Annotated in this window: 214 protein-coding genes, 9 tRNA genes and 3 pseudogenes (1 of these 226 cut by a window edge); 106 read left to right on the top strand and 120 right to left on the bottom strand. The window is 63.0% G+C overall.

The genetic code is table 11. The features are described from left to right. The 7 genes from ubiA to PCO31110_RS25715 all read right to left on the bottom strand — a co-directional run. Nucleotides 1–374 carry the beginning of a 4-hydroxybenzoate octaprenyltransferase gene (ubiA, locus tag PCO31110_RS16520; RefSeq protein ID WP_150690898.1) on the bottom strand. The gene continues 493 nt to the left of window position 1, outside the view, so only the first 374 of its 867 coding nucleotides appear in the window; its start codon is at nucleotides 372–374; its stop codon lies beyond the left edge, outside the window. 84 nt (nucleotides 375–458) lie between these two features. Then, nucleotides 459–1,853 carry a 4Fe-4S binding protein gene (locus PCO31110_RS16515; protein WP_010808249.1) on the bottom strand — a complete coding sequence of 465 codons (1,395 nt, stop codon included), beginning with the start codon at nucleotides 1,851–1,853 and terminating at the stop codon, nucleotides 459–461. A 145-nt stretch (nucleotides 1,854–1,998) separates the two neighbouring features. Continuing rightward, entirely contained in the window at nucleotides 1,999–2,835 is an 837-nt protein-coding gene (locus PCO31110_RS16510) for an FTR1 family iron permease (protein ID WP_010808248.1), read from the bottom strand. A gap of 59 nt (nucleotides 2,836–2,894) precedes the next feature. After that, nucleotides 2,895–3,251: a cupredoxin domain-containing protein gene (locus tag PCO31110_RS16505; protein ID WP_370855835.1), complete on the bottom strand. Its 357-nt coding sequence runs from the start codon at nucleotides 3,249–3,251 to the stop codon at nucleotides 2,895–2,897. Nucleotides 3,252–3,314: 63 nt separating this feature from the next. After that, nucleotides 3,315–3,938, bottom strand: coding sequence for an iron transporter (locus PCO31110_RS16500; protein ID WP_010808246.1), 624 nt, complete (start codon nucleotides 3,936–3,938; stop codon nucleotides 3,315–3,317). A gap of 346 nt (nucleotides 3,939–4,284) precedes the next feature. Then, nucleotides 4,285–4,746 (bottom strand): Lrp/AsnC family transcriptional regulator, encoded by a 462-nt coding sequence (locus PCO31110_RS16495; protein WP_010808245.1) that lies wholly within the window; start codon nucleotides 4,744–4,746, stop codon nucleotides 4,285–4,287. Then, on the bottom strand, nucleotides 4,746–4,886 hold the full coding sequence (locus PCO31110_RS25715; RefSeq protein ID WP_174979600.1) for a hypothetical protein: 141 nt from the start codon (nucleotides 4,884–4,886) through the stop codon (nucleotides 4,746–4,748). Before PCO31110_RS25715 ends, PCO31110_RS16495 begins: the two co-directional genes overlap by 1 nt. A gap of 402 nt (nucleotides 4,887–5,288) precedes the next feature. Here PCO31110_RS25715 and PCO31110_RS16490 point away from each other — a divergent pair, with 402 nt between their 5' ends. Genes PCO31110_RS16490 through PCO31110_RS16475 form a run of 4 tightly spaced genes read left to right on the top strand, consistent with a single transcriptional unit; the run spans nucleotide 5,289 to nucleotide 8,280 of the window. Next, on the top strand, nucleotides 5,289–6,077 hold the full coding sequence (locus PCO31110_RS16490) for an amino acid ABC transporter permease (RefSeq protein ID WP_150690897.1): 789 nt from the start codon (nucleotides 5,289–5,291) through the stop codon (nucleotides 6,075–6,077). Further along, entirely contained in the window at nucleotides 6,074–6,727 is a 654-nt protein-coding gene (locus PCO31110_RS16485; RefSeq protein WP_010808243.1) for an amino acid ABC transporter permease, read from the top strand. Before PCO31110_RS16490 ends, PCO31110_RS16485 begins: the two co-directional genes overlap by 4 nt. Continuing rightward, nucleotides 6,711–7,439 carry an amino acid ABC transporter ATP-binding protein gene (locus PCO31110_RS16480; RefSeq protein WP_010808242.1) on the top strand — a complete coding sequence of 243 codons (729 nt, stop codon included), beginning with the start codon at nucleotides 6,711–6,713 and terminating at the stop codon, nucleotides 7,437–7,439. Before PCO31110_RS16485 ends, PCO31110_RS16480 begins: the two co-directional genes overlap by 17 nt. Before the next feature lie 43 nt (nucleotides 7,440–7,482). After that, complete coding sequence (locus tag PCO31110_RS16475; protein WP_010808241.1) at nucleotides 7,483–8,280, top strand: transporter substrate-binding domain-containing protein; 798 nt, start codon at nucleotides 7,483–7,485, stop codon at nucleotides 8,278–8,280. A 28-nt stretch (nucleotides 8,281–8,308) separates the two neighbouring features. On the opposite strand, the gene PCO31110_RS16470 is transcribed toward PCO31110_RS16475, so the two are convergent. Beyond that, the gene (locus PCO31110_RS16470; RefSeq protein WP_036664284.1) at nucleotides 8,309–8,518 is read right to left on the bottom strand and encodes a hypothetical protein; all 210 of its coding nucleotides are present in this window, start codon (nucleotides 8,516–8,518) and stop codon (nucleotides 8,309–8,311) included. 277 nt (nucleotides 8,519–8,795) lie between these two features. Between PCO31110_RS16470 and PCO31110_RS16465 the strand changes: the two genes are divergently transcribed. From PCO31110_RS16465 to PCO31110_RS16440, 6 genes are all read left to right on the top strand, one after another. After that, nucleotides 8,796–9,152: a c-type cytochrome gene (locus PCO31110_RS16465; protein WP_246189865.1), complete on the top strand. Its 357-nt coding sequence runs from the start codon at nucleotides 8,796–8,798 to the stop codon at nucleotides 9,150–9,152. Nucleotides 9,153–9,318: 166 nt separating this feature from the next. Further along, nucleotides 9,319–10,230, top strand: a complete 912-nt coding sequence (locus tag PCO31110_RS16460; RefSeq protein WP_150690895.1) for an alpha/beta fold hydrolase — start codon at nucleotides 9,319–9,321, stop codon at nucleotides 10,228–10,230. Nucleotides 10,231–10,481: 251 nt separating this feature from the next. Further along, nucleotides 10,482–11,030, top strand: a complete 549-nt coding sequence (locus PCO31110_RS16455; protein ID WP_150691045.1) for an aspartate carbamoyltransferase — start codon at nucleotides 10,482–10,484, stop codon at nucleotides 11,028–11,030. 300 nt (nucleotides 11,031–11,330) lie between these two features. Beyond that, the gene (locus tag PCO31110_RS16450) at nucleotides 11,331–11,579 is read left to right on the top strand and encodes an SHOCT domain-containing protein (RefSeq protein ID WP_306439164.1); all 249 of its coding nucleotides are present in this window, start codon (nucleotides 11,331–11,333) and stop codon (nucleotides 11,577–11,579) included. Nucleotides 11,580–11,721: 142 nt separating this feature from the next. Then, nucleotides 11,722–12,414 (top strand): Spy/CpxP family protein refolding chaperone, encoded by a 693-nt coding sequence (locus PCO31110_RS16445; protein ID WP_010808235.1) that lies wholly within the window; start codon nucleotides 11,722–11,724, stop codon nucleotides 12,412–12,414. A 134-nt stretch (nucleotides 12,415–12,548) separates the two neighbouring features. Further along, on the top strand, nucleotides 12,549–13,256 hold the full coding sequence (locus PCO31110_RS16440) for a succinate dehydrogenase iron-sulfur subunit (RefSeq protein WP_010808234.1): 708 nt from the start codon (nucleotides 12,549–12,551) through the stop codon (nucleotides 13,254–13,256). A 152-nt stretch (nucleotides 13,257–13,408) separates the two neighbouring features. Here the strand turns inward: PCO31110_RS16440 and PCO31110_RS16435 are convergent, their stop codons facing one another. Then, nucleotides 13,409–14,257 carry a hypothetical protein gene (locus PCO31110_RS16435; protein ID WP_010808233.1) on the bottom strand — a complete coding sequence of 283 codons (849 nt, stop codon included), beginning with the start codon at nucleotides 14,255–14,257 and terminating at the stop codon, nucleotides 13,409–13,411. Nucleotides 14,258–14,480: 223 nt separating this feature from the next. Here PCO31110_RS16435 and PCO31110_RS16430 point away from each other — a divergent pair, with 223 nt between their 5' ends. After that, complete coding sequence (locus PCO31110_RS16430; protein ID WP_150690894.1) at nucleotides 14,481–15,203, top strand: carbonic anhydrase; 723 nt, start codon at nucleotides 14,481–14,483, stop codon at nucleotides 15,201–15,203. A gap of 427 nt (nucleotides 15,204–15,630) precedes the next feature. Here PCO31110_RS16430 and PCO31110_RS16425 read toward each other — a convergent pair. Then, nucleotides 15,631–15,715 (bottom strand) — tRNA-Leu (locus tag PCO31110_RS16425). 92 nt (nucleotides 15,716–15,807) lie between these two features. Between PCO31110_RS16425 and PCO31110_RS16420 the strand changes: the two genes are divergently transcribed. The 6 genes from PCO31110_RS16420 (at nucleotide 15,808) to PCO31110_RS16395 (ending at nucleotide 20,870) form a co-directional block, all read left to right on the top strand. After that, nucleotides 15,808–16,005 (top strand): hypothetical protein, encoded by a 198-nt coding sequence (locus PCO31110_RS16420; RefSeq protein WP_010808231.1) that lies wholly within the window; start codon nucleotides 15,808–15,810, stop codon nucleotides 16,003–16,005. Nucleotides 16,006–16,007: 2 nt separating this feature from the next. Further along, nucleotides 16,008–16,571, top strand: a complete 564-nt coding sequence (locus tag PCO31110_RS16415) for a chromate transporter (RefSeq protein WP_246189864.1) — start codon at nucleotides 16,008–16,010, stop codon at nucleotides 16,569–16,571. Beyond that, nucleotides 16,568–17,092 carry a chromate transporter gene (locus PCO31110_RS16410; RefSeq protein WP_010808229.1) on the top strand — a complete coding sequence of 175 codons (525 nt, stop codon included), beginning with the start codon at nucleotides 16,568–16,570 and terminating at the stop codon, nucleotides 17,090–17,092. Before PCO31110_RS16415 ends, PCO31110_RS16410 begins: the two co-directional genes overlap by 4 nt. 108 nt (nucleotides 17,093–17,200) lie before the next feature. After that, nucleotides 17,201–18,517, top strand: a complete 1,317-nt coding sequence (gene egtB / locus PCO31110_RS16405; protein ID WP_150690893.1) for an ergothioneine biosynthesis protein EgtB — start codon at nucleotides 17,201–17,203, stop codon at nucleotides 18,515–18,517. Next, the gene (gene egtD / locus PCO31110_RS16400; RefSeq protein ID WP_010808227.1) at nucleotides 18,517–19,500 is read left to right on the top strand and encodes an L-histidine N(alpha)-methyltransferase; all 984 of its coding nucleotides are present in this window, start codon (nucleotides 18,517–18,519) and stop codon (nucleotides 19,498–19,500) included. The genes egtB and egtD overlap by 1 nt, the downstream gene beginning before the upstream one ends. Nucleotides 19,501–20,042: 542 nt before the next feature. Next, nucleotides 20,043–20,870: a DUF4088 family protein gene (locus tag PCO31110_RS16395; RefSeq protein WP_150690892.1), complete on the top strand. Its 828-nt coding sequence runs from the start codon at nucleotides 20,043–20,045 to the stop codon at nucleotides 20,868–20,870. A gap of 51 nt (nucleotides 20,871–20,921) precedes the next feature. Here the strand turns inward: PCO31110_RS16395 and PCO31110_RS16390 are convergent, their stop codons facing one another. From PCO31110_RS16390 to PCO31110_RS16380, 3 genes are all read right to left on the bottom strand, one after another. Continuing rightward, nucleotides 20,922–21,815 carry a DMT family transporter gene (locus PCO31110_RS16390; RefSeq protein ID WP_150690891.1) on the bottom strand — a complete coding sequence of 298 codons (894 nt, stop codon included), beginning with the start codon at nucleotides 21,813–21,815 and terminating at the stop codon, nucleotides 20,922–20,924. Between the two features lie 101 nt (nucleotides 21,816–21,916). Further along, nucleotides 21,917–22,882 (bottom strand): hypothetical protein, encoded by a 966-nt coding sequence (locus tag PCO31110_RS16385; RefSeq protein WP_150690890.1) that lies wholly within the window; start codon nucleotides 22,880–22,882, stop codon nucleotides 21,917–21,919. A gap of 11 nt (nucleotides 22,883–22,893) precedes the next feature. Continuing rightward, on the bottom strand, nucleotides 22,894–23,187 hold the full coding sequence (locus PCO31110_RS16380) for a hypothetical protein (protein WP_150690889.1): 294 nt from the start codon (nucleotides 23,185–23,187) through the stop codon (nucleotides 22,894–22,896). 526 nt (nucleotides 23,188–23,713) lie between these two features. On the opposite strand from PCO31110_RS16380, the gene PCO31110_RS16375 reads away from it, so the two are divergent. After that, the gene (locus PCO31110_RS16375) at nucleotides 23,714–25,318 is read left to right on the top strand and encodes an AbgT family transporter (RefSeq protein ID WP_150690888.1); all 1,605 of its coding nucleotides are present in this window, start codon (nucleotides 23,714–23,716) and stop codon (nucleotides 25,316–25,318) included. 69 nt (nucleotides 25,319–25,387) lie between these two features. Continuing rightward, nucleotides 25,388–25,864, top strand: a complete 477-nt coding sequence (locus tag PCO31110_RS16370; protein WP_150584553.1) for a nitrate reductase associated protein — start codon at nucleotides 25,388–25,390, stop codon at nucleotides 25,862–25,864. A 38-nt stretch (nucleotides 25,865–25,902) separates the two neighbouring features. Here PCO31110_RS16370 and garD read toward each other — a convergent pair whose 3' ends face one another. Continuing rightward, nucleotides 25,903–27,435 carry a galactarate dehydratase gene (gene garD / locus PCO31110_RS16365; protein WP_246189885.1) on the bottom strand — a complete coding sequence of 511 codons (1,533 nt, stop codon included), beginning with the start codon at nucleotides 27,433–27,435 and terminating at the stop codon, nucleotides 25,903–25,905. Between the two features lie 470 nt (nucleotides 27,436–27,905). Here garD and kdgD point away from each other — a divergent pair, with 470 nt between their 5' ends. Both kdgD and PCO31110_RS16355 read left to right on the top strand, forming a co-directional pair. After that, a complete protein-coding gene (gene kdgD, locus PCO31110_RS16360; RefSeq protein ID WP_150690887.1) occupies nucleotides 27,906–28,817 on the top strand; it encodes a 5-dehydro-4-deoxyglucarate dehydratase in 912 nt (303 codons plus the stop codon). An 11-nt stretch (nucleotides 28,818–28,828) separates the two neighbouring features. Beyond that, a complete protein-coding gene (locus PCO31110_RS16355; RefSeq protein WP_150690886.1) occupies nucleotides 28,829–30,403 on the top strand; it encodes an aldehyde dehydrogenase (NADP(+)) in 1,575 nt (524 codons plus the stop codon). 119 nt (nucleotides 30,404–30,522) lie between these two features. Here the strand turns inward: PCO31110_RS16355 and PCO31110_RS16350 are convergent, their stop codons facing one another. From PCO31110_RS16350 to PCO31110_RS16320, 7 genes are all read right to left on the bottom strand, one after another. Continuing rightward, a complete protein-coding gene (locus tag PCO31110_RS16350; protein WP_150690885.1) occupies nucleotides 30,523–31,506 on the bottom strand; it encodes an anti-sigma factor family protein in 984 nt (327 codons plus the stop codon). Beyond that, entirely contained in the window at nucleotides 31,506–32,069 is a 564-nt protein-coding gene (locus PCO31110_RS16345; RefSeq protein WP_010808216.1) for an RNA polymerase sigma factor, read from the bottom strand. Before PCO31110_RS16345 ends, PCO31110_RS16350 begins: the two co-directional genes overlap by 1 nt. 177 nt (nucleotides 32,070–32,246) lie before the next feature. Then, nucleotides 32,247–32,639, bottom strand: a complete 393-nt coding sequence (locus PCO31110_RS16340; RefSeq protein ID WP_010808215.1) for a COG4315 family predicted lipoprotein — start codon at nucleotides 32,637–32,639, stop codon at nucleotides 32,247–32,249. A gap of 234 nt (nucleotides 32,640–32,873) precedes the next feature. After that, nucleotides 32,874–33,830, bottom strand: a complete 957-nt coding sequence (locus PCO31110_RS16335) for an ABC transporter permease (RefSeq protein WP_370855834.1) — start codon at nucleotides 33,828–33,830, stop codon at nucleotides 32,874–32,876. Beyond that, nucleotides 33,827–34,714, bottom strand: a complete 888-nt coding sequence (locus PCO31110_RS16330; RefSeq protein ID WP_150690884.1) for an ABC transporter permease — start codon at nucleotides 34,712–34,714, stop codon at nucleotides 33,827–33,829. The genes PCO31110_RS16335 and PCO31110_RS16330 overlap by 4 nt, the downstream gene beginning before the upstream one ends. Beyond that, nucleotides 34,711–35,793: an ABC transporter ATP-binding protein gene (locus tag PCO31110_RS16325; protein ID WP_010808212.1), complete on the bottom strand. Its 1,083-nt coding sequence runs from the start codon at nucleotides 35,791–35,793 to the stop codon at nucleotides 34,711–34,713. The genes PCO31110_RS16330 and PCO31110_RS16325 overlap by 4 nt, the downstream gene beginning before the upstream one ends. A 21-nt stretch (nucleotides 35,794–35,814) precedes the next feature. After that, nucleotides 35,815–36,918, bottom strand: a complete 1,104-nt coding sequence (locus tag PCO31110_RS16320; protein ID WP_246189883.1) for an ABC transporter substrate-binding protein — start codon at nucleotides 36,916–36,918, stop codon at nucleotides 35,815–35,817. A gap of 383 nt (nucleotides 36,919–37,301) precedes the next feature. Between PCO31110_RS16320 and PCO31110_RS16315 the strand changes: the two genes are divergently transcribed. The 4 genes from PCO31110_RS16315 (at nucleotide 37,302) to PCO31110_RS16300 (ending at nucleotide 41,923) form a co-directional block, all read left to right on the top strand. Then, entirely contained in the window at nucleotides 37,302–38,585 is a 1,284-nt protein-coding gene (locus tag PCO31110_RS16315) for a glucarate dehydratase family protein (RefSeq protein ID WP_010808210.1), read from the top strand. A gap of 65 nt (nucleotides 38,586–38,650) precedes the next feature. Continuing rightward, nucleotides 38,651–39,826 (top strand): porin, encoded by a 1,176-nt coding sequence (locus tag PCO31110_RS16310; RefSeq protein ID WP_010808209.1) that lies wholly within the window; start codon nucleotides 38,651–38,653, stop codon nucleotides 39,824–39,826. A 235-nt stretch (nucleotides 39,827–40,061) separates the two neighbouring features. After that, nucleotides 40,062–40,808: a FadR/GntR family transcriptional regulator gene (locus PCO31110_RS16305; protein WP_150690883.1), complete on the top strand. Its 747-nt coding sequence runs from the start codon at nucleotides 40,062–40,064 to the stop codon at nucleotides 40,806–40,808. 158 nt (nucleotides 40,809–40,966) lie between these two features. Next, nucleotides 40,967–41,923 (top strand): alpha/beta hydrolase family protein, encoded by a 957-nt coding sequence (locus tag PCO31110_RS16300; protein ID WP_246189863.1) that lies wholly within the window; start codon nucleotides 40,967–40,969, stop codon nucleotides 41,921–41,923. Here PCO31110_RS16300 and PCO31110_RS26280 read toward each other — a convergent pair. From PCO31110_RS26280 to PCO31110_RS16290, 3 genes are all read right to left on the bottom strand, one after another. Further along, on the bottom strand, nucleotides 41,904–42,089 hold the full coding sequence (locus PCO31110_RS26280) for a VOC family protein (protein ID WP_370855833.1): 186 nt from the start codon (nucleotides 42,087–42,089) through the stop codon (nucleotides 41,904–41,906). The genes PCO31110_RS16300 and PCO31110_RS26280 overlap by 20 nt on opposite strands. Nucleotides 42,090–42,153: 64 nt before the next feature. Further along, nucleotides 42,154–42,390 carry a hypothetical protein gene (locus PCO31110_RS16295; protein ID WP_150690882.1) on the bottom strand — a complete coding sequence of 79 codons (237 nt, stop codon included), beginning with the start codon at nucleotides 42,388–42,390 and terminating at the stop codon, nucleotides 42,154–42,156. Nucleotides 42,391–42,543: 153 nt separating this feature from the next. Beyond that, nucleotides 42,544–43,428, bottom strand: coding sequence for a LysR family transcriptional regulator (locus tag PCO31110_RS16290; protein WP_010808204.1), 885 nt, complete (start codon nucleotides 43,426–43,428; stop codon nucleotides 42,544–42,546). Between the two features lie 128 nt (nucleotides 43,429–43,556). Here PCO31110_RS16290 and argC point away from each other — a divergent pair, with 128 nt between their 5' ends. Then, the gene (argC, locus tag PCO31110_RS16285; protein WP_010808203.1) at nucleotides 43,557–44,483 is read left to right on the top strand and encodes an N-acetyl-gamma-glutamyl-phosphate reductase; all 927 of its coding nucleotides are present in this window, start codon (nucleotides 43,557–43,559) and stop codon (nucleotides 44,481–44,483) included. 120 nt (nucleotides 44,484–44,603) lie between these two features. Here argC and PCO31110_RS16280 read toward each other — a convergent pair whose 3' ends face one another. From PCO31110_RS16280 to pgsA, 5 genes are all read right to left on the bottom strand, one after another. Beyond that, nucleotides 44,604–45,173: a cysteine hydrolase family protein gene (locus PCO31110_RS16280; protein WP_036664294.1), complete on the bottom strand. Its 570-nt coding sequence runs from the start codon at nucleotides 45,171–45,173 to the stop codon at nucleotides 44,604–44,606. A gap of 209 nt (nucleotides 45,174–45,382) precedes the next feature. Continuing rightward, a tRNA-Cys gene (locus PCO31110_RS16275) sits at nucleotides 45,383–45,456 on the bottom strand. A gap of 111 nt (nucleotides 45,457–45,567) precedes the next feature. Then, nucleotides 45,568–45,643 (bottom strand) — tRNA-Gly (locus tag PCO31110_RS16270). Nucleotides 45,644–45,692: 49 nt separating this feature from the next. Further along, nucleotides 45,693–45,768, bottom strand: a tRNA-Gly gene (locus PCO31110_RS16265). Between the two features lie 177 nt (nucleotides 45,769–45,945). Then, complete coding sequence (gene pgsA / locus PCO31110_RS16260) at nucleotides 45,946–46,539, bottom strand: CDP-diacylglycerol--glycerol-3-phosphate 3-phosphatidyltransferase (protein ID WP_010805213.1); 594 nt, start codon at nucleotides 46,537–46,539, stop codon at nucleotides 45,946–45,948. A gap of 176 nt (nucleotides 46,540–46,715) precedes the next feature. On the opposite strand from pgsA, the gene kch reads away from it, so the two are divergent. After that, nucleotides 46,716–47,942: a voltage-gated potassium channel protein gene (gene kch, locus PCO31110_RS16255; protein WP_246189862.1), complete on the top strand. Its 1,227-nt coding sequence runs from the start codon at nucleotides 46,716–46,718 to the stop codon at nucleotides 47,940–47,942. Nucleotides 47,943–47,962: 20 nt separating this feature from the next. On the opposite strand, the gene uvrC is transcribed toward kch, so the two are convergent. Beyond that, entirely contained in the window at nucleotides 47,963–50,197 is a 2,235-nt protein-coding gene (gene uvrC, locus PCO31110_RS16250) for an excinuclease ABC subunit UvrC (protein ID WP_150690881.1), read from the bottom strand. Between the two features lie 136 nt (nucleotides 50,198–50,333). Here uvrC and earP point away from each other — a divergent pair, with 136 nt between their 5' ends. Both earP and efp read left to right on the top strand, forming a co-directional pair. Next, on the top strand, nucleotides 50,334–51,575 hold the full coding sequence (earP, locus tag PCO31110_RS16245; protein ID WP_150690880.1) for an elongation factor P maturation arginine rhamnosyltransferase EarP: 1,242 nt from the start codon (nucleotides 50,334–50,336) through the stop codon (nucleotides 51,573–51,575). Nucleotides 51,576–51,715: 140 nt separating this feature from the next. Beyond that, nucleotides 51,716–52,273 carry an elongation factor P gene (gene efp, locus PCO31110_RS16240; RefSeq protein ID WP_010805217.1) on the top strand — a complete coding sequence of 186 codons (558 nt, stop codon included), beginning with the start codon at nucleotides 51,716–51,718 and terminating at the stop codon, nucleotides 52,271–52,273. 119 nt (nucleotides 52,274–52,392) lie between these two features. Here the strand turns inward: efp and nagZ are convergent, their stop codons facing one another. From nagZ to PCO31110_RS16135, 21 genes are all read right to left on the bottom strand, one after another. Further along, nucleotides 52,393–53,436, bottom strand: coding sequence for a beta-N-acetylhexosaminidase (nagZ, locus tag PCO31110_RS16235; protein ID WP_150690879.1), 1,044 nt, complete (start codon nucleotides 53,434–53,436; stop codon nucleotides 52,393–52,395). Beyond that, a complete protein-coding gene (gene acpS, locus PCO31110_RS16230) occupies nucleotides 53,433–53,951 on the bottom strand; it encodes a holo-ACP synthase (protein WP_150690878.1) in 519 nt (172 codons plus the stop codon). The genes nagZ and acpS overlap by 4 nt, the downstream gene beginning before the upstream one ends. A gap of 42 nt (nucleotides 53,952–53,993) precedes the next feature. Then, the gene (gene pdxJ, locus PCO31110_RS16225; RefSeq protein WP_010805220.1) at nucleotides 53,994–54,755 is read right to left on the bottom strand and encodes a pyridoxine 5'-phosphate synthase; all 762 of its coding nucleotides are present in this window, start codon (nucleotides 54,753–54,755) and stop codon (nucleotides 53,994–53,996) included. Continuing rightward, nucleotides 54,752–55,750 (bottom strand): DNA repair protein RecO, encoded by a 999-nt coding sequence (recO, locus tag PCO31110_RS16220; protein ID WP_150690877.1) that lies wholly within the window; start codon nucleotides 55,748–55,750, stop codon nucleotides 54,752–54,754. The genes pdxJ and recO overlap by 4 nt, the downstream gene beginning before the upstream one ends. Continuing rightward, complete coding sequence (gene era, locus PCO31110_RS16215) at nucleotides 55,737–56,630, bottom strand: GTPase Era (RefSeq protein ID WP_010805222.1); 894 nt, start codon at nucleotides 56,628–56,630, stop codon at nucleotides 55,737–55,739. The genes recO and era overlap by 14 nt, the downstream gene beginning before the upstream one ends. 57 nt (nucleotides 56,631–56,687) lie before the next feature. After that, nucleotides 56,688–57,692, bottom strand: coding sequence for a ribonuclease III (gene rnc / locus PCO31110_RS16210; protein ID WP_150690876.1), 1,005 nt, complete (start codon nucleotides 57,690–57,692; stop codon nucleotides 56,688–56,690). Between the two features lie 275 nt (nucleotides 57,693–57,967). Further along, a complete protein-coding gene (gene lepB / locus PCO31110_RS16205) occupies nucleotides 57,968–58,882 on the bottom strand; it encodes a signal peptidase I (RefSeq protein ID WP_010805224.1) in 915 nt (304 codons plus the stop codon). Nucleotides 58,883–58,900: 18 nt separating this feature from the next. Next, complete coding sequence (lepA, locus tag PCO31110_RS16200) at nucleotides 58,901–60,706, bottom strand: translation elongation factor 4 (protein WP_010805225.1); 1,806 nt, start codon at nucleotides 60,704–60,706, stop codon at nucleotides 58,901–58,903. A gap of 188 nt (nucleotides 60,707–60,894) precedes the next feature. Beyond that, complete coding sequence (locus PCO31110_RS16195) at nucleotides 60,895–61,140, bottom strand: glutaredoxin family protein (RefSeq protein WP_010805226.1); 246 nt, start codon at nucleotides 61,138–61,140, stop codon at nucleotides 60,895–60,897. Between the two features lie 12 nt (nucleotides 61,141–61,152). Then, complete coding sequence (locus tag PCO31110_RS16190; protein WP_010805227.1) at nucleotides 61,153–62,637, bottom strand: DegQ family serine endoprotease; 1,485 nt, start codon at nucleotides 62,635–62,637, stop codon at nucleotides 61,153–61,155. Nucleotides 62,638–62,767: 130 nt separating this feature from the next. Then, nucleotides 62,768–63,826 (bottom strand): MucB/RseB C-terminal domain-containing protein, encoded by a 1,059-nt coding sequence (locus PCO31110_RS16185; protein ID WP_010805228.1) that lies wholly within the window; start codon nucleotides 63,824–63,826, stop codon nucleotides 62,768–62,770. Further along, nucleotides 63,827–64,528 carry a sigma-E factor negative regulatory protein gene (locus tag PCO31110_RS16180; RefSeq protein WP_010805229.1) on the bottom strand — a complete coding sequence of 234 codons (702 nt, stop codon included), beginning with the start codon at nucleotides 64,526–64,528 and terminating at the stop codon, nucleotides 63,827–63,829. A 38-nt stretch (nucleotides 64,529–64,566) separates the two neighbouring features. Next, nucleotides 64,567–65,166 (bottom strand): RNA polymerase sigma factor RpoE, encoded by a 600-nt coding sequence (rpoE, locus tag PCO31110_RS16175; RefSeq protein WP_010805230.1) that lies wholly within the window; start codon nucleotides 65,164–65,166, stop codon nucleotides 64,567–64,569. A 167-nt stretch (nucleotides 65,167–65,333) separates the two neighbouring features. Further along, nucleotides 65,334–66,572 carry a beta-ketoacyl-ACP synthase II gene (gene fabF, locus PCO31110_RS16170; RefSeq protein WP_150586672.1) on the bottom strand — a complete coding sequence of 413 codons (1,239 nt, stop codon included), beginning with the start codon at nucleotides 66,570–66,572 and terminating at the stop codon, nucleotides 65,334–65,336. Nucleotides 66,573–66,715: 143 nt separating this feature from the next. Further along, nucleotides 66,716–66,955: an acyl carrier protein gene (acpP, locus tag PCO31110_RS16165; RefSeq protein WP_010805232.1), complete on the bottom strand. Its 240-nt coding sequence runs from the start codon at nucleotides 66,953–66,955 to the stop codon at nucleotides 66,716–66,718. A gap of 136 nt (nucleotides 66,956–67,091) precedes the next feature. Further along, complete coding sequence (gene fabG, locus PCO31110_RS16160) at nucleotides 67,092–67,841, bottom strand: 3-oxoacyl-ACP reductase FabG (protein WP_010805233.1); 750 nt, start codon at nucleotides 67,839–67,841, stop codon at nucleotides 67,092–67,094. 24 nt (nucleotides 67,842–67,865) lie between these two features. Then, nucleotides 67,866–68,795 (bottom strand): ACP S-malonyltransferase, encoded by a 930-nt coding sequence (gene fabD / locus PCO31110_RS16155; RefSeq protein WP_010805234.1) that lies wholly within the window; start codon nucleotides 68,793–68,795, stop codon nucleotides 67,866–67,868. Between the two features lie 143 nt (nucleotides 68,796–68,938). Continuing rightward, on the bottom strand, nucleotides 68,939–69,928 hold the full coding sequence (locus PCO31110_RS16150; RefSeq protein ID WP_010805235.1) for a beta-ketoacyl-ACP synthase III: 990 nt from the start codon (nucleotides 69,926–69,928) through the stop codon (nucleotides 68,939–68,941). 38 nt (nucleotides 69,929–69,966) lie between these two features. Next, nucleotides 69,967–71,019, bottom strand: a complete 1,053-nt coding sequence (gene plsX, locus PCO31110_RS16145) for a phosphate acyltransferase PlsX (RefSeq protein WP_051126555.1) — start codon at nucleotides 71,017–71,019, stop codon at nucleotides 69,967–69,969. A gap of 120 nt (nucleotides 71,020–71,139) precedes the next feature. After that, the gene (rpmF, locus tag PCO31110_RS16140) at nucleotides 71,140–71,319 is read right to left on the bottom strand and encodes a 50S ribosomal protein L32 (RefSeq protein ID WP_010805237.1); all 180 of its coding nucleotides are present in this window, start codon (nucleotides 71,317–71,319) and stop codon (nucleotides 71,140–71,142) included. A gap of 128 nt (nucleotides 71,320–71,447) precedes the next feature. After that, nucleotides 71,448–72,050: a YceD family protein gene (locus PCO31110_RS16135; protein ID WP_010805238.1), complete on the bottom strand. Its 603-nt coding sequence runs from the start codon at nucleotides 72,048–72,050 to the stop codon at nucleotides 71,448–71,450. 175 nt (nucleotides 72,051–72,225) lie between these two features. Between PCO31110_RS16135 and PCO31110_RS16130 the strand changes: the two genes are divergently transcribed. Then, the gene (locus tag PCO31110_RS16130) at nucleotides 72,226–72,846 is read left to right on the top strand and encodes a Maf-like protein (protein WP_150690875.1); all 621 of its coding nucleotides are present in this window, start codon (nucleotides 72,226–72,228) and stop codon (nucleotides 72,844–72,846) included. Then, complete coding sequence (locus PCO31110_RS16125) at nucleotides 72,843–73,559, top strand: SAM-dependent methyltransferase (RefSeq protein WP_150690874.1); 717 nt, start codon at nucleotides 72,843–72,845, stop codon at nucleotides 73,557–73,559. Before PCO31110_RS16130 ends, PCO31110_RS16125 begins: the two co-directional genes overlap by 4 nt. A gap of 83 nt (nucleotides 73,560–73,642) precedes the next feature. Here the strand turns inward: PCO31110_RS16125 and PCO31110_RS16120 are convergent, their stop codons facing one another. From PCO31110_RS16120 to PCO31110_RS16105, 4 genes are all read right to left on the bottom strand, one after another. Continuing rightward, a complete protein-coding gene (locus PCO31110_RS16120) occupies nucleotides 73,643–74,692 on the bottom strand; it encodes a S49 family peptidase (RefSeq protein WP_010805241.1) in 1,050 nt (349 codons plus the stop codon). Nucleotides 74,693–74,754: 62 nt separating this feature from the next. Then, nucleotides 74,755–75,168 (bottom strand): Rieske (2Fe-2S) protein, encoded by a 414-nt coding sequence (locus PCO31110_RS16115; RefSeq protein WP_010805242.1) that lies wholly within the window; start codon nucleotides 75,166–75,168, stop codon nucleotides 74,755–74,757. Further along, nucleotides 75,165–75,827, bottom strand: coding sequence for an HAD family hydrolase (locus PCO31110_RS16110; RefSeq protein WP_150690873.1), 663 nt, complete (start codon nucleotides 75,825–75,827; stop codon nucleotides 75,165–75,167). The genes PCO31110_RS16115 and PCO31110_RS16110 overlap by 4 nt, the downstream gene beginning before the upstream one ends. Then, nucleotides 75,814–76,818, bottom strand: a complete 1,005-nt coding sequence (locus PCO31110_RS16105) for an RluA family pseudouridine synthase (protein ID WP_150691041.1) — start codon at nucleotides 76,816–76,818, stop codon at nucleotides 75,814–75,816. Before PCO31110_RS16105 ends, PCO31110_RS16110 begins: the two co-directional genes overlap by 14 nt. A 621-nt stretch (nucleotides 76,819–77,439) precedes the next feature. On the opposite strand from PCO31110_RS16105, the gene PCO31110_RS16100 reads away from it, so the two are divergent. From PCO31110_RS16100 to PCO31110_RS16070, 7 genes are all read left to right on the top strand, one after another. Beyond that, entirely contained in the window at nucleotides 77,440–80,721 is a 3,282-nt protein-coding gene (locus PCO31110_RS16100; protein ID WP_150690872.1) for an Rne/Rng family ribonuclease, read from the top strand. Between the two features lie 299 nt (nucleotides 80,722–81,020). Then, nucleotides 81,021–82,148, top strand: a complete 1,128-nt coding sequence (gene moaA, locus PCO31110_RS16095; RefSeq protein WP_150690871.1) for a GTP 3',8-cyclase MoaA — start codon at nucleotides 81,021–81,023, stop codon at nucleotides 82,146–82,148. 65 nt (nucleotides 82,149–82,213) lie between these two features. Further along, nucleotides 82,214–83,098: a hypothetical protein gene (locus PCO31110_RS16090; protein WP_150690870.1), complete on the top strand. Its 885-nt coding sequence runs from the start codon at nucleotides 82,214–82,216 to the stop codon at nucleotides 83,096–83,098. Between the two features lie 38 nt (nucleotides 83,099–83,136). Beyond that, nucleotides 83,137–83,772: a molybdenum cofactor guanylyltransferase MobA gene (mobA, locus tag PCO31110_RS16085; RefSeq protein WP_010805248.1), complete on the top strand. Its 636-nt coding sequence runs from the start codon at nucleotides 83,137–83,139 to the stop codon at nucleotides 83,770–83,772. A 72-nt stretch (nucleotides 83,773–83,844) separates the two neighbouring features. Next, a complete protein-coding gene (moeA, locus tag PCO31110_RS16080) occupies nucleotides 83,845–85,128 on the top strand; it encodes a molybdopterin molybdotransferase MoeA (RefSeq protein WP_150690869.1) in 1,284 nt (427 codons plus the stop codon). A gap of 107 nt (nucleotides 85,129–85,235) precedes the next feature. Then, entirely contained in the window at nucleotides 85,236–85,520 is a 285-nt protein-coding gene (locus tag PCO31110_RS16075) for a hypothetical protein (RefSeq protein ID WP_010805250.1), read from the top strand. Between the two features lie 73 nt (nucleotides 85,521–85,593). Then, complete coding sequence (locus tag PCO31110_RS16070) at nucleotides 85,594–86,079, top strand: GNAT family N-acetyltransferase (protein WP_010805251.1); 486 nt, start codon at nucleotides 85,594–85,596, stop codon at nucleotides 86,077–86,079. 36 nt (nucleotides 86,080–86,115) lie between these two features. Here the strand turns inward: PCO31110_RS16070 and PCO31110_RS16065 are convergent, their stop codons facing one another. The 5 genes from PCO31110_RS16065 to pncB all read right to left on the bottom strand — a co-directional run bounded on the left by PCO31110_RS16065 (nucleotide 86,116) and on the right by pncB (nucleotide 92,449). Then, nucleotides 86,116–87,582 (bottom strand): DNA recombination protein RmuC, encoded by a 1,467-nt coding sequence (locus PCO31110_RS16065; protein WP_174979598.1) that lies wholly within the window; start codon nucleotides 87,580–87,582, stop codon nucleotides 86,116–86,118. 109 nt (nucleotides 87,583–87,691) lie between these two features. Beyond that, a complete protein-coding gene (locus PCO31110_RS16060; RefSeq protein ID WP_150691039.1) occupies nucleotides 87,692–88,684 on the bottom strand; it encodes a 2-hydroxyacid dehydrogenase in 993 nt (330 codons plus the stop codon). A gap of 38 nt (nucleotides 88,685–88,722) precedes the next feature. Continuing rightward, nucleotides 88,723–90,141: a sodium:proton antiporter gene (locus PCO31110_RS16055; protein WP_150690868.1), complete on the bottom strand. Its 1,419-nt coding sequence runs from the start codon at nucleotides 90,139–90,141 to the stop codon at nucleotides 88,723–88,725. A 245-nt stretch (nucleotides 90,142–90,386) separates the two neighbouring features. After that, nucleotides 90,387–91,049: a LutC/YkgG family protein gene (locus tag PCO31110_RS16050; protein ID WP_150690867.1), complete on the bottom strand. Its 663-nt coding sequence runs from the start codon at nucleotides 91,047–91,049 to the stop codon at nucleotides 90,387–90,389. Nucleotides 91,050–91,255: 206 nt separating this feature from the next. Next, on the bottom strand, nucleotides 91,256–92,449 hold the full coding sequence (pncB, locus tag PCO31110_RS16045; protein WP_150690866.1) for a nicotinate phosphoribosyltransferase: 1,194 nt from the start codon (nucleotides 92,447–92,449) through the stop codon (nucleotides 91,256–91,258). A 259-nt stretch (nucleotides 92,450–92,708) separates the two neighbouring features. On the opposite strand from pncB, the gene fdxA reads away from it, so the two are divergent. From fdxA to PCO31110_RS16030, 3 genes are all read left to right on the top strand, one after another. Continuing rightward, nucleotides 92,709–93,032: a ferredoxin FdxA gene (gene fdxA, locus PCO31110_RS16040; protein WP_010805257.1), complete on the top strand. Its 324-nt coding sequence runs from the start codon at nucleotides 92,709–92,711 to the stop codon at nucleotides 93,030–93,032. A 104-nt stretch (nucleotides 93,033–93,136) separates the two neighbouring features. Continuing rightward, nucleotides 93,137–93,212: transfer RNA gene (locus PCO31110_RS16035), tRNA-Asn, on the top strand. Nucleotides 93,213–93,298: 86 nt separating this feature from the next. Next, a tRNA-Asn gene (locus PCO31110_RS16030) sits at nucleotides 93,299–93,374 on the top strand. A gap of 210 nt (nucleotides 93,375–93,584) precedes the next feature. Here the strand turns inward: PCO31110_RS16030 and oxlT are convergent. Both oxlT and PCO31110_RS16020 read right to left on the bottom strand, forming a co-directional pair. Beyond that, nucleotides 93,585–94,910, bottom strand: a complete 1,326-nt coding sequence (gene oxlT / locus PCO31110_RS16025; RefSeq protein ID WP_010805142.1) for an oxalate/formate MFS antiporter — start codon at nucleotides 94,908–94,910, stop codon at nucleotides 93,585–93,587. Nucleotides 94,911–95,907: 997 nt separating this feature from the next. After that, a complete protein-coding gene (locus PCO31110_RS16020; protein ID WP_010805143.1) occupies nucleotides 95,908–96,714 on the bottom strand; it encodes a FadR/GntR family transcriptional regulator in 807 nt (268 codons plus the stop codon). 278 nt (nucleotides 96,715–96,992) lie between these two features. Between PCO31110_RS16020 and PCO31110_RS16015 the strand changes: the two genes are divergently transcribed. The 7 genes from PCO31110_RS16015 (at nucleotide 96,993) to PCO31110_RS15985 (ending at nucleotide 105,003) form a co-directional block, all read left to right on the top strand. Then, entirely contained in the window at nucleotides 96,993–98,588 is a 1,596-nt protein-coding gene (locus PCO31110_RS16015; RefSeq protein ID WP_246189861.1) for an FAD-linked oxidase C-terminal domain-containing protein, read from the top strand. Next, nucleotides 98,588–99,721 carry a glycolate oxidase subunit GlcE gene (glcE, locus tag PCO31110_RS16010; protein WP_150690864.1) on the top strand — a complete coding sequence of 378 codons (1,134 nt, stop codon included), beginning with the start codon at nucleotides 98,588–98,590 and terminating at the stop codon, nucleotides 99,719–99,721. Before PCO31110_RS16015 ends, glcE begins: the two co-directional genes overlap by 1 nt. An 8-nt stretch (nucleotides 99,722–99,729) precedes the next feature. Then, entirely contained in the window at nucleotides 99,730–100,980 is a 1,251-nt protein-coding gene (glcF, locus tag PCO31110_RS16005) for a glycolate oxidase subunit GlcF (protein ID WP_150690863.1), read from the top strand. 177 nt (nucleotides 100,981–101,157) lie between these two features. Then, on the top strand, nucleotides 101,158–101,562 hold the full coding sequence (locus tag PCO31110_RS16000; protein WP_010805147.1) for a DoxX family protein: 405 nt from the start codon (nucleotides 101,158–101,160) through the stop codon (nucleotides 101,560–101,562). A 65-nt stretch (nucleotides 101,563–101,627) separates the two neighbouring features. Then, nucleotides 101,628–102,455, top strand: coding sequence for a dioxygenase family protein (locus PCO31110_RS15995; RefSeq protein WP_150690862.1), 828 nt, complete (start codon nucleotides 101,628–101,630; stop codon nucleotides 102,453–102,455). Between the two features lie 138 nt (nucleotides 102,456–102,593). Then, entirely contained in the window at nucleotides 102,594–103,505 is a 912-nt protein-coding gene (locus PCO31110_RS15990) for a LysR family transcriptional regulator (RefSeq protein ID WP_010805149.1), read from the top strand. Nucleotides 103,506–103,650: 145 nt separating this feature from the next. Beyond that, complete coding sequence (locus tag PCO31110_RS15985; protein ID WP_010805150.1) at nucleotides 103,651–105,003, top strand: hemolysin family protein; 1,353 nt, start codon at nucleotides 103,651–103,653, stop codon at nucleotides 105,001–105,003. A gap of 111 nt (nucleotides 105,004–105,114) precedes the next feature. Here the strand turns inward: PCO31110_RS15985 and PCO31110_RS15980 are convergent, their stop codons facing one another. The 3 genes from PCO31110_RS15980 to PCO31110_RS15970 form a co-directional block, all read right to left on the bottom strand. After that, nucleotides 105,115–105,882, bottom strand: coding sequence for a flagellar brake protein (locus PCO31110_RS15980; RefSeq protein WP_010805151.1), 768 nt, complete (start codon nucleotides 105,880–105,882; stop codon nucleotides 105,115–105,117). Nucleotides 105,883–106,149: 267 nt separating this feature from the next. After that, nucleotides 106,150–106,788 carry a LysE family translocator gene (locus PCO31110_RS15975; protein WP_010805152.1) on the bottom strand — a complete coding sequence of 213 codons (639 nt, stop codon included), beginning with the start codon at nucleotides 106,786–106,788 and terminating at the stop codon, nucleotides 106,150–106,152. Nucleotides 106,789–107,004: 216 nt separating this feature from the next. Beyond that, nucleotides 107,005–107,208 carry a cold-shock protein gene (locus PCO31110_RS15970; protein ID WP_010805153.1) on the bottom strand — a complete coding sequence of 68 codons (204 nt, stop codon included), beginning with the start codon at nucleotides 107,206–107,208 and terminating at the stop codon, nucleotides 107,005–107,007. A gap of 440 nt (nucleotides 107,209–107,648) precedes the next feature. On the opposite strand from PCO31110_RS15970, the gene PCO31110_RS15965 reads away from it, so the two are divergent. Next, nucleotides 107,649–108,452 (top strand): peptidoglycan DD-metalloendopeptidase family protein, encoded by an 804-nt coding sequence (locus PCO31110_RS15965; protein WP_081636391.1) that lies wholly within the window; start codon nucleotides 107,649–107,651, stop codon nucleotides 108,450–108,452. Nucleotides 108,453–108,577: 125 nt separating this feature from the next. Here the strand turns inward: PCO31110_RS15965 and mdoH are convergent, their stop codons facing one another. From mdoH to PCO31110_RS15950, 3 genes are all read right to left on the bottom strand, one after another. Beyond that, entirely contained in the window at nucleotides 108,578–111,199 is a 2,622-nt protein-coding gene (gene mdoH / locus PCO31110_RS15960) for a glucans biosynthesis glucosyltransferase MdoH (RefSeq protein WP_246189860.1), read from the bottom strand. Then, on the bottom strand, nucleotides 111,196–112,719 hold the full coding sequence (locus tag PCO31110_RS15955) for a glucan biosynthesis protein G (protein ID WP_150690860.1): 1,524 nt from the start codon (nucleotides 112,717–112,719) through the stop codon (nucleotides 111,196–111,198). The genes mdoH and PCO31110_RS15955 overlap by 4 nt, the downstream gene beginning before the upstream one ends. A gap of 354 nt (nucleotides 112,720–113,073) precedes the next feature. Beyond that, nucleotides 113,074–113,748: a LysE family translocator gene (locus PCO31110_RS15950; protein ID WP_150690859.1), complete on the bottom strand. Its 675-nt coding sequence runs from the start codon at nucleotides 113,746–113,748 to the stop codon at nucleotides 113,074–113,076. Between the two features lie 219 nt (nucleotides 113,749–113,967). Here PCO31110_RS15950 and PCO31110_RS15945 point away from each other — a divergent pair, with 219 nt between their 5' ends. Next, nucleotides 113,968–114,882: a LysR substrate-binding domain-containing protein gene (locus tag PCO31110_RS15945; protein WP_150690858.1), complete on the top strand. Its 915-nt coding sequence runs from the start codon at nucleotides 113,968–113,970 to the stop codon at nucleotides 114,880–114,882. A gap of 69 nt (nucleotides 114,883–114,951) precedes the next feature. On the opposite strand, the pseudogene PCO31110_RS26075 reads toward PCO31110_RS15945, so the two are convergent. The 3 genes and pseudogenes from PCO31110_RS26075 to PCO31110_RS15930 all read right to left on the bottom strand — a co-directional run. Continuing rightward, nucleotides 114,952–115,176 (bottom strand): annotated as a pseudogene (locus tag PCO31110_RS26075) (MATE family efflux transporter); the annotation flags it as partial. 118 nt (nucleotides 115,177–115,294) lie between these two features. Next, nucleotides 115,295–116,290, bottom strand: coding sequence for an alpha/beta hydrolase family protein (locus tag PCO31110_RS15935; protein ID WP_150690857.1), 996 nt, complete (start codon nucleotides 116,288–116,290; stop codon nucleotides 115,295–115,297). Between the two features lie 310 nt (nucleotides 116,291–116,600). After that, a complete protein-coding gene (locus PCO31110_RS15930) occupies nucleotides 116,601–117,800 on the bottom strand; it encodes an amidohydrolase family protein (protein ID WP_150690856.1) in 1,200 nt (399 codons plus the stop codon). A gap of 251 nt (nucleotides 117,801–118,051) precedes the next feature. Between PCO31110_RS15930 and PCO31110_RS15925 the strand changes: the two genes are divergently transcribed. From PCO31110_RS15925 to PCO31110_RS15900, 6 genes are all read left to right on the top strand, one after another. Then, entirely contained in the window at nucleotides 118,052–119,353 is a 1,302-nt protein-coding gene (locus PCO31110_RS15925) for a UDP-N-acetylglucosamine 1-carboxyvinyltransferase (RefSeq protein ID WP_150690855.1), read from the top strand. 109 nt (nucleotides 119,354–119,462) lie between these two features. Then, the gene (locus PCO31110_RS15920; RefSeq protein ID WP_010805163.1) at nucleotides 119,463–119,588 is read left to right on the top strand and encodes a PleD family two-component system response regulator; all 126 of its coding nucleotides are present in this window, start codon (nucleotides 119,463–119,465) and stop codon (nucleotides 119,586–119,588) included. Nucleotides 119,589–119,878: 290 nt separating this feature from the next. Next, nucleotides 119,879–120,091, top strand: a complete 213-nt coding sequence (locus PCO31110_RS15915; protein WP_010805164.1) for a hypothetical protein — start codon at nucleotides 119,879–119,881, stop codon at nucleotides 120,089–120,091. 57 nt (nucleotides 120,092–120,148) lie between these two features. Next, nucleotides 120,149–120,496 (top strand): hypothetical protein, encoded by a 348-nt coding sequence (locus PCO31110_RS15910; RefSeq protein WP_010805165.1) that lies wholly within the window; start codon nucleotides 120,149–120,151, stop codon nucleotides 120,494–120,496. A gap of 127 nt (nucleotides 120,497–120,623) precedes the next feature. Beyond that, nucleotides 120,624–121,937, top strand: a complete 1,314-nt coding sequence (locus tag PCO31110_RS15905) for an O-antigen ligase family protein (RefSeq protein ID WP_081636392.1) — start codon at nucleotides 120,624–120,626, stop codon at nucleotides 121,935–121,937. 16 nt (nucleotides 121,938–121,953) lie between these two features. Continuing rightward, nucleotides 121,954–122,847 (top strand): glycosyltransferase family 2 protein, encoded by an 894-nt coding sequence (locus PCO31110_RS15900; protein ID WP_150690854.1) that lies wholly within the window; start codon nucleotides 121,954–121,956, stop codon nucleotides 122,845–122,847. A gap of 83 nt (nucleotides 122,848–122,930) precedes the next feature. Here the strand turns inward: PCO31110_RS15900 and PCO31110_RS25705 are convergent, their stop codons facing one another. Then, entirely contained in the window at nucleotides 122,931–123,101 is a 171-nt protein-coding gene (locus PCO31110_RS25705) for a hypothetical protein (RefSeq protein WP_168162952.1), read from the bottom strand. 123 nt (nucleotides 123,102–123,224) lie between these two features. After that, entirely contained in the window at nucleotides 123,225–124,277 is a 1,053-nt protein-coding gene (locus PCO31110_RS15895) for a YeiH family protein (RefSeq protein WP_010805168.1), read from the bottom strand. A gap of 244 nt (nucleotides 124,278–124,521) precedes the next feature. Here PCO31110_RS15895 and PCO31110_RS15890 point away from each other — a divergent pair, with 244 nt between their 5' ends. Beyond that, the gene (locus tag PCO31110_RS15890) at nucleotides 124,522–125,184 is read left to right on the top strand and encodes a 2-hydroxychromene-2-carboxylate isomerase (protein ID WP_010805169.1); all 663 of its coding nucleotides are present in this window, start codon (nucleotides 124,522–124,524) and stop codon (nucleotides 125,182–125,184) included. Nucleotides 125,185–125,206: 22 nt separating this feature from the next. Here the strand turns inward: PCO31110_RS15890 and PCO31110_RS15885 are convergent, their stop codons facing one another. The 4 genes from PCO31110_RS15885 to yfiR all read right to left on the bottom strand — a co-directional run bounded on the left by PCO31110_RS15885 (nucleotide 125,207) and on the right by yfiR (nucleotide 129,305). Next, nucleotides 125,207–126,418 carry an SGNH/GDSL hydrolase family protein gene (locus PCO31110_RS15885; protein ID WP_051126559.1) on the bottom strand — a complete coding sequence of 404 codons (1,212 nt, stop codon included), beginning with the start codon at nucleotides 126,416–126,418 and terminating at the stop codon, nucleotides 125,207–125,209. A 261-nt stretch (nucleotides 126,419–126,679) separates the two neighbouring features. Further along, nucleotides 126,680–127,204 carry an outer membrane lipoprotein YfiB gene (gene yfiB / locus PCO31110_RS15880; protein ID WP_306439163.1) on the bottom strand — a complete coding sequence of 175 codons (525 nt, stop codon included), beginning with the start codon at nucleotides 127,202–127,204 and terminating at the stop codon, nucleotides 126,680–126,682. A 137-nt stretch (nucleotides 127,205–127,341) separates the two neighbouring features. After that, nucleotides 127,342–128,694: a diguanylate cyclase DgcN/YfiN gene (dgcN, locus tag PCO31110_RS15875; RefSeq protein WP_150690853.1), complete on the bottom strand. Its 1,353-nt coding sequence runs from the start codon at nucleotides 128,692–128,694 to the stop codon at nucleotides 127,342–127,344. 26 nt (nucleotides 128,695–128,720) lie between these two features. Next, on the bottom strand, nucleotides 128,721–129,305 hold the full coding sequence (gene yfiR, locus PCO31110_RS15870; protein WP_010805173.1) for a regulatory sequestration protein YfiR: 585 nt from the start codon (nucleotides 129,303–129,305) through the stop codon (nucleotides 128,721–128,723). A 472-nt stretch (nucleotides 129,306–129,777) separates the two neighbouring features. Between yfiR and PCO31110_RS15865 the strand changes: the two genes are divergently transcribed. From PCO31110_RS15865 to PCO31110_RS15845, 5 genes and pseudogenes are all read left to right on the top strand, one after another. Continuing rightward, the gene (locus tag PCO31110_RS15865; protein WP_150690852.1) at nucleotides 129,778–131,499 is read left to right on the top strand and encodes a putative bifunctional diguanylate cyclase/phosphodiesterase; all 1,722 of its coding nucleotides are present in this window, start codon (nucleotides 129,778–129,780) and stop codon (nucleotides 131,497–131,499) included. Nucleotides 131,500–131,760: 261 nt separating this feature from the next. Continuing rightward, nucleotides 131,761–132,867 (top strand): S-(hydroxymethyl)glutathione dehydrogenase/class III alcohol dehydrogenase, encoded by a 1,107-nt coding sequence (locus PCO31110_RS15860; protein ID WP_010805175.1) that lies wholly within the window; start codon nucleotides 131,761–131,763, stop codon nucleotides 132,865–132,867. Nucleotides 132,868–133,260: 393 nt separating this feature from the next. Further along, a complete protein-coding gene (locus tag PCO31110_RS26175; protein WP_150690851.1) occupies nucleotides 133,261–133,962 on the top strand; it encodes an SH3 domain-containing protein in 702 nt (233 codons plus the stop codon). A 7-nt stretch (nucleotides 133,963–133,969) separates the two neighbouring features. Continuing rightward, nucleotides 133,970–134,227, top strand: a pseudogene (locus tag PCO31110_RS15850) (hypothetical protein); the annotation flags it as partial. Between the two features lie 274 nt (nucleotides 134,228–134,501). Continuing rightward, nucleotides 134,502–134,960, top strand: a complete 459-nt coding sequence (locus PCO31110_RS15845) for a cupin domain-containing protein (protein WP_150620304.1) — start codon at nucleotides 134,502–134,504, stop codon at nucleotides 134,958–134,960. A 63-nt stretch (nucleotides 134,961–135,023) separates the two neighbouring features. Here the strand turns inward: PCO31110_RS15845 and PCO31110_RS15840 are convergent, their stop codons facing one another. After that, complete coding sequence (locus PCO31110_RS15840) at nucleotides 135,024–135,356, bottom strand: hypothetical protein (protein ID WP_010805179.1); 333 nt, start codon at nucleotides 135,354–135,356, stop codon at nucleotides 135,024–135,026. A gap of 199 nt (nucleotides 135,357–135,555) precedes the next feature. On the opposite strand from PCO31110_RS15840, the gene kefF reads away from it, so the two are divergent. Continuing rightward, nucleotides 135,556–136,293 carry a glutathione-regulated potassium-efflux system oxidoreductase KefF gene (gene kefF, locus PCO31110_RS15835; protein WP_036664309.1) on the top strand — a complete coding sequence of 246 codons (738 nt, stop codon included), beginning with the start codon at nucleotides 135,556–135,558 and terminating at the stop codon, nucleotides 136,291–136,293. Continuing rightward, the gene (gene kefC, locus PCO31110_RS15830; RefSeq protein WP_246189859.1) at nucleotides 136,293–138,215 is read left to right on the top strand and encodes a glutathione-regulated potassium-efflux system protein KefC; all 1,923 of its coding nucleotides are present in this window, start codon (nucleotides 136,293–136,295) and stop codon (nucleotides 138,213–138,215) included. The genes kefF and kefC overlap by 1 nt, the downstream gene beginning before the upstream one ends. A 44-nt stretch (nucleotides 138,216–138,259) precedes the next feature. Here kefC and PCO31110_RS15825 read toward each other — a convergent pair whose 3' ends face one another. Further along, nucleotides 138,260–138,703, bottom strand: a complete 444-nt coding sequence (locus tag PCO31110_RS15825) for a hypothetical protein (protein ID WP_010805182.1) — start codon at nucleotides 138,701–138,703, stop codon at nucleotides 138,260–138,262. 452 nt (nucleotides 138,704–139,155) lie between these two features. Between PCO31110_RS15825 and PCO31110_RS15820 the strand changes: the two genes are divergently transcribed. Beyond that, on the top strand, nucleotides 139,156–140,058 hold the full coding sequence (locus PCO31110_RS15820) for a ferritin-like domain-containing protein (RefSeq protein WP_150691037.1): 903 nt from the start codon (nucleotides 139,156–139,158) through the stop codon (nucleotides 140,056–140,058). Between the two features lie 90 nt (nucleotides 140,059–140,148). Here PCO31110_RS15820 and PCO31110_RS15815 read toward each other — a convergent pair whose 3' ends face one another. The 4 genes from PCO31110_RS15815 to PCO31110_RS15800 form a co-directional block, all read right to left on the bottom strand. After that, complete coding sequence (locus PCO31110_RS15815; RefSeq protein ID WP_150690850.1) at nucleotides 140,149–140,556, bottom strand: DUF4148 domain-containing protein; 408 nt, start codon at nucleotides 140,554–140,556, stop codon at nucleotides 140,149–140,151. A 237-nt stretch (nucleotides 140,557–140,793) separates the two neighbouring features. Then, complete coding sequence (locus PCO31110_RS15810; RefSeq protein ID WP_150690849.1) at nucleotides 140,794–141,744, bottom strand: SRPBCC family protein; 951 nt, start codon at nucleotides 141,742–141,744, stop codon at nucleotides 140,794–140,796. After that, nucleotides 141,728–142,084: an ArsR/SmtB family transcription factor gene (locus PCO31110_RS15805; protein ID WP_010805186.1), complete on the bottom strand. Its 357-nt coding sequence runs from the start codon at nucleotides 142,082–142,084 to the stop codon at nucleotides 141,728–141,730. The genes PCO31110_RS15810 and PCO31110_RS15805 overlap by 17 nt, the downstream gene beginning before the upstream one ends. Nucleotides 142,085–142,138: 54 nt before the next feature. Continuing rightward, complete coding sequence (locus PCO31110_RS15800; protein WP_010805187.1) at nucleotides 142,139–143,050, bottom strand: bestrophin family protein; 912 nt, start codon at nucleotides 143,048–143,050, stop codon at nucleotides 142,139–142,141. A gap of 236 nt (nucleotides 143,051–143,286) precedes the next feature. Between PCO31110_RS15800 and PCO31110_RS15795 the strand changes: the two genes are divergently transcribed. Then, nucleotides 143,287–143,676 carry a hypothetical protein gene (locus tag PCO31110_RS15795; protein ID WP_010805188.1) on the top strand — a complete coding sequence of 130 codons (390 nt, stop codon included), beginning with the start codon at nucleotides 143,287–143,289 and terminating at the stop codon, nucleotides 143,674–143,676. Nucleotides 143,677–143,782: 106 nt separating this feature from the next. Here the strand turns inward: PCO31110_RS15795 and mmsB are convergent, their stop codons facing one another. From mmsB to PCO31110_RS15780, 3 genes are all read right to left on the bottom strand, one after another. Further along, nucleotides 143,783–144,712, bottom strand: coding sequence for a 3-hydroxyisobutyrate dehydrogenase (gene mmsB / locus PCO31110_RS15790; RefSeq protein ID WP_150690848.1), 930 nt, complete (start codon nucleotides 144,710–144,712; stop codon nucleotides 143,783–143,785). Nucleotides 144,713–144,744: 32 nt separating this feature from the next. Then, complete coding sequence (locus PCO31110_RS15785; protein ID WP_150690847.1) at nucleotides 144,745–146,244, bottom strand: CoA-acylating methylmalonate-semialdehyde dehydrogenase; 1,500 nt, start codon at nucleotides 146,242–146,244, stop codon at nucleotides 144,745–144,747. 158 nt (nucleotides 146,245–146,402) lie between these two features. Then, nucleotides 146,403–147,641, bottom strand: a complete 1,239-nt coding sequence (locus tag PCO31110_RS15780; RefSeq protein WP_150690846.1) for an ABC transporter substrate-binding protein — start codon at nucleotides 147,639–147,641, stop codon at nucleotides 146,403–146,405. A 151-nt stretch (nucleotides 147,642–147,792) separates the two neighbouring features. Between PCO31110_RS15780 and PCO31110_RS15775 the strand changes: the two genes are divergently transcribed. Next, nucleotides 147,793–148,770, top strand: coding sequence for a LysR family transcriptional regulator (locus tag PCO31110_RS15775; protein WP_246189858.1), 978 nt, complete (start codon nucleotides 147,793–147,795; stop codon nucleotides 148,768–148,770). Here PCO31110_RS15775 and PCO31110_RS15770 read toward each other — a convergent pair whose 3' ends face one another. Further along, nucleotides 148,771–149,751: a LysR family transcriptional regulator gene (locus PCO31110_RS15770; RefSeq protein ID WP_150690845.1), complete on the bottom strand. Its 981-nt coding sequence runs from the start codon at nucleotides 149,749–149,751 to the stop codon at nucleotides 148,771–148,773. Between the two features lie 97 nt (nucleotides 149,752–149,848). Here PCO31110_RS15770 and PCO31110_RS15765 point away from each other — a divergent pair, with 97 nt between their 5' ends. Beyond that, on the top strand, nucleotides 149,849–151,096 hold the full coding sequence (locus tag PCO31110_RS15765) for an MFS transporter (protein ID WP_150690844.1): 1,248 nt from the start codon (nucleotides 149,849–149,851) through the stop codon (nucleotides 151,094–151,096). A gap of 102 nt (nucleotides 151,097–151,198) precedes the next feature. On the opposite strand, the gene PCO31110_RS15760 is transcribed toward PCO31110_RS15765, so the two are convergent. Next, nucleotides 151,199–152,065 carry an arylamine N-acetyltransferase family protein gene (locus tag PCO31110_RS15760; RefSeq protein ID WP_150690843.1) on the bottom strand — a complete coding sequence of 289 codons (867 nt, stop codon included), beginning with the start codon at nucleotides 152,063–152,065 and terminating at the stop codon, nucleotides 151,199–151,201. A 218-nt stretch (nucleotides 152,066–152,283) separates the two neighbouring features. Between PCO31110_RS15760 and PCO31110_RS15755 the strand changes: the two genes are divergently transcribed. Next, on the top strand, nucleotides 152,284–152,730 hold the full coding sequence (locus PCO31110_RS15755; protein WP_150690842.1) for a GFA family protein: 447 nt from the start codon (nucleotides 152,284–152,286) through the stop codon (nucleotides 152,728–152,730). Between the two features lie 63 nt (nucleotides 152,731–152,793). Here PCO31110_RS15755 and PCO31110_RS26210 read toward each other — a convergent pair whose 3' ends face one another. After that, a complete protein-coding gene (locus PCO31110_RS26210; protein WP_306439162.1) occupies nucleotides 152,794–153,690 on the bottom strand; it encodes a glyoxalase superfamily protein in 897 nt (298 codons plus the stop codon). On the opposite strand from PCO31110_RS26210, the gene zapE reads away from it, so the two are divergent. Beyond that, a complete protein-coding gene (gene zapE / locus PCO31110_RS15745) occupies nucleotides 153,646–154,686 on the top strand; it encodes a cell division protein ZapE (RefSeq protein WP_010805198.1) in 1,041 nt (346 codons plus the stop codon). The genes PCO31110_RS26210 and zapE overlap by 45 nt on opposite strands. A 101-nt stretch (nucleotides 154,687–154,787) precedes the next feature. Next, nucleotides 154,788–155,414, top strand: a complete 627-nt coding sequence (locus PCO31110_RS15740; protein ID WP_150690841.1) for a LysE family translocator — start codon at nucleotides 154,788–154,790, stop codon at nucleotides 155,412–155,414. A gap of 447 nt (nucleotides 155,415–155,861) precedes the next feature. Here PCO31110_RS15740 and PCO31110_RS15735 read toward each other — a convergent pair whose 3' ends face one another. Next, the gene (locus tag PCO31110_RS15735) at nucleotides 155,862–158,888 is read right to left on the bottom strand and encodes an autotransporter family protein (protein WP_150690840.1); all 3,027 of its coding nucleotides are present in this window, start codon (nucleotides 158,886–158,888) and stop codon (nucleotides 155,862–155,864) included. A gap of 285 nt (nucleotides 158,889–159,173) precedes the next feature. Between PCO31110_RS15735 and PCO31110_RS15730 the strand changes: the two genes are divergently transcribed. Continuing rightward, nucleotides 159,174–159,917, top strand: a complete 744-nt coding sequence (locus tag PCO31110_RS15730) for an SDR family NAD(P)-dependent oxidoreductase (RefSeq protein WP_010805201.1) — start codon at nucleotides 159,174–159,176, stop codon at nucleotides 159,915–159,917. 425 nt (nucleotides 159,918–160,342) lie between these two features. Here PCO31110_RS15730 and PCO31110_RS15725 read toward each other — a convergent pair whose 3' ends face one another. Next, a complete protein-coding gene (locus tag PCO31110_RS15725; protein WP_081636394.1) occupies nucleotides 160,343–160,651 on the bottom strand; it encodes a DUF1272 domain-containing protein in 309 nt (102 codons plus the stop codon). 499 nt (nucleotides 160,652–161,150) lie between these two features. Here PCO31110_RS15725 and PCO31110_RS15720 point away from each other — a divergent pair, with 499 nt between their 5' ends. Continuing rightward, the gene (locus PCO31110_RS15720; protein WP_150690839.1) at nucleotides 161,151–161,354 is read left to right on the top strand and encodes a cold-shock protein; all 204 of its coding nucleotides are present in this window, start codon (nucleotides 161,151–161,153) and stop codon (nucleotides 161,352–161,354) included. A gap of 212 nt (nucleotides 161,355–161,566) precedes the next feature. Beyond that, nucleotides 161,567–161,797 (top strand): hypothetical protein, encoded by a 231-nt coding sequence (locus PCO31110_RS15715; RefSeq protein WP_010805204.1) that lies wholly within the window; start codon nucleotides 161,567–161,569, stop codon nucleotides 161,795–161,797. Nucleotides 161,798–161,909: 112 nt separating this feature from the next. On the opposite strand, the gene PCO31110_RS26170 is transcribed toward PCO31110_RS15715, so the two are convergent. Continuing rightward, entirely contained in the window at nucleotides 161,910–162,032 is a 123-nt protein-coding gene (locus PCO31110_RS26170; protein WP_256380708.1) for a hypothetical protein, read from the bottom strand. 353 nt (nucleotides 162,033–162,385) lie between these two features. Between PCO31110_RS26170 and PCO31110_RS15710 the strand changes: the two genes are divergently transcribed. From PCO31110_RS15710 to PCO31110_RS15700, 3 genes are all read left to right on the top strand, one after another. Continuing rightward, nucleotides 162,386–163,456 carry a hypothetical protein gene (locus PCO31110_RS15710; RefSeq protein WP_150690838.1) on the top strand — a complete coding sequence of 357 codons (1,071 nt, stop codon included), beginning with the start codon at nucleotides 162,386–162,388 and terminating at the stop codon, nucleotides 163,454–163,456. A gap of 175 nt (nucleotides 163,457–163,631) precedes the next feature. Further along, nucleotides 163,632–163,705 (top strand) — tRNA-Gly (locus tag PCO31110_RS15705). Between the two features lie 113 nt (nucleotides 163,706–163,818). Continuing rightward, entirely contained in the window at nucleotides 163,819–164,853 is a 1,035-nt protein-coding gene (locus tag PCO31110_RS15700) for an RNA methyltransferase (protein ID WP_150690837.1), read from the top strand. Between the two features lie 18 nt (nucleotides 164,854–164,871). Here PCO31110_RS15700 and PCO31110_RS15695 read toward each other — a convergent pair whose 3' ends face one another. Then, the gene (locus PCO31110_RS15695; protein ID WP_010805208.1) at nucleotides 164,872–165,708 is read right to left on the bottom strand and encodes an SDR family NAD(P)-dependent oxidoreductase; all 837 of its coding nucleotides are present in this window, start codon (nucleotides 165,706–165,708) and stop codon (nucleotides 164,872–164,874) included. A gap of 81 nt (nucleotides 165,709–165,789) precedes the next feature. Then, a complete protein-coding gene (locus PCO31110_RS15690) occupies nucleotides 165,790–166,488 on the bottom strand; it encodes a TetR/AcrR family transcriptional regulator (RefSeq protein WP_051126538.1) in 699 nt (232 codons plus the stop codon). Between the two features lie 98 nt (nucleotides 166,489–166,586). Between PCO31110_RS15690 and PCO31110_RS15685 the strand changes: the two genes are divergently transcribed. The 8 genes from PCO31110_RS15685 to PCO31110_RS15650 all read left to right on the top strand — a co-directional run bounded on the left by PCO31110_RS15685 (nucleotide 166,587) and on the right by PCO31110_RS15650 (nucleotide 176,646). Then, nucleotides 166,587–167,384, top strand: a complete 798-nt coding sequence (locus PCO31110_RS15685; protein WP_010805210.1) for a class II aldolase/adducin family protein — start codon at nucleotides 166,587–166,589, stop codon at nucleotides 167,382–167,384. Between the two features lie 96 nt (nucleotides 167,385–167,480). Further along, complete coding sequence (locus PCO31110_RS15680) at nucleotides 167,481–168,878, top strand: MFS transporter (protein ID WP_010805211.1); 1,398 nt, start codon at nucleotides 167,481–167,483, stop codon at nucleotides 168,876–168,878. A gap of 73 nt (nucleotides 168,879–168,951) precedes the next feature. Then, nucleotides 168,952–170,472 carry a class I adenylate-forming enzyme family protein gene (locus tag PCO31110_RS15675; protein ID WP_150690836.1) on the top strand — a complete coding sequence of 507 codons (1,521 nt, stop codon included), beginning with the start codon at nucleotides 168,952–168,954 and terminating at the stop codon, nucleotides 170,470–170,472. A gap of 182 nt (nucleotides 170,473–170,654) precedes the next feature. After that, nucleotides 170,655–170,728 (top strand) — tRNA-Gly (locus PCO31110_RS15670). A gap of 796 nt (nucleotides 170,729–171,524) precedes the next feature. Further along, nucleotides 171,525–172,322: a DUF3348 domain-containing protein gene (locus tag PCO31110_RS15665; protein ID WP_150690835.1), complete on the top strand. Its 798-nt coding sequence runs from the start codon at nucleotides 171,525–171,527 to the stop codon at nucleotides 172,320–172,322. Beyond that, the gene (locus PCO31110_RS15660; protein WP_150690834.1) at nucleotides 172,303–175,143 is read left to right on the top strand and encodes a DUF802 domain-containing protein; all 2,841 of its coding nucleotides are present in this window, start codon (nucleotides 172,303–172,305) and stop codon (nucleotides 175,141–175,143) included. The genes PCO31110_RS15665 and PCO31110_RS15660 overlap by 20 nt, the downstream gene beginning before the upstream one ends. Further along, nucleotides 175,140–175,808 (top strand): OmpA family protein, encoded by a 669-nt coding sequence (locus tag PCO31110_RS15655; RefSeq protein ID WP_150690833.1) that lies wholly within the window; start codon nucleotides 175,140–175,142, stop codon nucleotides 175,806–175,808. Before PCO31110_RS15660 ends, PCO31110_RS15655 begins: the two co-directional genes overlap by 4 nt. Continuing rightward, on the top strand, nucleotides 175,801–176,646 hold the full coding sequence (locus PCO31110_RS15650; RefSeq protein WP_150690832.1) for a DUF2894 domain-containing protein: 846 nt from the start codon (nucleotides 175,801–175,803) through the stop codon (nucleotides 176,644–176,646). The genes PCO31110_RS15655 and PCO31110_RS15650 overlap by 8 nt, the downstream gene beginning before the upstream one ends. On the opposite strand, the gene PCO31110_RS15645 is transcribed toward PCO31110_RS15650, so the two are convergent. Further along, nucleotides 176,643–177,824, bottom strand: coding sequence for an MFS transporter (locus tag PCO31110_RS15645; RefSeq protein ID WP_150690831.1), 1,182 nt, complete (start codon nucleotides 177,822–177,824; stop codon nucleotides 176,643–176,645). The two genes, PCO31110_RS15650 and PCO31110_RS15645, sit on opposite strands and share 4 nt — an antisense overlap. 165 nt (nucleotides 177,825–177,989) lie before the next feature. Between PCO31110_RS15645 and PCO31110_RS15640 the strand changes: the two genes are divergently transcribed. Next, entirely contained in the window at nucleotides 177,990–178,448 is a 459-nt protein-coding gene (locus PCO31110_RS15640; RefSeq protein WP_150690830.1) for a winged helix-turn-helix transcriptional regulator, read from the top strand. A 186-nt stretch (nucleotides 178,449–178,634) separates the two neighbouring features. Then, the gene (trmB, locus tag PCO31110_RS15635; protein ID WP_010804087.1) at nucleotides 178,635–179,435 is read left to right on the top strand and encodes a tRNA (guanosine(46)-N7)-methyltransferase TrmB; all 801 of its coding nucleotides are present in this window, start codon (nucleotides 178,635–178,637) and stop codon (nucleotides 179,433–179,435) included. A 92-nt stretch (nucleotides 179,436–179,527) separates the two neighbouring features. On the opposite strand, the gene PCO31110_RS15630 is transcribed toward trmB, so the two are convergent. The 4 genes from PCO31110_RS15630 to PCO31110_RS15615 form a co-directional block, all read right to left on the bottom strand. Beyond that, entirely contained in the window at nucleotides 179,528–180,370 is an 843-nt protein-coding gene (locus PCO31110_RS15630; protein ID WP_010804086.1) for an undecaprenyl-diphosphate phosphatase, read from the bottom strand. Between the two features lie 53 nt (nucleotides 180,371–180,423). After that, complete coding sequence (locus tag PCO31110_RS15625; protein WP_150690829.1) at nucleotides 180,424–181,053, bottom strand: DUF1439 domain-containing protein; 630 nt, start codon at nucleotides 181,051–181,053, stop codon at nucleotides 180,424–180,426. Between the two features lie 108 nt (nucleotides 181,054–181,161). Beyond that, entirely contained in the window at nucleotides 181,162–181,425 is a 264-nt protein-coding gene (locus PCO31110_RS15620; RefSeq protein WP_150690828.1) for a YkgJ family cysteine cluster protein, read from the bottom strand. Between the two features lie 115 nt (nucleotides 181,426–181,540). Beyond that, the gene (locus PCO31110_RS15615; protein WP_150690827.1) at nucleotides 181,541–182,323 is read right to left on the bottom strand and encodes an SDR family NAD(P)-dependent oxidoreductase; all 783 of its coding nucleotides are present in this window, start codon (nucleotides 182,321–182,323) and stop codon (nucleotides 181,541–181,543) included. A gap of 98 nt (nucleotides 182,324–182,421) precedes the next feature. Here PCO31110_RS15615 and PCO31110_RS15610 point away from each other — a divergent pair, with 98 nt between their 5' ends. The 4 genes from PCO31110_RS15610 to PCO31110_RS15595 all read left to right on the top strand — a co-directional run bounded on the left by PCO31110_RS15610 (nucleotide 182,422) and on the right by PCO31110_RS15595 (nucleotide 185,895). Then, nucleotides 182,422–183,090: a TetR/AcrR family transcriptional regulator gene (locus PCO31110_RS15610; RefSeq protein WP_010804082.1), complete on the top strand. Its 669-nt coding sequence runs from the start codon at nucleotides 182,422–182,424 to the stop codon at nucleotides 183,088–183,090. Nucleotides 183,091–183,219: 129 nt separating this feature from the next. Further along, nucleotides 183,220–183,888 carry a protein-L-isoaspartate O-methyltransferase family protein gene (locus tag PCO31110_RS15605; RefSeq protein WP_010804081.1) on the top strand — a complete coding sequence of 223 codons (669 nt, stop codon included), beginning with the start codon at nucleotides 183,220–183,222 and terminating at the stop codon, nucleotides 183,886–183,888. A 147-nt stretch (nucleotides 183,889–184,035) separates the two neighbouring features. Further along, nucleotides 184,036–184,359 carry a rhodanese-like domain-containing protein gene (locus PCO31110_RS15600; RefSeq protein ID WP_150690826.1) on the top strand — a complete coding sequence of 108 codons (324 nt, stop codon included), beginning with the start codon at nucleotides 184,036–184,038 and terminating at the stop codon, nucleotides 184,357–184,359. A 93-nt stretch (nucleotides 184,360–184,452) separates the two neighbouring features. Beyond that, entirely contained in the window at nucleotides 184,453–185,895 is a 1,443-nt protein-coding gene (locus PCO31110_RS15595) for a TolC family outer membrane protein (protein ID WP_150690825.1), read from the top strand. Nucleotides 185,896–186,028: 133 nt separating this feature from the next. Here the strand turns inward: PCO31110_RS15595 and waaA are convergent, their stop codons facing one another. The 4 genes from waaA to PCO31110_RS15575 form a co-directional block, all read right to left on the bottom strand. Then, on the bottom strand, nucleotides 186,029–187,336 hold the full coding sequence (gene waaA, locus PCO31110_RS15590) for a lipid IV(A) 3-deoxy-D-manno-octulosonic acid transferase (protein ID WP_174979620.1): 1,308 nt from the start codon (nucleotides 187,334–187,336) through the stop codon (nucleotides 186,029–186,031). Nucleotides 187,337–187,339: 3 nt separating this feature from the next. After that, nucleotides 187,340–188,236, bottom strand: coding sequence for a Kdo hydroxylase KdoO (gene kdoO, locus PCO31110_RS15585; protein WP_150690823.1), 897 nt, complete (start codon nucleotides 188,234–188,236; stop codon nucleotides 187,340–187,342). Next, complete coding sequence (gene waaC / locus PCO31110_RS15580; protein ID WP_246189882.1) at nucleotides 188,233–189,201, bottom strand: lipopolysaccharide heptosyltransferase I; 969 nt, start codon at nucleotides 189,199–189,201, stop codon at nucleotides 188,233–188,235. Before waaC ends, kdoO begins: the two co-directional genes overlap by 4 nt. Before the next feature lie 247 nt (nucleotides 189,202–189,448). After that, the gene (locus PCO31110_RS15575; protein ID WP_010804075.1) at nucleotides 189,449–190,846 is read right to left on the bottom strand and encodes a phosphomannomutase/phosphoglucomutase; all 1,398 of its coding nucleotides are present in this window, start codon (nucleotides 190,844–190,846) and stop codon (nucleotides 189,449–189,451) included. A gap of 349 nt (nucleotides 190,847–191,195) precedes the next feature. Here PCO31110_RS15575 and PCO31110_RS15570 point away from each other — a divergent pair, with 349 nt between their 5' ends. The 6 genes from PCO31110_RS15570 to PCO31110_RS15545 all read left to right on the top strand — a co-directional run bounded on the left by PCO31110_RS15570 (nucleotide 191,196) and on the right by PCO31110_RS15545 (nucleotide 198,013). After that, the gene (locus PCO31110_RS15570; RefSeq protein ID WP_010804074.1) at nucleotides 191,196–192,413 is read left to right on the top strand and encodes an oligosaccharide flippase family protein; all 1,218 of its coding nucleotides are present in this window, start codon (nucleotides 191,196–191,198) and stop codon (nucleotides 192,411–192,413) included. 4 nt (nucleotides 192,414–192,417) lie between these two features. Then, on the top strand, nucleotides 192,418–193,554 hold the full coding sequence (locus PCO31110_RS15565) for a glycosyltransferase family 4 protein (protein ID WP_174979592.1): 1,137 nt from the start codon (nucleotides 192,418–192,420) through the stop codon (nucleotides 193,552–193,554). Then, nucleotides 193,551–194,681, top strand: a complete 1,131-nt coding sequence (locus PCO31110_RS15560) for a glycosyltransferase (RefSeq protein WP_150690820.1) — start codon at nucleotides 193,551–193,553, stop codon at nucleotides 194,679–194,681. Before PCO31110_RS15565 ends, PCO31110_RS15560 begins: the two co-directional genes overlap by 4 nt. A 20-nt stretch (nucleotides 194,682–194,701) precedes the next feature. Then, nucleotides 194,702–195,844, top strand: a complete 1,143-nt coding sequence (locus tag PCO31110_RS15555; RefSeq protein ID WP_150690819.1) for a glycosyltransferase family 4 protein — start codon at nucleotides 194,702–194,704, stop codon at nucleotides 195,842–195,844. Continuing rightward, nucleotides 195,838–196,929 (top strand): MraY family glycosyltransferase, encoded by a 1,092-nt coding sequence (locus PCO31110_RS15550; RefSeq protein ID WP_150690818.1) that lies wholly within the window; start codon nucleotides 195,838–195,840, stop codon nucleotides 196,927–196,929. Before PCO31110_RS15555 ends, PCO31110_RS15550 begins: the two co-directional genes overlap by 7 nt. A 97-nt stretch (nucleotides 196,930–197,026) precedes the next feature. Next, entirely contained in the window at nucleotides 197,027–198,013 is a 987-nt protein-coding gene (locus tag PCO31110_RS15545) for a symmetrical bis(5'-nucleosyl)-tetraphosphatase (protein WP_150690817.1), read from the top strand. An 88-nt stretch (nucleotides 198,014–198,101) separates the two neighbouring features. Here the strand turns inward: PCO31110_RS15545 and PCO31110_RS15540 are convergent, their stop codons facing one another. The 7 genes and pseudogenes from PCO31110_RS15540 to PCO31110_RS15510 all read right to left on the bottom strand — a co-directional run bounded on the left by PCO31110_RS15540 (nucleotide 198,102) and on the right by PCO31110_RS15510 (nucleotide 204,190). Continuing rightward, nucleotides 198,102–198,932 carry a lysophospholipid acyltransferase family protein gene (locus PCO31110_RS15540; protein ID WP_010804068.1) on the bottom strand — a complete coding sequence of 277 codons (831 nt, stop codon included), beginning with the start codon at nucleotides 198,930–198,932 and terminating at the stop codon, nucleotides 198,102–198,104. Between the two features lie 12 nt (nucleotides 198,933–198,944). After that, nucleotides 198,945–200,213: a dihydroorotase gene (locus tag PCO31110_RS15535; protein WP_150690816.1), complete on the bottom strand. Its 1,269-nt coding sequence runs from the start codon at nucleotides 200,211–200,213 to the stop codon at nucleotides 198,945–198,947. Between the two features lie 7 nt (nucleotides 200,214–200,220). Further along, a pseudogene (locus PCO31110_RS15530) lies at nucleotides 200,221–201,174 on the bottom strand (aspartate carbamoyltransferase catalytic subunit); the annotation flags it as partial. Nucleotides 201,175–201,278: 104 nt separating this feature from the next. Next, a complete protein-coding gene (ruvX, locus tag PCO31110_RS15525) occupies nucleotides 201,279–201,707 on the bottom strand; it encodes a Holliday junction resolvase RuvX (protein ID WP_010804065.1) in 429 nt (142 codons plus the stop codon). Beyond that, nucleotides 201,704–202,273 carry a YqgE/AlgH family protein gene (locus PCO31110_RS15520; protein ID WP_010804064.1) on the bottom strand — a complete coding sequence of 190 codons (570 nt, stop codon included), beginning with the start codon at nucleotides 202,271–202,273 and terminating at the stop codon, nucleotides 201,704–201,706. The genes ruvX and PCO31110_RS15520 overlap by 4 nt, the downstream gene beginning before the upstream one ends. Nucleotides 202,274–202,449: 176 nt before the next feature. Beyond that, nucleotides 202,450–203,826 carry a hypothetical protein gene (locus PCO31110_RS15515; protein WP_150690814.1) on the bottom strand — a complete coding sequence of 459 codons (1,377 nt, stop codon included), beginning with the start codon at nucleotides 203,824–203,826 and terminating at the stop codon, nucleotides 202,450–202,452. Between the two features lie 193 nt (nucleotides 203,827–204,019). Continuing rightward, on the bottom strand, nucleotides 204,020–204,190 hold the full coding sequence (locus PCO31110_RS15510; RefSeq protein WP_006400971.1) for a rubredoxin: 171 nt from the start codon (nucleotides 204,188–204,190) through the stop codon (nucleotides 204,020–204,022). A gap of 215 nt (nucleotides 204,191–204,405) precedes the next feature. Between PCO31110_RS15510 and thiD the strand changes: the two genes are divergently transcribed. Then, nucleotides 204,406–205,242 (top strand): bifunctional hydroxymethylpyrimidine kinase/phosphomethylpyrimidine kinase, encoded by an 837-nt coding sequence (gene thiD / locus PCO31110_RS15505; RefSeq protein ID WP_036664477.1) that lies wholly within the window; start codon nucleotides 204,406–204,408, stop codon nucleotides 205,240–205,242. A 100-nt stretch (nucleotides 205,243–205,342) separates the two neighbouring features. Here thiD and PCO31110_RS15500 read toward each other — a convergent pair whose 3' ends face one another. The 8 genes from PCO31110_RS15500 to recA all read right to left on the bottom strand — a co-directional run bounded on the left by PCO31110_RS15500 (nucleotide 205,343) and on the right by recA (nucleotide 213,772). Then, on the bottom strand, nucleotides 205,343–207,139 hold the full coding sequence (locus PCO31110_RS15500) for an O-antigen ligase family protein (RefSeq protein WP_144265919.1): 1,797 nt from the start codon (nucleotides 207,137–207,139) through the stop codon (nucleotides 205,343–205,345). A 176-nt stretch (nucleotides 207,140–207,315) separates the two neighbouring features. Beyond that, on the bottom strand, nucleotides 207,316–207,834 hold the full coding sequence (locus tag PCO31110_RS15495; protein WP_010804060.1) for a pilin: 519 nt from the start codon (nucleotides 207,832–207,834) through the stop codon (nucleotides 207,316–207,318). A 232-nt stretch (nucleotides 207,835–208,066) separates the two neighbouring features. Further along, the gene (locus PCO31110_RS15490) at nucleotides 208,067–208,795 is read right to left on the bottom strand and encodes a TerC family protein (RefSeq protein WP_150690813.1); all 729 of its coding nucleotides are present in this window, start codon (nucleotides 208,793–208,795) and stop codon (nucleotides 208,067–208,069) included. A gap of 147 nt (nucleotides 208,796–208,942) precedes the next feature. Then, the gene (sucD, locus tag PCO31110_RS15485; protein ID WP_010804058.1) at nucleotides 208,943–209,824 is read right to left on the bottom strand and encodes a succinate--CoA ligase subunit alpha; all 882 of its coding nucleotides are present in this window, start codon (nucleotides 209,822–209,824) and stop codon (nucleotides 208,943–208,945) included. Between the two features lie 84 nt (nucleotides 209,825–209,908). Further along, nucleotides 209,909–211,075, bottom strand: coding sequence for an ADP-forming succinate--CoA ligase subunit beta (gene sucC / locus PCO31110_RS15480; RefSeq protein ID WP_010804057.1), 1,167 nt, complete (start codon nucleotides 211,073–211,075; stop codon nucleotides 209,909–209,911). Next, nucleotides 211,072–211,758 carry a DUF2889 domain-containing protein gene (locus tag PCO31110_RS15475; RefSeq protein ID WP_150691036.1) on the bottom strand — a complete coding sequence of 229 codons (687 nt, stop codon included), beginning with the start codon at nucleotides 211,756–211,758 and terminating at the stop codon, nucleotides 211,072–211,074. Before PCO31110_RS15475 ends, sucC begins: the two co-directional genes overlap by 4 nt. Nucleotides 211,759–212,067: 309 nt before the next feature. Then, nucleotides 212,068–212,613: a recombination regulator RecX gene (gene recX, locus PCO31110_RS15470; protein ID WP_010804055.1), complete on the bottom strand. Its 546-nt coding sequence runs from the start codon at nucleotides 212,611–212,613 to the stop codon at nucleotides 212,068–212,070. A 94-nt stretch (nucleotides 212,614–212,707) separates the two neighbouring features. Next, nucleotides 212,708–213,772: a recombinase RecA gene (gene recA / locus PCO31110_RS15465; RefSeq protein ID WP_010804054.1), complete on the bottom strand. Its 1,065-nt coding sequence runs from the start codon at nucleotides 213,770–213,772 to the stop codon at nucleotides 212,708–212,710. A gap of 202 nt (nucleotides 213,773–213,974) precedes the next feature. Between recA and PCO31110_RS15460 the strand changes: the two genes are divergently transcribed. The 6 genes from PCO31110_RS15460 to PCO31110_RS26050 all read left to right on the top strand — a co-directional run bounded on the left by PCO31110_RS15460 (nucleotide 213,975) and on the right by PCO31110_RS26050 (nucleotide 219,274). Then, the gene (locus PCO31110_RS15460; RefSeq protein ID WP_010804053.1) at nucleotides 213,975–214,667 is read left to right on the top strand and encodes a response regulator transcription factor; all 693 of its coding nucleotides are present in this window, start codon (nucleotides 213,975–213,977) and stop codon (nucleotides 214,665–214,667) included. 50 nt (nucleotides 214,668–214,717) lie between these two features. Next, nucleotides 214,718–216,370, top strand: coding sequence for a sensor histidine kinase (locus PCO31110_RS15455; RefSeq protein WP_150690812.1), 1,653 nt, complete (start codon nucleotides 214,718–214,720; stop codon nucleotides 216,368–216,370). A gap of 171 nt (nucleotides 216,371–216,541) precedes the next feature. After that, nucleotides 216,542–218,200, top strand: a complete 1,659-nt coding sequence (locus tag PCO31110_RS15450) for an MFS transporter (protein ID WP_150690811.1) — start codon at nucleotides 216,542–216,544, stop codon at nucleotides 218,198–218,200. A 179-nt stretch (nucleotides 218,201–218,379) separates the two neighbouring features. After that, a tRNA-Met gene (locus tag PCO31110_RS15445) sits at nucleotides 218,380–218,456 on the top strand. A 193-nt stretch (nucleotides 218,457–218,649) separates the two neighbouring features. Next, nucleotides 218,650–218,937, top strand: coding sequence for an HAD family hydrolase (locus PCO31110_RS26055; protein ID WP_246189857.1), 288 nt, complete (start codon nucleotides 218,650–218,652; stop codon nucleotides 218,935–218,937). 7 nt (nucleotides 218,938–218,944) lie between these two features. Further along, complete coding sequence (locus PCO31110_RS26050; RefSeq protein WP_246189856.1) at nucleotides 218,945–219,274, top strand: Cof-type HAD-IIB family hydrolase; 330 nt, start codon at nucleotides 218,945–218,947, stop codon at nucleotides 219,272–219,274. Between the two features lie 182 nt (nucleotides 219,275–219,456). Here the strand turns inward: PCO31110_RS26050 and PCO31110_RS15435 are convergent, their stop codons facing one another. Then, nucleotides 219,457–220,236 (bottom strand): TerC family protein, encoded by a 780-nt coding sequence (locus tag PCO31110_RS15435; RefSeq protein ID WP_010804050.1) that lies wholly within the window; start codon nucleotides 220,234–220,236, stop codon nucleotides 219,457–219,459. A 182-nt stretch (nucleotides 220,237–220,418) separates the two neighbouring features. On the opposite strand from PCO31110_RS15435, the gene PCO31110_RS15430 reads away from it, so the two are divergent. Together PCO31110_RS15430 and PCO31110_RS15425 are read left to right on the top strand one after the other, a co-directional pair. Then, complete coding sequence (locus tag PCO31110_RS15430) at nucleotides 220,419–221,378, top strand: LysR family transcriptional regulator (RefSeq protein WP_150690810.1); 960 nt, start codon at nucleotides 220,419–220,421, stop codon at nucleotides 221,376–221,378. Continuing rightward, complete coding sequence (locus PCO31110_RS15425; RefSeq protein ID WP_010804048.1) at nucleotides 221,365–222,435, top strand: AI-2E family transporter; 1,071 nt, start codon at nucleotides 221,365–221,367, stop codon at nucleotides 222,433–222,435. Before PCO31110_RS15430 ends, PCO31110_RS15425 begins: the two co-directional genes overlap by 14 nt. Nucleotides 222,436–222,497: 62 nt before the next feature. On the opposite strand, the gene PCO31110_RS15420 is transcribed toward PCO31110_RS15425, so the two are convergent. Next, nucleotides 222,498–224,093, bottom strand: a complete 1,596-nt coding sequence (locus tag PCO31110_RS15420; protein ID WP_010804047.1) for a tetratricopeptide repeat protein — start codon at nucleotides 224,091–224,093, stop codon at nucleotides 222,498–222,500. Nucleotides 224,094–224,265 lie beyond the last annotated feature (172 nt).

Genomic DNA, 224,265 nt, shown 5'->3' with positions numbered 1-224,265 from the left:
ACGAACAGCGCGGGAATCGACAACCCCTTGGTCAGCGCGTTGAGCGGCAGAATCAGCAGGAAGCTCACGAGTGCGAGCGTCGCGGCCACGGCGAGCGCTTCCCATGCGCGAATGCGTCCCGACGTGATCGGACGCTCTTTCGTGCGTTTGACGAACTTGTCGAAGTCGCGGTCGGCGTAATCGTTGATGGCGCAACCCGCCGAGCGCATCAGGAACGTGCCGAGCGTGAAGATCGCGAGCAGCAGCGGGTCGGGATGCCCGTTCGATGCAATCCACAGCGCCGCGAGCGTCGGCCACAGCAGCAGCACGGTGCCGATCGGCTTATCGAGGCGAACGAGGCGGAAATAAAGCGGAAGGCGTTGAGCGAGCAACATGGGCGTCACACAGAAAGACTTGTGGCGACATTGTAGGCTACGGGCCGAATGCTCGCCATCGGGACGCGCTACTCACCCGCCGCGTCACCAGATCCAGAACATCAGCAGCCAGAGCCAGTTGACTAGCGCCAGCGCCGCCACGACACCCGCCATGCCGGCCAGACGGCGTCCGAACGAGCGTGCGTGACGGCCGGTCACGCGCCAGCCCAGCCACAGACTCCACAGCGTGGTCGCGGCGAGAATGGCCGCGCGCACGTCGTTTGCCCAGTACACCGGCAGATGTTCGGCGCGCAGCAGGCTGATCGTCGTGGCCGACAGACCGATGAACACCCCGGCCCCGGCGATCGGAATGAGCGACTGCACCAGATGATTGAATCGCGACGTCTGCCACGGTCCCATCGCCCGGTTGGCCAGCGCGAAGATGATCGTGAAGGCCAGGCCCAGCAGCAGGCCGTTGCCCAGGATGTAAGTGACGACCATGCCGCCGTCGAGCCACGTGAAGACGTCGCTCTGATCGGGGTAATTGGTGAACACGAACCACGGGGCGTTCGTCTCGAACGGCCACATGATGTTGTGATCGATGAGCCACGTGGCCAGCACGGTCTTGGTGGCGACGAACCACGGATTCACCGTCCAGTGGAACGCGCCGATGGCCACGCCGAGCAAACCGTACATGACGAGCACGCTGTCCCACACACTATTGTTCTCGGTCGCACCGAACTTCACGATCTCTTCGCTCGGCGAGCGGCTCGTGAGTTCGATGGCGTCGCGATGCCCGGCGCAACGCCCGCACATATGGCACTGCGCCCCACCCTTCATGTTGCGCAGCGGCACGAGCGGCGCGCAGTTGATCGGGATGATCTTGTGGCCGTTAGTGTGATACGACCGGCGCCAGGCGTCTTCGTTGACCTTGAAGTGGAACGGCGCCAGACGCGCCAGCAGCGAGAACACGCCGTTGACCGGGCACAGATACTTGCACCACACGCGCTTGTCGCGCCCGTAGAAATAGCCGATCACCATCGCGCCGACGGTCGAACCGCCGAGCACCAGCAGCACGGCCTTCGGATATTGGTAGACGCTGACCATCTGACCGTAGAGGGTCGTGCCGGCGAAGGCCACGAACGGCCAGCCGCCCCAGCGCATCCAGCGGGGAATGGCGCGCCCGCGCCCATGGCGGCTCGCAAATTCCGAGAGCGTGCCTTCCGGACACAGCACTCCGCACCAGACACGTCCCATGAGCACCATGCTGATGAGCACGAACGGCCACCAGATGCCCCAGAACGTGAACTGCGCGAAGACGGTGAGGTTATCGAGGATGTGCGCCGTTTCGTCAGGCAACGGCATCATGACCGGCACGCAGATGAGGAACGCATAAACCAGCACGACGCCCCACTGCACGCCACGTATCAGCTTGCCGTGGCGTTGCATCCAAAGGCCCAGTCTGGCCAGTCGGTTCGGGACAGGTATGGCGATGCTCATGCTCAACTCGTACGTCGGGGAATGACCTACCGGCTAACGGCGCTTATCGATTCGGCGGATCTTGCGGACCCTGCCCGGACGCTTCCGTTCAGACCGTTGTGGCGCACCGGCCGGGACGCATTCCCCGCCGGTGCGCGTGACCCGCTCACGCGGGCTTGACCTGCTTGGGCGGAGCGCCTGCCCGTTTGAGCAGCGCCCACGTGAACATCCAATACACTGCGTACACCAACAGATTCATGCCGGCCGGATGCGCGCGATACCCCGTCAGGGTGGCGACGAGGCTGCCGAACGGGCTGGCATCGTCAAGAATCGCGGAAGTATCCCACAGTTGGTCGACCAGCGTCGGTACAAGCTCGAGCGAGATCAGACGATCAAGCCCCGACTCGAGCAGCCCCGCCGCCAGGAACAGCAGCATGATTTCGGTGACGCGGAAGAACAGGCGCCACGAGAAGATCTTTCCGCCCAACTGCAACAGCCAGAACGTGAACAGCGCCAGCACGAAGCCGATCAGCACCGCGAGCCACATCGACAGCGGCACGCTGCCTTGCTGGCCGAAGCCGATGCCATACAGAAAGATGGCCGTCTCGCTGCCTTCGCGAGCAATGGCCAGCGCTACCAGCACGAGCACGCCCCACCATGTGCCCTGATCCTGGTTTTTCTGCAGCGACGATTCCATGTCGCGCTTGAGCGTTCGCCCGTGACGCTTCATCCAGAAGACCATCTGCACGATCAGCACGCAGGCGATCAACACCATGGCGGTCTGGAAGTAATCCTGCGCGTCGCCCGAAAGCACTTCGGTGAAGCCGACGAGTGCGGCGCCCAGCGCCACGGCTGCTGCGATGCCAAGTGCGACGCCGGTCCAAAGATAGGGCAGGCCGCGCTTGGCACCGTGCTCCGGGTTCGCCAGCCAGGCATGGAGAATGCCGACAACCAGCAATGCCTCGACGCTTTCGCGCCAGACGATGAACATGACCTGACCCATCGGGTGATTCCTCTCGTGATGCGTGTCTTACCGTGTGACTGAAACGACTTCCGCGTGGCCTACTTGGCGACGATCACGCCTTGCGCCTGCTGATGGAAATCGTCGAAAAACTTGTACTCGCCCGGCTGCAGCGGCGAGATCACCACAAACGACTGCGCGCCCGGTGCCAGCACCTTTTCCTTGCGCAGTTGCAGACTTTCAAACTCGACGGCATTCGTTCCGGTGTTGTGCACCTCGATCTTGATGCGTTTGCCGGCCGGCACTTCGATGCGCGCCGGGTTGAGCTTGCCGTTGTTCATTTCCAGCTTGAAGGTGGGCAAGTCGTCGGCATGAGCGAGCGATGCGCCGCCCAATGCCAACAAAGTCGCCACCAAGGCCGCCATCGTGGCCAGCAGGCGCGCGATGCGCTGATTCATCCTTGTGCTCCAAACGAAAACAGCGCTGGCCCCAGGCCAACGCTGAATCAGGGTTATGCAGGCTTAGTAGCCACCCTTCTTGCCAATACCCGAGAAAGTGAAATCGACTTCCTTGGTAATCGGCTTGAACCACGGACCCACGCCCGTTTCCTTGTCGACGTGACGGCCGAAGCACCACGGGCCCATGCCGCCATGCCCGGCGTGCGCGCCTGCGGCCGCCGTGCCGCCCATCTTGCAACCGAATTCCTGCAGCGTGCCCGGCGCGTTCACGACCATCGTCAGCTTGTACTTGCCAACGCCCGCCAGCTTGACGTTATCGCCATAGTGCGGACCATCGCTCGCGACCATCGGCATCATCAAACCTTCAATGGCAGCGCCATCGGCGGTCTTGCCGTCGCTCTTCATCTTTTGCAGCTTGTACGTGATTTCCAGACCGGGAACCCAGTCGCCTTCGGCGTAACCGTTCGGGTTCTTGGCGATCGCGTGAATGTCTGCCTCGAGGTGGATGTCCGACTTGGCGGCATCGCGCATCATGCCAGCCGGCTCCATCGTGACCGGCTGGAGATACACCGTATTGATTTCCATGCCCGCCACATTCAGCGGTTTGCCAATGGGAAACTCGGCAGCCTGAGCCAGGGTGGCCGCACCGGCAAGCAACACCGCTGCCACGAGGGATTTCACGCGCATACGCACTCCAGATGGATGAATAAGTTAATGCAAACAATTCTCAATAAGTTTAGCACCTTCGCCACCGTCAGACAAACGCGCGAAGTCAAGGCAACACGGGGAGAAACGGGAAATTCGAGGGGTGCGCCAGTACCGGCGGGATCGCTCAGCGATTCTTAGTGGCCGTTTACGGAAAATTACCGGCGGCAGAATTGCACGATTTGCTGAAAATTTCGAGCCTGCGGGCGCATACCAGCCTTGTCACCCGCCATTATCGGCGCACGCCACCGCGCGGCACCTCAGCGGCCAAGTCCTGGTCCAGCTAACGAATCAGGTCAAAGCAACGCGGTGCACTGCCCGGCAACGTTCAGGGCAGCACACCGCCTCGATCGATTTTCCGGGCCAGCACGACCGACGTCGTAGTGCGGGTCACGCCGTCGATCTCACCAATGGTGTCGAGCAGTCCGTCGAGTTGATCCGGTGATGCGGCGTGCAGCCAGGCCACATAGTCGAACTCCCCGCTGACGGTACACAGCAAGTGAACCTCGGGCATCTTGTTCAGACGCCGCATCACGTCGCGCCCGGAGCGCGGCTGCACGCTAATGCCCACGCAGGCCTGCAACCCGCCGCCTGCGGCATCCTGCCCCAGCCGCACGGTATAGCCAGCGATGACCCCGGCCTGCTCGAGCCGGCCGATGCGAGCCACCACGGTGGTGCGCGCCACACCGAGGCGACGCGCCAGATTGGCCGTACTCTCGCGCGCATTCACGCGCAACAGCGCGAGCAGGCTACGGTCGAGTTCGTCGAGTGCCGTCGTAGACAACGTCATCAGACTTCGCCCTTTAAGTCGCCGCCACCATGGAACGTCACGCCGCGCCGGACAGGCTCGCGCCCGATTTCCTCGTCCCGATATCGCATGTCCGGAGCGTGCGCCGCCGCGCGCTCGCCGCAGTCGTTGATCTGTTGCATGTTTTTCCGTCGAGAGATGCCGGGCGAGGCAAAAGACCGGCAAAGCGCGATTATAAAACCATGCCGTCGTGTCAGGCGGTCCGTCGCCTCTCACAACGAGAGATACGATGACAAGCCTGCGAAACCCGCTGCCATCAACCTGTCGTTGAGGTCGCCTCACGCAATCCGAAGTGCCCCGCCCCACGGCGCAAACGCCCTTTAACCCTTGTCCAATCAAGGCCATAGCCAAGGGTATCTCCCCAACGGCAGGCTATTGACAACGCCGATTGGCGATGCGCAAAATCACATCACTTATATGACGACGTACAAGAAAGACCCACCACGGCTACTGCGGACGTCATAACCGCAACGCAAGCGGCGTGGCGCGTCGGCCCCGAACGTCACCGGAGACAGGCGTTTGTCATGCATTTCTCGTTGAATTTCGCCCCGCTGGTTCCATACTGGCCAGTTTTCCTCGAAGGCGCGTGGCTCACGCTCAAGATGACCGTACTCGCTGTCGTGATCGGCACCGCTGCCGGCACGCTGGTCGCCTTTGCCAAGCGCAGCCGCCATCGATGGCTCGTTCGCCTTTGCAACATCTACATCGAGTCGGTACGCAACACGCCATTCCTCGTTCAGATATTCCTGCTCTACTTCGGCCTCGCGAGTCTCGGCATACATATGCCGACGTTTGCAGCCGCCGTCATCGCGATGGTGATCAACATCGGTGCTTACGCGGCGGAGATCATTCGCGCCGGGCTCGAATCGGTGCCGCGCGGTCAGATCGAAGCCGCCGAGTGTCTGGGGCTGTCGAAGTGGCGCATTGCGTGGCACGTCATGCTGCAACCGTCCATCGAGAAGGTGTACCCGGCGCTGACCACCCAGTTCATTCTGATGATGCAGGCCTCCGCCATGGCCTCGCAGATTTCCGCCGAAGAACTGACCGCGGTGGCCAACACTGTGCAGTCGGACACGTTCCGCTCGCTCGAGACGTACATCGTCGTGGCCGCGCTCTACCTTGGTCTGTCGCTGCTGGTGAAGCTGGTGGCGTGGGCCGCCAGCGAGTACTTCTTCAAGCGCCGCCGTACCGTGCGACGCGCCGCAGCGCAGGCGGCTCAGGCCTCGCGCCGCCGCGCTGCCGCCTCGCGCGCAGCCAATCCGAACGCGACAGGCTCTGCGGGCAGCAATACGGCACAACGGAGCGCCTCATGATCGGCAACTTTTCGTGGACCTATTTCGGGTATCTGGTGCAGTCCATCGGCTGGACGCTGGTGCTCTCCCTGATCGCGTTCGTGCTGGGCAGCGCAGGCGGCTTCCTCGTGATGCTCGCGCGCATCTCGCCGCGCCGCTGGTTGCGACTGCCCGCGCAGGTGTTCATCGAAGCGATTCAGGGAATTCCGCTGCTGATCCTGCTGTTCATCGTCTACTTCGGGTTGTCGGTGTACGGCTTCGAGCTGCCCGCCATCGTGGCCGCCGCGCTTGCGCTGATGGTCTACACCAGCGCCTATCTGGGCGACATCTGGCGTGGCTGCGTCGAAGCGATGCCGCGTGCACAGTGGGAGGCTGCCGAGTGCTTGTCGCTCTCGCGCTGGCAGACGCTGCGTCTGGTCATCATTCCGCAGGCCGTGCGCCTGTCGCTGCCGCCGACCATCGGCTTTCTCGTGCAGATCATCAAGATGACGTCGCTGGCGTCGGTCATCGGCTTCGTGGAACTCACGCGTGCCGGCCAGATCATCAACAACTCGATTTTCCAGCCCTTCCTCGTGTTCTCGCTGGTGGGGGTTTTTTATTTCGTGCTGTGCTACCCACTCTCGCGCTGGAGCGCTTCACTGGAGGACAGGCTCAATGTCGGCAATCGTTAAGGTCAACCAGATTCACAAGCGCTTCGGCGACAACCCGGTGCTCAAGGGCGTGTCGTTCGAAGTGGAGCGCGGCAAGATGGTCGCCATCATCGGCGCGAGCGGCTCGGGCAAGAGTACGGCACTGCGTTGTATCGACCGCCTGGAAACCATCGACGAAGGCTCCATCGAAGTGTGCGGCATTCGTGTGGAAGATCCGCAGATCGACCTGCATCAACTGCGCCGCGAAGTGGGCATCGTCTTCCAGAGCTACAACTTGTTTCCGCACCTGAGCGTGCGCGAGAACATCATGCTTGCGCTACGGCACGTGAAGCGTCTGGCGCGCGGCGAAGCGGAGGAAGTGGCCAAGCGTGTGCTCGCACAAGTGGGCCTTTCCGATAAGGCCGACAGTTATCCCGAGCAACTCTCGGGCGGCCAGCAACAACGTGTGGCCATTGCCCGCTCGCTCGCGATGTCGCCAAAAGTCATGCTATTCGATGAAGTGACGTCGGCACTCGATCCGCAACTCACGGGCGAAGTGCTGCGCGTCATGGAAGACCTCGCGGCCGACGGCATGACGATGCTGCTCGTCACGCACGAGATGGCGTTCGCCAAGCGCGTGGCCGATCAGATCATCTACATGCATCAGGGCAAGGTATGGGAAGTCGGTCCGGGCGAAATGATCGACAACCCGCAAACGCCCGAACTGCGCGCATTCCTCGCCAACGGGCTGTAAGCACGCAGTCACGACAACAACATCACTCCAAGGAGACCACTGCATGAAACTCAAGACGTTCCTCACTCGGGCCTGCGCCGCCGTCCTGCTCGGTGCAATGGCGCACACCGCTTTCGCAGATCAGCTCGACGACATCAAGAAGGCGGGCAAGATTCGCGTTGCGATCGCCATGGGCACACCGCTGTACTCGTTCGCCGACGCCAATCTGCAACCGGCGGGCTCGGACGTCGACACTGCCAAGCTGCTGGCGCAGGATCTGGGCGTGAAGCTCGATATCGTGTCTGTGACGAACGCCGCACGCGTGCCGACGCTGCAAGCGAACCGTGCCGATATCGTGGTGGCCGATCTCTCGATTACGCCGGAACGTGCGCAGGTGATCGACTTCTCGATTCCGTACGCCGTCATTTCGATCATCGTGGGCGGGCCCAAGAGTGTGAACATCAAGGGCTATGACGACCTCAACGGCAAACGCATCGGCCTCACGCGCGCGACCGTCAACGATACGCTCACCACGCAGAACGCCAAGGGCGCACAGATCGTTCGCTATGAAGACGACGCCACGCTCATCACGTCGATGGTGACGGGGCAGGTCGATATCTTCTCGAGCACGCCGTCGAACCTCGGCGAGATGATCAAGCGCGCACCGGACAAGAACCTCGAACTGAAATTCGCGCAGAAGGAATTCGATCTTGGTATCGCGCTGAACAAGAATCAGCCCGCGCTCAAGGACTGGATCAACAACTGGGTGAAGACCAACCTGAAGAACGGCAAGCTCAACGCGATCTACAAGAAGTATCACGGCCGCGATTTGCCGGACAGCGTGACGAAGGGCGCGGCGTAATACCACCATCACCGCACGCGAACGGCCGTTAGCAGACAAGCGCTGACGGCCTTTGCAGACTCACAGCAGTCAACTCACGGCGCCAGCGACGCGTCACCGGCAGCCAGCTCACGCGCCCCCACCATCCCAACGCCGAGCGCAGCACAACGGCAATCGCCACCGCACTCGCCCAAGCGATCAACGCCAGCGCGTGCGTCGTGAAGGTACTGGCCGCACCGTAGGCGGATACCCCCGTCATGACCAAAGGCATCGCGAACTGCCGTCATGACGGTGCGAACGCATGCTGCCCCCGGTTCGGCATCAGGCGCGCTCGAAGTGCTCAACCTCTGCGCTCACGACACGATGTTGTACGACGCGGGGCGGGAACCACTGGCCGTGCCCGGCGGAAAGCGGTAACTTAGCGGTTTGCCGTTACCACCGATCCCCCGACATTCCACCCGCCAATGACTACCCGCTCTACCCCTCTTTGCTTGCCGGCCCAGCGTCTTGCCCCCGCTGCGCGCCTGCGAATCGGCGTGTTGACGTTTGCCCTAGCCACGTTTGCCGCATCGGCCTTCGCCGCACCGGATATCGACGCCGGCAAGGCGCTGTTCACCTCACGCTGCGCATCGTGTCATTCGGTCGGGCCGATGGCGGCGTCGGGCTTCGGCCCTCAACTCAACGGCATTGCCAACCGGCGCGCGGGCAGTCTGCCGGACTTCGATTACTCGAAGGAGATGAAGCAGTCGGGCATCGTGTGGGACGACAAGACGCTCGCCGCCTTCATCGCCAATCCGGGCAAGACCGTGCCTGGTACAAAGATGCGCTTCTGGGGCATTGGCAACGAACGCAAGGTCGCGGATCTGATCGCTTACCTGCACACGTTCAAGTGAGATGAGACGGGGCGGTAATGCGCGGGGACGTTGACGTGCGAGCTGCCGGAAGGCGAGTGCCTTCAATTCAGGCCGTCCGTATGCGGATTTAGCGCCGTAATCCGGAAAGATGTGAGAATATCCGCGCCACAGGCAGATCGTTTTGATCAACCCCAGGGGGTCAGAAATGCGGAAGCTCGTCTCGTTTCTGTTGTTGCTTGTCTCTCTTCACGCTTTTCCTGCGGCGGCCGACGTATTCGCGTTTCCGGCCGATTTCAAGCACCAGACCCTGACCACCAACGGCGCGAAAATATATGTGCGCGTCGGCGGCCACGGGCCTGCCGTCGTATTGCTGCACGGCTATGGCGAGACCGGCGACATGTGGGCGCCACTCGCCGCGAAACTCGCTGCAAATCACACCGTGATCGTCCCCGATCTTCGCGGCATGGGACTCTCCGACCATCCGGCCACAGGCTACGACAAAAAGAACGAAGCACGCGATATTGCCGGCGTTCTGGATACCCTCCGGATTGGCAAAGTCGACGTGGTGGCCCATGACATCGGCAACATGGTCGCCTACGCTTTCGCGGCCGAGCAGCCTGAGCGCGTGACAAAACTCGTACTCATGGATGCACCGATTCCCGGCGTCGGCCCGTGGGAAGAAATCTTGAAGAGCCCGCTACTCTGGCACTTCCGTTTCGGCGGGCCGGATATGGAGCGGCTGGTCAAGGGCCGCGAGCGCATTTACCTCGATCGCTTCTGGAACGAGTTTTCGGCGGACCCCAAGAATTTCAATGAAGCTTCGCGCCGGCATTACGCAAAGTTCTATGCGCTGCCTGGCGCGATGCATTCCGGCTTCGAACAGTTTCACGCCTTCGATCAGGATGCGATCGACAACCGGGCATTTCTGACCCAAGGGCCGTTGCCAATGCCGGTACTCGCGATCGGCGAAGAAAAGTCGTTCGGCACCATGATGGAGACGGTCGCGCGTGCGGCGGCCAGCAACGTGCAAGGCGTTGTGATTCCGAATGCCGGCCACTGGTTGATGGAAGAACAACCGCAAGCGACGATGACAGCCATCACTACATTTCTTCAGTGATTCGAAAACCGATGCCCGCTTAACCGGCGGGAATCGCACTTCCGAAACCGGCTATCCCTGTAAAAATCGGGGGCAGTCGGGGGCACGAATAGTGAGGTTTGACGACGTTTGCCTGGTCGCGTTGGTCCGCGATTCCCCGTGTGGCCAGCTCTCGGGTAAACATCGCCGCACCGCGCATGATTTCAGTCATATCGTCGTCAGAGTAGGATACTGGCGCTAGGCTGCAAGCCGTCTTTCGATTGGAGTGGAACATGAAGCGCCTTTTATCTCCTGTCATCGCCGCATCGACCTCCGTCCTGCTCGGCGTCTTCGTTCTCTCGTCGTCTGCAGTCGCCGACGATACGGCGCGCCGGATGGACGTGTCACGGCACGGCGCAGAGGTGATGCCGTTCTCCCTTGCGGCTACCACCCACATCTTTGCGAAGACGGCCGACGGCGGAATCCAGCAGGTCGTCACGAAGCATCACGACCTGAAACAGGTCGCGCTAATTCGCGAACATCTGTCCATCATTGCCAGGCAGTTCTCGGCAGGCCATTTCGAAGCGCCGGAGCAGATCCACGGCATTGACATGCCGGGCTTGGCCGCGCTGCGTACCGCGAAGCCGGGCGAGCTGAAGATCGACTATCGCGACTTGCCCGATGGCGGCGAAATCGTCTACCGCACGGAAGCGCCTCGTCTCATCACTGCGCTGCACGAATGGTTTGATGCCCAGTTGTCCGATCACGGGCACGATGCGGTGGCAGGACACGATCCCGGAATGATGCACCATCATCCGACGGACTCATCGACAGCGCAATAGGCCGTGCCAACGACCAAGATGCCAGTGACCGGTCGCGCTGCGCGAATCGACGCTGTTGCGCCGGCACGATGCGTTTTGCACGAACGCGTGCGAATTGCAGAGCTTTCCGGCGACAAGGGGTGGCCAATACCGGGCGATGTCCAAAGGCGACGCCGGAGACGCTGACGCCCCCTGCCGAGTCACCGGCCCTCAGCTTCGTGTTTGGGTCTGCCGCGAAGAACGGTCAGTTGAATGATATTAATCAAAGAAGATCCCGCGCGACGAACTAGACTTTATCCAAGGTAAGTTGTGGAGCATCGAATGATGGGGTTCGGACAACCGGGCGGATGTGGCTACGGGATGATGGGGGGCGGCTTCGGATGGCTGCTCGTGCTTTTAATTGTCGCGGTTTTCGTTGTGGCGCTCGGTTTGTTTCGCCGGTCTTCACATTGCCAACGGGATCGGAGTGCTCGAAGCCGGTCCGCTCTTGACATACTCGACGACCGCTACGCGCGCGGTGAGATCGACGCCGACGAATACAAAAAGCGGCGTGCGGACCTAGAGGGCTGAAGCGCGCAAGCCTTGATTGCTCCGGTCTATATTGCCCCATCGCATCGCGGCGAAGGCTAGCCAGGCGGAATTCCAGCGATGCGCTTCGCGGGTCAATGACATCTTGGTTTTATCACCTTCGCTTTGCAGCAATGGAGAGAACATGAATAGCCAAATTTTTGCAGCCTTGGTGGTTGCCCCTGCACTTGCGCTCGCATCCATTCCGGCATCGGCGCAGTCCACGAATAGCACCGGCACGCCCGCGGCATCACCCGACGGGCGGGGTTACGGCATGGGCCCCGGAATGATGGGTGGCAACGGAGCGGGAGCATCGCAGCGCGGAGCGAGCGATGGCCATCCCTACGGGCCGGGTGAGTGGCCAATGGGACCGGGCATGATGGGTGGCTGGGACAGTGGTTACGGTATGGGTCCATGGATGATGGGCGGCGGATACGGCAGTTGGGGGATGGGACCGTGGATGATGGGCGGCGGTGGCTACGGAATGGCCCCCTGGACGATGGGCGCATACAACTTTGGGCCTGGAGGCTCGACGCCAATGCTTGCGTCGCTCGATCTGAGCGATGCCCAAATCAAGCAAATCGAGGCGATTCAGGAAGCGCGGGAGAAAAAGCAGTGGGCGCTGATGACGTCAATGCACGATGCGATGGTCTCAGGCCGGCACAGTTTCGACCCGCAGACCGTCGACGTGGATGCGGCGATGAAGACGGCGAAGACGATATCTGAGATTCGTCTGCAGATGTTGCGTAACCAGTTGGAGAGCCAAAAGCAGATCTTGGGTGTCCTCAACGCCGAGCAGCAACAGAAGCTGCGTCAGTACGGTCGCCGCGGAAGGTGACGGGTTTGCGCAGGCGCACATGGACTACCTCACATCTCGATACGGCACGCCGATACTAGCCATTCAGTCCATGCGCGCAGTGGCGCCTATGCCCCGCCCGGTCGCGCCGGTGCATGTCATGATGGAGATACATCGTGAGCGAATCCAGAACGTTAGAAATCTTCCGCTACGATCCGGACCGTGACGCCGGGCCTCGCATGCAGACATTCGAGATGGACGTTGCACCGACCGACAGAATGTTGCTCGATATGCTGATTCGCTTGAAGGCGCTCGATGAAACGTTGAGTTTCAGGCGCTCGTGTCGAGAAGGGGTATGCGGTTCAGATGCGATGAACATTAATGGCAAGAACGGTCTTGCCTGTACGACGAACCTTCACGATCTGCCACGTCATACGATTTTGCGCCCCTTGCCAGGCCTGCCGGTCGTCCGCGACCTGATCGTCGACATGACGGCATTCTTCAAGCAGTATCACTCGGTCATGCCGTACCTGATCAACGATACGCCGCCGCCCGAACGAGAGCGCCTCCAATCGCCGGAGGAACGCGACCAGCTTGATGGACTCTACGAATGCATCCTGTGCGCCTGTTGCTCGAGCGCCTGCCCATCGTTTTGGTGGAACCCCGACAAGTATGTCGGCCCCGCAGGACTCCTACAGGCTTATCGGTTCCTCGTGGACTCTCGGGATGAAGGCACCAATGCGCGACTCGACAATCTTGACGACCCATATCGGCTGTTCCGCTGTCGCTCGATATTGAATTGCACGGACGTTTGCCCGAAGGGATTGAATCCGGCGAAGGCAATCGGCGAGATCAGAACCATGCTTGCGCGTCGCATCGTCTGAATTCCTAGGTCCGGCGCTCGTTCTGGCGGCGGCGGTCGTCAGTCTCCCGGACCGCTGCCGACCCGCATGCGACAGATGCGCCGAGCGAAGCGCTTGGTGCAAACCGAGGCAGGCCCTCACGGATCTCGCCAGCGGCGCTTGTTGGCGCGACATCAATCGACGCTGGCGGACATGTCCGCCAGCGCTCGCCGCGCTGTCTCGGCGAAATACGACAGGGTGCCGACAAACCACCCATGCACCTGGGAAACAAACTCATCTGAAAGCGTCACGGCACGGCGGGTCTCATTGTGCGTCAGCACCCCGCACTTCTCCGCTTCGTTGATTACATTGCGCACGTGAGATTTCGAAATGCCCAGATCCGATGCGATCTGGCTGCTACTGAGCTTGAGCCAATGCCGGGTACCGTGCGAAGTGGTGCTCGCCAGTACGCAACGAAAATGCTCGCGCAACAGGAAGAATACAATCCGGTCCCCGCATTCGTTCTGATGGACCCAGTTGACCAATGGAAATTGTGGAAATTGCGTCGTAACGTTGTCGAGAATCAGCCGCGAATGCAGTACGTAATGCGAAAAGAAAATGTCGTCGCGCCGCATGCGGTCGGCGCATCCCCGATCAATCAACCCAAGCGATTCACAGCATTCGAGATGCTTTATCAGCCATTGGCGCAAACCGTCTATAGTCCGCGGACCCGGTACCAGATACTTTAGGCGCCGGTCGTCCTGATCGGGCTCGACCGAAATGAGCCTGACCACCCGCAGTACCGCAAAAAAGCTTGCCAGTGTACGCGAATAGCCAATCAGGTTTTGCAACCGCGACAAGGTGGGGCGCTCACCGGTTCCTGCCAGATATTCGTAATGCATGATGATCACGCGCCCCAAGGCATGCGACTGCATCACTCGCCCAAACAGCTTATTGAGCAGCCGCTCACCGCTGAATAGATGCAACAGCGAATCGCAGTAATCGTGCATGAGCTGTTCATAAGGTAATTCCGGTTGCTCCATCCGAATTTCCCCCGTTTGGCCACATCAATTTGCGCTCTGTTTTTCCCTGTTTCTGCGACAGCGAAGTGCATTAAAGAATAGCGTCAAATATACATGCAAAAATTGGACTTCCCCGAACAATACCGACCTCGATACGATTGCATCGTCCCGATCGCCAGACAAAATCGCCAGGGCCAAAAGCATTTGCTCAAAACAACGTAGTCCAAAACTAAAGGAAACGATCATGTGCGACCATCACGCTCCCTCGATGCCCCGCCGTCAGATGCTTTTCGCCGGAGCCGCCGCGATGGCTCTCAGTGGCGTCACCGCCCGGGACGGCTTTGCAGCAGAACCGTCGGCCGGCCCGGCGCCGAACGCGATTGCGCCCGATGCGGCGCTCGCCCGCCTGATGGAAGGCAATGCGCGTTACGTCGCCAATGCGCCTTTGAACAAAGACTACTCTGCTGGACGCGCGGCACGGGTAACGGCTCAATACCCCATCGCCGCGATCGTCAGTTGTGCGGACGCGCGCGTCGCTCCGGAACTGGCTTTCGATCAGGGGCCCGGCGACCTCTTCGTCGTGCGCGTTGCAGGAAACTTCGTCAACGACGATGGACTGGCAAGCCTCGAGTATGGCGTCAAGTTTCTTAGCGTACCGCTGGTCATGGTTCTCGGACATACCAACTGCGGCGCAGTGTCGGCCACAGTGAAGATGATTCAGGAGAACGCCGTCATGCCGGGCCATTTGGGTGACTTGGTGCGTTCCATCAAGCCGGCCGTTCTGGCCGCCAGACATGACGGGGGTGAAGATGATCTGGCGGCGAGGGCCACGATTGAGAATGTGCGTATCAACGCCGGCCGCCTGACTGTCTCCAAACCGATCCTCGGGCGCTACGTGAAGGACGGCCGGGTAAAAGTGGTCGGCGCCATGTACGATCTGGCCACGGGTAAGGTCAGCCTTTTGTAACGGCGGCATGCGTCATGCAACGCGCTCGTCGCAGCCGCACCCAATCTGCGCGGGCATCCTTCGACGAGCGCGTTCATGGCAGATCGAACCTTTGACGGGATGTGACAGGGTTTCGTGCGCACCATGTGGACCGACCGGTTGAATCCACAAGCCGGTGCGGCCAGTCGGACAGTATCCCGAGCAGCCGCTGTCCGCCCGGCAATAGACGCTGGGGCAAAGCGCGCTTGCCCCGGCCAACCACCATTCCGCTTCACATATGCCGCCAATTTTTCCCGGTGCAATATCCGGTGCAAATTTGGTGCACTGAGTCGCGTAAACAGCCGTGTCTGGCTATGTTGCGGCACCTGTCAGGGAACGGAGAATGTCGCGCAATACCCTGGAATAGCAGGGATTACAGCGTTTGGCTTGATGTGGCTCGAAGCCTAAGTGGTACCGGGGACCGGACTTGAACCGGCAAGCCCGAAGGCGGCGGATTTTAAGTCCGCTATGTTTACCAATTTCATCACCCCGGCAAGGGCACGCATTCTAACATCCCCCACCAAGATACGTCAGTTGAGTATTATGAGTGTATGCACGCTCTGCGCGCGCCAACGGAGATCGATCCATGCTGGAGAATCTCGACCGTATCGCCATGTCGCTCGACGCCATCGAAGCCGCCGCCCGTGACGTTGCCCTGGAATCCCCCCAGAACGCACAAGCCCTCTACACCGCGCTCATGGAAATTCGCAACGCCATCGCACTCGTCGCCCAGGAAGTGGTGCGGCTCGAACACGAATTCCACGGTCCCATCAGCAACGGGTAATCGTGGCGCCCCCTGCGCACCGCCCCACCTGCTGGCAATTGGCCGTGGCCTTCGGCGCCGTCGGCGCGACAGGCTTCGGCGGCGTGCTGCCGTGGGCGCGTCGCATGGTGGTCGACCAGCGCCACTGGCTGACCGACCGGGAATTCGCCGAACTGCTGCCGCTCGCCCAACTGCTGCCCGGGCCGAACGTCGCCAACATCGCCACCGTATTGGGACGCCGGTTCCAAGGGCCACGTGGCGCCGCCGCAGCCGTCGCCGGTCTCTACTTCTGCCCGACCATCGCCATCATCCTGATCGGCTTCGCCTACGCGCGATGGGGGCAAACCGCGCTCGTCCAGCACCTCCTCTCCGGCCTCATGCCCGCCGCCACCGGACTGGTGATCGCCACCGCACTGCGCCTGCTCGCCGGACTGCAACGGCACTGGAGCACACTGACCTTCGCCGCCGTCACCTTCATCGGCAGCTTCGTTTTCGGCCTGCCCCTGCTGCTCGTACTCGGCGTGCTCGGCCCCTGTGCGGTACTGGCCGCCCATCGATTGGCGCGTCAGCGACAACCCGCCCCATGAACACGCTCATCGACCTGTTTCTGCACGGCTCGCTCTGGTCGCTGCTGGCCGTCGGCGGCACCAATGTCACGCTGGCGGATATCCACCGCTACGCCGTCGAGACCCGCCACTGGATCACCGACGCCCAGTTCGTCACGTTCTTTTCGCTGGCTCAGGCCGCCCCCGGCCCCAACGGCATGGCCGTTACCTTGATCGGCCTGCAAGCCGCCGGTCTGCCCGGCGCGCTGACCTCCACCCTCGCCAAATGCGCGCCAAGTTCGCTGCTGGCCTATCTCGTCGGCGGCTGGGTCGACCGGCACGAACAGTCCCCGTGGGTGCGCGCCGTCCGGCGGGGCCTCGCGCCGATCACCGTCGGGCTGCTCGCGGCCAGTAGCGCCGTGCTCGCACGGGAAGTCGACGTCAACGTCGCACGCACACTCGTGACGCTCGCGGCCATCGTCGTCACGCTGCGCACGCGCTGGAACCCATTGTGGCTCATCGCCGCCGGCAGCCTGCTCGGCCTTACGGGCTGGCTGATGTAGGACGTTTTCCCGCCCATCCCGGACACCGCCCGCGGTTACGAACCGTCACAGACGGCGTCGGGCAACGGGTCTACAATAGGCAGCACGTTTCACAACGCGGTGTGTCCCATGACCCTCCCCTGTTGTACGTCGCAAGCCGAGGCGCCCTCCGGCACCTCCCAGAACACCACCCGCTCGCGCACCGCACGCGACGGCCCGCCGGCTCACGTATCGACGGCGCCGGCGCCGCTGCACGTCCGCTACGACACCGTACGCGCCGCGTCGGTCGCCTTTGCGCTAGGCCTCTCGGACGCCGACGCCACCGTGCAGTCGATGCCCGACGCGAGCCCCATCAAGTGGCATCTCGCCCACACCACCTGGTTCTTCGAGGCCTTTCTGCTCGGTGAGCCCGGCGCCCTGTCCGGCAGACGCTACCGCCCCTACGATCCGCGCTTCGCCTATCTCTTCAATTCGTATTACGAAGCCGCCGGTCCACGCCATCCACGCCCGCAGCGCGGCTTGCTCACGCGCCCCACGCTCGACGATGTGCTGCGCTACCGCCAGCACGTCGACACCGCCATGCACGAGTTGCTATTGCATGCCGACCCACCGGCCGACGTCCGCGCCCTCATCACCCTCGGTCTACATCACGAGGAGCAGCATCAGGAACTGATGCACACCGACCTGCTGCATCTCTTCGCGCAGAATCCCTTGCGTCCGGCACATCGCCTTCCATCGTCTGCCTGCGAAATCGCCGCACCGCTGCAATGGATAACACACGACGGCGGGCAGCATCGCATCGGGCATCCGGGCGAATCCAGCGGCCATTTCGCGTTCGACTGCGAAACCCCCGCGCACGATGTGTTGCTGCGCCCCTTCGCCATCGCGTCACGTGTGGTGACGAACGGCGAGTGGCTCGCGTTCATCGAAGACGGCGGCTATCGCATGGCGGGCCTCTGGCTGTCAGACGGCTGGGCGACGGTGCAACGCGAGGGTTGGGGGCATCCGCTGTACTGGGAATTGCACGACGGCGAATGGCAGTCCATGACGCTCGCCGGCATGCAACCGATCGACCACGACGCGCCCGTGCGGCACATCAGCTACTTCGAAGCCGACGCCTTTGCTCGCTGGGCAGGCAAGCGTCTGCCGACAGAACAAGAGTGGGAGGTGGCGGCCAGCACTACCGCATCCGCACAGCCGGCGATGGCGCAATGCTATGGCCCGGTCTGGCAGTGGACGGCAAGTCCGTACGTCGCCTATCCCGGATTCCGGACGGCAGCGGGGGCCGTCGGCGAATACAACGGCAAGTTCATGTGCGGACAGTTCGTGCTGCGCGGCGGCTCGCTCGCCACGCCGCCCGGGCACGCACGTGCCACGTATCGCAATTTCTTCTACCCCCATCAGCGCTGGCAATTCTGCGGCCTGAGGCTCGCGGAGGACCGCTGATGTCGCAAGCTACCCAAGCCACGGCGTTCGTTTGTCCGTCACTGCCGGAAAACGCTTTCGCCACCGATGTTCTCGCCGGTCTCGGCCACACCCCGAAGTCGCTGCCCAGCGTCTGGCTCTACGACCAGCGCGGCAGCGAACTGTTCGAGGAAATCACCGGCCTCGACGAGTACTACCAGACCCGCACCGAAACCGCACTGCTCGGCGAGTGCGCCGCCGCCATTGCCGATGTCATTGGACCGGACGCCGTCGTCGTCGAGTTCGGCAGCGGTTCGAGCCGCAAGACCCCCCAGTTGCTCGACGCCCTCGTCACCCCGCACGCTTACGTGCCGGTCGACATTGCCGGCGACTTCTTCGACGACGCCGTCGCCGCGCTCGCACGCCGCTGCCCCGGCATTCCGATGTTGCCGGTACGCGCCGACTTCACCCGGCCGTTTCACCTGCCACCGCAGTTGCAAGACAAGCAGGGGCCGCGCCTCGGCTTCTTCCCCGGCTCGACGATCGGCAATTTTGCCCCTGGGCAAGCGGCCGCATTTCTCTCGCACGTCGGCAAGATGCTCGGCCCGCGCAGCAGGATGGTCGTTGGCGTGGATGCTTGCAAAGACCCCGCCGCGCTATTGCCCGCCTATGACGACGCACGTGGCGTCACCGCGCAGTTCGATCTGAATGTGCTCGCCCGCATCAACCGCGAACTCGACGGCGACCTGCCGCTCGACGCCTTCCGCCACGAAGCCCGCTTCAACGCGGCGGCAAGCCGTATCGAGATGCATCTGGTCGCACAGCGGCCTTTCCAGGCGAGTGTGCTGGGCCATCGCTTCACGTTCATGACAGGCGAATCTGTCCATACTGAGAACTCCTACAAATACGGTCAGACGGAATTCCGCGCCCTGGCAAGTTCGGCAGGATGGGACGTGGAACGCGTCTGGCTCGACGCTCGCTCGCGTTTCGCCATCTATCTGCTGCGCCCCGCCACCGGCGGCTGACCCAGCCGCTTCGCGCGGCACGGCGATGGCGCCGGCTATCACCGACCTCATCTGCGTACGACACCCGCCCGCTGAGTGTGCGTCACGCGCTCATCGCCTGTGCACCGTCCGTCCGGCATGACGGCCGGTTTTTTTTGGCCGACATCGCTAAAGTTTGGGCGTCGTTGTGCCGTTGATGCATGCAGACACCTGCTGTGCGGCCTGCGAAATGTGAATTCCGACGGGCGCGGCGGCAGCGCGACGATTCATTGGCAACGGATACGCAAGAATCGCCGCCATAAACGCCCGAGGATCAGGCACACCGGAACGCCGGTGCGTATTCCCTCCAGGCCATTTTCACAGCGCGCGGCCACGACCGCAGCGCACCGTTGACACGACGTATCGCTGCACATGATTTCACGCGCAATGGGGATGCACGTGGCACGAGCTTCGGCGGTAGCGCCTGCAGCTCGCGGCACTCACACAGACGCTCGGCTGGCAGGCGCGCGCTCGCACGCCCCGTGGCTTCACGCCGTCGTCGTCACGTCAGGGAGCCCGTCACGATGAGCCGCATTGCACTGACGCTCTCCGACGCCGCACTCGCCGATTTGCAGAAGGACTTCGACGCCTTCGTGCGCATTTCCGCCGCCGTCGACCGCCACTTCACGCCGCCGCCTTTCGACGACTTCCTGCGCGCCCGCCTGCTCGACAGCACCGTACCGCTCACCGAAGCCGCCGTCGCCCAACTGCTCGCAGGCGGTCACTACGCATGGGCCAAGCGCACGTTCGACAAGCAGTTCCCGGACGTCGTCTCGATCATCCTGAATCAGGCGCGTCAGCACGGGTTCCATTTCGTGTCCCGCCCCGAATGGACGCGCGAAGACATGTCGCGTCAGGCCAGCCGCTGGGCCGAAGGCATTGTGCGGGAAGCGAAGGGCGAGGAACGTATCGTGGAGTCGCTCGCCGGGCAGATTGTCAGTTCGGTGCAAGACCTGCGCACGCTCGAAGCGACGTTGCAGACACCGGCATGGCGCACCGCTTCGGTGCTGCGCGAACGCGTATTCGAAGCCAAGCGCAGTGTGGAGTCCGCCCGTGCGCTGCAAGCGAGGGAAAAACTCGGTGAGTTGCGGGCGCTCCTCGATCTGGCCGTGATTTACGGTTCGGTCAGCGCTCAGGAATCCGAACAGTTGCTGGACTATCTGCGTGTCCTGCGTCCCGAGTTGTTCAACGACGATCCGAGCGTCTTCGAACGATTTGCCGCGTGGCTGCGGCGTCTGTTGACGCCGGACGTGCCTCGCCCGGCAGCCGCAAAGGAAGTACCACCGCCCGCCGCGAGCGTCGATGCGTCGCACCCGAACGCCGACACCCTGCAATCCCCCATCACGCGCTGACGGCCGGGCGACGCCGATGCGCTCGCCCCCTACCACCGTCCGACGCAGCACTCACCGGTTGAAGATCAACGCCACGCCCGCGCTTGCCATCAGCGCGCCCCACCAGGCGCCTGCCGCCGGGCGCTGCCGGGTGCGAAGCCACAACAACGGCAACACCATGACCGGCGTGGTTGCGGAGAGCGTCGCAATGACGCCGGTGTTGCCATGTCCCATGCCGTAGAGCAGCAATGTCATGCCGACGGCCACACCGACGAAGCCCGAGGCGGCCGTGAGCGCCAGTGTGCCCGGCGTGAAGGCCGAGAAGACGGCACGTCCGCGCCGCGCGGCGACAATCGTGAGCCCCAGCGCCGACACCCCGACGCGCACGGCCGACGCCCCTACCGGATCGACACCTGCCGCCATGACCGGCTTGGCGATCAACGTGCCGATGGAATGACACAGCGCCGCCGTCAGGCCAATGGCCACGCCCACCCGCACGTCGCCCCGCACGGACTCCCAGTGGTGCGCATCCTCGCGACGCCCGCCAAACGCGATGGCCAGCGCCACCCCCGCCGTCACGAGCGCCACACCTGCCACGGCACGCCAACCGAGCGCCTCGCCGAGCCAGAAGTAGCCAAGCACGGCGGTCATCGGTGCGTTCGTCGCGAAGACGATGGAGTTGCGGCGCGGCCCGAGGCGGCCGAGCGAGGTGTAAAGAATCGTGTCGCCCACCAGAATGCCGATCAGCCCCGACGCCGTGAGCCGCAGCCATTGCGCGAGGGTCAGCGACGGCCAGCCGCGCAGCACCGCCAGCGCGATGAGCAGCATCGCGAAGACCAGCAGCATGCGGGCATAGTTGAAGGGGAAGGAACCCGCCTGACGTACAGGCGTGATGGCGATCATGCCGCTGCAGGCCCAGCAAAGGGCGGCGCCGAGCGCGGCGAGGTAGGCAAGTTCGGTTGTCATGGTCAGGGGGCGGACGGCACAGGGTCGCAACCGCCCCCGCCGTTGGGACGCCATTATACGAGTCACATGCCCCATTCGGGGGCATGGCTCCGGCGCTGACCTCAGATATCTTCGTCGAGTCGATGCAACGCGTCGAACATCTCACGGTAGGCCGCCGCAACGCCGTAGGCACCGCGCAACATGCGCAAGCGCGCCGCGACGTCGAGCTCACCGGCTTCCTCCACCCACTGCGAGAGTAGCGAAGTGCCGCCGCAAACACTCGCATCGTGCCGCGCATGGGCACAGACCGCCGCAAACCCTTCGGCAGCCGACGGATACCGCTGCGCCAGCGAATCGAATTGCGCCTCGATCTCGCTGGCTGCACGCACCGTTGACGGGGCCTGGCTCAGCGCACAGCAGCCGACGTAAGTCGGCATATCGCCCGCTGCGTCGATGATGAAATCGATCAGCGCGTGGGTCGAATCGAACGCGCCGCTGTCGAGGAACGTGCGGGCCGTCGGACCACAGCGCAGAAGCCCGGCAGCGAGCATCGTCGCCTGCCCGCGCTGTTCACGATACTGACGTAACAGCAACGGCCGCAGTGCCGCATCGGTGCAGCGCTCGACAGCAATGCGATTGTGGACATCGGCCCCGGCGGCGCGATGGTAGTGCTGCGCGAGAAACGCCAGCACCTGAATGTCGCTCGACTCGCCGGCCAGAAACCGGGCCCAGAACGGTGCGGCGAAAATGCCGCGCACCCAGTCATCGCAGATCTTCCCGAATGCCGGAACGACATCGCACCGTGTCGCGGGCAACACATGCACCAGCGATTCGTCGACGAGCGTGGCAAGCCATGTGCCCGGCACCGGCGCTTCGGCAAGCAACAAACCATGCCGCAGACGATCGAGCCAGACAGCAATGTCGGCAGGCGCGCCGTGCAATGTGCACGACACCTCATGCGACGAGATGGTGACGGCCTGGGTGTCACTCGTCCAACGCGCGTGCGGCGACACGATGACCCATACCGCCTTGGTGGATGCCTCCGGCGTCGGGTGCGAGCCGGAAGTGGAGTCGGCGACCGATGACATGATCGAGGCACTCATCGGACGATGGCCCCGAGCAACGTCACCCACGCGGGATCGATGCGTCGCACGACCTCCACGCGAAGCGCCGCCGCCCCGTCGTCCAGCGACAGGCCGGGCACGCTTTGCATTGCATTCGCGGTGCTGCGGCATGCGGCGCGCCCCTTGCCGCGCGGCGACTGGCGCGTTGTCTTGTCGGAGGAACGCGCAGCCCGATCACCGGCGGACAGTGCGCGTCCTTGCGCGCCGGTGGGCGACTCAAGCACGACAGGAAGAAAAGGAAAAGGTGACGGCGGTGCATTGGACGGCATGTCGGCTCCTTTCGAAATACGGATGACGCAGCGCAAAGACTGCCGCACAGGCCGCTCATGCCATGCCGGGCAGGAGCGCAGATACCTGCGGGTCAAACGTCTACATTAGGAATCCCTCACGGGGTCGGAAAAGAACGGAGACTCTAGAAGTGCGCAAACAACGTTGTCATATCGCCGTCATATCGCGCCCCCGTCACAACGCCGGTTTGATGAAAACCACCGGCAACCCCCTGAGAGATAGCGAAGGTTCAGCATCGGTCGCCATCGTGAACGGCAAATGCCTACATTCGCTCTCCAACAGACAATTTTGAGACTATTCCCAAGAACCTGAAGCATCGCTGCGGCGACACGCGATCAGGCCAGGGCGCTCTTCTCGTATCGGCGTTGCCGCGCCCCCACCTCGCGGCATCAGCCAGTCGCTCAAAGTGAACTAAGGGTTACCCCAAAAATGAGCCTCGCCGGGTACGAACACGCGAATTCGCACCTACGCTAGGACATTCAGAGTTCAGACGCAGAGACGCTACGTATGCCCGACGCCCCTTCCCAATCGGCAGACACGCTTGGCACCGCCAAGCCTCATGCCAAAACCCGCCTTCGCGGAGCCCTCGGCCTGGTCGAGTGGCTCGGCAATGCACTGCCGCACCCGGTCACGCTCTTTGCCCTCATGACGGTGACGGTCATCGCACTGTCGTCGATCAGCGCCTGGCTCGGCATTTCGGCGGCTGACCCGCGCCCCGCCAACGCGGGCGACGTCATGACCGTGACGAATTTGCTGACCGGCACCGAACTCGTGCGCTGGGCCAGCACCGTGACCCTGAACTTCACGGGCTACGCCCCGTTGGGGACGGTGCTGGTCGCCCTGCTCGGCATCTCGATTGCCGAACATTCCGGTCTGCTGTCGACCGCGCTCCGGGCGCTGGTGGTTGCCGCGCCGCGTCGTTGCATCACCATGGCGATCGTCTTTGCCGCCGTGATCTCGAACGTGGCCTCGGATCTCGGCTATGTGGTGGTTCTGCCGCTGGCCGCCATGCTGTTCGCGACGATGGGCCGGCATCCGCTCGCCGGTCTGTCGGCGGCATTCGCGGGCGTGTCCGGCGGCTACGGCGCCAATCTGCTGCTCAGCACGTCGGACCCGCTACTGGGCGGCATTACTCAAGGTGCGGCGCAACTACTCGCCCCGGAATACAGCGTCAGCGCGGTTGCCAACTGGTACTTCATGGCCGCCAGTTCGTTGCTCGTCACGTTCGCGGCCACCTGGGTCACCGAACGCATCATCGAACCCCGCCTGGGCACGTGGCATCCGCAGGACGGCGACGCGCAAGCGCTGTCCCCGGACGCGCACACCCACCGCCCCATCGCCCCCGAGGAGCGTCGCGCACTGTGGGCCGCACTCGGCTGCATGCTGGCATGCGGTGTCGCCTTGTTCTCGATGGCGTGGCCCGGCAGTTCGCCACTTCGCGATGCGGCCGGCGAATACGGCAGCCGTGCACCGCTGTTCGGCAGTGTCGTGGCATTCATCGTGATCTTCTTCGCGCTGCCGGGGTTGCTCTACGGAGTGATGACTGGCGCGTACCGAAACGACCGCGACGTGATAGCCGCCATGTCGAAGACATTGGGCAGCCTTGGCCAATACCTCGTCCTCGTGTTTTTCGCTTCGCAGTTCGTCGCCCTGTTCGGGCGCAGCGGATTGGGCACCATTCTCGCGATCAAGGGCGCGAGCTGGCTCAGCGGCGTTGCCGACAACGGGCCGCTGTTGTTCGTCGGACTCATCGTGCTTTGTGCCGCAGTGAACCTCATGATCAGTTCCGGCATGGCGCAATGGGCGCTCATGGCGCCGATCATCGTGCCGATGATGATGCTGCTCGGCTATGCGCCGGAAGTCGTGCAGGCCGCGTACCGCATCGGCGATTCCGTCTCGAACATCGTCACACCGATGCTGAGTTACTTCGCGCTCATTCTCGCGGTAGCAACACGCTACCAACGCGATGCCGGCGTAGGAACGTTGCTCGCCCTGATGTTGCCGTACGCCATCGTCTTCACCATCGCATGGACGGCATTCTTCTGCCTTTGGGTATTCGGTCTGGAACTGCCGGTCGGGCCGAACGTGCAGCTTCGATACACCGTCCACTGAATGCCGCGCTGGGGTCGCTCACTTGAAGTACCATGATTGTTTCCGGCGGTGCTCTCAGGAGCGACTCTCATGCCTCTCTATCAGCGTCTTCCCATCTTTGTTTTCGAGATCGAAGCCTGCGAGAACCTGAAGTTCATTACGATGGCGATTCGCTTCAACCTGGATCGCAACGGCCGGCATCTGTCGCTGGCCGATTGGCAGCGTCTTCCACAAGAAGCGCGAGAAACGCTGGCGTCGTGCCGGCCGGGCGACGAGGATTTCGCGGCGCGTCTCGATGAGATTGCCCGCGACCATCTCGGGCAAGCGGTCGAGCGCATTGTCGACCCCGCCCCCACGGCGTGGCAGGATTCGAATGCGTTGCCGCCGGGGTTACTCAGGCAATGCGAGCTGGCCGACCTGCTGCCACCCGATGTCGGCGACTGGGCCACGCTCACCCCATTTCGTCGCTATGTGCTCGCAAAGCTCTCGCGACGCGACACGCTCAACCACTGCTTCGTCCCCGCCATGCTCGAGTTCGGACTGGCGCAGACGCAAGCCGAACTCTGAGCCACAACCGGCGGGAAGCCCCGGCCCCCGCTGCAGGATCAGGTCACCGGCGCCGGGTTGAACAGCGTCAGCGCGTTGTGCAGCCCCCACCGCTCGGCCCAGGTCTTTTCTCCGCTCGCCACGGCGAGCATCCGGTGAAAGAGTTGCCACCCGATGTCTTCGATGGTGGCGTCGCCCGTCGCAATGCGGCCCGCGTCGATATCCATCAGATCGTGCCAGCGGCGCGCCAGATCGGAGCGCGTGGCGACCTTGATCACGGGCACCTCGGCCAGTCCGTATGGCGTTCCCCGACCGGTCGTGAAGACGTGCAGATTGATGCCTGCGGCGAGTTGCAGCGTGCCGCAGATGAAGTCGCTCGCCGGGGTCGCGGCGTAGATCAGTCCGCGCTGGTGGGCACGGTCGAGCTTCGCACCGGGAGCCACCACACCGTGAATCGGCCCGGTGCCCGATTTCACGATCGACCCCATCGCCTTTTCGACGATATTGGACAACCCGCCGCGCTTGTTGCCGGGCGTCGTGTTGGCGCTGCGGTCTACGCGTCCGCGCTCGAGATACGCGTCGTACCACGCCATCTCCCGAATCATCGCTTCGGCAACTTCCGGCGTGGCCGCGCGTGAAGTGAGTTGGTCGATCCCGTCGCGCACCTCGGTCACTTCGGAGAACATCACCGTCGCCCCCGCGCGCACAAGCAGATCCGTTGCAAAGCCCACGGCCGGGTTCGCAGTGACGCCGGAAAACGCGTCGCTGCCGCCGCACTGCACACCCACGATCAGTTCGGATGCCGGCACCGTCTCGCGCTGCCGCGCGTTGAGCCGTGCCAGATGCGTTTGCGCCATGGCGAGAATCGAATCGATCATCGACAGGAAGCCAACGTGTGCGTCGTCTTGCAGACACACGGTGTCGGGCTTTCCGTCAGCATCGGCACTGCCGATGGGAATGCTCCCCGCCGGCAGCAGACGCTCAGGCTGGAGCTTCTCGCACCCGAGGCTCACCACCATGACCTCGCCGCCGAAATTCGGGTTCGTGGCGATGTTGCGCAACGTGCGGATCGGCACGATGGCGTCCGGGGCGTCGATGGCTACGCCGCAGCCGTAGGTATGCTCGAGCGCGACCACGTCGTCGACATTCGGATACTGCGGCAGCAATGTCTCCTTGATGCGCTTAACGGCAAATTCGACCACCCCGGCCACGCATTGCACCGTTGTGGTGATCGCGAGGATATTGCGTGTGCCAACCGAACCGTCGGCGTTGCGATAGCCCTGAAATGTGAAGCCGTCGAGCGGCGGTAATGCTGCGGGCACCCGCGTGCTGATCGGCAGACGATCCAGCGACGGCGCCTCGGGCATGGTGAGATTGCGCTCGTTGACCCAACTGCCGGCGGGCAACGCCCGCGAGGCATAGCCGATCACCACGCCGTAGCGAATCACCGCCGCCCCCTCGGACAAGTCCACCAGGGCGACTTTGTGTCCCTGCGGCACGGCGTCGACTAGCATGAGCCCGCCCGCAAACCGGCTACCGGCGGGCAAACCACCGTCGTTCACGACGATAGCAACGTTGTCGTCTTCCTGCATCCGGATGTAGCGCGGCACATCCTTCGCCGCCTGCCCCGGTCCCGATCCTGATCCCAATTCGCCCGCCGCCGTGCGGGCCGTGTCCATCGTCGATGCCATGTTACTCACTCCCCCTGCTGTCCTGATGGGACGCAACACCCGCACTTGACCCACGCGTGCGATTTGTCGCGCTCCTCAACGCATTGTCCGAATCACCTGCCGCTGTCGTTGACGCTGGCTCAACCACCCGTCACTTATGCGTCATCATACATCTAGATCCCCCATTTTGGGCATAGACAAGGGCCTTCGACGGAATCGGGAGAAACCCTTCTCGTCCCTTTTGCGGGTTTATCCCACTGCCATTCGGACAGCCACCCTCTTGTTCGGTCCGATCACATGTTATACGATGACATATAACTTAGCGCCAAGCGCTGGTTGAGCCTCTTTTTCCCTCATCGAATCCGGCCCTGCGGCCGACAGGAACTCTTGAAATGACTGCACCTCAAGAACTCAAGCAGATCGTCTCCGACGGCTTGTTGTCTTTTCCCGTGACCGACTTCGACGCCAATGGCGACTTCAACGCCCGTGGCTACGCAGCCCGTCTGGAGTGGCTGGCACCGTTCGGTGCAACGGCGCTCTTCGCCGCAGGCGGCACAGGCGAGTTCTTCTCGCTCACGCCCCAGGACTACAGCGCAGTCATCAAGACGGCGGTGGACACCTGCGCAGGCAAAGTGCCGATTCTGGCCGGCGCCGGCGGCCCGACGCGTCTGGCCGCCGAGTACGCGCAGGAGGCCGAGCGCCTTGGCGCCAAGGGCGTGCTGCTTATGCCGCACTACCTGACCGAAGCCAGCCTGGATGGCATTGCCGCACACGTCGAACAAGTCTGCCGTTCGGTGAAGATCGGCGTGATCGTCTACAACCGCGCCAATTCGAAACTGGGCGCGGACGAGCTGGAGCGTCTGGCCGAGAAGTGTCCGAACCTGATCGGTTTCAAGGACGGCGTGGGCGACATCGAGCGCATGGTGCAGATTCGCCGTCGCATGGGCGAGCGCTTCTCCTATCTGGGCGGCCTGCCGACGGCCGAGGTTTATGCCGCGGCCTACCGCGCACTGGGCGTGCCGGTGTACTCGTCGGCCGTCTTCAACTTCATTCCGAAGACGGCAATGCGGTTCTATCGCGCCGTGTGCGAGAACGACCAGGAGACGATGGGCCGTCTGCTCGATACGTTCTTCCTGCCGTATCTGGAGATACGCAACCGCCGCGCGGGCTACGCCGTGAGTATCGTCAAGGCGGGCGCAAAGCTCGTCGGGCACGACGCCGGCCCGGTGCGCGCACCGCTGACCGACCTGCTGCCGGATGAACTCGGCGCGCTCAATGCCCTGATCCGGCAAGTGGAAGGCTAAGGAGAATGCACATGCAGATCACCGGCGAGATGTTGATCGGCCGCACCGACGTGCGCGGCAATGCGGGAACGCTCGAGGCGTTCGATCCGTCGCGCGGCGAGCGCCTGACACCGGCGTTCGGTGCAGGCACCGTGCAGGATGTCGAGCGTGCGTGCGACTTGGCGAGGGCCGCGTTCGATCCGTTTCGCACCCTGCCGCTGGCCAAACGCGCCGAGTTTCTCGAAGCGGTGGCACAGGCGATTCTCGATCTGGGCGACGCACTCATCGAGCGCGCTCACGTCGAGACCGGATTGCCTGTCGCCCGCCTGCAAGGCGAACGCGGACGCACAGTCGGTCAATTGCGGATGTTTGCCCGGGTGGTACGTGACGGCCACTTCCTCGATGCCACCATCGACCCCGCCCAGCCCGCACGCGAACCGCTGCCGCGCAGCGATTTGCGTCTGGCGAAGATCGGTCTGGGTCCCGTAGCGGTGTTCGGTGCGAGCAACTTCCCGCTGGCGTTTTCGGTGGCGGGTGGCGACACGGCGTCGGCATTCGCTGCGGGCTGCCCGGTGATCGTCAAGGCACACTCGGCACATTTGGGCACGTCCGAACTCGTGGCACGTGCCGTTCGGTCTGCCGTGCAGAAGCTCGGCCTGCCCGAAGGGGTGTTCTCGCTGCTGGTCGGCGAGCGTGCGGTAGGCGAGGCGCTCGTCGCGCACCCGGCAATCGCCGCCGTAGGCTTCACCGGTTCGCGCAACGGCGGCCTGGCACTGCAACGTATCGCGCAGGCGCGCGCCGTGCCGATCCCCGTGTATGCCGAAATGAGCAGCATCAATCCCGTCTATCTGCTGCCCGAAGCACTGGCCGCGCGCGGCGACGCCATTGCCAAAGGCTTCGTCGATTCGCTGACGATGGGTGTGGGTCAGTTCTGCACGAACCCCGGGCTGGTACTCGGCATCACCGGTGACGCGCTCGAGCGCTTCTGCCGTAGCGCCACCGAAGCGCTCACGGCGAAGGCCGCAGGCACGATGCTGACGCCGGGCATTCATCAGGCGTACGACAAGGGCGTGGCACGACTGGCCGACGAGCCAAACGTGTCGGTGCTCGCACGCGGTCAGGCGGGCAGCTGGTGTCAGGGGCAAGCCGCCCTTTTTCGCACGACGGCGGCCGAATTCCTCGCCACACCGGCGCTGCATGACGAAGTCTTCGGCCCCGCGTCGGTCGTTATTGCCTGCGATACGATCGACGAGATGATCGCGATCACCGAGCGTCTTGAAGGCCAACTCACGGCTACACTGCAACTCGACGCAGGCGACACCGCGACGGCACGCCGTCTGCTGCCGAGTCTGGAGCGCCGCGCCGGACGCATCCTGGCAAACGGCTTCCCGACCGGTGTCGAGGTGTGTCATGCGATGGTGCACGGCGGCCCGTTCCCGGCCACGTCGAATGCGATGTTCACGTCGGTGGGCGCGAGCGCCATCGATCGGTTCCTGCGTCCCGTGTGCTATCAGGATCTGCCCGATACGCTGCTGCCCGAAGCGCTGCAAGAAGCCAATCCGCTCGGTCTGTGGCGACTTCGCGACGGCGCCTTGTCGCAATCGTAATGTCTGCACACGCTCCGGCACCGCGCACGCAAGCGTAGAAATGACAAACGCCCTCGGATTCGAGGGCGTTTGTCATCGGGGCGACGTGCCAGAGAGGTGACGAAGCGGCTATGCAGCGACTACGAAGCCGAATGCCCTTGCCTGATTTCCGGCAGCATCAACAAGCCGTACAGCGGCGCGACAGGCCCATCCGACAGCGCCTTGGCCACGGCCTTGAGATCTACCGAACCCGGCGCACCGATGAGGGCGTAACCGATCTGTCCCTTGCGCCACGTCACCACCCCCATCTGGTCGATCTTTTGCTCCGACACCCCCTGATCCGGACGCGGATCGCGCAATACGCACAACGCAATCGGATCGCCCGTCTGCGGCAGATACACCATCTGCACGAGCGCCCGGTCCTGCCAGCGCAGACGTTGCACGCGCTTGAACGTCAGCCCCTGCGAGCGCAGATCGGGAACGTTGATATCGAGTTTGTCGTTTTGGCGAATATCGCTAACGGTGCGCTCGGTGTCGCTCTCGTCCACGCGAACCGATGCGATCGTGTCGCGCGCATACAGTTGCTGATACTCGGCGGCCGCGCGCACCCAAGTCGTGCCTTGCGGCGACTTCGGCGGCGGCATCGAGGCGGACATCAGCCCACCGCCGCCCGCCCCCGACTTGTTCAGCACGCCTGGCACCAACGACAGCGTGACGGCGGTCGCCGCCACACCCGCAGCAAACGCCGCAGCGAGCCACCATGCGCGCACGCGCCGTCCGGCAGGAGCATCGTTGGCGGCGGGCAGGTTATGCGCATCATCGACACGAATGGAGGCAGCGGACTCAAGCGGGACCACAACGTCGGCAGTCCTGCCCTCCACCGCCATCTGCTGCAACGCGTGTGCACGCAGCAGGGCTTCGATATTCGCGCTAAGACTGTCCGGTACCGGCGGAATCACTTGTGCGGCGAACGTCTCGCGATATGGCAGACGCGACGCGCGCAGCGACTCGACCGCGTCGATCAATTCGGGCGACGCGGTAATCGCCGCTTCCACTTCCTCCCGCTGCGCAGCGGAAAGGGCTTCGTCGACGTACGCGAGCAGGCGGATATCGTCTTCGTTCATCACGCGTCCTCCTCACATGCGCCGGAGGCGGGGCCGGCACCATCGGCGCCACGGGGTTGTCTCGCCGGGTGACGGAACTGGTCGCCGATCGTACGGCGTGCGCGTGACAGACGGCTCATGACCGTGCCGATGGGAACGTCGAGCACGAGCGCCGCCTCCTGATAGCTGAGCCCCTCCACAGCCACGAGCAGCACGACGAATCGCTGCGCTTCGGGCAGACGGTCGACGGCACCGAACACCTGGTGAAAACTCGCCAGATCCTCCGGCGTCGACGCCTGAAGATCGGGGATCGCTTCGACATCGGCGTCGTCCCACGCCAGACTGCCGCGCGAACGAACGCGGCGCGCGCGGATCTCGTTGATCCACGTGGTATGCACGATGCTGTACATCCAGCTCAACGCCGAGGTGCCCGGCTGCCATTGAGGCACGCGCTCGAGCGCGTGCACGCAAGCGCGTTGCACGAGATCCTCGGCATCGTGGTGGTCGCCCGTAATGCGCAGAGCGAACGCCCAGAGGCGTGGCAGCAAGCCCGGGAGCAAACTGGGCAAATCCTGACCGGTCATCGGCGAACTTCCTGGCGGAGGGTGCTTGGCGGCAAGCCAGTCCGAAGCATCGCCGGCGGATACCGCCGGCGTCTGCCGCGAAATTATACTGAGCCGCCACGACTTTGCATTCTGGCGCATGGCCGGCCGAAACACCAACACCCTCGGGCTCCCCGTTTATGCTGCCCGCGTCCTCTCTCAGGGCTTGACGACGTGCCACACATCCTTGAAGCCATCGCCCTTCTTATCGCCCGGCGCGGCATCTTTCGAGAACAGGTAGACCGGTTTGCCCTTGTACGCCCATTGCATCTTGCCGTCGTCGCGCGTGATGACGGCGTAGTCGCCTTCGGCCTTTGCCCCCGGCGCGGCCATTACCGGCGGCCAGGCCTCGGCGCAAGGACCGTTGCAAGTGCTCTTGCCGCTGCCGGCCATGTCTTTGTCGAACGTGTAGACGGTACGGTTCTGACCATCGACCAGCATGCCGCCCATGGCCTTGAGCGGGGTCTCGGCGTGCGCGGCAGCAGCAGCGAAAAGACCTGCGGCGGCCACGACGGCGGTGAGCATGGCGGACATCGATTGACGTTGGTTCATGACTTTGGCTCCTGAGTGAAATGTCGGTGACGACACTCTCAGAACGCCTGGACCCCGCGCCTTATTCCATCGAATTCGATCGATATTTTTTCGTTGCGGCGCAACAATCGGGCCACGCAGCCGGCGCAACGCATACTGACGCGCGTCGCCTCAATGGCTCGTTGGCAGCGATGGGGATACCGCAGGCGCCGCGCGAATCTTCGGGGTTCCGAAGGCGCGCGGCACCCGCACGGCTTACGCGTCCTTCGGCGCTTCCTTGACGCGGCTCACCAACTGCGTCGGACTCACGAACTGAAGCGCGATGAGCACCCACAGCAGGGTGATGGCCATGTAGATCATGGCCATCGCGTCGATGGATTGTGGCGCCCGTACACCGGTCGAGAACACCGCGTAGTAGAGGGCAACGACCAGCGTCTGCGTATCGGGCCCCGCCGTGAAGAACGTCAGTTCGAACATGCCGATGGTACGCACCAGCGTCAGCAGTCCCGCAGCGAGAATGCCGGGCACCAGCAACGGCAGCAACACGTGACGGAAGTACTTCTGCGTATTCGCGCCGAAGATGCGTGCGGCGGCTTCGAGATTCGGGTCGATCTGCTCGATGAACGGGGTCATCACCAGAATCACGAACGGCAGCGAAGGCACGAGGTTTGCGAGAATCACGCCCGTGAGCGTGCCCCCCAGCCCGACCTTGTAGAGCACCGTCGCCATCGGAATGCCGTACGTCACGGGCGGCACCATCATCGGCAGCAGAAAGACCAGCATCGCGAGCCGCTTGCCGGGGAACTGCACCCGCGCCAACGCATACGCCGCAGGCACACCCAGCGCAATCGACAGCAGCACGACAGCCCCCACGACTTCGACGGTCACCCACAGCACCTGCGCGAGCTGGAAGTCCTGCCATGCCTGCGCGTACCAATGCAGCGTGAAGCCTTCAGGCAAGGGGGTGCCGAACCAGCGCGTAGCGAACGAGTTCATCGTGACGGTGGCGATCATCAGCCCGACGTTCACGAGGAAGAAGATCATTGCGCCCCACACCAGCGCGCGCCAAAGGCGCGAGCCCGGTCCTTCGCGACGCATCTTGCGACGTGCCGGGTTCGCCACTGCGGCCGGACTCACGGGCGAAGGCGTCGTCATGAAATCTCCGTTCTGCGCGGCCAGCGTTCCGGCCAGATGCTTATCCGTACCGCTCATCCCTTACCTCCCGTGGTGGGACCACTGTAGAACGCCCGGCGTGCGCCGAGCATGCCCGCCACGATCAGCAACTGAACGAAGCCCATCACAATGGCAACGCATGACGCCAGCGAGTAGTCATAACTCTCGAACGCCGCTTCATATGCCGCAATCGATACCACTCGCGTGGCACCGGCCGGCACACCCAGCAGCACGGCCGACGGAAACACCGAGAATGCCTGCACGAACGACAGGCATGCCGCCATCGTCAGTCCCGGCACCAGCAGCGGCAGATAGATCAACCGGAATTGCTGCCATGGCCCGGCGCCGAGCGTGCCGGCCGCGCGTGCGAGCGTTGGGTCGATGCCCGTCACGTACGACAGAATCAGCAGGAACGCGAACGGAAAGCCCGAGATCACCAGCGAGATCAACACCCCCCAGTAGTTGTGCGTCAGACGCACTTCGTCGCTGTACAAATGCAGTGCGTGCAGCGCCTGCGGGAACCAGCCGTTCGGACCGTAGTACGTCAGCATGCCGTCGGCGATGAGCACCGTGCCGAGCGTCACCGGCACGACGAGCAGCATCGTCACGAATTTCGAAGCGCGCGTGCTCTTGCGCAACGCGAAGGCGGCCGGCACCGATGCGCCCACGTTGATCAACGTCGCGGGCACCGCGAGCTTGAGCGTGATGAGCACCGTCGGCCACAGCGTCGGCTCCGTGAAGAACTTGAGATAGTTCGCGAAGACACCGCCGCCCTCCATCGGCTGGAACGACAGGAACAAGCCGTAGGCGAACGGGTACACGAACATCCCGATCAGGCACACGAGCGCCGGAGCGACCAGCCAGCCCCGGCTGTCGAAGCGCGCCGCCGGGGTCAGCGACGAGGCAGTCGTGGCCGCACTCATACGCGCTCTCCCGCGTAGACGAGCGTGCGGTCGGCGGGCACGTGAAGCGGCACACGCTCGCCGACGGCATAGTCGCCGGGCAAGCGTGCATAAAGCGGCCCGAACGGCGACGCCACGCGCAACAGCGAATCGCGGCCACCATACTCGACGGTTTCCACAACCGCTTCGAACGCGTTGTCGTTGGCGGCCTGTGCGCGCTCGAAATCGTCGGGACGAATCGCCACGCTGACCTGGCCCTCGCTGCCCGGCGACTCCATGAGCACGCCGTCGAACGAAGCGCCGCCGCACGATACACGCGCATGATCGCCCTGCGCCGACGTGATCGACACATCGAGCACATTGCGATAGCCCATGAAGCGCGCCACGTGCAAATTGCGCGGACGACAGTACACATCGCGCGGCGCGCCGATCTGCTGCACCACGCCCTCTTTCATCACCACGATGCGGTCGGCCATGGACAGCGCTTCGTCCTGATCGTGCGTGACGTAGATGGTTGCGCGATCGAGCTTGCCGTGAATGCGGCGGATCTCGGCGCGCATCTCGATGCGCAGCTTCGCGTCGAGGTTCGAGAGCGGTTCGTCCATCAGCACGACGGGCGGTTCGATCACGATGGCGCGAGCAATCGCCACGCGCTGCTGCTGCCCGCCCGAGAGCTGGCCCGGCAGCTTGCGCTCATGCCCCACGAGTTGCACCAGTTGCAACGCTTCCCGGGCGCGTTTTTCGATCTCGGCGCGCGACACGCCGCGCATACGCAGGCCGAAGCCCACGTTATCGAGCACGCTCATGTGCGGAAACAACGCATAGTTCTGGAAGACCATGCCGAAGCCGCGCTTCTCGCTCGGCAGCACGTCAATGCGCTCGTCGTCGAGCCAGATCGCGCCGCCGGTAAGCGGCGTGAGTCCGGCAATACAGTTGAGCGCCGTCGATTTGCCGCACCCCGAGGGGCCCAGCAGGGCGATGAATTCACCTCGCTCGATGGTCAGGTCCAGGCCGTTCAGGGCGGCCACGGACTGCCCCTCCGCGTTGGTGAAACTGCGCGCGACGTTATCGAGGCGCAGGTGTTGAAAGTTGTGCTTCATACGCGACTCCGATCACTCCGGTCACTTCGATTTCAGCGAGCCGATCTCGGCATCCCATTTCTGGAACGCCGCCACCATCGCCGTCGCGTCGAGCGGCACGGCATGCGGGAAGTCGGCGATGAGTTTCGCGTATTCCGGACGGCCGTACTTCGCGATCACTTCCTGGCTCTTCGCCGGGGCGGCAGACAGCGGCACGTCCTTCACCGCAGGGCCCGGATAGAAATAGCCGTCGTCATACGTGAGCGCTTGCTGTGCCGGCTCAAGCATGAAGTTGATCAGCTTGACGATGACGTCCATCTTCTCTTTCGGCACGCCCTTGGGAACGACGATGTAGTGCGCATCGTTGACCCACGTGAACTTGTCGAACGATTGCACCTTGAACGTTGCCGGCACGATGCCCAGGGCACGCGGATTGATGTCCCAGCCCGTGACGGTGAGCGTCATGTCGCGACTGCCCTCACCCAGTTCCTTCATCACGGCCGACGTGCCGCCCGGGTAGTACGGAATACACGCGTCGAGTTCCTTCAGGAACGCCCACGTCTTGTCCCACCCCTTGACCGGGTCGTGCGGGTCTTTGTCGCCCAGCAGATACGGCAAGCCCATGAGGAACGTGCGGCCCGGCCCCGAGTTGGCCGGACGCGCATAAATCAACTTGCCCGGATTCGCCTTGCACCACGCGAGCAGTTCGGCGGGCGTCTTCGGCGGGTTGCTCACCTTGGCCGGGTTGTATTCGACGAGGGGGCCTGCCGGCATGAACGTCACGGCCAGACCGTAACCCTTGGAGAGTTCCTGCATGGCGCGCACATTGGGCGCGTACTTGTCGAGCACGCCCGGAAACTTCGCGCTGTAGTCGGGCAGCAGACGTTGCCAGAGATTTTGCTGGATACCGGCGGCAAGGGCGTCGGTCCCGGTGAGCACGATGTCGATATCCGAGCGCCCGGCCGATTGCATGGCCTTGATCTTGCCCGGCAGTTGCGGGGCAGGCGCGTTGGTAAACGTGATCTTCGAGACCAGATCCGGGTATTTGTCGCGGAACGCCTCGAAGCCCTTCTGCGTAAGGGCGAGGTTACCTGCGACGTCGACGATGTTCAGCGCGACCGGCGCAGCGGTTGCGGTACTCGCCATGCTTCCCAGTGCGGCGGCACATGCCAGTGCGCCAAACGCGTGTTGCCAGAATCCCCTGCGGCTAAAGACCATGTTGTCTCCTCTTTAGAGTTGAATTTCTCGTAAGTCATCATATGACTCGAATGGCGAATTTGCAATCATGAGACATGCCGAACCGCCTCAGAGATTTCCCTAGGAAAGCGAAATATTCGCGCCAAACCCCGTGATATAAGGCGATTTAATGAGAACGCCCAGTCGCTTATCAGGGATTACACCGATAGAGAGGCGCCCTGCGCGTCACCTAAATTACGCCCAGTCATACGATGACGTAAAAGTTACTTTAACAAACGCATATTGCGTATTCGTCCGTGGCCTGTGTCTGCGGAGAAAGGGAATCAGCCACCGTGAAAATCCATCGCATCACGATCACCCCGATTGCTTTTCGCGACCCGCCGCTGCTCAACGCCGCCGGCATTCATGAGCCATACGCACTGCGCTCGATCATCGAAATCGAGACCGATAACGGGCACATCGGGTTGGGAGAAACGTATGGCGATGCGCCGGTTCTGGCATTGCTCGAAAACACCCGCCCGCACCTGATCGGGATGGACCCGTTCGACACCAACGGTCTGCGCGAGCGCGTGGCGGCGGTGGTGCGTCAGGGCGTTCGCGGCGAGCGCGTGGAATACGAACTCGCGCCGGGCACCGACCCGCGCAAGGACGTGGAGAAAATCTATTCCGCGTTCGAAGTCCCGTTCCTCGACCTGCAGGCGCGTCATCTGGGCATTCCGCTCGTCGAATTGCTCGGCGGCGCGGTGCGCCAGGAGGTGCAGTACAGCGCGTACCTCTTCTTCAAGTACGCGCAGCACATCGACGCACCGGCGAGCGGCTATGCGCCCGACGGCTGGGGCGAAACACTCAGTGCCGAACAACTCGTTGCGCAGGCTCGGACGATGATCGACACCTACGGCTTCGGCAGCATCAAGCTCAAAGCCGGTGTGCTCGATCCCATGGAGGAAGTGAAGTGCCTCAAGGCACTCAAACGCGCATTTCCGGACAAGCCGTTGCGCATCGACCCAAATGGCAACTGGTCGCTACCCACGGCGATTGCGATGGGACGTGAACTCGCAGGCGATCTCGAATACTACGAAGACCCCACTCCCACGCTCGAAGGCATGGCGGAACTGCATCGCGCCACAGGCATGCCGCTCGCCACCAACATGGTGGTCACCGATCTGCGGCAATTCCGCGAGAACGTGCGTCTGAACGGCGCACAGATCATCCTCTCCGATCACCACTACTGGGGCGGATTGCGCGACACGCAAATGCTCGCACGCATGTGCGAGACGTTCGATCTCGGCTTGTCGATGCACTCGAACTCGCACCTCGGCATCAGCCTGATGGCGATGACGCATCTGGCCGCGAGCGTGCCGCGTCTGTCCTATGCATGCGACACGCACTACCCGTGGCAAGCCGCCGACGAGGAGGTTGTGCGCGGCGGAAAGATCGCCATCCGCGATGGCGCGGTCGCCGTGACGAAAGCGCCGGGACTTGGCCTCGAAATCGATCAGGACCAGTTGGCCAAGCTGCACGAACAGTACCTGCGTTGCGGACTGCGCACCCGCAACGACGCGGTTCAGATGCGCAAATACCGGCCCGACTGGAGCGGTAAGGCACCTCGTTTTTAGCACCAGTGAGCACGCAACAACGTTTCAAGCGAAGTCCAACAAAACACATCACAAGAGGAGAAGTCGTGAGACATTCGAAACTGTTTGCCGGGCTAGTGTTGGCCGGTCTCGCCGCCGGTGCCGTACCGGCGTTCGCGCAGTCGAACGTGACGCTGTACGGGATCGTCGACGATGCACTGACTTACAGCAGCAACCAGAACGGCAAGTCGAACACCTACCTGCGTAACGGCAACCTCGCGGGCAGCCGTTGGGGCCTGCGCGGCACCGAGGATCTCGGCGGCGGCACCAAAGCGCTGTTCCAGTTGGAGAACGGTTTCGACGTCAATAGCGGCGCATTCAGTTCGTCGGGCGTGATGTTCAACCGTCAGGCATTCGTCGGCCTGAAGAACGACCAGCTCGGCACGGTCACCATCGGGCGTCAGTACTCGCCTTACTACCTGATGGTCGGCACCATCGGCCCCACCTCGTACGTGACGGGCGCAACCGGCGCCCACCCGGGCGATATCGACGGTCTCGACACGACCATCCGCATCAACAACTCGGTGACGTATACCTCGCCGCTGCTGTGGGGCGTGACGGCCAGCCTGCAATACGGCGTCGGCGGTCAGGCCGGAGCCTTCAGCAAGGGCAACACCTATTCCGGGGCGCTGCGTTACGACGGCGGCCCGCTCTCGCTGGCAGCCGGTTATCTGCGCATCAACAACGTCGGCGGCACCGGCGCGAGCTGGAACGGGGCATCGACGGGCACACCGGGCGCGTCGGCCGTCAATCAGGGTTACCTTTCGGCCGATGTGCTGCAACACATCGCCGTGGCCGGTATTTACACGATCGGCAGCGTGACGCTGGGCGCGAGCTACAGCAACGTGCAGTACAAGCCAGGCGCAGCGTCGCTGTTCCACGACACCGCGGTCTTCAACACGGCGGGCGTGCATGCATCGTGGATCGTCGCTCCGCAATGGCGTCTGGCGGCGGCGTATAGCTACACGGCAGCGTCGAAGGCCAACGGCATCACCGATTCCGCCACCTACCACCAGGTCTCGCTCGCGCAGGTGTATTCGCTCTCGAAGCGCACGTCGCTGTACGCGCTCGAAGCGTGGCAGCACGCCAACGGCAAGTCGCTCGGGGCGAATGCCACGAGCATCATCAACGCGGGTCCGGTGGTCGGCGATTCGCAGAACAGCACGCCGTCGACGACGAGTTCGCAGTTCGTCGGCATGTTGGGGATTCGCGTCGATTTCTGACGCCTGCCCGCCTGTAGCAAAGCTGTCCGGACCGGTGCGTGACCGATGCCGCTCCGGATCGTCATGAGTGGTCGCGAGAAGTCGCACGAGGTTGTGCGTTGGGCCGCCGATGCCCGGTAGTTATTGGGGTGTGGCATTGGCGGTCGATTCTTATCGGTTGTCGTATGTATGCGACGGTCGATAAGGTAAACTGAAGGCGTCTTTTGTCACCCACCATTCCCACGACGCCATGTCCATGACCAGCCCCTTGCCCGCACGTCCTCGCCGCAAGTCTCGCAGCCTCACGGAAGAGGTCGTGAGCGCCTTGTCCGAGCAGATTCGCAGCGGCACGTTCCGCCCGGGCGACAAGCTGCCGACCGAGTCGGCCATCATGGAAAGCCTCGGGGTGAGCCGCACCGTGGTCCGCGAGGCGATCTCTCGGCTGCAAGCCGCACAACTGGTGGAAACGCGTCACGGCATCGGCACGTTCGTGCTTGAGGCCCCGCGCGAGAATTCTCTACAGGTCGACACCAACAGCATTCTGACAATGCTCGACGTGATGGCGATTCTCGAATTACGTATTTCGCTGGAGACGGAAGCGGCGGGTCTGGCGGCGAATCGCCGCACCGATATGCAACTCAAGCTGATGCGTCAGGCGCTGGACGACTTCGAGATGCACGTTCGTCAACGCACCGGCAATGCCGTGACGGCCGACGTCGCCTTCCATCTGCAAGTGGCGAGCGCGACCGGCAACCGCTATTTCCACGACATTCTCGAGCAACTCGGCAACACGATCATTCCGCGTACGCGTGTGAATTCCGCCGCACTGGCCGACGACGATCAGGTGTCGTATCTCAATCGCGTGAATCGCGAACACGAAGACATCTACAACGCCATTGCACGACGCGATCCGGAAGCGGCCCGCGCTGCGATGCGCACTCACCTCACCAACAGCCGCGAGCGCCTGCGCCGCGCGCAGGAATCGGCCAGCCCGCAGGGGTAAGACGCCAAACACGGCTGCGTGTACATCAGTCGTTCGCATGAGTGTCGCGGCCCCACGCCGCGAAGTAGTATGAGCCCCAGTCTGTGCGCCAATCGGCGGCCGGGATGCCGCCGTCGGACACAAGGTACGCAACATGACACAGGGACACTCACATCACCATGAAACGTTTCGCCGCACGTGCACAACTCTGCGCAGGGTGGCTTTGCGCCCTCCTTCTGGCAATGCCTTTCTCCGGCATCCCGAAGGCCGTTGCCGCGACTGGCGAGGCCCCTGCCGAGGCCCCCCCGCCTGCGGCGGCCAACGATCCCGTGCCGGAAATCGTGTCCATCGTGGTGCCGGGCGCGGGCACCTTCGGCGGCGATATCGCCATGCACACCGAGCTTTACAAACCGTCAGGCACTGGGCCATTCCCGGTGCTCATCTTCGAGCACGGACGCGCCTCCGATGCCTTGGTGCGGGCGAAGCTGAATCAACCGATTCCCAAGGGGCACGTGCGTTACTGGCTCGCCAAGGGTTTCGCCATCGTCGCGCCGGTTCGTGTTGGCTACGGCCAGACGGGAGGGCCGGATCGCGAGAACTCCGGCGCCTCGTTCGACACGCACGGCAGGTGCACACGCCGCCCCGACTTCGAGAAACTCGGCAAGGTTACGGCGCAAGCCAATCTCGCTGCGGTGAGTTGGGTTCGTGCACAGCCGTGGGCCGACAAGGCGCGCATCGTGCTCGAAGGCCGCTCGGTCGGTGGCTTCACCACCGTGGCGACGGCCGCAACCAACCCGCCCGGCGTGATCGGCTACATCAACTTCTCGGGCGGCGCGGGCGGCATGCCCGAGCGCGCACCGGGACACAGTTGCGATCCGGAGCAGATGCAGACCGTCTACGGGGAATTTGGCAAGACGACGAATATCCCCGGCCTCTGGCTCTACGCACGCAACGATCAGTACTGGGGTTCCGATGCCCCACGGCAATGGTTCGATGCGTTTGCCGCAGCGGGCAGTCCCGCGCAGTTCATTCACACGGAAGACTTACCCGGCCACGACGGCCATCTGCTGCTCTCCTATGGCGGAAAGATGTGGTCGAGGCCCGTCGACGCGTTCGTCAAACAACTCGGTTTCTGAGCCAACGGCGTTCAATCGCGCGTGACGGGCTCGCCGACATCGATGCGTTGCCGTCCGGATCGGCGAAGACGAAGCATCGCAGTCCGAAGTCTGCATTGCGAATGCCTTTGACAATGAGGACATCGTGCGCTTTCAGATAGGCGCATAGCGCGGTGGCATCGGCCATCGTCCGTCCCCGCCCTCATTGAAGGAGGGGATTGGCCGTCGCGATGGCAAGTCGTGAAGTCCTTTCAGACGGTTGCCAGAACCAGACGCGCAGGTGTTGCACCGATATGCAGCCCGTCGACGCGGTTCTCAAGATAACGCTGGTTCAACTCGTCCGGGGCCCACGTGTCGCTGCGGCTAAAGCCAAGTGTGATCAACGTCTCGAGCCGGGTTGATTCGCGGCTGACCTCGAAGCACGTTGGGCAGTTAAAGATGGAGAGATTGGTCTGGCTGATCGAAGCGGCAGGAAATGCTGCCGGCATTGGCCCCGAGCCTGGAAAGACACCCGCGGCATAGCGGGCCGGTGTCGGTTCACAGCGGACGATCCGATTTCTACAGCCCCGCCATTCGTTCGTCGTGACGTGCAATAGGCTACCGCGCTGGCCAGCGCAAGCCGAAACGGAAAATGGCAATTCCTACGCCAATCTGAGCGCCCACAACACATCGAGTACGTGTTGCGTGGAGCGCTCGACGTACCCGGCACGATGGGCAACGCCGAGGCGGCGCCACAACGCAGGACGCAGCGCACGCATGGCAATGCGCGGGTCGGGCAAAGGCGTCGTCGCCTCATGTGGCAACAGCGCAGCCCCGTAACCTGCCGCGACCAGACTCTTGATCGCATCGTTGTAGTTGAGCTGAATGCGCGGCACAGGATGGTGACCGCCAGCAGCAAACCACTCCGCTGTCAGACGCGAGAGAGACGTGGTGGCGTCATTAAGAATAAGAGGTTGAGCCGCGAGCCACTGAGGTGTGATGCGCGCCGGACACTGCCAATGTGCCGGCACGAAGGCCATGACGGGATCGCGGCGCCAAGGCTTGACCACGAGCCCGGCCGCCGGGGACTGAGGCAGAGCAACCAGCCCGACATCCAGCGTGCCGTCGGCCAGCCGGGCTAGCGTTTCATGTGAAGTGAGCACGGCAATCTGAATGTCGATCGCGGGATGGCGTTGGCGCAACACCTCGAGCGCTTGCGGCAACAGATGCGCGATCGCGCCGGTCGATGCGCCGAGCCGCACGCGTCCGGCGAGTCCTTGCACCTGGCGATGAACATCGTCCAACGCCTGCTCCGCGTCGGCCAGCAGTCGACGCGCGCGCCCTATCAACATCTCGCCTATCGCCGACGGTCGAACATGCCCACGCTTGCGCGACAGGAGCGGCGCCCCAATGCGATCTTCCAGTTCGGCAATGTGGAGGCTGACCGTGGGTGGCGCCAGATGCAGCGCACGCGCAGCGTCGACGAATGAGCCACGGTCGGCAATCGCGACCAAGGTACGCAAGCGGTCCAGGCTGATCTCTCGCATGTCGGCGTCCAGATTCAGAAAATCTGAATGTTAGCGTTATGAAATGCAACTTTCACTATTCTAGCGGTACGCGGAAGATAGGGGCTCTTTCTACGTGTTATGACCCCAGTCACCGGAGTATTTCGCGCATGAACTCTCCCGTTGTTTTCATTGACGGCGACCAAGGCACCACCGGGTTGCTAATCCATGAACGGCTTCGCGGTCGAAGCGACCTGAAGCTGTTTACGCTTCCCGCAGCGGACCGCAAGGATCCGAAGCGTCGCGCGGAAGCCATTAACGCCTGCGACATCGCCATCCTCTGCCTGCCCGACGACGCCGCGCGCCAGGCAATCGCTACCATCGCCAATCCCGCCGTCAGGGTCATAGACGCAAGTTCGGCCCACCGCACGCAACCGGGCTGGACATACGGTTTCCCCGAGATGGCGCCGGAGCAGCCGGAACGCATCGCGAACGCACGTCGGGTCACCAATCCCGGTTGCTACCCGACCGGTGCGATCGGCCTGCTGGGTCCGCTGCGAAAGGCCGGGCTCATACCGGACAACTACCCGGTCAGCATTCACGCGGTGTCCGGCTACTCCGGACGCGGGCGTGCCGGCGTGGAAGAACACGAGGGGCCGGGTGCAGTCAACGCATCGTCATACACGGTGTATGGCCTGCAACTCGCACATAAGCACGCCCCGGAGATTCAGCAGCACGCCGGGCTCGCGCAGCGTCCAATCTTCGTCCCCGCGTATGGGGCGTTCCGCCAGGGCATCGTGCTGACAGTGCCCCTGGACTTGCGACTGCTGGCGCCAAACGTGGACGGCGGCATGCTGCACGCATGCCTGGCACGCCACTATGCCGAGTCGGCCCACGTACATGTCTTGCCGCTGCACGAATCGAGCGCCTTGAAGCACCTGGATCCGCAAGCATTGAACGGTACGAACGACATGCGTTTAAGCGTATTTTCCAACGTGGAGCACGGGCAGGTTCTGCTATGCGCAGTGTTCGACAATCTTGGCAAAGGCGCATCCGGGGCTGCGGTTCAGAACCTGAACCTGATGCTCACGCAGTAATACGGGCCGATGGCTTGCGCTGACGTTCGGCTGCCACGGATGCCAATGATCGTTGTCGATCTGGTCGTGGCCGTCGAATGTCGCATTCCGGCGGCGCTTTCTCTCGGCCTCTGAACGAATTTAGCTGGACGCGCCCAACAGCGCATCAACAGTCGTCACGGTGCAGTATTCAGCGTCAAGGTTGGCTAGCGACATCGCGTGAACATCCTCGGCGCTTCGTGCCGTTCCGTTCCAGTCGGTCCGGCCGAACGTGAAGCCACCGTCAGCAACGAGCCACGTCTGAAAACCCAAGTTACCGGCCATGCGAACCGTTGCCTCGATTGAATTATTCGTGATGACACCGGCCACGACCAGCGTGTCGTGGCTCCCAACGCGAAGCCGATCTTCCAGATCAGTTCCGATGAATGCACTGTTCGTCCGTTTCGGGATGACCGGCTCACCGGCCATGGGGGCGGCCTCCGACTTGAATTCATGCCCCGGCTGCCCCGGCCGGTAGTGAGAATCCGGGTGCGTAGAATCGTGCCGAACGTGCCATACCGGCCAGCCTTGGCTGCGCCAGTGGACAAGCAGTCGACTGACTTGCCGCTCGGCGTCGGGGTTATTTCGCTCTCCCCAACTCGGATGATCAATCGCCTTTTGCAAATCGATCAGCAGGAGTACGGTACCGGCAGGCGGAAGTGAGGAGCCCATGTTTGCGGATAAACGGATTGTTCGAATCGATCCGGCGGGGACTGTGTCAGACCGGCGGATATGGCCGATACAGACTTTACAACATGGCGATCGCATGACGCCACGCAGCGGACATCACGATCGTCATGAAGCATCAACCCGATCGTTTCTGACGTGAGGGACGGAAGCAGAAAAAGAAAAAGCCCTGACAAGTCAGGGCTTTTGAATTTTGGAGGCGGGAGTCGGAATCGAACCGGCGTACACGGCTTTGCAGGCCGCTGCATGACCACTCTGCCATCCCGCCATCAGGTATGCCGCATTGTAACCGCTCGCTGTTACCATCGAGGGCGCCCGTCGGATCGATCGCCGTGGGCTTTCGGCAAATAAAAAGGGAAGCCAGGCTTCCCTCTGGATTTGGAGCGGGAGACGAGTCTCGAACTCGCGACCTCAACCTTGGCAAGGTTGCGCTCTACCAACTGAGCTACTCCCGCATGACACCGAACACCAAGGATCAACTCACTCAATGTCCAGTGTGAAAACTGGAGCGGGAGACGAGTCTCGAACTCGCGACCTCAACCTTGGCAAGGTTGCGCTCTACCAACTGAGCTACTCCCGCATTGTCATGCGTACTACCAATCCAACCACTTCTCAAAATTTCGCTGCCGGGCATGTGCCGTAGCAGCGAGAAGGAGATTATGTCGAAACCGTGATTCAGTGTCAAGCACCTGCGCCGAAAATTTGTGAAGATTTTTCTTCTCCACCGCGCAAATCCCGCGTCTTCAGAGACTTACGCTCACATCTTGCCCGCACCGCGCTCCCGAATCTGCGGCCACGCGCGGCGCAGATAATACAACATCGACCACAACGTGAGAACCGCCGCCACGTAAATCAGCCACGTCCCCCAGAATCGCGAGTCGAAACGCCAACCGTTCCACACCACGGTGCCGTTGAACAACAACAGCGGGATCGCCACCATCTGCGCCGCCGTCTTGATCTTGCCCAACTGATGCACCGCCACGCTGCGCGACGCGCCAATCTGCGCCATCCACTCACGCAACGCCGAAATCGTGATCTCGCGGCCAATGATGATCAACGCCACCAACGCATTGATCCGCCCCATCTGCAACAACATCAGCAGCGCCGCCGCGACCATCAGCTTGTCTGCGACCGGGTCCAGAAACGCCCCGAACGCCGACGTCTGATTCCAGCGACGCGCCAGAAAACCGTCGAACCAGTCGGTCAGCGCCGCCAGTACGAAGACCCCGCACGCCACCCAATTCATCTCCACCGACGAGAACCACGTCGCAGGCAAGTAGTAAACGCCGACCACCAGCGGGATCAGCACGATCCGAAGCCAGGTCAGGAATATGGGAACATTAAAAGGCATGGCAGCATGAGTTCGGCAAACGGCAGTCGACACACGGCGCCCTCGGCAGCCGTACCAGACCCGCATTGTGCCGTGTCTGCCCCGCAGCCACAAGGCCAAGGCACCGCACAGCGGTTGACATGTGCGCCAGTGTGCCCCTATCTTGCTCGCAACACCCCGCCAATAGCACCGATCTCGTGAAACTGCCCTGGCCCCTGCCCGCCCTGCGACGACCGCTGCTGCCCCCTCACGTCATCATCGCGACACTGGTCGGCATCAACGGTTTGCTGCTCATCGCGCCGGTGCTGTTGCGCGTGCCCGGCACAGTGCTCATCGATCTCTTCGTCCGCGGCGACCTCTCCGCGCTGGAACGCATCGAAGCAACCCATCTGCCCCGGCTGCTCTTCGGGCTGAACGCCATCGAGCGCATCGACTTCTCGCACCTGCCCCGCGCGCTGGCCGGGCTTTCGCTGGTCGCGCTCGCCTGCGGTCTCGTCATCCGGGCCCGCACCGCCTGGGCCTTTACGCTGGTCATGCTCACGCTGGCCGCCGCCATCAATTTCCACCTGGACATCCGCCTCGATCTGACGTTCACCCTCTCGATCGTCTGCATCGCATTACTGCTCTGGTACTGGCGGGAATTCGACCGCGCGAGCTTCGCCGCCGCCACGCTCTACACCCTCGTGGCCGTGTTCGCGCTGCTTGTCTACGCCACGTTCGGCACGATGTATCTCGGTCGCGAATTCGCGCCGCCCGTCACCGATCTGGCGACAGCGTTCTACTTCTCCATCGTCACGATGACGACCGTCGGTTACGGCGACATCGTGCCGCACTCCACCGACGCACGGCTCTTCACCGCATCGGTCATCATTTTCGGAATCAGTGTGTTTGCGACGTCGTTGACCGTCGTCATCGGCCCGCTCGTCGGCGGCAACCTTAGGAAAATTCTCGCGGGGAGGTTCACTCACGTGATACGCAAGAACCACTTCATCGTGGCCGGCGCGTCGCCGCTCGCCATCAACGTGCACCACGAACTCACCAAACGCGGCTGGCCGGTCACGGTCATTATCGCCAGCGGCGCCGACAATCCCTACCCAGAGGATGCCGATGTCATGCATGGCGACGCCAGCGACAACGCCGTGCTCACCCATGCCGGCATCGAACATGCCAGGGCCTTACTCGCGCTGCGGGCCGACGATTCGGAAAATGCCTTCATCGTGCTCGCTTCGAAGGAAATCGCGCCCACCGTGCGTACCATCGCGTCAGTCAACGACAGCAAGCACTTGAGCAAGCTCAAGCGCGTTCAGCCGGACATGATCTTCGCGCCGCCCGTCGTCGGCGGGGAGCTTCTCGCGCGCACGCTGTCCGGCGAGACGGTCGACAACGATACCGTGATGCGCCTGTTGTTCCACGGTGATACGTGAAGCGTGAAGCGCCGTGGGGGTCAGTGCAGTTGACGATAGATCTGCTCGGCGAGCGTTGTCGAAATGCCTTCGACGCTGGCCAGTTCGTCGACACTGGCCGACGCCACCCCTTGCAGCCCGCCAAACCGCATGAGCAACCGCTGGCGGCGCTTCGCGCCAATGCCCTCGATTTCCTCGAGCCGTGAGGTCTGACGCGCTTTCGCACGCTTGGCCCGCATGCCCGTAATCGCAAAGCGGTGCGCCTCGTCGCGAATCTGGGCGATCAGCATCAGCACCGCACTCTCGCGCCCCAGTTCGAGCGGCGCGCGTCCGTCGGCAAAAATCAGCGTCTCGAGGCCCACTTTGCGGCCCTCGCCTTTCGCCACACCCACCAATCGACCGATATCGATCCCCAGTTCGACGAACACCTGACGCGCCACTTCGACCTGCCCCTTGCCGCCGTCGATCAGCACCAACTGCGGCAGATTGGCCTCCACGTCGGAAGCCTCCGGCGCAGCCACCGCCGGCACGCCGGCCTCGATGGACTCGCCGCTCGGCGTCATTGCCTCGCTGTCCGGCAACACCACGGTATCTGCCTCGGCTCGCGCCACGTCGGCCGCCACGGATGACGGATCTGCCGCGCCGCTCACCGTTGCTGCGGCGGCCTCCATCAGCCGGCCGTACCGGCGCGTGAGCACCTGACGCATCGCCGCGTAGTCATCGCCCGGCGTAATGCCCGCGATGTTGTAACGGCGGTACTCGCTCGTCTGCATCTTGTGATGGTGGAACACCACGCACGACGCCTGCGTGGCTTCTCCCTGCGTATGGCTGATGTCGAAACACTCCACACGCAGCAGCGCCGGATCGTCGATGTCGAGCCCGATGGTCTGCACCAGTTCATGCGTGCGCGCCTGCTGGCTGCCCTGCTCGGTCAACAGGCGCGCAAGCGCGAGCTGCGCCCCCTGTTGCGCCATATCGAGCCACGCACGTCGTTGCCCCTGCGGTTGACGCACCATCGTAATGCGCCGCCCCGCCTGCTCGGACAACACCGTCAGCAACTCGTCGCTCGGCAACGCGTGGCTCACGATCAGCACCGGCGGCACCGATTGCCCCAGATAGTGCTGCGCGACAAAGGCCTCGAGCAATCGCGATTCGAGCGACGCCGACGGGCTGTCCGACGGCACGTCGCCCGAGATCTCGTCAGCGGCGAGCACGGAATCGTCCGAGTCTGCATCCGGCGATGCCGGCGTCACCACGTCGTCTTCCTCAAACTCATCCGCGATGCCACCTTCGACGCCGCGCTCCACATGCGCCGGGAAATACGCCTTATCGCCAAGGTGACGTCCACCGCGAACCATCGCGAGGTTCACGCACGCACGGCCGCCCGCGTAGGCGACGGCGAGGATGTCGGCATCCACATCCCCAACGGTTTCGACGGACTGTTGCTGAAGCACGCCGGACAGTGCCTGCATCTGGTTGCGCACCACGGCCGCCTGCTCGAATTGAAGCGCGTCGGCGTACGTCATCATTTTCTCTTCGAGCGCGCCGAGGACTTCTTTTTGACGTCCGGAAAGGAACGCCGCCGCGTTATGCACGTCGCGCGCATAGTCTTCGTCCCGAATGGCACCAACGCACGGCGCGCTGCATCGCTCGATCTGATGCAACAGACACGGCCGCGTGCGATTCGCAAAAACGGAGTCCTCGCAGGTCCGCAGTTGGAACACCTTTTGCAGGATCTGGATGCTCTCGCGCACCGCCCACGCGCTGGGGAACGGTCCGAAATATTGCCCGCGACGATCCACCGAACCCCGGTAATACGCCATGCGCGGATATTTGTGCTGGGTGAGCTTGAGGAACGGATACGACTTGTCGTCGCGAAACAGAATGTTGTAACGCGGATGCAGCGCCTTGATCAGATTATTCTCAAGCAGCAGCGCCTCGGTTTCCGAACGGGTGACTGTCGTTTCCAGTTTCGCGATGCGCGCGACCATCAACGCGATGCGCGGAGAAAGTTGCGTCTTGTTGAAGTAGCTCGACACCCGCTTCTTGAGATTGCGCGCCTTGCCGACGTACAGCACGTTGCCCGACGTGTCGTAATAGCGGTAGACGCCGGGCAGATTCGGCAACTGGGCAAGCACTTTGCGGACATCGAACGACGGCGCGCTCGCGTGCTCCGGCGCGGTCGGCGCCGAAGGTGGCGCGACGTCCGCAACGGTGACGGATTTCGCTTTGCGGGACTTGCGCGTTGGCGTGACGTCGTGGGCGTCTTCGGTCATGAACTCTGGCAATCTGAACGTCCCCCGGCGCGAATGGATGCAGGCATGGCACCGTTTGCAGCTTCCGCGACCACATCGTTACGCGTCGCAGGGACTAGAATCCGAAGTTTAGACCAATCCGCGTCGCCGCTTCTCAATGTCCCTGCCTACCGCCTCCTCTCCAGCATCAAGCGCCTTACCTCTGGTGCCGCGCTGCGATCTGTTCTGCACCGTCGTCGACAACTTTGGCGATATCGGCGTGTGCTGGCGGCTCGCCCGGCAGCTCGTGCGCGAACACGGCTGGTCGATCAGGCTTTGGGTCGACGATCTGACGAGCTTCCGCCACCTGCGTCCCGACATCGATCCGTCGCTGGCCCGGCAACGCTGCGACGGCGTCGACGTGCGCCGCTGGAATGCCGACTTTGGGCCCATCACCGACGACAACGCGCCGGGCGATATCGTCATCGAAGCCTTTGCCTGCAATATTCCCGACGTCTGCGTTCAAGCGATGCACGCGCGCAAGAAGGCAGGCAACGCGCCGGTGTGGATCAATCTTGAGTATCTGAGCGCGGAAGACTGGGTAGACGGCTGTCATCTGCAAAAGTCGCTCCACCCGCAGTTGGGGCTGCTGAAAGCGTTCTTCTTCCCCGGCTTCACCGAACGCACCGGCGGGCTCATCCGGGAACGGGAATTGTTCTCCCGGCGCGACGCGTTTCTCGCCTCTCCCGAACTGCGCGACGCCTGGTGGCAGCGCACACTCGGCCTGCCCGCCGCACCGAAGGATGCGTTGGTCATATCGCTCTTCGCGTATGAAAACCCCGCGCTTGCGGCGTTGCTCACGCAGTGGGCCGACAGCGCAACGCCTATCGTCTGCCTCGTGCCGCAAGGGCGTATCGCACCCGCCGTAGGCGCCTGGTTCGGTCGTGAGGTGCTGGCGCCCGGGGAGTCAGCGGCCCGAGGCGCGCTGACGGTGTACGGACTGCCGTTCGTCCCGCAAACCGAGTTCGATGCACTGCTCTGGGCCTGCGACCTCAATTTCGTGCGCGGAGAAGATTCCTTCGTACGCGCACAGTGGGCGGCGAAGCCGTTCGTCTGGCATATCTATCCGCAGGACGAGAATGCCCATCATGGGAAGCTTGACGCCTTTCTCAGTCGATATCTGACGGATCGGCAAGACGATACGCCCGACGCGGCCTCACTGTCGCATGGCGCGCGCGAGGCGTTGCGCACTTTCTGGCATCTCTGGAATGGCTACGCGAGCACCGCGCCCGATTGGCCGGCGCTCGCTGCCGCGCTGCCGGAACTGAATCGCCACGCCCGCGCGTGGGCAAATGCACAGGCAGCCCGTCCGGATCTAGCGCGACAGTTGGCAAGCTTCGCGGAAATTCAGGTAAAATAGCTGGTTTTTCAACGCTTTGCTGCTGAACCTGCTGCCCCGGATCGTTCCGGGCGGACGCGGGAATCAAGCGGCGAATGGGCGTATGGAAGCGCTCAAACAAGCGGCAAATCGCTTATTTCGTCACAGGATCTCGTTTTTTTATGAAAACCGCTCAAGAACTCCGCGTCGGCAACGTCGTCATGATCGATGGTGAGCCCAATGTCGTGCTGAAGACCGAATACGTCAAGTCGGGTCGTAACTCCAGCGTCGTGAAGATGAAGTACAAGAAGCTGCTGACCGAAGGTCGCGGCGAATTCTCGTACAAGGCAGACGACAAGTTCGACGTCGTCGTGCTCGACAAGAAGGAAGTGACCTATTCGTACTTCGCCGATCCGATGTACGTGTTCATGGACGCCGACTACAACCAGTACGAAGTCGAAGCCGAAAACATGGGCGACGCGATCAAGTACCTGGAAGACGGCATGAAATGCGAAGTCGTTTTCTACAATGACAAGGCCATCTCGGTCGATCTGCCGACCTCGCTCGTGCGCGTTGTGGAATACACCGAACCGGCCGTCAAGGGCGACACGTCGTCGGGCCGCGTTCTGAAGAACGCCAAGATCAACGATCTGCTGGAAATCCAGGTGCCGCTGTTCGTGAACACCGGCGACAAGATCGAAATCGATACGCGTACCGACGAGTACCGCAGCCGCGTCTAAGCGACGGCGGATTGCCGTGACGCCTTCGGGCGAAGCGGCCGTCAGGTAACAAAAAAGCGCTCGCCCCCCAAGGGGTCGAGCGCTTTTTATTTGCACCGAAGGTCCGGCGTTTGACGGACTTACGCGACGTATCCGCCGAACGTCTGCGCGATCAGACGCTTCGCCGCCTGGTACTCCGGCTGGTCAAGCATCTTTTCCCAGCCATGCACTTTGCCACGGCCCTTCAGATGCTTGATGCGGCGCTGCGAGACGGTATCGGGCGCCGACTTCATTTCACGCAGCAGGCGATCCGCCTTTTCCGGGCTGTTGCAGATAAGCACCATGTCGCACCCCGCTTCCAGCGCGGCATGCGCGGCCGTGACGACATCCCCCGCGGCGCTCGCGCCCTGCATCGACAGGTCGTCGCTGAAAATCACGCCATCGAAACCATACTTGCCGCGCAGGATTTCCTTGAGCCACTTGGCCGAGAAGCCTGCCGGGTTGGGATCGACCTGCGGATAAATCACGTGCGCCGGCATGACCGCCGCGAGCGACATGCCCAGCCAGTCGTACGGCTGTGCGTCGATCGAGAGAATTTCGTCGAGCGAGCGCTCGTCGACCGGAATTTCATGGTGCGAATCGGCCGCCACAAAGCCATGACCCGGGAAGTGCTTGCCGCAGTTCGCCATCCCGGCGAGAAGCAGGCCGTGATTCAGGCTCTTGGCCAGCATGGCCACCACGCGCGGATCGGCATCGAACGCGCGATCACCGATCACCGTCGACGTTCCGTAATCCAGGTCCAGCACGGGCGTGAAACTCAGATCGATATCGCACGCACGCAATTCTGACGCGAGCACATAGCCCACGGCCGTCGTCACGCGCGTCGCCTTGAACACGTCTTCATGCCAGAGTTTGCCCAGCTTGCCCATCGCGGACAGATGCGTGAAACCGTCGGTACGGAAACGCTGCACGCGCCCGCCCTCATGATCGACAGCGATCAGGATGTCGTCGCGCACGTCGCGAATCTGCTTCGTGAGCGCGCACAGTTGCGTGCGGTCATCAAAGTTGCGGGCAAACAGGATGACACCCCCGGTCAACGGATGGTCGATGCGGCGGATGTCGTCTTCGCTGAGGGTCAGCCCGACGACGTCCAACATCACCGGGCCCGGCCTGCGCTTCGTCATTGCGTTTTCTCCGATGCGATATTGCGAATGTTGCCTAAATTACGTGACGCGATCGCAAATGCCACCGCGTATTCCTTCTCGTCCGTGATCGAAATCTCGATCGACAGTTGCCGCTCAGCCAACCACTGCACCAACTCGCCCGAGGCCACCACGAACGGCTTGCCGGACGGCGCATTGAGCGTTTGCACAGCACGCCACGTCATCGGCCAGCGCATACCCAGCCCGATGGCCTTGGATACGGCCTCCTTGGCGGCGAAGCGCGTGCACAGATACGCGAGTCCGCGAACTTCGGATCGCTTCTGACGAGCGTAGTAGACCTTGAGTTCCTCCGGCCCCAGTACGCGCTCGGCGAACCGCCCGTTGGTACGCGTCATCACGCCCACGACGCGACTGATCTGGAGGATGTCGGTGCCCACGCCGAACATCGCTGTCGCGCCCGGCTCGGAGGCAGCAGCGTTACCGCTCTGCGGTGGCGTATCTGGGGACAAGGACGACGATGACGTCGAATCGCTCATGGGCGGTGCCTGATAATGGGTCTGATCGCGCAACGTTGCGATTCAGCCGCGCGCCGCAATGCGGCTGGCCACGATGATCGCCTTCATCTCGCGCACGGCGTTCTCCCAGCCGGCAAAAATGGCGTGGGCCACGATTGCGTGTCCGATATTCAGTTCGGCAATGCCTTCGATGGCGGCAATCGGCTGCACGTTCTCGTAATGCAGACCGTGACCGGCATTGACCCGCAACCCCAGCGACAGACCCAGTGCAACAGCACGTTCGATGCGAGCAAACTCGGCCTCGCGCGTTTGCTCGTCGTGCGCCTCGGCATAACGCCCGGTGTGCAGTTCGACGACCGGCGCCCCCATGCGAGCGGCAGCGCGAATCGGCGCTTCGTCCGGATCGATGAAAAGCGACACGCGGCTGCCCGCTTCGCTGAGCTGTTGCGTAGCGGCAGCGACACGGTCGTACAGACCTACGACGTCCAGCCCGCCCTCGGTCGTCAGTTCCTGACGGCGCTCCGGCACCAGGCAAACGTCGTGCGCCTTCACGCGGCACGCAATCGCCAGCATCTCTTCCGTCACGGCGCATTCGAGGTTCATGCGCGTGAGCAGCTTGTCGCGCAGATTCGTCACGTCGTCGTCGCGAATATGGCGGCGGTCTTCACGCAAATGCAACGTAATGACATCCGCGCCCGCCGCTTCGGCCAGCAACGCCGCCTTGATCGGGTCGGGATAAGCCGTGCCGCGCGCATTGCGCACCGTCGCGACGTGATCGATGTTCACCCCAAGGGCGATGGGGTTGCCGTGGAAGAAAAGGCTCATAGTTTTTGCAGGTCGAGCAGGATCTGCCGGGTATTGAGCGGAACGCCGCCCAAATGGTGGTTGAGAAGAAAGCGCATGAGCAGCTTGCTTTGCTGCACGGTCTGCGCCCGGGAGTAGTCGTCTTGTTCCATGTCGAGCAGCGTTTGCCCGATGACGATCGGCCAATCGGACGGCTCGTCGCCGCGCGCCGGGCGCACGCCCCAGTCGGGATGAAACACGTAACGGCGCTCGGGCACCACCTTGCCGCGCGTCTGGGTGCAACGGTCAAACGCGACAGCGTATCCGGTCTCGCGCAGCAACACGCGCTCGAATGCCCGCAGAATGATGCCCGCCGGCTCGCCGTGCGCGAGATGGTGCAGCGTCGTCAGATAGTGTTGAAACAGCTTGTCGTGCGGATCGTCGCGCGCACAGAACTTCACCAGCAATTCGTTCAGGTAGAAGCCGGACAGCAGCGCATCGCCTTCGAGCGGACGTAAGCCCCCCACCCACTCGGCCTTGGTCAGCGTGCGCAACTCGCCCTTGCCGAGCCAGGCGAGCGAGAGTGGCTGAAATGTCTGGAGCACGCCGCGCAGCGCAGAGTGCGGGCGTTTGGCGCCCTTTGCCACCAGAGCGATACGACCGTGATCGCGCGTGAGCACGTCGATGATCAGGCTGGTTTCGCGATAGGGATAACTGTGCAGCACGAAGCCGGGTTGCTCGGCGATGCGACTCTGTTCGCGCTCGGCGGCCCGGGCGGGCGACGGCGCACGCCGCGCGCGCTTAGTCTCGCGCCTGACGGTCTCGGTACTGGCCTCGGCTTGCTGGAACGCTTCCGACGCCTCGTCGTCCACACCCCGCGTGCGCGCACCACGCGTTTGGCGCGCAGGACGCGCCCCGGTTGCCCCGGCGCGTGGCACACGCGGTGCATCGGCGACCGACGCGTTGCTTGCCGCCGGTGTTACGTCGTCCGGCGTCGCAATTTCGTCACGTGCAGTGTCGAGTTCACTCGTAGCCATACGCCCGCAGGCCGGCCTCGTTGTCGGCCCAACCGCCCTTGACCTTGATCCAGACTTCCAGATACACGGGCCCGTCGAAGAGCTTCTCCATATCGACGCGCGCGTCGGTGGAAATCTGCTTGAGCTTGGCGCCCTTGTTGCCGATGATCATCGCCTTGTGATTATCGCGATCGACCAGAATCGTCGCGAAGATCCGGCGCAAATTGCCTTCCTGCTCGAACTTGTCGATGACGACCGTGCTGGTGTACGGCAACTCGTCGCCGGTCCAACGGAATACCTTCTCGCGCAGGATTTCAGACGCCATGAATCGCTCGCTGCGATCGGTCAGATCGTCCTCGCCGTAGATCGGATCGCCCTCTAGCAGGTACGGGCGCAATATGCCCGGCAAGCGCTTGATGTCTTCCGGACGCTTCGCCGAAAGCGGCACGATCTCGCGGAAATTCCACTTCTCGCCCATCGTCTTCAGGAACGGCAACACCTTCGCTTTATCGGTAATACGATCGAGCTTGTTGACGATGAGCAGCACCGGCGTGTTCTCGGGCAGCAGATTGAGCACCTTCTCGTCGTCCGGACCGAAGTTGCCTGCCTCGATGACGAAAAGCACGACGTCGACGCTGGAGAGTGTCGACGTCACGGCGCGATTGAGCGAGCGGTTCAGTGCCGTCGCGTGACGGGTCTGAAAGCCGGGCGTGTCGACAAAGATGTATTGCGCGTCGTCCGTGGTGCAAATGCCGGTAATACGATGGCGCGTGGTCTGCGCCTTGCGCGACGTAATGCTGATCTTCTGACCGACGAGGGCGTTGAGCAGCGTCGATTTGCCGACGTTCGGACGCCCGACGATCGCCACGGTCCCGCAGCGAAAATCCGTCTTATCGTTCATGGTTGGGAACTCTCTTGATAGGGGGCCGGCGCCGCGCACCGTCCCCTTGAATGGGGCTCAGGCGGCTGCCGGGGGTTGCTTGGCGGCGTCGATCTTCTCGGCTGTCTTCTCTGCGCTCTTCTCCGCAGGAATTGCCGCGGGGCGAGTCGAGCCGTTACTGGCGGATGCCGTCATGGCCGGAACGCTGCCCGAGCCGACGGCGGCTTCACGGGTGTCCTTCGGCTCCTTAGCGTCCTTCGTGTCTTTCGCGTCCTTCAGCTCCCGCGCCTCGACCGGCTGCGCGGTGCTCATCTGCCCGGCTTTCTTCGCCTCGGAAGCTGCGGCCTTCGCGGCACGCTTCTTCGCAGCCTTGGCGCTCTTCTCGGCCTTCGGCTTGGCGAGCGCCGGCATCTTCTGCACTTCTTCCAATGCCTTCTTGGCAGCCGCTTGCTCGGCGGCACGTCGGCTTGCCCCTGAGCCACCGACCTTGATGTCGAGTTTCGGCACAGTGCACTCCACCTCGAATTGCTGGTTGTGTGCCGCGCCATGCGTCGCAATCACCGTGTACTGCGGCAATGCGATCTTGTGACCTTGCAGATATTCCTGAAGCAGCGTCTTGGCGTCTTTTCCAAGCGTCTTCGGGTCGACATGTTCCAGCACCGGCGTGTACAGACGCTCGATCGCCGCATACGCTGCGTCGAAACCGCCGTCGAGGTACATCGCCCCAAATAACGCTTCGAGCGTGTCGGCCAGAATCGACGGACGGCGAAAACCGCCACTCTTGAGTTCACCCTCGCCCAGGCGCAGGAAATCGGAGACACCCAGCGTCTGCGCAATTTCGTACAACGACTGTTGCTTGACGAGATTGGCGCGCACACGCGAAAGGTCGCCTTCGTCGAGCTTGCCGTAGCGACGGAACAGGATCGCTGCGACCGAACAATTCAGAATGGAATCGCCGAGGAATTCCAACCGCTCATTGTTGGCGGCACTATGGCTACGATGCGTCAGTGCTTGGCGAAGCAATTCCGCATCGTGGAAACGATACTGGAGACGTTCTTCCAGTTGGTTCAGTGATTGAGACATGGCGCAAGTATAGCGCGACGCTCCCGCCCCGGCGCGCGTCGTCGCCAAGAAACGACGGGCTTAGCCGCCGTCCGGCGGGCTTTTCAGACTCGCGTGAGGCGAGTGGATTAGACATTTCCGAGGTGACGACGAATCGATCTCCCCTAGGTCTCGCCCCCATCGCATCTTTTATTTTAATTTTTGAAATAATAATGCGGAAATTTATGATTTCACATCAATTTCCGCATTAATCAAACCCTAGTCCAGAGAGATGCCCGCCCCAATGAACCGAACGCTTATTGGAAGCCGCCCAGGCGCTTGAGGTTCGAGAAGTTCATCCAAATGAAGAATGCCCGGCCCACGATGTTCTGTTCGGGCACGAAGCCCCAGTAACGGCTGTCCGCGCTGTTATCGCGGTTGTCGCCCATCATGAAGTAGTTGCCCGGAGGCACCTTGCAGATCACGCCCTGGCTGTTGTACTGGCAGTTCTGCTTGTTCGGGAAGTCGTCGGCCCCCATGATGTACGGCGGCACGTTCGGATCGTTCAGAATGCGGTGCTTCACGCCGCCCACCGTCTCTTCGAACTGCTTGAAGTAGGCGATGTGCTCGTCGTCGAAGTAATCCGGCATGGCCGTCTCGGGTACCGGCTGACCGTTCACGGTGAGCTTCTTGTTCTCGTACGCCACCACGTCGCCGGGCACGCCGATCACGCGCTTGATGTAGTCCATCGACTCATCTTTCGGATAGCGGAACACCACCACGTCACCGCGCTTCGGCTCGCCCAGTTCGACGATCTTCTTGTTGATCACCGGCAGACGAATCCCGTAGTCGAACTTGTTCACGAGGATAAAATCGCCGACGAGCAACGTCGGAATCATCGAGCCGGACGGAATCTTGAACGGCTCGACCACGAACGAGCGCAGCACGAACACCGCCAGAATCACCGGGAAGAAGCTCGCCGAATACTCAAGCCACCACGGCTGACGCAGCTTGTCGTCACGCACTTTCGCGCGGGCGCTCGAAAGCGCATTGCCATCCTGCGTGCCAGAGCCCTGAACGCCGGAACCCTGCAACGAAAGCTGCTGCTGATCGAATTGCGCCATAGCGTCCTGTGCTGCCCGGCGGCGCGCCGGTTGAAACACCAACTTGTCGGCCACCCAGGCCACCCCGGTCACCAGCACCAGGATCAAAAGAATCAGGGCGAAATTCATGCGGGACCTGTCGCTACGTTATTTGTCTTCGACTTGCAAAATGGCGAGGAACGCTTCCTGAGGAATCTCGACGCTCCCCACCTGCTTCATGCGTTTCTTACCTTCCTTCTGTTTCTCAAGCAGCTTCTTCTTACGCGTGATGTCGCCACCATAGCACTTCGCCAGCACGTTTTTACGCAATGCCTTGATGTTCTCACGGGAAATAATGTTCGCGCCGATAGCCGCCTGAATCGCCACATCGTACATCTGACGCGGAATGATTTCCCGCATCTTCGCCGCCACCTGACTGCCGCGGCGACGGCTCTCGGAACGGTGCACGATGATCGACAGTGCATCGACCTTGTCGCCGTTGATCAGCATGTCGACCTTGACCACGTCGGACGTGCGATATTCCTTGAATTCGTAGTCCATCGACGCATAGCCGCGCGACACCGACTTCAGACGGTCGAAGAAATCGAGCACGATTTCGGCCATCGGAATTTCGTAAATCAGACGTACCTGACGGCCGTGGTATTGCATATCGATCTGCACACCGCGCTTTTGCTGGCACAGCGTGACCACAGCGCCGACATATTCCTGCGGCATGTACAGGTTGACGGTGACGATAGGCTCGCGAATCTCTTCGATTCGGCCCGGGTCCGGCATCTTCGACGGGTTTTCCACCGTCGTCAGCGTGCCGTCGCGTTCGATCACCTCATAGATCACGGTCGGGGCCGTGGTGATGAGGTCCATGTCGAACTCGCGCTCCAGACGTTCCTGCACGATTTCCATGTGCAGCAGGCCGAGGAAGCCGCAACGGAACCCGAAGCCGAGGGCCTGCGAGACTTCCGGCTCATATTGCAGCGAGGCATCGTTGAGCTTGAGCTTTTCGAGCGATTCGCGCAGTGCGTCGTACTGGTTCGCCTCGACCGGGTAGAGGCCGGCGAACACCTGCGGCTTGACTTCCTTGAAGCCCGGCAGCGGTTCCGGCGCAGGCTTGGTCGTGGTGGTGAGCGCGTGCGTCACGGTGTCACCGACCTTGGCAGCGTGCAGTTCCTTGATGCCCGAGATGATGAAGCCCACCTGACCGGCCGACAACGAGTCGCGCTGCTGGGAGCGCGGCGTGAACACGCCGACCTGCTCGACCGGATACGTCGCGCCGGTGGCCATCAGTTGAATCTTTTCCTTCGGCTTGAGCGTGCCGTTGAACACGCGCACCAGCATCACCACGCCCACGTAGTTGTCGAACCACGAGTCGATGATCAGCGCCTGAAGCGGGGCGCTCGCGTCGCCCTTGGGCGGCGGCACCTTGGCGATGAGGGACTCGAGCACATCTTCCACGCCGAAACCGGTCTTGGCCGAGCAGCGCACCGCGTCGACGGCTTCGATGCCGATGACATCTTCAATTTCCTGAATCGCGTTTTCCGGCTCGGCGGACGGCAGGTCGATCTTGTTGAGCACCGGCACGACTTCCACGCCCAACTCGATTGCCGTGTAGCAATTCGCGACCGTCTGCGCTTCCACGCCTTGCGAAGCGTCGACCACGAGCAGTGCGCCTTCGCACGCGGACAGCGAGCGGCTCACTTCGTACGAGAAGTCGACGTGTCCCGGCGTATCGATGAGGTTCAGGTTATAGATCTTGCCGTCGCGCGCCTTGTATTGCAGCGCGGCCGTCTGTGCCTTGATGGTGATGCCACGCTCACGCTCGAGGTCCATCGAGTCGAGGACTCGGGATTCCATTTCACGATCGGACAAACCGCCGCTCAACTGGATGATGCGATCGGCCAGGGTGGATTTCCCGTGGTCGATGTGGGCGATGATCGAAAAATTGCGGATATGGTCCATGAGGCGGGGCTATAGAAAAGTCGGTGCCATCGGATTCGGCTCGGCAGCGGCCTTCGAGAGAATCGGCAAACACGACATTTTAGCCGAAAGTACACCGATTCCGTCTGGAATCGCGCGGATCACGGCGCTACATCGGTAATGGCGGGAAGGTTCTGAGGTCGTGCGAGGAATGGTGGTGTGGCGCAACGTCAATCCGATTGCAATGCAGCAGCGACCGCCGCTGCGTCGAAACGATACCTGCACAGCTCGCGCCCGTCCAGCGCAAGCACCGGCACGATCTCGTCGTACTGCGCCTCAAGCGCGGGGTCGCTGTCGACATCGACAACCGTCACCGAGAAATTCCACGCCGGACGCATCGCCTCCAACGCCGCCAGCATGTCATCGCAAAGATGACACCACTTGCGGCCGTAAAGGGTCAGCGCCGGCGCAGTCATGACACTGCGGGATTACTTGCCGGGTGCGCGCGGGCGCAGCGGCACGAACTGCGTGGCGTCGCCGCGACGCACGAGAATCGGCACGAGACGCTTCGGATCCAGCGCCTTGACTACGTCCTCGAACTGCTTCGCGCTGACGATGTCGGCATCGCCCACACGCAGGATGATGTCGCCCTGCTGCAGACCCGCCCGGCCCGCCGGGCCTTCCGCCAGCTCGACCTGCACACCGCCGCGCAGCTTCAGGTCCTTCTTCTGCGCTTCGGTCAGGTCGGAGACCACCAGACCCAGCGCGTTCGGATGCGGCGTATCGGCGCTACCGCTCTGTGCCTTCGATGCCTTCGGCGCATCGGTGTCCGCTTCCGCGATCGTGATGCGCAGATCCTGATTCTTGCCCTTGCGCAGCACTTGCAGCGTGGCGGACGAACCCGGCTTCGTCTCGCCGACCATACGCGGCAGGTCCGTTGCATGATCGACGGCGCGGCCCTCGAACTTCATGATGATGTCGCCCGGCTGCACGCCGGCCTTCTCGGCTGGGCTGCCCGGTTCGATGCTGCGCACGAGCGCACCCTGCGCACGCGGCAGGCCCAGCGAATCGGCCACATCCTTGCTGACCTCGCTGATCGCGACACCAATCCGGCCGCGCACCACCTTGCCGCTCTTCTTGAGCTGGTCGGCCACGCGCATGACTTCGTCGATCGGAATCGCAAACGAAATGCCCATGAAGCCGCCGGTCTGGCTGTAGATCATCGAGTTGATACCGACGACCTCGCCACGCATATTGATGAGCGGGCCGCCCGAATTGCCGGGGTTCACAGCCACGTCCGTCTGAATGAACGGCAGGTAATCGCCGGTATCGCGGCCCTTGGCCGAAACGATACCCGCCGTCACCGTGTTTTCAAGGCCGAACGGTGAGCCGATGGCAACCACCCACTCGCCGACACGCAGCCTGTTGGAATCGCCTACCGGCACGGTCGGCAGATCCTTGGCGTCGACCTTGACTACGGCAACGTCTGTGCGCTTGTCTGCGCCGACCAATTTCGCCTTGAACTCGCGCTTGTCGGTGAGGGTGACGTAGATGCTGTCGGCGCCATCGACGACGTGCGCGTTGGTCAGGATGTAGCCGTCGGCCGAGACGACAAAGCCCGAACCGACACCGCTGTTCTGTTCTTCATCCGGCTGGGGCTGACCGCGTCGCGGCGTACCGCCCTTCGGACCCGGCTGCGGCAGCGGGACGCCGAAGAACCGGCGGAACAGCTCCGCCATGTCGTCGTCCACGCCAGGCGGCAGGCCACGCTGATTGCGGCTGACACGCTCGGTCGTCCGAATATTCACGACGGCCGGGCCGACGCGCTCGACGAGTTGGGTGAAATCGGGAAGATTGGTAACGAGCGGTGCGGTCGACGCCGAAGCCGGTGCGGCAAAGGCGGCAGGCGCTCCCGCCAATTGAGCGGCAATGGCGCCGCCGAGGATGACACGAAGCAGGAGGGTCTTCTTCATTGGAAGATCGTGGTGCGCGATAGTCTCGGAATCTCTGAGGACAGTCCGGCACCCGACACGGCATCGCGTCTCTTGTGCGCCTCGCTGTCCGGACCGCACCGTCGCCGGTCGCGGCCCACCCGACAGCCGGTCACTTCGCCGGCTGTTTGTACTCGATGCTGGAAGCGAACTGCTGCAATGTGGCCTGCGGCACTTCGCCGAGCAAGGTCAGCCAGAAATCGCCGTAGCGCTTGATGAGGATATTCGTCGCGCCGGCGTTACCGTGGCCTTCCTTGCGTTCCCGCGTGGCCGGCTCGATGAACACCGAAAGTCCTGCCATGCCGTCGGAATATACCACCTGCTGGACTTCCAGCGGTTTCCCGTCGACCGTTGAACGCATCGTTCGACGTACCTCACGCACCGACTTGAATCCCGGCACCTTCTTGTCGACGTCGATACTCCAGCCAGCGTCGGACAGTCGCGTGGCCGTAATCTGCGGCTTGATGACGTGCCAGCCATGCGTGGCCTGGATCGCATGCACGATACGCGCCTTCTCGCTCGGCACACCGATCGAAATCTGCGAGAACGCGGCTTGCTCGAGCAAGTGACCTTCGGCATCAAGGGTCTGGGCGCGTAACAACAGCCCCGTGTTGCGATCGGCCCACAAACGGTAGCCGAAGCGGTATTCGTCCTTCGGCGTGAGTTCGATCACCATACAGTCGAAGCCTGCCATGCGTTCATTGGGCAGCACCTTCGGTGCGTAGTAATCGAGCACGTCGCGATTGGGTGTGGCGAGCAATGCCGGGAACGAATCCTTGCTCTCTCGCTTTTCCTGGAAGACGGTCTTCTGCTCGGGAATGAGCGTGTAGACATCTTCGTTCTGACGAAGAATGCGGCGCTGACGTCCGTCGAGCGTCTCAAGTTCTTCGTACTCGTTACTCTTATCGGCGAAGTGACTGATCTTCGACGAGCGCATGGTCGAACCACGCTGGTAAACGAAGGTGCCAACGTAATTTTGCGTCTGCGCAGCACGATGGATCTTGTTGAGCCACGCGCTGACTTCACGCCGCTCGACCAACGGATCGACGGACGGCGCGGAAGCCTGTGCCCACGCTTGCGTTTGCAGCGTGGTCGCCAGCAGGAAAGCGAACAGGAAGAAAGTGCGCCCCAAGGGCGCACGCGGTAAGGATTCGATACTCAGACGCTGCATTTATTCGTCCGCTTGCGCCGAGGCTCGCATATAAGGGGATACGCTCTGGCCGATCGGTGTCGGGGCATATTGCTGATGCGCCGCCAGATACTGATCGAGACGCTCGTCGCGCAGCACGATCAGATCGTTCGGCACACCTGCGCTCGCGCCGTTGGCAGCCGTAGCAGCCTGGGGCTGCTGCGAAAGCGCTACGCGAGTGAGACTGGAGCCTCCGGCAGCCGTCGCCGGTGCAACGTTCTGAGCGAGCACCTGCGGTTGTGCGCCACCTGCCGGATGATCCTGCAGACGCGGCACCACGACCCACGACAGCGCGGCAACCGCAGCGGCGGCAGCCGCCGTCGGCAACACGCGGCGTACGCGCAGGAACGGATTGATACGAGCAACTCGCGAACCCGCCGCATTAGCACCTTGTGCGGTGACTGTCGGAGCGTCGGCCAGTGCAGCCGGGGCGAGCAAATGCGGCTCGGCGTCGAGACGTGCTGCGAAGGACGCCATAAAGGCCGACTCCGAACGCGGCAGTGTCAGTTCATCGGAACGCAGCGCGTCCCCAATCAGATGGTAGTCGCCCCACAGAGGCCGACCCAAGGCGTCAGCCTCATCCAGCAGAGCGGCCAGCTCGTCCGGATCGAATTCCCCGTCCATCAACGCGGAAATCCGCTCGGCTTGCAGCCCCCGCCGCGTTTGCACCGTCGCTGATCCCATGATATCCCCCAACGAAAATAACTTTCCCGGCGGCGCGCTCACCAGCGCTTACCGTCAGGCGTGTCCAGCAGCGGCCTGAGCCGGCTGGCAATCGCTTCACGCGCCCGGAAAATTCGCGAACGGACCGTTCCGATCGGGCACCCCATGGCTTCGGCGATCTCTTCGTAGCTCAAACCCTCGATTTCCCGCAGGGTAATTGCCGTTCGAAGCTCATCGGGCAAAGCCTCCATCGCTGTGTTGACCGTTTGAGCAATCTGCTTGCTCATCAGCATCGACTCAGGCGTGTTGATATCCCTTAGTTGATCGGCCTCGGCAAAAGTTTCAGCTTCTTCAGCGTTCGCTTCAGTCGAAGTCGGTGCACGGCGTCCCTGCGTAGCCAGGTGGTTCTTCGCCGTGTTGACAGCAATACGATACAGCCAGGTATAGAACGCCGATTCACCGCGAAACTGCGGCAAAGCCCGGTAGGCCTTGATAAAGGCCTCCTGCGTCACATCCTCAACCTCGGCGGCGTCGCGCACGAGCCGTGATACGAGGCGGATGATCTTGCGGTGATATTTCGCGACCAATAGCTCGAAGGCGGCTTTGTCGCCTTTTTGCACGCGCTCAACGAGCGCTTGGTCGATTTCTCGTTCACTCACCTGATTTGGATCCGTATTTTCTCTGGCTGCCAGGCCCTGACGGGCCCGATTGCACCACGGCAGCGTTGGCTGCCATGGCTTGGAAGTGTCTGTGACGCCGCACGCCCGGGCACACTCGCCGGAGCGTGGGTCAGCGAAACGGGACGCCGGCAAGGCGTCCCGCAAACTTAGACGCGCTGGAAGACCAGCGTGCCGTTAGTCCCGCCAAATCCAAAAGAGTTCTTCAATGCGACATCAATTTTCATGTCGCGAGCCACATTTGCGCAGTAATCCAGGTCGCAAGCGGGGTCCTGATTGAAGATATTGATCGTCGGCGGCGACTTTTGATGATAAACGGCCAGCACGGTAAACACCGACTCCAGCCCGCCCGCGCCACCCAGCAGGTGACCGGTCATCGACTTGGTCGAGTTCACCACCACCGACTTTGCGGCATCGCCCATCAGGCGCTTGACCGCAACCGTCTCGGCGATATCGCCCAGCGGCGTCGACGTGCCGTGCGCATTCACATAGTTCACCTTATCGGCACTGACGCCGGCATCGCGCAGCGCGTTCGTCATCGAGCGCAGCGCACCGTCGCCGTCTTCGCACGGCGCAGTCATGTGGTACGCATCAGCGCTCATGCCGAAGCCAGTCAGCTCGGCGTAGATCTTCGCGCCGCGCGCCTTGGCGTGCTCGTACTCTTCGACCATCATCACGCCGGCGCCTTCGCCCAGCACAAAGCCGTCGCGATCTCTGTCCCACGGACGGCTAGCCGTCGCCGGATCGTCGTTGCGCTCCGACAGTGCCTTCATGGCCGCAAAACCACCGATACCCAGCGGCGACACCGTCGATTCGGCACCACCGGCGAGCATCGCGTCGGCTTCGCCATACTGGATCATGCGCGCGGCCTGACCGATACAGTGCAGGCCGGTTGTGCAGGCCGTGACGATGGCAAGGTTCGGTCCCTTCAGACCGTACCTGATCGACAGATGGCCGGAGATCATGTTGATGATCGAGCCCGGCACGAAGAACGGGGAGATCTTGCGTGGACCCCCTTCGATAAGCGCCTTATCGGTGTCTTCAATCATCGGCAAACCGCCGATCCCCGATCCGACCACTACGCCGACGCGCTCCGCGTTCGCCTCGGTGACCTGCAGGCCACTGTCCTCGAACGCCTGGATACCGGCAGCCAGCCCGTAATGGATAAACGTATCCATACGACGGGCTTCCTTGGCGGAGATGTACTTCTCGGTTTCGAAGTTTTTCACTTCTCCCGCGAAATGCACCCTATGGTTGCTCGCATCGAACTTCGTGATGTTGGCGATGCCCGAACGGCCTTCGACCAGATTTTTCCAACCCTCGGCAACAGTGTTGCCGACCGGCGAGATCAGGCCCAGACCGGTAATGACGACGCGACGACGACTCACGATACTCCCCTTCTTCTGCTGGGTCATACAAAACAAAAGCCACAGAGGCGACAGGGTCCGCCCCTGTGCTCCCTGCGGCTGAGAGGCATGCCTGGCGCCGGGAACCAGTCGGCACCCCGGCCGGCCAGGCGATCCAACGGCCCTTAGGCCTTCGAATTGCCTTGAACGTAATCGATGGCCTGTTGCACCGTGGTGATCTTTTCAGCTTCTTCGTCCGGGATTTCCGTTTCGAATTCTTCTTCCAGTGCCATCACCAGCTCAACCGTGTCGAGCGAGTCAGCGCCGAGATCGTTCACAAAGCTGGATTCGTTCTTGACGTCGGCTTCGTTCACGCCAAGTTGTTCCGCGACGATCTTCTTGACGCGTTGCTCAATGTTATCCATTCAAACCCTCCGGGGTAGTTAGTTCAGACAAGTGCGCGCATTTTAACAGGTTTGCCAAGCAAAGTTAGCCTGCGCCAAATAATGTTCAATATCGCTCAAAATTGCACAAATCAAGCACAATTTTCACGATCACACCTTAACTCATGAACATGCCACCGTTCACGTGGAGCGTCGTGCCGGTGATGTAGCCGGCCTGCGGAGACGCAAGAAATGCCACCGCATTGGCGATGTCTTCCGGTGCGCCGAGGCGCCCCAGCGGAATTCGCGTCTTGAGCGCTTCGTGCTGCGCTTCGCCCAGCGCCTTGGTCATATCGGTGTCGATAAACCCCGGCGCGACACAGTTCACAGTGATGTTTCGGCTGCCGATCTCGGCGGCCAGCGAACGGGACATACCAGCAACGCCGGCCTTGGCGGCCGCATAGTTGGCCTGACCCGGGTTACCCGCCGAGCCGACGACCGAGGTCACATTGATGATCCGGCCGCTACGCGCCTTCATCATCGGCTTGATGACAGCGCGCGAAAGCCGGAAGATCGCCTTGAGGTTCGTGTCGATCACGTCGTCCCACTCGTCGTCCTTCATCCGCATGGCGAGGTTATCGCGCGTGATGCCGGCGTTGTTGACGAGGATGTCGAGCTTGCCGTACTGCTTGAGAATGTCGTCGAGCGCGGCGGCTACGCCGGCGGCGTCAGTCACATTCAGGACGATGCCCTTGCCCTTAACACCTTCTGCGGTGAAATAGTCGCTGATGCCTTGCGCGCCGGCATCGCTGGTGGCGGTGCCCACGACCGTTGCGCCCTGACGAGCGAGTTCGAGGGCGATGGCACGACCGATGCCGCGCGAGGCGCCGGTCACCAGCGCCACGAGGTTGTCGAGTTGCTTGCTCATGAGAGAAATACCCTTGCCTATTGCTTACGAGAGTTGGGCGCGCACGTCGGCGAGCGACGCCGGATCGGTGATCGCCAGCCCCGTGAGATTGCCGTCGATGCGCTTGGTCAGGCCGGTCAGCACCTTGCCTGGACCGCACTCGATCAATTGCGTCACGCCTTGCGCCGCGAGCCACTTCACCGACTCGACCCAACGCACCGGTGCCGCCGCCTGACGCACCAACGCATCCTTGATGCGTGCCACGTCGTTTTCGACAACGACATCCACGTTGTTGACGAGCGGGATCTGCGGCACGTTAAACGTCACGTTCGCCAGATACTCACGCAGACGATCCGACGCCGGCTTGAGCAGCGACGAGTGGAATGGCGCCGAGACCGGCAGCACGAGCGCACGCTTCGCACCAGCCGCCTTGGCCAGTTCGCAAGCCTTCTCCACGCCCGCCTTGGCACCGGCGATCACGACTTGCGCCGGCGCGTTGAAGTTGACGGCCTCGACCACCCCGGCTGCCGACGCTTCTGCGCAGACGTTGCGCACGGTATCGTCGTCCAACCCCAGAATGGCCGCCATGCCACCTTGACCGACGGGCACGGCTTCCTGCATGGCTTGCGCGCGAAAGCGCACGAGCGGAACAGCATCTTTGAACGCAATCACGCCGGCAGCGACCAGCGCCGTGTATTCACCCAGGCTGTGGCCTGCCACGAATGCGGGTTTGGCACCGCCCTCGGCCAGCCACGCGCGGTACATCGCGTAGGCGGCGGTGAGCATCACCGGCTGGGTATTGGTGGTGAGGTTGAGTTCTTCGGCAGGGCCAGTGGCGATCAGCTTGGCCATATCCTGCCCAAGGGCATCCGAAGCCTCGGCGAGCGTCTCGCGCACTACCGCGTTGTCCGCGAACGCGTCCAGCATGCCCACCGATTGGGACCCTTGTCCCGGGAAAACGAAAGCGAATGTCATAGCGCCTGGTTTTGCAGTCAGATTCAGAAACATTGCGGCGCATTGTCGCGCGCCTGTATGACGCACGCAGAAGCGACGCCACGCGCTGTGCCCCAAACGGAACACCCTCGAATACGCGTGACGCTCCAGCGCGCCAGGGGGGGTTACATGCGGAACAGCACTGCGCCCCATGTAAAGCCACCACCCACGCCTTCGATCATGACGTTCTGGCCCGGCTTGATACGCCCGTCGCGAACCGCGACGTCAAGCGCGAGCGGAATCGAAGCGGCAGACGTATTGCCATGCTGGTCGACGGTCACGATCATCTTCTCTTCCGAGAGCCCCAGCTTGCGGGCCGTGCTCGACATGATGCGCAGATTGGCCTGGTGCGGAATCAGCCAGTCGATCGCCGACGACGCTAACCCTGCCTTTTCGAGGGCCTCGGTGGCCACCTTTTCCAGCACTTTGACGGCCAGCTTGAACACAGCCTGGCCATCCATATAGAGGAACGCTTCGCCTTGCACTGCACCGCCGCTGACATTACCCGGCACGCACAGGATGTTCGCGTGGCTGCCGTCCGCATGCAGCGCGGTCGACAGAACGCCCGGTTCGCTCGAAGCTTGCAGCACGACAGCGCCCGCGCCGTCACCAAACAGCACGCACGTCGTACGGTCGTTGAAATCGAGAATACGCGAGAACGTTTCGGCACCGATCACGAGCACGTTGCGATACGCACCGGAGCGGATGAGGGTGTCGGCCATCGCCATGGCGTAGACGAAACCGGAGCAGACCGCCTGAATGTCGAATGCCGGGCAACCGTTTTTGATGCCGAGCTTGTGCTGCACAAGGCAGGCGGTACTCGGAAACACAAAATCGGGCGTCGACGTGGCGACCAGAATCAGATCGAGCTGGTCGGCGTTCAGCCCGGCCATGTCGAGCGCGCGCTTCGCGGCTTCCACCGCCATATCGCTGCTCGTCTGATCGGGGGCGGCGAAATGGCGCGCCTTGATACCGGTACGTGCAACGATCCACTCGTCGCTCGTCTCGATGCCGCGGGTAGCAAGCTCGTCGGCCAACTGCTGATTGGTCACGCGTCGCGCCGGCAGGTAGCTGCCGGTGCCGACGACACGGGAATAAATCGCGGACTGGGTCATCTTATGATCGGTTAGGGCGCCAAGAGCAGCCACCGGCATCAGAGCGCCGGAATGGCGCTCGCCGGCTTGTTGTCCCGGAGCTGAGTCTGATTCTCTTCCATGGCGTGCGACAGACGGTCCAGCACACCATTGCGAACTGCATCATAGCCGCGTTTGATGGCCCATTCAAACGAGTAGGCATCGGCCGAGCCGTGGCTCTTGATAACGAGCGCACGCAATCCGAGCAACGCGGCACCGTTGTAACGGCGATGATCGACGCGGTTCTTGAAGCGGGTGAGAATCGGCAGCGCAACGACAGCGATCACTTTTGTCCACCAGGTACGGGTGAATTCTTCGCGGATCATGTCGCCAAGCATTTGCGCCAGGCCTTCGGAGGTCTTGAGTGCGACGTTGCCGACAAATCCGTCGCACACGACGATGTCGGTCGTGCCGCGATAGATGTCGTTGCCTTCCACGTTGCCGTAGAAGTTCAGCGTGGAGCCGCGCAGCAGCTCGCCGGCCTGCTTGATGACGTCGTTGCCTTTGATGACTTCTTCGCCGATGTTGAGCAAACCGATCGACGGGCGGTCCTTACCATCGACCGCCGCAACGAGTGCGTGGCCCATTTCGGCGAATTGCAACAGGTGAGTCGGCTCGCAGTCCACGTTCGCGCCCAGATCGAGCATCGTGGTGTAGCCGCCCTTCTGGTTCGGCAACACGGTGGCAATGGCGGGCCGCTCGATACCCGGCAGCGTCTTGAGCACATAGCGCGAAACGGCCATCAGCGCACCGGTATTACCGGCGGACACGCACGCTTGCGCACGCGCTTCCTTGACCAGATTGAGCGCCACACGCATCGAGGAGTCTTTTTTCCTGCGCAGGGCGGTCTCGACGGAGTCGTCCATGGCGACGACTTCGCTCGCATTGACCACGGACAGGCGCGGGTGATCCGTCACACGCAGCTTCGCGAGCTGCGCGTTAATGATCTCCTGCTGTCCGACCAGCACAAGTTCGACATCGTCGGTAGATTGCACGAAGTGAACCGCGGCCGGCACCGTCACCGATGGGCCGTGATCCCCGCCCATACAATCGATCGTCAGGGTGACTGTCATGTCGACGTGATTGGCTTGCGGTACAGGTAACAAAAAAAGCGGCAGGATAAGTGCCGCTTTTGCCACATCGGACGATCAAACAGCGCCATGATGGGCGCGTTTCGCCTTGCGGGGCCGAGTTTAGTCGTTCTTGGTCTTGATGACCTTGCGACCACGGTAGAAACCGTTCGGCGTGATGTGGTGACGCAGATGCGTTTCACCCGACGTCTGCTCGACGGCGGTTGCCGGTGCGGTCAGGAAATCGTGCGAACGGTGCATGCCGCGCTTCGACGGCGACTTCTTGTTCTGTTGAACGGCCATGATAACTCCTCAAAATATCGCGAAATTTTAACACAGTTCGAGCGCCGCCCTACGGTGTCGGCCTGTCGGCCCGACCTGTGCGACTAACGCAAACATGTACTTTGGTGAGCCGGAAACCCGGCCGCACATTACTTTCCGCCCTTGTCCGGCGAGCGCTTGAGCGCTGCCAGCGCCGCGAACGGAGACGGCTTATCCTCTTCTTCGGGCTCTGGGACCGGCTCAGCCAATCCATCCTCACCCGTGGCCAGGCTCTCGTGCACACTCGGACAAACCTCATGTTTCGGCACGATCGGCAAAGCCAACAACAATTCTTCTTCGATCAGCTCACGCAAATCGAAATGTTTGGAACCCACCAGCGCCTCGAGTTCGTCTTCGTCGAGGGGGCGACCTTCCGCCTCAGCGTCATCGCGCACAATCTCGAAAGTCGTTTCCGAATCGAGCGGCTCCTGGTACGGCGTGAGGCACCGCTGGCACTCGAGCCACATCGGGCCCTGCACCGAGAGCGTCAGGAACTGGGCCACCTTGGGCTTCCCATCCGCGCGCAGCACCTGTTTTTCGGCACCTTCGGCACGCCAGTGGAATACGCCGTCTGCGCGCCCCGATGCCGAGACTTCGGCAGGCACTTCGGTTACCATGCGCGGCAACGCCGCAAGTTGCACGTCACCTTCCGCCACCCGGCCGGTACGCGCGAATTCGAACAGATCGACGATATATTCGTTCATCACGCTCATCCTTGCCTTGGCGCATCTGAGCGCATTAACGTCCCCTGCCACCCGCAGCGCCTTGATCTGACGCCATTTCCGGGCGTTCGAACCGATGTCGCGCAGACTGGCGGGACCGAGCGCCAGATTGCAAAAGCCGTGAATTCTAAATAGTTTTTCGTTTCTCGTCAAACACTTAAACCCGATGACCGCACAGCCCCTGCCACCGCTGATCCTGGCCTCCGGATCGCGCTATCGCCGTGAACTGCTCGAGCGCCTGCGCCTGCCGTTTTCGGTCGACGTCCCGGACATCGACGAAACCCCCGCCCCCGGCGAAACGCCGCATGACACCTCGCTGCGCCTGGCTCGCCAGAAGGCCGAGGCCGTCGCCGCCCGCCAGCCGGGTGCCGTCGTCATCGGCTCGGATCAGGTAGCCACCTTCGAAGGCCGGCAGATCGGCAAACCCGGCAATTTCGAGAACGCCATGGCCCAGTTGCGCGACATGCGCGGCAAGGTGGTCGAGTTTCACTCGGCCCTGTGCGTATACGACGCCCGCAGCGCTCAGAGCCAAGCTACCGACGTCGTGACACGAGTGAAGTTCCGCAACCTGCCCGACGATGTACTCGCCGCCTACCTTCACGCCGAAACGCCCTACGACTGCGCCGGCAGCGCCAAGTCCGAAGGACTCGGCATCATGCTGCTCGAAACCATCGAAAACGACGATCCGACCGCCCTTATCGGCCTGCCGCTGATCGCGTTGACAACCCTGCTGATGCACGCCGGCATCTCGCTGCCCGGCCCTGGCATGACGGGAGCGTCAGCATGAGCGGCACCTTGTATCTGATCCCGAATACGCTGGGGGCGAACACCCGTGGCGGCCTGCCCGCAGTGCTCCCCGAAGAGGTTCGTGCGGTCACCGCCGGCCTGAAGTATTTCGTCGGCGAACAAGCCAAGAGCACGCGGGCATTCCTGAAGCTGGCTGGCGTGAGCACGCCGATTCAGGAAATCGATATCCGCGAGCTGAACGTCAATACGCCGGAGGTGGCCATCGATGCCCTCCTCGCACCGATTCTCGCCGGCAAAGATGGCGGCCTTGTGTCCGAAGCGGGTTGTCCGGCCGTGGCGGACCCCGGTGCGCTGCTGGTGCGGCGCGCGCACGAGAAAGGCGTGCAGGTGGTGCCGTTCGTCGGGCCGAGTTCGATTCTTCTCGCGTTGATGGCCAGCGGCCTTAACGGGCAGAGCTTCGCGTTCCATGGCTATCTGCCGACCGACCCCGCCGAGCGTGCCAAGCGGCTGCGCGAACTCGAACAGCGCTCGCGCAAGGAAAAACAGACGCAGCTCTTTATTGAGACACCCTATCGCAACAAGGCCATGCTCGACGCCCTGCTACAGAGTTGCGACGCCTCCACCCTGCTTTGTGTAGCCGTCGATGTCACGCAGGAGGCCGAGCAGATCGTGACCCATCGAATCAAGGGATGGCCTCAGACGAGCATCGACCTGCACAAACGGCCAGCGATTTTTCTGTTTTTAGGCCAGTAGCGCCCAACATCCCACGCAAGAATCACAAACCCCACGGAAATCTGACTTTCCGTGGGGTTTTGTCTTTTCGCACGCCGCCAGCGTTACTTCAACGACAGGGTCGAGCCCATCATCATCGTTTTCATCGCCGCCGTGCCGAGGGCCGCGCCGAAGCGCCGCGCCACACGCTCGGGCAGGTTCTCCTTGACGGTGTAGTCGACGAGATCGGGGGCCTTGAGCACGTCGCGGGCGACCGAGTCGACCGTTCCGAGACCGTCTGCCAGCCCGAGTTCAATGGAACGCTGGCCAGTCCAGAACAAACCACTGAACAGGTCCGGGTCATCCTTCAGGCGATTGCCGCGCCCCTTCTTTACGGCACCGATGAACTGCTGATGAACCTGCTCCAGCATGTCGAGGGCATACGTCTTTTGCTGATCGTTCTGCGGCGAGAACGGATCGAGGATGCCTTTATTACGGCCGGCCGTCAGCAAGCGCCGCTCGATCCCGAGCTTGTCCATCAGCCCGGTGAAGCCGAAACCGTCCATCAGCACGCCAATGGAGCCGACAATACTCGCCTTGTCGACGTAAATCTTGTCGGCCGCCGCTGCGACGTAATAGCCGCCCGAGGCGCAAATCTCCTCGACTACGACATAAAGCGGCTTCTTCGGGTATTTCGCCCGCAGCCGCGCGATGTCGTCGTAGATCATGCCGGCCTGAACGGGGCTGCCGCCCGGACTATTGATACGCAGGATCACCCCTGCGGCCGACGAATCTTCGAAAGCCGACTCGAGCGCCGTGTTGATTTTCTGGGCACTCGCCTGACCGTCGGGCGAAATTTCACCGCTCAACGTCACGAGTGCCGTGTGCTTGCCTGAGCTTGCACCGACCGACGTCGTGCCGCCATCGAAATCAAAGATCGACCAGACGATAAGCGCGAGGATCGCCAGCAGCGACAACCGGAAGAATATCTTCCATCGACGTGCTGCGCGTTGCTCGCGAATGCCGGCCATCAACACCTTTTCCAGCATTTCGCGCTCCCACGGCTTCACCTCATGGGGATCGCGCGCGGCACCGCCACCAGACGGCGGACGCCCGCCTGGCAGCGGGAAACCGGGTTCGGTGCGGGACGAATCGGGCGGCAGGGAGTCGGCCATACGTTATCCAGAGAACTTGGGTAAAAGGCGAAAGATGCGATCGGCATCGGGATGCTGCGCTGTCAGGGCGCCGAGGACTCCGGCGCCTCGATGTACGCATCGGGCCACCAGACAACGGTCGTATGAACATCGCCGCCCCCGTCCTGCATGGCGGGCCGCTCTTCGACACGCACGGGCTGCAAGGCGCCACCACGGCACGGGCCGCCGACGCAGTGCCCGGTATCGGGTTCATACGTCGCGCCGTGCGTCGCGCACATCAAGTATAAGCCGGACGCCTCGAAGAACTGCCCCTCCGACCAGTCGAGTTCCATCGGCACATGCGCGCACTGATTGAGATAGCCGTAGACCTGCCCGCCGTACCGAACGACGAACGCAGGCGTACGGCGACCGCAGACGAGCACCTCGAAACGCACACCTCGACCGCCGTCCTCAAGTACGGAGCCCGGACAAATCGGCAGCGGCACGGGCTCGCTCACACGCGCTCCAGCAGCCAGTCGCGCAGCTCGATCACGCTCCCCGCGCAATACGCGGGCTCCAGCGCCACCAGTTGTTCGCGCGGATGTGCCCCGCCGTAAGCTACGGCTACGCCCGCCGTTCCGGCGCTACGCGCCATCTGTAGATCGTGCGTGGTGTCACCGATCATGACCGTGCGGCTAAGGCCCTGACCGAGCTCACGCGTGAGTTCCTGCAGCATCGCCGGATGCGGCTTCGAAAATGTCTCATCGGCACAACGGGTCGCATCGAACATCCGCATCAGGCCCGCGGCCTCAAGTGCGCGATTCAGGCCGACACGCGACTTGCCCGTCGCCACGGCGAGGAAACGCCCCCGCGAACGCAATTCGTCGAGCAGTTCGCGAATGCCGGGAAACAGCACGGTCTCCTTGTCGCCTATCAAATAGTGAAAGCGATAGCGCTCCGACAAACGCGGGTAGTGGGCCGGGTCGAGAGACGGCACGGCCATTTGCAGCGCATCGCGCAGACCAAGGCCGATCACGTGACTCGCCACCTCATCGGACGGCACAGGCAGCCCCAGATCGCGGCAGGCCGCCTGGATGCAACGGGTAATCGTGGGCGTCGAGTCCATCAACGTCCCATCCCAGTCGAAAACGACCAGGTCAAACTCAGGGCTTGGCATCGGCGGAAGCGCCTCGAAGTTGATTCAGGAATTGCTCACATTCTGGCGGTAACGCTGCCTGCAACGCAATTGGCGTGTCCAACACGGGGTGAGTGAACTTCAGCCGCCATGCATGCAGGAACATCCGCTTGATTCCGGGCCGGGCACCGGGACGGGCGAGTGTCTTGTTCAGCGTGAAGTCGCCGTACTTGTCGTCGCCGACAATCGGCGTACCGCAATGCGCCAGGTGAACTCGGATCTGATGGGTTCGCCCCGTTTTCAGTTCCGCTTCCAGTAACGTATAAGGCGGCAGAGATTCCACCATGCGAAATACGGTATGCGAGACCTGACCGTCTTCCTGCACGCGCACGCGGCGCTCTCCTTCCGCCGTCACATACTTATACAGCGGTGCCTTGACCGCACGTTGGCGATCGCGCCATTCGCCTGTGACACACGCCAGATAACGCTTGTCCATCCGGTTGTGGCGAATCTGCTCGTGCATGCCGACAAGCGCCGCTCGCTTTTTTGCGAGCAGCAGAATGCCGGACGTTTCACGGTCCAGACGGTGCACCAGTTCGAGAAACTTCAGGTGCGGCAACGCCCGGCGCAACTGCTCGATAACGCCGAACGACACCCCGCTGCCGCCATGCACGGCAACGCCGGCGGGCTTGTCGATCGCCATCAGGTAATCGTCTTCGAACAGCACCGGGAAGGTGGCGGCGGGAACATGGGCCGGGATTTCGGCGGCAGGCGCCGCGACGCGAACAGGCGGAATTCTGACAATATCGCCAAGAACGAGTCGATAGGAAGCGTCTATACGCCCTTTATTCACGCGCACTTCACCACTACGCAATATGCGATAAACGTGGCTTTTCGGGACGCCTTTGCATTCGCGCAGGAGGAAATTATCGATTCGCTGGCCGGCCGAGCCGTCGTCAACCTCGACGAGCCGAACCTGCGGCGTGGGTGCCGACGAAACCATTTTCTGCCGACTTTTGCCTAACTCATTCATTATGAATATAATTTGCCCAACAGAGGTGGCGGTAGCGGGAATCATGCCAAATCCCCACCTCTGTCGGTGCATACCCCAAAACGGTATTTTACTTGCACCCCGGGCAGGCTGCTCGTCCGGTGACCCTGGAGCAGCGAGCGCACGCACGTCACGCAGCGTCGGCAGGAAGTGGGCCCATAGGCCGCTTCGGTCGCAGCGCGCGGGACGCGGATAGAGTTGGTGGTTATAGAATTTTTTGGCGATCAGCCCGGGCTCCATTGCCCGAGCTGATCGCTTTGTGAATATTGTTCGCGCACATAGTCATAGTGAGGCGCCGTCACAAGAAGAATAAGTGTCGGCAGGCGCCCCGAGAAAATGCTGATGAAATTTCTCGTCCAGTTTCTCCTGGTAAGGACTGCAAGCCCGAAGTGATCTGCGCTGGGCCGGAATTTTCCGGTGTCTCGGCGGTTCCGGGTGAGCGCGATAACGTATTTGCAGGCGCCTTTGCGTCCGTGGGCCTCATCGCCCGGACCCCCCGGCAATTCTTCCACTCCCGGCTCGAACCTCGCGTGTTGGATAACTCGAGTGATACGTGCCCGACGCACTGCGCATTGGCAACTGCGGCGGGTGGGAGTCGTTTTCATGAAACGCATGTTGTTCAACGCCACGCAGCAGGAAGAACTGCGCGTGGCAATTGTCGATGGGCAGAAACTCATCGACATCGATATCGAGACGGCCGGCCGCGAACAACGCAAAGGCAATATCTACAAGGGTGTCATCACCCGTATCGAACCCTCTCTCGAAGCCTGCTTCGTCAACTACGGTGAGGGCCGCCACGGCTTCCTGCCGTTCAAGGAAGTCGCCCGCGCGTACTTCCGCGAAGGTGCCGATGTGCGCAATGCGCGCATTCAGGACGCCCTCTCAGAAGGCCAGGAACTCATCGTTCAGGTCGAAAAGGAAGAGCGTGGCAACAAGGGCGCAGCCCTCACCACGTTCATTTCGCTGGCCGGCCGTTACCTCGTGCTGATGCCGAACAACCCGCGTGGCGGTGGCGTGTCGCGCCGCATCGAGGGCGAAGACCGTCAGGAACTGCGCGAAACGATGGCGCAGCTCGAATTGCCGGAAGGCATGAGCATCATCGCCCGCACCGCAGGCATCGGCCGCTCGGCCGAAGAACTGCAGTGGGACCTGAACTATCTGCTGCAACTCTGGCACGCCGTCGAAAGCGCCGCCGCCAACATCGAACTGCCGCGCGACTCGGCGCTGATCTATCTCGAGTCGAGCCTCGTCATTCGCGCCATCCGCGACTACTTCCAGCCTGACATCGGTGAAATTCTCATCGATACGGAAGAAATTGCCGAACAGGCACGTAACTTCATGCAAGTGGTCATGCCCGATCACCTGAACCGCGTGAAGCAGTATCGCGACGATGTGCCGCTGTTCTCGCGTTTCCAGATCGAACATCAGATCGAAACGGCGTATTCGCGTCAGGTGCCGCTGCCCTCGGGTGGCGCGATCGTGATCGATCACACCGAAGCGCTGGTCTCGATCGACGTCAACTCGGCGCGCGCCACCAAGGGTGCCGACATCGAGGAAACGGCCCTTCGCACCAATCTGGAAGCTGCCGACGAAGTTGCGCGCCAGTTGCGTCTGCGCGACCTGGGTGGCCTGATCGTGATCGACTTCATCGACATGGAGTCTGCCAAGAGCCAGCGCGAAGTCGAACAACGGGTGAAGGACGCGCTCAAGCACGACCGTGCCCGCGTCCAGATGGGCAAGATCTCGCGTTTCGGCCTGATGGAACTGTCGCGTCAGCGCCTGCGTCCGTCGCTCTCGGAAGGCACGCACGTGACCTGCCCGCGCTGCAACGGCACCGGCCACATCCGTGACGCCGAATCGTCGTCGCTGCAAGTCCTGCGCATCATCCAGGAAGAGGCCATGAAGGAGCACACGGCAGCTATCCACTGCCAGGTGCCGGTCGAGGTCTCCGCCTTCCTGCTCAACGAAAAGCGTCAGGAAATCAACAAGATCGAAGCGCGCTTCAAGGTTGGCGTGCTGCTGATCCCGAACAAGCATCTCGAAACGCCGCATTACAAGCTCGAACGCCTGCGCTTCGACGATCCGCGTCTGGATGCGCCGAAGGCCAGCTACGCGCTCGCCGAGGAAGCCGCGCGTGCGCTGGAAGACGATCCGGCGGGTTACAGCAAGAAGAAGGAAGACGTGCGTCCGCGCCAGGAAGCCGCCGTCAAGGGCATTACGCCCGAGCAACCGGCGCCCGCCGCGCAACCGCGTCCGGAACCTGTCGCTGCCACGGCACCGGCCGCCGCCGCCCCCGCACGCAGCGGTGGTTTCATCGGCTTCGTCAAGCGCCTGCTGGGTCTTGAGCCGGCCGCACCGGCACCGGTCAAGGCCGAAGAGCCAGCCAAGCCGACCGCACGCCCGCCGCGTGAGCGTCATGACCGTCCGCATCAGCAGAACCGCAATCGTCGTGGCAATGCCCGCGACGACAACAAGTCGGGCAAGGACAACGCGGGTCAACCGGCACGCGAGGCCCGTGAAGGTCGCGAAGGCCGTGAAGGTCGCGGCGCACGTCCGGAACGTGCAGAACGTGCAGAACGTGCCGAGCGTGGTGAACGCAACGAGCGTAACGAACGTGGCGACCGCAATGAGCGTCAGGAGGGTCGTGACAAGCGTGAGCGCGACGATGCTCAGCGTCAGCCGGCACAGGACGTGCGCACCGAAGAGGGTCGTGAGTCGCGCGAAGGCCGCGAGCGCGGTAGCCGCCGTGACCGCAACGAGCGCCGCGAACGTCGTCAGCCGGAAGGCACGGATGGTCAGCAAGCGGCACCGCAACGTGTTGCACAAGCTACCGCACCGCTCGTCGCCGAGCATGAAGACCTCGAGCAGGATCGTCTGACGGCGCAAGTCGAAGACGGTGCAACGGTCTCGGCAGGCGAAGAAGGCGAGCAAGGCGGTGAGGAGCGTCGTCGCAGCCGTCGTCGCGGCCGCCGCGGCGGTCGTCGTGAGCGCGAAGCCAACGAGCAGCAACAGCATGCCGACGGCGAACACGCCGAAGGCTCGACGTCTGAAGGTATCGAAGGCGTTCGCGCCCCGGTGCTGACGGACGAAGCCAGCGAAAACGCAGCGACCGATGCACTGGTCCGCGCGGCAGCACCGGCAATCCCGGCGAGCATCGCGGCCACGCCGGCACCTGCCGAGCAAGTCGAACCGACGCCGGCCCCGGTGCAGGTTCACGCCGAACAAGCGGAAGCCCCGGCTGCCGCAGCACCGGCCGTCACCGTGAGCGAAGCAGCACCGGCCGCAACGCCGGAAGTCCCGGTCCATGTGATCGCCGAGCCGATCGCCCCGGTCAATGCAGCACCGCTGCCCGCCGCAGAAGTGGCCGCCGCGCCGGTGGTTCCGCCGGTTAACGCACCGCTGCCCGCCGCAACGCCGAGCCCGGCTCAGCCCACGGTTCCCGCCGAGGCATTGACCGAAATCGCCGCCACGGCAGCCACGGCCAACGCCCCGGCAGACGTTAGCCCCGCGCCGACGGCACCTGTCGAAGCCGCTGCACCGGCCACGCCGGTGGAGATGGTCGAAACGGTAAAGCCGGTGCAAGCCGCGCCGGTCGCGCCGATCGCGCCGGAAGCCGCTGCGGTTGTTACGGAAGTCGTGACGCGGCAACCGGCTCCTGCGGCCGTCGCGCCGGCGCTGGAACGCGGCGCACTGGAATCGACGCTGGCAAGCGCCGGTCTCGTCTGGGTCCACACGGACGCCGACAAGCACCACGCCGCCAAGGAAGCCGCAGCGCAAACGGCACCGGCACCGCAAGTGCGGCGCGAGCGCCGTCCGGCCACGCCGGTCAACAGCGGCCCGATGGAGCAGGTGGAAACACGCACCCCGTCGGATCATGTGGCATAACGTGTGCCGCGTATCACGTTCGGGCGGCTCGCGCCTCATGGCAAGGCGCCGCCCAACGTGATGTGACACATCAGAAAAGGAGGCTTCGGCCTCCTTTTTTGCTGATGGGGATTGCCTTTCTCCCGCAACTCCGCGTTGTCCCGACTTGTGCCTTCCCGGCCCTGCCCGTATCTTGTGACGTCGTACGGGCTTGACGTCCCCAATGAACGCTCTGGTACCGATATCCAATGTCCGAATGGCTGGCATCGGCGGCCAACGAGCCAATTCGTTAGAATGGGGACGCAAGCTAAGGCCCCACCATGACTGAAACGATCATCCGACTCACCGATCTGCGTAGCGACGCGCGGTATGCGACGCACTCCCCGCAGGTTCCCGCACAAGTGCGCGCAGCCACCGGCCATCTCGAAGATGCGCTGGCACGGCCGTTGCACGACCTGCGCATCTCGGTGACCGATCGTTGCAACTTCCGCTGCGTGTATTGCATGCCGAAGGACGTGTTCGACAAGGACTACACCTTCCTTCCGCACGCTTCCCTGCTGTCTTTCGAAGAAATCGAGCGTGCCGCGCGCCTGTTTGTTGACCATGGTGTCGAGAAGCTGCGTCTGACCGGTGGCGAACCGCTGCTGCGCAAGCACATCGAGCGTCTGATCGAGATGCTGGCTCGCCTGCGCACCCCGTCGGGCAAACCGCTCGACATCACGCTCACGACCAATGGGTCGCTGCTCGCGCGCCGGGCACAATCGCTCAAGGACGCGGGACTCACGCGGGTGACCGTCAGCCTGGACAGTCTCGACGATACGATCTTCCGGCAAATGAACGATGTCGACTTCCCGGTCGCCAACGTGCTTGAAGGCATCGCGCAAGCGCAGCACGTCGGACTCGGCCCGGTGAAAGTCAATATGGTCGTCAAACGCGGCACCAACGACACCGAAATCGTGCCCATGGCGCGGCATTTCCACGGCAGCGGCGTGGTGTTGCGTTTCATCGAGTACATGGATGTGGGCACATCGAACGGCTGGCGCATGGACGACGTGCTGCCGTCGGCAAGCGTCATCGCCCGAGTCGACGAAGCCCTGCCGGTCGAGCCGCTCGAACCGAATTACCCCGGCGAGACCGCGCAGCGCTGGCGATATCGCGATGGCGGCGGCGAAGTTGGTGTCATTTCGTCGGTCACGCGCGCTTTTTGCGGCACTTGTTCCCGGGCACGCCTGTCTACGGAAGGCAAGTTGTACCTGTGTCTGTTCGCCAGCGCCGGGTACGACTTGCGCACGTTGCTGCGCAACGGCGCGAGCGACGCGCAGATCTCGACCGTCATCGGCGACATCTGGCGGGGTCGCACCGACCGGTACTCAGCGTTACGTACGGCGGCCACCGGCCTGCCCGAAGACACACCACCGAAAGTGGAGATGTCCTACATCGGCGGTTAAACGTCCAGGGCATCGCCCGTTCGGTCATCCGCACGCTTTCGAACTATCGAATTCCTTCTCGACTCATGATTCCTCTTGCCCCGGACGCTCACCACGTTCGAGACTCTCTGCTGGCCCCCCAACGCACGTCACATCTTGGCGTACGTCTCCAGGCCCGGCGTCTGATCGTCGCAGGTCTGAGCACCCTGACGTTGCTGCTGAGCGCTTTTGCACCATCGGCCGCGCGAGCCAATTGCGACCCATCCGATCGCGACATTGCGAACCATTTGATGACCTACAGCGGTCAGCTTGGCGAGCGCAATCCGTTGCGGCTGGTGTTGCGCCCCACATCGGGCGGCAAACTCGAAGGCCGCTATGCCAACGCCTCGTCGCAAAGCGATACGTATCTCACGGGGAAACTGGAAGCCAAGTCTCGCCTGCATCTGACCGAATTTGACGCGGGCGGCATGCCGCGCGCCACTTTCGAAGGCGAGTTCTCCTCCAGCGACGACGTCAATCGCCAACGCGGTGCGTCCCCCGCCTGCGAGGCCATTTCCGGTCAATGGAAGGATCTGCGCACCGGCCGGTCGATGCCGTTCGAACTGACGCTCTCGAGCATCCAGAGCGGCAAGATCGGCCATCTCTACGGCATTGCTGGCGTGAGCGACGATGAAACCGTCAACCGGGCGGCGACACAGTTCCGCAAAGGCGTACTCGACGACCGTCGCGATGTCGTCGCACAATTGATCCGTTATCCGCTGCACGTGTCGCTGCGCGGCAAGACATTGATCCTTCGGAACCCGAAGTCGCTGCTCGCGCGTTATAACGAAATCTTCACCGACAGTTACGTTCGCACCATTGGCGCTGCGGTACCTCGGTTGATGTTCGCCCGCGATCAGGGCGTGATGCTGGGTGACGGCGCTGTCTGGTTCGATGCAAACGGCCGCGTCATCGGGCTGAACCGATCCTAGGAAATCACCTCGCGCCCACGGAGCAGGAACCCACGTCCATGACCGCCACGCCGATTCCCCGCAATGCCATCACCGGCCTGATTCTTGCAGGCGGACGCGGGCAACGCATGGGCGGGCGTGACAAGGGTTTGCAGATTTTCGGCGGCCGGCCGCTTGCCGCACATGCCGTCGAACGGCTGCAACCGCAGGTCGGGACGTTACTCATCAGCGCAAATCGGAATCGCGATGCCTATGCGGACCTCGGCGCGGCAGTCATCAGCGACGAGACCCAGGACTTCGCGGGACCGCTCGCCGGCATGCTGGCCGGACTGCGGGCCGCGCGTACGGACTACGTTCTCACCGCACCGTGCGACGCCCCCTATCTTCCCCTGGACCTCGGCGAACGACTGACCGCCGCGCTAAGCGCGTCGCACTCCGGTGCAGCCACGCCATCACTGGCCGCGTATGCCGCCACCGCGCAAGGCCCACATCCGGTATTCGCCCTTTTGCACCGCTCGCTGGCAGACGATCTGGCTGCCACACTGGCGGCCGGAGAGCATCGCGTGCGAGCGTGGCTGGCACGCCACAAGGCCGTACAAGTTCACTTCGGCGACGAGCGTCCGTTTTACAATGTCAACACGCTGGACGACCTCCATACCGATACACCGCGCGCCCCTGACAAATCCGGGCACTGACGCGGTCAGATCCGTCGCCACCGCTTTTACGGGATTCATGCCGGATACGTGCCGGATGACGACGCCACACCGATGACAACACTAGACGACGCCTTGGCCGGCTTGCCGGACTACGACCCCAACGACATGCCGGTCGAATTGGCGCGTGCCATCATTGTGCGCACCGCGCGTCCGGTGTCGGCCATCGAGCAGGTCGCCGTACGCAGTGCACTGGGCCGCGTACTCGGGCGCGACGTCATTTCGCCGCTCGACGTCCCCGCTTTCGACAATGCCGCCATGGATGGTTATGCCTTCGCCGGCAGCGCGCTGGCCGCTGGCGGCGAGGTGCGCCTGCGCGTGGCAGGCCGCTCTTTCGCCGGCCATCCGTTCGATGGCGTGGCGGCACCGGGGGAATGCGTGCGCATCATGACCGGTGCGCTGTTGCCCGCCGGATGCGACACCGTCATTCCTCAGGAACAGGTACGTCGCGAAGGCGACACCGAAGTTATCTCCTTTGCAGCCAATGCCGTCACCGCTGGTCGCCATGTGCGCCATGTCGGTGAAGATCTGAGCACAGGCCATGCGGCGTTGCATGCCGGCAAACGTCTGCGCCCGGCGGCCCTCGGGCTGCTCGCGTCGCTGGGGATTGCCGAAGTGCCCGTACGCCGTCGCATTCGCGTGGCGTTCTTCTCGACGGGCGACGAACTCCGCTCTGTCGGCGAACCGCTCGCACCGGGCAATCTGTACGACAGCAACCGCTACACGCTCTTTGGCATGCTGCAACGGCTGGGTGTCGAAGTGCTCGATCTGGGTGTGGTACGGGACGATCCGCAGGCGATTGAAGACACGCTGCGCACCGCTTGCCGCGAGGCCGATGCCGTCATTACGTCAGGCGGGGTCTCTGTCGGTGAAGCCGATTTCACGCGCGAGATGATGGCGCGCCTTGGCAACGTGGTGTTCTGGAAGATGGCGATGCGCCCGGGCCGCCCGTTCGCTTTCGGCGAACTCGAGAGCGACGGTCAACGCGCGCTGCTCTTCGGGCTGCCGGGTAATCCGGCAGCCGTGATGGCGTCGTTCTATCACCTGGTTCGCGATGGTCTGTTCGCACTGATGGGGGCCGAGCCGCAAGCCACACCGAGCTTGCCCGTACCAACGACAACGGCCATTGCCAAACGTCCCGGCCGCACCGACTTCCTGCGCGGTATTCTCGCCGCCGACGCACAGGGCCGCTGGCAGGTCACGGTCGCCGATGCGCAAAGCGCCGGCATTCTGCGCACGATGAGCGAAGCCAACTGCTTCGTCGCGCTGGGCGCCGCACGCGGCGACGTGGCGGCAGGCGAACTGGTCGACGTCATTGTGTTCGACGGACTGGTTTAGCGCGAACACCGCTCCCGATACCCAAAAACCGAAGCAACGAAATAGCACTATATCGCCGGCGTTGGCGCTTCGACGATGACGGCAACAAACCAAAAGCACACACGTCAATGACAACGAAAAAACAGATCACCTACATCAGTCCCGGCCAGACGGCCAAAGCGCTGGTGCTGGTCTATCTCACTTTCAGTATTCCGCTGGTGCTGCTCGCCTTCCTGGCGGCATTCATCCGCTATGGCGACCTGCCGGGCCTCGCGTTCATTTCGGCGCTGATCCTCAACGCCATCGTCGGCTTCGTGCTGCTCTGGATCGCCTGTCACGCCTACAACTGGGTGGCTGAACGATTTGGCGGCATCGAAGTCGCGCTGAGCGACGTCCCCGAAGAAGAATACTGATTCTCGCACCTGCGGTGGCTGACATTCGGCGTATTTTGCCGGAGACAGCCCCGCCTCTCATTCTTTTGCTCCCATGTCCCTGACCCTGCGTGCCGCCACCGCCGATGATGTCGGCGCGATCTACCACCTGATGCGCGAACTGGCTGTCTACGAGAAGTTGCTCGATATTTTCGAAGCCACGCCTGATAGCGTGCACGAAGCGTTGTTTGGGAACGCTCCGGCGGCTGAGTGCCTTATGGCGGAATGGGACGGCAATGCGGTCGGCTACGCACTGTACTTCCACAACTTCTCGACGTTTCTCGGCCGGCGCGGTCTGTACCTCGAAGACGTCTACGTACAGCCATCCGTACGCGGCAAAGGTGTAGGACAGGCGTTGCTACGCCAACTCGCCCGCATTGCCGTAGAACGGCAATGCGGGCGCTTCGAATGGACGGTACTCGACTGGAATCAGCCAGCTATCGACTTCTACGCGTCGCAAGGCGCGACGGTGTTGCCCGATTGGCGCGTGGTGCGCATGACGGGCGAGGCGCTCGACCGTTTCGCCAAGGGCGGCGAATAAGCATCTCGGCCGCCGCCAGCGTGAGCGCTCTGCCGCTCACGCCTCTTCTTCGTCGTTCTCCAACTCCGCACCCAGCAGTTCGACGGCCTGCTCACCGGGCAGCGCCTCCACGGCCTTGAGCTGACGCGCCATCGCGCGCGTGCGCACCTCCGCCTTGTCGATGGAGCGAGTCACCGTCTCCAGTTGCGCTTTGGTCTTGGCAAGTACGTCGCCGAACTTGGTGAATTCGGTCTTCACCGCGCCAAGCACCTGCCAGACTTCGCTGGAACGACGTTCGATGGCAAGCGTGCGGAAGCCCATCTGCAGACTGTTGAGCAGAGCGGTCAATGTTGTCGGGCCTGCCACGGTCACACGATACTCGCGTTGCAGCAGATCCGAGAGCCCCGGACGCCGCAGCACTTCGGCGTAGAGCCCTTCCGTCGGCAGGAACAGCAGCGCAAAGTCGGTCGTGTGCGGTGGGGCGAGATACTTGTCGGCGATGGTCTTCGCTTCCAGACGGATGCGGGTCTCCAACGCCTTCGATGCCTCTTCCACAGCCACCGGGTCCGCACGCTCCTGCGCGTCGAGCAGACGCTCGTAGTCCTCACGCGGAAACTTCGCGTCGATGGGCAACCAGACCGGTGTGTTGCTGTCGCTGCTCTGTCCCGGCAGCGCAATCGCGAATTCCACCCGCTCGGCACTGCCCGGCTTGGTCGCCACGTTCTTGGCGAACTGATCGGGTGTCAGCAATTGTTCGAGCAATGCCTGCAACTGCACTTCCCCCCAGATGCCTCGCGTCTTCACGTTGGTCAGCACGCGCTTCAGATCGCCCACACCGGCGGCGAGCGTCTGCATCTCGCCCAAACCGCGATGCACTTGCTCCAGACGATCCGAAACCAGCTTGAACGACTCGCCGAGCCGCTGTTCCAGCGTGGCATGCAGCTTCTCGTCGACGGTGCGGCGCATCTCTTCGAGCTTGGTCGCGTTGTTGACCTCGATGTCCTTGAGCTTCTGCTCGAGCGTAGCGCGCACTTCCGCCAGCCGCCGCTCGTTGCCTTCCGCGAGTTGCGTGAGTTGCTGATGCTGGGCTTCGCCGAAGCGACGTAGCGCCGACGTCTGCTCCTCTCGCATCTGCTGTCCATTGAGCACCAGACTCTGGCGCACCGCCTCAAGCTGTGCCGCGTTGGACTCGGTCAGCTTCGCCAGTTGCTGCGCAAAGCCATCGATCTGATTGTTCTGTACCGTGGCCACGCTGGTCATTTGCGCCGCCAGCGTCTGCTGGAATTGCGCCATTTGCGCGCTCTGTTCGCCGCGTCCGGCGCGCGCGATTTCCGCGAACTCCTGACGCAGCCCGCGCTCACTGCGATCGGCCGCTTGCAACAAGTCGTCCCGCACCTGAGTGAGCGAGCCAACGAGTGTCTCGCGCAGCGACGTATCGCCATTGCGCTGCCAGACCTTCACCGCAATCGCAATCATCACCAACAGATTCAGCGCTGCAAGCGCTACCAACACCATCTCCACCATCGCGTTGCGACCTCCCGTTGACGCCTGCCGATCCTGCTTCCAGAACTTACCGTATGCCGTAGTTGGCCATGACGATCGTAACGATCATGACGACTGCTGTGGCGGCGCGTTATGACTTGCGTGCCGCGGGATTCAGCAGACACGGCGGTTTGCCCGCCGCCGCGCCGAATCCCAGCGCCGCAATCAGATTGTCGGCCGCCAGACTCGCCATACCACGACGCGTTGCCGCCGATGCGCTCGCGATATGCGGCGTCAGCACGATATTCGACACCTTCAGCAAGTCGGGATGCACCTTCGGCTCCCCCTCGAAGACATCGAGCCCCGCCGCCGCAATCTGCCGGTTCGTAAGGGCTGCGGCGAGTGCGGCATCGTCGACGATGCCGCCCCGCGCCAGATTGACCAGCGTGGCCGTCGGTTTCATGGTGGCCAGCTCCGCCGCGCCGATCGTGTGATGTGTCGCGGCCGAATACGGCAACACCAGGATGACGTGATCCGCCGTGCGCAGCAGTGTGTCCTTGTCCACGTAGCTTGCCTTGCAAGCCGCTTCCGTCGCGGCATCGAGACGCGAGCGATTGTGATACACCACGCGCATGTTGAACCCCATCGCACGGCGCGCAATGGCTTGTCCGATGCGTCCCATGCCGATGATGCCCAGCGTGCTGCCATGCACGTCCGCGCCCAGGAACATGTCGTAGGCCCACTTATCCCAATGTCCTTCGCGCAGCCAGCGCTCCGACTCGGTCACACGACGCGCCGTTGCCATCAACAAGGCCCAGCCAAAGTCGGCTGTCGTCTCGTTGAGAACGTCGGGGGTGTTCGTCGCCATGACGCCGGCGGCGGTCATGGCGTCGATATCGAAGTTGTTGTAGCCCACGGCCATATTGGCCACCACACGCAGATGCGGCGCACCGGCGAGCACCGACGCATTGATGCGCTCACTCGCCGTGGTGATGGCGCCAGCCTTGTCGGCCAGACGCGCGCGCAGTTCGTCAGGCGAATACACCGTGTCGGTGTCGTTGCGCTCGACATCGAAATACTGCGCCAGACGCTCGATGACATCAGGAAAAATAGCTCGGGCTACCAGGATCTTCGGTTTCACCAGTTGTCTCGCAGAGGTTGACCGCGTGGCAATGTCGCGGCTCAGAAGAATATCAGGGTCGTCACGACGAACAGCGGCAGCAGAATCGCGCCCGACCACAGCATATAACCAAAGAAGCTCGGCATGCGAACGCCGCGTTGCTCTGCGATGGCCTTCACCATGAAGTTCGGTGCATTGCCGATGTAGGTGTTGGCGCCCATGAACACCGCCCCCGCCGAAATCGCCGCCAGCGTGGCCGCCCCAGAAGTCATCAGCGTTGCCGCGTCGCCGCCTGCTGTATTGAAGAACACCAGATACGTCGGCGCATTATCAAGGAATGACGAGAGCAAACCCGTCGCCCAGAAATACATGACGTTGTCCGGCGCACCGTCCGGCCCAGTCACCAGACGGATCACCCAGCCGAGTGCGCCGGCTTCGCCCGCACGCAAGATGGCCACCACCGGAATGATCGTCAGGAAGATGCCAGCGAACAGCTTGGCGACTTCCTTCATCGGCTCCCAGTTGAAGTCGTTGCCTTCACGCGCCGTGCGCGGTGTTATCGCCAGCGACATCAACGTCACTACGATCAATCCCACGTCACGCGCGATGTTTTGCAGTGCGACAGGCGTCCCGAAGACGTCGAACTCGACGCCCGGCTTCCAGATCCCGCTCATCAGCACCAGCCCCACGGCGGCGGCGAGCAGTACGAAATTGCGCTTGCCCTCAAGTCGCAGCGGCTCGACATGCGGTGCCGGGTCCTGTGCTTCGACCCGACGCTCGCCCTTCTGGCGGAAGTAATAGCTGTCGATCAAGAAGAACAGCCCCAGCAGCACAGCGCAGATGAACAGCGTCTCGGGCCAGAGGTAAGCGGCCGTCCAGAAGAAATCCACCCCTTGCAGGAAGCCGAGGAAGAGCGGCGGATCGCCCAGCGGCGTGAGCGAGCCCCCGGCATTCGCTACGAGGAAAATGAAGAACACCACAACGTGCACGTTGTGCTTGCGATTGTCGTTCGCGCGGATGAGCGGACGAATCAGCAGCATGGCCGCGCCCGTCGTCCCCATGATGCTCGCCAGCACCGTACCCAGCGTCAGCAGCCCGGTGTTGAGCCACGCCCCGCCTCGCAGTTTGCCGTGAACACAAATGCCGCCGGCCGTCGTGAACAGCGCCGTGAGCAGTACGACGAATGGGATGAATTCCGCGACCACGGCATGCACCGCGCCGTGCCACGCGGCACCGGCGCCGAACACGAGCGCGAAGGGCAGCAGAAACGCTGCGCCCCAGAACGCCGCAATCTTGCCGAAGTGGTGATGCCAGAACGCGGGCACGAGCAACGGCCCGAGCGCGATCGAGAGCAACAGCCCTGCAAACGGCACGCCCCACCAGGCGACGAGTTGTGCGCCGTCCGGTCCCGCAGCAAACGCCGCAGGACTCGCCAATGCCAGCCCCGCCGCAATCAGGGCGCCCCAAATCCGCTTAAGCATTGTTTATGGTTCCTGTTGATTGATGGTCAACTCCTTACGAGTCGACGTTAGCGGCCGAGTGCCCCAAGCAACACCAGCTTGGGAGATTTCCCATACAAAATCTACGTACCACCCGGCAAACCGAAGACCCAAGTCCTCAGTTGATTCTCGAAGGACGGCGCGCCGCCGCGAGTCGAAGCCTGCGCGGCGGGTGGCGACTGTCGGTATCGGACTGGCGTCGCCAGACGTGGCGGGTGCGTCCCGAGTCAGGCGCCGTCGACGATGATGAGATGAACGCGGTAGGGACCATGAGCGCCCAACACCAATGTTTGTTCGATATCGGCGGTACGCGAAGGTCCGGCAATGAAATTGGTCGCACGCGAGAGTTGACCTCGCTCGCTGCGCATGAGGGCGAAACCGTCTTCATGGCCGGCGACAATGCGCGAGGCAGGCACGATGGCGATGTGAGTCTCGGGCAGCAGCGTGGCCGAAGCAAACGTTTCCGGCCCGGACATCATCATCAGCGCCCCGGTCTCTGCAATGGCACAAAAACACCCCGTGATGCCCACCAGATCGTCGCCATGCGGCTTGCGGAATGCCACTTGGCAGCCTGCCGCCGTCCAATCGAGTTCACGCAACGTCGGCCACGCGACGGCCTGCATGGTGAGACCGTTGGCCTGCAGATAGGTCGCGGCGGCAGCGGGGACATCGCTCATGCCCGGCACGCGCGTGATCGTGGTCGACAGCGCTTCCGCCTTGCCAATGAACGTGCCAATGAGATTGACGGACAGTGCCGGACGCGGCCCTTGCGGATGCCGCGCCAGATATTCCTCGGCCGCAGCCTGCTCGTTTGCGCGCGCCACATCGGGACGATGCTGTGCGTGACGAATGCGGGCAAAGATGCGATTGCGGGCGTCGGAGGTATCCATGGGCTGTCCTTGTGAAGCCGACGCGCGGTCTGCCGCCGGCATCGTCACTTATCGTCTCTCGAAGCCGCCGGTGCAAGTCCGGCGGGCGATGCGCAATTATAGCGGCTGCCCCAGCCCGCACGACGGACGTTCGCACATTATCGGAATGGTCTGTCCCGTCGTTCGGACAACACGGCCGCTAGTACGAATCAACGCGTTACGCAGCGTCAGGCAAGGGCCGCCGGTTCCGGCGCGATCTCGAAAACCTGACGCAGATAGGCCAGATACGCATCGTCGTCGCACATGTTCTTGCCTGGCGAATCCGACAGCTTTGCCACTGGCTGGCCGTTGCAGCGCACCATCTTGATGACGATCTGCAGCGGTTGATAGCCAAGGTCGTTCGTGAGGTTCGTTCCCACACCGAACGCCAGTTTGCAGCGATCGCGAAACCGCTCGAAAAGCTGAAGGACCTTCGGAATATCGAGACCGTCCGAGAAGATCATCGTCTTGGTATGCGCATCGACGCGGTTCTGCGCATAGTGCTCCAGCAGTCGTTCGCCCCACGCAAACGGATCGCCCGAATCGTGGCGCGCCCCGTCGAAGAGCTTGCAGAAGTACATGTCGAAGTCGCGCAGGAAGGCAGACATGCCGTACACATCCGAGAGTGCAATACCCAGATCGCCACGGTACTCCTTCGCCCAGGTCTCGAAGCCGAAGATCTGCGAATCGCGCAGACGCGGGCCGAGCGCCTGACACGCCTGAAGATACTCATGCGCCATCGTGCCGAGCGGCGTAAGGCCGAGCTTCGACGCGTAATACACGTTGCTCGTGCCCGCGAACTGTTCACCCAGTTCGTCGCGCAACGTGAGAATCACCTCCTCGTGCCACTCCTTCGAGAAGCGGCGGCGCGTACCGTAATCGGCGATCTTGCACTCGCGATAATCCACGCGCTCGGCAAGCATGCAGATCTTGTCGCGCAACCGTAGACGGCCTTCCTGATACGCCGGCGTGCGCTGCGTATTGCGGAAATACACTTCGTTGACGATCGCGAGTACCGGGATCTCAAACAGGATCGTGTGTAGCCAAGGGCCGCGAATCGTGATGTCGATCTCACCGTTGCCCTTCGTCGACGGCTGCACCGTGATGTACTTCTCGTTCAGATGGAACAGGTCGAGAAAGTCGACGAAATCGCTCTTGATGAAGCGCATCGCACCGAGATAACCCAATTCCGACTCGGTAAAGCGCAATCCGCACAGCAACCGGATCTCGTCTCGAATTTCTTCGACATAGGGTGTCAGGTCGACACCTTCGGTACGGCACTTGAAGCGGTACTCCACCTGCGCAGCAGGAAAATGATGCAGCACCACCTGCATCATCGTGAACTTGTAGAGATCGGTATCGAGCAGCGAGGTGATGATCATGACGACAGGCTCGGGAAGGAGCACTCACGAGAAAGCAGCGAACACGACCGATCGGCCAATGGGCCATTCGGCAGCGCACGGGAACAGCAAACATCGTACCGCAAAGCGGTGTCACCCATGGTATCCCCGCGGAATGCGCAATGGCGGGACGCCTTGCTCCGGCCGCCTTTCGGCTCTCGCCCCTGCTGCGGCGGGCTGCGTTACAATACGCGTTTTAACGGCCGTTCGAAGCCGTTTCGCGCCCTACTCTGGAGTTGGCATGACGCACGTTGTCACCGAAAGCTGCATCAAATGTAAATTCACCGACTGTGTGGACGTTTGCCCCGTGGACTGCTTCCGCGAAGGCCCGAACTTCCTGGCAATCGACCCGGACGAGTGCATCGATTGCGCCGTCTGCGTGGCCGAGTGCCCGGTGAACGCCATTTATGCCGAAGAGGACGTGCCGGGCGATCAGCAAGCCTTCATCGCACTCAACGCAGAACTCTCGCCGAACTGGCCGAGCATCACGAAGACCAAGCCGTCGCTGCCCGATGCGGATCAGTGGAAAGACGTCACCGAGAAGCTGCATCTGCTCGAGCGCTGAACCACGAGCGTTAGTGGCGAAGTTCGCCTCCTTGATGCAGAAAAAATGCGCGCCTGGTGTTGACAGCGTGCAAAAATCGCCTCTATAATCGCTTTCTCTTTTGATCCCCGATAGCTCAGTTGGTAGAGCGCCGGACTGTTAATCCGTAGGTCCCTGGTTCGAGCCCAGGTCGGGGAGCCAAGAATACCGAAGCGATGGCCTCGCACACGCGGGGCTTTTGTTTTAGTCGATACATCACGACAGCGATGTATGACACACGAGTTTGATCCTCGATAGCTCAGTTGGTAGAGCGCCGGACTGTTAATCCGTAGGTCCCTGGTTCGAGCCCAGGTCGAGGAGCCAAAATGCGAAAAGCCTTGCCGATCGGCAAGGCTTTTTTGTTTTCCGCGGCGGCGATATGCGATGAGACACCATCGCCCGCATTGCGTATCCCCGGCCGAGTCCGTCGGGGGCGTCATGCCAATGAAAACGGGGCGCCGTCTCCGGCACCCCGCTCCCTTACCTCCCCAACAGCGCGTACGCGCTGCCTTATCTGCTCACGCAGCGGCTCACTTACTCGCTCGCAGGCGCACTCATCGCGACCGGCGGTTTCGTCGACGCTTGCAACTCATTGTTGTTCACGCTTTCGATCCAGCGGCGACGCATCGGGGCAAGCAGGAACTTCGCCGCCACCGCCGCCGCGATACTGATCACCGCAGCGGCGATGAACACACGATCCCAGTGACCGCCGATGGCAAGCACGGATGCCAGCGGCACCAGCAACGCAGCCGTCCCCTTGGCCGTATACAACGTGCCCGCGTTGGACGCCGCATTCTTGCTACCGAACGTGTCCGCACACAGCGCCGGGAAAATCGAGAAGATTTCGCCCCAGCACAGGAAGGTCATCGCGGCGAAAAACACGAACATGTACGGGTTCTGACCGAAGTGCATCAGACCGAGCATGGCCACCCCTTCCCCGAGGAAGATGATAAACATCGCGTTCTCACGACCGATCTTGTCCGAGACGAAACCGCACAGCGGACGCGTAAAGCCGTTGCACAGGTTGTCGATCGACAGCGTCATGGTCAACAGCGGCAGCGTGGCGCCGAACAGTGTCATCGGCATCGAAGCAATACCGTAGTCCTTCGCGATCGGCCCGATCTGCGCCGTCGCCATCAGACCGCCAGCAGCCACCGCAACGAAGCAGACGTAGATCACCCAGAACACCGGCGTGCGAATCATCTGGCCCGAGGTGTAGTCCACGTTCGTCGCCAGATTGCGGCGCGATACGGTGACCCCCTTCGGCGCACGCGGCTTGACCAGCAGCAGCGCGAGAATGAAGATCGCCACGCCCTGCACGATACCGAAGTTGAAGAACGCCGCCTCGTAGCCCGATTCGCGGATCATGTTGGCGATCGGAATGACCGTGATCGCAGCACCGGCACCGAAACCGGCAGCCGTCAGACCGGCGGCCAGACCGCGCTTGTCCGGGAACCACTTGAGTGCATTCCCCACACAGGTGCCATACACACAACCGGCGCCGATACCGGCAATCACCGCCGCCGTGTACAACACCGTCAGCGTTTCGGCGTAGGAGTACATGATCCACGACAGCGCCACACAGATAGCGCCACCCGCCACCACAGGCCGCGGCCCGAAACGATCGACCAGCCAGCCTTCGATCGGCACCAGCCAGGTTTCCACCACGATGAAGATCGAGAACGCCACCTGGATGGCCGCGATGCCCCAATGGTTCTTGGCCTCCATCGGCTCGACGAACAGCGTCCACGAATACTGCAGATTGGCCACCAGGCCCATACAAATGATGCCGATCACCAGTTGTGACCAGCGCCCTCCCAGAAAAGAGGTCTTCTCCTCCGGTTGCGCAGCTGCTTGCATGACTTGCCTCCTATACCTGTCAGACGATTGGCGGCGGCCCGCGCCTCGTTGTGCGGTGCCCGCCGTCATCGCGTGCCGTGGCGCGTCCCGGCATGGGGAATCGCGGATACGGCACGCCTCCTGGCGTTACATGCGGCTCATGCTTGGCCGCTTGATCGCGGAACGCTGCCTGGCGGCGCGCTCGCAGGGCTTGAGCCCCGGCTGACTGACTTGCGGAAGCGCCAAAGGACACTTCCGGCCCCCGCTTCGGCGCGGCGACGCTGGCTTTTCAGGCCCGCGCCGGCAAGTTGCCGGCTGCCGAAGGGTGACGGGATGACGAATTCGAGTGCGGACCGGTCTGCGCTATCAGGGTCACGGTGGATTCCCGTGAACCCGCCGCAGGTCAGGTCCCGTCACTCAGGCGGGCGCGCCTCGCGGACGCGTGATCGCCAGATCGCCTGCCCGCAACGGGCGACAGGCAGATGAGGAACACCGCAGCGCCCGACCCACAGCGTCGGATGCCAGCGGCGGATGCAACTGGGCAGACGATGCGAAGGAACCGTCGCATGAGGCCTGCCCGAAAGGAAATGTGTGCTTGCCCAACTGATGTCTCCGATGAATGCCGCGTCCGCTCGGCGCCTGCCCGGTTTGATTCACAGGTCTCGATGAGTGCCGATTCAACGCTTTGAATCTGATATACAAGATTCAATATATCGAATTAAGTATTTTTTATGGTTCCAAAATTAGTCGATGGTCGGGGCACTGTCAACCCGAGAGCGCTCGCATGGGAAGGGACACGAGCGCTTGGCGGCGCGTACCAGGCCGAACGAGGTAAGCGCTCGATAACCGGCAAACGTAGGGAATTCGCGGTGTTTAAGGGTATTGCACGCCACAACGCAGACGAGCCCGCGCCTGTACGGCAGGTAGCCGCACGGCGCAGGGTCAGGGAAAACGATGACGTTTTGACGGCTTCGATTTGCCCGCTTGCGAAGGCACCGTCAGACAGCAGAAATCGGGGTCAGACTGACTCGACGTCGCCCGAGTTGTTGCGGATGAAGGCCAGGTGTTCGCGCAGCGAACGCTGTGCGCTGTTGGCATCGTGCGACGCCACGGCATTGAAGATGCGGCGATGCTGACCGATCAACTCGGCCAGATCGGCACCGTGACCAACGATGGCGCGGTAATTGTCGACGACCGATCCGCGCAGCAATTCGAAGATCGCATGCATCAGGTGCACCAGCACCAGGTTGTGCGTGGCCTCGGCCAGCGCCAGGTGAAAGTGTGCGTCGAGTTCGGGCACGCGGGTAAGCAGCGACTGCCCTCTGGCGTCGCCCTCGCCGTCCAGCCCATCGCGACTTGCGGCATACGCCGCCTCAAGCGCGTCGAGCGCCTTCGCGAGCCGGGCGATGTCTTCGGGCGTCGCACGCTCGGCCGCCAATTCCACGGCTTTTGCCTCGAGCACCTCACGCATCTCGAGAACGTCGTCGACGGTCTTGCTGTGCCGCGACATCAATTGCGACAGCGGTTCGGCGAGCAGCGGCTGGCTGGCGTTGGCGACCAGATAGCCGCCACCGGCGCGCCCCACGATCAGACCGCGAGACTCCAGCCGCAGCAGCGCCTCACGAAGCGACGGACGCGATACGCCCATCTGCTGCGCAAGATCGCGCTCGGACGGCAGCGCCGAGCCCGGCGCGAGCCGGCCTTCGACGACCATCGTCTCCAGTTGCTCGTACACCATGTCGGACAGGCGCAGACGCGGTGGCGGCGTGACCGGTACAAAACTCGCAACGGCCCCCGAAGATTCGCTGGCAGGTAGGGATGACATAGGCAGAGACGACTCGTTGGACGGCATGTCGGCTTGGGCTCTCGACAGAAAAATCACAGACGCCACGATACAGGATGACGCTTCGCTCAGGGCAGCCGCTCGGTCCGTCGCCCGGTATCGCAAGTGGACTCCCTTCAAACCAAGGGTTAACCCGCTAGTCGAAATCAGATCATTCCCTTTAGGATAACGTCATTCGATAACTGGTCGACCAGTCTACCAGTAGACCAAAAGACCGGATAGGCACATTACACGTCAACGATCGTTCGAGAGCAAGCCTGATGCCATCGCATGCGTCGCCCCCTTCCCCGTCGCTGAGTTCGCAGTGGCCGGTTTCACCGTCGACGCCGACTTCGGCGGCGGCGTCCTCGCCACCGCCAGCCCCGCTTGCAGACGAGCCCGTTTTCGAGACACTCGACGACGCCACCCGCACGGCCCGGCTCGCAGCGTTGCGTGCCGCCGTCCCCGACGTGCAGTGGCTCACCGACCGTGAGCAGATCACACCGTACGAATGCGACGGCCTGGCTGCCTACCGCAAACTGCCGCTTGCCGTCGTGCTGCCTGCCGACGAGGATCAGGTCTGCCGCATTCTGCGGGCGTGCCATGTACACAACGTCCCCGTAGTACCGCGCGGCGCGGGCACCGGCCTGTCTGGCGGCGCCATGCCGATCACCGACGGCATTGTGCTCTCGCTCGCCAGATTCAAGCGCATTCTCGATGTCGACGCTTACGCCCGTACGGCCACCGTGCAGCCCGGCGTACGCAACCTCGCCGTCTCCGAAGCCGCCGCGCCTTACGGCCTCTACTACGCGCCGGACCCATCGTCGCAAATCGCCTGCACCATTGGCGGCAATGTCTCGGAGAATTCCGGCGGCGTGCATTGCCTGAAGTACGGCCTGACCGTGCACAACGTGCTTCGCGTGCGTGCAGTGACGATGGACGGCGAGATCGTGGAATTCGGCTCGCACGCACTCGACGTGCCGGGTCTCGATCTGTTGTCCGTGTTCATCGGTAGCGAAGGGATGTTCTGTGTCGTCACGGAAATCACGGTGAAGCTCGTGCCGAAGCCGCAAGTGCAGCAGGTCATCATGGCGAGCTTCGACGACGTGGAAGCGGGTGGCAACGCCGTCGCGGCGATCATCGCGGCGGGCATCATCCCGGCAGGTCTGGAGATGATGGACAAACCGGCCACGCAAGCCGTGGAAGAGTTCGTCCACGCGGGCTACGACCTCGACGCGGCGGCGATCCTGCTGTGCGAATCCGACGGCACGCCGGAAGAAGTCGCGGAGGAAATCGCACGCGTCTCGGCGGTGCTGCGCGCATCGGGCGCCACGCGCATTCAGGCGTCAGCCTCCGAAGCCGAACGCCTGCGCTTCTGGTCGGGGCGCAAGAACGCCTTCCCCGCTGCCGGACGCATCTCGCCGGACTACTACTGCATGGACGGCACCATCCCGCGCCGGACCATCGGCACACTGCTCAAGCGTATCGAAGCGATGGAAGTGCAATACGGCCTGCGCTGTATCAACGTTTTTCACGCGGGCGACGGCAACATGCACCCGCTGATTCTGTTCAACGGCAACGATCTCGACGAGTGGCATCGTGCCGAAGCATTCGGCTGCGACATTCTCGAAGCCTGCGTGGAGTTGGGTGGCACGGTCACCGGCGAGCATGGCGTCGGCATCGAGAAGATCAACGCGATGTGCGTGCAATTCTCTCCGGAAGAACGCGACGCGTTTTTCGCGGTAAAGCGCGCGTTCGATCCGGCCGGTCTGCTCAATGCGGACAAGGCCATCCCCACGCGCGCCCGCTGCGCCGAGTACGGCAAGCTGCACGTGCGCGGCGGCGTGCTGCCCCACCCCGATTTGCCGAGGTTCTGATGTCGCAAGTCCCGCAAGTCCTCCACGCACCGTTGCACGACGCCGCCCCGCACGCGGCAGCGCAGGCGCTCGCCACGATTCGCGAGCGCGTGCTCGCCGCCACCGCGAGCGGTACGCCGCTCGACATTCAGGGCGGCAATACCAAGCGCTGGTACGGCCAGACACCCGACGGCGACCCGCTCGACATGCGCACGTATCGCGGCATCATCTCGTACGATCCGGCCGAACTCGTCATCACCGCCCGTGCGGGCACGCCGCTCGCGGAGATCGAAGCGGCACTGGCCGAACGCGGTCAGATCCTGCCCTTCGAGCCGCCGCACTTCGGTCCCGGCGCGACGCTCGGCGGCTGCATTGCTGCGGGCCTTGCCGGCCCGCGCCGGCCGCATGTCGGCGCGCCGCGCGATTTCGTCCTGGGTGCCGTCGTCATGAACGGACAGGGCCAGGTGCTGCATTTTGGCGGACAGGTGATGAAGAACGTCGCAGGTTACGACGTCTCGCGCGTGCTCGCCGGCTCGCTCGGCACGCTCGGCGTGCTGCTCGAACTCTCGATCAAGGTGCTGCCCTGCCCGGTAGCCGAAACCACGCTGCGTTTTGAACTACCGCAGGCGCAGGCCATCGATCGGCTCAATCGCTGGGGCGGACAACCGCTGCCCCTCATGGGATCGGTCTGGCACGACGGGGTATTGAGCGTGCGACTTGGCGGGGCCGCTGCGGCCATCGATGCCGCACGCACCGCCATGGGCGGCGAGCACGTCGACACCATCGAAGCACACACCTTCTGGCAGGCTCTGCGCGAACAGACGCATCCGTTTTTCGCCTCCGCGCCTGTGACGGGAGACGGCCAGCCGTTGTGGCGTCTTTCGGTGCCGCCGACCACGCCACCGCTCGTGCACGGCGACGAACATCTGATCGAATGGGCGGGCGCACAACGCTGGTGGATCACCCCGCGCAGCGCCGCCGAAGTCCGCGCAATTGCCGCAGCGGTGGGCGGACATGCTACGCTGTTTCGCCACGGCGATAAGTCGGCCGGGGTCTTTACCCCGCAACCGGCCGCGCTGCATGCTATCGGCAAACGTCTGCAGCAAGCATTCGATCCGAGCCGCATCTTCAACCGCCATCGGCTGTACCGCTAATAGAGACGATGCAAACGAACCTCGCAGAATTCCTCCGTCAGACGCCGGACGGCGACGAAGCCGAAGCCATTCTCCGCAAATGCGTGCATTGCGGATTCTGTACCGCGACCTGCCCCACCTATCAGTTGCTGGGCGATGAACTCGACGGCCCGCGCGGGCGCATCTATCTCATCAAGCAGATGGTCGAAGGCCAGAACGTGACGCGCGAGACGCAGCGTCACCTGGATCGTTGCCTGACCTGCCGCAGTTGCGAATCGACATGCCCGTCGGGTGTGCAATACGGCCGCCTTGTCGATATCGGCCGCCGTCATGTCGACGCCAAGGTCGGCCGCCCGGCCGGTGAACGCGCACTGCGCTGGGCACTCGCCCGCGTACTCCCCAACCGCACCCTGTTCTCGCCCGCGTTGCGTCTGGGCCAGCAATTCCGCGGGCTGCTGCCGCGTTCGCTGCGCGAGAAGGTGCCGCATCATCAACGCTCCGGCAGTTGGCCCCAGGCCAAGCACGCACGCCGCATGCTGATGCTTGAAGGCTGCGTGCAACCGGCCATGCTGCCGAACGTCAACAAGGCCACGGCCCGCGTACTCGATGCCCTTGGCATCGAAATGATCCGCCCGGCGGCAGCCGGTTGCTGCGGCGCCATCCGTCTGCATCTGAACTATCACGACGACGGTCTCGACGACGCTCGCCGCAACATCGACGCCTGGTGGCCTGAGATCGAAGCGGGCGCGCAAGCGATCGTGATCAATGCGTCAGGCTGTGGTGCAACGGTCAAGGAATACGGCCATCTGCTGCGCCACGATCCGCAATACGCGGGCAAGGCACAGCGTGTCTCCGAACTGGCGCGCGACCTCTCGGAAGTGTTGCTCGACAACCTGGAAGCCCTGCAACGCGTTGTGCCGAGTCGAAAGACCGGCAAAGTGGCCTATCACCCGCCCTGCACGCTGCAACACGGCCAGCAACTCAAGGGGGGCGTGGAGAAAGTGCTCACGGGCGTGGGCGTGAACGTCATGCTGCCGCAGGACAGCCACATTTGCTGCGGCTCGGCCGGCACCTATTCGGTTACGCAACCGGCGCTGTCGCATCAGTTGCGCGACGCCAAGTGGAAGGCGCTCGACGCCCTCGATCCCGAGCTGGTTGTCTCGGCCAACGTCGGTTGTATCTGCCATTTGCAGGCGACGGCCAAAGGCGAACACGCCCACGATCACGCGCCGGTGCAGCACTGGATCGAATTGCTCGACCGGATGATCGCCTCGGCCTGAGTTCCCGCGTTAGCACCACCGCGCCGCAACAACGATTGATTGTCCCGGCAGAAGGGACAATCAATCCCTGACCGGCGCGTTTATCTGCACGATCAGGCTTCCTAGAATTGAAGGTGAGTCAATCATCCCGTGGATGGTTGAGCCGACCCTTACCTTGATCTCTTACCGGAGCCAATCATGATCGATACCAAAACCGCCCCATACGCCGCGCTGCTGCTGCGCGTATCGCTGGGCATCCTCTTCCTCGCCCACCTGTCGCTTAAGGTGTTCGTGTTCACCATCCCCGGCTTCGTGGGGTTCATGGGCTCGCTTGGTCTGCCGCCGTTGCTCGCCTATGTCACGATGGCGCTGGAACTCGTCGGCGGTCTGATGCTGATCACGGGCTTCTATGCACGTTGGGCCGCGTTGCCGCTGGCCGCCCTGATGCTCGGCACCATCGTGTCGGTCCACGGCCACAACGGTTGGGTCTTCGCCAACAAGGGCGGCGGCTGGGAATTCCCGGCCTTCTGGCTGGTGGCGCTGCTGGTCGTCGCCCTGCTCGGGGATGGCGCCTGCGCGATTCGCCGTACGCGCACCGCGTGATCGCCCGCGAGCGTTGCGTTACGTTTCATCACGTTCTTTAGCGTTCTTTTGCCGGAGTCATTGCCATGTCTGCCCTTCCCACCCTCTTCGTCTCCCACGGCTCACCGCTGCTCGCGGTCGATCCCGGCCGCACCGGCCCGTTGTTGACGGCGTTGGGGCGTGCGGTGCCGCGTCCGCGCGAGATTCTCGTGATTTCGCCGCATTGGTCGACGCCGACACCGCGCGTGGGCAATCTGGCGCAACAGCGCACCATTCATGATTTCGGCGGCTTCCCGCGCGAACTCTATGCGCTGGAATATCCGGCCCCCGGCGCGCCCGCACTGGCCGAACGTACGGTGCAGATTCTGAGCGATGCGGGTCTGCCTGCCGCAACCGATGACCAATGGGGTCTCGACCATGGCGCATGGGTGCCGCTGAGCTATCTGTATCCCGACGCGGACGTGCCTGTCACGCAACTCTCGCTGCAACGCCATATGCGCCCGGAGTATCACTACCGGCTTGGCCAGCATCTCGCACCGCTCGCCCAAGACGGCGTGCTCATCGTCGCGTCGGGCAGCTTCACGCACAATCTGCATGAAGTGTTCCGCGCGCCGTCCGAAGATCGCGCGGAAGCCCCCTATCTGGCCGAGTTCGTCGCGTGGTTCACCGAGCATCTCGCCAAGATGGATCTGGACGCCCTGTTCGACTACCGTGCCCGCGCGCCGCACGCCGAGCGCGCGCATCCGACAGACGAACACCTGCTACCGCTCTACATCGCGCTGGGCGCGGCCGACAACGCCGCGCGTCAGACGCACTTCGACACGGGCGCCACCTACGGCGCTCTGCGCATGGATGCCTTCGCGTTCGGCAGCGCCGCCCCGACGCTCGCCGAGGTGAATGCGCTGGCACAATAACGGCATTGGCGCTGGTAGCGAGGCGAAGGCATGCTCCGTCGCCCGGCTACCGGCCACCGGCGACCGTTTCACCTGTCGTCCAAACGCCAGACCTGACGGCGCATCGATACACGCATTTCTGAGGAGTCCCGCCCCGGCATGAATAAACTTCGCGAGATCGAGTGCTTCATCGCCGTGGTCGAGTCGGGCAGCTTCGTGAAAGCCGCAGCAACGCTGGGCATCTCGAAGACGGCTATCTCGCGTTACGTCGCCGATCTCGAGGCGCGTCTGGGCACGCGTTTGCTCCAGCGCACCACCCGGCGCCTGTCGCTTACCGAGCCGGGTCAGCGCTACGTCGAGCGCTGCCGTCAGATCCTCACGGAACTCGACGAGGCCGACGCCATGGCGGGCGAGCAGGACGGCATGCCGGCCGGCCCGCTGCGCATCAATGCCCCGCACACGTTCGGCGTGCTCCATCTCGCACCGCTGTGGCCGACGTTCCTCTCGCAGCACCCGCAGGTATCGCTCGATATTACGTTGAGCGATCGTCTCGTCGATATCGTCGAGGAAGGCTACGATCTTGCGATCCGCATCACGCGCCTACCCGATTCTTCGCTCGTGCACCGGCGGCTCGCCGGGACCCGGCTGGTGCTGTGCGCCTCGCCGGGCTACCTCGCGCAACACGGCACGCCGAAGCACCCAAGCGAACTCGCCCATCACGAGACGGTGGGCTATAGCTACTTTTCCCACCGCCGAGAATGGCGCTTCGATGGTCCCGATGGCCCCGTTTCCGTGCGCACGCATGCAAGGCTCATCGCCGATAACGGGGACACCTGTCTCGCTGCGGGCGTGTCCGGCGCCGGTATCCTCCTGCAACCGGCGTTTCTCGTTCAGGACGCTCTGCGCAATGGCCAACTCGTTGAATTCCTGCCCGACTACACGCAGGCCGAGACCGGTATCTACGTCGTCTATCCCTCGCGCAAATACCTGAGCGCCAAGGTTCGCGCCCTCATCGATTTTCTTGTCGAAGCCTTCGCCATGCCCGGCTGGCGGGCGATCGACCGCCGCTGACGAACCCGGACTTGCCTGCATCCACCGCGAAAGCCCCGTGATTCACCGGCAACTGGCCGGCAAAACACCGGAACTTCACGGTTATTTCTTATCTCGGGCAAATGTCACTTATACTGGCGGGCCTGTTTGTCCCATTTCATATATTTTGGAAAACCTTTTACTGATCGTCGCTGCGATCCTGCTGGTGTTTCTCAACGGCTTTTTCGTGGCGGCGGAATTCGGCCTCGTCAAACTGCGCCAGACGCGCGTTCAGATCATTGCCCGCCAACGCGGTTGGCGCGGCCGTATCCTGGCCAAGGTACATGGCAAACTCGATACCTACCTCTCTGCGTGCCAGCTCGGCATCACCCTCGCCTCGCTCGGTCTGGGCTGGATCGGTGAACCCGCCTTCGCCCGCATTCTCACGCCGCTGTTTGCCGCACTGGGCGTCAGCTCGGCAGAGCTGATTCACGCGCTTGCCTTCTTCATCGCGTTCTTCACGATTTCGTATCTGCACATCGTTGTGGGCGAACTCGCACCGAAGTCGATGGCGCTGCGCGTGCCGGAAGCGGTCTCCATCTGGACGGCGGCACCGCTCTACGCCTTCTATTGGCTGATGTACCCCGCGATCTGGGTACTCAACCACAGTGCCAATCGCTTGTTGCGCTGGACTGGCCTCGACCCCTCGCACGGTGCCGACGCCCATTACTCGGCCGACGAAATCAAGCTGATCATGCGCCGGGGAGCGTCGAGCGAAAAACTCTCGCGCGACGACTGGAACGTGGTGGCGTATGCCATCGACTTCAGCGATCTGACCGTCTCCGATCTGATGCATCCGATGAGCGAAGTGGCGGCTTTCCGCCGTAATGCCACCTTCGAGCAGAACATGGACACGGCCTATGGCCACCGTTACAGCCGTTACCCATTCTTCGATAACGACGGCGAAACCGTACTCGGTGTCGTCCACCTGAAGGATCTGTTCCTCGCGGAGCACCACGGCCAGTCCATCCAGGATCTCGGCAGCATGGCGCGACCGGTCGAGCGCGTGCGGCCCGACATGCCCGCGCGCGAGCTGTTCGGCCGTTTCCGCCGGGGCGCACCGCACTTTGCCATTGTGGGATGGCCGGATCAGAAGCCCATCGGCTTCCTCACGCTGGACAACCTGCTCTCCGCGCTGGTCGGCAAGATCCGCGACGAATTCCGTCAGACGGAAGACGACTGGACGCGCATGGAAGACGGCACGCTCATCGGACGCGGCAGCTTACCCATCCTGACGCTGGAACGCGCGCTGGGCATCGATATCCCGAGCGAGCGCGCGGAATCGGTGGGGGGCCTGATCATGGATACCCTGGCCTATCTGCCGCGCGAGGGCCAGAAGATCGACTTCAACGGTTTCTCCGTGGTCGTCAAGAAGATGCAGGGCCCTCGTATCGTGCTTGTGCGCATCTATCCCGACGGGGTCCGCGAAGCGCGTGGCGAGCCGCCATCCGATGCGGCGACGCAGCAACGCGACGAGTAATGGTTGAGCGAGCGCCAAGCAAAAAGGGCAGCCCCACGGGCCGCCCCCTTGCGGTTTCGCCCGTGTCATCGGTGAGATGGCGCGGGGCGAATACCAGACGATCTCAAACGTTCAGCCGCGTGCAAACGCCTTGCGATTGAGTTCGAGTTGTGTGATGAGCTTTTGCAGGCGCGACTCGGCAGTGCGAGACAGCGCGATAAAGCGGCAGCCGATGTGATGCTCGACGTCCTTTGCAAGGGGCACGCTGCGAATGGCACACACTTCCAGGTCGACCTGAACGGCGCCATAGTCGCGCAATTCGATCTCGACGTGCATGAGCATCGAGCCCTTCGGAATCTCGGTAGCCACGTCTGACTTCGTACGCAGACCCACGCCTCCGAGCGAAAGATCGAACACCGACAGACGCATCGGCGTATCGTCCGGAAATTTGATCGTGCACTGATACGGATCGAGGATCGGCGTATTCACACGGAAGTAATCGCGGCGCTGCAAGCGCACGAGCGTTTCCGGGTACGACGAATAAAATGCGGGATAGCCTTCGTACTCGCGCTCTTGCACATCGCCGATGGGGAAATGCACCTGAATGCCTTCGGGCACGCCAACGAACAGCGCGCGCCTGTTGGCGAGCAACGCCCGGTTCTCGGTCTCGATACCACCCCAGTCGAAATAGAAGCCGCGGGCTTGCGGCTCGACCTTGAGCAAACGCGTGACGAGCTGACGCTGGCCGTTCGCGAAGTACACCGTCATGAAATCGCCACGTGTCGCCAGATGACGCAGCACGCCGCCAATCTCCAGCGGATTGCTGATGCGATACGAGTCATGCAGTTGAGACTCATCGTCCGTGGGCGCCGGTGTCACCTGCGGTTCTGTCGTTTCCATACCTGATCTTCTATTTGTCCCCGTGACAGCCACGCGAGTCCACGCAAGCCGTGCACATTAAAGCCTTTGCTACCCACGACACCCTGAGGCATCACAGCGCGAACGAGCGCCAGCCGGTGCCCACTCGCCGTTTCGTGTATCTGATCATGAACGTTAACGGTTGCGGGCCGTAAATATTGAGTGTTCCAGCGCAAGAACTTACTGCTCCCCGCGCCGTACGCCTCACTTGGGGCGCTCCGATGCCCCCTTGCTGCCTGTCCCGCGAGATCAGCGATGCACCGCTGCCATCAGCGCGCCGAAGCCCATGAACACGCCGCCGCTGATGCGGTTGAATGCCTTGAGCACGCGCGCTTCGCGCAAATACGGCGCAATGCGCAGTCCGCCGGTAGCGTAGACCATGTACCAACTCATCTCGATCACGGCGAACGTGCCGAGCAGAATCGAGAACTGCGGGAGCTTGGCGGCCGTCGGGTCGATGAACTGCGGCAAGAACGCTGCGGCGAACAAAATGGCCTTCGGGTTGCTTGCCGCCACCAGAAAGCCTGCTTTGAACAGCTTGCCGAAGCTCGAGCCGGCCACCAGCGCGGGTGTGCCGAGGTTGGCGGCCGCTTCCTTGGTGTCCACCGGCGAGCGCCAACTCTTGTAACCGAGATAAATCAGATAGGCTGCGCCGAGATAGCGCAGCGTGTCGAACAGCATCGGCCACGCCTTGAGCACCGCGCCCAGGCCTGCCGCCGAAATCGACATCATCGCGATGAGCGCCGTCATGCAACCCGCCATCGTTCCCAACGACGGACGCAACCCATGACGCGCGCCATGCGTCATGACGAGCAACATGTTCGGTCCCGGTGTCGCCGAGACGAAAAAAACGGTGACTACGTATAGCCACCACGTTTGCAGGCTCATGATTGCCTCGGAAAAATGCATACGCGAGTTCGCGTCAGGCATTGTAGCGTCGAACCGTGGTGATGACATCGTTCGCGTACACGTCTCATGCGAAACGCGAGGGAAAGAAATCAAAAAACAAACAGGCCCGATGACTTTCGCCATCGGGCCTGTTGATCGCGGGACGCTGTCTCGCCCTAAAGCTGGCACAGCGTCACGTGAAAGCGATGAAGCCGCTTAGATCGGCTTGATGTTCGCAGCTTGCTTGCCCTTCGGGCCAGTCTTCACTTCGAACGACACGCGTTGGTTCTCTTGCAGCGACTTGAAGCCGTCAACCTTCACTTCCGAGAAGTGAGCGAACAGGTCTTCACCGCCGGCGTCCGGGGTGATGAAGCCGAAGCCCTTTGCGTCGTTGAACCACTTAACAATACCGGTTTCCATGTTTTTTCCTAATAAAACAATAGCCTGGGGTCGGAATGACCCCTCCAGCGCTGACAATCAAGGGAAAATGAAGGACTAGAAACCAGCGAGAAGCAGGAAAACTACGTCTGACAACAACTTCGCGGCTTGACAATCTGCAGTTGGTTTTATACGTGTAGCGCCGCCGCTTGTCAACAGGGTAAATACCGCATATTGAGTAACAATTTCCGCAAATAGCGGGGAATTTGGGCACTCTTCCTGTGTCCGAGCGGGTGCCGCTGCCCGTACAATGGGCGTTTTGTCCCGTGCCCATGCCGTTGTCGCGCATCTTGCCCGCGTTTTGTGCTGTCTGAAACCGCTTTCCCGTGGTTTTCCCCTATCTGACGCGCATTGCCTAACCGGCACACCAAGCGACCGCCATTGTGCCTCTCACCTGCCTACGGATGGAGCCTAACCTTCTCATGCGCCCCTCGAGGCCGCAATCTGAAGTACGAAATTCAAGCCGACCCCATTGGCTCGCCCGTTGCCGCACCCAGGTGCTGAGTCTGGCCGTGTGTGCCACGCTCGCCGCCTGCGCCGGATCGCCGACCTATGGTCCGGTGCCTGCTGGCAGCTATCGTGTGCAGTCGGGCGATACCCTTTATGGCATTGCACGCAGCAATAACGCCAGCACAGCCGATCTGGTGCGCTGGAACGGACTGACCGACCCCGACAAGATAGAGGTCGGTCAGGTGCTGCGTGTCGTGCCGCCCGCCGGCTCGTCCTCGTCCAGTGCGCCCGCTACGGCCGCATCGTCGGGGGGCAGCGCGTCGTCCGGCACCGCCCGGCCGCGTGCGAAAGCCAAGCCGGCGCCGAAGTCCGCGCCCGCACCGGCGGCGCCGCGCACAGCGACAAACAAGATTCCGATGGTGTGGCCCGCCGACGGCCCGGTGCTGGCGAATTACGACGGCGGCAGCAACAAGGGCGTCGATATCGGCGGCAAGCCGGGCGACCCGATCTACGCCGCCGCCGCAGGCAAGATTGTCTACGCGGGAAGCGGACTTCGGGGTTACGGCAACCTTGTGATGGTGCAGCACGATAACGGCTATCTCACCGCCTACGCGCACAACCGCGCCATTCTCGTGAAGGAAGGCGCATCGGTCAGCAAGGGCCAGAAGATTGCCGAGATGGGCGACACCGATTCGCACGGCACCGTGAAGTTGCACTTCGAAGTGCGTCAAAAAGGCACGCCGTTCAATCCGCGCGACTTCCTGCCGTCGCGCTGATCCGATCGGCGCCATCCGTTTCGTCTTTGGGGACGAAGGCCGCGAAAGCCAAAACGGCAAGGCACGATGCCTTGCCGTTTTTCATTCCGTGGCCCCGTTCCGTTGCACCGAACGGGGCGCACCGCTCAGGCCGACGCGAGGAAGCCCTGCGACAGCCCGTTGGCACGCGCGTCGCGCCATTCACGATGTGCGCGCGGGTCGGTCCACGCCAGCAGATGGAGCGCAGCGAGTGCTCGCGGATCGTTGAGTAACTCCCACTTCTGCGTGTTCGTCAGCTTGGTGGGCCCCTTGAGCAGCGCCGTCTCGACACGGCCGGCGCGCACGGCGTCGCGCTTCGCATCGTCGCGGGTCGGCATCACGCTAGCGGCGATCAGGGCATTGGCCATCGGGTCGATCACGGCGTCTACGAAGTCGATGTGCTTGCCCGCTTCCTCGGTGTACTTCTCCGTCATGCGCAGCTCCTTGGGCGGCCACGACTCTTCCGGAATCAGGAACAGACGGGCGCGCTTGAGGCCGCGTCCGAGCGCTACCCGGCTCGAGAACACGGAGACGGGTATCGAAATCATCATCGACCCGACGATCGGCATCAGCCACCAGATGAAGTCCGGGTTGAGCCAGTAGACGATCCCGCCCCACCCCAGCCCGATCACCGTTTGCAGGCCATGGCGGCGAATCGCTTCGCCCCAGCTCGTCTCGGCGTCTTCACGCGGCGGCGACTTCCATTGGATGGCGATGCCCGTAAGCGCAGCGAGCACGAACTGCGTGTGGAACAGCATCCGCACGGGCGCGAGAACGGCGGAGAACACCATCTCGATGAACATGCTCACCGTCACCGCGAAGGCGCCGCCGAATCGCTTTGCCCCCTTCACCCAGATCAGCAGCACGGCGAGGATCTTCGGCAGGAAGAGCAGCGTTGCCGTTGCCGAGAACAAGGCGAGCGCCCGCTCGGGATGCCACTCAGGCCAGACGGGGAAAAGCTGACGCGGCGTCGTGAAGTACTCGGGCACGACCAGTGTGTGCTGGGCGAGCAGGCACGTCGAGAGAATCAGGAAAATGAACCACAGCGGCGCGGAAACGTAGGCCATGGCCCCCGTGACAAACACCGCGCGATGCACCGGATGCATGCCTTCGGCCAGGAACAGGCGGAAATTCATCAGGTTGCCCTGACACCAGCGCCGGTCGCGTTTGAGTTCGTCGAGCAGGTTCGGCGGCATTTCTTCGTAGCTGCCGGGCAGGTCGTAGGCAATCCATACGCCCCAGCCTGCGCGCCGCATGAGCGCCGCCTCGACGAAGTCGTGCGAGAGAATGGCGCCGGACATTGCGCCCTTGCCCGGTAACGGGGCAAGCGCGCAGTGCTCCATGAAGGGCTTCAGACGAATAATGGCGTTGTGGCCCCAGTAATGCGCTTCGCCCAACTGCCAGTAGTGCAAACCTGCGGTGAACAGCGGGCCGTACACGCGGCCCGCGAACTGTTGCAGACGGGCATAGAACGTTTCTCGTCCGGCCGCGAGCGGTGCGGTCTGAATCAGTCCGGCGCTCGGATGCGCTTCCATCATGCGCGCGAGTTTCGTCAGACATTCGCCGCTCATCACGCTGTCCGCGTCGAGCACGATCATGTAGCGGTAGTCGCTGCCCCAGCGTCGGCAGAAGTCGTCGAGGTTGCCGCTCTTGCGCTTCACGCGGCGCTGGCGGCGGCGATAGAAAATACGGCCGAAGCCACCGACTTCGCGGCAAAGCGCCTGCCACGCGTCGACTTCGGCGGTGCAGTTATCGGCCTCGTTGGAATCGGACAGAATGAAGAAGTCGAAGCGTTCGAGCGAGTCGGTCTTGGCCAGTGACTCGTAAGTCGCGCGCAAACCGGCGAACACACGGCCGACGTCTTCGTTGCAGATCGGCATGACGATGGCGGTGCGTGCATCAGGCTCAATAGGCGTGTCGCCCGCGGCCATCTTCGAGATCATGTGACGCTCGCCGCCGAACAGCAGAACGAAGAAGCCGAAGATAGCCGTCCAGAACCCGGCCGAGACCCAACCGAAGAGCAGCACGAACAACACCAGCACGGCAAACTCGAGCGAGTCGGCCCCGTGATAGGGCAGCACGGACGCCATGAAGTGTGTGGCCAGCGCCGTCTGCGCGATCATCAGCGTGAGCAGCGTCCAGCGACGGCGGCGGCCCGCCTGCGACCATCTTCCCTTGGGGTCGGGCGCGTCGCGCACGAGCGGATCGGGGTCGTTGCGGCCGATCAGCTTGCGCCACAGCCGGCCGAGGGGATTCAGCGACCAGGCGCGCGGAATAAGCGACGTGCGGCGTACCGGCGGCGCAATGCGCAATGTCTGCACACCGCGCACTGCTTTCAACCCTGCAGCCGCCGCCAGCGATCCGCCCTCGGTGATGGCAAGGCGCACCGGTTGCGAGGCGAGCACGGCGTCGCTGTCGGATTCGATCTCGGCAATATCGTGCGGATGCCAGACTGCGGCCGTCACGGCGCCGGCGTCGTTCTGCTCTGTCGCATCACTGGCGTCGGTCGGCGTGCCAGGCCTGGCAAAAGTATCGCCCGCAGGCGGCAAGGCCTCGCCACCGGCGTTCGTGGCACGTGCGGCGAGCAAGCGCTGCAAGCGAGCGAGAACGTCGAGCGAATCGCCGCCCTCACGCTGTGCTTGGGCAAGCAGCGCGCGGCGCTTCTCGGCGGGCAGGGGCAACCGGTCGACGTACAACTCGTCGACCGGAATGTCGGAGCGGTCGCTCACTCGGGGGGTAACAGGTAGCTCCACGTTTCGGATAGGGTGTTACTGCCGTTGCGCAGGTAAGCGCGCATTTCGACGGGTTTCTCGGAATCGAGGCGGCGCATGCGGAGCATGACGCGATAGCCTCCCGTGACGTCATTGCGCTGCGTCTGCACTTCCAGGATTTTGCCATTGCCGTCGATGGATACGTTCCCTTCGACCTTGGCATCGTCCGGCAGTTTCTTGAGCGCCGGGCCCTCGAAATCGAGCGCAAACAGCAGACTGTCGTCTGGTTTTCCCCGGTAGCCATGCCCACGCCGGCTTTGCGACACCCACGCCGTCGGCGGGCGCTTGTCGTTATCTTTTTGCCACGACAGCCGATATTCGAGCGCATACGGTTGTTTGGGCTTGGGCGGCGCATCCGGTATCCAATATGCAACGATATTGTCGTTGGTCTCGTCGGGCGTCGGAATCTGCACCAGTTCAACGCGGCCCTGCCCCCACTTGCCCTTGGGCTCGACCCAGGCGCTCGGGCGCAATTCGTAGTGGTCGTCCAGATCCTGATAGTTGCTGAAGTCGCGGTCGCGTTGCACGAGTCCGAATCCGGCCGGATTCGACAACGCGAACGACGACACGAGCAAACGCTTCGGATTGACCAGCGGACGCCAGATCCATTCGCCGGTGCCCGACTGGATCGACAGGCCGTCGGAGTCGTGTACTTCAGGACGATAGTCGGCCACCGCTGCGGGCTGGTTCTCGCCGAAGTAGAACATGCTGGTGAGCGGCGCAATGCCCAGCTTGGTGACGTTCTCGCGCAGGAACAATTCGGCCTTCACATCGACCGTGGTGTCCACGCCGGGACGCAAGGTGAAGCGATACGCGCCGGTGGCGCGCGGCGAATCGAGCAGCGCGTAGATGATCAGCTCTTTGGCGCCAGGGGCGGGGCGTTGAATCCAGAATTCGGTGAAGCGCGGAAACTCTTCACCGGAATTGAGCGCGGTGTCGAGCGCGAGCCCGCGCGCCGACAAGCCGTATGTCTGGTTTTTGCCCAGCGCGCGGAAGTAGCTCGCGCCGAGGAAGACCATCACTTCGTCTTTGTACTTCGGCGTGTTGACCGGGAAGTGGACGCGGAAACCCGCAAAGCCCAGGCCACGCAGTTGTTTCGGGTCGACTTTGAGAGCGCCGAAATCGAACATGTCGGGGCTGTAGCGCAACTCGCGCACGGCGTTGCCCGACAGCTCGTTAATCTTGACCGGGCGGTCATAGTACGAGCCTTCGTGGAAGAACATCAGTTCGAACGGCAGCTTCTGCGCACGCCATAACGCCTTCTCGGGCTTGAAGCGAATATTGCGATAGCGGTCGTAGGTGAGGTTCTGCAACTCTTTGGGCAGATTCGGATCTTTCGGCTTATAGCGGCTATTCGCGAGCGTGCGCGCCTGTTTGGCGACATCATCGAATGAGAATGCATGCGCGGCACCGGACACGAGCGCGCAAAAACTCAGCACACTGGCGAGCGCCAGGCGCACGGCACGGTGGGAAATCATGCGGGGAACCGCGTTGGGCAGGAATTCCATCGGCAGTGGAGGATAGCGTGTAACGCGCGTGCCAACCGTAGCTAGCGTGCGCCGAACGCGCAATTTTACCCGTTCATTCACCGATTGACTAAAGATGCATCGGTAAAACCTTCGAAGCGGGTGCTCACATTACCCCAATCGTCCACCGGGACGCCGCTCACGGGGAGTCATAAATTTGTGACTATTTGTGACGAATGCGCAAAACGGCTGGATTTCGGCCCCCTCTTCAATCCCAGCCAGATCATCCGGAAGTCGTTTTCACACCATTTCCGTGCCACTCGAGGCCGACTCTTTTGGCCCATTCCCATCCTTCGCAGGGTGTGATTACCGATTCGTCATCGCCAATAACCCGCCAAGTGTTATCAGCGCCCCACCTATGGTGCGCCGGACGATGTGCTGACGCCGAACCATCGCCGCTCGCATCCAACCCGCCGAGAAACCCAGCGCGACAAGGCTGAACCACGCCCAATGCGCGAACGACATGAACACCCCATAAGCCAGCCCAAGCGCCCACCCCGTCCCCGGATGAACGATCTGCGTGAACGTACTCACCACGAATAACGTGGTCTTAGGATTCAATGCGTTGGTGAAAAAACCCTTGCGCAAGGCGCTCGCGGCCTCTTCCCAATGCGTTGGGCCAGAAACGCCCAATCCGGCACACCGCGCCGACGCCCCCGTTGCTCCCGTCGCCCCCTCTTCCCGAATCACATCCGCTACCGGCGCTCGGTCTCGCAACGTCCGCCAACCGATGTACATCAAATACGCCGCCCCCATCCACTTGATCACCGCAAAAAGCCACGGCACCTGCGCTATCAGCAACCCGACCCCGACCAACGTGTAGATAACATGCACCTGCACCCCCACCGCTATCCCCACCGCCGCCCACATCCCCGCCCGCCGGCCATACCGCCAACTCTCCCGCGTCACCATCGCGAAATCCGCCCCCGGACTGATTACCGCCAATACCGTGATTGTTATTACCGCTAGTAGCTCTTGCATTGATAAAACCTCACCGAATTCAACACCGACGGACCGGAGCCCTATTCCGCCACTCAGACAGTGACCCAACTCGCGGCAGAACAGGGCCCCGATCCGTCTCACTTGATTTTTCAGGCGTTTTTTTACTTTTTGGGTCCTGAATTGTTCGTTATTCTGTGAGAATTCTTCGGCCGCGAAAAACGATCTTTGTGCGCTTTTATTCGTGATAATTTTTCACCTATGAATCGGTCGCTACCCCTCAATGCCCTCCACGTTTTCAACGTCGCCGCCAACGAATTAAGCTTCGCCCGCGCCGCCGACCACCTGTTCGTGACCCACGGCGCCGTCAGCCGCCAAATCCGTACGCTCGAAAATGCCCTCGGCCTGCCACTGTTCGAACGCCGCAATCGCGCCGTTTTCCTCACCCCCGCAGGAGAACGCCTGCACTCCACCACCCGGCAAATGTTCGAACACCTCGCCTCAACCGTCGCCAGCCTTCACCCCTCTTCCCCCACCCACCCCCTCGTCGTCTCCTGCGAACCCACCCTCGCCATGCGCTGGCTCATCCCCCGCCTCGGCACTTTCGCTCAAGCGCATCCCAACATCACACTGCATCTCCACTCCGCCGGCGGCCCCCTCGATCTCGCAACAGCCGGCGTTGACGTCGCCATCCGGCGTAATGATTTCTTCTGGGGACACACGCTCGCCGCCGAACCCCTCGCAGATGAATGGATCGGGCCCGTCGGCTCGCCCGCCTCGTTCGATACTCCCCACCCCAAGCAACTCCATACCCGCACTCGCCCACAGGCATGGCAGGACTGGCAGCGCGCCACCCGCAAATCACCCATCGACGCAAACACCACAACACCGCCGTTCGAACACTTTTATTTGAGCCTGCAGGCCGCAGGCGCCGGGCTGGGGGCCGCCATCGGCTCCGTGTATATGGTGAGCGACGAACTTGACGCCGGACGCCTCATCGCCCCCTCCGGCTTCGTCCGCGATGGCTCAGCGTACGTCGCGCTCGCGCGCGAACCGTTCGCCGCAAACCCGGCCCGCGAAACACTCCTGCACTGGCTTCGCTCCGCGCTCGCAGAATCGGCTTCGAAATGGATCTCCCGCGAAACGCCGGCCGATACGCGAGACGCAATCCCATAGCCCTGCGACGGCGAACGCACGCGCATCACTCGGTGTCCCCAGCGCATTGAGCAATTCGGGCGTGAAGAGGTCACCGAGGGCGGCGACGGCAGTCGACGTCAGCACGAAGCATGTGGTGCTCGTGCCGACGATCCGCTGAGTGAGTTCCTGGTTTTTCGCGCCGATGGACTGGCCAATGCGTATCGCGTTGGCCATGCTGATGCCGGACACCACGCCCAGCAGGAAGAACAGCAGGATGTTGGCGTTGGAGGCGGCGGTTAGCGCAGACTCGCCCAGGAAGTGCCCGATCCACATTGCGTCGATCGAGGCGTTGAGCGACTGAAGCACATTGCTGCCCGGCACCGGCAGCGAGAACCGGAATAAGGTCTTTCCGACGGGCCGCGCGTGAGGTCATGCCCGGCCATGACGCCCCCTACTTGGTGTCGAACTTCACGCCAGCCGCCGGCGCGGGTACCGCACATTGGTGCGCGCGCAGATTGTCGAGAAAGCGCTGGATCAACGGCAACACCTTGACTTCGATATCGCCGTGCCCGTAGCCGAAACCGGCAAAGTTGAAATGCGTGGCGCCATCGACAACCGCCTGCCAGTGGCACCCCGTCGGCAGATCCGCGTACGGCTCGGTGCGCGTCTGCCACTTGCCGTCCAGCGGCGCGTCGCGCGTGCCGGTCACGAGCAACACGGGCTTATGGATGTCGTGCCACGCGCCCGCCGGAAAAATCGGTCCCGGCCCCTGCGGCGACAGCGCGATGTAACCGTCGAAACGGTCGTCACTGTCGAGCCCGAGCTTGTTCTTCGCCCCCGCCTCGACCATCACCGTGACCGCACCCATCGAATGCCCCGCGAAGACCGCCGGTCCCGATCGGCATTGCGTGCGTGCCCAATGCAGCGCCGCGCCGGTGTCTTCGAGACGATCGACATACGCTTCGGGATCCGTAGTGAGCGCCAGCAATCCGTCGCGCAACCCGCCGTTGCGCACGCGATCACGCAACGAGTCGTGCCCGCTTTCCTTGTGTGCCATCGTCACCGTCAGCCAACCATATTGCGAGAGGGCACGCCCAAGCCAAGCCAGCGCGTCACGGTCGTCGCCGGCGCCGGGACTGAGCACGGCCACCCCGCTGCAAGCAGCAGGCGGCCGGAAGACATGGAGATTGGCGTACCCACCGTCGCTGCGCAGCACCCGCAGATCGACACCGGACGGCGCCGGGGTGTTCGGCGTAGGCGTGGCACCAGAAGAGGAAGTCGAAGGAACCGGGGGAGAAGCAGGTTTCACCGCCGGTTTGCCCGGCATTGTCGTGTCGGCAGCCGAGGCAAGCGAGGGGAGCGAAGCCACCAAGGAGATGCCGAGACCGCAGGCACCGAGCGCGACGAGCATCGTCGCGAACGATCGTCCCCCGGCCCTGCGCGACATTCCGAGCATCCGTTCTCCCCTGGTCTCTGGCAGCCCACAGCCACCCAGGCCGGCAGGCCAATTGGGCCGGGAACAACGGTCTCGCGCCGAAGCCCCGCTGCGACATCACACGATGGATCATCTTAGCGCGGATTGCGTAGGGAATCGCATGAATTTTGCATACGACATACCTGTCTCGCGTGCGCAACGCGTGGGCCGTACGAGTCGCGTGAATCGCGCGTATCGCTCGCCAAACGCGTCAGGCGTGTCAGGCGCGCTGATGACGGGCACTGGTTATGTCGCACGATAAGCCGAGGGCCAGCCAAGAGGGTCACACCGCCACACCCTCGCTCACCACGATATGACCGTTCGCCACCACCCAGCGGCGCGGCGCACGTGTGACGATGGCTTGCGCGGCGTTCGCCGCATCGACCAGCACCAGATCGGCGCGCGCCCCCGCATGCAAGCCATAGTCGTCGAACCAGCATGCCCTCGCGCCCTGATGGGTGACGCAATCGAGCGCGATCGCCAACTCGTCGTCACGGCGCAGGTTGTAGCGCAGACCGATCATCATGGCGCGCTCGAGCATGTCGGGCGTGCCGTACGGTGTCCATGTGTCGCGAATGCCATCGTTGCCGCCCGCGAGCGGAACACCCGCGCGGCGGCACGCCATGAGCGGCGGCACGACGCGCGAGGGCGGCGCCGTCGTGATCAGCGCGACACCCGCGTCCGCCAGGCGCGCGAGCAACGCATCGGCACGCGCCGCCTCCAGTTCCCCCAGACAAAACGCATGCGACACGACGACCTTGCCCTGCATGCCCAGCGCCACAGTGCGCTCGAGCATCAGCTCGATCGAGAACGCGCCCATCTCTCCGGGCTCATGCAGATGAACGTCGACGGGGCAACCGTGCTTGTCGGCCAGCGTGAACATGGCGTCGAGCGATGCTCTCGGGTCGCGGTCGATGGCGCACGGATCGAGCCAGCCCAGCACGTCGGCGCCCCGCGCGAGCGAGTCGTCGAGCAACGCGACCGTGCCATCGCGGTCCAGCACGCCCGACTGCGGGAAGGCGACGATCTGCATGTCCAGCGTGTCCGCCAGCACCTCCCGAGTCGCGAGCACGCCATCGAGATGACGCAGCCCCGCGTCGGTATCGATGTCGACGTGCGTGCGCAGCCGCGTGGTGCCTGCCGCGAGGAATGCGCGCCCGAGTGCGAGCGACGCGGCCCCCGCATCGTGCCCGCTCTCGGCACGCCACCGTCTCTCGTTGTCAATGCGATCGATCAGGCGCGAGCCGCACTCGTTGACGTACCACGGCATGCCCCACGCGGTCTTGTCGAGATGCGTGTGCGACTCCACAAGACCCGGTAGCAGCAACGCGCCGCGCGCGTCGATCCGGCGGGTGGCGTTCCCTTGTGCGATGGGTAACGACGGGAGAGACGGCCCGATCACCGCAATCCGCCCGCTCTCGATGCGCACCTCGACCGGCGTACCGTCGAGGCCGCGTGCATTGCAGATGTCCAGTGTTGTCATGCCTTCCCTCAATGAATTTCCGTGGCAACGTTGCGCGAGCGTATCAGGTATCGGGAACGGCAGCCCACACCGCCGATACCACGGGCTGTCGCCCGTCAAGCGGCGCGGCAATCGCACCACGGGCTCAGGGGACGCATGGCACATGCGCCGCATTCAGGGGTATATTTCGCCTGTCTGCGACGGGCCTGTGGCCCGCCTGCCACTTTCGCCCCCCGCCCGACACACGAAAGCACGAAGCCCGAAGGAAGCCCATGTCCCATCTGGTAGTCCACGGCGGCCAGCCCCTGCGCGGCCGCATCATCCCTTCCGCCAACAAGAACGCCGTTCTCCCGGTACTCTGCGCCACGCTGCTCACCGATCAGCCCGTGCGCCTCATCGGCGTGCCCGAGATCACCGACGTTCGCAAGATTCTCGATATCTTCCGGCAGCTCGGCAGCGATGTGAGCGTCGATTTCGAAACCGGTACGCTCGACATCCATCACCGCAATACGAAGTTCGACCCGCTCACCGACCATCTGCCGGAAGAAATGCGCTCGTCGATCATGCTCGTGCCGCCGCTGCTCGCGCGGTTCGGCGTTGCACGCATCGAAGACAACGTCAAGGGCTGCACGCTCGGCGTGCGCGAGATCGACCCGCACATCGAAGTGCTGCGCCATTTCGGTGGACGCGTCGAGCGCACCGAAGGCTCGCTGCTCATCCACGCAGACGACGCGCGCCCCGCCATCCGCCATTGGCTCGATTACGCTTCGGTGACGACCACGGAGAACTTCGTGCTGTGCGCGGCATCGGCCAAGGGGCGCTCGCAACTGAACAACGCGGCCTCGGAGCCGCACGTGCAGGAGTTCTGCCGTTTCATGCAGATGCTGGGGGTGCCCGTCGAAGGTGTCGGCACGTCGCAGCTCGCCATCGAAGGTGTGGAACGCTTCGGCGGCGGCGAATTCCGCTTCGCCGAAGACTTCCATGAAATCACGACGTTCCTGGCCCTCGGCGCGATCACGGGCGGCGAAATCACGGTCAAGAACACGGCGCCGGATCAGTTCCCGCTGATCGACCGCACATTCGCCAAGTTCGGCGTGAAGGTCGAGCACCGCGATGGCTGGTCGACGGCCACCGCGCAAGGCAAGCTCAAGGTGCAGACACCGTTCACACAGAACATTCTGACGAAGGTGGAGGCCGCCCCCTGGCCGTATTTCCCCGTCGACCTGCTACCAATCTTCATCGCGCTGGGTGTGAAGGCCGAGGGCAGCGCGATGTTCTGGAACAAGGTGTATGACGGCGCCATGGGCTGGTCGACCGAGTTGTCGAAGTTCGGTGCACACGTGTTCCAGTCCGATCCGCATCGCCTGATCACGTTCGGCGGCGTACCGCTCTCGCCGGCTGTCGTGGAAAGCCCGTACATCATCCGCGTGGCGATTGCCCTGCTGATGGTGGCCTCCAGTATCGACGGACAATCGACCATCAAGAACGCCCAGCCGATCCAGCGCGCGCACCCGCGCTTCGTCGAAAACCTGTGCTCGGTGGGCGCGAACGTCGTCTGGACGACCCCCGAGTAAGCCACTTGTGTTCTGCCGGCGGCCGGCCCCCACGGGGCCGGGTTCGCCAGACGGGCACGCCGACCGCGGTCGGCACCAACACGCGTCGTCTGAATCTGGCGTTTCGCGAATGAGACCGGATCTGGTCGTCACCGGCCACATGATGCCCAACGCCGACGGTCTCGCGGTCGCCCGCGCCACACGCTGCCGCTGGCGCGGCATGCCCGTGCTGGCGATCTCGGCATCGCCGCAATAAGACGGCTTCGCCCGGCACGTCCATCAACTCGCGCAACGAGGCGATCTGGCCGGGTTGGCTGAGTTGTGTGCAGCGCCGTTGTCCCGCTGATATCCCCCCCGGTAGTGTTACGTCTTGCCGTTTCGGCGATGTTTCGTTTTCGTAACGCTTTTTCCACCGCGCTCGCCCACCCTCCTCACAACTTCCTTATATATCAAATAGTTAAATAATTCAGATGGGGTGGCGCGCAACTTGCATATGACAGAACAACGGCCCGTTGAGGCTGGAGGGCCGAATTTCTGGAGACTGTCATGGCAACCGCCCATTTCCGCCGACCGCATCCGACAGTGGAACTCGCGCGCTGCGTGTTCCGGCAGCATTACATTCGCATCATGCAGGCCGATCGGCCCGGCGACTACGCCGTACTGGTCGACGTCTGGCCCATGGACGGCAGGACGTTCAAGAGCATCGATCAGGCCAAGCACGCGGCCATGCTGTTCATCCGCGATATGGAAAACGATTGAGTCCACGTAAGCGATTCCGCGCCAGGGCCCTGGCGCGGCCAACGAGACGAGACCCTCATGAAACATCGCCACACACGCCATAACGCCGCCGAGCGCCACACCCTGTCCGCTATACCGCGGCCGGCTGCCAGTCACCCAGTGGTACTCGACCCGGCGGGCGACCCCTACGCGCGGGTTGCCGTCGAGGCCTATGCCGACGCCTGTGCCCACGAACAACCGTGGCTGGCCGAAGCGCTTCAGCGCCAATACCAGTTGGCCGGGGGCACCCCCTCGAGCGCCGCAGCCCTCTGGCGTGCATTTCACGAAGCGCAGCGGCAGGCGCGCGAGGGGGATTCGTACGATGAGGCAGCCTGGACCCATGTGGCGCTGCATCTGTGCGAGGTGCTGGGGGCGATGAACTTGTAAAGCGGGTTCAGCACGATCCTCCCGGTTTTCCCATGGGAGGTTGTACGCATTCGACGAAAATGCGTCGGCGCGGGCATTTCTGGCATACTTCGTGCAAATGCAAACCGCGAAGTCCGCCAGTTAGCCAATGAGCACGTCTGAAACGTCGGCAATGATGCCCAGCCGACATCTTTTTGCCAAAATTTTCGGCACACTAATCCTGTTGTTTCCCGCCGCCGCGCTTATCCTTCCGCGCGGAGGGAACACTGTTATGTTTTTAATCGTGGCGTTAGGTGCGGCCATCCTCCTGATGGATCGCAGGTTCGGCGAGATTTCCTCCCTCATCAAGACCAGCCCCCACGTCCGGGTGTTCGTCGTCGCCTTGTTCCTGCCGTTCTTTGCGATCCTGGCGGTTGAAGTGTTCCACGGCAAGATCGTCGCGAATACGCTCGACTCCCCCGTGCGCTTCCTGCTCGCCACCATTGTGTTTTTCAGTCTGCGCAGGATTGCCTATGTCATTCCGAAATGGGTCGACCTGACATTCGGTGCCGGAGCCATCTGTGCCGCAGCCATGGCCCTGTACTCGACGGCAGACCTCCTCGCCGCGAGAGCCGAAAGCTCGTTTCTGAACCCGATTCATTTCGGAGATATGGCACTGCTGCTCGGCATCCTGTCTCTCGTTTCGATTCACTGGCTCTCCCATGACAAACCGTGGATCGTCGCCTTTAAGATTCTTGGGGGTGCGGCTGGCTGCTATGCGTCATGGGCAAGCCAATCCCGTGGAGGCTGGATCTCATTGCCCTGTCTGCTGATTGTGTGGTTTTTTTGGCACAAACATCCCATCAGTACGGGCCGGCGAGCCGCCATTGCACTCATTGCCATTGTTCTCCTGATCAGCACCTTCGCTTCGCCAAGGGTTCGGGAGCGGTTCGAATCCATCCAGACAGATCTCACCAGTCGTTCCGCCGGGCAGCCCGATTCGTCTACGGGTATCCGGCTGGAACTGTGGAAAGCGGCGGCAAAGCTCACCAGAGAAAATCCCTTACTGGGATTGGGCGCCCATGGATATCACGATGCCATGCCAGGGATGGCGGCAACCGGCATGCTGACGCCCACAGCAGCAGACTTGGGCAGGGGCGAAGTCCATAACCAGGTTCTTGCTTACGTCGTCGACTACGGACTGGTGTTCGGCCTATTGAGCATTCTTGGGGTCTACGTGGGCCCGGCCTATTTCTTCATCCGGTCTGCCAAGATCCGCCATAGCCCCAGAGAGCATCGTGCTGCGCTGATGGGTCTGATGACGGCGGTCGCTTTCGCCATATTCGGTCTGACTGTGGAGACCTTCAATCTGAAGGTCACCGTCGCCTTCTACTCGACGATGGTGGCCCTGTTCGCGGCCTTCGCATATCCTGTGGACAATTCGATCGGCACGTCCGACGACAAGATCCCTGCCGCGCCGTAACCACGCCGTTCCCCACATGCTAAGTATCCTGATTCCGACCTGGAACAATCTGCCGTTCCTGAAGCTGTGCATCGATAGCGTCCGCCGGCATTCCGGCGAAGCGCATGAGATCCTCGTTCACGTGAACGACGGCAGTGACGGCACGCTCGAATGGGTACGGGAACAAGGTCTGCGTCACACGCACAGCAGCGGCAACGTCGGCGTCTGTCTGGCGCTCAATCAGCTCGCACCGCTCGCGTCGCACGACCAGTTGCTCTTTCTGAACGACGACATGTTCGTCACGCCCGGATGGGACACTGCCCTCCTCGACGCCGCCCGTGCACTCGACACGCCGGTGTACTACCTCTCGTCCGTGATGATCGAACCGAACGCCGGGGGGAGCAAACAGGTGGTCTCGCGGGACTTCGGTACGACGACGGAGACATTCGACGAAGCCGCCCTGCTCGCCTTTGCGGCCTCGCTCGGCCGTGAGGATGTCAACGGCGTGCCGACGCAACCCACCCTCGTGAGCCGCAGTCTGTGGCACCTCGTAGGCGGCTACAGCATCGAGTTCGGACCAGGCATGAGCAGCGACGACGACTTCCTCATGAAGCTATGGCTCGTCGGCTGCCGCACGTTCCGCATTGTGGGTAAAAGCGTGGTGTATCACTTCGGCTGCCGGTCGACGGGCCGTGTCGTGAAGAATCGCGGCAGCCGCGAATTTCTGATGAAGTGGGGCATGACCCAGGCCGAGTTCAAGCGCGGCTATCTCGATCTGGCGGGCACACCGGCCGGCGCCGCGTTACCCAACGTCCCCCGGCCCAGCGGCCAGAGCCGCATCAAACGGGCCTTGCATGGCAGCAAGCCGTATCCGCTCGAAGACCTCGAGCGCTGGGACCCGAACGTGCCGAGTCACCTGAAGCTCGACTGAGCGGCGAGGCATACACTTTCCCGTCGGCTGACGAGCGTCAGCCGTTTTTCCCCGAGTGTTTCGAGAAGCGCCGCCTCAGGCAATCAATGGCGCGGGTGGCGAATCTTCTCCCACGCGTGCTCGAGACGTTGCACCGCCCGATGATCGGGGTGGCGCGTCCACCAGACACCCAGCTCCCACACCATGCCGGCCAGCAGCGCGATTACGACCAGCGCGCCGATCGTGTACCAGATTTCACCGAATGAGGTTGTCATCACGGCCTCCGGAAAATGCTTCACGGACGGCCAACGGTCGTCCGTGATTCCATTTTAGGCGACCGCCCCCGGCTTGCCCGCCGGGTCAGCCCTAGCCCTGAGCGTCGTTCACGACCGTGCGCATCAAAGCTGGCCCATTGCCAGTTGCACCGCCAGACTGCTGACCGACACGGCAGCCCACACCCCCAAGCCCAGCAGAATGGGGCGCACACCGGTTGAAGCCATGCGGCGCAGGTTCGACGACAGGCCGATAGCCGTGAGGGCGACGATGATGAGGAACTCCGCTGCGTCGTGAATCCAAGGTTGCAGTTCCGCCGGTACGAGCCCAGCCGTGCGCACCCCCGACGCAATCAGAAAACCGAGGATGAACCAGGGGAAGATGCGGGCGAGGCTGAAGTTGCCGGCCCCGGCACGCTTGGCGCGGTACGCCACGATGGCAGCCAGCGTCAGGCAGATCGGGATGATCAGCGTGGCACGCGTGAGCTTGACGATGGTCGCGTAATCGCCTGCCGTCTTGCTGTAGCTATAACCAGCGGCCACAACCGACGACGTATCGTTGATTGCCGTGCCCGCCCACATGCCGAAGCCGAGGTCCGACAGATGCAGCATGTGACCGAGCATCGGGAACAGCAACACGGCGGCAATGTTGAACAGAAAGATGGTCGAGATGGCGAATGCCGTTTCGTGGTCGTCCGGCTTGACGATGGGCGTGACCGCCGCAATGGCCGACCCGCCGCAGATCGCCGTGCCTACGCCGATAAGCAGCTTGAGCTTGTCGCCCACGCCGAGCAGACGGCCCAGCCCCCACGCCGACAGGCCGGCAGCGGTGATCGTAACCCCCGTGACCGCCAGCGACTCGAGCCCCGTATGCGCCACTTGCGACAGGCTCAGGCCGAAGCCGAGCGCGATGATCGACCACTGGAGCACATACTTCGAGGCGAACTTGATGCCGGCTTCGTAACGAACACCGGGCGAGAACACGTTACGAACGATAATGCCGAGCAGAATGCCGAACACCGGACCGCCGATGAGCGGCATCTGACGACCGAGCAACAACGCCACAAAAGCAATCACCGTCGAGAGAATCAGGCCGGCCCACGGATTCTGCCGATCCGGCACCAGCGTATCGGGCCGGCTGGCCGTGGCGGGGCGGGTGATATCGGTTTTTGTGGTCATCGCAGGCACTCCTCTGGAATGACTGCAAGTCTAAAAACTCCGCTTCGATAATAAAAATCGTTATATCGGATACGATATATCCAAATAACCGATAATTATTTATCCGGCATGTAACTCTTTGAATTGATGGTTTTTTTCACCTGTGCTGCAAATGCCGACGGGTGCAAATGTCTGCGGTGGACCGCTACACTCTCCTAAGCCGCCAGGAAGAGCGTCCAGAATCCAGATCCGGAGATCGCCCCTCATGTCACAAGTTGCCGACACCCCTGCCCGTCGCGCGCAATGGTATTTCGATTTCTCCTCCCCATTCGCCTATCTGCAATTCGAGCGTTTCGACACACTGCCGCGCTCGCTCGCCATCGACCTCAAGCCGATCGTGCTGGGTGCGATTCTCGTGCATCTTCAAACGCAGGGGCCGGCCGAGACCCCGCATAAGCGCATCTTCACGTACCGCATGGCGCAGTTTCGCGCCGAGCAGGACGGCATCGCGTTTCGCATGCCCCCGGTGCACCCGTTTCATCCAATACGCGTGCTGCGTCTGGCCGCGGCGCTAGGCGCCACCCGCGACGTCGTGCGCACGATTTTCCGGTTCATTTGGGCCGAAGGGCGCGACGTTACCGACGGACAAGGCTGGCAAGACCTATGCGAGCGCCTCGGTCTTTCGGCCGACGAAGCCATCGCCTTGGCCGAAGCCCCGCAGGCCAAAGCCACGCTACGTGCGAACACCGACACGGCGATTGCCGCCGGGGTGTTTGGCGTTCCGACGTTTGCCTATGACGGGGAGTTGTACTGGGGCGACGACGCCACGGCGCTGTTCCGCCACTGCCTCGCCCATCCGGAATGGCTGCGCTCGCCCGACGTGGCGCGTCTGGAGCAGGTCACGATCGGTGTGCGGCGCGAACGCTGACACCCTTGCCTGAGCGTTAGCGTTACTTCGCCCCGCCAAGCACTAGCGGCAGCGGCACGGCGTCGGCCATGGCCGCATAGCCGGCATCGCTCGGGTGCGTGCCATCGCCACTGTCCAGACGCGGCAGCATGCGCGTGGGCTGCGCCGGGTCGCGCAACGCGGCGTCGAAATCGATCACGCCGTCGAAAGCACCGCTCGTGCGCACCCATTGGTTGACGGCTTCACGCACCGCCTCTCGCTCGGGCGGCAGCTTGCCCGGTGGAATCGTCGTTCCGAGAATGCGGACGTTGCGCGAACGCGCAGCGGCGATCAGCGACTGATACCCCGCGATCATGTCGGGTGCGCTCACGATCACATGGGGCACGTCGCAGTCGAGGCCGCCGTGAGGCGGCACGTAACCGAAGTTGATGTCATTGATGCCGATTTGCACGACAACGGTTCGCACCCCCGGTTGCTCCAGCGCGTCGCGCCGGAAGCGCGCAACGAGGCGCTCGCCGTAACAGGCCGAATCGTGCAGCAGGCGATTGCCGCTGATGCCCAGATTGAGCACCGAGATGTCGCGCCGCCCGGCACTCTCCAGACGCCGCGCCAGCGCATCCGGCCAACGCCGATTCGCGTTGAGCGTGCTGCGCATGCCGTCCGTAATCGAGTCGCCGATAGCGACAATGGCCTGCGCAGGCGCTTCCGGCACTACGCTAAGTCCGGCGAGCCATAACGTATTCGTGAAACGCGTGGGATAAGCCGACGCCTGCGCCGTGTCGACGAAATCTCCCGCGCCGCTCAGAAACGCCGTCTGCTGCGCAATCTTGTGCCACGTTGTCGGTGGTCTGGCTTCACGCGTGAAAAGGCTGACTGCCAGCGGCGTTCCGGCGCGCACGGCGAAGGGCAGCGGGTCACTCTCGAGCGAGGCGCCGGGCGCAATCCGGGCCATCGGCTGGCCGCCGAACGTCAGTGGGCGCACGCTGGCGGCATCGACCGCCGCCCCCCGCGACGACAGGGCGAGGCTCGCGCGCTCGATCACCAACGGCTGCATGCCGTAGGCGTTGGAAAAGCGCACGCGAACGTCGTTGCCGGAAAGGGTGGGATAGACGATCTGACGAATAGTGCGTCCGCTTACCGTCGGCGCCCGATTGAACGACGGTGCCGCCGGATGCTGCGCCACGGCTTGCGGCGCCGTTGCCCACGTACCGACGCGCGCGTTCTGCGCGAAGACCCGCGACGTCACGCCCATCATCGCAACGGCACACAACGCCACGCTCAGGGCAACGCCCAGCGCGCGCAGCGCACGGGGTGTTCGGCGCAAACCGTCGGCGGAAGAAGACCGGTGGATCAGAAACGTCGGGAGCATCGGGGCAACGTAGGCAACTCGGCCGGAATCGCCCGGCAACAGCCGCCATTGTGCCTGATTGTGGCCAAGGTCAATGACTGGCATGGCCAGCGTCGATGCCGATGCAACACACGGTTTGATGTGACGAAACCCGGCGCCCTGAAAAACTTAGCGCGTCGAAATGACAATGGCGACGCGCCGGTTCTGCGCACGGCCGGCAGGCGTGCTGTTATCCGCCACGGGATCGCGCTTGCCGGCACCGATCGTTTGAATTCCGGCGCGCTGCATGCCCGCGTCGACCAGCACACTGGCGACAGCATCGGCGCGGTGTGCCGAGAGCTGCTCATTGTAAGTGTCGCTGCCCACCGAGTCCGTATACCCGTAAACACGGACCTCGTTCAGCCCGACCCGCACGAGCGTTCGGCCGATACGCAAGACAGTCTGCTGCGCAGGCTCGCGCACCACGAACTTGCCGGTATCGAACAGCACCGTGTCGGACAGGCCGAATTCCCAGCCTTCGTCGGTCTGTTTGAAACCTTCCTCCTTGAGCGCCGCAATCTGCTCGGCCGTCAGGCCGTGAACCGGCGTGGTCTGGCAACCGGCCAGCATACCGAAGCCCAGCAGGCAAACGACCCCCAACAACCTGCGAGCCAACACCCCCCGCCGGGCGATGACGCGAACGAGGCGCGCCACGAAAGTGAGGTTCAGCGAATGTGAGTGTGAATCATGTGTGTCAACAGCGAAGTCCAAAGCAAAGTCCCCATTGCGTTAGGTAATCCGGTCGTCATTCATGTGGGTGGTGTCTTTCAGCTCAGGTGCTGCGCGCCGCCTTATCTTTTGGGGCTTTCCGCAACATGCCAGGTGCCGACACCGGCCCGCTTGGCTTGATACATTGCCGCGTCCGCCACGCGCAGCAGTGCGGGGGCATTGTCGGCATGTGTCGGGTACAACGCTACGCCGATGCTCATCGACGTCACGACCTCACCGCCATCGGGCAGCGCAATCGGTTTTTCCATCGCCACGAGCAGGCTCTGCGCAAGCCGCACGGCGTTTGACGTCTGTCGCACGCCCAGCAACATGACGGCGAATTCGTCGCCGCCCAGCCGAGCGACCAGATCGCCCTCGCGCAACGGCTGACGCAACCGCTCGGCAATGGCCACGAGCACGGCATCGCCCGCATCATGCCCCAACTGGTCGTTGATTTCCTTGAAGCGGTCACTGTCGAGGTAAAGCAGTGCGACGTGCGTGCCGACCTCGCGCGCGTCGACAAGTGCCTGCGCAAGCCGCGATTCGAAATACGCCCGGTTCGGCAGCCCCGTTAAAGGATCGTGATTCGCCTGATGCGCGAGCGTGGCGTTCTGCGCCCGCAAGTGATTCTGCCACCCCTCGAATTCGTCGAGCAACGCATTGAAGTCGTCGCCAAGCTCCTTGAGTTCGGCCAGCGGTGTGGCCGCCACACGCTGATGGAACGCCCGTTCGCGGCGCACGGCGTGCGCCACTTCGGCGAGCGCACGCAGCGGCTTGACGATATCGCGATGCATCCGCTTCGCGAGCACATTCGACACCGCGAACGTCACCAGCAGACAAGCGAGTATCCCGCTCAAACCGCTGAGCAAAAAGACGAAGAACTGATGCCCCTCGCCCTGCACTTCGACGTAACCGACGACCTTTCCGCCATGGCGAATCGGCAGCGTGACAGGGCCGGGCAGCGCAACTTCCGCCACCATGCGCTCGACTTGCGCAAGTGTACTGCCATCGTGCCGGCGCCACAGGGCAAACTGTGCCTTGCTCACATCGAGCACGCGCACCTGAAAGACGTCTTCGTCGTTGGCGATAAGGGCAATCGCTTCCTGCGCGGCCACACGGTCTCCGAACACGACCGCAGCCTCTGCGGTATAGGTCAGCGAGCGCCCGATGAGCAACAAATTGTTCTCGGCATACGTGCGCAAGGCGAGCCACGCCACGAGCGAGAGCGCGACGGCGGCGAGCACCACGGCAGAGACGGCCAGGCGCAAGTGGGTGCGACGCAACACGCCCTGCAACGACGGGTGTCGACGGGCCGAGGCCGGCGTCACGGTGGGATGCGCGACGGGCGGTGGCTCATGACCACCACCGGCCGGCGCATCGGATGAAATATGGGGCGGCGGCAACCCGGTAACGGGCTCGCCTGAACCAGGAGACATAGGGGGGGTTGGGGGGCGTGAAGTCGTCATTGTGTCCCCGGTTTTCGCGCCAGCTTCAGCACATTGGGGTGGACACGTACACCGCTGCGCGCGACGGTGTCGAGGTTGATGTCGAAAGTCACCCGGTCGGGATCGACGTTCAGGCAGAACATCGTCCCGAGCGTGCACGAGTCGTTTCGCTCGCTGATCGTCAATATGGGGTGACCCGCAATGGTCGCCAGCACTTGCCGGCGCTCGGTGTCCGTCATGGCACCGAGATACAACGCGTCGCACTGCGAACCAATCGTGGGATCGGCGACGGACACACGTTGCGCCTCGACCGGTACGCCGCTGCTCGGCAAGGGTCCTGAGAGCAGGTCGCGCGCATAGTCGGTGTTGCCGCTCACGCACAGGCGCACTTTGGCCGGCGGCGTCGGCCAGCGGGTGAAGCTGATGATGCCGAGCACCACCTGCCGCACATTGGCCTCGCGCGTGCTGGCGGGCGCGGCGGCCTCAGGCGGCTGCGCAGCGGCATTGCCGAGCGCAGCCCAACAGACGAGTAGCATGAGACGCGCCAGACGCACGCGCAGACGATGAAGCGGCCGGCGTGCTCGCCAGATGCCTCGTGCCATCCCGCTTGTCGATATCCAGGCGCAATGCAACGCTGTCTTCCTTTGCCGAAAAAATGGATCGGGGCAGGCAGACAACGCGATATCCGGCTCGCGTTTATGCACAGCCCCCCGCTTGAACCAGGCCGCATGATACCGAAGGACCCGCCGTCAGGCCACATGAATGAGACGGCCGGAACCAACGCCCACGGGCATGCGGCCCTCGCTTTCTGCCGCCGTTCAGCACGTTTTTTTTGCCGCACGGGCATGCACAGCATGCACGCGCCGGCGCGTTTTCGGAACCCCTTCGCCCCCCCGCGTTTTCCCTTGCCCGCACGGGCTCGCAACGTGGCAGAATGGCGCTCGTAACCATTTGATAAACAACGGGAATCGTGCGGTACGATCGCTCGATTATCGAGATAATAATCGCGACGCCAGGGAGGTGTTGCATGATGTTCCTGAACGCCGGCCGGGCCGGCTTTCGGGAGGCACCGGCGTGAACGACCCCGTGCCTCGCCGGGTGCCCGATGTCCAGGCCGAGTTGAGCCGTGCCGCGCTCGACAGCGCACCCTATGCCATGTTCGTCTGTACCGACGATGGCATGCTCGAGCGCATGAATACCGCGTTCACCCGCCTGACGGACTACCCACCGGCCGACCTCCTGGGCAAGCGCAGTTTTCTCTCGCTGCTCGACCCGTCGGAACTGGCTCGCCGCCGTCTGCCGGCGCTGGCCAGCCTGTCGGGCGACGAAGCCGTGCCCTACGACGACGAATGGCATCTGCTCACCCACATGCGCAGTTGGCTGCCGATCCGGCTGGCGCTTTCCTGCATCGAACATGCCCCAGGCGAGCGGCGCTGGGTGGGTATCGTGCTCGACCTCTCGCAACAGGTGCAGGTGGCGTCCCGGCTCTGGTACGTCACACACCATGATCCCGTCACCCTTCTGCCGAACCAGACCCTGCTCAACGAACGGCTCGAACTGGCGATCCATCGTTGTGCTCGCCAACAGGCCGGACTCACGGTCCTGCTCGTCGAACTCGATCACCTGCGCAAGCTGCGCAGCACGTTCGGGCCGCCGACCGCCGAGTTGGCGCTGCGCATCGCCGCCGAACGGCTGCGCGAAGCGAGCGGTCCCGAAGATGCGCTCGCTTGCCTCGGCGGCAGTCAGTTCGTCATCGTCACCAATGAGACGGGCGATGGCGCGCGCTTGCTGGCAGCGCGGATTCAGGCGCGGCTCGCCCAATGGGTGGACGTCGACCAGAATGCCGTTGCGCTCGACGCGAGCATCGGTGCGGTCAGCTATCCCGACCACGGCAATACGCCCGAGACGCTGTTGCGCCGCGCTCATATCGCGCTCGGCATTGCCGGCGCGGCGGGCGGCGGACTGCGCTTCTTCAGCAGCGAGATGGACGCGCACGCCCGACGCCGCAACGAACTCGAAAGCCTGCTGCGCGTGGCGGTGCATGAGCAGGCGCACTCGCAACTGCATCTCGTCTACCAGCCTCAGGTCAGTCTGGCAAACGGCGAAATTCGTAACGCCGAAGCGCTCCTGCGCTGGCGTCACCCGTCCCTGGGTGCCGTCGGTCCGGCGGAATTCATACCGATTGCGGAAACCGCAGGGCTGATCCTGCCGCTTGGCGAGTGGGTGATGCACACGGCGTGCCGCGAAGCCAGCCGGCTGTTGCGGCGATGCGGGCAACTGCCGCGCATCTCCGTGAACGTCTCGGCGCAGCAGTTCGCCCGTCAAGACGTCGTCGGCATGATCGAGCGCGCCTTGAGCACTCATGCGCTGGAGCCGCGCTATCTGGAAATCGAAATCACGGAAACCGTGCTGCTCGGGGATTCCAGCGCTGCCGTCGGTTGCCTGCGCTCATTGCACGATCTGGGGGTGGAAATCGCCGTCGACGACTTCGGCACAGGCTACGCCAGCCTTGCCTACCTGACGCGCTTCCCTGTCCATCGCCTGAAGATCGACCAGACCTTCGTGCGCGACATGCTGACCCATGCCCCGAGCCACGCCATTGTGAGCGCGGTCATCGCCATGGCCCATTCTCTGGGGCTGCGTGTGACGGCAGAGGGTGTGGAGACGCAAGCGCAAGCGCAACGGCTCACCGAACTGGGTTGCGACGAGGCGCAGGGCTACTGGTTCGCACGGCCGGTCGACATCCACGGTTTCTATCACATCATGGCGCCGCTGGGCAGCGGCGCCCGTCGCTGACGCGCGAGATGGCGCCGCGCCGAATGGCCCAGTCGACTTCCCGATTTTTTACGTCGCAGAACAGGACATCTCCCCCCGCCCCAATCAGACATGGCTCAAGCCGGCAGCCGGGCCATCGTCAGACGAACACCGGCAATTCTTGTGTCCGGCCCCGCTTTTTCCGTTGACATGGCGTGTCAAGACTCGCGCGCGACTTTAGAAAGCGGTAAGGTACGTCGCGAAGGGATTCCCCCGAACGACGTTGCAACGAGGAATATCGCCATGAAAACCAAAGCTGCCATTGCCTGGGAGGCAGGCAAACCCCTGACCATCGAGGAAGTCGATCTGGAAGGGCCGCGCGCCGGTGAGGTGCTGATCGAGGTCAAGGCCACCGGCATCTGCCATACGGATTACTACACACTCTCCGGCGCCGATCCGGAAGGCATCTTCCCCGCCATCCTCGGCCACGAGGGGGCTGGTGTCATCGTCGATGTCGGCCCGGGCGTGACCACGCTGAAGAAAGACGATCACGTCATTCCGCTGTACACGCCCGAATGCCGCCAGTGCAAGTTCTGCCTGTCACGCAAGACCAACCTCTGTCAGGCGATCCGCAGCACGCAAGGCCGCGGCCTGATGCCTGACGCCACGTCGCGCTTCTCGCTCGACGGCAAGCCCATCTTCCACTACATGGGCACGTCCACGTTCTCGAACTACATCGTCGTGCCGGAAATCGCGGTCGCCAAGGTGCGCTCCGACGCCCCCTTCGACAAGGTTTGCTACATCGGCTGCGGTGTGACGACCGGCGTGGGCGCCGTCGTCTATTCGGCGAAGGTCGAAGCAGGGGCCAATGTGGTGGTGTTCGGTCTCGGCGGCATCGGCCTGAATGTGATCCAGGGGGCGAAGATGGTCGGTGCCGACAAGATCATCGGTGTCGACATCAACCCGGGCCGTGTCGAACTCGCCAAGAAGTTCGGCATGACGCATTTCATCAACCCGAAGGAAGTCGAGAACGTCGTCGACACCATCGTGCAGTTGACCGACGGCGGCGCCGATTATTCGTTCGAGTGCATCGGCAACGTGACGACCATGCGTCAGGCGCTCGAGTGCTGCCACAAGGGCTGGGGCCAGTCGTTCATCATCGGCGTGGCCGCAGCGGGTCAGGAAATCAGCACGCGTCCGTTCCAACTGGTGACCGGTCGCGAGTGGAAGGGCTCGGCATTTGGCGGCGCACGCGGGCGCACCGATGTGCCGAAGATCGTCGACTGGTACATGGAAGGCAAGATCAACATCGACGATCTCATCACGCACACGCTGCGCCTCGATCAGATCAACGAAGGCTTCGATCTGATGAAGCGCGGCGAGTCGATTCGCTCGGTCGTGCTGTACTGATCGCATGACACACGGCGGCGTGCTCGCGCCGCCCGACGGCCCCGCTGGCAGCGCCTGCGGGGCACTCGCCCCCCATCCACCGTTGGCGCCGCTCGCCCCCGATACGGCACCGGCAGTCCCGGCACGCGACGCTCTCCCCCCTTTCTGCGCACCGAATAACTCGCGACAGGCGTGTAATCGTGGTACCTGCGCTATCCCAACGGGCGTCTCTCCCTCATTAGGTAATGCCACCTGACGCAAGCGAAGATTGCCGCCCCGTTTCGTTTCGTTACATGTGAGCGCAAACCAACTGCCGACGCAACCGGTCGAACGGGCATGCAGGCAGGGATGCGCCGGCCTGCTCGCGCGGAAGGTTCGCCCGGCCCGCCGCATCGTCATGACAGGGAGACGAAAATGAACCAATGGACTTTGCCGCTCGTGCTCGCGGGTGCGGCGACGCTGGTGATGCTGCCGGACGCGGCGACCGCGCAATCGGGGCAGGCGGTGATCAATGCGCCCGCCAATGTGCGCGCGGGTCCTGCGAGCGCCTATCCGATCGTTGCCCAAGCCGGCGCGGGCATGCCGGTGACCGTCTACGGCTGCCTGTCCGACTACTCGTGGTGCGACGTGGGCCTGCCCGGCACGCGCGGCTGGGTCTACGCGGCGCTGCTGAGCTATCCATACCAGGGCAACCCGGTGCCTGTGCTCAACTACGGCACGATGATCGGGCTGCCGATCGTGACGTTCTCTATCGGCGCATATTGGGGCAACTATTACCGCAATCGCCCCTGGTACCACGACCAGCGCTATTGGCATCGACCGCCCCCCGGGCCTCGCCCGCCCGCCTGGGGCGGACCGGGACGCCCGCCGGGACACTATCCGGGACCGGGCTCGCGTCCGCCGGGGCACGGTGCAGGCCCACGCCCGCCCGGATACGGTGCAAGTCATGGTCCGGGGCCGCGTCCGCCAAGCCATGGCGCCGGTCCCGGCCCGCGCCCGCCGGGTGGCGGTGGGGGCCACGGCCCGCGTCCGTCAGGCGGCGGGCATGGGGGAGGACACGGTGGCGGTCAAGGCGGCCGCCCGCCTGGGGGTGGCCCCGGCGGGCCGAATCGCTGATGCCGTCGGCCGCCCGACGCTCATCAACCTGCCGGCCGTCGTCATCATGCTGCTCGTCACCTGGGTGCTGTCGTATGGCGTGCGTGAGTCCGCCCGCATCAACAATGTGATGGTGGCGATCAAGATCGAGATCGTGCCCTTCGCACAATTCACGGGCATCGACCATCCGGTGTCGCTGGCACTGCAATTCGCCGATCAGAACTGGATCGCGGGCTTCGTCGATCTGGGCACGATTCTCGGCATGACGACCGTGATTCTGGTGATTGATCTATCGCACGTATGCCCGTCGCAACGCCCTGCTGCACAAGCATGGCGACGTACCGCGCACGGCTTCCTGATCCGCCTCACACCGGCGGTACCGCCTCGCGCCATGGCGCGGGAGCGCGTATAGTCCGTCACAGGGCTCGCGGCACTCACCGAAATGCCGCGAGCCTTCCGCTGCCATGACGGCGGGTTATGTCGTTGTGCATCACGCAAGTCGTTCGTCCGTCGCTCCCCTTGCTGCCGTTTCGTCACGTCCCTGCAAAGGAAAATAGAACATGCGTCGCTATGTCCTGCTGGCCGCCGTACCCGCCGCGTTCGCTGCGGGCTTCCTCTCTTCCCACCTGATGCCCGGCGCGATGGCGCAAGCCACCGCCCTGAGCGCCCAGATCATCGACGTCGGCGCCATGACCGACGAGCAGATCGGCAAGCTCGTACCCAATGTCGGCACGCTGCGCACGCGCACCCTGGTCGCCACGCCCAACGGCACGATCGCGGTACAAAGCGGCAACGTGCCGCGCCACACCCACCAGGACACCGACGAAATTCAGTATGTGATTTCGGGCAGCGGCACGTTCTGGCTGGGCGACCAGCAACGCGAGGTGCATCCGGGCGATCTGATCGTGATTCCGCGCGGCACGGTGCACGCGGGTTCACAAAACACCAGTGGAGAGTTCAAGGTGCTGGCCGTCAAGCTCCCGCCTCAGGCGCCGACCGATATCCAGTTCGTTAAATGAGCGCCTGACATGCGCGGCGGACGGGCCGGGAAACCGCCTCCGTCCGGCTGCGTTCGGGCAAGATCAGCCGAAGAAGTTGCGATTGATCCACACCGCGCCGTAGCCGATCGCGAACATGGTGAGCAGCAGTGGCACGGAAATCCGCAACACCTGAATGACGAGCGGACGCGGTGGCAGATCCTCGTCATTCGGCATGCGCGCCGCCTCTTGCAACGCGCCCGTACAGAGCGCCGCCGCGACAGCACTCGCGAAGACCCAGAACGTCTGGTTGTAGAGCAACGCGACGAGCAACAGCGTGAGCGCAACGTTGCGGCCGTGATAGATCAGATTGACGGTAGTACGAAAGGCTTGCGGCGACATATCGGTATGGCGCAGGCACGAGCGTTGAAGCTGCACCGGCGCGAAGGTTCTTGTTATTTGTCCTTTTGACCACGGCACACCCCAGCGGCGCATCGCGGCAATCGAAGGCTCAATGATGCATTGAGCATATCCACACTTAACGGCTTTCGCCACCGTTGTCTTTAGCCGGCGACGGCATCCGCACGCGCCACGCGCGCGATGCCTGGCGTCGTATGAATGCGGTATCCTCACCCGCATGACTGCCCCTGCATCCTCCCGTCTCTCAAGTGCTTCCCGTGATACCGCCGACGCGTCTCGCACCGGTGTACCGGAGCGAGCCGTCTACGTCATCGTGGCACATCCGCGCTGGCGCGACTCGCGCGTCAATCGCCGCCTGCTCGATGCCGCTCGCAGCATCGCAGGTGTCGACATCAACGATCTGTACTCGACGTATCCCGACTTCAGCATCGATGTGGCTGCCGAACAACAGCGCGTCGCTCGCGCCGACCTGATCGTGCTGGTCCATCCGATCTATTGGTACAGCATGCCGCCGTTGCAAAAGCTCTGGCTCGACGACGTGCTGTCCTGGGGCTGGGCGTACGGCCACGACGGCCATGCGCTCGCGAACAAGGACCTCTGGCTCGTGGCCAGCACCGGCGGACCTGCATCGAGCTATCGCCCAGAAGGCTACAACCAGCACGACTTCTCGACATTTCTGCCCGCCTACGAGCAGACGGCACGCCTGTGCGGCATGCGATTCCTCCCGCCACATGTGTTTTTCGGCGCACGGCGCAGCGACGATGCCGCGCTCGATGCTCACGTGAGCGAGTTCGCAGGCCGTTTAGCCACGTATCCGCAGTGGCCGGAACTGATCTCGATGGCAGACGCCCCCGAGTGTCAGGAGATTCCGGCGGCAGATCGCCCGAGTGGCGCGACGGACATCGCGGGCACGCACGACGACACCGTAAACGCCAATGCAGGGAGGGCCGCCTGATGGAACACGTGCCCGCCTGGCTGCTTGCCAGTCTGATTTACCTCGCGGCGGCTGTCATCGTCGTGCCGCTGTCCCGTGCATTGGGGCTTGGCGCAATCATCGGTTATCTCGCCGCCGGGATTGCCATCGGTCCGTGGGGCCTCGGTCTCGTCTCGCGAGTGGAAGACGTGCTGCACTTCGCCGAATTCGGCGTGGTGCTGATGCTGTTCCTCGTCGGCCTCGAACTGGAACCGCGACGTCTGTGGAATCTGCGACGGCCAATCTTCGGGTGGGGGTCGGCACAGGTCCTCGGCTGCGCCGTACTGCTCTTCGCGGTGGGCATTGCGCTGGGCGCTCCGTGGCGCATCGCCCTCGTTGCAGCGCTCGGCCTCGCGCTCTCCTCCACCGCCATCGCCCTGCAAGTGATGGCGGAGCGCAATCTGCTCGGTACCCCGAGCGGTCAGGCGGGCTTCTCGATCCTGCTGTTTCAGGACGTTGCCGCGATCCCGATCCTCGCGCTGCTGCCCCTGCTCGCGAATTCCTTCGACAGCCCTGTGATGACGGGCTCGGCACGTGCCCTCGAAGCACTGAAGATCGTCGGCGTGATCGCGGCGATCATCCTCGGTGGCCGCCTCGCGTTGCGCCCGCTGCTGCGCTGGATCGCCAACAGCCGCACGCCGGAGATTTTCACGGCGGCGTCGCTGTTGCTGGTCGTGGCCATCGCCACGTTGATGCAATGGGTCGGCCTGTCGATGGCACTCGGCGCTTTCCTCGCCGGCGTGCTGCTCGCCGAGAGCGAATACCGTCGCGAGCTGGAAACCGACATCGAGCCGTTCAAGGGGCTGCTGCTCGGGCTGTTCTTCATCGCGGTCGGCATGAGCATCGACTTCGGCGTGCTGCTCGCCCAACCGCTGCGAATGATCGCCGTGGTCGTCGGCTTCATGGCCCTGAAAGGGCTGGCGATCTACGGCGTGTCGCGGCTGATGCAACTGCCTTATCAGGAACGGCCGATCTTCACGCTGCTGCTCGCGCAAGGGGGAGAATTCGCCTTCGTGGTGTTTCAGTCGGCCGGGCCGCAGGTGTTGCCGCCGGCCGTGTCGTCGTTCCTGATCGGTGCTGTCGCGCTGTCGATGCTGATCTCGCCGTTGCTGCTCGTGGCCATCGAAAAATGGCTGCTGCCGCGTTACAGCCTGAAAGGATCGTCACGCATGGAAGAGATTGCCGAGCCGCAGTCGGCCAGCGTCGTGATTTGCGGCTTCGGACGCTACGGCCAGATCGTCGGGCGTACGCTGGTGCCGCAAGGCGTGTCAGTGACCGTGCTCGATCACGATCCCGACACCATCGAGAGCCTGCGTCAAATCGGATTTCGCGTGTTTTATGGCGATGCCACACGTCTCGATCTGCTGCGCATTGCGGGCGTCGCACAGGCGCGTGCCGTTGTCGTGGCGGTCGATGACGTCGATCAGTCGCTGGAGATCGTCGACCTGATGCGCGAGCACTTCCCCGACGTTCCCGTCGTGGCACGCGCGCGCAACGTCGGCCACTTGTTCCAGCTTCGCGATCGTGGCGTGAAGCACATCGAGCGAGAGGTCTTCGAGTCGTCGCTACGCAGCGCGCGCTCGGTGCTCGAGGAACTAGGCTGGCCGGCGGCGGAAGCGCGCGAAGCCGCGATGGCGTTCCGCCGCGCCAATCATCAACTGGCCGACGAGATGTACCCGGCCTATCAGGATCGCAACAAGATGATTGCCGCAGCGAAGGAGGGCCGCCGTCAGTTCGAAGAACAAATGATGCGCGAGCGTGAACAGCGTCACGCGCAGCATCAGGTCACGTTCGGCTGGGATGGCGAGAGTGTGCCCGGTAAGACGCCAACACCGCCCGCCTCGCCAACCTCAAAGCCCTCACCGTCCGGCAGCCAATCCCCCACGGACGACAGCCGGGACTGAACCTTAGGCCCGGCGCCGCTCGCCGGGGTGTTTCGCCAACGCGGTTACACGGTGCGGGCGAAACCGTCGAACGGGCGGAAATGCCCATCGGCCGGCGCCGCCGCGTCGGCACGCAGACGCGCTTCGGCGTCGAGCCCGGTCAACCCGCGATAGTAGAGATTCACGGTGATGGACGCCGAGTAGCGGAAGATTTCCGAGAGTGTGAGGTGCGCATGCTGGGCCGACGTGAACATCAGATACGGCGACTCCGCTTCGATCAACCCCGCGACCTGATGCAGCCCATGGCGGTGCAGCACCTCCGCGAGTTCGTCGCGGCTGCGGTGCGTGTTCGCGTCGGTGGCCGGGTATATCATGCGCAGCAACACGAGCGGATGCTCGGCACAGGCCAGCGACAGCGCCTGTACGACAGCGTGGCTGTCGAGCGCCGTAGCCACAGAGTCACCTTCGGGACGATGCTGCGGAAAGAGTTGCTCAAGGGTCAGCGTCATGACGACTCCAATAAAAAAGCTGCGAGACAATCACAGCGGACTTCATAGTGTAAGCACCTGTGAGTCGCCAATATACGATGTTCTACGAATACTTGCGTTGCACGCGCAGCAACGATTACCAAATATTTCACCACCGCACGCGAAGCGCCGTTACGCGCGCGTGCCACATGTTCTACCGCTTCTGCGTTACATAGTGTTACGTCATGTCCTTGCCGGGAGCGCTTGACGACAACGCATAGCAATCCAATGGAAAAGATCGCCGGCCTGCATCCTGGGTCATTGCGCGACGGCGCGACTGTTTTCATGCGTGATTTTCGTCGCCGGGATGTCTGTGTTCCGGCGCGTGCCAGACGCGATTGCCGGAGCATTCTGTACAGCGGCCGGCGATCGCTTGATGGTATGATTTTTGCCGACGCAGATAAGACTCATATTCCATGCGATATCCCGACCAGATGTCCGACACGCTAGCGGTTGCCGTCGCGCAAGCCGACCACGTCATGCGCCATTGGCAATACGATGTCGATGGCACCGTGCCAATTGGTTCGGACCCCCATAAACGCATGTTCTGCCGCATGCTGCTCGAGTCCCACAACCCTTACAAGCCCTCGGTCATCGACTGGCCGACGCTGCCACCCGACGCACTCAAACGCCTGACCGCCCTGCCTATCTGGGACATTGCCGTACAGACCGAAGGCCGCGCGTCGATTCGCGTGGCGACGTACGCCGCGACGATTCAGGACCCGCTGCTGCGCGAGGCGCTCGTCATGGACGGCGAGGAAGAGGCGCGCCACAAGGTTGTGCTCTCCAAGCTGGTCGAAGCGTACGGCATCGAGCTCGCTCCCGAACCGCCCTACCCGCCGCCCAAGGACGCTGAATGGGCATGGATGAAAACGGGCTTCAGCGAGTGCATCGACAGCTTCGTCGCCTTCGGCCTGTTCCGTTCGGCCCAGCGCTCCGGCTACTTCCCCGAAGCCCTCGTCGAGACGTTCGAGCCCGTCATTCAGGAAGAAGCCCGGCACATCCTGTTCTTTGCGAACTGGGTGGCGTGGCACCGGCGCAGTCTGCCTGTCTGGAAGCGGCCGTGGTTCTACGCGCGCGTGGCAGCCGTCTGGGTCACCTTGATCTGGGATCGCATGGCGATCGCACGCGGCATCGATACCGACGGTGTGGCCCGTGACGCCAACTTTCCGGCGACCGGCACTGCCGACATCGGCGAGTCGCTCAAGCCCCGCGACCTGATTGTTCTGTGCCTGGAGGAAGATGCAAGACGCATGGATGGCTACGACAAGCGCCTGTTGCGCCCGACCTTCGTGCCGAAGCTCGCCCGGATTGCGCTTCGCTTCATGAAGTCCTGAGCGGCACGTCTGTCGTACCGATGAAAAAAAGCCGTCCCGAGTTTCTCACTCGGGACGGCTTTTGATTTTGCTGCGACAGCCAGCGAACGCTTAGCTGCCTTGGCTGACGTTCAACTCGCCGGCGGCGCGGGCACGGGCCAGTTCCTGCTTCACGTCGGTGCGCGACATGCTCGAGCCTTGCGAGGCGACGACCGGGTAATCGATGTCGTTTTGGGCCATAAGGCCTTCAGCACGCGCCTGAGCCAGTTGGGCCTTCACTTCCGTGCGGCTCATGGCCGGACCCGAAGCGACATACACCGGATAATCGGCGTCGCCGTGCGGGATCACGCCTTGTGCGCGGGCTTGAGCCAGATCGGCCAGCACGTCGGCACGCGTGAGCGGCTGACCTTGCGAGGCGACTTGAGGATAGTTGTTGCCATTTTCTGCTGCGTTGCTGGCAACGGCACCGAGCGAAGCCACGGCGGCGATAAGGACGATTGCGATGTTCTTGGTGTTCATTTTCTTAACTCCTGTCTAGTTGCGACGACTTTGTTTTGCATTGCGCCGTCGATGTAAGGAAGTCTAGAACTCGCCGCCCCGATGAAAAACGCGATATTTGTCGAGGAACTATTGCGTCGTTCGACGGGAATCGATCGCACCAGACCGGTGCATTCGATCATGACAAACGCCGCTTCTCCCCCGTTTCACTGAGGGAAAAAGCGGCGTGACAGAAGAAAGAAATGGAGGCGGGACGGCTCAGTCCGTGAGCGACGCGCCAAGGGCGTCGAGCAGAAGCCGGGTGCCGCGCTCGCGCGAACCCGCGTCGTCGTAGCCGTCCAGAAATGCGCCTTGTTCGGTCATGACGAGAAGCGTGCCGCCGTCGTGCGCGCGTAGATCGACCGTCGCGAGCGATACGGAGATCTTGCGGGTATCGAGGTGCATTTCGTAGGCATAGACAAGCCGCGTATCGGGCACGACATCGAAATACGTGGCGTCGAACGTCGACACCATGCCCCCGGCCCACCGCCCGCTCACGCGCTCGCGACCACCGGGCCGGGCATCCATCGATCGCTCCAGCACCGTGAGACCGTCGCTGCGGGCGAACCAACGGTCCTTGGCTTCGCGGTCGGTCAGTGCACGGAAGACCCGTGCGGGAGATGCGGGGTACTGACGCTCGATGCGAAAGGTCGCATGCACGACGCTACGTTGCGCTGGCGCCCCGACCTCGCGCATAACCTCGCGACCGAGCTTGTCCAACGTCTGTGCCCAGCCAGCGCTGGCGCCTTCGGGCATCCAGGCATAGGCGGGATCGTGAACGGTGTAGCGTTGCTCGACGTCCAGCCGCGTGCCTTGCGCTACGTCCGTGAAGGACGCCGTCGTGAGCGCGCCGAACAGCGCCACCCCCTTGGCGTCGGTCACTTCCATGTCGATCACGAGACGTCCGGGGGCGTCGATCTCGACGAAGCGCCCGCGAATCCAGTGCGCGTCACCTTCGGGCGACTGCATCATCAGTTCGAAAGCACCGCCCACTTGGGCGTCGATCCTGGCTTCGGGTATGGTGTAGCCAGCCGGGCAAAACCAGCGCTTCACCGCCTCGGTGGTTGTCCAGGCGCGAAATACCGTTTCCCGCGTGGTGGCATATGTCCGGCCAACCGTCAGCGGGCGCGGCTGCGCCGCAGACGCTGCGGCTTCACTTGCTGTCCTCATGAAATGCTCCTTCGGGGGGCAGGCTGGCCAGATACTCGCCCAAACGGTCGAGATGACCTTCCCACTCATGACGGCGCTGGTTGATCCATCGCTCGGCAAGACTCAGCGCCTGGGGTTCGATCCGGCACGTGCGCACACGGCCGGCCTTCTCCGTTCGCACCAGCCCCGCGCTTTCGAGCACGGTCAGGTGCTGCATGACCGCCTGCAACGACATCGCCAGCGGCTGCGCGAGCGCACTGACCGACGCCGGCCCCTGCGCCAGCCGCGCAAGCATTGCGCGGCGCGACGCATCGGCCAGTGCCTGAAAAGTCAGATCGAGGGCGTTGTCATGGTCAAGCATGTGCTTGAGTATAGACGTCAAAAAAACTAAAGCAAGAACTTTAGTATCGACGCGTCAAGTGATGATGTGGTGATCGCGCGCGCGCACGCGGGCCGTGTGCTGGCGGTGAAGGATTTCGCTCAGCGACTGCTCGATCGTCTCGGACATGGCGTCGAGCGCGAGGTCGTTCGGCTCCAGCCCGAACGGCTCTTCGATTTCAGCGCTGACCGCTTCGAGCGCGAAGAAAGTGTACGAGATGAAAGCCACGATCACCGGGGTCATCGGGCCGATGGAGTCGACCAGCCCGAACGGCAGCAACAGGCTGTAGAGATAGGTCACGCGGTGCAGGATCACGCCGTAGGTGAACGGAATCGGTGTAGTGGCGATCCGCTCGCAGCCGCCGATGGCATCGCCCAGACGATCCAGATGCATTTCCATGACCTGCGCGAGCGGTGCGTCGATCTGCCCGCGCACGCGACGCTCCCGCAGCCATTCCCCCGCCATGAGCAGGATCGTAATCGGCTTGAACTGTTTACGCGCGAGGCACGCCACCTCTTCCTTGCCGAGCAGCCGTTCGAAGTCGGCGTGGGGGTCGGTGCCGCGCAACTGATGGCGCATGCTGTGCACGAAAGCGATGAGATAAGAGACGAAGCGTGGCGAATCCGAGGCATCGGACACCAACGTCATCGACTGACGGGCCAATGCACGCGTTTCGTTGAGTACGCTGCCCCAGAGCATGCGGGCTTCCCAGTAGCGGGCGTAGCTCGTGGTGTTGCGAAAACCGAGAAAGATCGCGAGCGTTATACCGATCAGCGAGAACGGGATAAACGTGAGCGGGATCTTCCATTCGAAGATGCGCCCATGGGCGAGTGTGACAACTATCGAAATGATCGTGGTGAAAATGAGCTGCGGAGCGATCTTGGGCAAGATCGAGCCGCGCACGACGAAGAGCATGCGCAGCCAGTGCAGATTGGGTCGAACGATCATGGCAACAAAGGCGCTCGCAAGCGCGGAAAGGCAGGCTGTGGGGGGGGAAGCCGCTGCGGCGGGATGATACGCCCATATTGATGGGTTTGAAATGGTTGCAACCGATTGCAACATCGCTATCCGGCGCTCGCAGGGATAGTGAGAATGCCAATACGCCGTCTTGGCGTAGATAAGGGCTAAGGGCCAAAACAACGATCATGAACGTCGCGCACCCCACTTCTCGCATTCCATCCGCGATGGCGCCCCGCAAGACTCGCGGACTGGCCGCCATCGCGTTGCTCGCCGGACTCGCGGGCGTCATCGGCAGTTTGTCGGGCTGTGTGGTAGAACCGCCACGGCCAGCCCCCGCTGCGCGTGTCATCGTGGAGCCCGATCCGCATACCGTGGCCATCCAACGTCGCGAGCAGATCGACCGCCGCATCGGCAACGAATCGCGCGATATCGACAATCATGTGAATCTGGGCTATTACCCGCCACCGCGCGGTTATGAATTACACCGCCGTCTGGACGCCATTGCGCAGGAAACCCGCGACATGGCAGCGCAACACGGAAGCGGCCTGTCGGGCGACGAGCAACGTGTGCTCAATCAGGAACTCGACCAGTTGCACCGTCTGATCGCCGGTTGACGTGACGACGCGCCGCCTCGTAGGCGCTCGGCGACGAACCTCCGCAAAAGAGAACGCCCGCCGGCCGCAAAGCCGACGGGCGTTTGTCCGTCTCGCCGGACGGGAACTACTTCACATCCAGCGCCTGGGCCAGCGTCACCGGATCCTGGAAGATGCTCGAGAAGTCGAGCGCCCCATGGCCGTTGGCCCGATGCACCTCGAAGATGCGGCGAGCCAGATCGCCAAGCGGCGTCGCCACGTCGCTGGCTTCGGCCGCTCCGTGGGCCAGGCGCAAGTCCTTCGCCATCAGATCGGTCGCAAACCCCCCCGTGTATCCGCGTGACGACGCCGCGTTCTCCATCACGCCCGGACATGGGTTGTAGACCTCCAGTGTCCAGTTGCGTCCGGAGCTTTGCTGCATGACCGCCGAGAGCACCTTCGGATCGAGCCCATTGGCGATGCCCAGACGCAGCGCCTCGCTTGTGCCGGCCATCAGGATGCCCAGCAGCATGTTGTTGCAAAGCTTGAGCGTCTGCCCGGCGCCAAGCGGGCCGCCATGATGGATGGCACGTCCCATGTTGCCGAGCAGCGGCCGCATGCGCTCGACGAGCGCCGCATCGCCGCCCACCATGAAGGTGAGCGTGCCGGCCGCCGCGCCTGCCGTGCCGCCGGAAACCGGCGCATCGAGCAGCAGCGTGCCCGGGCGGGCGAGTTTGGCCAACTGACGGGGAATCTCCGGCGGCACCGTGCTGCTGTCGATCAGCACGGCGTCCGACGCAGCATTCGCGAGTACCCCTTGCGGGCCGTCGTATGCCGCGAGCACATGCTCACCGGCGGGCAGCATCGTGATAACCACCTGCGCGTCGCGCACGGCATCGGCAATCGACGTCGCGGCGCGGCCTCCGGCCGCCGCCAGCCGCTCCACTGCCCCACCGGACAAATCGAAGCCGCACACCGCATGCCCCGCCTTGACCAGATTGGCCGCCATCGGGCCGCCCATATTGCCGAGGCCGATGAACGCGACGCGCAACGTTCCTGATTGAGTTTCCGTAGCCATCGTCTGTCTCCGAAATCCGTAGGAAAGGCGTGTTACTTGAGTGTGATCGTCGTGTTCACGCCCGACGGGCCGGTACCACGCGCTTGCCAACGCGCCGTCACGGTCTTGGTCTGCGTCCAGAACAGAATGGCTTGCTTGCCGTTCGGCCCCAGATCGCCGAGCTTCGAGCCGCGCGAGCCGGTGAAGCTGAACCAGGCGACCGGCACCGGAATCGGCAGGTTGATCCCGACCTGACCGACATCGATCTCGTTCTGGAACTGACGCGCCGCGCCGCCGTCCTGCGTGAACAGCGCCACACCGTTGCCGTTCGGGTTCGCGTTGACAAAGGCAATCGCTTCATCGAGCGTATCGACCCCTGTCATGCACAGCACCGGTCCGAAAATCTCGTCGCGGTAAATCGACATGTCGGCCGTCACGTCATCGAAAATGGTCGGACCGACGAAATTGCCTTCCGGTGCTTCCTTGACCGAGTGACCGCGACCGTCGAGCAGCAGCTTCGCGCCCTCTTCCACACCGGCGCCGATGAGTTTCTCGATGCGGGCACGGGCCGGCTTCGACACCACCGGGCCGAGATCCGCGTGGCGATCGGTACCCGGGCCCACCTTGAGCGCACGTGCGCGCTCTACCAACTCGGGCACCCACTCGCGCGCCTCGCCCACGAGCACCGCGACAGACGTTGCCATGCAACGCTGGCCCGCCGCGCCGAACGCTGCCCCCAGCAAATGATTGATGGCCTGCTCGCGATCCGCGTCGGGCAGGATCACGCAGTGGTTCTTCGCGCCCATCATCGCCTGACAACGCTTGCCCGCATCCGAAGCGCGACGATAGATATGCGTGCCGACGTGCGTCGAACCGATGAACGATATGGCCTTGATATCCGGGTGATCGCAAATGGCGTTGGCAATGTCCGGGCCGCCATGCACGACGTTAAGCACTCCCGGCGGCAGACCGGCTTCCAGCGCCAGTTCGGCCAGACGCAGCGATGCGCTCGGGTCTTGCTCCGACGGCTTGAGCACGAACGTGTTGCCCGTTGCCACCGCGAGCGGAAACATGAAACACGGCAGCATCACGGGGAAGTTGAAAGCGGTGATACCCGCGCATACGCCCAGCGGTTCGATCAGCGTGTAGACGTCGACGCCACCGGCGGCATTCTGTGCGTACTCGCCCAATTGCAGCGACGCAATGGCGCATGCGTGTTCGACGACTTCGAGGCCGCGCCCCACTTCGCCCTCGGCGTCGGGCAGCGTCTTGCCGTGCTCGCGTGTGATCAGTCCGGCGAGTTCGCCCGTGTGATCGCGCAGCAGTTGCTGAAAGCGCAGCATCACGCGCATGCGGTTCGCTTGCGACGTATTGCGCCAGCTTTTGTAAGCCGCCTTGGACGACGCCACGGCCGCGTTGAGTTCTTCGGTTGTCGCAAACGGCACGCGGGCGACAACTTCCTGTGTGGCCGGGTTCACAACGTCGCGCCATTGCGAGGTCTTCGACTCGACGCGTTTGCCGTCGATGAGCAGCGGAAGGGTAGGTAAGGACATGACAGGCTCTCCAGATCGAAACGAATGCAAGAATTCGGGGCTTGCGCCACTTCGGGGTTCGGGCGATGGCGGGCTGCGGCAAGTGGGCACGCAGCGCCGCCGGCAATTACAAGATAGGCAATCGGGGCCAGGACTGCGCCATGGCGATCAGCCGGCGCTCACTTCGCTGCGGTGTTCGCCTTTACGAGTGAACAGGTCGATTTCGACAACGGTTGGAAGGCTTCGGTCGCGGGCACGGTGGCAACCTTGGTGTAGTAGTCCCACGGGCCTTTCGACTCGGCGGGCGACTTCACACGGAACAGGTACATGTCGTGAATCACGCGGCCGTCCGGACGAATGGACGCGTTGTGCATGATCGGGTCCCGGATCGGCATCTCGCGCATTTTCTGCGCGACCACCTTCGCCTCCACGCTCTTCGTCGCCGCCACCGCACGCAGGTAGTGCAGCACGCTCGAATACACGCCCGCCTGCACCATCGTCGGCTTCAGATCCTTGTATTTTTTCTGGAAGCGGGCCGACCAAACGCGCGACGCGTCGTCGAAGTCCCAGTAGAAGCCGTCGGTAAACAACAGGCCCTGTGCCGTGTTCAGACCCAGCGCATGAACGTCCGAGAGGAACACCAGCAGCGCCGCGAGCTTCTGCCCGCGTTGCACGATGCCGAATTCACGCGCCTGCTTGAGCACATTGACCGTGTCCTGGCCACCGTTGGCGAGCGCCACGACCTGTGCCTTCGAGCTTTGCGCCTGCAACAGGAACGACGCATAGTCGGAGGCATTGAGCGGATGCCGCGACTGGCCCACCACGGTGCCGCCGAGCGTCTTCACGATATCGGCGGCGTCCTTCTCCAGCGAGTGCCCGAACGCATAGTCGACGGTGATGAAATACCACGACTTGCCGCCGTCGCCGACCACGGCGCGCGCGGTTGCCGCCGACTGGGAGTAGGTGTCGAACATCCAGTGAAAGCCCGTGGGCGAGCAGTCTTCGTTCGTCAGACGCGTGGTCGCCGGGCCTGAGAACAGCGCGACGCGCTGCTTGTCCATCGCGAGTTTCTGTACGGCGAGCGCGGCGGCCGAGTTCGTCAGATCGGCAATCGCGTCGACGTTGTCACGGTCGAACCACTCGCGCGCCTTGTTGGCGGCAACATCGGCCTTGTTCTGGTTGTCGGCCGAGACCAGATCGATCTTCATGCCCTTGCATTCGGCCGCCAGACAATCGTCAATGGCCATCTGCGCCGCCACGACCGACCCGCCGCCCCCCATCGCGGAATACGTGCCCGACATGTCGGTCAGCACCCCCACCCTCACCGGACGGTTCGGCAACTCCGCCATCCCCGATACCGACGTCAACCCCAAGCCCGCGCCAAGTCCCAGCGCGAGCAGCCACGGCTTCATCTTCATCGCTTTGTCTCCTTCAGGTCCTTTCAGGTCTCTTATGCTTTCGTCGCCGTCGTCTATGCGCGGCGCTCATGAATTGTATTTGTGCGAATTTGCTTTACATAGCGAAAATCTGCATCTATTTTGTGCATAAATACACATAGGAGATCGAGCGATGGCACGCACCTCAACGGCACGGCAGTCGGGTATCGTCGGCGTTTCGAGCGCGGAGCCACGTCCCGACTGGGACGATCTTCGGTACTTTCTGGAGGTGGCGCGCACGCAGCGGGTGAGTGCTGCGGCGCAGCGTCTGGGGGTCGATCACACCACGGTGTCGCGGCGTGTCCGGGCGCTGGAGCAGTCGCTCGGCACGTTGTTGTTCGACAAATCTCGCAACGCGGGCTTCGCTCTGACGCCGGAAGGTCAGCAACTCCTCGTTCACGCCGAGCAGATGGAGACGGCGGTGCAATCGGCCTGCGAGCAGGTGGCGGGTTTGGGACAAACACTCTCGGGCCATGTCCGCATCGGGTCGACGGAAGCGTTCGGCACGTATTTCGTCACGCCCGTGCTCTCACGCTTCCAGCGCGAATATCCCGCCATCGACTTCGACGTGTTGCCGGTGCCGCGCTTCGTGAGTCTCTCGAAGCGCGAAGCCGATCTGGCGATCACCATCGAACGTCCGCAACGCGGCCCGTATGTGTGCAGCAAGCTGTGCGACTACCGCTTGCAGTTGTACGCGACGCCCGGCTATCTCAAGCGATACGGCGAGGTCACGACGTTCGCGGATCTGAGCGGACGCCGGTTCATCAGCTATGTCGACGAACTCAGCTTCAGCAACGAGTTGCGCTATCTGGAAGACGTCGTGCCGGGGTGCCACGTCGTGCTGCGCAGCACGAGTGTCATTGCGCAATATCAGGCCGCGTTGCAGGGCGAGGCACTGGCGATCCTGCCTTGCTTCATGGCGGCGCAGGACGCCCGGCTGGTGCCGTTGCTCGTCGACGACGTGGCGGTCACACGCAGCTTCTGGATCTACTGCCACGAGGAATTGCGCACGCTCAAGCGCATTACGGTGCTATGGGACTATCTGCGCGACGCCGCACACCGCAACGACGCCCTGTTGCAAGGCACGACCGGGCAGTTGCACTTGATCTGATCAACGAACCTTGCGCTGTTCGGCGTCGATCACGGGGGGAATGGCGCAGCGCATCACTTCGATGAAGCGGCGCAGACGTGCCGGGTAGTACTTCGCATACGGATAGATGATGTACATCGGCAACGGCGTCGAGCGCCATTGCGGCACAAGCTGGATCAGACGCCCCTGCGCCACGTCCTCGGCCATCACCCATGCGGAGCAGATCCCCACCCCGAGCCCGCGTATTGCGGCACTGCGCAACGCATAGAGATTGTCCGTACTCATGCGCGGGTCGAATGCGACGCGGGCTGCCTCGCGGGTTGTCTCATGCGTGAGCGTGATCTCGTTGCGATAGAACGTCGAGAGCGAAAGCCATGGCAACGACGCCAGATCCGACGGGTGCGCGGGGAGTGGGCGCCCCGCCAGCAATTCGGGGGACGCCACGACGATTCGCGGCACGTCGGTCAACGTGATCGCCACATTCGACGGGTCTCGCAGTTCCCCCACGTGGATCGCGCAGTCGAGCCCTTCCGCAATGAAATCGGGCTCATCGTCGCGCAGGAACCAGTGCACCTTGACCCCGACATAGCGCTCGAGAAAGTCAGCAAGCGGCCCAACCATCATTTCCTGACCAAACGCGTGCGGGACGAGCACGCGCAAGGTGCCCTCCGGGTCGTCGCCCGTGCCGCGCAGATCGGCTTCGAACGCCTCCCAGCTCGTGACCAACTCCTTCGCTCGCGCGAAGCAGCGCTCGCCGTCTTCGGTGAGCTTCATGCGGTGCGTCGACCGCTGGAGCAGTCGGAGCCCCAGCGAACGCTCAAGCATCTGCAAACGCCGGCTGACGGTGGGCTGCGTGGTGCCGAGCCGCACTGCCGCCGCCGACAGACTGCCGGCCTCGACGATGCGCACAAACGTCTGCATCAACTCGACGCGGTCGGCGCCTCCGCCCCGGCTGGCGGCAGCGTCGGTCGTAGCGGACGGGGGTTCGAGGGGCTCTGTCATACGCATCACGTATAAATGTTGTACGGATTATAGGCCTACCGCTGCACCGCACCAAGCGAGACACTACGCCCATACTTTTGCTACCGGAGTCCCCCTGATGAGTTCCGCTCAAACAAGTGATGCGGCCGGCAAGAACGGCACGGCTCAGGCCGCTGTCCGGCCTCAGCCCGAATTGTCCGCCCGGCTGATCCTGTTACTGGCCACCGGCACCGGCCTGACGGTTGCCTCGCTGTACTACGCTCAGCCGATGCTCGGCATCATGACCGACGACATCCACGCGGCCAACACGACCGTCGGCTGGGTGCCCACGCTCACCCAGCTTGGCTACGCGCTTGGCATTCTGCTGCTGGTGCCGCTTGGCGACATCATCGATCGGCGTCGTATCGTGCTGGTCAAGGGCGCGATTCTCACGCTCGCGCTGCTGCTGGCTGCCTTCGCGCCGGGCATCGGCACGCTGCTCGCCGCGAGTCTGGCCATCGGCCTGACGGCGACGATGGCGCAAGACATCGTGCCTGCGGCGGCCGCGCTCGCTCCCGAATCGATCCGGGGCCGGGTGGTCGGCACGGTGATGACCGGGTTGTTGCTGGGCATTCTGCTCTCGCGGGTCGTGTCGGGTTTCGTCGCGCAGAACTTCGGCTGGCGCGCGATGTACGTCGTCGCCGCCATCAGCGTGGCCGGCTTTGGTGTCGTGGCATGGCGCGGTCTGCCGTCGTTCCATCCGACGACGCAGATGACTTATCGCCAGTTAATCGGCTCGGTGGCCAGCCTGTGGCGGCGTCATCCGGCGTTGCGCCGTGCCGCTGTGGCGCAGGGCTTGCTGTCGGTCGGGTTCAGTGCCTTCTGGTCGACGCTGGCGGTGATGCTTCACGAAGCGCCGTTCCATCTGGGGGCTGCTGCGGCAGGCGCCTTCGGTCTGGCAGGTGCCGCCGGTGCACTTGGTGCGCCGTTGGCCGGGCGTATTGCCGATCGTCGCGGGCCGCAGATCGTGACGCGTCTCGGTGCGGGTCTGGTAGCCGTCTCGTTTGCAGCGATGCTGCTCGCCCCCATGCTCGGCGCGCACGCTCAGTTGTGGTTGATCGGCCTGGCCGCCATCGGTTTCGATCTGGGGGTGCAGGTGGCGCTCGTATCGCATCAGACCATCGTGTACGGCATCGAGCCCGCCGCCCGCAGCCGTCTGAACGCGGTGCTCTTCGTCGGCGTGTTCATCGGCATGTCGATAGGCGCAGCGCTCGGCGCTCAGGCACTGGCACACTGGGGTTGGACGGGCGTTGCATCGCTCGCCACGCTTGCCGCCATCGGAGCACTCGTGGTGCGGATGTGGCCGGGCACAGTTTCGGCCCACTGACACACATCGACAGATAACACGGCGCAACGACAAAGGCCGCCTCCCCTCCGGAGGCGGCCTTTTCGTTTCACGCAAACGCGCGACGGGAAGCCATCGCCAATGCTATTGCCGTGACTCAGCCGCCTTGGCGGCGCACGCTTTCGCACGCTTATACAGCACATCGGTATCGATGCCGTCGAGCGTCAGACCGAATCGCTCCCGCAGAATCTGCGCGAGTTGCGCGCCCGATGCGATATCGGTTTCCGTCACGAGTTCGCCTTGTGCGGAGCGCTCCGTGAGCGTTGTGTTGAGCAAGGCGATCCGTCCCTGCGGCAGCACACGGCATGCGATGAGTTGATTCAGGAAGATCGAGTCCGGCGCACTCGACGTGTACCAATTGCCCAGCTTGTAATCGATCCATTCGGCGGGCTTCGGCGTAAAACGATACACAGGCAGCCACCGCTGTGCCGAGCGCACGCTCAAACGATACTCGCTGGGCGGCGCGCCATCGTCCGCACCGACCGCCTCCAACTGAAACGTTTCCAGCAAGGTCGATTGCGGTTGTGTCGATTGCAGGCGCAGCGGCGCCGTGAGGGTCACGGAGCCGAAGCCTACATCGGCCAGCAAAGCCTCGCCGTCCAGATCGACACGCAACAACATGTGCGTCAGCGGCGCTTCCGCATCGAACGAACGTCCCCACGCAACGCGCCCGATCAACGGCGTCACGGCGAAACCCAGATGCGTCAGCGCGTTGGCGAACAAGGCGTTCTGCTCGAAGCAGTAGCCGCCGCGCCCCCCGTCGAGCAACTTGGCGACGACCGACGGCAGATCGACCTCGACCGGCCGGCCGCAAATCGGATCGAGGTTTTCGAAGGGGATCGCCAAAGGATGCAGCGAGTGCACCGCGCGCAGAACATCGAGCGTGGCTTCACGCGGGCCGGTATAGCCAATGCGCCGGAAATAGCGCTCTGGATCGAAGGGATGAGACATGCCAGACTTCCTCGTTTGGGGATACGGACATACGCAAAGCACATACGTTAGCGCATTCGCTGCCTCCTTGCGCGTTCCCCGGTAACAGCGGGGTATCCCGAAGAATGCGCACGAGGGAATACGCAACCCGCCAATTTCAGCAGGGACACGCGCCCGAAGCATCCTCGTATGCTTACGCCGTCGCGCCGCGTGCGCCCCTTTGCCCTCGATAGGCTCTCATGACCGACACGACAACCCCGGGAACCGCAGCGATCACGGTAGCCTGCCAGTGCGGCAGCGTCTCGATGACACTCACCGGCAAGCCCGCCGCACGCGCCTTGTGCCACTGCAACGCCTGCCGCGACTTTTACGGTACGCCGGTGCTGGCGGCGACCGCCTGGGCGCCGTCGCAAGTGGCGATCGCGGGCGCCACGCACACGTTTTCGCATCCGTCGCGCAAGATGTCGCGACGCTTCTGCGCCGCGTGCGGCGAGACCCTTCATGGCACCAATCGTTTGGAGATGTACGTCGTGCCGAATGCACGACTCGCGCGGGCACACGACACCAGGCTGCCCGCCGACCTGCAACCGACGATGCACCTGTTCTATCGTCATCGCGTATTGGACGTGCAGGACGATTTACCCAAATACCTCGACGGTTGGGACGGGCCGCTCTACGGGCAATGAGAGAGGATGGCATCGACGGTCATCGCCACATACTGCGATGACCGTTCGCAGGGGGACGTGCCCTCAGTCGCTCGGTTCGCAGAAGCGGATACGATTATTGAACGGATCGGTCACCGTCATTTGTTTGCCCCAGTCGAGCGCCTCGATGCCGGGATTCATATTGGGATAGCGCTTGCCGGACAGATCGCGCTGATACGCCTCGACGCCGCGCATGAAGACGAACGTCGTCGCACCGGGACTCGCGTCGCCGAAATGGCCTGACAGGTGCAATGTCATCCCCGCGCGCGAAACCTGACAGTACAGGGGCATACCTTCGGCGAAGCGGTGCTCCCAATCGATCTGAAAACCCAGAAAGTCCACATAGAATTCGCGTGCCTTCGCTTCGTCGAAGATGCGGTGAATCGGCGCGACGGTGTCGAAGACGATCCCGTCCGCCGGGGCAGACGCGAGTTTGGCGGCGAGCACGTTCCAGTCCGCGAAGCCGAACTGCGCGGCGACGGATTCCAGAGCTTGCGCGTGGGAAATGTCGATGCCCTCGCGCGCGAGACGCTCGCGCAACGACTTGGCCATGATCTTGGCGTCGAGATAGGTTCGCATGTTTACCATCCTTGCTAGTGTTCGGTGGCGACGAATTCGATCAGTGCTCGCGTTGCTGATGCGCGTCGCCTGATGAACGGGACGGACATGCGACTCCTGCGATGCTTTCACCGATCCCGGACACGGGTGCGAGCGGCAGGCAACATCGGCCTGCGGCGATTCTAGCAGCATTCTGCGTACGCCAGAAAGCAGACCGGCAATGCCGAAATGCGATAGCACCGCGCCGAATTTCGTATTGGCCGCCGTCGCACCGCGCCGGTATAGTGGCGCTCGTTGGCTGGTCATGCGCCGGCCTCTGTTATCCGGAGTCTCCCTTTCATGATCGACGCCGCGCGCGTAACGCAAGCGCTGGCCGAGCGCCACCTCCGCCCCGATCTTCGTCAACGCGAGACCATCGCCGCACTTGCCCGGCTGACGGACACAAGCACGAGCCGAGCCGCCGTCGACGGCGTGTATTGCTACGGTCCGCCCGGGCGCGGCAAAAGCCTCGTCGTCGACGCGGCCTTCGCCATCGCCGTGTGCGAAAAGCGGCGTGTGCACTTTCACGAATTCCTGCGCGACATACACCGCCAACTCGTGCGCGAACCAAAATGCGACGACCGGCTCGCCGCCGTCGCCAACCGATGGCTGGAAGGCGTTGAACTGCTTTGCTTCGACGAGTTTCACGTCCACGACATCGCCGATGCCTTCCTGATCGGTCGCTTTCTCGACATGGCACTCGCACGCGGCGTACGGTTGGTGCTGACGTCGAACTACGCGCCACAACAGTTACTGCCCGATCCCGAGTTTCACGAACGTTTCGAACCGACCATCGCGGTGATTCTGCAACGCTTCGCGATCATCCATTTCGACGGCGCCACCGATTACCGCCTGGGCGGTGAAGCGGCACGGTTGCCGCGCTGGATCGCACCGCTGGAATATGCCCGCGACGTCTTGCCTGCGCGTTACATCGAGTTGGAGGGGATGCCCGCATCGGCGCCGTCGGAGGTGGCGCTGGCGGGCCGCACCCTGGCTGCACGAAGCGCAGGAAACCGTGTGCTTTGGGCAAGTTTCGACGACCTGTGCGTCGCTCATCGTTCGCATCTGGATTACCTCGCGCTCGCGGAGCACTGGCAATCGCTGATCGTCGACGACCTGCACGTCGAACGTCTGCAACGCCCCGATACGCTGCAACGATTCCTGTGGCTGATCGACATCTGCTACGACCGTCGACGCACGCTGCTGATCGCCTCGGACGCACCACTCATTCCTGCGCTCGACGCCCTGAGCGACTGGCGCGATCTGTCACGCACGATCAGCCGTCTGGCAGAGATGGGATCGCTCGATTACGAGCGTCGCACGCTCGTTCGTCCACGCTGACACGCTGACAATCGCCTCGATGCACAAGCCGAATCCGCTGCTTGCTGCCTTCGATGGTATCTGCAAGACTGGCAGTTTCGCCCAGTCACCGATATTTCGCCATGCCACTCTCCACGCTCGCAATTTTCGCTACTGCCGCCCTGATCGGTGGCCTGATCCCCGGCCCCACCACGCTGCTCGCGCTCGCGAACGGCATTTCGGGTAACTGGCGCGTGGTGATCGTGGGGATGTGCGGCGCAGCACTCTCCGACATGCTGGTCGTCGCTGCGGTGGGCGCGGGACTCGGCGCACTGCTCATGGCGTCGGCGTCGTTATTTGCGACGGTCAAATGGGTTGGTGTCGCCTATCTTGTCTGGCTTGCTGTTCAATTGTGGCGCCATCATCCACAGGATCTCAGCCAAGTGCGCATCAAGTCGGATCTGAGCGCACGACGCGTCTTCCTGCGCAGCTTCGGTGTCGCGTTGACCAATCCGAAGATCCTGCTGTTTTTCACGGCATTTCTGCCGCAGTTCGTCGATACGTCGATGCCGCTCGCGCCGCAGTATGCCGTGCTGGCCATCGTTTCGGCCGCCGTCGACATCATGGTGATGACGCTCTATGCCACCGGTGGCGTGCAGGCCGCGCGCCTGATGACGGCACGCGGCCTGCGACGCCTGAACCGCGTGTGTGCCGTTGTCATGTTCACGCTCGCTGGCGGGCTCGCCCTCTATCGGAAGGGCGGCAATTGATCGTCGAAGGGAACCGGTCCCGAATGTGCAACGCGTCTGTGTAGTCGCGAAACGCTTCGGATGTGGGCGTGCCGACGACCGACCAGAGCCCTCGCCACCCCGGCAGGATATCGACATAGCGCAGCAACTGACCTTGTACCTTGTTCGCGGTGTCAGTGGCAAATTCGTTGAAGCGCAAGTCTGCGGTGGCTTGCGTTCGCTTGGCAAGTTCGGTGATGACAATGTGAGTCACGCCGAGTCACCCAATCAGTACCGCCAAAGCAATAAGATGCGGGAAATACGACAACGGTCGGATCACGATACGAGCTGGCTCAGCCGGAGGATGAACGCTATGGTGCGGGTATCCTGCGCCGGATGCAGGGTAGTGCGGCCGGCGGCCATTGGGTTCGGTGCCCCCCCCCTGGCCGCCGGATCAACCTGCGAATGGCGCCCGTCCGCCCTCGCTTTTTACCAGTGGTAGCGATATCCCACCTGGCCGTACACGTTGCGACGATAGTCGCCACCCAGGTTGCGCGCGTACTTCACGCTCGCGTACAGCGACGATGTGCGGCCCAAGGTCGCTGCCATGCCGGCGCCCAGTTCGTACCACGTCTTCGCGAGACGACTGTCGAAGGTCGCGCCAGCGACGCTGGTCTGCCCCGGTGACAGGAAGTCGTGCACGACGTCGAAAGTCAGATAGGGAGACGCCGAACCGATGCCCGCGACGTTCGCCAGATCTGGCGCACCCAGCTTGAAGCCGACGCGACCGCGCAACGCATTCGTCGTATTGCCCGACACGCCGGACACGCTGTCACTGAAGCCGTTCAGGTGCAAATACTGATAAGCCAATTGCGCCTGCGGCTCGATGGTGACGCCCGAGCCCAGAATCGCGAATGGATGCCCGATCTCGCCCGAGAGCGCTGCACCGAAGCCGTTTTGGGTCGCCCCGATACCGCCCGCGTCACTATATTTGTTGCGGTAGTGCGAGACCTGCGTGGTCACATCGACGTACGCCCCTTGCGGCAGAATGCGCGTCCAGTACGCGCCCACCGACTGCGCCTGCATGGTGACCGACCCGGTCGCGGCGGAGAGCGTCGGGTCGAGCGTGCGGGCACTGTCCGAGAATGACGCCGACGCCGTACCGAAGGTCGCCGTCAACCCCGCGTGGGCGCTGCCGCCCATGCCCGAGGCGTCCGTGGCCAAACGCCAATCCCGCCCGAATTGCGCTGCAAACATGCGTTCGTCGGCGTTGAAGCGGCTCGACATATCGGCGTCCATCGTCTTGCCGAATACGCGCCCCCATACGCCGTTGGCGCTGCGGCTGCCACCTTCCCCTGCGTCGCCGCGCAGGCTACCCATGCGCTCCTGGAAACGGCCGAGCGTCGTGTAACCAAAGTCCGTGACGAGTTGCGGCGTCATGGCATAGGCTACGGCCGCCGCGCGGTACGCCGTTGCGCCCGAGCCGTACGACGTTGACAGATACCAACTTGCGGTGCCCGCCGCAGCACTCTCGCGCAGGAGGTATTGATAGGCCCCCGCTTGCACCGGTGCAGCAAGCCTGAATGCGCCCGCCGCCGACGTTCCATTGACCTGCACGAGCTGGATGCCGGCGCCCGTCGTGGCTACGCCTGCGCCAGTGATGTTGACCTTGAGCGCAGTGGTACCGCTGGCGTTCCCGTTGATCAAGAGCTTGTCCGAGGCCACCGATGAGCTGTCGTTCGCGATGGATGCATTCAGCAACGCCGTTCCGTTGTTGCCGACGTAGTCGCCAGCAATCGTGAACGTACCCGTGCTACCGGACGCCGCGCCCGGCGATGCGCTTCCGACGGCGATCATGCCCGCGTTCGTCACGCTGCCGAGCGTGCCGCCATAGCCCGCCAGCGTGGCGCCTGCGGCCACTGTCGCCAGACCGGATCCGAGTGTTGCGTTTCGGTGTGAAGCGTCGCCCACGATCACCGTCGCCCCGCTCGCTATCGCGGTCGTGCCCGCGTAGGAACTGGCGCCATTCAGAGCGATGGTGCCAGCACCAAGACTCACGGCCGAGAAATTCGAGATCGCGCCGTTGTAGTTGAATGCGTTGCCGGTGCCTGGCGTGATAGTCAACGTGCTGGTGCCGGTGCCGCCCGACACATCGCCGTTCACGACGGCAGAGCCGCCGAGAATTTGCAGCGTGCTGTTGCCGCTGCCCAGATCGACCGCCTTGCCGTTCTGATCGGCGGTGATCGTCCCGTAGTTGATGACGGTCGCGTCGTTCGCGCCGGTGTTGACGACGGCCGCCGTCGCACCGCCGCCTTCGAGCACGCCGCTCGCCTGGTTGACGACAGTCACGGTGAACGCATTGCGGCTGCCGGTCACAGCGATGGCCGAGTCGCTCTGGCCGCGAATGAGGCCGCTATTGACGATAGTCGAATTGGCGTAGATGCCTTGCGGGGTGATGGGCAGCTTGGTGATCGGGTCCTTGTCGACACCGGCGAGCGTAATGCCTCGGCCCACACCGCCCGCAGTGTTCTCGCCGATGATAGTGCCACTGTTGACGATCGTGCCGCCGCCGGCGGTCACACCTTCGCTCACGTCGTTAAACGCCTTTGCGCCACGAATCGTGCCCGAGTTGGTGATGTTGACGAGGCCGTCGACGTCCACGCCATCGCCATCGCCAGTCACCCCATTGCCGACGATCGAGCCCGCATTGTTGATCGTGACGACTTCGTTGGCGTTGAAGCCGTCGATGTTGATCCCTGAGCCGTTCATGCCCTGGATCGTGCCACCGGCGTTGTTCGTGACGGAGAGTGTGAATGTACCGTCGGTCGCGGTGTTGGCTCCCCCCGTGATGCCGTGGCGTGCGCCCTGAATCAGACCCGTACCCGAGTTGACGACGACGACGCCGGTGTTCGTTTGCGCATCGACACCGTCGCTGCTGCTGGTGCTGCCTGGATTGTTGGTCGAGCGGATGATACCGGCGTTGTTGATGACGCCGTTGACGCCGGGGCGAACGGCATCGGCTTCGTTTGCCTGGATGACACCGCCCGCGAAGTTGTTCAGGACGTTGGTGCCAGTCGTGATCGCGTTGAAGTCGATCGCCTGGTTGCCTTGAGCGGAGTTGTTCGTCGAGGTCAGCGTGCCATAGTTGTTGAACACGACGTTGCTGTTCGCCTTATTCATCTGGATGACGTCGGCGTCGAACGTGGTCATGCTCGCTCCGACACCATTGGTCACCGTGAGGCTCAGACCACCCGTGTTGTCGCGGATGGCGCGGCCGGTGCCCGTCATATTGATCGTGCCGTTATTGACGAGTGTGGCGTTGCCCGTGATGGAGACACCGATGGTGCTGCCGGCGACCGAAAGCAGGCCGCCGCTCTGGATCGTGCCGGACTGCCCGCTGGACAGGATCTGCCCTGCATTGCTTGTCAGGCCGTTGGTGATGATGAAGCTGGCGGCGAAGGCGTGTTGTTCGGCAAAAAGCGCGATGACGCCAGCCAAAATGGCAAGTGGTTTCATATACCCCGATGTCCTCTTTGGAACTTGTTCGAAGCCGCAGAGTATTCACCGTGCCGATGACATGAATATGAATTCTAAGCAATCCTTTCTTTTTTTATGCTTTGGATAACAAATCATGTGTATCTTAGATACCTCCAGCGCACAGGCAATTGCGCCGGTAGCGGTGACCGCCACCGGCGCGGCTATGTGCGCATAGACGACAACGAGACGTTCGACACAGTCACCTGGATCGTCGACAATCGGCGAACGAACATCAGATAACGACTGTCATCCACGCCAACAACCATGAAAATTACGTCCCCTGTCGCGCTTGTTACCGGTTCGACTTCTGGCATCGGCGCTGCCATCGCCCGGCGGCTCTCAAGCGAAGGATTCTCAGTTGTCTTGCATTCGCGCAGTTCAGCGGGAACAGGTCAAGCATTGGCTCGCGAACTCGGTTCAGCTATCTACGTACAGGCTGACCTGGCTGACGATGCGGACAGGGTACGGCTTATCCGTGAAGCCGTCGCCACATGGGGACGACTCGACGTTCTGGTCAACAATGCGGGGATCAGCCGGGTCATCCCTCATGCAGATCTGGCTGCAGCTACACCAGCGGTGTGGGCGGAACTGCATGAGGTTAATGTGGTCGCTCCGTTTCGTTTGATAGCCGAGGCGGAATCTGCATTACGTGACGCAGTTCAACATGGACGCCCAGGTTGCGTGATCAACGTTAGCTCGCATGCGGGTGTTCGGCCAAAGGGCGCATCAATCCCTTACGCGGCTACAAAGGCCGCACTAAACCACATGACTCGCCTGCTGGCAGTATCGCTTGCGCCCGATATCCGGGTAAATGCTGTTGCTCCCGGACTGGTAGATACACCACTGACCGCAGACTGGACGCAGGCACAGGAGCTTTGGAAGACGAGAGCGCCAATGCGGCGGTCAGCTAGTCCGGAAGACATTGCTCAGGCTGTCATGATGCTGGTCGCCTCAGACTATCTAACTGGAGAAATTTTGCTGTCGGATGGTGGGTTGAATCTCACGTAGTAAGGCGCATCCCAGCTTCGATCTTCTGAATTCGTCCAGTTGCAGCCGTTCAGCCAATAGCGAGTACTGCACCTTTCCTGAAAACACGGGGGTAGTCCCCCCCCGCAAGTACCATCTCGACCTGCCTGAACTCGTGGATATCGCTGATGCCCTAGGGATCGACATGGTTGAACTCGTCAACCTATACCACCAGCGAATTTGACCTGCCCCGTGAAGGGACGTGGATGGGATAACTGATCACATAACTATTATATTTTTCTCTTCTCGTTATCCCGCAGGGTGCGAAGCAGGAGATTACGGAGCTCTCGAATTTCTCGCCGCAACAAATGCAAGTGGCTGCAACCCAATTCCCACAGACGCGCAGCGTTGAGTCGAAAGCGGCAGATCCGGCGCGTGCGATCAGAACGAATAATGCTCAGGGTGGCCTAGCGATCCTGCGGTGCCATGCCCCGTATCTCCGATGCGAACACGCGGTGCCTCTCGGTATCCACAGGTTTATGCGTGACAACCGACGTTGGCGGATGACCCGACACGTTGTTCCCATTCCTCCAGTCGTGCGCAGGCCGTATGGGACGAGGGGCAAAGCCGCCGCCGCAATTCGGACAGACGTTCTCCAGGATAGCGTCAACACACGTTGTACAGAACGTACATTCGAAGCTGCAGATGCGCGCCTGCGTCGACTCGGGAGGTAATGCCTCTTCGCAATGTTCGCAGCTCGGCCTTAGTTGCAACATGAGGTGCTCTCCTCGTGAATGTGGACTCAGCGCCATCGTAAGGTCATGAAAATTCCCCGACAAGCGCCCTGCCTGCCATTCTTAAGTCAACCTCTGCCAATACTGCAAATATCGAGTCGGCTCATTGGAGGACGAACAAACAAAGCAACGGGCAAACCAGCGAATCTGGAGCTTCGTCGACGGGTCTGAGCATAATGAGCGGTGGGCGCGCACTGGAAATCAAAGGATGTAGCACGCGTCGCGGCGGCGCATCGATGTGTCAACGCGACGATCATCACGCGACCGCTGAATGCTTTCTCCCTCGGCAGCGGCGTCGTTTCGAGAAATACCTTGACAGCCTCGGTATATAACCGTACTGTGCATTCAGAAATATTCAAGAAGCTTGATTGCTGATCATCACTTTTCTGCGTGTTCTGCGCAGTATTCGCTGTCCTCTCCTACTCCTTGAAGTTTTCCTCGCTCCGCAATGGGGCTATCGATTTATTTTCAAGGAATTATTATGGATACCGGTACCGTTAAGTGGTTCAACGATAGCAAGGGCTTCGGTTTCATCACGCCTGACGCTGGCGGCGACGACCTGTTCGCTCACTTCTCCGAAGTTCGAGGCGATGGTTTCAAGACGCTCGCTGAAAACCAGAAGGTGGCGTACGAAACGAAGCGTGGCCCGAAGGGTATGCAAGCAGCAAACATTACCCCGCAGTAACGCAGTTCAAGGGCCGGTTCGCCGGCCCTTTACTTGTCTGGCATCCTCTCTCGGCGCTTAACGCTCCCGATCTGATCGCACCGTTTTCGTGCGCTCCGTTTGCCCTCTCGACAAGCTCACTCCCGCTCCCATATCCGTGTTCGGTCGCCTGTATGGCATGTGCCATACGTGCTTCGCTCGCTTTTCGCTAGCGCATTGCTCGCGCTTCGCCCATGAAAAATAATAACTATCATCATCAGTACAACGGGTATTCCGTCTCCCCTTCGGCATATCGATTGCCCGACGGCTGGTTTGCCGCCAATTTGCTGCTTGTGCGTAGCGATGCCGCTAACACCGAGTCCACCTCTTACGCATTCCATGCGCTCGAATATTTCGAAGACGAAATGCAAGCGTTGGGGCATGCATCGACTTGGGCACGCGACTGGATCGACAATCGCGGCTAACTTGCCGTCTGGCACTTTCATGCTTGGCAGATAAATGGGTTCTTGGCAAAGCCCGTAGTGGTGGGTTTGTCGGCCCCGAAGCAGGTAGGTCGTTCCACCTGCTGGCAGATCATCACGCAAAGACTTCGGGCACACTCACCGGCGCGCCCGAGCGCCGTTGCGCGAAACGTCCGAACAGCGCCACGTCAATTCGGTCTGCGCTCTTCAGACTGCACGACGCGCTCAAGATCGACATGGTTGAGCTCGTCGACCTTTACGAGCGAAGAATTTGACCTGCCCCGTCTAGAGACTGGGATGGGATAACAGAACACATAATTATTATATTTTTCGCTTCTCGTTATCCCGCAGCGCCGGACCAGCACGACGACCACAGTCGGGATCGTCGCAACCACCGGTTGAGATACGTCCTTAGATAGATTGGCTGCAAACCTAGACCGAGATTTCCGCGTATTTCGTGGTGTTACATCCGGTCGGTGCGAACGGTGGGGGTACTTCTGGTACTGGTCGAGGCCAAAATCACCGTACGTCAGAGTGATTGACGAGCTGATCCACGATACACAACAATAGGCAACCATAAAGGGGACATCGTTGGAACTCATGCAAGTCCCCAACGCGTATGACGACGGAATGGGGATCGTCGATCATTCGCATCGCGGTCCGTGCGCTTTCAAACCGTCCCCCAAATGTCTCGTCGACGTGTGCCGAAACCGCCACCGCTTACAGAGCACCAAAAGCAACGACTCCGCATCCTTGATGCCTGCTCTTCGAAACGCCGTAATCAATGCTAATTACGCGAGAGCCAAGGAGCACGCAGCAGATATTCAATCACTCCTGCGCGCCACCGGACATGAGACCCGCCTCATGCAGGCTAAAAACTGGCTCTTCGAATCTGCGATGCAAGCCGGTGAGCTCAAGGTCGCGGAACTCGGTTTTACTGGGATACGGCAAAAGACCTCGCCGCAGACCAAGGTATATGCAGAAGCGACCGCGCTACTTGCTGTGTGTCTGCTGAGGCAGCGCCGACTTCCGGACGCGGAGCCTTTAATTGCTGAGGTTTTGGCAAGTACCAGCATCCGAGATCTAAATCGTCGACGACGTTTTCTCGCGCATGTCACTCAACGATTCGAGCAAGAGGGCTTTGTCGAGGCAATCCGAAATCTGGACCCATGCAAACTCGACTTCGAGGCAATTCATGACGAGGCATCCCATCTCGTCAGAACCAAGACGGACGACGAAATCTATGCCGATATTGGGAGAGCACTTCCATCGGAGGTTGTAGCATTTGTGCGCAAGGTTGACCTGACAACGAGGCGTCAGTTGACCGTGACCGAGATCAAGTATTTGCCGCCCAGCGCGAATCTCGAAAAGAAGTCTGAACTTGGGAAGTCGTTCTTCTCGTCTCTCAAGCTCGTCGTATGGCGATCACTGTGCGATCCAGCCAGTGAAATATACAAGGCTTGGTACTCTCAAGGGATGAGCGCCTTTCCTTCCAAGAAGTACTACGCGCTTGCGTTAACCTCGGTGCTCGCCGACATCGGTTTCGGCATCAAGGCAATCGCCGTTTCGGTAACCGCACCGTTGATCAAACTGGGCTTGGAGGTTTATTGCGATCGCTATAAGCCCGCAGACATTCTCGTGCCTCCGGGCAGCAAGAGCTAATCTAGGTTTCGGGCGACCAAGAAAGCCCCAACACCGCCTGAAATCGGACCAAATGGAATCTCAAAAAGCGCCTGCGATGGGAATCGATCCCAAGGCGCTTATCCCGGAATCGCACCCACCGACAAAACGCGCAAATTGCCAAAATCTCCCAACCCCGCTTAGAATGCCGGTCTTCGCGGGCGTCGTATAATGGTAATACCCTAGCTTCCCAAGCTAGAGCCGTGGGTTCGATTCCCATCGCCCGCTCCAACACCCTCTCTGTTATTTCTCCGCTAGATTGTTCTGCCACTGACGTCACGCCGACGCCTTGTGCTTATGGCCGCGCGGCTTGCCACGATCAGGTGGAGTAAAATCCGCTTCCCATGCGCTTCTCCGACTTCGATCAACGCCTCGCCGCACTCGGCGCTCAACCTGTCCATCGTGGCCGGGTGGCTCGCGTCTGGCTGAACGGACAAGCACTCGACACCGGCACGCGCCGTCGCAGTTCAGAACACTTCCTGCCGCTCGCGCTGCGAAATGCCCTTCCCGCACTCACCGCAGAACTCGACGGCCTCGCCCGCGTCCGCTCGGAACACACGGGCAACGACGGCTCGCGCCTGCTCGTCGAACTCGCGGACGGTCAGATGGTGGAAAGCGTATTGCTGCCGCGCGACGGCCTCTGCGTCTCCACGCAAGTCGGCTGCGCCGTCGGCTGCCGCTTCTGCATGACCGGCAAGAGTGGCCTGATCCGCCAGATCTCAAGCATGGAAATCCTCGCCCAAGTCGTACTGGCGAGACGTCGGCGCGCAGTGAAGAAAGTCGTCTTCATGGGAATGGGTGAGCCAGCGCACAACCTCGACAACGTGCTCGAAGCCATCGACCTGCTGGGCACCGAAGGCAATATCGGCCACAAGAACCTAGTGTTCTCCACCGTGGGCGACCTGCGCGTGTTCGACGCCCTGCCCCGGCGACGCATCAAGCCCGCACTGGCGCTGTCGTTGCACACCACCAAGGCCGACCTGCGCGCCCACCTGCTACCACGCGCACCGAAAATTGCACCGGATGCGCTGATCGACCTCGGCGAAAAATACGCTCGCGACACCGGCTACCCGATCCAATATCAATGGACGCTGCTCAACGGCATCAACGACGGCGACGATGAGCTCGACGCCGTCGTGCGCTTGCTCAAAGGGAAATACGGCGTGCTCAACGTCATCCCCTTCAATAGTCTCGAAGGCGACGACTACCAGCGCCCAGATCGCCAACGCATTCGCGAGATCGTCCGCTATCTGCACAGCCGCGGCGTACTGACTAAGGTGCGAGACAGCGCCGGGCAAGACGTCGATGGCGGTTGCGGACAATTGCGCGCTCGCGCCATCGGCGAAACGAAAGTGGTTGAACTGCACAGCACGCGGTAAGCGCGCGGCGCAGTAAGTTCACGCAGCGTTGGCGCGCGACAGTTCGCGGAAATTCATCCAGTGCGAACTCACCAGCCAGCCAGCATCCACCGGCAAACTCACCCCTGTGATTGCGCTCGACTGATCGCACATCAGGAAGCTAACGGCCGCCGCAATCTCGTCGGTACCGACCAGACGCCCCAGCGCCGAATGCGCTTCAATCGCAGTGGCGCTGCGCTTGCCCGTCGCAAGCTTGTCCTCGAAGATTGGCGTCAGCGTGAAGCCGGGGGCGACCGCATTGACGCGAATGCAAGACGCGCCCAATTCGCCCGCCGCCAACTGCGTCATCGCACCGAGTGCCACCTTCGTCGGGGAATAGGCATGCAGCGGCAACGGACGTAGTTCGTTGATCGACGTGATGTTGACGACCGCACCCGCGCCCGCCTGCTTCATCAGCGGCGCAAACACCCGCAGACAATGCTGGGCGCCGAAGTAATTCACTTCCCACACACGCCGCTGCATGTCGTCGTCCATCTCCAGCATCGGCACGACGTCTTGTAGCAGGCCCGCGACATTCACCAGCCCCGCAACGCCACAGCGCTCGCGCAGAGATGCCGCCAGGACATCGACCGCTGCATGGTCGGTCACGTCGAGCGCCGCCAGCGTCATCCTCGGCTCGGCAGCACGCGCGCCAAAGACATCGCGCAAACGGGCAAGATCGAGATCCGTGGCCACCACATGCCAGCCGTCATCGAAGAGGCGGTTCGCCACCGCCAAGCCAATGCCGCCGCTCGCTCCGGTCACAACCACGGCGTGGCCGCTATCGCGCAAAATGTCCAATGATTTGCGCTTCGCGCGCTCAGGGGATGAGGTCATACCATGCGTCTCCGTCAGGGGGGGTTGTCGCCTTAATTTCTAAACAATTCGTTTAGTTTATCAACACCCCCATCCGACGCGTCAAGCCTTTTTTGCCGCCCCCTTCGCACGCGCGGTCTTCGCGGGCGCGGCTTTTGTACCTCGCGCAGTCTTCGCCGCCATCGCAGGCACCTTGCCGTTCGGGCCGATCAGGCCTTGCATGACAAGGTCGACGTGCTCGCGTACAAACGCCCGCGTCAGCGGCTTGTGGCCGACGAGCAAGCGGTAATAAAGCGGCGCGTAGAGGATGTCGAGCACGACATCGGGGTCGCCCGGTTTGATCAGCCCGCGTGCCACAGCGTCGCGCACGATCTCCACGCCCTGCTGACGGCGCGCCGACACGTAACCGTCGCGAAACGCCTGCGCGATTTCCGGATCGGACTGTCCTTCCGCAATCAGCGCGCTGATCATCGTGCCCATCGGCCCGCAGAATTCCTCGGCCATCTTGAGCAGACGCGAAAAAATGCTGTCGAGCTGCAACTCTTCCGGATACGGCAACGCCTGCCCCGCCTCACGCAGGAAGGCCGTCATGATCACCGACGCGCGGTTCGGCCACCACTTGTAGATCGTCGCCTTGCTCACACCCGCCGCAGTCGCAATGGATTCCATCGTCGTCGCGGATAACCCCTGCTCAAGCAACAAACGATATGCCGCGTCGAGCACGGCGCGCTCCGCCTCCACACTGCGTTTGCGTCCGCGCCGGCCTGCCGCGGGAGATTCGGGATTCAACTGACTTGACATTCGCTTTGCCCAGACAAATACTAAACTAAACGTTTAGTTTATAAATTTCGTCACCGCTTTGGAAGCTCGTCGAGCGGTACGTCGGTTTGGAGAATGGAATGCAGAAGTCTGACACAGTTTTTTCTTCATTTGCCCTGCCCGCGGGCGAAGCATTGGCCGACACCGGCATCACGCCGGCCGAGCAACGCGTGCGCGAAGATCTCGCTGCCGCGTATCGCCTATGCGCGCTCAACGGCTGGGACGACTTGATCTACACGCACTTGTCTGCGCGCGTGCCTGGCCCTTCGCATCATTTCCTCGTGAATCCGCTCGGTCTGGCGTTCGACGAAATCACGGCATCGAATCTCGTGAAGATCGACCTCGACGGTCGAGTCATCGGCAACTCATCTTACCGTCCCAATGCGGCCGGCTTCGTGATTCACGGGTGCATCCACGCAGCGCGTGAAGATGCCGCCTGTGTGATGCATCTGCACACCGAGGCGGGCATGGCGTTGTCTGCGCTGGAAGACGGTCTGCTGCCCATCACGCAGCACGCCATGCGCTTTGTAGGACGCCTCGGTTATCACGATTACGAAGGCATCGCTCTCACCATCGGCGAGCGCGAGCGGTTGCTTGCCGACCTGGGCAGCAACGCAGCCCTGATTCTGCGCAATCACGGCACGCTTACCGTAGGACGCTCGGTAGGTCATGCCTTCGTGGAAATGTTCTATCTGGAGAAAGCGGCCCGCGCGCAATTGCTCGCGCAGGCGACGGGTGCACCGCTGCGGATTCCGGCACCGGACATCGCCGCCTTGACGGCCCATCAGTGGGTGACGGATCTACGCGGCTCGGGTGATCGCGAGTGGCCTCCCCTGTTGCGTCAACTGGAGCGCTACGGCGACGACTACAAGCGTTAATGCATTGAAGTGAAGCTGTGCGGTACGAATAAGAAATACGAAATGGGCAGTTGGCAGTGACCAGCAAACATAACAGAACCATGACGGAGACACCCCTTGAACCCGACCCTTGCATCACAGGCGAGCCAATCGGCCGCCGGTGGCGATAACGCCGCCGCGCTGGACTCCCGCATCGCGCAGGAGACGATTGGCCAGCTATTCCGGCGCATTCTGCCCTTCCTGATCCTCTGCTACATCGTCGCTTTTCTCGATCGTGTGAACGTCGGCTTCGCTGCCCTGCACATGAATGGCGATCTCGGATTCACCGCGACCGTCTACGGTTTCGGCGCGGGTATCTTCTCGATCGGCTATTTCGTCTTCGAGGTACCGAGCAACCTGATCCTCCATCGGGTAGGCGCGCGCATCTGGATCGCCCGCATCATGGTGACGTGGGGCTTTGTCTCAGCGGGGTTCGCGTTCGTTTCAGGCGAAACGTCGTTCTATGTGATGCGCTTCCTGCTCGGCGTCGCCGAAGCGGGGTTCTTCCCCGGCATCGTGTTGTACCTGAGCCTCTGGTTCCCGGGACGCGCCATGGCGCGTGCGACAGCGATCTTCATTCTGGGTCTGCCGCTGGCGGTGCTAATCGGTGCACCACTCTCGACAGCCATTCTCACGTCGTTCCATGACTTCGCCGGACTGCGCGGCTGGCAATGGATGTTCCTGCTCGAGGGGGCATTGGCTGTGGTGGTCGGCGTCATCGCCTACTTCGTACTTGGCAGCTCGCCCGACAAGATCACGTGGTTGACCGAAACCCAACGCGACTGGCTGGTGCGAACGCTCGCGCAGGAGCGCGCCGCGAAGGAAAGCGCGCGGCAATATAGCGTCATGCAGACGCTGCTCTCGGGCAAGGTGCTGCTGCTCGCGTTGGCGATCTTCTGCAACATCACCGCGCTGTTCGGCATCACCTTGTGGATGCCGCAGATCATCAAGGGCATCGGCGGGCTCGACAACACACGCGCGGGGCTGCTCAGTGCCGTGCCGTATGTGTGCGCTGGCATCGCCATGGTGATCAACGCGCGGCATTCCGACAAGACCGGCGAGCGCCGCTGGCACATTCTCGTGCCGGCAGCGATCGGTGCGGTGGGCTTGGTGATGGCGGGAAGCGCGACGTCGCCGTACGTCGGCATCATCGGGCTGTGCATCGCCGCAGCGGGGATTCTGGCGTCGAACATTCTGTTCTGGCCGCTTGCCCCGATGTTCCTGACGGGCGCCGCCGCCGCGGCCGGTATTGGTCTAGTGAACTCCGTCGGCAATTTGGGGGGCTTCGTCGGCCCGTACCTGACAGGCTGGGCGAAGGACACCTTCGGCGGATATAGCGCCAGCATGAACACGCTCAGCGTCATGGTGCTCATCTACGGTCTGCTGCTCTTTGCATTCCTCACCGTGACGACGCGACGTGCAGGCATCGTCAGCGCACACGCCGCCACTCCCGTCCGAGGTACGGCAGCGCGCTAAACCTGCTCCCCTCTCCGCCTCGGTTCCGATTCTTTACTTTGCCCGGGCGCGCGGCGCGCGCTCGGTTCTTGCCATGAATATTGCCAATACCCTTGCGCGGGCCGCCGTACGGCATCCCGCCCACATTGCGACTTATCTCGGCGAATCGCCGCAGTTCGACTACGCCACGCTGGCGCGCCGCTGCGCCGGCATCGCCGGCGGCCTTCGCTCTCTAGAGCTGGCCGATGGCGCTCGCGTAGCGCTATGGATGCGCAATCGGCCCGAGTATCTCGAATGGCTCTATGCCATCTGGTGGGCGGGCCTCGTCGCGGTACCGATCAACGCGAAACTGCATCCGCGCGAAGCCGCGTTCATCGTCGGCGACTCGCAAGCGGAAGTGGTGCTGGCAGAAGCAGAGGACGCACAGGCGCTGGCCGAATGTCTTGCGACGCCGACGATTTGCCTCTCGCCGGAAGATGATCGTGTGCGTGAATGGGTGAAGGCGGATGCGTCGCAATCTGTGCCTGTGGCATCGCGCGAGAACACGGACCTCGCATGGATCTTTTACACGTCCGGGACGACAGGACGACCCAAGGGCGTCATGCTCTCGCATCGCAACCTCTGGTCGATGGCGGCGTGCTACATCGCAGACGTGGATGCGGTCGGCCGCGAAGACCGCACGCTTTATGCCGCGCCGATGTCGCACGGCGCTGGGCTGTACAGCGTGGTCTTCATGATGCAAGCCGCGGGGCACGTGTTTCCTGCGTCGGGCGGATTCGACGCGCAAGAGATGTTTGCGCTTGCCGATTCCCTCGGCGGCATCTCGTGCTTCGCCGCGCCCACGATGGTCAATCGTCTGGTGCGCCACGCGCAGGCAGCCGGTGCATCGTCCGAAGGGTTCAAGACGATCGTGTATGGCGGCGGCCCGATGTATACGGCGGATATCGAATGCGCGTTGTCGGTGATGGGCTCGCGCTTCGTGCAGATCTACGGTCAGGGCGAGTCGCCGATGACAATCTCCGTGTTGCCGCGTGATTGCATCGCGACACGCGAACATCCGCGCTGGCCGCAACGTCTGGCGTCGGTGGGTCACGCGCACGCGATGGTGGAAGTCGAGGTGGTCGATAGCGACGGCGTGCCCGTGCCCTCGGGAACGGCGGGCGAAGTCGTGGTGCGCGGCGACGTCGTCATGCAGGGCTACTGGCGTAATCCGGAAGCGACGGCAAAGACACTTCGCAACGGCTGGCTATGGACGGGCGATATCGGCGTGTTGGACGACGATGGTTTCCTCACGCTAAAAGACCGCTCGAAGGATGTCATCATCTCCGGCGGTACGAACATCTATCCGCGTGAAGTGGAAGAAGTGCTGCTGCGCGCCGACGGGGTAGCCGAGGTCGCGGTCATTGGGGAGCCGGATCCGGAATGGGGCGAAGTGGTCGTGGCTTATGTCGTCTGCACACCGGGTGCCGCGCTAGAGAGCGCGGAACTGGATAAGCACTGTCTGGCGCACATCGCGCGATTCAAACGCCCGAAGCGGTATGTGCCCGTCGATGCCCTGCCGAAGAACCACTACGGGAAGATATTGAAGACGGCATTGCGTGTCGGTGGCGCTTGAGGGAGGTGAAGCGCCGACAGAGATCATCACCGATGGGACGGGGCGACATTGCTCCGTCCTTAGGCGTCGCTCTCGCGGGCTCGATGGGAATCGATCCCAAGGCCCTCACCCTAGAATCGTACCCACCTGCAAAACGCATCGATTGCCAAAAACCCCCAACCCCGCGTAAAATGCCGCTCTGCGCGGGCGTCGTATAATGGTAATACCCTAGCTTCCCAAGCTAGAGCCGTGGGTTCGATTCCCATCGCCCGCTCCAGAATTCTTCTAAGAAGCCGTCCTCGTGACGGCTTTTTTGTTTTCTGCAATCGAATTCCGCTCACCGCTGAGTCGTCCGCCGTGGGCGGCGTTTACCACGAGCGAATTGATCATCGGCGCAACGTTCGCCGCCGTGGGCCGGGACCGCGATGGCAGCCCTCGCTCTCGCCAGACTGTTGCCTTGCCTTCGCTCGGGTCTCGCCCAAGCCCCCGAGGCTGTGTGCTCCGCTTGCTGAGCCAGCTCACATGAAAATGTCGGCTATGTCGGAGAAGAATTTGGCCACCGGTGCAGCCCGGCTTGCCCACGTACCTACCGTCACCAATCCGTCGCAAAGAAGTCCCCAGCCCATTTCACACCTCCACTCGTTGTTAAGTTCGATTTCGCCTATCTCGCTTTACATCAGGAGATCGGCCATGTCGGAGAAAAACTTGGCCACCGGTGCAGCCCGGCTTGCCCACGTACCCACCGTCACCAATCCGTCACAAAGAAGTCCCCAGCCCATTTCACACCTCCAGTGTTTGCTTCGTTGTTTCGCGTTTGTCGCGAGTTGGGTCAACGATATACCCCGCAGGGGATCGCGAAAACTGAGATAAATCACAGTCGGCGTATGCGCCAGGGGTAACGGCAGTGGCAATGCCGTCGCACGGCGGCCAGACGGCACCAGACAGCCGCCATCCGGCCATGACGAGTCGCTGAACTGGCCTCGTCACGCCCGTCAAGTCCCCCGCCCGAGTGTCAAGCGGTAAAGGGGAGGCGCGCGCAGTGTAAACTGCTGGGTTTTTGACCCCTCAGTGGAATGGTGCAAGTGCCCCGGCGTCCCGTTATCAGCGCCCCCACCCTCATCCGCTCTCTGGCCCGTATCAGCACGTTCACGCCGCCCGAAGCTGCGCCGTCGCTGTCGGACCGCATGAGTCAGTGGGTTGGCTGGACCGACGCCATCGCCCTGTCGTCGGCCCTCAAAGCCCCTCCGCCCGCCGCAATGCCCGGCGTGCGCGCGGCTGCGCACGGCGCGGCAAGCGAACTGGCACGCGTACGCGCAGACCTCGCCGCAGCGATTGCCCGCGATTGCGGTCTCGCCGCCGCGCCCGGCGGGCAGATCCGGGCATTGAGCGCCGCCGAGCGTCAACGGGCAGCGTCCTTTGCGGAGTTTCCGGCCTATCGGCAACGCTATGCGACGTCGCAACAGACGATGGACACGGCAATCAGCGCCCTGCGCACCCGTCTGCGCGGACAGTTGGCCGCGCAATCACCGGACACCGCGCGGCTCGCCAGCGTCGACACCGTCATGGAGCGCGTCATGGGCGCACGCGAGCGCACACTGCTCGCCAGCGTGCCGAATCTGCTCGAAGCGCACTTCGTACGGCTGCGCGACACGGAGCAGGCGGCGATGGCCGCCCCGCGCGTGCCCGGCGCACCGCCGCTCGCGCCCGCCGGCACGTGGCTCGACACCTTCCACCGGGACATGCAAAGCATTCTGCTTGCGGAACTGGATATACGCCTTGAACCGATCGAAGGGCTGATCGCCGCCCTCACTTCGATTCACCCCGGCGAAAACGTTAGTGAACCCGGACAACATGACCCGTTACCTCGTTGATCTCGTTGCCTTTGCCGCAGGTCTTGCCGTCGTCGGCTGGATCGCCATCGGCTATGCAGGCACCAATACCCTCGCGCTGGCCGTCGCCCTGCTGATCGCCGCCGTCTATCTCATCGGCGCCCTCGAACTCAAACGCTTCCATCAAGCGACCGACGCCCTCGCCAATGCCGTCTCCGGCCTGAACGCAGCGCCCGCGTCGCTGCCCTCGTGGCTCGATACGCTCCCTGCCGGGCTGCGCACCGCCGTGCGCCTGCGCGTCGAAGGCGAGCGCGTCGGCCTGCCCGGCCCGGCCCTCACGCCGTACCTCGTCGGGCTGCTCGTGCTGCTGGGCATGCTCGGCACCTTCCTCGGCATGGCAGCCACGCTGCGCGGCACCGGCCTCGCGCTCGAAGGCGCCACCGATCTCGAAGCAATTCGTGCCTCGCTGGCGTCTCCGGTAAAGGGCCTCGGCTTCGCATTCGGCACGTCGGTGGCCGGTGTCGCTACCTCGGCCATGCTAGGCCTGCTGGCCGCGCTCGCCCGTAAGCAACGCGCGCAAGTCGTGCAATCGCTCGACGCCCATATCGTCACGACGTTGCGCGGCTTCTCGCAACAGCATCAACGCGAAACCACGTTGCAACTCCTTGCGCAACAGGCGACGGTCATGCCCGCCCTCGTCGACCGGCTGCAAGACATGATGGCCGCGATGGAGCGCCAGAGTCAGGCGCTTGGCGAACGGCTCGCCGCCAATCAGGACGCGCTTCACGCGAAGACCGATGCGTCCTACGCGCAACTCACCAGCGCCATGCAGCAATATCTGAAGGACAGTGTGGCCACTACGGCGAGTGCCGCCGGCGCCGCCATCCGGCCGGAAGTCGAAGCGACGATGGCGAGTCTCGCGCGTGAAACAGCATCGTGGCATCAGACCGTCGCCGGCGCGATGCAGGATCGAATGGACGGCCTGTCCGATCGCTTCGAAGCCACCACCGAACGCGTAGCAAATGTCTGGAAAGACTCGCTCGACGCTCAATTGCGCACCAACGAATCGCTCGCGACCGGTCTGCGCACCGCCCTGGGGGAGTTCACACAGACGTTCGACACGCGCGCCGCGCGCCTGGTCGACGATGTCGCCACACGCCTCGAAGCCGTCACCGGACAAGTCAGCAGCGCCCATGCCGGGGTCGCCCACACCTGGGAGACGTCGCTCGCCGCGCAACAGCGCACCAACGACTCGCTCGCCAAGGATCTTGGCGCGACGCTCGCGCAATTTGCCCAGACCTTCGAGACACGTTCGGCCGGGCTGCTCGCCGACGTCACTACGCGCCTCGATAACGCCACGGGCAGCATTGCGACTGCGCAGACGACCGTGGCTCAGGCGTGGGCGCAAGCCCTGTCTCAACAACAGCGCTCGCACGACGCCCTCACACAAGATCTCGGCATCGCGCTGGAACGCTTCGCACAAACGTTCGAAGCCCGCTCCCAAACGTTGCTTGCCGATGTCGCCACCAAGCTCGACGCCGCCAGCGGAAATGTCACCGGGGCACATGAGCGGGTTGCGCAGGCGTGGGATCAATCGATCGCGCTGCAACAGCAGGCCAACGCCGCGCTGAACACCGAACTCGCCGCCGCGCTCACCCGCTTCACCGAGACCTTCGAGCAACGCTCGGCACACTTGATCGACGGCGTAAGCCAGCGCACCGAAGGCGCGATGCACAGCGTATCGGAGACGGCCGCAGTCGTGTCCGGGGAATGGAAACAAGCGCTCACGGCGCAGCAGTCCGCAAACGATGCGCTCGCACGCGATCTGGGCGGCGCACTCGTGCGCTTTGCCGAAACCTTCGAGGCGCGCGCTTCGCAACTGCTGCAAAGTGTCTCGGCACAAATGGACTCGACGTCGGAAAACGTCGCACAAACATGGCGCGACGCCATCGCAGAACACGCACGCACGAGCGAGCGGTTGGCCGACGGCAACCAGCAACTCGTCGCCGCAACGACCGGGGCATTGACGCAGCACAGCGCGTCGCTGCTGCAAGCATTGAACGCGGCCAACACCGCGCATCACGACGCCACCGCCGAGCGCGAAACGCAGCGCCTGTCCGCGTGGACCGAAACGCTCGAAGGCACGCTCGCCACGCTGCGCTCGGAATGGCAAAAGGTCGGCGCGCAAACCGCCAGCCAGCAACAGGCCATCTGCGACACGCTCGCCCGCACCGCGCTCGAAATGTCCGAACAGACGCGCGCCAATGCGAGCGACACCATTGCCGAGATCTCGCGTCTGGTGCAAACCGCGTCAGAAGCGCCGAAAGCCGCCGCCGAGATCATCGGCGAACTGCGTCAGAAGCTCTCGGACAGCATGGTGCGCGACAACGCCATGCTCGACGAACGCTCGCGCCTGCTCGACACACTGGGCACGCTGCTCGACACCGTCAGGCACGCCGGTAACGAGCAACGCGCCGCCGTCGATGAACTGGTCACGACGTCCGCGCAATTGCTCGAGCGCGCCGGCACGAACCTGGGCGACGCCATCGCCGCTCAGACCGAGAAGCTCGCCGCCGCATCGGCACAGGTCACCGGCAGCGCCGTGGAAATCGCCAGCCTTGGCGACGCCTTCGGGGCAGCCGTGCAATCGTTCGGTGAATCGAACACGCAATTGCTCGAGCATCTGCAACGCATCGAAGCCGCGCTCGACAAGTCGATGGCGCGCAGCGACGAACAGCTTGGCTACTACGTCGCACAGGCGCGTGAGGTGGTGGAACTGAGTGTGATGTCGCAGAAGCAGATTCTCGAGAACCTTCAGGATATGGCGCAGACGCGGGCACAACCGGGTAGCGTGGCAGCATGAGGGAAGATTTCGACGCGGATATCGCAGACAGCGGCGATGTCGGTGCCGCAGCGCCGACGTGGGCCGTCTTCGGCGATCTGATGTCAGTGATGCTCGGCGCGTTCGTCCTCATCATGCTGGGCGTGATCGGCGTGCAGATCGAACTGTCCGCCAAGCTCGAACGCGAAGTGAAAGAGCGGCGTGCCGAAACGCAACGCCGCCAGACACTCGAGCACGCGCTTGCCGGGCCGCTCGCCGGCGGCCGCGTCACGCTCGTGAACGGCCGCATCGGCATCAGCGGCAACGTGCTCTTCGCGCTGAACTCGGACCAGTTGCAGCCACAGGGGCGTGAAGTGCTGCACAGTCTGGCCGCCCCGCTGAGCGCCTATCTGCGCGCAAGCGACGAAATCCTCATGGTCAGCGGCTTCACCGACGATCAGCAGGTGCGTGAGACGAACCGGCGATTCGCCGATAACTGGGAGTTGTCGGCCCAGCGGGCACTCACCGTCACCCGCGAATTGATTGCCGCAGGCGTGCCGCCGTCATCGATCTTCTCGGCAGCGTTCGGTGCCGAGCAACCCGTCACGTCGAACGCCGACGAAGCCGGCCGCGCGAAGAACCGGCGCGTGGAAATCGCGCCGATGCCGCGCAGCAGCGCCAGCAGTGTGGGCAAGCCCCATGCGTGAGGCGATGCGCGTCGAGTGCGACGAAACGATTGCGACGCCGGCAACGCCCGCGCCTGAGGCATCGGACGCATTGCCGGCGCAACTCGCCGCGTGGCGGATGCAAGGCGTCGATAAACGCGATCCTGCACGGTTTCATCGCATCGAAGCGCTGGCGCTGCGCAGCCGTGCCTACACGGGGGATGTGCGACGTGTGCTCGATGAGCGGTTGAAGACGCTCGTCGACGAACTCGTACAATCGCTTGGCGACGCGCCGGTGGCGCCCTCCGATGAAAGCCGTCAGACCTCGCAGCCTGCATCGTCGCCGCTCGCCGTACTCACGGCCGACATCGCGCAACGAGTGGGCACGGGAGAGCGTCCCGCACCGGCAAAGGCACCTGCCAGAGGCCGAGCGGCAACGCCGGCAAGTCAGACGCCACCGGCGCGCGAGGCCGCTCAACCGGGCAGCGTGTCGTCGGCGCCGCAACAGCGCCCCGTCGTGTCACCCTCGCCGATGACCGTGCCCGTCACACCGACGGTCATTTCCACCGACGACGCCTTCGAAGACCTCGATGTTCTCGAGTACTTTCGCGAGACGTGGTCGAAGCTCAGCACCAACGGCAATCTCCGTCAGTCGCTCGCGCAGGTGCCGGAAAACGCAGGGCCGCTCAACTCCAGCCATCTGGTGCACCGCGCGCTCTCACTCATGCACGACGTCTCGCCCGACTATCTACGGCATTTCCTGCGCCATGCAGATGCCCTCTCGTGGCTCGAAGACATGGAGACGACCGGCGTGCTCGGCAACAAGCCCGCTGCCCGCGCCGCCACCGTCACCAAGCCGTCACGCGCGAAGGCTCGCTAACGCCGGCCGGCGGCGGTAACCGGCATCGCGCGCAACGTCGCCGCCCAGAACGCGAGCGCCGTCAGGCTCACACTCGCGCCGAGTACACACACGCCCACCCAGCCAAAAGCCGCGTAAGTTGCCGTCGCAGCGACCGCCCCCAGGCCACTGCCCGTCGCGTAGAACAGCATGTACGCCCCCACGAGACGGCTCGGGGCATCGGTGCGCGCCGCAAAGATCAGGCTCTGATTCGTGACGTGAATCGCCTGTCCGGCGAGATCGAGCAGCAACACGCCCACGATGAGCCAGCCCAGCGACGCCTGCAAGCCCGCCAGCGGCAGCCACGAAAACACCAACAGCGCGAGAGCGACGCCAGTCGTGCGCTGCGCCCACCCACGGTCTGCCCAATACCCCGCGCGCGCTGCGGCCAGCGCCCCCGCCGCGCCAACGAGCCCGAAAGCGCCGATGCTCGTATGCGAGAAGTGGAATGGCGCAGCGGACAGCGGCAACACCAGAGCGCTCCAGAAAATGCTGAACGCCATGAACATCAGCAACGCGATCATGCCGCGAATCTGCAACGTGCGCTCTTCGCGCAACAGACGGAACATCGACGCCAGCAGCACGACGTAGCGCTGCCGCGTACCCGATGTCGGCTGACGCGGCAACGCGCGCCATAGCACTGCGCCAAGCACCACCATTCCCGCCGCCGACGCCAGATACACGCCGCGCCATCCGGTGACGTCGGCAATGCCGCCCGCCATGACTCGCGCCAGAAGCAGACCGACGACCACACCTCCCTGCGTGGCGCCGACGACACGTCCGCGCTCATGCTCACCCGCCGCACTCGACGCGTAGGCGATGAGGCCCTGTGTCATCGCGGTGCCCAGCATGCCGACGAGCGTCATGCCAAGCAGCAGCGCCACGGCAGACGCTGCCGCCGACACGGCCAGCAGACTCAACGTCAGCAGCGCGAGTTGCGCAAGCATGAGGCGTCTGCGCTCCCACTGGTCACCCAACGGCACGAGGAACAGCAATGCCAGCGCGCACCCCGCCTGCGTCGCGCTCACCACACCACCCGCCGCGCCGCGCGAGATCCCGAAGTCGTCCGCCAGCGCATCGAGCAAGGGCTGTGCGTAGTAGACGTTGGCGACGCTCAGCCCCGCCGCACACGCGAAGATCGCCACAAGCGCTCGCGGCATTCGGTGCGCGGCTCGGGACACGTTCGATGGCGCAGACGCGACATGCGTCGATGGACACGATGACATGAAGCCCCCAAAACTAGTTTCAAATTAAGACTTGTTGGATCATAACCAAACCAGTCTTAAAATAAAACTCAATTTTCGCTCCTGCAAAACGCCTTCAACATGACGCAAACCCGATCCGAAGCGCCCGCCCCGTCGCTGGATACCTGTCCCGTCGCGCGCACGGTCGACGTCATCGGCGACCGGTGGAGCCTGCTCATCGTGCGCGACGCCTTCGATGGCGTGCGCCGTTTCGGCGACTTCCTGCGCAGCCTCGGCGTGGCGCGCAGCATGCTGACGACGCGTCTGCGCGCGCTGGTCGAGGCGGGCATCCTCTCGGTGCAGCCCGCCTCGGACGGCACGTCGTACCAGGAATATGTGCTGACGCCTCAGGGCCGCGAACTCTTCACGCTGATCGTGGCGCTACGGCAGTGGGGAGAGAAATACCGCTTCGAGCGGCGCGAGCGTCACTCGACGCTGATCGACACGCGAACCGGCAAGCCGCTGGCCGATTTGCAGCCGACCACTCGCGACGGCCGGCCCGTGGCGCCGGAGGACACTCAGGTCGTCCGGCCGGCGTAAGCGGGACGCCAACTTGCCAGTGGAGGGGGTTCCGGTGGATAATCGAGCCCGTTCCCGACGCCACGGCGCGGGAAAATCCTTTGAAAAATCATCGTGTTGGGCGCTGACATCAGGCCGTAATGCCGGATATGCCGCCCGCCGCAGCACACCTCGACAAGCCGTCGTCCCAGACGGCTTTCTGTTTCCATGACGAACCACGGACAACCGCCGGCTGACGACGCGCAACCGGCCCACGACGACGACGCCGACATCGGCGCGCCGCAATCCCATGCCACGGGCGAAGACGAGACGTTCGTCGGACCGGACGGCGTAGCGCACCCGCGCCGCATTCGCAGCTTCGTGCGCCGCGCCGGACGCAGCTCGGAAGCGCAGAAGCGTGCTTTCGATACGCTCGGCCCGAAGTTCGTGCTGCCGTATGTGCCCGAGCCGCTCGACTGGCCCGCCGCCTTCGGGCGCGCCGATGCACCGCGCATCCTCGAAATCGGCTTCGGCATGGGCGATGGCACCGCGCACATCGCGAAGGTGCGCCCGGCGGACGATTTTCTCGGTGTCGAAGTACACGAGCCGGGCGTGGGCGCGTTGCTCAAGCTCATCGGCGAGACACCTCTGTCGAACGTGCGCATCATTCAGCACGATGCCGTGGAAGTTGTTCAACACATGCTGCCGGAAGGCTCGCTCGACGGCGTGCATGTCTTCTTCCCCGATCCCTGGCACAAGAAGCGCCACCACAAGCGCCGCCTGCTGCAACCGCCGTTCGTGGCACTGCTTGCCTCGCGTCTGAAGCCGGGCGGCTATCTGCACTGTGCGACGGACTGGCAGGAGTATGCCGAGCAGATGCTCGAAGTGCTCGGCGGCGAAGCCACGCTTGAAAATACGGCGGCCGATTACGCACCCCGTCCGGACTATCGTCCCGTGACGAAGTTCGAGAATCGCGGCCTGCGCCTTGGCCACGGCGTGTGGGATCTCGTGTTCCGCAAGCGTGGCTGAAGCCCATCGCGGACATTGCGGAAATGAAGAAGGGCACCACGCGGTGCCCCTTCTTCGTTCTTCGTTCTGCTTCCCGTGTCGCGTGCGTCGGCTCAGTCAGCCCAGACAACCAGCCCGCTGTAACCGGTGGCCAGCACCACCAGCCCGAACACGATGCGATACCACGCGAACGCCGTGAAATCGTGCGACGCGATGTAGCGCAGCAGCCAACGCACACAAATGAAGGCGCTGATGAACGCCGCGATGAAGCCGATGCCGAACAGGCTGACATCGTCGACCGACAGCGTCGAGCGCGCCTTGTAGAGTTCGTAAAGGGTGGCGCCGAACAAAATCGGGATCGCGAGGAAGAACGAAAACTCGGTGGCCACCTTGCGCTCGAGCCCGAACACCATCCCGCCGATAATCGTCGCCCCCGAACGCGACGTGCCCGGCACGAGCGCCAGGCACTGCGCGCAGCCGACTTTCAGGGCGTCGGCAAACGAGAGGTCGTCGATCGAATTCACGCGCGGCAGCTTGCCCGCGTCGGCATTGCGACGGTTGTGCCGTTCCACCAGCAGAATGATCACGCCGCCCACGATGAACGCCGTGGCCACAACAGTCGGATTGAACAATGCCGCCTTGATGTGCTTGCCGAGCAACAGACCGAGCACGATGGCCGGCAGACACGCAACGATCACGTTCACCGCAAAGCGACGTGCCTTCACATCGCTGCCGAGGCCTGCCACCACCTGCGCGATCTTGACGCGAAACTCCCAGCATACGGCGAGAATTGCGCCGAACTGAATCACAATCTCGAAGACCTTACCCTTGTCGTCGTTGAAGTCGAGCAGACTGCCGGCCAGAATCAGGTGACCGGTCGACGAGATCGGCAGAAATTCGGTCAGACCTTCGACTACACCGAGAATGACGGCTTTGAACGCCAGCAACAAGTCCATGCAATGAGTTCCTGAGAAGTCTTGAATAGAGGGTTAGGAAGACAGGCGCGCCGTCAGCGAGCATCGAATTTGACGTTCACCCCGTGCGAAAGCACGGTGATCGTGCCCGGCTGACGCGCCACGCCGCCGATGTTGAGCTGCTCGGGTTTGAACGTGTAGATAGGCGTGCCTTGCAGCAACTGCGTCGCAATCAAGGCACCTGCGGCGTTCAGTTGCCGTGACCAGCGCTCGGGCAACCCATCGATCGTGAAGGTCTCGACTTCCGGATCACGCAATACGACCGACATCGTGGCGGGATCGTACGCAAGCGCGCTGTCGATGGCGAGCGTACCGGTAAGCGGCGCGCCGCCCAGCGGATGCGTTACCGCGGCGTCGACAGATACCGCCAGACGATTGCTCTCCGGCAACAAGGTCAGCCGGGGATGCGTAAGGTTTACGTCGAGCACGGCCAACACACGGCGGTCGAACGGAAACTTACGCTCAAGCGCGCGCTGCAATTGACTTTCCGAGAAGGTGTAGTCGTTGCCGAACGGCAATCCCGCGCAAGCCGCCAGCCCCGCAGCGAGGGCAGCCGCCCCCGTCAACGCCAGCCAACGACGGCGTGAAACCTCTGGCGTTTGCCGTGCGACAGGTGTCTCGCACTGCTCACGAATTGATTGATCTGACTGAGTGCTACCCGGCATGTCACATTCCGCTACAGGGCGCGGGGCGCCCGATACGCGCGACTATAGCATTCGCTTGTGACTCGCTTCTACGCTTCAAGACGCCTCATTGCACCTCGGCGTGCCCGCTCACGCCACTATCGGCGCCGTCATCGCTTCGAGTTGCGACAACCACGCGATCGCCTGCGCGCGATCCTCGCCGCACATCTCGGCCGACGGCTGCAACGAGCCGCAGACCGCCGGACGCTGCGCGCTGCCGAAGATCCGGCAGCGGTCGTCGTCGTCCAACTGCACGCAACGGGTGTTCGCCGGCTTGCCGTTCGGCATGCCGGGAATGGGCGTCGAGATGGAAGGCGCGATGCAACACGCCGCGCAGTGGGATCGGCAGTTCATGAATGGATCGGGGGAATGCAGGGAGCACGGCGTCAGCCTCACAGGGCGACACCGGTTCGGGCCGCGCATTCTACCGCGAGTGACGAAGCGAACGTCTCGGCCGCCGGCCCCCGGCCTACCAGGGCAAACTGCCTTCGACGTCGAAGAACCCGCCGGTGACCGGCCCGCGCTCGCCGAGCGCCAGCATCAGCACGCTGCGCGCCCCCTCAGCCAGCCCCTGCCGTGCCCGTTTGCCGCTCACATCGAGTGCGAGGTCGCCGGGGGCGCCCGGATCGACCGAGTTCACCGTAATCGACGTCTCGCGCAACGTTTGCGAGAGCTGCACCGTCAACATGTTCAATGCCGCCTTCGACGCATTGAATCCGATCTGCCGGAACGCCGAGTGCTCCCACGCCGGATCGTTGTTGTGCGCTAGCGAACCGAGGCCGCTCGACACATTGACGATACGCGCCCGCGCCGAGCGCGCCAGCCACGGCAACATGGCCTGGGTCACGCGCAATGTCCCGAAAAAGTTGGTGGCGAAGACACGCTCGACCGCTTCGATGGAGGCTTTCTCCGGGGTATCGTCGCGCGGATCGGTCACGCCCGCATTGTTCACCAGCACGTCGAGCCGCCCGTGATAGCGGCCGATGCGATAAGCCGCCGCGTGCAGCGTCTCCGGCCTGAGCAGATCGATCACCAACGTCTCCGCCTGAAACCCCGCCTTGCGCAGCGGTGCAACGACTTCCTCTCCCTTGGCTTCCTCTCGTGCCCCTACGAGTACCGTCATGCCGGCCTCGGCCAGCGCGCGCGCCACTTCGTGCCCAATGCCCCGCGTCGCGCCCGTCACCAATGCCACGCTTCCCAGATGACGTTCGGCGTCCTCGCGTACCGCGCTCTCGATTGCGTCCCGTTTCATCACTGCTCCCGTCGAAATCTCTGTTGTGCTGCGCCAGACCGCACGCAAATTTGTTAGCATCGAGTTTATGAAGAATCCTTCAGCTTTTCCATTCGCATATGAAACCGGACAGCCAAGGCCGCGCAACGCCCCGTAAATCGCCGCAGCAGGCGCGTTCTCGGGTTACGATCGATGCGATTTTCGAAGCCGCGCTTCAGGTTTTGCTGCTCGACGGCGGGCGCCAACTGACCACGACTCGCGTTGCCGAGCGTGCGGGGGTGTCCGTCGGCACCCTGTATCAGTACTTCCAGAACAAACAGGTCTTGCTCTACGCGGTGCTTGGGCGGCACATCGACCGGATCGTCGAGTCGGTGGAGGCCACGTGCGTCGCCTCTCACGGGCAGCCGCTCGACGTGATGGCGCGCTCGCTCGCCAAGGCGTACGTCGGCGCCAAGATGACGGACATCGAGGAAGCACAGGCGTTGTACCGGCTCTCGGAAGATCTGGACGGGCGGGAAGTGTTTGCCGGCGCGGCCACGCGCATGCACGCCGCCACCGTTGCCATGCTGAAAACCGCACGCGAAGCGCATTTCGACGATCCCGAGACGGTCGCCTTCGTGTTCCTGAACTCGATGAGCGGCCCCATCAAGGCGATTCTGGAGAACCGCGCGCCCCCAGGCGCCTGCTGCGAAACGCTGGCGGGACAGATCGCCGATCAGATAGCGACAATGTGCGGCGCCTACCTGGCACGGGTCGCCCAGCCGGTCGCGCCCAAGGCCGCGGCATAACCGCTGCTCAGCCGCTGTACCTACCGCCCTTGCGCCGCCGATGCGGCAAAAGTTCACGCGTCATAATGACTGCCGCCCGGAACTGGTAAAATGCCGGGTTGTGTTTGCCTACTACCCACGGTAACCGAAATGAATTACGAACAGGCCCGCTTTAACATGATCGAGCAGCAAATCCGTCCCTGGGACGTGCTCGATCAAGAGGTGCTCAATCTGCTCAAGCTCGTCAAGCGCGAGGAATTCGTGCCGACGGCCCAGCGCGCCCTCGCCTTCACCGACGTTGAACTGCCGCTGCCGGGCGCGGCCATTCCCGACAAGAGCCAGCACATGATGTTCCCGCGCGTCGAAGCGCGCATCCTGCAAGCGCTCGCGCCGAAGAAGAACGAAAACGTGCTCGAAATCGGCACGGGCTCGGGCTACATGGCGGCCCTGCTCGCCTACAACGCCCATCACGTAACGACCATCGAGTTCGACGCCAATCTCGCGCAAACTGCCCAGCAGACGCTGCGCGCCAACGGCGTGACCAACGTGGAAGTAATCAACGCCGACGGCGCGCAAGGCTGGAGCGCCGCCGCACCGTACGACGTGATCGCCATCTCGGGTGCCCTGGCCGAACTGCCGCAAGCGTTCCTCGACCAACTGAAGGTCGGTGGCCGTCTGGCAGCCTTCATCGGTGGCAGCCCGGTCATGGAAGCGAAGCTGATCACACGCATCTCCGAGACCGAGTACCGCACCGAAAACATGTTCGAGACGCAAGTGGCCTATCTGGTCGCGCCGCATCCGTCGAGCTTCAAGTTCTGAGCCCGGCTGCCGGGTGACGTGCCGTCCGGTCGCGGATGGCACGCCCCGGAATGCCGCGAGCGGACCGGTCCCGCACCCCTTTTGTGGGGCGAATGCCTGCGGGAATCAACGAGGGCCGGACGCCACCCATACGACCACACGAACATCATGCAAAACATTACACCGGCGCAATTGGCCCAGTGGCTCGCGGACGGGGACCGCAGTCAACCCACGCTCCTCGACGTGCGTGAGGATTGGGAAGTGCAGACCTGCCACATCGCCCAAAGCAAGAATGTGCCGCTCGGCGATGTGCCCGCCCGTCTGACGGAACTCGACGCCGATACGCCCATCGTGTGCATCTGCCATCACGGCATGCGCAGCGCGCGTGCCGCAATGTTTCTGGAACAACAAGGTTTCTCCCAGATGTTCAATCTGGACGGCGGAATCGATGCCTGGGCTCGCCAGGTCGATCCGTCGATGCCGACTTACTGAGCCAGGGCCGTGCGCCCCTCAAGGCTTGCCGCGCGTGAGCGCGCGGCCAAGCGTGCGCCTGCGCGGCGCACTGTCTCCGCAAGCGCCCTCGTCATGGCGACGACGCTCGCGGCCCTCATGGTTCACACCGCACCCGCCTGCGCGACCGACCTTCTCCAGCTCTACAGCGAAGCCCAAAACCGCGACGCGCTGATCGCCAGCGCCCGCTCGGCCTACCTCGCCAACATCGAGGCATTGCCGCAGGCCCGCGCCGCCCTCCTGCCGCAAGTCACCGCGCGCTGGGGCTCCGTCAATACGCACTACGGCTCGGGGAATGTCTCGAACACGTTCGTCAGCAGCGGCTACGGCCTCGCGCTCACGCAGCCTCTCTTCCACTGGGATAGCTGGCAGTCGTATCAGCAGGGCAAGCTGACGGTCGCGAGTGCGGAGGCTTCGTTTGCGCAAGCGGAGCAGGATCTGATCCTGCGCGTGGCGACCGCATATTTCGACGTGCTCGCCGCGCAAGACGACCTGGCGCTAGCCGGCACGCACAAGCAGGCCATCGCCGAACAGCTCGCGTCCGCCAAGCGGAATTTCGAGGTCGGCAACGCCACGATCGTCGACACCAACGAAGCGCAAGCCAGCTTCGATCAGGCCACCGCGCAGGAAATCGCAGCACAGAACACGCTGGATGTACGCCGTGCCGCCTTCGCACGGATCGTCGGGCATCCGGTCGGCTCGCTCGCCACGCTGCGCGCAGGCGCGACGCTGCCCTCGCCCCAGCCCAACAACGTGGCGGACTGGGTCGCGCAGGCAGAGCAGGCCAACTACGCCGTGCAATTGCAAACGCTCACACTCGAGACCGCTCGCCGCGAAACGTCCAAGGCCAAGTCGGGTTATATGCCGTCGGTCGATCTGGTCGCCGCCGGAGCGCACTCGAATGTCGGCAACGCCAACAGTCTGCTGACGTCGTCCATGTCGAGCCCGTCGAGCCAAGGCGCGGGACCGAGTTCCGCCGGACAGATCGGCATTCAGATCAGTATTCCGATCTTCTCTGGCGGCGCGGTGCAGAGCAAGATGCGCCAGACGCTTGCGCTGGAAGACAAGGCCATGACAGATCTGGATGACGCGCGACGCCTGGCTGTCTTCAACGCGCGCCAATCCTATCTTGGCGTATCGAGCGGACTGGCACAGGTGAAGGCACTTGAAACAGCCGAACAATCGGCGCAATCCTCGGTGGCGTCGAACAAGCTCGGCTATCAGGTTGGCATTCGCATCAACGCCGATGTGCTCAACGCCGAAGACAAGCTATTCACCACCCGGCGCGACCTCGCCAAGGCGCGCTATAGCACGCTGCTCTCGAGCCTTCAGCTCAAAGCCAGCGCCGCCACACTCGTCGACACGGACTTGCAGTTGCTTAACGCGTTGCTCACGGAGAATCCGGAAGCTTCCGCGGCCATGGCAGGTGCTCGCGAAGCCACGCCCGTCGGCGCCGGGGCCGGATTGCCCGCGCGTGGCGTGCGACCGGGAATCACGGCACCGCCCATGCGACGCTGATCGCCCAGCGCGTCGCGTCGTGCCGCGTATGGCAGCGGCGCGAAAGCGCATAGCAAAATGCCTCGCATCGCCAGTCCGGCATGCGAGGCATTTTTTTTCGACGTGCGCGACAACGTCCAGCGCGGTCGCCGAATCAGTCCTGCGGGGCGGTGAAGCTCACGTCCAACCACTGGCCCAGCGCAGTCACGGTGCGCGCCGTCGCGCCCTGGTGCTGCTTGGCGAACAGCGTCGCGGCGGTGCGCATCGCAAGGCGACGGTCGTCGTTGAGCAGCAGATCGGTCAAGGCCGTGGCGAGTTCACCGGCATCGCTGACGCGCAGCGCCGCCCCCGCCGTCAACGCGTTTTCGCTGGCCTGCGTGAAGTTGAACATGTACGGACCGAAGACGACTGGCGTGCCTGCCGCGCAGGCCTCGATCAGATTCTGACCGCCCAGCGGCAACAGGCTCCCGCCGATGAACGCGACATCGGCCGCAGAGAAATACGCCGCCATCTCGCCCATCGAATCGCCGAGCACGACGTCGACGTCGGCAGGCAGCGGCGCGTCGTCGTCGGGCCAGGCACTACGTCGAACGTAATTCAGGCGCACCCTCGACAGCATCGCCGCGACTTCGTCGAAGCGCTGCGGATGACGCGGCACGAGCACCAGCAGCGAGCGACGTCCGACGTCCGAGGCGGCTGCGAGCATCGCGCGAGCCTGAAGCACCAGCGCTTCCTCGCCGTCGCGCGTGCTCGCCGCCAGCCAGACCTTTCGGTCGCCGAAGCGCTCGCGCCACCGTGCGCCCAGCGCGAGCAATGCGGGCGGCGGCGTCATGTCGAACTTGAGATTGCCCATCACATCGACATCGTTCGCCCCCAGCATGCGAAGCCGTTCGGCATCGGCATCGCTCTGCGCGAACACACGGCTGAAACCGCCGAAGACGGGCTTGGCGGCATCGCCAAAGCGAGCGGCACGCCGGAACGAACGCGCCGACATTCGCGCATTGGTCAGCACCAGCGGCACGCCGCTTTCACGGCAGGTGAAGATCAGGTTCGGCCAGACTTCCGTCTCCATCACCACGCCGACGCTCGGTCGCCATTGCATCAGAAACCGCCGGATCGGCCCGACCATGTCGTAAGGCAGATAACAACGCAGCACACGATCGCCGAACAGGTTGTCGCCCGTGGCGCGCCCGGTAGGCGTCATGTGCGTGAGCAGAATGCCGTGAGACGGATAGCGTTCGAGCAGCGCGTCGATCAGCGGCTGCGCGGCACGTGTCTCCCCAACCGAGACGGCGTGCACCCAGATCAGCGGGCGGCCGGTGTATGGCGGTGAATCGTAAAACCCGAAGCGTTCCCCGATGTGACGGCGATAGCCGGGTTCAAACCGGCCGCGCCACCACAGGCGAATCACCGCCAACGGGGCAACGATCCACCAGAGTGCGCGATAGACGAGACGCAGCAACATTCAGATGAGCGCGCGATGCGTGAGGCGTTGCAATACCGCCAGCGGCGAGCACTCGGGGTGCACCATCGCTTCGGCGGGCAGGAAGAACGTCTGCTCCATCATGAACTGCCCCGACATCACCGCGTGCGACGTTTGGTCGGAGAAGCAGACCCAAACGCTGCCCGGCGGGAACGGTATGGTCTGCTGATCGGCATCGCGCTGGTAGCCCATGTCGGCTTTCATTCCGTCATGCAGGTGCAGCATGATGTGGTCGTAGCCGCTGCGCGGACGCTTGGTGATACCCACGGCGTTCTGCAACCATGCGGACCCCGGCCATTGCGCCGGCACTTTCGGCAGGAAGCGTTTGGCCACGTCTTCGAACGGTTCGCCCACGCGCCAGACACGCGGCTGGCCTGCCGGGTTGATGTTGGTGAACACGCGCAGGATGCGCTCGCCGTAGTTCGGACGCGACGGGAAAGCATCGACGTGCAGGCGGGCATCGTCCTTGCGCCACGACGTCTGGCGCGTTTCGACCTGATGCAGACGCAAGCTCGTAGGCGCCGCGCGCAGCTTGCCGCGATACTCGGGCAGCAAGCCGTCGATCAGGCTGCATGCCTGCGCGTAATAGCGCTTGACCAAGGCGTGAACGGCGCGCTGCGTGGCGTCGTCGGCCGCGACACCGACAAGCACGTCGGTCTTGGGATCGAGGCTGATGTTCTTGCGTTTGGGGTCGGCAATCGCGGGATCGAGCAAGCGTTGCTCCCCGGCCTCGATAGCAAAAGCCAGGTGCGGGAAGTAGAGCACCTTGCCCGCCTCGACATCGGCCACGAGCGTCTCGCGCGGTATCGACAGTTGTCCGCCCTGCCAGTTGCCGGATTCGACGGTGACGATCTGGTTGCTTGCGTTTGTTTGGCTCATACGCTTCTATCCTCTCCGGACGCGGCGTCGCCACTCACCACAGGTGCCGGCGACGGCGCGAGTTGACGCACGGCATCGCGCACTTGCGCGAGCGTTGGCTTGTGTTGCGCGTCGCCAAGATTGATGATGCGCGGCGACCAGAATCCGCCGGTGCGCCACGCGGTGCTGAAATTGTATAGCTCGATGGTGGGACGGTTCAGCGCTGCGGCAATATGTACCAACCCCGTGTCCACGCCCACCGTGATCGCGCCGCGGTCGATCAGGCCGACAACCTGCGACAGGTTCATCTTCGGCGGCACCCAGGCGTCTTTCCCCAACGCTGCGGCCAGTCTGAGCGAGACTTCATGCTCGGCAGCGCTGCCCCACGGCAACACGATCGCGAAACCCTGCGAGGCCAGATCCCGGCCCAGCGCCACCCAATCGTCTTCAGGCCAGGTTTTGTCGTCGCGCGAGGTCGCATGCACGAACACCGCATACGGGCGATCCGGGCACTGGCTGTGGTCTGCCCGCTCGGTGGCAATGCCGAAGTCGATCTCATCCGGTACCTGGAAGCCCATCGCCCCGGCCACCAGCAGCCGTGAACGCGTCACCACGTGCGTGTGCGGCTCGATGCGCACCATGTGACGATACAGATAACGCACGGGCCACTCGTAGCTGGCCCCCTCGGTCCGGTTGCCCAGTCCCCATACCTCGCCTCGCGCCGTGCGCGCAATCCAGCCGGTCTTGACCAGGCCTTGCGTGTCGATCACATAGTCGTAGGGGGTTTCGCGCAGGGTGCGGCGGAACGTGCCGATTTCCTGCCAGGTGCGCGCCGCGAGCGGCTTCCTGCGCCAGCGGCGCAGGGCGAAGGGAATGACGCGGCGCACACCGCGCACGAGTTTGACGAGGTCGACGAAGCCCTCTTCCACCACCCAGTCGATCTGGGCGTCGGGATACTGGCGCAGGATGTCCTGCACCACGGGCATGTTGTGGACAACGTCGCCGAGCGACGAGACTTTGACGATCAGAACCTGCAACCGAACGCTCCGGCGGTTCGGCCGGGCCTCGTGAGCAAAACCGCGATTTTACCCCGACCCGGCGCGCCGGACATCCTCGATGGGCATCTTTAGCCCCCGTGTTCCGGTCACAGCGTCCTTGCAGCGTCCCGCGCTCGCCTTCGTGCGGCTTGTGCCGGAGGGGCCGCATCCGCCGGCGGCACCCCCGGAACTCGCGTCAGAACGGCAGCTTCGCGTCGGGCTTGGCAGCCAGAATGGCGCGGCGGAAGTCGTCCTGAATGCGCTTGATGGCCGCTTCGCTATCGGCCTCGAAACGCAGCACGACCACCGGCGTAGTGTTCGACGAACGGGCCAGTCCGAAACCATCCGGATATTCGACACGCAGGCCGTCGATCTTGATGATGTCCTTCGCCCCGTCAAACCTGGCGGTCTCGCGCAGCTTGTCGATCAGCGCGAAGTTCTCGCCCTCGGCCAGCGGAATCTGCAGCTCGGGCGTCGAAATCGAATTGGGCAACGCGTTGAGCACTGCGCTCGGGTCAGCGGCCTTCGACAGGATTTCGAGCAGACGCGCGCCCGTGTACAGGCCGTCGTCGAAACCGTACCACCGATCCTTGAAGAACACATGGCCGCTCATCTCGCCCGCGAGCGGTGCGCCCGTTTCCTTGAGTTTGGCCTTGACCAGCGAGTGGCCCGTCTTCCACATGAGCGGCTCGCCGCCGTGTTCGCGTACCCAGTCCGCGAGGTTACGCGTGCATTTCACGTCGTAAATGATTTTCTCGCCCGGGTTGCGGCTCAGCACTTCGGCGGCGAAGAGCATCAACTGACGATCCGGATAGATGATCTGACCGTCCTTGGTGACCACGCCGAGACGATCGCCGTCGCCGTCGAACGCCAGACCGATTTCCGCGTCGGTCGTCTGCAGCGTCTTGATCAGGTCCTGAAGATTTTCGGGGTGCGCAGGGTCCGGGTGGTGGTTCGGGAACGTGCCGTCCACCTCGCAGAACAGTTCGACGACATCGCAACCCAGCGACTGGAACAGCGCCGGTGCATAAGCCCCCGCCACGCCATTGCCGCAGTCCACCGCGATTTTCATCGGACGCGCCAGATGCACGTCGTTGGCGATGCGCGCGCGGTACGACTCGCCGATCTCGTCGGCCGTGTACGTGCCCTGACCCGTTTCGAAGTCCTGCTGTTCGATCAGCTTCGCCAGGCCCTGGATGGCATCGCCATAAATCGCGCGGCCGCGCAGCACCATCTTGAAACCGTTGTAATCGGGCGGATTGTGGCTGCCCGTGACCATGATGCCGGAATCGACAACCCGGCCGTGCAGCGTGATGTTCGTCGCGAAGTACACCATCGGCGTGACGACGACGCCGATATCGACCACATCCACGCCTGCGGCACGCAGGCCGTCGGAGAGTGCGCCGACAAGCTCGGGGCCGGACAACCGGCCATCGCGGCCGACGACGACGGCATTGCCGCCTTCGCGACGCAGGGCGGTGCCGAACGCGCGGCCGATCAGGTTCGCAACGTTGGCATCCAGGGTCTTGCCAACGATGCCGCGAATGTCATATGCCTTGAAAATCGCAGGCGAAACTTGCGTGGTTTGCGTCATGGGAAAGCGTCTCTCGGAAACGAGGGGAGAAATGAGCATCCATTGCGGGGGGCCCGGCTTGTTGCCTGCCCGCCCCCACTACGAGCCGGATGTTGCGAACGCCTTGGCCGCGAGGAACACGCCGGCCGCGCCACAAACGCCAAATCCCGGCAGGAAGCCCGGCCGGGAACGGCTGCATTACGTTAAAATTATACGGGACTTCGCTGCACTGCGGCGCGTCCCGAAACCCTGTCAGTCATGGCCTGCCTCGGTAGCTGCACGACATGACAAGCGCGTGAAGTCCACCCGCACCGGCCTCGCAAGGCCGGTTTTGCTTATCTTGAGAACGAGTGAGCCGCGCGAGCGCCACATGCCCTATCGCACCATCATTCGCAACATCCTCTGGATGCTGACCGAGCGCGGCGCGCAGATCGCCGGCGGCATCGCAGTCTCCGGCCTTCTGGCCCGCAGTCTCGGCGCCGCACAGTTCGGCCTGTTTCAATACGCGCAATCGCTCGTGTTCCTCGCTGCGTCCCTCACGCTGCTGTGCGGCAGCGAGGTCGTGGTGCCGCGTCTGGTCGGCAAGCCCGAGGCCGACCAACGCACGGTCATCGCACACGCCTTCGTACTGCGTCTGGCCGCCGCCGCCGTCGCCTACACGATTCTCGCCGTTTACCTCATCGGCTTCGCGGAGTCCGACCTGGTGGCCGTCGCCCTCTGGCTCGGCGTGGCGCTTTGGTTCCGCGAACCCTTCGGCATCGTGATCGCATGGCTTCAGGCGCGCACCTTCAACCGTCCGAGCGTGAGCGCCAACCTCTGCGGGCTGGGCGTCAAGCTCGCGCTCGTGGCCGTGCTATTTCTGATGCATGCGCCGGTTGCCGCGTTCGCCGTCGTCTACGCCATCGAGGCTATCGTGGCCGCCGCGTTGCTCGTGCGCTATTACCTGAAGCATTCGCCTAAGACGCCGGTGATCTGGCAACGCCAACTGTTGCTCGATCTGCTCGCCAGCGGCATGACGTTCTGGGGCGGGCTGATGCTCATGATTCTCTTCAAGCGCATCGACCAACTCGTGCTCAAACCGCTCATTCCGCTCTCGGCGCTGGGCGCCTACGCCGCCGCCATGCAGATCACGGAGAACTTCGTGCTTGTCGCGCCGATCATCGCGAATTCGCTGGCGCCGCAACTGATTTTCCAGACGGCCGACAATGCCACCGCGAGGCGCAACACCGTGCGCGCCGTATGGCTGATGGTGGCCGCGGGGGCGAGCCTGGCGATTCCGATTGCACTGCTGGCCCCCTGGATCGTGCATCTGATTTACGGTGCAGGGTTTGCCGAGTCGGCGCAGATTCTGCGCGTATCGGCACTCATGGGGATTCTCGTGTTCGCCGACGCTGCCCTCAATCTGACGCTGATTCGTCGCGGTGCCGGACGTTGGGTCATCGCGAAATGGCTGTGTGCCGCCGCGGTGGCTTTCGTTGTCGTACGCGGGCTCGCACCGCAATTCGGCGCCCTCGCCGGGGCACTCGGCTTCGGCGCGGGCTATGCGGCCGCGCTGGTGGTTGGCGTCTGGCTGCTGCGACGGGACTGACACGATGACACCGGCTCATACTCCGCATTCCACCGGCCCGCGCACGGTCTGTCTGTTCACCGGCACGCTCGCGGCCTTTGCCGGCGCCGAGCGCGCGGCGGCCACACTGGCGAATGCGCTCGCGGCACGCGGGCATCGCGTGCATGTGCTCTCGCTTTGGGGCTACACCCCCGTCTTCCCATTGGCGCCGGGCGTGGCGCATCACGCGATGTTCGCCGAGCGCGTGGCCTTCAAACGTCACTATTTGTCCATCGTGCAGCAGGTGCGGCGTTACGTGCGAGAGCATGCCATCGATGTGATGATCGATGTCGACCCGATGCTTGCGCTCTACACGGTGCCCGCCACGCTCGGCCTGCCGTTGCATCGCGTGGCCTGGGAGCACAGCACGTATGCCAGCGACCTCGGCCGGCGCGCACGCCGGTGGGCACGCGCGCTGGCAGCACGCAGATACGACGCCGTCGTTGTCCTCACCGAGGCCGATCGCAGCGCCTGGCAGAGGCAGCATCCGACCGCCCGTGCGCAGTTCGTCGCGCTGCCCAATCCGCTCGGCATTGCGATCCCCGGCACGGCGCCGGAGCACCTCGACGATTGCTGCATTCTGGCCGTCGGACGTCTTATTCCGGAGAAAGGCTTCGACCGGCTGATCGACGCCTGGGCACGCATTGCGCACGACGCCCCCGGTTGGCGCGTGCGCATCGTGGGCGACGGGGCGTTGCGCGATGCCCTGCGCGCGCAAGCACGCGACGCGGGCGTCGCCAACAGTGTCGAGGTGCTTCCCGCCGTGACCGACATCGCGCAGTACTACGCGCGAGCGGCGATCTACTGCCTTCCGTCACGACGCGAAAGCTTCGGACTGGTGCTCATCGAAGCGAAGGCGTATGCGGTACCTATCGTGGCTTACGCTGCCGACGCCGGCCCGCGCGCGTTGCTGAACGACGAGGTCGACAGCCTCGTCGTGGACGACGGCGACCTCGATGCACTGGCGGGCGCGCTGTCCCGCCTGATCGGCGATGCTTCGCTGCGAAGCAGACTCGGGCTGGCCGGCTACGCGCATGCGCAGGCCTTCCGGCCCGATGCCATCGCAGCACGTTGGGAAGCCCTTTGGACCGAGAGGAAGTCAACGCCAGAGAGCGCACGATGAGAATTGCCTTGTTCGTCACCGGTCTGCAACTGGGCGGCGCCGAGACCCAGGTCGCGGATCTCGCCCGGGGGTTTCTCGCGCGCGGTCACGACGTCGATCTGATCTCGCTGACCGGGACGTGCGCGATCGACTTGCCGGAATCGCCACGACTCACGCGCATCGAACTGAAAGCGAACAAGACGCCGTGGTCGCTCGCATGTGCGCTGCGGCGGCTCGTCTCGCACCTGCGAGCGTGGCAACCGGATGTGGTGCACGCCCACATGGTGCATGCCAATCTGCTCGCACGCGTGGCGCGCTGGTTTGTGCGAATGCCGGTGCTTGTGACGAGCGCCCACAGCCGTAATGAAGGGGGGCGTCTGCGAATGCTGGCCTACCGGCTGACCGACCGGTGGACCGACCTGACGACCAACGTCAGCGAGGACGCCGTGGCGGCATTCGTCGCACAGCGCGCCGCCCCTGCCGCACGTATCGCGAGCATGCCCAACGGCATCGATACGGCACGCTACCGTCCCGACGCGCAAGCGCGTTCGCAGTGGCGCGCCGCCGTTCGGGCAACGTCATCCGACGCCGCGCCGATCGTCTTCGCCGCCGGCCGGATGGTCGAAGCGAAGGACTATCCGACGCTGATCGACGCGTTCTCGCATGTGCTGCGCGAATTGCCCGAAGCACGCCTGTTCATCGCGGGTGACGGACCGTTGCGCACCTCGGTGCAGGCACTCATCGATACTCGCGGGCTTGCCGGTGCCGTCACCTTGCTCGGGCGTCGCGACGACATTGCGCAATGGATGTGTGCCGCAGATGTGTACGCGATGTCGTCTGCCTGGGAAGGATTACCGCTGGTGATCGGCGAGGCGATGGCCAGCGGCTTGCCCGTGGTATCGACCGATTGCGGGGGCGTGCGCGAACTGGTTGGCAGCAGCCCGGCCAATACGCTGGTGCACGTGGGCGATGCGCAGGCGCTGGGCGACGCCCTGATTCACCACCTGCACGCCGACGCGAGCGTGCGCCAGGCGGCCGGCGCGGCCAATCGCGAGCGCATCCTCGCCCATTACTCTCTCGACGCCGTGGTGACGCGATGGCTCGAGACCTATGCCCGACTGCGCGACGCACGGCGCGTGGGTTCCTGATTCCGCCCCCGGCACTGTTAATGACCTCTCCCGTACTGCTCTGCTCCAACACGTTCTGGTCGATCTATAACTTCCGGCGCGGCCCCATTGCGGCCTTGCTTGCGGCTGGCCATCCGGTACACGTCGCAGCCCCGGATGACGCCTTCGCTGCGCCGCTGGCAGAAATGGGTTGCACGGTGCATCGTGTGCCGATGGCGGCCAAGGGACAGAACCCGCTCCAGGACCTCGGTCTGATGTGGCGGCTGTATCGCCTGTACCGGCAAGTGCGCCCGGCCGTGATCTTTCACTACACGATCAAACCCAACATCTACGGGTCTATCGCCGCACGCCTCGCGCGTATTCCCTCGGTGTCGATGACCACTGGGCTCGGATACGTCTTCATTCGTGAATCGCTGACGACCCGGTTGGCACGACACCTCTACCGGGTGGCATTTCGTCATACGCTCGAGAACTGGTTTCTCAATATCGAAGACCATAAGGCGTTTGTCGAAGGCGGCCTTGTCGCCATTGGGAAGACCCGTCTACTGCCCGGTGAAGGCGTCGACCTTGCCCATTTCGCAAAAGCACCGTGGCCGCCTTCGGATTTGCCCGGGGACGTTGCCCCAAAGCCGATGCGTTTCCTGCTCATTGCCCGTCTGCTGCGCGACAAAGGTGTGCTGGAGTATGTGCAGACCGCTCGCGCCCTTCATGCAGAGATGCCCCATGTGACTTTTCAGATGCTGGGCGCGACCGACGTCGAGAATCCCACCGCCATCACGCGCAGCGAGGTCGATGCGTGGCAGCGCGAGGGCATCATCGAGTATCTCGGCACGACGAACGATGTCCGGCCGGTCATCGCCAATGCCCATTGCGTGGTGCTGCCCTCGTACCGGGAAGGGCTCTCACGCACACTACTCGAAGCCAGCGCAATGGGCCGCCCGCTCATCGCCAGCAACGTGCCGGGATGTCGCGACGTGATTGACGATGGAGTGACGGGCCGCCTGGTGCCCGCGCGCGACGCCGCTGCACTGACCGCCTGCGTGCGCGACATGGCACGAATGCCCGCGAACGCACTCGTTCTAATGGGCGATGCCGGACGTGCTAAAGTAGCGCGCGAATTCGACGAGCACGTCGTCATTGCAGAGTATTTTCGGATTCTCGGATCCCTTCCCGCATCATGCTGAGTCTTGCTATCGCCCTCGTCGTGTCGTTTATCGCGACGCTGTTGATCGTGCGCTACGCGCACGTTCACTCCCGCTTCTCCGGCGATAGCGATGTCGCCGGGGTGCAGAAGTTTCATGTGCGTCCGGTGCCGCGTATCGGCGGCGTCGGCATCCTCGCGGGCCTGCTCGTGGCAGCCGCGGCGCTGGGTGTCTCCTACCCCAGGGTGTCGCACAACATTCTGCTGCTCATCGCCTGCGGCCTGCCCGCGTTCCTCTCCGGCTTCATCGAGGACCTGACCAAGAAGGTGACGCCAACGGTCCGTCTTGTCTGCACGATGATTGCCGCCCTGCTGGCGTGGTTCGTACTCGATATCCACATCACCCGCATCGACATCGGCATAGCCGACCGTGCGCTGATGCTCGCTGCGGTGTCGGTACCGCTGACCGTGCTGTGCGTTGCCGGCATGGCCAACGCGGTCAACATCATCGACGGCTTCAACGGGCTCGCGGCCATGGTGGCGATGATCATGTTCGCCTCGCTCGGCTATGTCGGATTTCAGGTGCAGGACCCCGTCGTGCTAACCACGTCGATGATCATGGTGGGCGCCATTCTCGGGTTCTTCATCTTCAACTTCCCCGGTGGCCTGATTTTCCTGGGGGATGGCGGCGCCTATTTCCTCGGCTTCATGCTGGCCGAAATCGCCGTATTGCTGGTCATGCGCAACCCGCAGGTCTCGCCGTGGTATCCCGCCCTTATGGTGATTTACCCCGCCTTCGAAGTCTGCTTCTCGATCTACCGCAAGCGCTTCGTGCGCGGCATCTCGCCCGGCATCCCCGACGGCGTGCATCTGCACATGCTCGTCTACAAACGGTTGATGCGCTGGGCTGCGGGCGCACGAACGGCAAGTGCACTCACGCAACGCAACTCCTTGACCTCGCCGTACCTTTGGCTGCTATGCTTGCTGGCAGTGATTCCGGCAACGGTTTTCTGGCGACATAGTCTGGTGCTAGCGCTGTGCTGCATCGCCTTCATGGTGACGTATGTCTGGCTGTACCTGCGCATCGTTCGCTTCAAAGCGCCACGCTGGCTGATCTACAAGAAATGAAAGACCACGGGGGGGCAATGCACACGAAGGTGTGTCGCTGCGGCACGCGGACTCCCCCCTGACAGGGACAACAAGACAAGACAGCGCCACCTACGCGATGCGTAACATCTATGCCATCGGCGACCTGCAAGGTTGCCAAACGTCGTTTGAACAACTGCTCGCACGCCTGCCTCAGGACGCGGATCTCTGGCTTGCCGGCGATCTCATCAATCGTGGCCCGCGCTCGCTCGACACGCTGCGTCAGGTCATCGCGCTGGGCACGCGCGCGACAGCGATCCTCGGCAACCACGACCTCCATCTGCTGGCCGTGGCGGCCGGAGTGCGTCAGGCTCACGGCAGCGATACCATCGACGACATCCTCAACGCCCCCGATCGCGATGCCCTCATCGACTGGGTTCGCCGTTTGCCGCTTGCACACCTCGCGCATGGCCATCTGATGGTGCATGCCGGCGTGCTGCCGCAATGGGACGCCACACAGGTCATCACGCTCGCCCGCGACGTGGAGACGCAACTGCGCGGCCCGAACTGGAAGACATTCCTCTCACGCATGTTCGGCAATCAGCCCGACCAGTGGCAAGAAGGGCTGAGCGACGAGGACCGCCAGCGGCTCACGATCAACGCCCTGACCCGCATGCGCTTCTGCACCGCCGACGGCCGCATCGACTTCAAGATCAAAGAAGGCGCCGATGCGGCCACGACCGAACTGAAGCCCTGGTTCGACGCGCCGGGGCGTCGCACGGCCGACGTCACGGTGGTGTTCGGTCACTGGTCGGCACTCGGTCTGGTAATGCGTGAGAACGTGCTGGGACTCGATACGGGCTGTGTCTGGGGAGGAAAATTGACGGCGGTGAAACTCGCCAGTTCCCCTGCCGAGCGCGACCTGATTCAGATCAATTGCCCACAGATCCGCGACCCGTTCACCCTGGTGGACGGCAAGAAGCGCGCCAAGATGAAGAAGGCCGATAAGGCCGAAGATGCCTTCAAGGCCGCGAAAGCCGAGAAGCTCGGCAAGAGCGCCCGCAAGCTCGACAAGGCCGATAAAGTGGACAAAGCGGACAAAGGGGCAAAGCGCAAAGGCAATTGACGGCGAAGGCGTCCGCGTCTCCAGATCCAACGAAAACGGCGCCATGCAGGCGCCGTTTTTTCTTCGTCCCTCGTCTTCGTCTCTCGTGTCAGACCTGAACCGCCTGCGCGGCGTCGCCCTCTTCGTCGCTCAACATCGAGTCGCGCGAACCCACCGAACCGCTTTGCGGCAGCACGGCCTCCGGCAAGAAACGCTGTAGGGCATCGCCAACCGCCTTCTGCGCACCAAGCGCAAACTCGCGCCGATGCTGCCCTTCCTGCGGATACTGCGGCTCGTCGATCGACAGCCGTACCGTCATGGGAGGCGCGCGCAGAATCATGTCGATGGACTCGATCAGACTCATCTCGCCAATGTACGCCGGTGCCATCGTATGGCGTCCGCTCTCGGCATCGGTGTAGAACAGGCACAGCGGCTGCACAGGCTTCCCGGTGCTCACCGGCGCTTGCAGCAGGTTGGCGTGGAACGGCAACAGGCTACGCCCATCCGTGGTTGTGCCCTCGGGGAAGACCGTGATGATGTCGCCGTCACGCAGGCAATCCGACAGGTAATGCATGATGCGGCGTGCGTCGGCACGGCGCTCGCGTTGCAGGAAGATCGTGCGCGTCTGCACACACAGCCAGCCGACCAACGGCCAATGGCGAATCTCGGCCTTCGCGACGAAGCGCACCGGTTGCCATGCGTTGATCGCGAAGATGTCGATCCACGACACGTGATTGCACAGCAGCATGACACCGCTGTCGGGCAACGGCGCATGTTGTTCGACCTCGAGACGCATGCCGCACAGCTTCAACAGCTTCTGCGACCACGCACGAATGCGACGGTGTTTGGCCGCCTCGGACAGAAACGGGAAGAAGATCAGCGCGGTCAGCAGGCCGCGCGACAGGTGCAGGCCGAGACGAAGTTTTTTGATGAAGAGCACGGCAATCGCATCCTAAACGGCGAGGGTTTCGTATGCCACGTGGCCACCGACCAGCGTGAAACGTACGCGACCCGGCAATTCGTATCCCAGGAACGGGGTGTTGTGGCCAGCGCTGCGCAAATTCTGCGCGGCAACCGTCCAGTGCGCCGACGGCGCAAACACACAAACATCGGCCGGTTGCCCCGGCGCGAGACGGCCCGCGCCCGGTGCAACAGCAGCAAGACGCTGCCCCGGTGCGTACGTTACGCGTGCGAGCGCATCGATCAACGGCACGCGAGTCTCGTCGGCCCACTTCAGCACCAGCGACAAGAGCAGTTCCAGACCGCTCGCGCCCGGCGCGGCTTCCGCAAACGGTACCAGACGGGCGTCGGCAGCGAGCGGCGTATGGTCGGAGCAGATGGCATCAATCGTACCGTCGCGCGCCGCTTCCCGAATGGCTTCGCGGTCGCGTTGCCCGCGCAGCGGCGGATCGAGCCGGTACTGGGCATCAAAATAACCGATATCCATGTCCGTCAGATGGAGATGGTGGGCGGCAACGTCACACGTGATCGGCAAGCCTTCGGCCTTTGCCGCGCGCACGAGCGCCAACCCTGCAGCAGACGACAATCGGCATAGATGCACCCGCGTGCCCGTGACGCGCACGAGTTCGAGAAGGGTGTGAAGCGCGATCGTCTCGGCAGCCACCGGAATACCCGCCAGCCCCAGACGCGATGCGACGGCCCCGCTGGCAGCCACGCCACTGGCGGCCAATGAGGCATCCTGGGCACGTAACCATGCCGTCAGCCCGAATGTCCCCGCGTATTCCAGCGCACGCAGCAACGTGCGGTTATCGGCCATCGGTGCATTCGCCTGCGAGAGCCCGATGCAGCCCGCCTGCGTCAATTGCGCCATTTCCGTGAGTTCACGCCCGGCGAGGCCAACCGTCAGCGCGCCCAGAGGGTGTACCTGCGCAAGCGGTGTGGCGCGCTCGCGCAATTGCAGCATCTCGACAAGCGCCGGCTCATCCAGCACAGGGTCGGTATCCGGCGGGCAAACCATGCGTGTCACGCCGCCTGCGAGCGCCGCTGCCGCTTCACTGGCCGCGCTCACGCGGCGTGCGCACAGATCGACAAGCCCGGGCATAACCACCAGCCCCGTCACGTCGATCGTGCGCTCGGCAGTGAAGCCGGCAGGCGCCGCGCCCAGCGCGGCGATGTTTCCGCCGGCGACGAAAACGTCCTGAATATGGTCGGTTCGGGTTGCGGGATCGATAACGCGACCGCCCTTCAGATGCAATCTCATGGCGCGCTTACCCGTGGTTCGCGGCGACGATGCTCATCACCGCCATGCGCACGGCGATGCCGAACGACACTTGTTCAAGAATGACCGACTGCGGGCCGTCTGCGACCGCTGAGTCGATCTCCACACCACGGTTCATCGGGCCGGGATGCATGACGATGGCATCGGGCTTGGCCAATGCGAGACGCTCCGGGGTCAGGCCGTAATACTTGAAGTACTCGGCGGCAGACGGCAGCAAGGCACCGCTCATCCGCTCGTTCTGCAAACGCAACATGATGACGACGTCCACATCGCGAAGCCCTTCGTCCATGTCGTGAAACACGCGCACGCCGAGTTGCTCGAGCCCCTCGGGCAAGAGGGTGCGCGGGCCGATGGCGCGGACTTCCGGCACGCCTAACGTCGTGAGCGCGTGAATGTCGGAACGCGCCACGCGCGAATGCAGAATGTCGCCTACGATCGCGACCGTCAGGTTCTGAAATTCGCCCTTGTGATGGCGAATCGTGTACATGTCGAGCAAGCCTTGCGTGGGGTGTGCGTGACGCCCGTCGCCTGCGTTGATGACATGCACACGCGGCGCGCAATGCTCGGCAATCAGGTAGGGCGCGCCCGACTGCGCGTGACGCACGACGAACAGGTCCGCATGCATCGCCGACAGGTTGCCGATGGTATCGAGCAAGGTTTCGCCCTTGCTCGTCGACGACGCGTTGATATTCAGATTCAGCACATCGGCCGACAGGCGCGCTGCCGCGATCTCAAACGTCGTTCGCGTACGTGTCGAATTCTCGAAGAAGAGATTGAAGACCGACTTGCCGCTGAGCAATGGCACCTTCTTCACGTCGGCGTCGTTCACGCCGACGAACTGCGTGGCGGTGTCGAGAATGTGAGTCAGCACGGCGCGCGGCAGCCCCTCCACCGTCAGCAAATGCTTCAATTCGCCGTGACGGTTGAGTTGGGGGTGGCCGCGTCGCCCGAGAATTCCGTTAGCCATGCAGGGACGACTCCGTGCCGATGCGGCGTTGTGCGGCGACGGCACGCAGAAGACTGTCAGGCGTGATGCCGGTCAGGCGCTCAGGCAGGTACATGCTCGTCGAAGTACTGCTGGAGGATGATGCGAGCGGCTTCGGCGTCGAGCGATGTCTTTTGAGAGACCTTGACGCCTGCCTCGGCCAGCGCCGCCGCAGCGGCGACCGACGAGTAGCGTTCGTCGACCCACACGACCGGCACGTCGAATCGCCCGTTGAGTTGATTTCCGAAACGTTTGGCTTGCTGGGTCATCGCGTGCGGCGTGCCGTCGGGATGGCACGGCAGTCCGACGACGATAAGTTCAGGCTGCCATTCGGCAATGAGCTTGCCGGTCTCGGCGAACCGGACTTCGCGATTGAGATTGGCAAGAACGGTGAGCGCGCGGGCCTCGCGCAGCATGAGATTGCCGATCGCCACACCGATCCGGCGCTCGCCGTAATCGAAGGCGAGTACCGTGGCACTGCCAGCCGTCATGCGTGACCTGCGTCGGCAGAGAGCATCGACGACGTGACGCCGAGTAGCGCAAGCGCTGCGTCGAAGCGTTCGGCAGGCGGCACGTCGAACACGATGCCCGGGTCGGCGGCGACGGTCAGCCAGCCATTGCGGCCGATCTCGTCTTCCAGTTGCCCCGCCCCCCACCCCGAGTGCCCGAGCGTCAGCAGAAAGCGGCTCGGCCCCTGTCCGTTGGCCACGGCTTCGAGCACGTCTTTCGACGTCGTCATCTCGAGGCCGCCCGGCACCGAGAGCGATGAGCTGTACGTTGTGCCGGTCGACTCGTGCAGCACGAAGCCGCGCTCGGTCTGCACCGGTCCGCCGAAGAACACCGGCTGATGCGCAAGGGGATCGATTTCCAGCTTCAGATCGAGACGCTCGAAGAGCGATTGCAGATCGATGTCGGTCGGACGATTGATGACCAGCCCGATTGCACCTTTTTCGCTGTGCTCGCACAGGTACACGACGGCGCCGGAAAACGTCGGATCGGCCATGCCCGGCATGGCAATGAGGAATTGATTCGTGAGATTGATACGGTCGTTCGGCATAGGGCCAAGTTTATCGGAACCTGTTTGACGGTCTGCCGCTCGGTGTCGCACTCCGCAGCGGGGACATGGCTCCCGCGCGGGCTCGCAGCACCTGCCTGCGGCCGGTCAGCGGACGAACATTTTCCGCATCGTGGTACGGCGATCGGCCGCCAAAGGCGACCTTTGCGCCGACTTTATCACGGAACGTCGCGCGCGGTGACGAGCCGCTGCCCGAATACACTGGCATCCAGCGCACGCTCCCGCCACATTGCCATGTCGGCAATCAGATCCGGGCGCGATTCCGGATACGTGTCGGCCGCGAACTGATGAAGCATGCCGCGCAACGCCTTGACGGTCATCGCCAGCGCCGCCGGACCGCCCGGCTCCGCAGGCGGCGAGACCGCGAGTCGCTCGCCCGTCGCGGCCACCGCCGCCGCGAGCCGCGCGACAGGCGCCAGTCCGATCGCTGCGGAGTATTCCGCGACCTTCGCGGCCACTGCCGGATCGTTCAAATTCGGAAGCGCCTCATCGGCGAGGCTGAGGAACGTCTGGCAAACGTCCTGCCGTACCGCCAACGGACCAATGCGCAACCAGTCGCGCGAACTGCTGCCCGCGCCCTGCTTCTGCGCCGCTTGTACGGCGTCGGCCAAGGGTTCAGGCAGACGGCCGGAGCGGCGCAGCACGCCGAAGTCGGCCAGCAGCGTGCCCAGCCAGCTATCTGGCGCCTGCGCATGCCACGTCGCAAGCGCTTCGAGCAGATCGTGTCCGGGCACCACCTCGTTGGCTCCCTTCCCGCCCCCGCCGGCCGTTGCAGACGCTGGCGTCGCGTCCCCCGGCCCACTGGGGCGAGTCAGTTGCTTGCGCAGCGCCAGATTCATCCGCCCGATCTGGCGTTTGTCGGCCAGACTCAGCGGGGCACGCGCGAACCGCAGCCACGCCGCGGCCAGACGCCAGTAATCGAGCGGTGCCGTCGCGCCGGCTCGGTGGAGATCGGCAGCGAGATCGGCCAGTTGCGCCAGCGCCGCCGTGGTGTCGGTCGCATCTGCATCGGGACGCAACAGACGCAACAGGACTCGCTCGACGTCGGCGCGCAACGGCGCCGTACCGGCGGGCAGTCCGTGCAGGCGCGGGTGCGCAATCGCCCATCCGGCCATCCGAAGCTCGCCCAGCGATGGCGCACCGGACCAGCTTTCGGAAGCGGCAGCGGTGTCTGTCGATGCGGGCGCGGCAGCCGGAGCGGCCCCCGCCTGCCAGATGTCGCGCTCGAACTGGCGCAGCGCGTTGCGCTGCGCGTCCTGACTGCCCGGTTGCCCATACGCCGCCTCGGCAATCGCCTGAACAAGGCGCTCGCCGTGCAGCGACCAATCGGCGTGGCCGCTCGACTGGAGCAGACGGTTGGCTCGTCGCAACGGTCCGAGCGCAGCGGCCGGGCCGTTCGACCAGGCGTCGGACGCTTCGGTCAGCGCTTGCGCCACCTCGGGCAAACGCCACAAGGGGGTCGTGTCACGCGCCTCACGCGCGGACGCGCCGGGGGCGTTGATGGTGGTGTCGGAAGGCGTTTGCGGCGTCACCATGGGCCATCTCCTGGCCATGCGGCCGGTCTTCGTGAATTCGGGCGGGAAGTCCGCCGCGCCACCGGCCCGGCCGATGGCCGGGCGAATCGTCGAGCACAGTGCCGTACAGACGGCTTAAAGGGACTCGGAGACATCGGAGAACGCGGCAAACGCGCGGGGATCTAGGAGAAACAGGCGGCCGAGCCGCCCAGCCTCAGATCTGCACCATCTCGAAGTCTTCCTTGCGCGCTCCGCACTCGGGGCAGGTCCAGTTGATGGGCACGTCTTCCCAGCGGGTACCGGGCGCAATACCCTCGTCGGGCAAACCTGCCTCTTCGTCGTAAATCCAACCGCAAATGAGGCACATCCAGCTCTTGTATTCCATTCTTTCTTCAGCGACGAGCGTTCCGTTACAATGGCTTGTCAACCGCTTCGGGCCCCGCCGGCAGAGATGCCGTGCGGTGTTGTGGGAACCTTGGCCGGTGCATTGTCCGGACAGGTGGTGCCCACGGCGCTTTTCAGCGCTCCGAAACGGGCATTTAAGGCGTGATGGTACCAACGAACCCAAAGCCTGACCAGATCGCCGTCTATCCTGCCTCCATGCACACTGAATCCCCTCCTATTCTCCTGACCTTCGGACTCTCCGATCCCACTTCGGCAACCGGCGTGCAGGCCGACCTGCTCACCTTCGCCAGCATGGGCGGTTATGGCGTGTCGGTGCTCACCGGTTACTCCTCCCAGGACTCACGCACTTGCGATGAAGTGCAACCGATCGATCCGGACTGGATCGCCGACCAGGCGCGCATGCTGCTCGAAGACATGCCCGTCGCCGCCTTCAAGGTCGGAAGCGCCGTCAACGCAGAAAACGTCGCGGCCATCGCCGAAATCGTGGCCGATTACGACGAGACACCCCTCGTTGTGGCGCCCGATTTCGGATTGGCAGGGGAGCATCTGCTCTCGGCCGACGAATTGCGTGAAGCCACAGCCAACCTCCTCGTGCCGCAGGCCAGTGTGCTTGTCGTGAGCCCGGCCAGCGCCATTGCCCTGGCGCAGACCGTCACGGAAAACGAGAATCTTTCGCTCGATGAAGCGGTCTCCATCCTGCTGGAGAACGGCTGCGAGTTCGTGCTGGTGAGCGACAGCAACGCGCCGCAATTCACGCACACGCTCTATGCCGACGGCGGCGTCGTGCGCGAAGACGCCTGGGACCGTCCGCCCCATAACGTGGCCGGCGCCATCGACACGCTGGCGGCCGCCGTCACCGCAATGCTCGCTAACGGCCTTGCCGTGCCCGAGGCGGTACGCGAAGCACAGGAGTATTTGCAGCAGGTGCTGGAGAATGCGTTCCGTCCGGGCATGGGGCGCCATTTCCCCGATCGCTTCTTCTGGGCTCGCAGTGAAGAGACCGATCAGGAGAGCGACGCCCCCGAAGCCTGAGCCTTCGATGGAAAATGATGGGAAATACCGGAAAGCAAAACGCCCGCGAATGTCGCGGGCGTTTCTCTTTACGGCCGAAGCCGGCGCGTCATCGATGTGACTACGACACCTGGCGCGACTTCCCTTGCGGAGACACCATCGCGTCGTCGTCCGCATCCCCCTTCGGACGGCCCCACGCCTCGATCACCCGTTTGACGAAAGGCGCCAAATCATCGCCCTGAGCCCGCAACATGCGGACCAGTGAGGCGTATTGACCTTCGAAAATCGCCGAATTGTAGTTCTTCAGACGGCGAATATCTTCCAGCGCTTCGTCGTCGCGTCCTGCGAGGGCGAGCAGCACGATGTAACGCTTGATCATCGTCGGTCCGGCACCCAGCGCCAATGCTTCGCGATGCGCGGCCAGCTTTTCGTCGAGCTGATCGCGGCTCAGGAACAAGGCCCCTGTGACTGCGTAGTCACCATACGGCGCGAAGAAAAGCGCGGGATCGGTGCGATACGTGTCGATCTTGCCGGCGCGATACGCCACCTCGACGCGCTGATAGTCGTGATAAAGCCAGGGAATCGCTACGCACGCAAATAGCAGAATCACGCCGTTGACGGCACCGGTCGCGGTCGGCGACACGCTGTCGATCTGCTTCGTCTCGCAAAAACCGAGCAGGAACATGGCGGGCAGCAGGAAGAACGCATAGTGTTGCGGATACTCCAGCATCGCGTGCACGGCAAGCATGCCGAGCAGAACGAACGCAAGCGCGATCGGTGGCGTTTTGATGCCGCGCACGGCGCGCACGAACCAGAACGCCAGCGGTACCAGGATCGCCAGCGTGCCGATGATGCCGGTCTTCGCGAGCAAGTCGAGCAACACGTTGTGGGCGTTGTCGGCCATCTCGACCGGACCGAGCTTATCGACCAGCGCGAACTGCGCGTCGATGTAATTCGACCACCCCGCCCCCGACCACCAGTGCTCGCGGAAGATCGCCAGACCGTACTCCCACAGGTTCAGGCGCCCCGTCACTTGCCCCGCCTGCTGCATGCGGGCCACCGCACTGCCGTCAAGTTGCAATCCCCAGGCCACATTTGCCCAGCCGACGAACATCGTCATCAGCGCGAGCAAGGGCAGGATCGCGGCCGGCACGAACCATCGCATCGAGCGGCGCATGTTGCGCGTGGGCTCGGCACGCTCCATCCACACGAGCCACAAGCCCGATGCCGACAGCAGCGCCAGTTGCAGCCACGGCGTGCGCGACCCGGTCAGACAGATGCCGATATCGAACGCGGCGCACGCAGCCAGCCAGAACCAGGCGGGCAGTTTGCGTTGATACCAGAGATAGAAGGCGCCCGCGTTGGCGAGCGACAAATACGTCGCCAGGTGATTCGGCTGGTACATATTGCCGAACAGTCGCCGGGCGACCGTCACGGAGTACTTGGCCACCAGCCAGGGCACGTTGCCTTCCAGATGGAAGGCCTGCAGAACCTGTGCACCCACCGCATACAGCCCGCCGAGCGTGAGCGCCACGGCACTCCATCGCATCAGTACGTTGCGCCAGCCAAGTTGCGCGAGCCAGAAGCCTGCACTTACCGCCACGATCATGGCCACGCCGTAGAGCAACGCCGTCATCATGAGTTGCGGCAGCTCGGTCGGCATCGTGGCACGTTGCACAAGAATGACCGCCACGAACGCAAGCGGCGTCCAGGTGACGCGCGGCATGCGTAGCACCCGAGCGTCGCGTTGCCACGCGGCAATCATTGCGAGCAAACCGAGTACGCCGAAGAGCGAAAACGTCAACGCTTCCGAATAGAACGTGGAAATCGGGTATGAGTGCTTGACGAGGTTATAGGGCAAGGCCCAGATCAGGGCTACCGTGAGCCCGATCATCGAGAGAAGCAAAGGAGGAAACAAGATCGCCGCCGTGCAATGCACCGGTTGGAAGATGCGCAAGCATAACGAAAAATGGCCGCCCCGGGGGCGGCCATTTCATGCCTGACGCGCGCGAATACGCCGTCAAAGAATCCGTCGCCTCAGACGGTCTGGCGCATAACCATGGGTGACGCGCCACGACCGCCTGCGAATCGGATTCAGGCCCCCTTGGACGCAGTGCCGCGGCACTCCGGCGGTGCCATTTTGGCCGGCAACGTCGCACCGTTCGGCGCGCCCTCACGGCCTTGTGCGTAACACGTCCATACGATCTGACCTTCGGGCGCCTTGCCCGCCGTCAGTGCCTTGGGCGCACCGTCGGCACCCGCGCTCGTGGGCACCAGCACGATGGCACCGTCGCCCGCGCGTTGCGTGTAAGCGATCGTCACGTTACCGCTCACGGCGTCGATGCTCACCGAGTTCACGTTATCGGTCGCGCTCGGTGCCTGCCAGCCGCTATTGAACGGCGCACCATGCATGGCGTTCTCGCTCACGAGTGCCTTGGCCGAGGCCGCAACCCCCAACCCTTCGACCACGCGTGCGCGCACCAGATAGTTCTGCAGATACGGAACCCCTGCCGTGACCAACACGCCGATGATCGCCAGCACGATCATCAGCTCGATCAGGGTGAAACCCCGAGACTTGGCGATACCGGTGGTCCGGTGGCCGAAACGACGCATTGTGTAACTCCCTGCGAAAGCAATGAAAACAAAAGGGACATCGGGGGGAAGTGGGCGGAGTATGCCACAGCCCCAACGGCAAGCGCCCTGCCGCAGATCAAAATCGGGCGGAGCCGTACGGGTAGGGAGAATCATCCTAGCCTGAGCCAGGACGATTCGTCCGATCGGGGAGCGACTCTCCCGGACAATCCGCCGTCAATCGAGAGCAACGGTCTGTGCCCAATGGACTCGATTATTTCGAAGAGGTTGCACGCAATTGACGTGCCTCGCTACGTCGCTTGAGTACGAGTCCGACCACCACGACCAGCGCAGCACCAATGCCGGACGCCACGTAATGCGTGTATTCGGCTGCGGCCCCCGGCAGATGCAGCAGGTGTCCGACGCCCGGATCGGAGGCGATCAGACCGCCGGCAATCCAACCCAGCAGTGCGGCACCGGCGATGACGATGAACGGAAAGCGGTCGAGTGCCTTGAGCACCAGTTGCGAACCCCAGACGATCAGTGGGATGCTCACGAGCAGGCCGAAGATCACGAGCGGCAATTGATGGTGATCGGCGGCGCCCTCTGCCGCTCCGGCAATCGCGATCACGTTATCGACGCTCATCACCAGATCGGCCACGATGATGGTCTTGACGGCGGTCCAGAGCTTGTCGGCCGGTTTCACGCTGTCGTGGGCGTCCTGATCGGGCACCAGCAGCTTGATACCGATCCAGAGCAGTAGCAGCCCGCCCAGCGCCTTGAGATACGGCACCGCGAGCAGTGTCACGGCGAACGCGATCAGAATCACGCGCAGCACGATTGCGCCCACCGTCCCCCACATCACCCCCTGCAAACGTTGTTTGGCCGGCAGGTTGCGGCAGGCGAGCGCAATCACCACGGCATTGTCGCCACCCAGCAGGATGTCGATCATGATGATCTGCAGGACCGCGGCCCAGTTCAGCTCGGCAAAAAACGCAAGCATGGCGGGAATTTCCTCGGGAACGAATGAAACGAATGATTTGAGAGAAGCAATGACAAAAGAGGGAGCCCGATGCTCTGGGCTCCCTCTTTACTGACCGATTGCACAGCCGCCGGTTCGGGCGGCCGTCACGCGGTCATCCGGCGGGAATTACAGCGCAGCCTTGAGCAGGCGGCCCATTTCCGACGGATTACGGGTCACCTTGATACCGCAGGCGTCCATGATTTCCAGCTTGGCTTCGGCCGTATCGGCACCGCCCGAGATCAGCGCGCCGGCGTGGCCCATGCGCTTGCCCGGGGGCGCAGTCACGCCTGCGATGAAGCCAACGACTGGCTTCTTCATGTTGCCCTTGATCCACTCGGCGGCCGTCGCTTCGTCCGGGCCACCGATTTCACCGATCATGATCACGGCGTCCGTATCCGGATCGTCGTTGAACATCTGCATGACGTCGATGTGCTTCAGACCGTTGATCGGGTCGCCACCGATACCGACAGCGGTCGACTGGCCCAGACCCAGGGCGGTCAGCTGGCCCACGGCTTCGTACGTCAGGGTACCCGAGCGCGACACCACGCCGATGCGACCCTTCTTGTGGATGTGACCCGGCATGATGCCGATCTTCAGTTCGTCCGGCGTGATCACGCCCGGGCAGTTCGGGCCGAGCAGCAGGGTCTTGCGACCTTCGCGACGCATACGGTCCTTCACTTCGATCATGTCACGAACGGGGATACCTTCCGTGATACAGATCGCCAGATCCAGGTCGGCTTCAACGGCTTCCCAGATGGCGGCAGCAGCGCCTGCGGGCGGCACGTAGATCACCGACACGGTTGCGCCGGTCTGCGCCTTGGCGTCCTTGACCGAACCGAAAATGGGAATGCCCTCGAAGTCTTCGCCAGCCTTCTTCGGGTTCACGCCAGCGACGAACGCGTTCTTGCCGTTCGCGTATTCGCGGCACATGCGGGTATGGAACTGGCCGGTTTTGCCAGTGATACCCTGGGTGATGACCTTAGTATCTTTGTTGATCAGAATCGACATTGCTTGATTTCCTTCATCCGGTTGCCGGGCAGCATTCGCACAGCCCCTCGGGGCGGCACGCCGCTGCGGCTTCGACTGTTCTGGTTACTTGCCTGCGGCAGCCGCGACAACCTTCTGGGCAGCTTCTTCCATGCTGTCCGCAGAGATGATCGGCAGGCCGGATTCGGCGAGCATCTTCTTGCCCAGGTCCTCGTTCGTGCCCTTCATGCGCACGACCAGCGGCACCTTCAGCGAGACGGCCTTCGACGCTGCGATCACGCCTTCGGCGATCACATCGCAACGCATGATGCCGCCGAAGATGTTGACCAGAATGGCGGTCAGGTTCGGGTTCTTCAGCATGATCTTGAACGCTTCGGTGACCTTCTCGGTCGTGGCGCCACCGCCCACGTCCAAGAAGTTCGCCGGCTCGCCGCCGAACAGCTTGATGGTGTCCATCGTGGCCATGGCCAGACCGGCACCGTTCACCAGACAACCGATGTTGCCGTCGAGCGAGATGTAGGCCAGATCGAACTTCGAGGCTTCGACTTCAGCCGGATCTTCTTCGTCCAGATCGCGGTAGGCGACGATTTCCGGATGACGGAACAGGGCGTTCGAATCGAAGTTGAACTTGGCGTCCAGGGCGGTGACCGTGCCGTTGCTGCTCACGTTCAGCGGGTTGATTTCGGCCAGCGATGCGTCGGTTTCCCAGAAGGCCTTGTACAGACCTTGCAGGATCGTGCGGGCTTGCGGAATCGAAGCATCGGGGACGCCGATCTTCTTGGCCAGATCGTCGGCTTGTGCGTCGGTCAGACCCACGGACGGCTCAATGATGACCTTGTGAATCAGTTCCGGGTGCGTTTCGGCAACTTCTTCAATGTCCATGCCGCCTTCGCTCGAACCCATCATCACAATCTTCTGCGAGACACGGTCGACCACGAGGCTGACGTACAGTTCGTTCTTGATGTCGGCGCCTTCTTCGATCAGCAGGCGATTGACCTTCTGACCTTCCGGGCCGGTCTGGTGCGTGACCAGTTGCATGCCGAGGATCTGGCTGGCGTATTCGCGCACTTGCTCGATCGACTTGGCAACCTTCACGCCGCCGCCCTTACCGCGACCGCCTGCGTGAATCTGGGCCTTGACCACCCAAACCGGACCGCCGAGTTCCTCGGCTGCCTTCACGGCCTCGTCCACGGAAAACGCCGGAATGCCGCGGGGCACCGCGACTCCGAATTTTCGGAGGATTTCCTTGCCTTGATACTCATGAATCTTCATGCGTGATTCCCTTCTTGCTGAGTTGGAAGTTTGGGTTCGAGCTCGCGAGTCGAAGCGCCATCGCGCACCGCTTCTTTTGTGACGGGCGTCGTGGGCTCGTTCGCTCGATCGTTTGCGCGGCCGTTGAACCAGCGCGGGTAAAACCGGCGCACTGCCTCGCCATCAAACCGCAAGGCGTGACAATGTCCGAGTTGGAAAGGAGGTGCCGAATTACCGGCATCGTTGGCGGTCTTGAGCGCCGTATCGGGCGTGTCAATGACCACCCCGGCAAAGGCCTGAATCGCTGCCGTCGGCAGGACACTGCAAAGTTCTGTCAGATGGGTGCAGCCCGACGCGCCGCCAAGGCGCTCGCGGACCGCGTGCCGGAAGCCGCGCCGCAGGTTAAGTCCGATCAACTGACGATATTCAGAGCCGATCTGATCGCAAATCCCCGGATACGGCACCCAGTCGGAGACGGCCTCCGCGTCATGCACCTCGAAATTCTCATCGATCGTCAAACGCAGCCAAAGCTCGTGAATCGGCGTGCCTTCCTTGCGAAGCCCGGTCGCCAATGCGAAATCCCGATCCTTATGATCGGTCAGACGGGCTTCGATGTCCCATAGGCCATCCTCGCGCGAATACGCTTCGACAGCGATCGTGCGACGGTGACGCAGACTACGAGGGGCGGGCTCAGAGAGCGGCATGCGAGAGTGTGCAATGCATGAACGCAGAAAGACCTTGATTCTAGCATAGGCCACGGCGCCCTCTGCCGCAGCGCAGCAGAAGCCCGTCGCATAAGGGGCAATTACCCGACCAATTGGTCGGGTTATCAAAATCGCGGGATGATCAAACGCATGGTGCAACGCCATATCGCGATAACTGTGGCACGACGTGTCACGCGAGATTCATTGTTACGTCACACCAACATTCATGCGGGTTACCAACCGCTGGCTGTCGTTGGCACTTCGTCGATGAATGACCACGCATTTATCAGGAAAGCGATGGAACGCGCGTCAAAAGTCGTCCGAAAATTCATCGGCACCACGCACAATTTTGCTGATAACGGTACGTGAAAAACCCCGTGAGGCGAGAAAGCGCATCTGTTTAGCCCGCGCTTCAGGCGTGGTGGCGACCTCGCCGAACTTCTTCTGCCATACGACGCGGGCGCGCGCCAGTTCCGTACCGCGCAACTGCTCAGTGAGCGCCGCGACCGTCTCGGCGTCGACCTGGTGCTGCTTGAGTTCGTTGACGATACGAGTCGTACCCAGGCGCGATGCGCGCCGGTTCACCACGCTTTCCGCAAATCGTTCGTTGGACAGCCAGCGCTCTTGCTCGAGCGTGTCGAGCACACGATCGAGCGCTTCGGGATCCTCGGCATCGGCAAAGGGCACGAGCTTGCGACGCAATTCCGTCCGGCTATATTCGCGGCGCGCCAGATAGGACAGCGCGCGTGCCTTGAGGCTCAGCACGGGTTTGCGCGATCGCTTGACCGAAACAGCCTCGTCGCCCGGTGGGGGCGGCGGTGCGTTCGAGTCTCGGGGAGGACGGCGATTGATCATGACGTCATCGTGGCGCAATCAAGGCAAGGGCTAGAAAGCAAAAACGGCAACGCGATGCCATGTGGCTTCGCGTTGCCGTTCCGAAACGGGGTTATCAGGCCTCGCCTGCTTCTTCGATCTCGCCGGTCTCGTTGATCGCCGTCACGCCGAGCGATGCACGCACCTTGTTTTCGATCTCGTGAGCGATATCCGGATTTTCACGCAGGAATTCGCGTGCGTTGTCCTTGCCCTGGCCGATCTTTTCACCGTTGTAGCTATACCAGGCGCCAGCCTTCTCCACGATCTTGGCATTCACGCCCAGATCGATGATTTCGCCTTCGCGCGAGATCCCCTGACCATAAAGGATGTCGAAGATGGCTTCGCGGAACGGCGGCGCGACCTTATTCTTGACGACCTTGACGCGGGTCTCGTTACCGACAACCTCGTCCCCCTTCTTGATCGAGCCGATGCGGCGAATGTCCAGACGCACCGACGAGTAGAACTTCAGCGCGTTACCGCCCGTCGTGGTTTCCGGGTTGCCGAACATCACACCGATCTTCATACGAATCTGGTTGATGAAGACCACCGTGCAGTTCGTACGCTTGATGGTACCGGTCAGCTTACGCAGGGCCTGAGACATCAAACGGGCTTGCAGACCCGGCAGCGAGTCGCCCATCTCACCTTCGATTTCGGCCTTCGGCACCAGCGCCGCGACCGAGTCGATGATGATGAGGTCGATCGAGCCCGAACGCACCAGAGCGTCGGCGATTTCCAGTGCCTGTTCGCCTGTGTCCGGCTGCGAGATCAGCAGTTCGGGCACCGAGACGCCCAGCTTGTTGGCGTATCCGACATCGAGGGCGTGCTCTGCGTCGATGAACGCGCAGGTGCCGCCGATTTTCTGCATTTCCGCCACGACTTGCAGCGTGAGCGTGGTCTTGCCCGACGATTCCGGGCCGTAAATTTCGATTACGCGACCGCGCGGCAGGCCACCCACGCCAAGCGCGATGTCCAGACCCAGCGAGCCCGTCGAGACGACCTGGATATCTGCTTCGACCTCGCCGTCGCCCAGACGCATGATCGAGCCCTTGCCGAATTGCTTTTCGATCTGCGCGAGGGCGGCGGCAAGCGCCTTGCCTTTCTCGGCCGACAGATTGGCAGACCCTTTCTTGCTTTCTTCCATGAATCGTCCTTTGATATGATGAGCGAGACGGCTCGAGTGAGGCTTGAATGCTGGTACTGTATAAAAAAACAGTGCTCTTTGCAAGTGCCTGTTGTCCGAAAGCGCCGAAACGACAAAAAAAGCCGCGAACCACGCGCCGCAACATCACTGGAGACACACCGCCGCCGTCAGGCGCCGGTGCCTATACAAGGCTATCACGCCCATGCGAATTCTCATCGCAGAGGATGACAGCATTCTGGCTGACGCCCTGACCCGCTCGCTGCGCCAGGGGGGCTACGCCGTCGATCACGTCAAGACAGGGCTTGAAGCCGACTCTGCACTGTCTGCCCAGACATTCGACCTGCTGATTCTCGACCTCGGCCTGCCTCGTCTGCCCGGTCACGAAGTCCTGCGCCGGCTGCGCGCCCGTAATTCCCATTTGCCCGTATTGATTCTGACCGCGTCCGACAGCGTCGACGCCCGCGTCAAGGGTCTCGATCTCGGCGCAGACGATTACATGGCCAAGCCTTTCGCACTGGCCGAACTCGAAGCACGCGTGCGCGCATTGACCCGGCGTGGTGCGGGCGGCGGCTCTACGGTCATCCGTCACGGCCCGCTCAGTTTCGATCAAGTCGGGCGCACCGCCTATATTAATGAGCAGATGCTCGACCTGTCCGCCCGCGAACTCGAATTGCTCGAAGTCCTGCTGCTGCGCACAGGCCGCCTCGTCTCCAAGGAGCAGCTCGTCGACCATTTGTGCGGCTGGGGGGAAGAGGTGAGCAACAACGCCATCGAGGTGTACATGCACCGGCTGCGCAAGAAGATCGAGCCCAGCGGCGTACGCATCGCCACGATCCGCGGGTTGGGGTATTGTCTGGAGAAGCCGGCCGCCACCACGCCAGCGAACGCGGCCTAGTGCGCCGAATACGGCGTCAGCCGTTCCAGCCTCTTTAGTCTTCCCGTCCGATGCGTCTGAGCTTTCGCCACCATCGTCGCGCCAACCCTGCGGACCCGGACGCCTCGTCTTCCCCGCCGCCTACGGCGCATGGCACGTCCGCAAGACGCGGCTACACCGCGCCCGCCGCGCCCGCCTCGCCCGCCGACGCCACCGATCCGTTCGATCCGTACGCCGACCCATTCGTGCGTCCGGGCTTCGGCGCGCCGCTCGAGCATGAGGCCGAGCCCCCGCCACGCTCGCTCTTCGGCGAGATCCTCGACTGGATGCTCGCACCGCTGCTCCTGCTCTGGCCGATGAGCATTGCCGTCACGTATCTCGTCGCGAAATCGATTGCCAATGGCCCATTCGACAGGGCGCTCGAGACCAACACCTACGTCCTCGCGCAGCAAGTCCACTCGGATCGCGGACAAGTCACACTGACACTGCCCATGCCGGCGCGCGATCTGCTGCGCGCCGACACCACCGACAACGTCTACTTTCAGGTACTCGGCGCGAAGGGAGAGCTCGTGGCCGGCACAGCGGAACTGCCCTTGCCGCATGAAGACGACCGTCCGCAGCCGGGAGTTGTGCAGTTTCGCGACGAGAGTGTCGGCGGCAACGACATCCGTGTCGCATTCACTTACGTCGATCTGCCCCGCATGGAGCCGCCGGGCAGCATGGCACTCGTACAGGTTGCGGAGACGCTCGACAAACGCAGTCAACTGGCGAACGAAATCATCAAGGGCGTGATCCTGCCGCAGTTCGTGATCCTGCCATTGGCTATCGTGCTCGTCTGGTTTGGCCTGTCGCGCGGTCTCGCACCGCTGCATGCGTTGCAGGAACATATCCGCGCCCGTCGCCCCGACGATCTGTCGCCACTCGAAGCACGCCAGGCACCGCCGGAGATCGCGCCGCTCGTCGGTTCGCTCAACGATCTGCTCGCACGGCTCGAACAGAACATGAAACTCCAGCAGCGCTTTATCGCTGACGCCGCCCACCAGCTCAAGACACCGCTGGCCGGGCTGCGCATGCAGGCAGAACTCGCCTTGCGCCAGACATCGCCTGACGAATTACGCCGCTCGCTCTCCCAGATCGCGGTGAGTTCGGAGCAGGCGGCGCGTCTGGTGAATCAGTTGCTGGCGCTGGCCCGTGCGGAGAACAGCGCGAACGACGCCGCCGCCTTCACGCCGGTCGACCTCAGCGTGCTCGCCCGTAGCGCCATGCAGGACTGGTTCCAGGCGGCCTTCGCCAAACGGATCGACCTCGGCTTCGAGGAGCCGCCGTTTCCCGTGCATCTGTCGGGTCAGCCGGTGATGCTGCGCGAGTTGCTCAACAACCTGATCGACAATGCGATCCGTTACACACCGGCTGGCGGCAAGGTGACGGTTCGCCTGAGGCATGAGGCGTCAGACGGCTTCGTTCATCTTGAAGTCGAAGACACCGGGCCGGGCATTCCGGCATCGGAGCGTCCGCGTGTGTTCGAGCGCTTCTATCGCATTCTCGGCAGCGACAGCGACGGCAGCGGCCTGGGGCTGGCCATCGTGCGGGAGATCGTGCAGATCCATCGTGGCGACGTGAGCGTGCTCGACCATGTCGACGCGCAGCATCCCGAAGCAACCGGCACCCTCATTCGGGTGACATTGCCCCTCGCAGACGCGCCTATCGAAAACCCGCATGCGTGACGAAAACACGCGAAATGCGGTCGATTTTCCGCCAAAGTCGAGGGTAAGTCCCTAGCGGCGTAAGGTTCGAGTCAGTTTGGCGTCAGACGGCGGTAAGGTTGCACTCCAATAATCAGTTGCAACGGCCCGGGCACGATCCAGGGGCGTGCTTACATTACAGGAGACAACCGCATGGCTACTGCAACGACAGCCGCTACGCATGCGCCGATGACCAAAGAAGAACGCAAGGTCATCTTCGCGTCGTCGCTGGGCACAGTGTTCGAGTGGTACGACTTTTATCTGGCCGGTTCGTTGGCCGCATTCATCAGCAGGCACTTTTTCTCGGGCATCAATCCGACTGCGGCATTCATCTTCACGCTGCTGTCGTTTGCGGCGGGCTTCGCGGTGCGTCCGTTCGGCGCCATTGTGTTCGGCCGCATCGGTGACCTGGTTGGCCGTAAGTACACGTTCCTCGTCACCATCACATTGATGGGTCTGTCCACGCTGGTCGTCGGCCTGTTACCGGGCTATGCGTCGTGGGGGATTGCCGCACCGGTCATCTTCATTTCGATGCGTTTGCTGCAGGGCCTCGCCCTCGGCGGCGAGTACGGTGGTGCTGCCACGTATGTGGCCGAGCACGCCCCGCACGGTCGTCGCGGCTTCTACACATCGTGGATTCAGACGACGGCCACGCTGGGTCTGTTCCTCTCGCTGCTCGTGATTCTCGGCACCCGCATGGCGATAGGCGAAGAAGCGTTCGGCGAGTGGGGCTGGCGTGTTCCGTTCGTGTTGTCGATCGTGCTGCTGCTCGTCTCGCTGTGGATTCGTCTGCAACTGAACGAATCGCCGGCGTTCCAGCGCATGAAGGCAGAGGGCAGGGGATCGAAGGCACCGCTGCGGGAATCGTTCGGCGAATGGAAGAACCTGAAGATCGTGATTCTGGCGCTGGTCGGTCTGACGGCGGGTCAGGCGGTCGTGTGGTACACGGGCCAGTTCTACTCGCTGTTCTTCATGACGCAGGTGCTCAAGGTCGACGGCAACACCGCGAACATCATGGTGGCGTTGGGTCTGTTGATCGGCAGTCCGTTCTTCGTGTTCTTCGGCGCGCTGTCGGACAAGATCGGCCGCAAGCCGATCATCATGGCCGGCTGCCTGCTTGCAGCGCTGCTGTATTTCCCGATCTTCAAGGCGCTTACGCACTACGCCAACCCGGCGCTCGAAGCCGCAACCGCCCGCTCGCCGATCACGGTCATCGCCGATCCGAACGAGTGCTCGTTCCAGTTCAACCCGGTGGGCACGTCGAAGTTCACCAGTTCGTGCGATATCGCGAAGAGCTACCTGTCGCGCGCTGGTTTGAACTATCAGAACGAAGCCGCTCCGGCGGGCACGATGACGACGGTGAAGATCGGCGACAAGGTGATCCAGTCGGTGGACGGCAAGGCGGTGGACGCGAAGGACAAGACCAAGGCGTTCGAGACGGATATGTCGGCCACGCTCAAGGCTGACGGTTATCCGCCGAAGGCTGACCCGGCGCAGATGAACAAACCGATGGTCGTGATCCTGCTGGCGATTCTCGTGATCTTCGTGACGATGGTGTACGGTCCGATTGCCGCAATGCTGGTGGAGATGTTCCCGACGCGTATTCGCTACACCTCGATGTCGCTGCCGTATCACATCGGTAACGGCTGGTTCGGCGGCTTCCTTCCGGCCACGGCCTTCGCCATCGTGGCCGCCAAGGGCGACATCTACTCCGGCCTCTGGTACCCGATCGTGATTGCGCTGGTGACCTTCGTCATCGGTATGCTCTTCATCAAGGAGACCAAAGACGTCGACATCTACGCCAACGATTGATGGGGTGACCTGTCCGTCAGGTTGAGATGGATCGTCAACGCCGGGACCTTCGGGTTCCGGCGTTGTCATTTCCACAGCCGGCTCCGGGGGCGCACCCAACGACGGTCTCGCGCTATTTTGATTGCCCCGCAAAAAAATGTTGACAGCCCATAGGGGCCTACCTATAATCTTTCCTCTACGGCGAATTAGCTCAGTTGGTTAGAGCGACGGAATCATAATCCGCAGGTCCGGGGTTCGAGTCCCTGATTCGCCACCAAATTTAAGAACGGCTTCCAGCGATGGAAGCCGTTTTTTTGTTTGTCGTCAGCACTGCTTGACACTCTCCGCTCCGGGCTTGGTCCGAATCAGCGCTGTGCCCCCTCCCCTCCGCGTTATCACCCGCGCACTCGGCGTCATTTCGTCATTGATTGCATAATGGCTCTCCTTCTCTCGCCCTGATCGTGAACGTTATGCGTCACCTGTCAGATGCCACCCCGAGCGAGTTCAAGGATGTCCGGTTCGTCCTCACCGACATGGACGAAACGCTGACCTATCGAGGCAGGCTCGCGGCCGATACGTATCGCGCGCTGGAGAGGTTGCAGAAAGCAGGCATACGTGTCATTCCTGTCACCGCCGCGCCCGCCGGTTTGTGTGATCGAATGGCGCGCATGTGGCCGGTCGACGGTGTGATCGGCGAGAACGGCGGGATCTTCTTTCAGCGTACGCCCGATGGGCACGGCGGATGCTTCAGCCGGTGAGCAAATCGTGCGCGAACTGCAACGCGCCGGCGCAGACGCCACGATCAATAATCTCTGGGTTCTCGGCTGGTTCGGCGGATACGACAAGCTGTCGATGACACGTCGTGCCATGGCCGAAGCCTACGGTGTCGACATCGAAAAAGACCGCGACGCCGTGCTGTACACCGGCGACTCGACAAACGACGCCCCCATGTTCGCATTCTTCAAACATACGGTCGGCATGAGCACCGTGAAGGAATATCTGCCGCACATTCCCGTGCCGCCTAACTGGATTACTTCCGGCCCGGGCGGCCAAGGGTTTATCGAAGCGGCCGAAGCCGTAATTGCCTCCCGATAGTCATAAAAAAGCGCTGCTCCTAAAGAAAAGCCAGTCAACCGACTGGCTTTTCTCGCTTCACTCACCTCGGTCGACGTCAATCGATCGAACCTCTCGAATGGCGACTTCTTCTTGCGTGGCTGACCGTAGTGGCGGCACCGATCGTCACCGGCACCGCCTCGCTCTGCTCTCCACCGCACCGCTTAGTGCAACACGCGAACCTTCTGCGCCTCACGACGCGCCTTCGCACGACGCGTCATCATGTTCAGCCCCTCGACGAACGCCGAGAAAGCCATGGCTGCGTAGATGTAACCCTTCGGGATATGCGACCCAAAGCCTTCCGCGATCAGCGTCATACCGATCACGAGCAAGAAGCCCAGCGCCAGCATCACGACCGTCGGGTTCGCCTCGATGAATCGCGAGAGCGGCCCCGCCATGAACAACATCGCCGTCACCGCCGCAATCACCGCAACGAACATGATCGGGATGTGCTCGGTCATGCCCACGGCCGTCACGATGCTGTCGATCGAGAACACGATATCGAGCATCAGGATCTGTACCACGGCCGCACGAGCGGTGATCGTCGCTACCGCACCCGCGGTCGATGCGTCTTCACCGTGCGCAGGCTCGTCCGTTGCCGACGCCACATGGTGATGCATCTCCTTCGTCGCTTTCCACACGAGGAACAGACCCCCTGCGATCAGGATCAGGTCGCGCCACGAAAAACCGTGACCAAACAGATCGAAGAGCGGTGTCGTCAGCTTCGCGATCCACGCCACCGTGCCGAGCAACGCCAGACGCATGACCAGCGCCAGGCCAATGCCCATTCGCTGTGCGCGGGCACGCATCGACAACGGCAGTTTGTTGGTCAGGATGGAAATGAAGATCAGGTTGTCGATGCCAAGCACGACTTCCATGACCACCAGCGTGACAAGCGCCGCCCATACCGCCGGGTCAGCCGCTAAAGCAAGTAGATAGTCCATATGTGCGCCAGAGATTCCGTAGGGTTATCGGGGCACTTGCCGCCCAGCGGCCGCGCCCCCTTTCGTTTTCCCGCATGCAACGTGGGCTGCGGGCTCAGGACAGCATCATCTCCGAACTCATGCTTCGCAAAAACCAGTTATATACTTCATTACAATTCGGTTTTTCCGAAGTTCATATCGATATGTTGAACTACCGCCATCTTTACTATTTCTGGGTCGTCGTCAAGGAAGGCGGGTTCGCCCGTGCGGCGGAACGCCTTGACATGGCCGTACAGACGATCAGTGCGCAGGTGCGCGAGCTTGAGAAGTCGCTGGGCCACCAGTTGCTCAAGCCGGCCGGGCGCGGCGTCACCATGACGGAGCCCGGCCAGGCAGCCTTCCGGCGCGCGGAAGAGATCTTCCGTCTCGGTCAGTCGATCCCCGACGAAGTTCGTGAAGCCGCCAGCGGCCGGGTCGCGCGGCTGGCGGTCGGGCTGGCCGACGGGATATCCAAGCTGGCGGCCCACGCGATCCTCGCCCCCATACTCGGCACCCCCTCCCTTCGGCTCGTGTGCCACGAAGGCGAGCACGAGCAGTTGCTCGCCGAACTCGCGCTGCACAAGCTGGATCTGGTGCTGGCAAGCCAACCCGCGCCGTACAACCCCACCTTGCGGCTCACGAGCGAGCGTCTGGTCGAATCGCCAGTCGATTGGTACGGCCCGGCATCGCTCGTGCGTCATGCCTCGCGCGACGCGTTTCCCCAATGCCTGGCCGACCTGCCCGTGTTGCTGCCAACGGGCCACTCGGCGTTGCGCGCCCGGCTCGATCAATGGTTCGAGGCACAGGGCGTTCGCCCGCATATCGTCGGTGAATTCGAAGACAGCGCGCTCATGGCGGTGTTCGCCACGCGAGGCATGGGCGTCTTTCCCCTGAGCGAAGCCGGCGCGGGCGGCGTCTCGCTACTGCGCGGCCTGCGCTGGCTGGGCCGCCCAGACGATGTTCACGAAGACATTCACGCCATTCGCTCTCGACGCGGCGAGGGTCATCCGCTCGTGGCGCAAATCCTCCAGGAAATCGGCGCGACGTCCGCTTCTGATATAAGAACGACTGGCGTGCCATCTGTGCCGCCGCCACCCGCGAGGAAACCTCATGTCAAGTCATAGCGACCAGCGCAAGTTCTTCCACCTCATGCTGTTCGTCGTGACGATCGTGTTCGGGTGGATTCTGTTCCCGCTGTTCGGCGCTGTCTTCTGGGGGACGATTCTTGCCGTGCTGTTTCAGCCGGTGCAACGCCGCCTTCTGATCCGCATGCGCGGCCGCCCGAACCTGGCCTCCCTCGCCACGCTCGCGCTGATTCTGCTGATCGTGATTCTGCCGCTCACTCTCGTCGTGGGCATGCTGACGCAGGAGATCAGCACGGCACTCGTTCGCTTTCGCGCCGATCTGCCGCAACTCACCATCGCCTTCCAGCAATTGCTCGACCGCCTGCCCGCGAGCGTGCATCGTGTGATGGACCTCGCCGGCGTGCAGGATGTCAACGCGATCCAGCAGAAACTCGGCGACGGCGCGGCGCAGATCGGCCGCCTGGTGGCGGTGTATCTCGTGAGCATCGGCCAGAACACGGCCCAACTGCTCGTGAGCTTCGGCGTGATGCTCTATCTGCTGTTCTTCCTGCTGCGCGACGGCACCGCGATCGGCGCGACGGTACGCCGTGCCCTGCCGCTCGACGAGCGCCACAAGAGCTTGCTGATCCGGCAGTTCACCACCGTCGTGCGCGCGACGGTCAAGGGCAACATCGCCGTTGCCGTAGCACAAGGCGCACTCGGCGGCTTCATCTTCGCGGTACTCGGCATTCAGGGCTACGTGCTCGCAGCCGTGGTGATGGCATTCCTCTCACTGCTGCCCGCCGTAGGCGCGGCGGTCGTGTGGGTGCCCGTCGGGGTTTGGCTGCTGCTCTCGGGGGAAATCTGGAGGGGAGTGGTGCTGTTTGTCTTCTGCGGCACCATCGTGAGTCTGGTGGACAACGTGTTGCGCCCGATTCTGGTCGGCAAGGATACGAAACTGCCCGACTGGGTCGTGCTGATCTCGACCCTCGGCGGCATGTCGCTCTTCGGCCTGACCGGCTTCGTGATCGGGCCGCTGATCGCGGCGCTGTTCATCGCAAGCTGGAACATCTACACGCGCTTGCGTGACGACGACACCCAAGCCGATGCCGGGTAATGCGCGTTGACGCCCGACCGACGCCATTCCGAACCGAACGGCGTCGTCCTCGGGCGGCCTGACTACGCCGCTGACTGTCCCACTTGCAGCGCCGGCGCCGCCGCCGACTCGCCCCGTACAGCGGCGGCAAGATCGGCACCGACCTGCGCCATCACCCCATCCCAATCGCCGCGTTGCGGCTGACGGAAGAGCGTGAGCGACGGATACCAATCGCTGTCCCGGCGCGCCAATTGCCAGCGCCAGTCGGGCGTGAAGTTGACCAGTCCCCAGACAGGTTTGCCCAGCGCACCGGCGACGTGGAGCACGGCCGTGTCGACCGAAATCACGAGATCCATCTGCGCAATGACGGCCGCCGTCTCGGCAAAGTCGCTCAGCTTCGCCCCAATGTCACGCACGTTGGAGTAGCGGGCAAGTTCCGCGCGCTCGTCGTCGGTCGCGTCGACCTGTAACGAGTAAAACTGCGCGTTCGTGCCGAAGACCGGCGCCCAATGCGCGAGCGCGACGTCGCGGTGCGGCGGGAACGGACGCGTGCGCCACGCAAACCCGACGCGCAACGTCCCCTCCGGCTTGGCACCGAGCATCGATCGCCAGATCATTTCCCGTCCGGCGCTCGAGCGCAGATACGGCGAATGGACCGCGACGTTGCCCCCCACTTTCAGCAGATGCGGCAGGCTGAGCAACGGCAGTTGCCAGTCGAACGACGGCACCGGCATGTGCTCGCCAAGCACCGTCACCCGGCGCGCAAAGCCGCCGAGCAGCGTGACGAGCGGCGCCTGTACCGACAACACGACGTTGGCCCCCATCTCGACGAGACGCGGCACGAACCGCACAAACTGCAGCGTGTCGCCGAAGCCCGGTTCGCTGTAGACGAACACCGTCTTGCCCGCAAGCGGCGCGCGGCCGTCCCAGAGCCGGTCGCTGAAGCGGCGTCGCTGGCCGCCGTCTTGCCAGCGCCATTCGTAGTCATGCCAGCCGTGCTCGAAGTCACCCATCAGCAAATTGGTCTGCGCACGGTTGGTGCGCGCGCCGGCATGCTCGGGTGAGCGTTTTACCGCCTCGCGAAAGCACTGCAACGCATCGGTGAACGCATGACGCTCGCGCAGCGCCACACCAAGGTTCACCAGCGGATCGGGCTGCTGGGGGGCAATGGCGTTGGCGAGACGGTAAGCGTCGATCTCTTCGTCGTAGCGACCCAGTGCGCCAAGGGCGCGCCCACGGTTGAAATGGGCCTGCCACAGCGCCGGGGCCTTGGCCGCAGTGCGCTCGAACCAGACCAGCGCGCGAGCGCTGTCGCCCGCCTGCGCCCAGGTCAGGCCGATGGTGTGCATCGTGCCGATGACGTCCGGCGACTGCTGCACCGTCGCTTCGAACAACGCCTCGGCACGCATCTGGCGACCCGCCTGGAGGCTGGCCATGGCAGCATCGAAGCACGCCTGCGCGCCGGGCTGCGGCACAAGGGCGATCAAACGATCGAACGCGTCGGCAGCCGATTCGAAGGCGTTCATACGCAGCGAGACGTAGGCCAGTCCTTCGAGAGCGGGGAGAAATTCGGGAGATTGTTTCAGTACTAGGCGCAACTCGGCGATCGCCTCGTCGAGCCGGCCGGCGGCACTCAGTTGTCGTGCACGCTCGCAACGCGCATCTAATGGCGTCGTCATGCGGCGCATCCTTGCTTTGTCTGGGAATGGGAGGGGACGGGCCGGCAAGCTACACGAAAGCCGAGGCAACTTGCTGCCCCCGGCGACAGGCGCCGTGGCCCGATCGAGCGGTGCACACTACACGACCGCGCGGCACGAAGCAAGCCGCGGGAATTGGTCTGCGCAACGCGAA

Origin of the sequence: Pandoraea communis (genome assembly GCF_902459745.1) — a bacterium.
Taxonomy (GTDB): Bacteria; Pseudomonadota; Gammaproteobacteria; order Burkholderiales; family Burkholderiaceae; genus Pandoraea; species Pandoraea communis.
The sequence above is the reverse complement of the archived record's forward strand: the minus strand, read 5'-3'. Positions and strand labels throughout refer to the sequence as shown.

What these genes read in the sequence shown, in the direction of transcription:
- PCO31110_RS16515 (WP_010808249.1), bottom strand. Translation starts at nt 1,853, where the DNA reads ATGAGCATCGCCATACCTGTCCCGAACCGACTGGCCAGACTGGGCCTT.
- PCO31110_RS16510 (WP_010808248.1), bottom strand. Translation starts at nt 2,835, where the DNA reads ATGGGTCAGGTCATGTTCATCGTCTGGCGCGAAAGCGTCGAGGCATTG.
- PCO31110_RS16505 (WP_370855835.1), bottom strand. Translation starts at nt 3,251, where the DNA reads ATGAATCAGCGCATCGCGCGCCTGCTGGCCACGATGGCGGCCTTGGTG.
- PCO31110_RS16500 (WP_010808246.1), bottom strand. Translation starts at nt 3,938, where the DNA reads ATGCGCGTGAAATCCCTCGTGGCAGCGGTGTTGCTTGCCGGTGCGGCC.
- PCO31110_RS16495 (WP_010808245.1), bottom strand. Translation starts at nt 4,746, where the DNA reads ATGACGTTGTCTACGACGGCACTCGACGAACTCGACCGTAGCCTGCTC.
- PCO31110_RS25715 (WP_174979600.1), bottom strand. Translation starts at nt 4,886, where the DNA reads ATGCAACAGATCAACGACTGCGGCGAGCGCGCGGCGGCGCACGCTCCG.
- PCO31110_RS16490 (WP_150690897.1), top strand. Translation starts at nt 5,289, where the DNA reads ATGCATTTCTCGTTGAATTTCGCCCCGCTGGTTCCATACTGGCCAGTT.
- PCO31110_RS16485 (WP_010808243.1), top strand. Translation starts at nt 6,074, where the DNA reads ATGATCGGCAACTTTTCGTGGACCTATTTCGGGTATCTGGTGCAGTCC.
- PCO31110_RS16480 (WP_010808242.1), top strand. Translation starts at nt 6,711, where the DNA reads ATGTCGGCAATCGTTAAGGTCAACCAGATTCACAAGCGCTTCGGCGAC.
- PCO31110_RS16475 (WP_010808241.1), top strand. Translation starts at nt 7,483, where the DNA reads ATGAAACTCAAGACGTTCCTCACTCGGGCCTGCGCCGCCGTCCTGCTC.
- PCO31110_RS16470 (WP_036664284.1), bottom strand. Translation starts at nt 8,518, where the DNA reads ATGACGGGGGTATCCGCCTACGGTGCGGCCAGTACCTTCACGACGCAC.
- PCO31110_RS16460 (WP_150690895.1), top strand. Translation starts at nt 9,319, where the DNA reads ATGCGGAAGCTCGTCTCGTTTCTGTTGTTGCTTGTCTCTCTTCACGCT.
- PCO31110_RS16455 (WP_150691045.1), top strand. Translation starts at nt 10,482, where the DNA reads ATGAAGCGCCTTTTATCTCCTGTCATCGCCGCATCGACCTCCGTCCTG.
- PCO31110_RS16450 (WP_306439164.1), top strand. Translation starts at nt 11,331, where the DNA reads ATGATGGGGTTCGGACAACCGGGCGGATGTGGCTACGGGATGATGGGG.
- PCO31110_RS16445 (WP_010808235.1), top strand. Translation starts at nt 11,722, where the DNA reads ATGAATAGCCAAATTTTTGCAGCCTTGGTGGTTGCCCCTGCACTTGCG.
- PCO31110_RS16435 (WP_010808233.1), bottom strand. Translation starts at nt 14,257, where the DNA reads ATGGAGCAACCGGAATTACCTTATGAACAGCTCATGCACGATTACTGC.
- PCO31110_RS16430 (WP_150690894.1), top strand. Translation starts at nt 14,481, where the DNA reads ATGTGCGACCATCACGCTCCCTCGATGCCCCGCCGTCAGATGCTTTTC.
- PCO31110_RS16420 (WP_010808231.1), top strand. Translation starts at nt 15,808, where the DNA reads ATGCTGGAGAATCTCGACCGTATCGCCATGTCGCTCGACGCCATCGAA.
- PCO31110_RS16410 (WP_010808229.1), top strand. Translation starts at nt 16,568, where the DNA reads ATGAACACGCTCATCGACCTGTTTCTGCACGGCTCGCTCTGGTCGCTG.
- egtB (WP_150690893.1), top strand. Translation starts at nt 17,201, where the DNA reads ATGACCCTCCCCTGTTGTACGTCGCAAGCCGAGGCGCCCTCCGGCACC.
- egtD (WP_010808227.1), top strand. Translation starts at nt 18,517, where the DNA reads ATGTCGCAAGCTACCCAAGCCACGGCGTTCGTTTGTCCGTCACTGCCG.
- PCO31110_RS16395 (WP_150690892.1), top strand. Translation starts at nt 20,043, where the DNA reads ATGAGCCGCATTGCACTGACGCTCTCCGACGCCGCACTCGCCGATTTG.
- PCO31110_RS16390 (WP_150690891.1), bottom strand. Translation starts at nt 21,815, where the DNA reads ATGACAACCGAACTTGCCTACCTCGCCGCGCTCGGCGCCGCCCTTTGC.
- PCO31110_RS16385 (WP_150690890.1), bottom strand. Translation starts at nt 22,882, where the DNA reads ATGTCATCGGTCGCCGACTCCACTTCCGGCTCGCACCCGACGCCGGAG.
- PCO31110_RS16380 (WP_150690889.1), bottom strand. Translation starts at nt 23,187, where the DNA reads ATGCCGTCCAATGCACCGCCGTCACCTTTTCCTTTTCTTCCTGTCGTG.
- PCO31110_RS16375 (WP_150690888.1), top strand. Translation starts at nt 23,714, where the DNA reads ATGCCCGACGCCCCTTCCCAATCGGCAGACACGCTTGGCACCGCCAAG.
- PCO31110_RS16370 (WP_150584553.1), top strand. Translation starts at nt 25,388, where the DNA reads ATGCCTCTCTATCAGCGTCTTCCCATCTTTGTTTTCGAGATCGAAGCC.
- garD (WP_246189885.1), bottom strand. Translation starts at nt 27,435, where the DNA reads ATGCAGGAAGACGACAACGTTGCTATCGTCGTGAACGACGGTGGTTTG.
- kdgD (WP_150690887.1), top strand. Translation starts at nt 27,906, where the DNA reads ATGACTGCACCTCAAGAACTCAAGCAGATCGTCTCCGACGGCTTGTTG.
- PCO31110_RS16355 (WP_150690886.1), top strand. Translation starts at nt 28,829, where the DNA reads ATGCAGATCACCGGCGAGATGTTGATCGGCCGCACCGACGTGCGCGGC.
- PCO31110_RS16350 (WP_150690885.1), bottom strand. Translation starts at nt 31,506, where the DNA reads ATGAACGAAGACGATATCCGCCTGCTCGCGTACGTCGACGAAGCCCTT.
- PCO31110_RS16345 (WP_010808216.1), bottom strand. Translation starts at nt 32,069, where the DNA reads ATGACCGGTCAGGATTTGCCCAGTTTGCTCCCGGGCTTGCTGCCACGC.
- PCO31110_RS16340 (WP_010808215.1), bottom strand. Translation starts at nt 32,639, where the DNA reads ATGAACCAACGTCAATCGATGTCCGCCATGCTCACCGCCGTCGTGGCC.
- PCO31110_RS16335 (WP_370855834.1), bottom strand. Translation starts at nt 33,830, where the DNA reads ATGAGCGGTACGGATAAGCATCTGGCCGGAACGCTGGCCGCGCAGAAC.
- PCO31110_RS16330 (WP_150690884.1), bottom strand. Translation starts at nt 34,714, where the DNA reads ATGAGTGCGGCCACGACTGCCTCGTCGCTGACCCCGGCGGCGCGCTTC.
- PCO31110_RS16325 (WP_010808212.1), bottom strand. Translation starts at nt 35,793, where the DNA reads ATGAAGCACAACTTTCAACACCTGCGCCTCGATAACGTCGCGCGCAGT.
- PCO31110_RS16320 (WP_246189883.1), bottom strand. Translation starts at nt 36,918, where the DNA reads ATGGCGAGTACCGCAACCGCTGCGCCGGTCGCGCTGAACATCGTCGAC.
- PCO31110_RS16305 (WP_150690883.1), top strand. Translation starts at nt 40,062, where the DNA reads ATGACCAGCCCCTTGCCCGCACGTCCTCGCCGCAAGTCTCGCAGCCTC.
- PCO31110_RS16300 (WP_246189863.1), top strand. Translation starts at nt 40,967, where the DNA reads ATGAAACGTTTCGCCGCACGTGCACAACTCTGCGCAGGGTGGCTTTGC.
- PCO31110_RS26280 (WP_370855833.1), bottom strand. Translation starts at nt 42,089, where the DNA reads ATGGCCGATGCCACCGCGCTATGCGCCTATCTGAAAGCGCACGATGTC.
- PCO31110_RS16295 (WP_150690882.1), bottom strand. Translation starts at nt 42,390, where the DNA reads ATGCCGGCAGCATTTCCTGCCGCTTCGATCAGCCAGACCAATCTCTCC.
- PCO31110_RS16290 (WP_010808204.1), bottom strand. Translation starts at nt 43,428, where the DNA reads ATGCGAGAGATCAGCCTGGACCGCTTGCGTACCTTGGTCGCGATTGCC.
- argC (WP_010808203.1), top strand. Translation starts at nt 43,557, where the DNA reads ATGAACTCTCCCGTTGTTTTCATTGACGGCGACCAAGGCACCACCGGG.
- PCO31110_RS16280 (WP_036664294.1), bottom strand. Translation starts at nt 45,173, where the DNA reads ATGGGCTCCTCACTTCCGCCTGCCGGTACCGTACTCCTGCTGATCGAT.
- pgsA (WP_010805213.1), bottom strand. Translation starts at nt 46,539, where the DNA reads ATGCCTTTTAATGTTCCCATATTCCTGACCTGGCTTCGGATCGTGCTG.
- uvrC (WP_150690881.1), bottom strand. Translation starts at nt 50,197, where the DNA reads ATGACCGAAGACGCCCACGACGTCACGCCAACGCGCAAGTCCCGCAAA.
- earP (WP_150690880.1), top strand. Translation starts at nt 50,334, where the DNA reads ATGTCCCTGCCTACCGCCTCCTCTCCAGCATCAAGCGCCTTACCTCTG.
- efp (WP_010805217.1), top strand. Translation starts at nt 51,716, where the DNA reads ATGAAAACCGCTCAAGAACTCCGCGTCGGCAACGTCGTCATGATCGAT.
- nagZ (WP_150690879.1), bottom strand. Translation starts at nt 53,436, where the DNA reads ATGACGAAGCGCAGGCCGGGCCCGGTGATGTTGGACGTCGTCGGGCTG.
- acpS (WP_150690878.1), bottom strand. Translation starts at nt 53,951, where the DNA reads ATGAGCGATTCGACGTCATCGTCGTCCTTGTCCCCAGATACGCCACCG.
- pdxJ (WP_010805220.1), bottom strand. Translation starts at nt 54,755, where the DNA reads ATGAGCCTTTTCTTCCACGGCAACCCCATCGCCCTTGGGGTGAACATC.
- recO (WP_150690877.1), bottom strand. Translation starts at nt 55,750, where the DNA reads ATGGCTACGAGTGAACTCGACACTGCACGTGACGAAATTGCGACGCCG.
- era (WP_010805222.1), bottom strand. Translation starts at nt 56,630, where the DNA reads ATGAACGATAAGACGGATTTTCGCTGCGGGACCGTGGCGATCGTCGGG.
- rnc (WP_150690876.1), bottom strand. Translation starts at nt 57,692, where the DNA reads ATGTCTCAATCACTGAACCAACTGGAAGAACGTCTCCAGTATCGTTTC.
- lepB (WP_010805224.1), bottom strand. Translation starts at nt 58,882, where the DNA reads ATGAATTTCGCCCTGATTCTTTTGATCCTGGTGCTGGTGACCGGGGTG.
- lepA (WP_010805225.1), bottom strand. Translation starts at nt 60,706, where the DNA reads ATGGACCATATCCGCAATTTTTCGATCATCGCCCACATCGACCACGGG.
- PCO31110_RS16195 (WP_010805226.1), bottom strand. Translation starts at nt 61,140, where the DNA reads ATGACTGCGCCGGCGCTGACCCTTTACGGCCGCAAGTGGTGTCATCTT.
- PCO31110_RS16190 (WP_010805227.1), bottom strand. Translation starts at nt 62,637, where the DNA reads ATGAAGAAGACCCTCCTGCTTCGTGTCATCCTCGGCGGCGCCATTGCC.
- PCO31110_RS16185 (WP_010805228.1), bottom strand. Translation starts at nt 63,826, where the DNA reads ATGCAGCGTCTGAGTATCGAATCCTTACCGCGTGCGCCCTTGGGGCGC.
- PCO31110_RS16180 (WP_010805229.1), bottom strand. Translation starts at nt 64,528, where the DNA reads ATGGGATCAGCGACGGTGCAAACGCGGCGGGGGCTGCAAGCCGAGCGG.
- acpP (WP_010805232.1), bottom strand. Translation starts at nt 66,955, where the DNA reads ATGGATAACATTGAGCAACGCGTCAAGAAGATCGTCGCGGAACAACTT.
- fabG (WP_010805233.1), bottom strand. Translation starts at nt 67,841, where the DNA reads ATGAGCAAGCAACTCGACAACCTCGTGGCGCTGGTGACCGGCGCCTCG.
- fabD (WP_010805234.1), bottom strand. Translation starts at nt 68,795, where the DNA reads ATGACATTCGCTTTCGTTTTCCCGGGACAAGGGTCCCAATCGGTGGGC.
- PCO31110_RS16150 (WP_010805235.1), bottom strand. Translation starts at nt 69,928, where the DNA reads ATGACCCAGTCCGCGATTTATTCCCGTGTCGTCGGCACCGGCAGCTAC.
- plsX (WP_051126555.1), bottom strand. Translation starts at nt 71,019, where the DNA reads ATGACAGTCACCCTGACGATCGATTGTATGGGCGGGGATCACGGCCCA.
- rpmF (WP_010805237.1), bottom strand. Translation starts at nt 71,319, where the DNA reads ATGGCCGTTCAACAGAACAAGAAGTCGCCGTCGAAGCGCGGCATGCAC.
- PCO31110_RS16135 (WP_010805238.1), bottom strand. Translation starts at nt 72,050, where the DNA reads ATGAGCGTGATGAACGAATATATCGTCGATCTGTTCGAATTCGCGCGT.
- PCO31110_RS16130 (WP_150690875.1), top strand. Translation starts at nt 72,226, where the DNA reads ATGACCGCACAGCCCCTGCCACCGCTGATCCTGGCCTCCGGATCGCGC.
- PCO31110_RS16125 (WP_150690874.1), top strand. Translation starts at nt 72,843, where the DNA reads ATGAGCGGCACCTTGTATCTGATCCCGAATACGCTGGGGGCGAACACC.
- PCO31110_RS16120 (WP_010805241.1), bottom strand. Translation starts at nt 74,692, where the DNA reads ATGGCCGACTCCCTGCCGCCCGATTCGTCCCGCACCGAACCCGGTTTC.
- PCO31110_RS16110 (WP_150690873.1), bottom strand. Translation starts at nt 75,827, where the DNA reads ATGCCAAGCCCTGAGTTTGACCTGGTCGTTTTCGACTGGGATGGGACG.
- PCO31110_RS16105 (WP_150691041.1), bottom strand. Translation starts at nt 76,818, where the DNA reads ATGAATGAGTTAGGCAAAAGTCGGCAGAAAATGGTTTCGTCGGCACCC.
- PCO31110_RS16100 (WP_150690872.1), top strand. Translation starts at nt 77,440, where the DNA reads ATGAAACGCATGTTGTTCAACGCCACGCAGCAGGAAGAACTGCGCGTG.
- moaA (WP_150690871.1), top strand. Translation starts at nt 81,021, where the DNA reads ATGACTGAAACGATCATCCGACTCACCGATCTGCGTAGCGACGCGCGG.
- PCO31110_RS16090 (WP_150690870.1), top strand. Translation starts at nt 82,214, where the DNA reads ATGATTCCTCTTGCCCCGGACGCTCACCACGTTCGAGACTCTCTGCTG.
- mobA (WP_010805248.1), top strand. Translation starts at nt 83,137, where the DNA reads ATGACCGCCACGCCGATTCCCCGCAATGCCATCACCGGCCTGATTCTT.
- moeA (WP_150690869.1), top strand. Translation starts at nt 83,845, where the DNA reads ATGACAACACTAGACGACGCCTTGGCCGGCTTGCCGGACTACGACCCC.
- PCO31110_RS16075 (WP_010805250.1), top strand. Translation starts at nt 85,236, where the DNA reads ATGACAACGAAAAAACAGATCACCTACATCAGTCCCGGCCAGACGGCC.
- PCO31110_RS16070 (WP_010805251.1), top strand. Translation starts at nt 85,594, where the DNA reads ATGTCCCTGACCCTGCGTGCCGCCACCGCCGATGATGTCGGCGCGATC.
- PCO31110_RS16065 (WP_174979598.1), bottom strand. Translation starts at nt 87,582, where the DNA reads ATGGTGGAGATGGTGTTGGTAGCGCTTGCAGCGCTGAATCTGTTGGTG.
- PCO31110_RS16055 (WP_150690868.1), bottom strand. Translation starts at nt 90,141, where the DNA reads ATGCTTAAGCGGATTTGGGGCGCCCTGATTGCGGCGGGGCTGGCATTG.
- PCO31110_RS16050 (WP_150690867.1), bottom strand. Translation starts at nt 91,049, where the DNA reads ATGGATACCTCCGACGCCCGCAATCGCATCTTTGCCCGCATTCGTCAC.
- pncB (WP_150690866.1), bottom strand. Translation starts at nt 92,449, where the DNA reads ATGATCATCACCTCGCTGCTCGATACCGATCTCTACAAGTTCACGATG.
- fdxA (WP_010805257.1), top strand. Translation starts at nt 92,709, where the DNA reads ATGACGCACGTTGTCACCGAAAGCTGCATCAAATGTAAATTCACCGAC.
- oxlT (WP_010805142.1), bottom strand. Translation starts at nt 94,910, where the DNA reads ATGCAAGCAGCTGCGCAACCGGAGGAGAAGACCTCTTTTCTGGGAGGG.
- PCO31110_RS16020 (WP_010805143.1), bottom strand. Translation starts at nt 96,714, where the DNA reads ATGTCATCCCTACCTGCCAGCGAATCTTCGGGGGCCGTTGCGAGTTTT.
- PCO31110_RS16015 (WP_246189861.1), top strand. Translation starts at nt 96,993, where the DNA reads ATGCCATCGCATGCGTCGCCCCCTTCCCCGTCGCTGAGTTCGCAGTGG.
- glcE (WP_150690864.1), top strand. Translation starts at nt 98,588, where the DNA reads ATGTCGCAAGTCCCGCAAGTCCTCCACGCACCGTTGCACGACGCCGCC.
- glcF (WP_150690863.1), top strand. Translation starts at nt 99,730, where the DNA reads ATGCAAACGAACCTCGCAGAATTCCTCCGTCAGACGCCGGACGGCGAC.
- PCO31110_RS16000 (WP_010805147.1), top strand. Translation starts at nt 101,158, where the DNA reads ATGATCGATACCAAAACCGCCCCATACGCCGCGCTGCTGCTGCGCGTA.
- PCO31110_RS15995 (WP_150690862.1), top strand. Translation starts at nt 101,628, where the DNA reads ATGTCTGCCCTTCCCACCCTCTTCGTCTCCCACGGCTCACCGCTGCTC.
- PCO31110_RS15990 (WP_010805149.1), top strand. Translation starts at nt 102,594, where the DNA reads ATGAATAAACTTCGCGAGATCGAGTGCTTCATCGCCGTGGTCGAGTCG.
- PCO31110_RS15980 (WP_010805151.1), bottom strand. Translation starts at nt 105,882, where the DNA reads ATGGAAACGACAGAACCGCAGGTGACACCGGCGCCCACGGACGATGAG.
- PCO31110_RS15975 (WP_010805152.1), bottom strand. Translation starts at nt 106,788, where the DNA reads ATGAGCCTGCAAACGTGGTGGCTATACGTAGTCACCGTTTTTTTCGTC.
- PCO31110_RS15970 (WP_010805153.1), bottom strand. Translation starts at nt 107,208, where the DNA reads ATGGAAACCGGTATTGTTAAGTGGTTCAACGACGCAAAGGGCTTCGGC.
- PCO31110_RS15965 (WP_081636391.1), top strand. Translation starts at nt 107,649, where the DNA reads ATGCGCCCCTCGAGGCCGCAATCTGAAGTACGAAATTCAAGCCGACCC.
- PCO31110_RS15955 (WP_150690860.1), bottom strand. Translation starts at nt 112,719, where the DNA reads ATGATTTCCCACCGTGCCGTGCGCCTGGCGCTCGCCAGTGTGCTGAGT.
- PCO31110_RS15950 (WP_150690859.1), bottom strand. Translation starts at nt 113,748, where the DNA reads ATGCAAGAGCTACTAGCGGTAATAACAATCACGGTATTGGCGGTAATC.
- PCO31110_RS15945 (WP_150690858.1), top strand. Translation starts at nt 113,968, where the DNA reads ATGAATCGGTCGCTACCCCTCAATGCCCTCCACGTTTTCAACGTCGCC.
- PCO31110_RS15935 (WP_150690857.1), bottom strand. Translation starts at nt 116,290, where the DNA reads ATGTCGCGCAGGGCCGGGGGACGATCGTTCGCGACGATGCTCGTCGCG.
- PCO31110_RS15930 (WP_150690856.1), bottom strand. Translation starts at nt 117,800, where the DNA reads ATGACAACACTGGACATCTGCAATGCACGCGGCCTCGACGGTACGCCG.
- PCO31110_RS15925 (WP_150690855.1), top strand. Translation starts at nt 118,052, where the DNA reads ATGTCCCATCTGGTAGTCCACGGCGGCCAGCCCCTGCGCGGCCGCATC.
- PCO31110_RS15920 (WP_010805163.1), top strand. Translation starts at nt 119,463, where the DNA reads ATGAGACCGGATCTGGTCGTCACCGGCCACATGATGCCCAACGCCGAC.
- PCO31110_RS15915 (WP_010805164.1), top strand. Translation starts at nt 119,879, where the DNA reads ATGGCAACCGCCCATTTCCGCCGACCGCATCCGACAGTGGAACTCGCG.
- PCO31110_RS15910 (WP_010805165.1), top strand. Translation starts at nt 120,149, where the DNA reads ATGAAACATCGCCACACACGCCATAACGCCGCCGAGCGCCACACCCTG.
- PCO31110_RS15905 (WP_081636392.1), top strand. Translation starts at nt 120,624, where the DNA reads ATGAGCACGTCTGAAACGTCGGCAATGATGCCCAGCCGACATCTTTTT.
- PCO31110_RS15900 (WP_150690854.1), top strand. Translation starts at nt 121,954, where the DNA reads ATGCTAAGTATCCTGATTCCGACCTGGAACAATCTGCCGTTCCTGAAG.
- PCO31110_RS25705 (WP_168162952.1), bottom strand. Translation starts at nt 123,101, where the DNA reads ATGACAACCTCATTCGGTGAAATCTGGTACACGATCGGCGCGCTGGTC.
- PCO31110_RS15895 (WP_010805168.1), bottom strand. Translation starts at nt 124,277, where the DNA reads ATGACCACAAAAACCGATATCACCCGCCCCGCCACGGCCAGCCGGCCC.
- PCO31110_RS15890 (WP_010805169.1), top strand. Translation starts at nt 124,522, where the DNA reads ATGTCACAAGTTGCCGACACCCCTGCCCGTCGCGCGCAATGGTATTTC.
- PCO31110_RS15885 (WP_051126559.1), bottom strand. Translation starts at nt 126,418, where the DNA reads ATGATGGGCGTGACGTCGCGGGTCTTCGCGCAGAACGCGCGCGTCGGT.
- dgcN (WP_150690853.1), bottom strand. Translation starts at nt 128,694, where the DNA reads ATGTCTCCTGGTTCAGGCGAGCCCGTTACCGGGTTGCCGCCGCCCCAT.
- yfiR (WP_010805173.1), bottom strand. Translation starts at nt 129,305, where the DNA reads ATGGCACGAGGCATCTGGCGAGCACGCCGGCCGCTTCATCGTCTGCGC.
- PCO31110_RS15860 (WP_010805175.1), top strand. Translation starts at nt 131,761, where the DNA reads ATGAAAACCAAAGCTGCCATTGCCTGGGAGGCAGGCAAACCCCTGACC.
- PCO31110_RS26175 (WP_150690851.1), top strand. Translation starts at nt 133,261, where the DNA reads ATGAACCAATGGACTTTGCCGCTCGTGCTCGCGGGTGCGGCGACGCTG.
- PCO31110_RS15845 (WP_150620304.1), top strand. Translation starts at nt 134,502, where the DNA reads ATGCGTCGCTATGTCCTGCTGGCCGCCGTACCCGCCGCGTTCGCTGCG.
- kefF (WP_036664309.1), top strand. Translation starts at nt 135,556, where the DNA reads ATGACTGCCCCTGCATCCTCCCGTCTCTCAAGTGCTTCCCGTGATACC.
- kefC (WP_246189859.1), top strand. Translation starts at nt 136,293, where the DNA reads ATGGAACACGTGCCCGCCTGGCTGCTTGCCAGTCTGATTTACCTCGCG.
- PCO31110_RS15825 (WP_010805182.1), bottom strand. Translation starts at nt 138,703, where the DNA reads ATGACGCTGACCCTTGAGCAACTCTTTCCGCAGCATCGTCCCGAAGGT.
- PCO31110_RS15820 (WP_150691037.1), top strand. Translation starts at nt 139,156, where the DNA reads ATGTCCGACACGCTAGCGGTTGCCGTCGCGCAAGCCGACCACGTCATG.
- PCO31110_RS15815 (WP_150690850.1), bottom strand. Translation starts at nt 140,556, where the DNA reads ATGAACACCAAGAACATCGCAATCGTCCTTATCGCCGCCGTGGCTTCG.
- PCO31110_RS15810 (WP_150690849.1), bottom strand. Translation starts at nt 141,744, where the DNA reads ATGAGGACAGCAAGTGAAGCCGCAGCGTCTGCGGCGCAGCCGCGCCCG.
- PCO31110_RS15805 (WP_010805186.1), bottom strand. Translation starts at nt 142,084, where the DNA reads ATGCTTGACCATGACAACGCCCTCGATCTGACTTTTCAGGCACTGGCC.
- PCO31110_RS15800 (WP_010805187.1), bottom strand. Translation starts at nt 143,050, where the DNA reads ATGATCGTTCGACCCAATCTGCACTGGCTGCGCATGCTCTTCGTCGTG.
- PCO31110_RS15795 (WP_010805188.1), top strand. Translation starts at nt 143,287, where the DNA reads ATGGCGCCCCGCAAGACTCGCGGACTGGCCGCCATCGCGTTGCTCGCC.
- mmsB (WP_150690848.1), bottom strand. Translation starts at nt 144,712, where the DNA reads ATGGCTACGGAAACTCAATCAGGAACGTTGCGCGTCGCGTTCATCGGC.
- PCO31110_RS15785 (WP_150690847.1), bottom strand. Translation starts at nt 146,244, where the DNA reads ATGTCCTTACCTACCCTTCCGCTGCTCATCGACGGCAAACGCGTCGAG.
- PCO31110_RS15780 (WP_150690846.1), bottom strand. Translation starts at nt 147,641, where the DNA reads ATGAAGATGAAGCCGTGGCTGCTCGCGCTGGGACTTGGCGCGGGCTTG.
- PCO31110_RS15775 (WP_246189858.1), top strand. Translation starts at nt 147,793, where the DNA reads ATGGCACGCACCTCAACGGCACGGCAGTCGGGTATCGTCGGCGTTTCG.
- PCO31110_RS15770 (WP_150690845.1), bottom strand. Translation starts at nt 149,751, where the DNA reads ATGACAGAGCCCCTCGAACCCCCGTCCGCTACGACCGACGCTGCCGCC.
- PCO31110_RS15765 (WP_150690844.1), top strand. Translation starts at nt 149,849, where the DNA reads ATGAGTTCCGCTCAAACAAGTGATGCGGCCGGCAAGAACGGCACGGCT.
- PCO31110_RS15760 (WP_150690843.1), bottom strand. Translation starts at nt 152,065, where the DNA reads ATGTCTCATCCCTTCGATCCAGAGCGCTATTTCCGGCGCATTGGCTAT.
- PCO31110_RS15755 (WP_150690842.1), top strand. Translation starts at nt 152,284, where the DNA reads ATGACCGACACGACAACCCCGGGAACCGCAGCGATCACGGTAGCCTGC.
- zapE (WP_010805198.1), top strand. Translation starts at nt 153,646, where the DNA reads ATGATCGACGCCGCGCGCGTAACGCAAGCGCTGGCCGAGCGCCACCTC.
- PCO31110_RS15740 (WP_150690841.1), top strand. Translation starts at nt 154,788, where the DNA reads ATGCCACTCTCCACGCTCGCAATTTTCGCTACTGCCGCCCTGATCGGT.
- PCO31110_RS15735 (WP_150690840.1), bottom strand. Translation starts at nt 158,888, where the DNA reads ATGAAACCACTTGCCATTTTGGCTGGCGTCATCGCGCTTTTTGCCGAA.
- PCO31110_RS15730 (WP_010805201.1), top strand. Translation starts at nt 159,174, where the DNA reads ATGAAAATTACGTCCCCTGTCGCGCTTGTTACCGGTTCGACTTCTGGC.
- PCO31110_RS15725 (WP_081636394.1), bottom strand. Translation starts at nt 160,651, where the DNA reads ATGTTGCAACTAAGGCCGAGCTGCGAACATTGCGAAGAGGCATTACCT.
- PCO31110_RS15720 (WP_150690839.1), top strand. Translation starts at nt 161,151, where the DNA reads ATGGATACCGGTACCGTTAAGTGGTTCAACGATAGCAAGGGCTTCGGT.
- PCO31110_RS15715 (WP_010805204.1), top strand. Translation starts at nt 161,567, where the DNA reads ATGAAAAATAATAACTATCATCATCAGTACAACGGGTATTCCGTCTCC.
- PCO31110_RS26170 (WP_256380708.1), bottom strand. Translation starts at nt 162,032, where the DNA reads ATGTCGATCTTGAGCGCGTCGTGCAGTCTGAAGAGCGCAGACCGAATT.
- PCO31110_RS15700 (WP_150690837.1), top strand. Translation starts at nt 163,819, where the DNA reads ATGCGCTTCTCCGACTTCGATCAACGCCTCGCCGCACTCGGCGCTCAA.
- PCO31110_RS15695 (WP_010805208.1), bottom strand. Translation starts at nt 165,708, where the DNA reads ATGACCTCATCCCCTGAGCGCGCGAAGCGCAAATCATTGGACATTTTG.
- PCO31110_RS15690 (WP_051126538.1), bottom strand. Translation starts at nt 166,488, where the DNA reads ATGTCAAGTCAGTTGAATCCCGAATCTCCCGCGGCAGGCCGGCGCGGA.
- PCO31110_RS15685 (WP_010805210.1), top strand. Translation starts at nt 166,587, where the DNA reads ATGCAGAAGTCTGACACAGTTTTTTCTTCATTTGCCCTGCCCGCGGGC.
- PCO31110_RS15675 (WP_150690836.1), top strand. Translation starts at nt 168,952, where the DNA reads ATGAATATTGCCAATACCCTTGCGCGGGCCGCCGTACGGCATCCCGCC.
- PCO31110_RS15665 (WP_150690835.1), top strand. Translation starts at nt 171,525, where the DNA reads ATGGTGCAAGTGCCCCGGCGTCCCGTTATCAGCGCCCCCACCCTCATC.
- PCO31110_RS15660 (WP_150690834.1), top strand. Translation starts at nt 172,303, where the DNA reads ATGACCCGTTACCTCGTTGATCTCGTTGCCTTTGCCGCAGGTCTTGCC.
- PCO31110_RS15655 (WP_150690833.1), top strand. Translation starts at nt 175,140, where the DNA reads ATGAGGGAAGATTTCGACGCGGATATCGCAGACAGCGGCGATGTCGGT.
- PCO31110_RS15650 (WP_150690832.1), top strand. Translation starts at nt 175,801, where the DNA reads ATGCGTGAGGCGATGCGCGTCGAGTGCGACGAAACGATTGCGACGCCG.
- PCO31110_RS15645 (WP_150690831.1), bottom strand. Translation starts at nt 177,824, where the DNA reads ATGCCGCGAGCGCTTGTGGCGATCTTCGCGTGTGCGGCGGGGCTGAGC.
- PCO31110_RS15640 (WP_150690830.1), top strand. Translation starts at nt 177,990, where the DNA reads ATGACGCAAACCCGATCCGAAGCGCCCGCCCCGTCGCTGGATACCTGT.
- trmB (WP_010804087.1), top strand. Translation starts at nt 178,635, where the DNA reads ATGACGAACCACGGACAACCGCCGGCTGACGACGCGCAACCGGCCCAC.
- PCO31110_RS15630 (WP_010804086.1), bottom strand. Translation starts at nt 180,370, where the DNA reads ATGGACTTGTTGCTGGCGTTCAAAGCCGTCATTCTCGGTGTAGTCGAA.
- PCO31110_RS15625 (WP_150690829.1), bottom strand. Translation starts at nt 181,053, where the DNA reads ATGCCGGGTAGCACTCAGTCAGATCAATCAATTCGTGAGCAGTGCGAG.
- PCO31110_RS15620 (WP_150690828.1), bottom strand. Translation starts at nt 181,425, where the DNA reads ATGAACTGCCGATCCCACTGCGCGGCGTGTTGCATCGCGCCTTCCATC.
- PCO31110_RS15615 (WP_150690827.1), bottom strand. Translation starts at nt 182,323, where the DNA reads ATGAAACGGGACGCAATCGAGAGCGCGGTACGCGAGGACGCCGAACGT.
- PCO31110_RS15610 (WP_010804082.1), top strand. Translation starts at nt 182,422, where the DNA reads ATGAAACCGGACAGCCAAGGCCGCGCAACGCCCCGTAAATCGCCGCAG.
- PCO31110_RS15605 (WP_010804081.1), top strand. Translation starts at nt 183,220, where the DNA reads ATGAATTACGAACAGGCCCGCTTTAACATGATCGAGCAGCAAATCCGT.
- PCO31110_RS15600 (WP_150690826.1), top strand. Translation starts at nt 184,036, where the DNA reads ATGCAAAACATTACACCGGCGCAATTGGCCCAGTGGCTCGCGGACGGG.
- PCO31110_RS15595 (WP_150690825.1), top strand. Translation starts at nt 184,453, where the DNA reads ATGGCGACGACGCTCGCGGCCCTCATGGTTCACACCGCACCCGCCTGC.
- kdoO (WP_150690823.1), bottom strand. Translation starts at nt 188,236, where the DNA reads ATGAGCCAAACAAACGCAAGCAACCAGATCGTCACCGTCGAATCCGGC.
- waaC (WP_246189882.1), bottom strand. Translation starts at nt 189,201, where the DNA reads ATGCCCGTGGTGCAGGACATCCTGCGCCAGTATCCCGACGCCCAGATC.
- PCO31110_RS15575 (WP_010804075.1), bottom strand. Translation starts at nt 190,846, where the DNA reads ATGACGCAAACCACGCAAGTTTCGCCTGCGATTTTCAAGGCATATGAC.
- PCO31110_RS15570 (WP_010804074.1), top strand. Translation starts at nt 191,196, where the DNA reads ATGCCCTATCGCACCATCATTCGCAACATCCTCTGGATGCTGACCGAG.
- PCO31110_RS15565 (WP_174979592.1), top strand. Translation starts at nt 192,418, where the DNA reads ATGACACCGGCTCATACTCCGCATTCCACCGGCCCGCGCACGGTCTGT.
- PCO31110_RS15560 (WP_150690820.1), top strand. Translation starts at nt 193,551, where the DNA reads ATGAGAATTGCCTTGTTCGTCACCGGTCTGCAACTGGGCGGCGCCGAG.
- PCO31110_RS15555 (WP_150690819.1), top strand. Translation starts at nt 194,702, where the DNA reads ATGACCTCTCCCGTACTGCTCTGCTCCAACACGTTCTGGTCGATCTAT.
- PCO31110_RS15550 (WP_150690818.1), top strand. Translation starts at nt 195,838, where the DNA reads ATGCTGAGTCTTGCTATCGCCCTCGTCGTGTCGTTTATCGCGACGCTG.
- PCO31110_RS15545 (WP_150690817.1), top strand. Translation starts at nt 197,027, where the DNA reads ATGCGTAACATCTATGCCATCGGCGACCTGCAAGGTTGCCAAACGTCG.
- PCO31110_RS15535 (WP_150690816.1), bottom strand. Translation starts at nt 200,213, where the DNA reads ATGAGATTGCATCTGAAGGGCGGTCGCGTTATCGATCCCGCAACCCGA.
- ruvX (WP_010804065.1), bottom strand. Translation starts at nt 201,707, where the DNA reads ATGACGGCTGGCAGTGCCACGGTACTCGCCTTCGATTACGGCGAGCGC.
- PCO31110_RS15520 (WP_010804064.1), bottom strand. Translation starts at nt 202,273, where the DNA reads ATGCCGAACGACCGTATCAATCTCACGAATCAATTCCTCATTGCCATG.
- PCO31110_RS15515 (WP_150690814.1), bottom strand. Translation starts at nt 203,826, where the DNA reads ATGGTGACGCCGCAAACGCCTTCCGACACCACCATCAACGCCCCCGGC.
- PCO31110_RS15510 (WP_006400971.1), bottom strand. Translation starts at nt 204,190, where the DNA reads ATGGAATACAAGAGCTGGATGTGCCTCATTTGCGGTTGGATTTACGAC.
- thiD (WP_036664477.1), top strand. Translation starts at nt 204,406, where the DNA reads ATGCACACTGAATCCCCTCCTATTCTCCTGACCTTCGGACTCTCCGAT.
- PCO31110_RS15495 (WP_010804060.1), bottom strand. Translation starts at nt 207,834, where the DNA reads ATGCGTCGTTTCGGCCACCGGACCACCGGTATCGCCAAGTCTCGGGGT.
- PCO31110_RS15490 (WP_150690813.1), bottom strand. Translation starts at nt 208,795, where the DNA reads ATGCTTGCGTTTTTTGCCGAGCTGAACTGGGCCGCGGTCCTGCAGATC.
- sucD (WP_010804058.1), bottom strand. Translation starts at nt 209,824, where the DNA reads ATGTCGATTCTGATCAACAAAGATACTAAGGTCATCACCCAGGGTATC.
- sucC (WP_010804057.1), bottom strand. Translation starts at nt 211,075, where the DNA reads ATGAAGATTCATGAGTATCAAGGCAAGGAAATCCTCCGAAAATTCGGA.
- PCO31110_RS15475 (WP_150691036.1), bottom strand. Translation starts at nt 211,758, where the DNA reads ATGCCGCTCTCTGAGCCCGCCCCTCGTAGTCTGCGTCACCGTCGCACG.
- recX (WP_010804055.1), bottom strand. Translation starts at nt 212,613, where the DNA reads ATGATCAATCGCCGTCCTCCCCGAGACTCGAACGCACCGCCGCCCCCA.
- recA (WP_010804054.1), bottom strand. Translation starts at nt 213,772, where the DNA reads ATGGAAGAAAGCAAGAAAGGGTCTGCCAATCTGTCGGCCGAGAAAGGC.
- PCO31110_RS15460 (WP_010804053.1), top strand. Translation starts at nt 213,975, where the DNA reads ATGCGAATTCTCATCGCAGAGGATGACAGCATTCTGGCTGACGCCCTG.
- PCO31110_RS15455 (WP_150690812.1), top strand. Translation starts at nt 214,718, where the DNA reads ATGCGTCTGAGCTTTCGCCACCATCGTCGCGCCAACCCTGCGGACCCG.
- PCO31110_RS15450 (WP_150690811.1), top strand. Translation starts at nt 216,542, where the DNA reads ATGGCTACTGCAACGACAGCCGCTACGCATGCGCCGATGACCAAAGAA.
- PCO31110_RS26055 (WP_246189857.1), top strand. Translation starts at nt 218,650, where the DNA reads ATGCGTCACCTGTCAGATGCCACCCCGAGCGAGTTCAAGGATGTCCGG.
- PCO31110_RS15435 (WP_010804050.1), bottom strand. Translation starts at nt 220,236, where the DNA reads ATGGACTATCTACTTGCTTTAGCGGCTGACCCGGCGGTATGGGCGGCG.
- PCO31110_RS15430 (WP_150690810.1), top strand. Translation starts at nt 220,419, where the DNA reads ATGTTGAACTACCGCCATCTTTACTATTTCTGGGTCGTCGTCAAGGAA.
- PCO31110_RS15425 (WP_010804048.1), top strand. Translation starts at nt 221,365, where the DNA reads ATGTCAAGTCATAGCGACCAGCGCAAGTTCTTCCACCTCATGCTGTTC.
- PCO31110_RS15420 (WP_010804047.1), bottom strand. Translation starts at nt 224,093, where the DNA reads ATGACGACGCCATTAGATGCGCGTTGCGAGCGTGCACGACAACTGAGT.